Below are 230,686 nucleotides of genomic sequence, written 5' to 3' on the forward strand. Positions count from 1 at the left end.
GTGAAGAATTGATTATTGAAAATGCTGAAGATGCACTAAAAAAAGTTTGCAAGCGCACTGGTGCTGAAATTGTAGACTATACCGCTGCTCCAATTTTTATGAAAGGAAAAGAAAAAGGTGCTCATGAATGGTTGATAGAATTTAAAACACCTCCTAATAATTTCAACTACTTTTCTGAATTATTTGATAACGCACTTAAAGCTTTAAACTCTGATTATGAAGCAAAGCGTTATAACAATATGACTTTAAATAAACCTACCATTCATCAAGCTCGACCTAACTTATTTTATGATTGGCTTAAGCAGAATGATAAATTAGGTGGGCAGCACAAAGTACCGAGACTTTCTAATACAAGAGATTATTTAGATGAATTATTAAGCCTTAATGATTAGGGCGATTTATCGTTAAATTCTATCTATCAGATTTTTATAACGAATAAAAATACAACTTAGCGAAAAAGATTTGAGCAGTGATTCTATAAAGCTATTTTCATTGCCTATATCGACCGCTTATATTGATATTAATTAATCCAAAAAATAAAAAACCCAGACGTTTAGCCTGGGTTTTCTTTTTATAAGATTCAATCTTAAGAAACAGCTTTTAGCTTCTTTAATGTTGATTTTGTTAGTTTTTCTTCAGCATAAGCTTTTGTAACATTAAGCTTGGTTTCATCAGAACCGGGTAGATGAAACATAGCATCTGTTAGAATTTCTTCGCAAAGCGAACGTAATCCTCTGGCTCCAAGCTTATACTCAATAGCTTTATCTACGATAAACTCTAAAGCACCATCCGTAATGCTTAAGTTTACATCATCCATTTCAAATAGCTTTTTGTATTGTTTAACGATGGCATTTTTCGGCTCAGTTAAAATAGCACGTAACGTCTTAGCGTCTAATGGATCCATATGTGTCAACACCGGTAAACGTCCAATAATCTCAGGGATTAATCCAAAATCTTTTAAATCTTTTGGAATAATGTATTGAAGAATATTATCGTTATCTACATTATCATCAGAGTTAATAGAGCTATAACCAATAGCTTGCATATTCAAACGCTTTGTAATCACACGCTCAATACCATCAAAAGCACCTCCTGCTATAAATAAGATATGTTCAGTATTTACTTCTATAAATTTTTGGTCTGGATGCTTACGCCCTCCTTTTGGTGGCACGTTAACAACTGTTCCTTCTAATAACTTTAATAAGGCTTGCTGAACACCTTCTCCAGAAACGTCTCTCGTTATAGAAGGGTTATCACTTTTACGTGCGATTTTATCTATCTCATCAATAAAAACAATACCGCGTTCGGCTTTCTCTAAATTGTAATCTGCGGCTTGAAGAAGACGCGTTAAAATACTTTCTACATCCTCTCCTACATAACCTGCCTCTGTTAAAACCGTTGCATCCACGATAGCTAAAGGTACATTAAGCATTCTGGCAACTGTTTTTGCCATCAACGTTTTTCCAGTACCAGTTTGCCCAACCATGATGATGTTACTTTTCTGTATTTCGATATCATCATCGCTTGGCGGTTGTAACAAACGCTTATAGTGGTTGTAAACCGCAACAGACATTACACGCTTGGTATGCTCCTGACCTATTATGTATTCATCTAAAAAAGCCTTAATCTCTTTTGGCTTTTTCAGCATTAATTCCGCACTAAGCTCAGCATTATCACCTTGTTTAGATTCTTCAATTACAATACCATTTGCTTGGGTGATGCAACGATCACATATGTGCGCGTCTAATCCCGCAATAAGCAAATTGGTTTCTGGCTTTTTCCTACCACAAAACGAACATTCTAATTCTTCCTTTGCCATATAACTCTTGTCTAAATTTTAATCAGGGTGTTTTAGTCGTGTTAATACAGATTTACTTTCCGCCTAAAACTTCATCAATCATTCCGTAAGCTAATGCTTCATCAGATTTCATCCAGTAATCACGATCAGAGTCTTTTTCTACCTGCTCATAAGGCTTACCAGAGTGATTTGAAATGATATTATATAATTCCTCTTTTACTTTTATAGTTTCACGAACTGCAATTTCCATATCAGAAACTTGTCCTTGAGTACCACTCATTGGTTGGTGTATCATCACTCTTGAGTGCTTTAATGCAGAACGTTTTCCTTTTTCACCTGCACATAATAATACTGCTGCCATAGATGCTGCTATACCTGTACAAATTGTAGCTACATCTGGTTTTACAAATTGCATAGTATCATAAATACCTAAACCAGCGTACACTGAACCTCCTGGAGAATTGATATAAATTTGGATATCTTTTGAAGCATCAACACTTTGTAAAAATAGTAATTGGGCTTGAATAATATTAGCCACTTGGTCGTTTACCCCAGTACCTAAAAAGATAATACGATCCATCATAAGACGCGAGAATACATCGAAGATGGCTATATTCATCTGGCGCTCCTCAATAATATTTGGCGTTAGATTAGTAGGATACATGCTCTGAATAATCTTACTATAGTAATTACTATTTATTCCTTGATCTTTGGTTGCAAATTTTTCAAATTCTTTTCCGAAATCCATATTTTAAATTCAATTTATTGTTAAAACTAATAAGGCGCAAAATCGTTTGATTTTACGCCTTAAAGATACAATTTATATTACTAAATGATTAACTGTAAAATTCTTTTACAAAATCATCATAAGTTATCTCTTTTACTTTAAGATTCGCTTCAGCTTTGTAAAGTTCTAAAAGCTTTTGACTCATTAATTGCTCTGATAAACGCTTAACCTCATCTTGGTTAGATAAGATACGTGCTGCGATGTCTTCAAGCTCTTTTTCTGTTGGATTCATTTGGCCAAACTGTGCCATCTGTCCTTTAATCATTTGAATAGCGTAGGCTTTTAAATCTTCAAACTGAACTTGAAGGTTATTCTCAGTAATCAATTTCCCTTCAATTAACTGGTAGCGCATGCTTTTTTCAGACTTCTCGTATTCTTCTTTGGCTTGCTCTTCTGTCATCGGATTTTCACCTGCTGTTTGCATCCACTTTTGAAGAAATTCTGCCGGTAAATCAAACTTTGTACTGTCTACTAAATATTCAGTAACATCGTTTAATAATTTTTGGTCACCTTGCTGAGCAAATTGCTTTTCTGAGTCTTCTTTAATTTTTGCTTTAAGCTCAGTTACAGTCTTAACAACGTCTTTACCAAATAACTTATCGAATAATTCTTGGTCTAAGTCTGCTAACTCACGCTCATTGATTTCAGAAACTTCAAAAGTAACCTCTACATTCAAATCATGAGCGTCATCATGAGATATTTTTAAGTATGTCATTAAATCGTGAGCATCTTCGAATAAATTTTTAGTCTTAACTGTAATAACGTCACCAACTTTAGCACCTACAAACTTCTTAAGGTTTGCTTTACCTTTAATTTTGCTAAGTTCAAATGTGGCTACATTCTCTATACCTGTCTCTTCGTTAGTAAACTTACCTGTTACCTCTGAATTTTCTGTTACTTCGTTTTGAGAGACAATTTTACCATATTGCTTACGAATATGCTCAACTTGATTGTCAATCATTTTATCATCAGCAACTATATTGTAATGTGTAATGGCTTTTTTACCTTTTAGCTTTACATCAAATTCTGGTGCTAAACCTAGCTCGAACTCAAAAGAAAATGCGTCTGCATCCCAATCTAAATCATCTTGAGCTTTTGGTAATGGATTACCTAAAACATCAAGCTTTTCTTCAACCAAATACTTACCAAGAGCATCTTGTAATAATTTGTTAACCTCATCTACTAAAACAGCTTTACCATATTGCTTTTTTACCATTCCCATTGGCACGTGACCTTTTCTAAAGCCAGGAATGTTTGCAGATTTACGGTAATCTGATAAGATTTTTTCTACTTTATCGCTGTAATCTTCTTTAGCGATATCTACTTTAACAACTGCGTTTAACGCATCTATGTTTTCTCTTGTAATGTTCATTATAATACAAACTAAAATTGGGCTGCAAAAGTACATATTTTTTTGCAACCCAACAACATGATTCTTCATAGATTTTATTGAACTATAGGTACTTATTTTCTAAGACTTTCCAATCATACATAGTTTTAAATTCTGACAGCAATTTTGGTTTTACATTTAACTTCAAAACATCAACTTTACTTTCTTCATTAGAAATATTTCCTTCTTCAGTAATAAGTTGCAATTTTTTAAAATCGTATTTATCATGTACAAAATTCCCTGTTGAAGCATTTACACTCATACTTTCAGCAGAAAAAATACTCATCATATTATTAGTAAACTGGAAAGTGTAAGATTGAAAATCTCTTGTATAATGGTAAAAGACAGTTAGCAAATCATTTTGGATATTTATAATGGGCGACAAGTGAAGAGTCATCCCACCTTCATCATGACGTGCAATAAAAGTATTGTTTTGTATTACAACCTTGTAAGAATCACCACTCTTAAGAAAAACTACTATTATACGAGCTTTGTTCTTTTTAATCTTACAGCTTGAGCATCTCCTTTCTAAAACTTCGTTTTTAGACTCTAATATTAAAGCTATATCCTCCATTTTATCAGCATTTAAATCTCCCAAAGACTTATCAATTACTATCCAATCAGAATTCGAGAGAACTTGTTTTAAACTTCTATTTATAAAATTTGGATACTCATATTCCTTTTCTTGAGAAAAGGATAAACATCTCATAGACAACAGTATTATTACTAAAACTAGTTTCATCAAAACTCAAGTTTTTTTCTCTTCTTTAAATACAGATTGAAGTATAGACTGTAGGATAGAAAGTAGAATACTAAAAAGTATTGCTGTCCATATACTATTTACAGCAAACCCATCAATGAGCTTATCTGCTAATAAAATGATAAGGGCATTAATAACTAACAAAAACAAACCTAATGTAAGAATGGTGATTGGTAAAGTTAAAATGATTAAAACGGGCTTTACTAAAAGATTTAAAACCGATAGCACAACCGCAACAATTATGGCACCGACGTAACCATTCACTGATACTCCACTTAAAAAATGTGCTAAAACAAAAACGGCGAAGGCATTGATTAGCAAACGCAAAATTAAATTCATAATATTAAGTTTTAAAATAGCTTTCTAAAGTTACGGTTTTTTAAAAACAACTATATCCTGATATTCGTTTCTGTCTTCCGCTTCATTTTGACCTCGCCAAAAACCATCAACTATAGTGACTAGCTCTAAATTAGCATTAGAAATCATGTTGGCGAGCTTGGTTTTATGAATGGCTATATTACCCGAAGTAACATTAGTATTCATTAAACGGTAGCCTTCTTTTTTATGTGGAAAATTAAAATCTTTTTGTGCTGAAATATGTGCTTCATCTGTTTCATCATAAAGAAAAAACGTAGAAAAACATAGACCTCCAGATTTTAATACGCGATAAATTTGATGAAAATAATGCTGAATTTCGTCTATCTGCATGTGCGTAAACAACGATACAGAAAAAACCTTATTAAAAGAGGCATCCTCGTATGGAAACTGAAACTCTGAGGCCTTTAAAGTTGATGTATTATATAAGTCATTAAACAAAGGAACATATTTAAAATTAAAGTTTGGAAAATCTTTTCCTAAACCTTTGTTACACCAATCTACACCCTGTTTAACAACATCAAAACCATCATAAGAACCTTCTTGATTGAGATATGATGAAAGTGCTATCGCCGAACGCCCAACGCCACTACCAATATCTAAAACAGAATCATTAGGTTGTAAATCAATATAAATTTTTAAGTGTTGTAAATGCAACTCACCTTGCTTAATATAATATTTTGCATTTGCTGGCGAGCCTGTATAAATATCGCCACGAGACGGTACGTATTTATGCGTTCTCCCTAAAATTCGGTCTCTTAGATCAGAAGGCAAATAGTAAAGTTTACGAATAAAAAAACGTTGATTTGATGACAAACCATACCAGAAATCTCTTAAAAATTGAGGTTTTGTCATTTATTATTCGGTTATAAAATCTACAACTTTTGCATAGAATTCGTTAGGATTTTCTGCATGTAACCAATGTCCTGCATTAGAGACTGTCTCTATCTTAGCATCTGTAAAATGTCGATGAATGATTCCTTCATCAGTTGGCCCAATATATTCAGATTTATCGCCACGGAGAAACAGTGTTGGTTTTGTGAAGGTAGCATGAGATGAAAGTGCTTCTCCCACTTCAGACACATTATCCTTCAAAACGGGGAGATTTATTCGTAAGCCTAACTGTCCTTTTTCTACCCAATATAAATTTTTAAGAAGAAACATTCTTGTCCCAGCTTCGCTGACGTAATTAGCTAATGATTTATCCGCTTGACCTCGAGACTTGATTTCTGAAAAATCTAATTGAGATAAGCCTTCTAGAATGGCATCATGATGCACAGGATAGTATCTTGGTGAAATATCTGCTACAATCAGTTTTTTAACTAAATCTGGAAATTTAGTAGCAAAAGTCATTGCTGTTTTACCTCCCATAGAGTGTCCCAAAAGTATTAGCTCTTTCAAATTATGTTCTTCACAATAGGCTTTTAAGTCTTCCGCCATGATATCGTAATCAAACTCATTTGAATGAAAACTGCGTCCGTGATTGCGTTGGTCGACCAAGTGCATTTCATAACCCAGTTCAGAAAACTGACGCGCCAGAGTTTTCCAATTATCTCCCATGCCTAAAAAGCCATGAAGAATGACAAAAGGGTTTCCTTCTCCAAAGATATTGCTGTGTAAAATCATGATAATCGGTGTAAATACATTTGTATAACATTCTCGATACCTAGATACAAACTTTCTGAAATTAGGGCGTGGCCAATTGACACCTCTAAAAGACCTTCAATATTTTCTTTAAAAAACTTAATGTTATCTAGAGATAAATCGTGCCCTGCATTAACACCTAAACCTAATTGATTAGAAAGTTTGGCACAGTCAGCGTATGGCTTTATAGCATCTTCATTACCCAAAGCGTATTGGTGTGCAAAAGCTTCAGTATATAATTCTATGCGGTCCGTTCCTGTTTCTTTTGCACCTTCAATTTGTTTAAGGTTAGGGTCAACAAATATTGAAGTTCTTATCTTATTTCGTTTAAATTCCGAAATAACTTCAACCAAAAAATCTTTGTGCTTAATTGTGTCCCAACCAGCATTTGAGGTTATGGCATCAATGCTATCTGGTACCAAAGTGACTTGTGTTGGCTTGGTTTCTAATACTAAATCTATGAATTTTGGGATAGGATTGCCTTCAATATTATATTCGGTATGCACCACGTTTACCAAATCTCTAGCATCTTGATAACGAATATGGCGTTCGTCAGGACGCGGGTGAATAGTTACGCCCTCGGCTCCAAAACGCTGAACGTCCTCAGCAAACTTAACCACGTTTGGCACATCACCGCCTCTACTATTTCTTAGCGTTGCAATTTTATTGATATTAACACTGAGTTTTGTCATTTCTTACTGATTTTAAAGACAAAAATACAAAGTAGAACACGCAAATACTGGTTATTTTTAATTAATTTGCACAATCTTAGAGAATTGATTTATGCAGTTACAAGATTACATTATTAACGACATAAAACCTTTGAATATTAACGATTCGATTGGTGATTTACAGTTGCTTTTTAATCAATTGACGTATTCTCATATACCCATTGAAAAAGATGGTATTTATCTAGGTTGCATCCCAGAAACAGATGCTCATTGTTTTGAAGCTAAAAAATTAATCGCTGACTGTAGTTATACTGCTGAAGGATTTTTTGTTCGTACAACGACAAACTGGCTTGATGTCCTTGAGGCTTTTGCCCAAAACAATAGCAATATTATGCCTGTCCTAAGTCCTGAAAACAAATACTTAGGCTACTATGAGCTTAATGATATTATTCATCTGTTTAACGAAACACCATTTTTCTCGGAGCCAGGAGGCATATTAATTGTTGAAAAAGGAATTCAGGATTACTCGTTTAGCGAAATTAGCCAGATTGTTGAGTCTAATAATGCGAAATTACTTGGCGCTTTTATTTCTAAAATTGAAAATGATTTAGCTCAAATCACTCTAAAGATTGGCAATACTAGCCTTAACGATGTCACCCAAACATTTAGACGCTACAGCTACAACATTATCGCAGGACATGAAGACGACAGTTACCTAAAAAGTTTAAAAGACCGCTCAAAATATCTCGACAGGTACTTAAATATGTAGATTATGAAAGTTGCCATCTATGGTCAGAATTATGCAAACGAAAACAATCAAGTAGCTTTTGAAACCCTTCTTGATGAGCTAAAAGCACATGAAGTTGAGATTTATGTTGAAGCACAATTTTTAAAACTTCAGAAAGAAGTCTTACACAACGATTGGTCGTTTGGTATTTTCACATCGCTAGACAATTCTTACGATTTATTAATCAGTATTGGCGGTGATGGTACCATACTAAGAGCTATAACTTATGTTAAAGATTTAGATATAAATATTGTTGGGATTAATACAGGACGTCTTGGTTTTTTAGCAACTATTCAAACTAACGAAATTAAAGACGCTCTCGCAGAAATTCTTAAAGGTGACTATAAAATATCTGAACGCTCTTTACTTTCAGTAGACATAGACCCAGAAAACAAAGATGTAAAGACCACCAATTTCGCACTCAACGAAATTACTATTAGTCGTAAAAATACGACTTCGATGATTACTGTAGAAACTCATTTAGACGACGAATATCTAACCTCATATTGGGCAGATGGCCTTATCCTTGCTACACCAACAGGTTCTACAGGATATTCTCTGAGCTGTGGTGGACCCGTTATCTCACCTGAAGCTAGCAGTTTTGTATTAACCCCAATTGCTCCTCACAACCTCAATGCTAGACCATTAGTCATTACCGATAAAACTGATGTAAAATTAAAAGTAAGTGGAAGGGAAAATCAATTTTTACTGTCTTTAGATTCTAGAATCATTACACTACCTAATACAGCTACTGTGAGAATCAAAAAAGCTGATTTTAAAATAAAAATGGTAGAACTAAACAGTGAAAGCTTTTTAGATACCTTGAGAAAAAAAATGCTTTGGGGGGAAGATAGACGTAACTAGGCAATAATTCAGCGTAAATACTGTTTTCTGTAAGACAATTTATATCAAATTGTTATAGAGTAATCTTAATTGTTATATTTGCAAACTTTTAAAAATTTATGAGGTATTTACTGGTATTTTTATTAGCTCTTCTAGTTAGTCAAACATCACACGCTCAAATCTATGAGTTTGGTATTTTTGCCGGTGGAAGTAATTTCATTGGCGATGTTGGTTCTACAAACTATATCTCTCCAAATCAAGTAGCTTTTGGTGGTATCGTAAAATGGAATAGAAGCCCTAGACATGCATACAGAGCTTCAATTATTTTTACAAATTTAGAAGCGGTAGATAGTAAATCTGATGACCCAAGACGTAGACAACGAAATTATGGCTTTAGAAACGGACTTTTTGAAGCATCTCTAGGTATGGAGTTCACGTTTTTCGATTTTAACCTTCATGATGTATCACTAAAAGGCACTCCATATTTATACACCGGAATATCTGTAGCCAGGCACGAGAATTTTTTCTTTGATAATAATGGTAGACTCACTTCAGAAAATACAAATAGCTGGGCTTACGGTATTCCCATGACTTTGGGCTATAAAGTATCTATCAGTCCTCATTTTATTTTAGGTGCCGAAATTGGTGCTAGATACACCTTCTCAGACGAGTTAGATGGCAGTGTGCCAGATGCAGACTTTAGAGAACAGTTTAGTTTCGGAAATACAAATAGTAATGATTGGTATGTGTTTTCTGGATTTACATTAACTTACACTTTTGGGCAAAAGCCCTGTTATTGTGACTTTTAAAATGAGCCTGAGAGACCAATTAGATACCAACAAACTTCCAAACCATATTGCTATAATCATGGATGGTAACGGTCGTTGGGCTAAACAAAAAGGTCTTATTAGGGTTCTAGGACATGAAAGCGGCACTAAATCTGTTAGAGAAACAGTAGAAGCTTGTGCAGAAATTGGGATTAAGCATTTAACGCTTTATGCATTTTCTACAGAAAACTGGAATAGACCAAAACTTGAAGTACAAACTTTGATGAAACTCTTGGTAAAGTCCTTAAAAAAGGAGATAAAAACACTTCAAGACAACGAAATAAAGCTAACAGCCATTGGATGCCTAAAAGATTTACCTGAAAAGGCCTTTAATGAGCTGCAATATGTTAAAGAAAAAACAAAAAATAATGAAAGAATGACATTAACTTTGGCTTTAAGCTACGGTTCTCGTGAAGAACTTGTTAATGTTGTTAAAGAATTATCACTTAAAGTTAAAAATAATATAATTTCAGCTGAAACTATTGACGAATCAATTATTAATAAGCATCTTTACACGCAAAATTTGCCAGATGTAGATTTGCTAATTCGCACTAGTGGAGAACAACGAATTAGCAATTTTTTGTTATGGCAAATTGCGTACGCAGAATTATATTTTACAGATATTTTTTGGCCAGATTTTAAGAAAGAACATCTTGTCGAAGCCATAAGAGAATATCAAAATAGAGAACGAAGATTTGGAAAAACAAGCGAACAGCTTACTTAAAAGCATAAACTCAAAAGCATTGAAGAAATTTTACGCTTTATTATTATTTATTTTAGTTGCCATCCCTCACAACACCTTCGCTCAGGGTGGCGATAAGTACACCATTAACGAAATTACGGTTACAGGAAACACGGCTTTTAATGCAAGTACAATAATCACGTATTCTAGACTTAAGAAAGGGCAAGAAGTTTCTATTGGAGGAGATAAGATTGCAGAAGCTGTTAAGAAACTTTGGAATTCTAATTTATTTAATGATGTTAAGATTTACTTCATAAATATTACTGAAGACAACAAAGTTGATATAGAAATTAATTTATCTGATTTACCAGAATTAAACGAAGTTAGAATTGAAGGTGTAAAAAAAGGTAAGAAAGAAGAAATCATTGACGAAAATAACCTAAAACCTAGAGTCAAGGTTACAGAGAATCTAATTACTACAACCAGAAACTACCTTACAAATAAATACAAGAAAAAGGGATTTCTTAATGCTAAAGTTAATGTAGTAACTTCTGAAGTTACAAATGACTCTATTGAGAAGACAAGAGTAAATATGCTTGTAAACATTAATAAGGGTAATAAAGTAAAGATTAAGTCAATTACGTTTAATGGCAATGACAAACTTTCTGATGGAAAGTTGAGGAAAGCCATGAAAAATACCAAGAAGAAAAACCCAATTCGTTTGTTGAAACGTTCTAAATATGTTGAGGAAGATTACAAGGAAGACTTGGTAAGTTTAGTAGACAAATACAAAGAGAATGGCTATAGAGATGCTCGAGTTTTGAGAGATTCTATAATTTACAATGACGATAAAACAATCAGCTTAGTTATTGATGTAGAAGAAGGTGAAAAGTACACTTTTGGAAAAATAGATTTCGTTGGAAATACTGTATATACTGATGAGTTTTTATCTCAAATACTTCGTATTGAAGAAGGTGATACATACAATGGTGTAGAATTAAAAAAACGTATTGCTGACGAAGAAAAACCAGATGGTATAGATATTACAAACATATATCAGAACACTGGATACATGTTTTCTACTATCAATCCTGTAGAAGTAAGTGCAGATGGAAACGTTATTGATTTAGAAATAAGAATAACTGAAGGTAAGCCGGCATACTTCAATAGCGTAACTGTAAAAGGAAACGACATTACAAACGATCATGTTATCTACAGAGAAATTCGTACGCGTCCAGGAGAATTATACAGTAGAGCAAATATTATTCGTACGATTAGAGAACTTGGTCAATTAGGTTTCTTTAATGCGCAAGCTATTGTTCCAGACATTAAAAATCCTAATCCAGTAGATGGTACTCTAGATATTGAATATACTGTTGAAGAACAAGGTTCTAGCCAAATAGAATTACAAGGTGGCTACGGCGGTGGTGGCTTTATTGGTACTTTAGGATTATCTTTCAATAATTTCTCTTTAAGAAACATTCTTAATGGCGAAGCTTACAAACCAGTACCAAGAGGTGATGGACAGAGTTTAGCGCTTAGACTTCAAGCAAGTCAGTTTTTCCAAACCTACAGCTTTTCATTTAGTGAGCCTTGGTTAAATGGTAGAAAACCATTTCAATTGTCCACTTCAATATCTCACTCTAGACAATTCTTGTTCGACCCTCAAACAAGACGAGCAGATAGAAGTAGACGATTTAATATTACAGGGATAACATTTGGTATTTCTACAAGATTAAAAGAGCCTGATGACTATTTCTTATTTTCTCAAGCATTGAGTTACCAACATTACGATTTACAAAACTATAATACTGGGTTATTTACATTTGGTGATGGTTCGTCAAACAACTTATCTTATACAATAGGATTGACTCGTAACAATACTTACAACGATCCTATCTATCCAACTGGTGGTTCTAATTTCGCTGTTTCTGCTAAGTTGTCTCTACCATACTCCCTATTCAATGGTGTTGATTATAAAGCTTTAAAAGAAGAACGTGACGGTTTAGATCCTGTTGCAGACATTGATCGTATTGGACAAATTGACCAAGAACGCTTTAAGTGGTTAGAGTTTTACAAGGTTAAATTTAAGGCAGACTGGTACGCAGAAGTTGCAAAAAAACTTGTGTTAAGACCAAGTGTAGAGTTTGGTTTCTTAGGAGCGTATAATAACGATAGAGGTGTTATTCCTTTTGAGCGTTTCTTCCTTGGTGGAGATGGACTTGGTAACTTTGCCCTTGACGGTAGAGAAGTTATTCAGTTAAGAGGTTACCCAAACCAATCTTTATCTTCACAAGATGGTGGATCTATCTATAATAAATTTTCATTAGAGCTAAGATATCCTATAACCTTAGGACAAGGTGCTAAAATATATGCGTTATCGTTCTTAGAAGGTGGTGCTTCGGTCAATAGCTTTAGAGATTTTAACCCATTTGACTTACAACGTTCTGCAGGAGTTGGTGTAAGGATTTTTATGCCAGCCTTTGGATTATTAGGTATTGATTTTGGTCATGGTTTCGACCCACTTCCTGGTCTGTCTCAGAAAAATGGGTGGGAAACTCACTTTATTATTGGACAACAATTTTAAGTTTGGCACGATATTTTCTAACTGCTTAATAACATTTCATACTGGTGTTAAAATTTTTAAGAATATATTTCGTTTATTTGAAGTATTACTACCATTATTTAACTATGGAAGTACACAAAACGACGGAATTGAATAAATTAAAATATAAACCCATGAAATTTAAAGTTCTTTACATATTGGCTATCGTTGGTTTTATGAGCCTTAATGCTCAAACGGTACGAGGTGCAAGAATTGGATATATAGATACAGAGTACATTCTTGAGAATGTTCCAGATTATCAAGAAGCGAATGCGCAATTAGAGTCTAAGCTTACCAAATGGAAATCTGAAATTGAAAAGAAACTTGCAGATATAGAAACAAAGAAAAAAGCTTTAGAGAACGAGAAAGTACTTCTAACAAAAGAACTTTATGAAGAGCGATTAGAAGACATTTCTTTTGAAGAAGCTGAGATTCTAGATTATCAGCAAAAGCGTTTTGGTCCACGTGGTGATATGGTAATTCAACGTACACAGTTAATGCAGCCCGTTCAAGACCAAATTTGGGCAGCAGTAAAAGAAATTGCTGAAAACAAAAAATACGATTTTGTATTTGATAAGAATGCGGATTTTTTAATGCTATACTCGGCAGAACGTTTTGATATTAGTGAGCAAGTATTAAGAATAATCACTAGAGCATCCTCTAGAGAACAAGCAAAAACTAAGAAAGAGCGCAAAGCTCTCGAAAAAGAAGAAGCTATCCCAGAGGTTAATAGTACTAAAGATGAAAGAGCAAAAGCATTAGAAGAACGTAAAGCGCAACGTACAGCAGAATTAGAACAAAAGCGTTTAGACCGCGAGAAGGCATTAGAAGAAAGACGTCAAAAACAAAAAGAAGCGAGAGAAGCTAAAAAGAAAGAAGCAGAAGCAAGACGTAAAAAAGCTGCTGAAGCGAGAGAAAAGAGAGCAAATCCAGATAAAGCTGAAGCTGAGAAAACGTCTGATACCACGGCTAGTAAAATGGCTTCATCGACACTAGAAAAAGGTAAAGCTGCTGTAAAGTCTGACTCAACAAAAACAAAAACGCCAAAAGAGCTTCAAGAAGAAAAAAGACAAAAAGCTTTAAAAGAAAGAGAAGCTAGAAAAAAAGCGTTAGAAGAACGTAAAAAGAAAATATTAGAAGAACGTAAAAAAGCTAGAGAAGAGCGCTTAAAACAATTGAGAAAAAACGATTCTATTCGTAAAGCAAAAGCGAAAGAAAAGGAAGATAATTAATATACAATAAGTAAAAACACGTAAACAATAAATTAAAAATGAGAAGATTGAAAACATTACTATTAGCAATAACACTTTTTGTTGGTGGTATAAGTATGGCAAATGCACAAGCTAAAGTTGCACATGTTAACACACAGGAAATCCTAAAAACTTTTCCGGAGTATTTAGCTGCTCAGGAACAAGCAAAGAAGATTGGTGAAAGCATGAGAGCTACTGACGAGAAGCAGTTTAACGATATGGTAAAAACCTTAGAAGAAACTGCAGCTAGATACCAAAAAGAAGCTCCTACACAAACAGACCAAAAGAACGACGAACGTATAAAAGAAGTTGAAAAAATGCGTAATAGTATTGCTGAATTCCAACAGACATCTCAATACAATAGAGAAAAAGCGCAGTTTGAAAAAATGGCTCCTAGTCAGAAGAAAGTAATGGAAGCTATTAATAAAGTAGCTAACACTTTAGGTTATGAGTATGTGCTAGACAGAGCTGCATTAGTTGTAGCAAACGGTAAAGACATTACTGCTGAAGTTAAAAAAGAATTAGGTTACTAATCTTTGTTTTAATAAAATATAATTTAAAAGCCGCTTATTAAAAGCGGCTTTTTATTTTTGTAACTATGAGTAATCGACCCATTGGTATTTTTGATTCTGGTATTGGAGGCACATCCATTTTTAAAGAAATTCATGAGCTTTTACCTTATGAAGACATTATATACCTAGCTGATAGTGCTAATGCACCTTACGGTAATAAATCTGAAGAAGAGATATTAAAACTCAGTATTAAGAACACTGAATTACTCATAAACAAAGACTGTAAATTGATTGTTGTTGCTTGTAATACTGCAACAACAAATGCAATAAATTACCTTCGTAAAAACTATGATATTCCTTTTATTGGTATAGAACCCGCTATAAAGCCAGCTTCTCTAAATAGTATATCTAAATCTATTGGCATATTAGCTACAAAAGGTACACTAAGTAGTGCATTGTTTCATAAAACATCAGATTTGTATGCCAAAGACGTTACTATTATTGAGCGTATTGGAGAAGGTTTAGTTCCTCTAATTGAAGCCGGCAAGCTAAACTCTGATGAGACAAGAGAACTTTTAAAAGAATTTATCACACCAATGATAAAAGCCAATATCGATTATTTGGTATTAGGTTGTACCCACTATCCTTATCTTATACCACAATTAAAAGAGCTTTTGCCTGAACATGTAAAAATCATAGATTCTGGTCTTGCTGTAGCAAGACAGACTCAAGCCATATTAAAAGAGAAACAACTCTTAAATATTGGTAATAATCCGCCTGAAATATGTTTTTTCACAAATGGCAATACAGAAGTACTAAATACGATTATTAACCACCAATTTTCTGTAAGATATCTTAACTTTTAGTAAAGAAGAAATTGAACTTTATATTTTAATACTAACCCCATAATCCAAGCACGCTTTTTGCATTTCAAAAAAACTTGAAATTATTCCTTAAACCAACTGGAATACTTCACATAATTATTGGCTATTCTGTCAATTTCTCCTGACACGAGTTCTTGGCTAACCACTTTCACCTTTTTTGCGGGGACTCCAGCATAAACACTACCAGATTCAACTATGGTATTTTTAGTAACCACAGCACCAGCAGCAACGATACTATTGCTTTCAATAATACAATCGTCCATAACAATGCTTCCCATACCAATAAGCACATTGTCTTTAATAGTACAACCATGAACAATGGCATTATGCCCAATTGATACATTGTTACCTATAGTTGTTGGAGATTTTTGGTATGTGGCATGGATAACAGCGCCATCTTGTACATTGACTTTATTCCCCATTTTTATAAAATGCACATCACCTCGTATAACAGTATTGAACCAAACGCTACACTGCTTACCCATTGATACTTCGCCTACAATAGTTGCATTTTCTGCAACATAGCAATCTTCGGGGATTTCAGGATGTTTACCGTTAACTGATTTTATAATTGGCATGATATAATATATTATTTAAAATAAGATAGTAATTCCGCTTTTTTAGAAGCTGATACCATAATCTCTTTTCCGTTACTCAAGACTATACTCCCGCCTTTACCCTTAAGATACTTTACAATCTCATCTACATTAACTAAATAGCTTTTATGCACTCGAGCAAAATTTGCTTCTCCTAAAGCTTCTTCAATATATTTTAGGGTCTTACTCACTAATTTTTTTTTATTGTCTTTAAGGTATATCTCTGTATAGTTATCGTCGGCCTTGCAATACAAAATATTATTTGTTTCTAAAACTTCAAAACCGTTCTGCTGAGGAATAGTAATCTTACCTTCTACGCTATTGGTCTTTGCTACTAATACTTGGTCTTGCAGAGCGTCTTCTTTTGCATGTATTTCGGTAACATAATCAACAGCTTTAATAAGCTCATCTATGGATATAGGTTTCATTAAGTAATAAGCTGCATGTGCATTGAGTGCATCTATAGCATAATGATTGTATGCCGTTACAAATATGGTTTGAAAATCTATATCACCAACTTTATCTAGCAAATCAAAAGCATTGCCGTAGGGCATTTCTACATCTAGAAATACCACGTCTAAATTGTTATTACGAATTAGAACTAACGCTTCATTCACGTTCTCTGCTTCACCCAAAACGGTAATGTTAGGACAGTACTTAGCTAAGTAGTTTTTTAGAATATCTCTACTTGTCTTTTCGTCTTCGACGATTATGGCGTTTAACTTCATTGATTTACTTTTTAATCTTTCTTCAAGGTCACTTCTACTTTTGTACCTGCATCTTCAGTATTCTGATAATCATCAATAGTAACACCGATTTTATCTTTATACATGTCATTAAGTATTTGTATACGCTTCTTAATGTTACTTAACCCTTTAGAATTGTGCTTCTTCTGATTTTCGGTTTTTAAAGACTTAGAGCGTTCTCTACCAATCCCGTCGTCTATAATTGCTATGGTAATTTCATCTTCAGATTTTGGTTTTATTTCAATCTTTAAAATTCCTTTTTCAGCCTTGTAACGCAGTCCATGCCATACTGCGTTTTCTATGTAAGGCTGCAACAACATCGGCGGGATTTCGTACGCTTCAACATCTATACTTTTATCGATATCAATCACATATTCAAACTTATCCTTAAACCTGAAATGCTCTAGCTTAGTGTATAATTCCAAAAGTTCTATTTCCTTTTCAAGCGGAATAAAATCTTCTTCACTATTCTCTAATACCGCACGCATTAAAAATGAAAAGTCTGATAGGTATTTATTTGCTGTACGCTCATCATTTGAAGCAATAAAACTATTAACTGAGTTTAGCGCATTGAAAATAAAATGCGGATTCATCTGACTTCTCAGAGACTTTAGAGCCAATAAATTATTTGCCAAACGTTGTTGTTTTATATACTTATATGTAAAATAGGCAGCAATAAGAAATAAAGCTAATCCACCAATTAATGAGTAAATAATAATCTGCTGGCTTTTGTTGCGCTCTTCTGTAAGTTCGTAACGACTTCTACTTAATGCCCTATCGTTTTCTAAACTGGTAATTCTATTTTGACTCTCTCTAATATTACGTGATGTTCTGGTAGCTTGAGATATTTCTTGCTGTTTTTTTAGATATAATTCATCTACAGAGGCCATAAAGGCTTCGAACTCAGTTTTTGCTTTATCATACTCTCCTAAACTCTCAAACACATCTACTTTACGCCTTTGAGCATCTTTTTTTACTTCTAAATCACCTCTTTTATCTGCTTCTAAAATACTCTCATCTAAATACGGAATGGCTTCATCAAGCTTATTTTGAAGTATAAGGGCATTACCTATTTTATAGTTTTGCTTCTGCGGTGTTAACGGACTTTCATTAGAAATTATAGAGTCTGTTTCAATGGTTTTAACATCTTCTACGACTTGTTTTCTCAATGAAATTTCGTCATCATAATTTTTGTTTTCATTATTAAACTCTGCTACAGTAACCTTCTCTTCTATAGCTCTTTTTTCGCCTTCACGTTTTGCCAAACGCATAGAATTATTGAAAAACTTCTTAGCTTCTACAGGATTTCCTTTAATATTATATGCCTGAGCTATTTTAGAATTTAAGTCTGTAACTTTTGGCTGAATATTATTGTTATCTGCAACTTTAAGCCCTTTTTTATAAGTCGTTATTGCAACTGAGCTATTGTTTGCTTTAAGATGGGCATCTCCTAGTCCTTCATAGAATTCGGTTTGTTGATAATTAGACAGCGTTGTTACATCTATTTCATTGTAAGTCTTAATCCCTAAACTTGCGTTATTATTTGCCACATAGGCTTTAGCAAGCTTAAGCTTAGTCTTTCCGTCATCGACATTTTGCAAAGCAATTTTGTAATTAGCAATCGCTAAGTCATATTGCCTCAAATACATATACAGGTTTCCTAGCGTAACATAGGCTTCTGCATTTTGAGCTTGTGATAAGCTTTTATCTAATGCATCTGCAATAAATTGAACACTACGTTCCGCATCAATTTTTAAATAGGTGTCTGCAGAGTCTATAAGCTGATTAAAGGTTTGAATATCTCTTTTTCTAAGTTCCTTAGAACTTGGTCTTGGGTCTTGTGGTTCAACCTCTATAAGAATTCGGTCATTGCCCTTAATGGTGTAAAACCTTGTTTGAAAATCTTTGTGACTCACCATTAACTGATCACCTATTTTTACTCTTATCTTAAAATTTCCATCATATCCTGTGGTTGAATAAGACCCTCCATTGACTTGAATAGCGACTTCAGAAATAGGCTTATAGGAATACTTCTCACGTACAGAACCTCTTACAGTGAAGTAAGTATCTTGATTATCCAAAGTACCAACCTGGCCTACAACTTCGAAAAACGATAGACTAAATATCAAGTAAAGAAAAAAAGTTTTGAACTGTATATCCACGTATTAAATCCTAATTTTCAATAAACTTACATTCTTTAATTGAGTTTAAAAAATGAAGAAACCAAGATTAAGAGCTATTAGCATATAAAATAGTAGACTTTACTAGTTGAAGACATGGTTTCACTCATTCAAAACAGAAACACAGACATTATTGTTTTTTTATTAAAAAAGCCTCAACTTTAGAAGTGAGGCTTGTACTATTAGTTAATTGCAGGACAATTACATTCATATTTTTCTCGTCTACAATTAAAGTTGTAGCCTAAAGTAATTTGATGAAATCCTCCAGTATTGAAGTTTATTGTATTTGCTTGATATGAGTACGTGTAAGCGAAAGTAAACTGATTGTAATCTACACCTATAAAAGGTGTAAAGTATTGTAGCTTTTGGCTACTTACTGTATTTCCTTCTAAAAACTGAGCACCATCAAGACTACGTCTGTAAGATAAGCCTCCCCAAACTTTTCCAAAATCTACCTCGCGGTAAGCTTTGATATTTACATCTATAGAGGACTCCTGTGTAGCATCTCTATACATATACATTAAAGACGGTTCGAAACTCCAATCACTTCCATATTTCTGAAAAACGTTTCCTACTGATAGTAGATATGTTCTTAAGTTATTAAACTGAAATCCTTGCTCATTAAAATTGATTCCATCATTATTCAAAATATTTTTAGCTGTAACATGTGCATAAAAATCTAAGAAATGGTAAGACATTCCTACATCTATATTAAAGTTTGTAGCACTTTGCTCTATACCAGCAATAAGTTGGTCAAAATCTCCTGGCGCTAAGAAACTCGTTTCATCTAACTTATATTGAATAAAACCTGCACTTAAACCGAAAGAAATCATATTTAAATCAACTTCGTTACGAGATAATAACAAATGGTGTGCGTATGTAATATAAGCGCCTGTATTAGAATGGAAACCATTCTCATCATTATAGACAATAGCACCTATAGCTGAGGGACCATCACCTATTCTGCTGTGAGCGCTTAAAGTTTGTAAGCTAGGTGCATCATCTACACCAAACCATTGCTGTCTTGCAGTTAATCTTACTTTGGCACAATTAGCCACACCCGCCATTGAAGGATGTATTAGATAATAGTTGTCTGTAAGGTAATCTGAGTAAACAGGCATCCCTTCTTGGGAAAATCCTAATAAAGATAACATTCCTATTAAGGCAACTAAATATGTTTTTTGTAATCTCATAAGTTTATCGTTTCAATGTAAAATGGGCTCGTTGCTGTTTTAATTCATTTGTTAATGGCTCAACATACTCTACTGTAAACCAATAGTCGTCTGTTGGCATTTTATTGCCTTGATAGGTGCCATCCCATCCTGGGCTTGTAGGACTTAACTGTTTCATCAGTTTTCCGTAACGGTCAAATATATAAATTTTTGCACTAGGTTGTGTGTCTATTCCTACGATGTTCCATGTATCATTACTGCCATCTCCATTTGGTGTGAAAAATAATGGATAATCTATGACTAAAACCGTATCAGAACCTATACCACAGCCATTAATATCTCTAGCATATACAGTATGATTCCCTGGAGCCACATTTTCGAACGTCCCATTGTCTTGCCATGGCCCGAGGTCTAGACTATATTCAAAATCTCCTACATTGGTTGTTGTAGCTTCAATGGTATGATTTCCTGCAAAGGCTTGTGATGTTACCTCAGCCACTACAACTGGCAATTCGCTTTCAAGTACAATAGCTTCATCCATGTTAGTACAACGCGTTAATGTAGAAGTTGTTATATCCGTAACTAATACACTATATGTTCCGCCCTGAGTTGGGATGAGGGTTGAGCCGGTTTCAGTAGGTAAAACCGCACCATCAAGACTCCACTCAAAACTATAATCAGTAGCAGATAAACCTGTATCTAAAACTGGAGGAACTGGCACAACTTCAGAACCGTTTGTAGTTATACACAAGATATATAATTCATCTAAATCAAATTCTGGGAGTGGATTAACTCTCAGCGGTATAGGTTGAACCTCAAAACATAGGTCTGGTGATATATTGTTACTCACTCTTACCCAAATGGTCTGTGGATTAGTTAAGTTTTCGTATAAGAATGGTAGAGGCGATTGATTATCACGTGCGTCCTCTTCTGAAAAATGATAAGTAATTGTATAATCCGCAGGGTCTTGACCATCTAGTATTTCATCTTGTAAAAGGGCTAAATTAAACTGAGCCACACCATCATTCTCAATATTATCGTCACAAAGCTCAAAATCTAAAGGCTCTCCATCTGGATTAGCCTGAGCACCTTCAAAAACATCTAAAAAGAACGAGCCTGTACTATTAGAACACCCTGTAGTGGTATTTGTTATTGCAAAGAAAATCTCTTGAGGGTCTACTGTATTGGTAAATAAATCTGGCTGCGGATTGGCTAAATTATCTGCATCTAATTGGTTTATGTGAAACGTTACATTAAACATAGCTGGGTCTTGCCCGTTTAAAATTTCATCTCGTTTGTCTCCTAAATTAAAGTCAAAGATAAAGTCTGTATTCACCTCGCACTCTTCTAAAGGTGTGACTGCTATTACTTCTGGTAACGGATTTACAGTAATATCAAAATCTACAATAGCAAAACAACCTGTAACTGTATCTACAACCCTTATATAAATAGTTTCGTTTGTATTAACATTATTATAAGCTGCTGGCGTTGTTATTTCATTGGCTAATACGTTATTAAGCGCATCGTTATAATCTGTAAAGTATGTTGCTGAAAGATTGGGTTGACCATCAAAAATAAAGGCTTCATTTTGTGTTAAATCAAACTCTTCAGAAAGGTCTCCGATGGTTACATCGTCACAGAGTACCATGTCAACTGATTCTGTATCTGTCCTAGGCGTTGGATTAGTAGTTCTCAATTCAAAATCACCAATAAATTGACATTCCTCATTTGCATCATTTTCTACCCTGTAGAAAATAGTTTGTGTAAATGGAAATGCAGTGTTAATATGATTTGAAGGGTCTGGAATAGCATTTAGCTCACCCAAAGCGTCAGTAACTGACTCGTAATATGTAACATTAACGTTTTGACCTACCGGGAATAATGCTTCGATTAAGCCTGTTGCCGAACTAAAATCGAATACGGTGATTCCATCAGTAATATTATCATCAACACGTGTATCATCACATTCTTCAAAAGGTGGAATTACAAATCCAGGTGGTGTTTGGCTAGTATCTACATATAAATTGAGCTGTGCTATTCTAAAACAGCTTGTATTATTCTCTACACGAACATATAAAATATCTGGAGCTGCTGAAGCATCTGTATTTGGATAAGCCAACTCATTAGTTATAGGATTTATCTGGTTTTCCGCATCTGTCATAGATATATAATAGGTAAAAGTCTCGGCAGCAAAGTTGCTAGAAATTTCATCATTTGCCTCTGTAAGGTTAAAGAATGATAAACCATCTGCAGTATTATCATCACATTGTCTTATGTCTACACTTGCAGTTATTACAGGTAGCGCATCAACTTGCAATGTAACTTCTGAAGTCGCAAAGCAGTCGATATTACTATTGTTTTGCACTCTTGCATAGATAACCTGTGAATTTGCCGTCGTATTTGTGTACAGGTTTGGTAATGGATTTAGGCCCATCATAGCATCTGTATCACTAATATGATAGCTAACTGAAAATTGTGTTGGGTCTTGTATTCCTAACACCTCTAAATCTCGTGTAGATAAGTTAAACTCAACTCTACCATTGGTATCATCGCCATCATCAGCACTATCACAAAGGGGATATATTACATTCTCTGCAGTAACCGAAGTAAACACCTCTAGTTCAAACATATCAGTAACAACACATTGCTCTGTAGTAATATCATCAATACGAATATAAATCATCTCACCATCTGTACCATTGTAGTTCGTAAGGTTGGATATAGGATTAGCTCCCGTATCTGCATCTGCTTGAGAGTTATGATAGGTAATGGCAAACTCCGCATCACTCTGTGAACCAAATACAATTGGTGTGTTTTGCGCTAAATTAAATACATCGACGCCAGATGTACTACAGCCCGCTAAGTCTATAGCAGGCGAAACTATTCTTGGACTATTTCTAAACTCTACCAAGATAGAGTCTGAAGTAGAACAACCTGGGGCAAACTCCACATCTACACTGTAAGTCCCAGCTTCTGTAACTGTAAGCGTTGGCCCATCTCCTGCACCAGCGATTGGCATCCCATTAAAATACCAAGTATGTGTAGCGTCTGGTGCTTGGGTATCTAAGGTCACGTCTTCTAAAACACCACAGGGTGCAGTACCCGCTGCTAAAGTGATATCATCTCCTAAATCACCACCAAGATTAAAACTACCTGCTTCTATAAATATGGCTGAATCAAATGTTGCATCCGCAGCACCTAAAAATCCATCTGCCACTACTAATTTTATTTCGTATGTAACGTTAGGTATAACTGTTGCGGTCGCAGTTAAGACTTCTGTTCTTCCAAAATAGTTTGTTGCACCTAAATTTTCTCCAGCAAAAAACATAGGATTCATTGAGCAAGAAGGTTCGTTAGTTATATTGGTAACAGATACTGGCGTAATTCCGTCGGGTAAAACCGCCAGGTTTTGATATGGAGCTCCACTACCTACAACGCGAAGTAAGAAAGCAAAAACATCAGAATACTGGCATTCAAAGTTACCAATATATTCTTCTGACGCCATAACATACCTAAAACTGATATTATCTGTGGTTGGAGTAAAATCAAATTTTATAAAATTAGCATCAACATTATTTGGTAGACCTAAATTTGTAATATCTATATCACTACCAAAACCATTGTCTTGACTTGGATCCGCTCCAGGGCCTGGTGGAATAAATGTATTTCCTCCTCCGAATGCGTTACCATTAGTAATTACAATACCTTCGTCGAAAGGAAAATCAGTTCCGCCTCTAGTAAAATATCCATAACTTTTAGATGTTATATCTGCTGGACCACCGAATACTTGAGACTGGAAATTACTAACGGCAGAACAACCACCAGTAACCAATACATTTTCTATAAGCTCACTTGGTAAAAAATAAGATTCTGGAAATGCTGCATTATTTATGGTTACAAACGGCGGTGCAACCACAACTGTTATAGTTACAGTATCAGAGCACCCTAAAGGGTTATCGTCAGAAGCTGTAAATGTTACATTATATGTACCAGAAGTATTAAACTGATGGGACGTATTTAAGGTATTGGCTGTACCACCTGTGCCAAAATCCCATAAATAGGTAGCATTAGCTCCAGTATCGGAAAAAGTAGCACTAACATTAAAACTTACTGTTTGACTAGGTAAAATTTCTATTTGGTTGGTTACTGTATTAATAGCTGGCGTAGTACTATCTATCATTGCCGTAATTGTCTGACAAGGCGCAGCACATTCTATAGTAGCTTCCCAACCTATCGTATTACCAAAACCGTTAGAGGAGAAACTAACCGTTAAACACCCTGAAGGATGTGTAGATGACACTCTTCCTGGACTTACAGTGCCCGAATAATTATTAATTACTGGTGATGCTGTACTATCTCCGTCGTAAATGGTTAGGATATCAGAACCTGCTTGTGTACTAAATCTAGTAAAGTCTAAAATAATGACTTCTCCAGGTGTAGTGGGACAGATGGTAATTGTGAAATTTTCGTTAGAGCCATAACTTCCAAACTCCCCTCCAGTATCGAAGAAACGATCTGGAGCACAACGATTAAACGTACCATTTTGCATGATTAAGTCTTGAGCAGAAGTTGCGATAGACACAAATACAAAACCTATAAAAACTAAGGTTTTTACAAAACGACTTGAGTAATTTTTCTTCATCATTATAACCCATATTTTCAATGGGTTCGAAATTTAAGGATTTTATACGACTTGATAAGTTAAAATTGTTAAGTAATACCGTTTATCAGATTAAGTAACAAAGGCTAAAACTTTAGTTAAACAGATAACGTTTCATTTTCTGTTTTCATATTTTTGCAAAAAAAAGAATGATTCCTACAGAAATAACAATACAAACCACATCTAACGATGCTATTATAAAGTTTGAAGCTGACCGTTTTGTCACCCAACACAACAGCTATGAGTTTAAAAATATTGATGAAGCCTCAAATTCGCCCCTAGCTCAACAATTATTCTACTTACCGTTTGTAAAAAAAGTATATATCGCTTCTAATTTTATAGCTATTGAGCGTTATAATATTGTAGAATGGGCAGATGTGCAAGACGAGGTTGCCGAGCAAATTAAAGCTTACCTTAATTCTGATGCACCAGTAATTAAAGAAGAAATAGCCCAACCTAAAAACGCCGTCACTGTTTATGCAGAAAGCACACCAAACCCAAGTGTATTAAAGTTTGTATGCAATAAAGCATTGGTTGGTCAGATTTGTGAATTCTCTTCTATTGATGAGGCTAAAGATGCACCAATGGCTACTGAATTGTTTCAGTTTCCGTTTGTAAAACGAATTTTTATGGATAAAAACTACATCTCCATTACCAAATACGATGTTGCGGAGTGGGATGATATTACGACCCCGATAAGAGAATTTATAAAATCTTATGTGGAAGAAGGAAAGCCTGTTTTATCAAAACCTATTTCCCAACAGAAAGAGGTACAAGAGCAGAAAACAGAGACTAGCTTTGAAAAACTTGATGACACCTCTAAAAACATTGTAAACATATTAGAAGAATATATAAAACCAGCTGTTGCTAGTGATGGCGGTAACATTGAGTTTATATCATACGACGACACTTCTAAAAAAGTAGAAGTACTGCTTCAAGGTGCTTGCAGTGGTTGTCCTTCATCTACATTTACGCTTAAAAACGGCATTGAAAATATGCTAAAAGAAATGTTAAATGACCAAAATATATCTGTTACTGCGGTAAATGGTTAAATTCTAATTTCTTAACTTTGAGATAAACAGTATTAATCTTAAAAAAGTGAAGAAAATGGCAGTTTTAAAAGTTATCGAAGTCTTATCTAATTCGGAAAAAAGTTGGGAAGACGCCACAAAAAAAGCAGTAAAGGAAGCTTCAAAAAGTGTAAAGAATATTCGCTCTGTTTATGTCCAAGACCAAAGTGCTATCGTAAATGATGGTGAGGTTGTGGAATTTAGAGTTAATGTAAAATTAACTTTTGAAGTTAAGTAACCACACCTTGGCATCATTTTTGTTAATGTTTTATTAAATCTACAAAAAATGATATGCACTAATTATTAAAATGCGTTGATTTGACCTTTAAGATTTAAAAAGTAAAAATATTAACACATAAAAATATCAACTATGAGAAAATCAATTTTAACAAGCCTTTGTATTGCAGTATTTAGTTTATTCACTTACGGGCAGGGCCTTACCAGTATTGATGTGGCATCTGAAAAACTTTACATGTCATCAGACGTTAGTAAACCTGTGAATGCCCTTGGTAGTCCTTATGTAAACAAAAACTTCTTGCCTGTTAAAGTTAAAGGCTATGACGATAAATTGTTTACTGGCAGATTCAATGCTTACAATGGTGAAATGGAAATAAACCTTGGCACTAAAATCATTGCTTTAGACAAAAATAAACCTTATGAGGTTATTTATACTCAAAACAATAAGATTTACAGAACTTATAATTATTCAACACCAAGCGGAATTGCTAAAAATGGTTTTTTAAATGTTGTATCTGAAACTGAAGGTTATGCTTTTTTAAAGGAAGAATTAATTAAATATTACGATAAAGTACCTGCTGCAACAAGTTACCAACAAGATAAACCGGCAAAATTCAAAGAAGAGAGTCCAAATTATTACCTTAAAAAAGCAAATGTGATTAGACCTTTTCCAACTAAGAAAAAAGATTTACTAAAATCTTATCCTAAGGATGCTAAAAAAATAAAGTCTTTCTTAAAAGAAGAAAATATTTCACTTAAAAAGGAAGAAGATTTAGTAAAATTAGCTAGATATCTAGCAAGTCTATAAAATATTATATGTATTTTGTGTAAAGATGGTCTTTTAACCATCTTTTTTTTTTCACAAAATTCAAAAAAATAATGAATACACAAGATTGGATTGACAAAGGTTATGACCTTATATTATCGTTTGGTCCTAAATTAATAGGCGCATTTTTAATATGGATTATAGGAGTTTTCATAATTAAACTAATAACTAGAGGTGTTAAAAAGGCACTTAATAAAAGTAATTATGATGAAAGCCTTCAGAAATTCCTTGGAAACTTAGTTAAATGGTCATTAAAAGTAATACTTATCGTCGTTGTTTTAACAACAGTTGGTATTGCTACAACCTCTTTTGCTGCTATTTTAGCCTCTATAGGCTTAGCTATAGGACTTGCATTACAAGGGTCTCTTGGTAATTTCGCAGGTGGTGTTTTAATTATGATTTTTAAACCTTTTAAGATTGGAGATTTAATTGAAGCTCAAGGTCAGATAGGTGTCGTAAAAGCAATAGAAATATTTACGACAAGGCTAACTGGTTTATCTAACAAAGAAATTATTTTACCAAATGGAAATCTTTCTAATGGAGCCATAGTTAACTATACAGCAGAGGGTACACGACGTGTAGATTTAGTATTTGGAATAAGCTATGATGCCAATATTAAGCAAGCTAAAGAACTCTTTATGTCTGTTGTAAAATCTCATCCTTTAGTTTTGACAGATATTGAGCCCACTGTTGATGTTTTAGAATTAGCCGATAGCTCTGTTAATTTTGCTGTACGCCCATGGTGTAAAGCCGAAGATTATTGGCGCGTCTATTTTGATATTACAGAGAATATAAAAATAGCACTAGATGAAGCAGGTATAGAAATACCATATCCTCATCAAGTTGAAATAAAAAAACAAGGCTAAATTTTTTTAGATTTTATAGCTACAAAATCTTTCAAATAGTAAGGTTCAAAATAAGCGACGTTCTCAAAGTCGCTTATTTTGTATTTATCATTTGCTATTTTTCCCATCGTAGAAGCTGAAGGTAAATTACCGTCAATAAAAACTGCATTTGAGTGAGTGATAATCTCTTTTGTTTTTTCGACTCCATTACCGATAAAATGGACTTTACCATTTTCTAATTCAGTATTAAAACTATGACTATCTAAAATTTGTGCTTCAATACCTCTAACTAAATTATAATCTGAATCGATAATTGCTGAATACACTTCCATACGCCTTGCATCGAGCATTGGTATAATTAAACCATCATCAATATAGACTTGGTGAGCTAGTGCCTCGAGTGTTGACACAGAAATTAATGGCTTATCTAGAGAGAAACAAAGTCCTTTTACTGTAGAAACTCCAATTCGTAGACCAGTGTAAGAACCTGGGCCTTTACTAATGGCTACTGCGTCTAAATTACTCTTAGAGACACCTGATTCATCAATCACTTCTTTGATGAAAAGATGTAATTTTTCAGCATGTGAATAACCCGCGTTGTTATCCTCTTTTAAAACCAAAATCTCCTCATCTTTAGATAAGGAGACTGAACAATTGGTTGTACTTGTTTCTATATTAAGAATTAGAGCCATATCTATTCTTCGGAATCTTCTTCTTTGGATTCTTTAGACTTGTCTTTATCTTCAACTTTATCACCTGGTTTCAAGGTTTTAGACACCATATTGTATGGTCCTGTAATAATCTTATCCCCTTCTTTTAAACCTGAAACGATTTCAATGTTAGTATCATCTTGAATTCCGGTCTTTACCACTCTAAGTTTAGCAACACCATTATCATCTACAAAAACACACTCAAACTTCTCCTCTTCATTAGAAGTTGAAGATTGTTTCTCTACTTTTTTACCATACGCCTTTTTAGTTGAACTTGTATCTGTTTTTATAACAATAGCACTTATAGGCACTGCAACGGCTTTTTCTCTTTTGTCAGTTATCACGTCAACAGTCGCTGTCATACCAGGTCTAAATGGTGAGTATGATTCTGGCTTACCATCTGTTAACTCAGCATAAGATTCTTCCAAAATTCTAACTTTTACTTTAAAATTAGTGACTTGGTCTGCTGCTAAAGTCCCTGCGGCAGAATTTGCTATCTCTGTAACAATACCTTTAAATTCTTTCTTTAAGTAGGCGTCGACCTCTACGATAGTAGTATCGCCAATATTAACCTTTACAATATCATTCTCGTTAACATCTACTTCAACTTCCATATTGTTAAGATTAGCTACACGTAAAATTTCGGTTCCGGCCATTTGTTGCGTACCTACAACACGCTCACCTAGCTCTACATTAAGTAAAGAAATGGTTCCACTCATTGGTGCGTAAATTGTTGTTCTGCTAAGATTGTCTCTTGCCTCATTAACTGTTGCTCCTGCACTTTGCACACCATAATATGCTGAACTTCTACTTGCTTGCGCCGTTTCGTAAGTTGCAATAGCTCTATCCCAATCAGCTCTAGAAATTACACCTTTATCAAAAAGAGCTTTACTTCTTTCGTAGTCTGCTTTTGCTTGCTTTAGCGAAGCTTCCGCTTGCTCTAAGCCTGCTTTTACATTTTGATAAGATGCTTGAGAACGATTTAAAGCAGATTGAATTAAATCTGGATTAACTCTAACCAACAAATCCCCTTTTTTTACTTGCTGCCCTTCTTTGAAAGGCAATTCTAATATTTCTCCTGAAACTTCACTAGAGATTTTTACCTCTACTTCTGGCTGAATTTTACCCGTTGCAGAAACAGTTTCAACAATCTCTTTAAGTTCAACGGCTTGCGTTGTGACTTGTTTGAAATTTCCTTTTTTGCCAAATAGTCCTGATGACTTCCCTACTACGAGAAGTAATAATAAAACGCCGACAATAATAAGTGTTATTTTTAATCCTTTACTCATCTTTAAAATTTTAATTCAGTAGCTGGTATTCCGAAAAACAGTTCTAAAACTTTAAGTCTAAAAATGTAATCGTACTTAGTTCTATTGAGGTTGATTTTTGAATTATCGTATCTTAATTTCGCTTGACTAAAATCAAACGCGTTAGTTAAACCTTCGTCGTATCTAGCTTTTGCGTACTCATAGGCTAACTCTTGTGATTCTAATGCTGACTCAGCAGCTTCATAAGCCTTTAGCGTTCCTCTTGCGTCTATATAAGCTTGATAAACATTAGACTCTAAGTCTAATTCTGCTTGTTCTAATTGGTATTTACTACGCTCTAAATTAATCTTATTTCGCTTTACATTTGCTTTTGTATTCCAACCATTAAATATAGGAACGTTAAGACTAAACCCATAGCGAATACCATCATTAATGTATAATTGATCAATAAAATCTCTAGGATCTCTGTTTGTAAAACGTGTATCGTAGCTTAAAAAAGCATTTACTGTAGGTAACAATCCTCCTTTAGCAATTTGAACATCTTTTTCTGCTAAAGCCACATTCTGCTCCGCTATTCTGATCTCTGAACGATTTTCTTTAGCGTTTTGAATAATTTCTTCAATTGATTTATCTGAAATAGAATCTACTATACCATAGCCTTCATCTTCAATATCAAAAGTTTCATAGTCTTTTATTAAAAGTGTTTGCGCTAATGATATTAAAGATAATTTTATTTGGTTTTCAGCATTAACTATCGATTGCTGCTCTCCAGCGTCAGTAGCTTTGATTTCCAACAAATCACCCTGAGGAAGTGTGCCAACTTCGACTAATTGTTCTGTTTGCCTTATTTGTTGTTTAGTTACTTCATTTTGGGATTTCAAAACCTCTAAATTCGCTTTATTTAGAAGCACAGTTAAATAACTATTGGCCACTAAAAGTGAAATATCATCTTTCATTCGAGACAAACGGTACTGGTTTGCTAGTTTAGAAATTTTTGCACGTTGAGCTTGCCTCACATTTCTAAGTCCGTTAAAAACGGTGTATCCAACATTAACACCTCCACTTGCGGAAAGGAACTTAACCGTTTCTGGCTGGTTTGTAGCAGGGTTAAATCCTAGACCTATACTTTCACTTACTCCTGCTGAACCGCTAAAAGATGGTAAGAAGTTACCTAACGCTGTTAAAGCTTCTATATCGGTAGCTTTTAAGTCTAACTCGCTTTGTTTGATTGAAATATTATTTTCTAGAGCATACTCAACGCATTCTTTGAGCGTCCATTTTTTTTGTGCGTTTGCAGTAACTCCTAAAAGTAAAACTGCTATAATGATGATTGATTTTTTCATAATTATGTTATATGTCTTTACAAATGTTAAAGTGTTACAGAAATTAGAATTAATTTCTTCCAGCGTATTTTGGTGGTCCTTGTAGCTGGTTCCAAACTTTGATTTTATCGGCTTCTGTTATACCCTTTTTTACTTCAACAAAAATACCGTTACTAATACCCAATTCTACATCCCTTCTTTCAAATTCTTGGTCGCCCACTTCTATCTCTACATAAGGCTTTTTTGTTTCAGCATCATACTGTACTAGCGCTTCTTTAATCGCCAAAACATTTTCAGCTTTTTCTAGAATAATAGAAGCATTAGCACTAAGACCTGCTCTAATAAATGTTTGTGTTGAGTCTAACTTCTTTAAAGAGCCTTCTATTTCGAATTGAATAGCCCCATTTTCTGCAACCCCTTTTGGCGCAATATAATCTAAGACAGCATCGAATTTTTGGTTTTCAATAGCTCCAACAGTAATTTCTAATGGCAATCCTTCTCTAATTTTACCCACTTCACTCTCGTCCACTTTTCCTTCAAAAATCATTTTTGAAATATCTGCAAGAGAAGCAATCGAAGTCCCTTCATTAAAGTTATTGGCCTCTATAACTTGATTTCCTTCTTTTACCGGAACGTCTAAAACCATTCCTGAAACTGTAGCCCTAACTTGTGTTTGTGCTATATTTCCTAGCCCAGATGTCGTACCTGTTTTAATGATATCGTAATTTTGGCGTGACTGCTGAACATCAATTCTTGCTTGCTCTACACGCTGTTTTGCCTGTAAGTACGTATTATTAGATTGATCAAAATCATTTGCAGAGATAACACCTTTATCAAACAATTGTTTTTGTCTTTCGTAAAGTGCTTTTTGTGTTTTAAAATTTATCTCTGCTGTTTCTAAAGCATTTCTATTTGAAGCAATATTGTTTTTTGCACTAGTTAGTGACGACACGTTAGGAATTACTCTAATCTTTGCAATTAGGTCACCTTGCTTTACAAACTCTCCTGCTTCTACATACACTTCTTCAATAACTCCAGAAATATTTGGCTTAATTAAAATTTCTTCTTCTGGAACAATACTTCCTGTTGCAACAGTATTAACAACGATAGTTTGAGTTGATGCGTTCTGTGTTGTATATGTTACTGGGTCCTCTTGATTTTTATCCCATAAGTAATAAAGCGACCCTGCAAAAACAAGGACAATTACAATTAATACAATAACAGTGGTGGTTCTTTTCATAATAAATATTTACTAGTAATTTTATTCTATTCTTAATGCGTCAACTGGTTTCATTTTAGTTGCTCTATTTGCAGGTATTAACCCTGCCAAAACACCTGCTAAAACTAAAATGGTTAGTGCTACGACAACAACGGTCATACTTACACTCGGGTTTGCAAAATTTTCTACTGGACCTACACTATCTAAAACAGAGTTCATCCCCCATATAACAAAGGCCGCAAAGGCAACACCCAACATTCCAGAAAGGATAGTCAATATTAAACTTTCTTGAAGAATTTGACCCTTAATCATCCACGGTGTCGCGCCTAAAGCACGTCTCACTCCAATTTCCTTGGTGCGTTCTTTTACTACGATTAGCATAATATTATTTATACCAATTACCCCAGAAGCAAGTATTAAAATACCTACGAAATAACCGACGATTGCAAGTATGTTGAATAATCCATTAATACGGCCAAAGGCTTCAGCACGATCAAAATGACCAATTGCTCTATCGTCATCTGGATGAACGTTTTTACGTGATTTGATGATATCGAAAACACGCTCTTTAATTGATGTTATACTGAAACCATCTTTTGCAGTAATTGCCATCCAGCTTACGCGATCTCCATAGTTGAATGCTTGATTAAATGTCGTAAAGGGAATAAATACGGTATTTGCTTCTTCTTCGGAGTCGCCTTGAGAATTGGTGATTTTAAATGTGCCAACTACTTTAAAATTAACACCATTAATCTTTATATAACTTCCAATAACCGCTTCGTCTTTATCGTAAAGCCCTTTAACAACATCTGGTCCGATAACACATATTTTTCGCTTAGCGTTAATATCAGAATAGCTTAAAAAACGTCCTTCTAGAATATCCATAGGCTTTTGTTTAATAAACTCTGGATAATCTCCGTAGATTTGAAAAGCCCCAGTTTTTGTTCCTCTTATAACATTGTTTGCGCCTTGGTAACCACCAAGAGAATTTCGTGGTGAGATGTATTTTAATTCTGGGATTTCTGCACGGATAGCCTCTACATCAGATATTTTATACTGTAAGCGCTTACCTTTGGGAATACCTTTGTAAGAAATTGAAGTTCTTTGGCTCCACATAAACATAGAGTTCGTGGCAAAATTTCCAAAATCGGATGTTACGCCATTTCTTAAACCATTGGTTAAGGCTAATAACAATACCAAAATGGTAATTCCCCAAAATACCCCGAATGCTGTAAGTGCGGTCCTTACCTTATTGGCATTAAGTGCTTCTAATATTTCGTCCCAACGGTCTTTATTAAACATATTACTCGTCTCTTAGTGCTACTATTGGTTTAATTTTTGCAGCTCTGTATGCAGGCAAAAATCCTGCAAAAGCACCAGCTATTACTAAAATAAATACAGTAGTAATTGCTGTGCCGAAATCTACTTGTGGAAATTTTATAAAAGGACTATCTACATATGGGCCTGCAATTTCTAGTACGGCCAAACCAGCGATTAGCCCAAATAAACCAGAAAACATAGTTACAAAAATTGCTTCTTGTAAAATCATTCCGATTATAGATGCTGGTATAGCACCAAGAGCTTTACGAATACCTATTTCTTTTGTGCGCTCTTTTACAATAATTATCATAATATTACCTACACCAACTACACCTGCTATAATAGTCCCAATTCCGATAAACCAAAATACAGCTTTAATAGTGTCAATCAATGAATATATTTTTTGTGCTTCTTCTAAGGTGTTGTTTACTCGTATGGCTGCTGTATCATCAGGTGCAATTATGAGTTTTTCTTTTAAATCTGCCTCAATAGCTTCAGTTACGTTCTTAGAAAGTGCTACAGCTTCATCAAAATTTTCGGACATCTTTACCGTAAAAGACATGTTTCTGATGTTATCACCTCCATTGAATGCTGCGCGTGCAGACGTTAATGGCAGAAATACTTGACTTTCTTCACGCTCTCCACCTGGATCGAAATAAACGCCTACGACTTTATATGGGATACCAAATATTGATATATATTTTTCAATCGGATTTTCTGCTTTAAATAAGTCTTGGCTAACTTTATTTCCGATGACTGCGACCTTTCTGTTATCGTTTACATCAGAAAAATTTATGAATCGTCCCTTTCCAATATCAGCATTTTCGATAAATTGATTGTCTGGTAAAACGCCTTGAACACGGTAGTTTCCAGTTTCGTTTTTATAAGCCACCTGACCGCCCCAAATACTGTAGTTCGCTGTACGGTATTCTAAAAATTCATCATAATTATTGGACACCATCGCAAAATCCTCATCTTTAAGCTGAATTCGACGTCCTGGGTTTAAACCTTTGTAACCTTTTGTCGTGATTCGTGTTCGTACGAAAATCTCATTAGTAGCATCTTGCTGAAATTCTGAAGTTACACCATTCTCTATACCAGAACTAAAGCCTAGTAGGATTACTAAAATAAAAATACCTGAAGCCACAGATAAGCCTGTTAAAAATGTACGGAGCTTATTTTTCCTGAGTGTTTCAAATATTTCTTGCCAACGCTCTACATTAAACATACTGTTTTGCTCTTACTTGTTCTACTGGACTATCATCTATAATTATCCCATCTTTGAGGTTTACGATTCGCTTAGTCATGTGCGCAATATCATCCTCATGTGTGACAACTAAAATGGTTTTTCCTTCATCATTAATACCTTGTATTAAATCCATAACCTCATAAGAAGTCGTTGTATCTAATGCACCTGTTGGCTCATCTGCCAACAATACTTTTGGCTCACTTGCCAATGCTCTTGCAATAGCTACACGTTGCTTCTGACCACCCGATAGCTCGCTTGGTAAATGATGTCCCCAATCTGCAAGACCTACTTTTTCTAGATAATGACGTGCTTTTTCTACACGCTCTTTACGAGCAATACCTTTATAAAACATAGGCAAAGCCACGTTATCAACTGCAGATTTATAATTTATAAGATTGAAAGACTGAAATATGAATCCAAGAAATTCGTTTCGGTATTTTGCCGCTACTTTTTCATTTAGATTTTTAATAGGCACTCCATCGAGAACATAACTTCCCTCATCTGCTTCATCTAGCATTCCTAAAATATTGAGTAAAGTTGATTTTCCTGAGCCAGAAGAGCCCATGATTGAGACTAATTCACCTTCTTTTACGTTGAAATTTATTCCCTTCAATACATGAAGTGAATTACTACCCATATGGTAGGATTTGTGCAAATCTTTGATTTGAATCATAGTAAAGATGGTTAATTCCCTGCAATATTAAACAAAAGCCTAACTGGTTAGTGCTAAGTATTTGTTAAGAATTAACATTTTGATTGATATTTATAAGACGTCTAAATACCAATATTGTTACAGTAGAATGCTTTAATTTATTCTTCAGGTTTAGCTCTGAAAAATTTTCTGTAAACTATGTAACCTATTCCACCAACTAAGATGTAGGGAATGGCCATTAAATAAACGATTCCGTCATTAATACCCTGAGCTGCAGATTGACTTTCTTCACTTTCTAGTACAGCACGGCACATGGCACATTGCGAACTACTCTCCCAAAAAAGGAGAACCAGAAACAAAAAGAAAACAATTTTAGTTCTCATTGATAGTAAGGTGAAATCATTAAATAAACTACAACACCTGTTATAGCAACGTATAGCCATAACGGAAATGTGATTTTAGCAATCTTTTTATGGCGTTTTATATTATTGGTTATAGCTCTAACATATGTTACCAAGACAAAAGGAATAACAACTATGGATAGTAAAATATGTGTAATTAAGATGAAAAAATAAATGTATCTAATAACACCTTCTCCACCAAACTTTGTACTATCGCTAGTCATATGATAAGCCACGTACATCACCAAGAACGATACTGATAACGCGATGGCAAATTTCATCAAGTTTTCATGCAATTTTCTATTTCTCTTTTTAATAGCTACTACAGCAGCAATCAATACAATTGCCGTTAGAGCATTAACTGAAGCGTAAATTGGCGGTAAAAACGTCAATGGCTCAACATCAAAACCAAGTCGTCTAAGATTAACCCCAAATAAAGCCGCTACAGCCACAGGAATAATAATAGATAGTGCTACAATCCATTTGTTGTATTTCTTTTCTTTTTCAATGTTTATGTCGCTCATTTTTACTCTTTTAAAAGTTTAGCAATATCTTCTTTTAAGATGCTTATCTCTTGAGGAATGCCTTCATCATCAACGCCTTCTTCTTCAGAAATAATTCCGTTGTAATAAATTAAAGGATTGTCCTTAGATGTTAAACGCGAACGGATATAGCCTTCTTTGTCTATCAAGGCAAAGTTACCTGAATGTTCAAAGCCTGCTGCGTCTTCACCCTTGGCTGTATATAAATAGAAACCCTCATTTGCCAGTTTATAAATTTCTTCTTCATCTCCAGTCATTAAATGCCAATTAGGATTCGTTACGCCGTATTTTTCTGCGTAAGCTTTTAAAACTTCAGGAGTATCTACCTCTGGCATAATAGTAAAGGACGCTACGCCAAAGTTGTTTTGATAATCTTTAAATTCATTTTGAATTTGTACCAAATTGTAATTCATCCTTGGACATATCGTTGGACATGTGGTAAAGAAAAACTCCACTAAATACACCTTACCTAAATAATCTTCATTGGTAATTGTCTTTCCGTTTTGGTCTATAAAACTAAACGCTGGCACTTTACGGTTACCACCATCTGCACTAGGAATATAAACCAAATCTGATTGATTTTTTTTAGGCTTCTCTATCTTTTGAGTTGAAACAGACTTACTACGACTTTCGTTTCGTGTTACATCTTCATTAGAGAGTCTATCTATAATTCTTGGGATAAAAATAATCCCAAATACTAAGATGATGAATGCAATACCGATGTATGAATAATTGGTCTTTTTAGCCATATTTTATTGTTTTAAATCGTCTGCTCTTCTAGTCGTTGAATCGAATTTCCCTTTACGCTTTTGACGGTACTCAGTAAACAAAATCCGAATATCTTCACTCATTTTGTTCTTAATCACTGACACATCAATACAGTTGTAAGCACTTAGTGAAATTACCGGTTTCTTCTCTTCAATTTGTTGTTTTGTTCTATCGTCTAAGCGTCCACGTTGGTTCAATTCTTTATCAATAATAAACACATCATTAACTGATAAATCGTCTTTAAGTGGACTCTCAATTTTAAGGCTACGGTAAAGGTTCTTTATTTTATCTTCAGAACCATAGACATAATGCCAAAATCTTAGATCCTCGTAAGTAGCAATTTCTTTTTGAAGTTTTTCAACTTGGGATTCTGTGCCTCTTGGAGCCACGAGAACTAACTGAAATTTTTTAAATCCTTTGAACTTATCGTAAACCAACTCCTTAAGATTTGAAGTTGCTATTGTATTTTCTAGTGGTTGTTTCCCCAGAAATGCTAAAACGGTGATATGCTCTTCTAATTTTATTTTTTCTTCTGAATCTGAAAAAAATGAATTTAATTCTAAAACATTCTCATTAATGATATCTAGAGGTATGTAATTGTGTTTAGCCGGATATAACATCAACAAAAATGCTACAGGTAAAAAAAATAAAACACCTAGAACAGTATTACGCTTGAGATTGCTTTTTTTCATACTGCAAAAATAAAAAAGGTGGTTTATATAAACCACCTTTTAATATCATTTAACGCTATATATAACGTTTAAAAATCACGTTTAATTAATGCATCATCAGTATTATATACTTCGAATACATATCCACCTTCTTGTAAAAGGATAAAAATCAAATAACAAATTAAGAAAACACCTGTCCAAACTACCATACGACGTAAGCTAGACTTCTCATCGCGCATGTGCATAAAGTCCCAAGTGATGTAGTACGCTTTTACGATTGTTAAAACAATGAAGATTAAGTTTAGCGGCTTCATGTAAATAAAAGGCGACAAGATAATATTGTATAATGTTGCAAAGAAACCACCTTCCATAGGGTCAAGCCAAGTATGCATTAAGCTTTCTGGCTTATAAATACCTAAAACAACCTCTATAGCAGTTACTAAAGTTAAGAATGCTAATACACCCCAAATCTTTTGGGTGTTAGACTTAAATTTCCAAAGTCCTCTAAATATTTCTAATTTATGTGCGTGTGCCATTGTTATGCTATTATCTTAAATTAAACTAGGTAGAAGAATGTAAATACAAATACCCAAACTAAATCTACAAAGTGCCAGTACAATCCAACTTTTTCTACCATTTCGTAGCTTCCTCTTCTCTCGTATGTTCCTAAAATAACATTAAAGAAAATAATGATATTGATTACCACACCAGAAAATACGTGGAAACCGTGAAAACCTGTGATAAAGAAAAAGAAATCAGCAAATAAAGATGTTCCATATTCATTAACAACAAGGTTTGCACCTTTAACTACTAATTTACCGTTTTCTTTAATCTGCTTTAAAGACTCTTCTCTAGATAGTACTGTTTTTTCACCTTCTTCGTTAATAATTTGATTACGTACCAATATATTAGGATTGGCTTCTAAGCCCTTGTATATTTCATTAACTGTATAATCTGGAAGTGGTGCTTCGTCAACAAACCATAATCCATTTTTGCGTTCATGCTCTACTCTAACATCTGTTACAGGAACAGCAAAATCATCAATAGAAATACGTTTGAATTTTTGCTCACCGTCTACATTTACATACTCACCAAACTGAAGAATATTACCACCTTTTGTTTGTACAGCACCGTAATCTCCTTGGATAAATGTTGCCCATTCCCAAGCTTGTGAACCAACGAAAATTGCACCACCAATAATGGTTAAAAACATGTAAAGTGTAACTTTAGCTTTGTTCATATGATGTCCAGCATCTACAGCTAATACCATAGTTACAGAAGACATGATAAGAATGAATGTCATGAAAGCAACATAAATCATTGGTAATTCTTGACCGTGTAAAAATGGCACGTGGGTAAATACCTCATCGGCAATTGGCCATTCTTTTATAAATTTAAATCTTGAAAATCCGTAAGCTGCTAAAAACCCTGAGAATGTTAAGGCATCAGACACGATAAAAAACCACATCATCATTTTTCCATAACTCGCGCCTAGTGGCTTATTTCCACCGCCCCAAGTTTTGCCTTCTGTACCAGTATTTGCTACTGTAGTATCCATATAACGTATTTAATTTTTAAGATTTGACAAAAATAATCAAATTATGTATCTAAAAAAATATAAAAATAGAAATAGAGCCACCCATAAAATGTCTATAAAATGCCAGAAATGTGCTACTAATTCTAGACCTAGCATCTGCTTTGATGAATATTTCTTATTTAGATTATTTATAATTACAATAACTAAGCTTATGAGACCTGCTATAACATGTGCAATATGCACAACAGCGATTACATAAATAAATGAAATGGTAACATTACTCGTAGCTCCGGTAAAATAATAACCATCTGCTACAAATTCTGAAAAACCTTGGAATTGGTTATATACAAAAAATACACCCAATGCAAACGTTACTAATAACCAAATACTTGTCTGGCTAATATTGTTCTGTTTCATGGCTCGTTTAGCCAAAATCATAGTTATACTGCTTGCTACGATAACAAAAACAGATATTAGAAACGCCTGTGGTAATTCAAAATCTACTAACCAATCTTCACGTTTTCTACTCACAATAAAAGCACTAGTAAGTCCAGCAAACGTCATGATTAATGAGCCAATACCAAACCAAAGCATCATCTTTTTAGAGCGTGCTTCTTTTTCTTGTTGTGTTCCTTGAGTTAAATCCATATTAGCTTAAAAATTTATCGGCTACAAAAACAATTTGTAATAATGTGATATAAATAACACTAGAAAGCATCAACTGTTTTGCCGCTTTAGGTGTTCTCAATTTAAAGAGTTGAAGGGCATAATAAATCATTATTAGACCAAGTAAAAAGACTACAATAGCCCCTACGATAGACAATTTCAAATCACCTGTAAATCCAAAAACCGGAATTATAGATGCTATTAATGTCCAAATCGTGTACATAATTATCTGTACTGCTGTTCCTTTATCTGGTTTTCCCGTAGGCAACATAAAAAAGCCTCCTTTTTTATAGTCTTCATGCAAAAACCAACCTATAGCCCAAAAATGAGGGAACTGCCAAAAAAACTGAATTGCAAACAAAGTTCCTGGCTCAATACCAAACTCACCCCTGGCCGCAACCCAGCCTAGCATAAATGGTATAGCACCTGGAATAGCTCCAATAAACACTGCGATTGGTGTTTTAGTTTTAAGTGGCGTATACATACAGGTATAAATAAATATAGAAATAGCACCGTACATAGCCGTTTTTGGGTTTATTACATATAGAGTAGCAATACCCGCTAAAGTGAATAGTACCGCAATAACAAACGCTGTATTCACAGACATACGCCCAGCAGGGATTGGTCTGTTTTTAGTACGGTCCATTAAGGCATCTAAATCTTTTTCTATGATTTGATTATAAGCGTTAGAAGCGCCTACCATAAAGTAACCTCCAATGGCCAATAACAGCAATGTTGTAAAGCTAATCGTTTCAGCACCTAAAAAATAACCCGCGATTGAAGAAAACACCACGCTAATGGACAATCCCATTTTGGTAATTTCTTTAAAATCTGTCCAAATAGAGACAACAGAAACTGTAGATTTTATAGTGCTCAATGCTAGATTATTTGCGACTGCAAAGATAACTTGAAAATTGGTTTTGAACAACGTAAAACCTTAGTTATTCTTTATTTGAAATCGTTTTATGTAAGAATATTTAATTTTAGGCGACATATAGGCTTTAGAACTGACACAAAACATGAAATATTTCTTCTCCTTTTTTATTGTATTAACTACTACTATTGGCTTTTCGCAAGGTCGTTTTGATACTATTGAAATAAAATCCGAAAAACTATCAGATAATGTATATGTGCTTTTTGGAGCCGGAGGAAATATTGGTGTCTCTGTAGGTGAAGACGGTGTTTTTGTGATTGACGACCAATTTGCACCTTTATCTGAAAAGATTTTAGCCAAAATAAAAACCCTAAGCGATAAACCGTTAAAGTTTTAGTAAACACGCACTGGCATGGCCACCATACCGGCGGAAATGAAAATATGGCAAAAGCGGGTGCTACCATTATTGCACACAATAACGTTAAAACAAGACTATTAAATCCACGACGTGATGGTAGCAGCAATCCTAAAGAAGCCTTGCCTGTTATTACATTTAAGGAACAACTTTACATAACCATTAATGGTGAGCCCGTTGGCGTGTTTCATGTAGCCAATGCACATACAGATGGTGATGCTATGCTCTATTTTACTGAAAGTAATATTCTACACACAGGAGACACCTACTTTAAAGGTCGTTATCCTTACATAGACTTAAATTCAGGTGGAAGTGTTAACGGTTATATCGAAGCTGTAAAACGCGGTTTCATTCTAGTGGACGACAGAACTAAGATTATTCCAGGCCATGGCACTATTGCGAATAAAGAAGATTATAGAACTTTCTTAAAAATGCTCGAAACCTTAAAAGCCAATATTTCTCAAGCCATTGCTGAAGGTAAAACTGAAGACGAAGTAAAAGCTGATGAATCACTAACAAAACAATACGATGATTTAGGTTACGGCAGTGGTTTTATTAATAGCGAACGTATTCGTGTAACGTTTTATAAGAGTTTGAAAGAGGAATAGCTCTTTTTGATAACTTGAGTCATGTCGATACGAAGTGAAACATCACATCATCTACTTCAAAATTATGAGATTTCTCCTCGTTCCTCGTTCGAAATGACTCGTCAGCTCCATTAAAATGTTGATTTAAAAATCATTATACCAATTGAACAAGTCAGTGCGTACACCAAAACTTATCCAAGTCGTGTTGGTGCGGTTTACAAATGCTGTTTCTGCGGTTGGGTCGAAGTTTCGGTAATTGATATTTGTAAATACTTTAAGATTACTCACAGGGTTAATAATATAGCCTGCCATCAACTCACCATGAAATACTGAGGTGTTATTCCCTTGACCAATTTCAATGCCTGTATCCGCTGGTCGGTCGTTTTCAGTTCCATAGATATCACCACCGTAATAGAAATTATCTGTACCATCTCTAAAATCAAAACCACGCTCACCAATAATTAACTTTGCATCAGCAAACCAACGCTTATAATTGTAACGACCAATGAGGACTAACTCTCTAAAGTTATTTCCCCATAAATGTGCCATAGATTGGTTATTGTGTCCATAATTAAGCACAATGGTATTATGAGAATACGTATACGGACGTACTTGGTTATATTCGGCCTGGAGTAATAAACCATCAACATTAAAAGCATTGTAATATTTTGCTCCCAATTGAAAACCGAACTTGTTTTTCCAGCTTTGGTTTCCGCCTTTAACATCAGATAACGAGAATTCATCGACTATAAACTGTCCGTATAAATTCACCTTATTATTCCATTTGTATTTTGCCGACAATCCTAAAACAGCATTACCCGCATCTTGTCCTGTACTAAACTCTATTGCTCTTAGAAAAATGAGTGGGTTAAGATAGTTAACATCAAACCCTCGGTCGTTGGAGTTGGTCCAAATTACAGATTCAAAAAAGCCAAGATTGAGACGTTTAGATATATTCCAACTTAAATAATGGTTAGCCATATACTTGGTTAAAAAGGCCCCATCTTCAACAACTTCAGGACGCACATCTTTTAGCGCCATCCATGTACTGGTGTATTTTATTTTCCAAAATTTAAGATTGGTTTTTAAAAATGGAGACGGACTAGCCACATCACTCTGAAATAATGAACGGTAACCATCACCTATAAAGTTTTTGCCATGACCAAATTGGATATTCAAAAACTTGGCAGGCGTATAAGACAAATAAGCTTCAGCAACTGGGTAATCGTAAGCATCGTCTTTAAAACGTTTGGCTATCCCTCGCCCAGGTATAATCGCTGGGTCAGGACCAAAAGCTTTTAAGCTCTCCGCATATTGGTTAAAATATTGTGCAAATCGCCCTTGGCTTTCGTAAAAAGATGTTGTGAAATTTAATCGTTTACCTAAACCCGCTTGAATAAATACACCTCTTGTATTATTGTATGTTGAGCCACCTTCAGAATCGCTACCTGCTTGTAAATCTAGAATAGGATCTACCGTAAACCAATAATCTTTACCTTGAACTTGCACTAAATGCTCATCCCAAAGTTTACGCCCTAACCACGACTCTGCATTTTTAGAAAGCCCCTCTTTTTCGGCTTTAAAATCGTAATACGGTGCTACATCATCATATAGAAATGGTTTTGCCGCCGTATGAGAATTAGTACCTATAGCATTCATATTTGCATCAAACCGTGCATAGTAGGTATGCGTAAACGGAATATTAAGCTGACTGCTATATTCGCGCTTATCATAAGGTTTTAGAGACGCATTGATACTGTCTATTTCGTTTGAAAGAACTGCATTTAAATTTTCATCTTTTTGCTTCTTCTTTTTAGACACAACAGCTTCCTCTTTCAAACTTATTTCAGATGGTTTTAGCAGAGGTATATTAATCTTTGTAGAATATTGCACATAGGTTGGTTTGCCATCGTACATCGCTGGTGTAATCGTTGGTAATTCTGAAAAGACGCGTTTGGTCTCGTCTTTTAGTTCTTCATAAGCACCATCGACAAATATAATTTGGAATTTTCCTTCTATATCCACTTCAAAAAGAATCTTAACATCGCCTTTGTAATTTTCTGAGCTAACCACTTCTGGTATTTTGAAGTTTTCAAAAATGAAACTATGCAACTGAAATCTAAAGCATTCTTGTATGTCTTCGAATGGTTTTGATTCGCACTCAGGAAACACAGGTGGTTTTTGGTAATTAATTTCGGTTTGAGAAGTCGCTTTAAAAGAAGCTAATAATAGAATAAAAGCAATAATGTACCGCATACGTCTAGGAGCAAAATTTACAGTTGAAAGATACTATTTTTTTAATGGCGTATAAAAACAAAAAGCCGTTATTAAATATAACGACTTTTGCTTCGATTAATGATTGATGAAATTAATCTTGAACTTTAAAAGTGATTGGCAAGTTGTAAATAACGTTAACGGGAGTTGTACCCATTTTACCTGGTTCCATCTTTGGAATTTTATTAGCAATTCTCAATGCTTCTTCATCAAGTTTTGGATGTGGAGAACGCGCTCTAATATCTGTTATGTTTCCTGTTTTATCCACTTTGAATTCTACATTGATTCTTTGAACCCCAGAGAGACCATGCTCAATAGCAATATCAGTATCAAACTTTTTCTTAACTAGTCTGCCAAGCTTATCATTAAGACACTTTCTTCGCTCAGAGTTTAACTCATACTTCTCGCACCCAGGAAAAATCGGAACAAACTGCACTCTGTTAACAGGAATATTTTCAGGAATGTCGATTACATCAGGGACATCTTCAACCTTCACAACAGGTTTGTTTGTTTTCACGGGGTCAGGTTCTGTAATCAAGGTGGTAGGATTAGGTTCATCTGTAATGTTCTCAATAGGTTTGTAAACATCTATTAACTTCTTTTTTAATACTTGTGATTTTTCTTCTTGCACTTCAGTTTTCTCAACGACGACATCAGTCATTGCAATCTCAAGGATATCCTCAGTAGGTGTTTCATAAACTACTTCAATTGCTTTACTCTCAAACTGCATTTCAAAAAGGGCAAAGGTACCCAACAAGCAAAGGATTAACCCAATTTGAAAATACAGTGTGGAGTTTTTTTGTAAATTAACCTCATGCTTCTGAGATTTTCTCACTTCAATACCGCTCTGACCAGCAGTATTGTTGTTTTGACTTTGTTTTTTCATAATATATGATAATTAAAATGTTAATATTGTATCAAAGTCACAAGAAGCATACCAAAACAAAAATCCCGTCCAATTAATTTTGAACGGGATTTTTAATATCTAAAAATATGTTACTCTTAGTCCTGTACTTGGAATAAGATTGGTAATGAGTAAGGCACAGTTACTGCTTTACCTCTTTGTTTACCTGGTTTCATTTGTGGTAATAAACCAATAACACGCTTTGCTTCTTTTTCTAAACCTGGGTGTGGTGCTCTTGCTCCAACATTTACAATTCTACCCGTCTTATCTATTTTAAAGAATACACTGATACGCTGTCTTCCTGATAAACCTAAGTCACTTGCTAAATCTGTATTAAACTTCTTATTTACAAATTTGGCTACCTTCTCAGACATACATTTTTTCTTAGCAGCATTACCTTTTTTGTTCTCACAACCTGGGAAAACTGGCACGTTTTCAATTACCGCAAAAGGAACTTCAAGGTCCTCTTCTACCTCTTCTACTTCAACCTCTTCTACCTCAACAATTTCAGCATCTTGTTCTGTTTCTGTAGACTCTATTACAGTTTCTTCAACTTCTTCTTCGTCTTCAACAACTTCAATCTCTACCGGCGCAACTGGTGGCGGTGGAGGTGGTGGCGGAGGCGTAACAATTTGCTCAGTAATTGGCACTTCTTCCTCAAGCTCATCATCTAGATTAAGACCATCTAGAGCAATATCACTCTTATCATAACTCTTGTAGTTAATAGCTAAATTGGTAACTAATAACATTAATACTAAACCAACAGCAAAGAATAATGAGCTGTTACGACTGACGTCTGATTTTGGATTCTTTTTAGGTTCCATAATTTTTCTGTTGTAAGTTGCTAATTTAATTAATTATTCCTTAAAAAAACAAGCTGAATTATTATTTTAACTTTCGTTTTCTGAAATAGAATACCACAATAATTGTACCAACGACTACGCCAAAACAATTTGCTGCTAAATCTAAGTTATCGTAATTTCTTAAAGGGTTGACTACTTCTTGTATTAATTCTAAAAAAATACCGAATACTAAGGTTGCAACAAAACCTATTCTTAGACCATTTTTAACTTCACCTAAAACTAGGTAATAGCACCATAGAATAGTAAAACCGGTATAAGCGACAAAATGAAATATCTTGTCTTCAAACTTTATCCCTGTTTCGGGCAAGACACCTGTAGTGTTACCAAACGTAAAGTATAGTAATACAAAAGTGTAGATTATAGCTAGAAAGAGATAGACTTTGGTATTTTTAAGCACTTATCAACGCTTTATAATCTTCAGCAGATAGTAAGTCGTCTAACTGACTTTCGTCTGAAAATTTAAGCTTGATCATCCAGCCTTCACCATAAGGATCTGTGTTTACCGTTTCAGGCTCGTCTTCTAAAGCTTCATTGAATTCAATTATCTCACCACTTAATGGTAAGAATAAATCTGATACTGTTTTAACAGCTTCAACTGTACCAAATACTTCTTCGATATCTAAAGTTTCGTCAACAGTTTCAACTTCTACGTATACGATATCTCCAAGCTCACTCTGAGCAAAATCAGTAATACCTACGATAGCTGTATCACCTTCAACTCTTACCCACTCGTGGTCTTTTGTATATTTTAAATCCGCTGGAATATTCATAATTAAATTTTTTGCTTAGCAAATGTAATTTTTTAAAAGACGATTTTCAAAATTAATTACCAAAATTATATCGCAATGTAAACCCAGATCTAATTGATGTTTGCGGGAAAGATGTAGATATGGCAAAATCTGAAAACGAATAATCAAAGAAGAAGATACCTGTAAGATTTCGGTTAACCGCATACTCTGCATTAAACTTAGCGCCCCAAATGGTTTGGCCTGCCGTAATCTGGTTATTCTCTAAATCTAGATATCTGATGATTGTTAAGTTGTCTCTAACATTGGCATCTAGAGATAGATTAAGATCACTAGCAACACCTCCACGGTTACCACTTAACTTCTTAAAGAGCTTTACGTTTTTAATTCTGTATCCTAAACCAAGTGTATACTCCTTGCTTTGCTCTTCGGTCATTAAGTTGTTATCAAAACTTAATAGTAAGAGACGACTTGTTCTTACTTCTGCTGTAACTTGAAGCGAGTTTTTCATGGTGGCCTCAATACGAATTAAAGGACTAAACGATTCTTCTAAGTTAATACTGCTAAACAGTGTTTCGTTTTTAAAATTACCGCCTTGGTCGACTTCATTAGGATTTAATGGGTCAAAATCTAGGTTAGTTCTAAACTGGTTAATACTGTATGTAGAACGGTAACCATGCTGTAAAGAGAAACGTTTAAAGTTCTTTTTGAACCAAGGTAACTTCATCAAACCTGTATATTTTAACTGCCAATTAGGAATTGGAATATCTCTAAATGCACCAGTACTTACCTTCTCAGGGTCAGTACCGTGGTATGCCGCTAAAAATGATGGTAATAATACACGTTGACTGTTTTTACCAAAACCTACAGGGAAACCTTCTGCATCTAGTGGAAAAGTAGTATTACCATAAAAATCTCTTGCTAATCTGTTTGCAACAATTAACCTATTATCTCTAAAGTCATCAAAAGTTGCTGACTGATTTGCATCACTCTTGCTAAACGCAGTACGAATAAGTGATGTTGATATATTAAAATTACCGAAAGAATTATTTATAAGCTCCTCGTAAGCATCACTAAATCCATCGTTGTCACTATCTAATCCTCTAAAGTTTTGTGCTGTATTCTCTTGATAATTTCTACTACCAATTAAATCGATTTTTAAGTCGCGCATTGGCTCTAGATTAGCTGTAAAATCTAAACGTCTATCTGTATTTTCAGTGTACTGCTGATTAAACTCCGGAAATATAGTTAGCCACCCATTTTGTGCAACTCGCTGACGTATATCTGCCTGGCTACCGAAAGTAAACCCTAAGGTTGGCCTCACAGTTCCCAAAAAGCCTGGAGTGTTAAGATAACCCGGTAAGAATGTACCGTTATTTTCAACATAATTAACAGTAACGCGTTTTACCATAGTTACTACATCTAATAAAGCGTTACCTATTTTTTTACCTGCGCTTTTCTTTTTTGCAGTATTATTTTGCTGATTACTATTTCTATTTCCCCCAGTATTTCTTCTTGATGTATTTCTTCTTGAATTGGTTGCCTTTTTAACACCCAACTCTTTATACAACGACTCCATATTCAACGTAGTATTTAAAGTGTGGGTGTTAGAATTTTGAATAGTGTTCCCTAAATTGAAAACTCCGTTTTCAGTCTCAAAATTCAAGTTTAAGTCTGAGCCTTTTTGCCATCTAAAATCACTATTGTAGGTATAGGTTGACTTTAAGAAACTTAAAATTGGAATCTTATTCAGTGGTAACTCATAATTAACTAATAATTGCTGGTTTTGAATATTTGGGTCACCAACATCAAAGAAGCCATCCCAAATGTCTAACTCGGGATCTTGGCGTCCGTTAATGCGGTCATCTATAAAGTAGTTTCTAACAATATTATTGTTACTCGCCGTGTAATTAAGACTTAAGGCATCTGTTAAGTTGTAGTTTACCGCATACTGAAAATCAAAGGTGTAATTTCTTCTAAACACCTCTTCAATACCAATATTATTACCTGCAAGTGCGACTTCTCTAAACTTCTGACTATTAAAATCACGATTTACATCTGTATTTATTGAGAAATTAGTTGGCAATAAATTAAAATTAAAGTCTTTGAGGATTTTCCAATATTTACCAGTGAATAATGAATCGTTTTTCTTAAACGGTTCAATCTTCTTAGGATTAAACGCATAATTATAGTTAACTCCTGCTCTTACATTTTGCTGAAGCGAACGCTCGATTTCAAAATCACGACTTTCAATTTTATTGTTAGAATAGTTGAACGTTAAGTTTTCGACATCATAAAAACGCTTTGGCTTGTCGCCTGTTCTGTTTTTCTTAACACCAATAAAGTTGATACTTCGTCGTTTGGTATAAGTTTCAGACTGTCTCTCTATTTGTTCTGCTTCCTCAGCAGTTTGAGCTGCATTAACACGTGATTCTAAAGTTAAATCGTTATAAAACGCATCAAACTGTGGTGTGATTAATTCTTCACTATGAATGTAATTTAATGGCAAATTAATACCCCATTTTTTTGGTAATAATTGCCCTAGTCGTAGATTGGTTGTTACATCAAAACCAATAACATCTTCTCTACTGCGCTCGTTAGGATTTTGCTCTAAACCTCCAAAACCTACAGTACTTCTGTTAGCCGAAGCACTTACAGTAGCAAAATCGGCAAAATTAGTATCCATAGACATCACTGCAGCCCAACCACCTTCGTTCTCAAGGTCAGACATACGCAACTCATTAAACCAAACCTCACCACAAACTGGTGTGCGGTTTAAGCCCGAGTGTTTTAGACCTACCATTAATACCCTTACGTTACCGAAATTAGGATTTCCTTTAATAGCCACACGTTGATTCTGAATACCACCAACTGGAAATTCGGCCGCTGGCAACTCTCCCAACGCTCCATCAATAACATCGTAATATGTTGGATTTTCGTTAGCAAGAGTTTGGTTTGAGATTCCTCTAGATTTTATCTCTTGGAATATAGATAACGGAATATTAATTTCGTTTTCTTCTGGCCAAATCTGACGCTCAATAGATGTGCTTCCTGCTTGAATTAAATCGCTATTTACTAATGGAATTTCTACCTGATAAAAGTTGTCTGTAAAGTCATTTCCTAATCTTATGAAGGCGACTAGCTCTCCATCTTGTAAAGCCTGATTTTCTTGAGACTCGGCATGTAAAAACATACGCAGTTTTTTATACTGGCGCATATCTAAACTAATATTCTTAAATACACCGCGAGAATCTGTATCCTCTAAATCGCATGCTTCTAACACTAAAGATTGCTCGTTCTGACGAATAACGTTGTTGTTGTTATTCAACTCTTCTCGTCTTACACCTGGTGGAATCACATAGTTTCCATCATTTTCTTGAATACCAATAATAGCCACATTAAATTCAGCATCTGCACTATCATTATTTGGATTGGTATCTAAGTCTTGTGTAAAACGTCTCCAATCACTACGTACCAAATCTAAACTTGCAAAACGAAGCACCGTGTTTTCTGTGAAATCGGTTAGATACATACGTGCGAAACGCACTGAACGAATATCTGAAATACCTCCTACCGCTCTTGTTGGCTCAGAAATTGGTAACCTAAACTGATACCAAGTTACATCTCTAGTTACTCCATTAGGTAATGTTACTGGCGCTACTTTAATATCGTTTATTCTAGGGTTATTTGCATTTAAAGCCGCTGGTGTAATATCTATTTCATATTCAAAATAGCTATTAATCGTGTTCATCGTGTTATCACGGTTGATATCCTCTACATCTGGTTGGGTTGTATTACCACGATTGGTTTGAGAAAACTCGTCTGGTGTATTGCCTTCAAACCCATTATACTGTCGGTAACGTTCAAAAATGTTTCCTTCAGTATTTAAAAAATATCTGTAGTTATCCAAAGATGGGTCAGGACCAAAATCAAGAGATTGCCCTGTTTGATTTTCTAAAAACTGAACAATATCTTGCTCCTCAACGTCGTCATAACCATCGTAACCTACATCTTGATTGATTCGTTCTTGACCTGTTGTTCCAAAAGTATAAATCAAAGACTGATTTTGTGGAACCGCATAAGGCGTTTGTAAATTTATATTCTGAAGAAAATCAATATTTCCATCTTCTGGTAATCCATTTTCAAATTGCTTCTTTCCGTCTTTAAGAACATCTTCTGAAATGTTCCCTAAGTTAATCGTTAACTTTCCTCCAGGATTAGTTGTATTATCTAAATAAGGATCTTGAATCCAAAACTCAATATACTCTACATTAGCTTGCTCAAAATCGGTAGAGGTAATTTGTCTCGTAATTCCCGCCCAACTATCATTAGGATTTAGTGGCTGTCCATTAGCCGCATCAGGATCAAAATTATAAGGTCCACGCGCTGTTGGGTAGTACACCAAATCTAACGTGTTAATTACGGCTTGTTGTCCTTGTACTAAATCTATTTCAGGAAAAATTTCTCTAATAAATACACGTCTTGTATACAAATCAGAAACATCATCATCCGTAATTTCACTAGGTCTTTGAGTACCATAAAAAATAGGATCTATACTATACCAATTCATTAATGCACGGTCAAAACCATTCTGAATACCTGGGTCATCTTCATTTCCTTGAGCATATGCTCGTCCTAGACCAATAGGCCTACTTGATAAGTTCCATGCAAACGGCGATAATAAATCAATATTCCCTTGAGTTCCTTCAAAATCATCGATATAAGCAGTAGCTTCTCCATCGAAATCCGTTCCTTTAGGAGCTCCTGGCGCTAAATAGGCAAATTCACCTCTTATTGAAAAATTAGAAGGTGCGTCTGTATCTATATTTGGTAACTTATTTACTAGTCTTGTGAAGAAAGGCACCTCTGTTGCAAAGTTCCCGTTGATACCAAAAATAGTATTGTTGATAGGCTCCGAGTCAAAATTTGCTTTTTGGGTAATCGGACGCTCGTTTAAATTAAGAAGGGTACCACCAAGTAAGAAATTCTCATTAAACTGATGCTCAATATTAATCCCTGTAAAACGACGTGTTTGCTGCCCAAATAATGAATTATTCTCTACAGACACATTAATAGGCGTATTAGATGCTTTAAGGGATTCGTCTAAAATTTCAACACGACCTGCTGCATAGTTCACTACATAATCCACACCTTCAACTAAAAGCTGGCCGTTAGCCGTTACTCTCACAGACCCTCTTGCCGCATTAAACGGAATTGGAATTCCACCGCCTCCGCCACTACTCTTAAAACGTCCTTTTATTTGGAACTTGTTCTTTTCAGAGTCATTTAGCGCTTGTGTTTTGGTCGTTTTATATAGTAAATCGTATACGTATTTGGCTTGGTTAGGGTTAAATGTACTTGGTACATCATAATCCTCTGCTGTAGACGTTGGGTCGTCTAAAACATCGAATAAATAATTACCAAAAGGTTGAACTTTGGTGAAAATAATCTTTCCATTTTGCACTAAAACTGTTTGATTAGGAACAAAATCAAAGAACCCATCACCACCTTCTTGAGGGTCACCATTGAAGTTTAAACGGTCTAGATGAAATAGACGTATTAATGGTGTTTCTTCTATATCTGAATCATCCGTTGGTGTCGTAGTGTTGTTATCATATAACTGCGGGAATGGCACTTGAACTCCATTAACTTCAGCCGGTGTAATGTAGTTTAATGGCGAAGCTTCCGTATAAAAAATATTAAGTCTAAAATCTTCTTGAGACAACTGAAAAGCACCCGTATCGTAAATGTTTTTCATCATTAAATCCCAAATAGGCTCTTCTACTGCAGTTACGGCACTTTTCAGCATTTTTAGGACTAAACTTTGATTATTTACAATTTGATTTCCGTTACCTGGATTAACCGTAACATCAGTAGCATCTACGCCATCATTGGCAAATTCACCCACTTGAAACACTTGTCCGCCAACAGTATATTGGTAAGCTACCGCTAAAACTTCATCGTTTAATAAACGTTGGTTTAATGATATGTAACCGAGTTGCGTGTTTAAGGTGTAATCTTGTCCTTGGTTAAGCTTACGAGCACTCTCTAAAATACCGTAATCAAACCCTTCATTAACCTGTACGTTAATACCACTTTGAACATTAGTAATATCTCTAACATTATCATTTAATTGTGACCCAGATCCTCCAATATTGGTTGGATCAAAATTATTATTACCATTGTCCGGGAAACTTCCTGGAGAGACGTTCACAAAACCACCTGGTATTACATCTAGACCTATACGGTCTGATTCTCCTAAATCTTGAAAAGCAACCACATTACGCACATTTTGCGTTTGGTTATTTCTGTTAGTTACCCAAACTTCTATCCTAGTAATCTGAATATTATTGTTGATATACGGATAGGTTAACATAGCTCTATCGTAATCATTTTCGAAGTATTGCGCCAAAAAGAAGTGACGGTTTTCGTCATAATCTCGGGCAAAGAATTCAAACTCTTCTAAAGTTCCACCACCTTGAGCCGTTACGGAACGTGATTCTGACTGCTGCTCCGAGAAAACAGCAGTTACTCTAGTTTTTCCGAATTGTAATTCTGTTTTAACACCAAACAAACTTTGCGCTCCGGTAATTAAAGAGCTATTAAGCGGCATGTTTACGTTACCAACTTCTATTTTTTGAATAATATCATCTTCCGTTGGTGTATATTCTAACTTTACTAAATTCTGAAAGTCAAACGTACGTTCGGTATCGTATTGCGCATTAACTTGAAGCCTTGTTCCTACCGTTCCTGTTAAACTCATACTGATACGCTGATCAAAATCGAACGTAAAATTACTACGGTTACGCGGCGTAAAAGTTGGATTGTCTTGTTGTGAAAATAAGATACCCAAATCTACATCAACTGAACCTTGCGGGATTACAGAGATTGTATTTCCTCCAAAAATGGTTTCAAAAAAATCAGAGTTTACATAGAAATCTGGTAGTAAGTTTTTTTGAGCATCTTCTGCTCCTTCTTTTTGCCCAGATGTCGCATCAATTTTTTCTTTGTAATAGGCATTTAGTCTTTCGCGCTGAACTAACTTTTGAAACTGAGCAGGCGTAAGTATTAATGGATAATTGACATTGAACTTGCCAAATTTTTCATTGTATATGTATCTATCTAAAACAGGGTCGTAGGTATATTTAGACTGAATACTCCCTATTTGAGGAAGCTTAATATCTCCAAAAGTGAACGTCGTTTTTGTAGAATCTTGTTCTGCAGGATTGGTTTGAGCAGCACCTATACCAAAACACAAAAAGCTCAGAAGGACCAAGCAATATCTTAATTTGACTACAGTAAATAAATTAATAGCGTTAGTTGTATTCAAAAGAATTATAAGTTTTTTAAGGCGTCTTTGATTAATGTTTCCACATTGGCATCTGGTTGTTGTGACAGAAGCTTTTCAATAACTTTTTCGGATTGTTTTTTATTAAATCCTAAAACCTCTAATGCAGATAACGCTTCACTTTTGTTCGTATTGTTTTGAGTTACGGAAACTTCATCAATTCCGTAGACCTTTAACACTTTATCTTTTAAATCTAAAATGACGCGCTGAGCTGTTTTTGCACCAATTCCTTTTACAGACTGAATAAGCGCCACATCTCCAGAAGCAATTGCTTCTTTTACTTGATTAGGGTCTAGAGACGATAACATGGTACGTGCCGTGCTTGCGCCGACACCACTTACAGAAATAAGTAATTTAAAAATTTCGCGCTCGGTCTTAGTAGAGAATCCATACAGCGTATGCGCATCTTCTTTAACCTGTAGATAAGTATAAAGTCTTAAATGTTCTTTATCTGGAATTTGCCCGAAAGTATTTAAGGAAATATTGATTAAATAACCTACACCATTACAGTCTATTACTACATCTGTTGGATTCTTCTCAACAAGCTTTCCCTCTATGTGTGTAATCATGTAGTTAAAAAAAAGTTAATGCCTCAAATGTAATAAAATTATTGAGACTTAAAAGCCTTTAAAAACAGGAATATACTTACTTTTTTTGCTTGCGTTTTTCGCGTTCTTGTGCATCTATAACAGCGATTGCTGTCATATTTACAATTTCGTCTACACTTGCATCTAACTGAAGAATATGAGCAGGTTTTCTTAACCCCATCATAATTGGCCCAATAGATTCTGCTTTGTTTAGCTCTTTGAGTAACTTATAAGTGATATTAGACGATTCTAGATTAGGGAAAATAAGCGTGTTAACTTTACGGCCCGCTAATTTTGAAAATGGAAATATATCTTGAAGCATTTCAGAGTTCAAGGCAAAATCTGTTTGTAGCTCACCATCAACAATTAAATCTGGATTACTTCTATGCAAAAACTCAACTGCATCTCTAACTTTTTTGGTTCTCTCGTTATCTGAAGAGCCAAAATTAGAATAGGATATCATAGCCATCACAGGTTCTATACCAAACATTCGAGCAGCTATGGCTGTCATTTGCGCAATGGCTACCAAATCTTTAGATGATGGATCAATATTTATTGCTGTATCACTTAAGAACATTGGACCTCGCTGGGTCATCATTACATTGGTCGTTGCTATACGCGAAACTCCTTTACCCATACCAATCAACTCTAACATGGGTTTAACCACGCTAGGGTAACTACGAGAGTAGCCTGAAATTAGTGCATCGGCATCTCCTTCGTTTACCATCATTGCTGCAAAATAGTTACGCTCTCGCATAATTTTACCAGCAGAATACTTAGTAACACCGTTACGATGGTGTTGCCTCCAGTAAGCATCTGCGTACTTATCTTTTCTGGCTGATTCTTCATCAGACTTCGGGTCAATAATTAAAACATCTGCATCTTCAAATTCAATTTCTTTCATCAATTCTAAAATAGTCTCTTTTCGACCTAAAAGAATTGGTATGGCTACGCCTTCTTCGTAAACAATCTGCGCTGCTTTAAGAACATCTAATTGATCTGCTTCTGCAAATACTACACGTTTTGGGTTAGTTCTTGCACGGTTTAATAATAAACGTACCAATTTATTATCCGAACCTAATCGTTCTAATAAACTGTTTTGATACTTCTCCCAATCTTCAATAGGTTCTTTTGCTACGCCACTCTCCATAGCCGCTTTTGCAACTGCAGGCGGAACTTCCGCTATTAGTCTTGGGTCAAAGGGTTTTGGAATAATATAATCTCTACCAAAGGTTAAACGCGTCTCACCATATGCAATATTTACTTGCTCAGGCACAGGTTCTTTGGCTAATTTAGACAGCGCTTTTACAGCAGCCATTTTCATAGCTTCGTTAATTTTAGTCGCTCTGACATCAAGAGCTCCTCTAAAGATAAATGGAAATCCAAGTACATTATTCACCTGGTTCGGATGATCACTTCGACCGGTAGCCATGATGATATCATCTCTAGTATCTAATGCTAATTGGTAGCCTATCTCAGGGTCTGGATTAGCCATTGCAAAAACAATTGGGTTAGCAGCCATTGTTTTTAGCATCTCTGGATTGACAATATCTGCCATTGATAAACCTACAAACACGTCTGCATCCACCATTGCTTCTTCAAGTGTTTCAATATTTCTATCTGTAGCAAATTCTGCTTTTTGGCTCGTTAAGTTATCTCTATCAGCTCTAATAACGCCTTTACTATCGAGCATTACAATATTTTCGCGCTTAGCTCCAAATGCTTGATACAATCGAGTACATGAAATTGCAGCTGCTCCTGCACCACTAACCACAATCTTTACATCTTCTATAGTTTTTTCGGCGAGCTCTAATGCATTAAGTAATGCCGCTGCTGATATAATTGCTGTACCATGCTGGTCATCGTGCATTACAGGAATATCTAACTCCTCTTTTAGTCGACGCTCAATTTCAAAAGCTTCAGGAGCTTTGATGTCTTCAAGATTAATTCCTCCAAAAGTTGGTGCAATATTTTTAACGGTTTCTATAAACTCATCGACATTTTCTGTATCAACTTCGATATCAAAAACATCAATATCTGCAAAGATTTTAAAGAGTAGACCTTTACCTTCCATAACAGGTTTAGAGGCTTCTGGACCAATATTTCCTAGTCCTAAAACAGCGGTTCCGTTAGAAATTACTGCGACTAAATTTCCTTTTGTGGTATACTTATAGACGTTGTCTTTGTCTTTATCAATTTCTAGACAAGGCTCTGCAACTCCTGGAGAATAGGCTAGAGATAAATCACGCTGCGAAGCGTACTTTTTAGTTGGAACTACTTTTATTTTTCCTGGCGTAGGCTTTGCGTGATATACTAAGGCTTCTCTTCTTTTACTTTGCTTGCTCATAATTTATAACTAAATTAAGCGACAAAGATAAGGATTGCTAGACTTAATACTTAATGTTTTAAAAACTTAATGTTTCGCTGCAATCCCGAAAACTTTGTTCGTTTTACAGCTGATTTTTTAAAGACTTTTCTAAATGTGTCCTCGGTAATTTCTTCCCAATCGTTCTTGGTCATAGACAGTAACTCAGGATGTGGATTAAATAAAGGTTCATTGTGTGGTTTAGAGAATCGATTCCAAGGACAAACATCTTGACAAACGTCACAACCAAACATCCAATCGTCAAATTTTCCTTTAAATTCTGAGGGAATATTATCTTTTAATTCAATTGTAAAATAAGAAATACATTTACTACCATCTACAACATAAGGTTCTGTTATGGCTTCTGTTGGGCAAGCATCTATGCACGCTGTACAAGTACCGCAATGGTCTGTTGTTGGTGTATCATAATCTAATTCTAAATCAATAATAAGCTCGGCAATGAAATAAAATGACCCTGTTTTTTGACTTAACAGGTTACTATGTTTACCTATCCAACCCAAACCAGATTTTGCTGCCCAAGCTTTATCCAAAACTGGCGCTGAATCTACAAATGCACGACCATTGACTTCACCTATTTCGTCTTGAATTGCACTAAGCAACTCCTTCAATTTGTCTTTAATGACAAAGTGATAGTCGGTACCGTAAGCATATTTAGATAGCTTGTAGGCGTTTTCATTTTGAATTTCTGAAGGAAAATAATTTAACAATAAAGACACCAAACTTTTAGAATCTTCTACCAATAATGTTGGGTCTAAACGCTTATCGAAATGGTTTTCCATGTAACGCATTTCACCATGCATATTCTTATTCAACCAAGCTTCTAATCTTGGCGCTTCTTCTTCAAGAAATTGGGCCTTACTAATTCCACAAGATAAAAAACCGAGGCGTTTGGCTTCGGTCTTAATAAATTCTGTGTATTTGGTTTTGTTCTCTATCATTTCTATTCTTCGCTTGCATTTCGACTGCGCTCAATGTGACAGCTCAGAATTATTTTAGAATAATCCACCTTGTGTAGGTCCTTTAACTTTTCCGAGGTGTTTATAAGCTTGCTCTGTAACTTCACGCCCTCGTGGGGTACGCATTATAAACCCTTGCTGAATTAGAAATGGTTCGTAGACCTCCTCGATTGTTTCTGCACTCTCACTAACCGCAGTAGCAAGCGTAGTAATGCCCACTGGTCCGCCTTTGAATTTTTCTATAATTGTGGTCAATATTTTGTTATCCATTTCATCCAAACCATGTGCATCGACATTTAAGGCTTCTAAAGCAAACTTAGATATCTGTATATCTATATTTCCATTGCCTTTTATCTGCGCAAAATCTCTAACACGACGCAATAATGCATTTGCGATACGTGGTGTACCACGACTACGACCAGCAATTTCTATGGCTGCTTCCATAGTAATTGGCATATTTAGTATAGTAGCGCTTCGTTGAACAATAGTTGTCAGTAATTCGGTATTGTAATATTGAAGTCGACTACTAATCCCAAAACGTGCGCGCATTGGTGCAGTTAATAATCCTGAACGTGTTGTAGCGCCTACAAGCGTGAAAGGTGCCAGATTAATTTGAACTGTTCTTGCATTTGGTCCGGACTCAATCATGATGTCAATCTTATAGTCTTCCATAGCGGAATACAAATATTCCTCAACAATTGGACTAAGACGATGAATTTCGTCTATAAACAGTACGTCGCGCTCATCAAGATTAGTCAATAAGCCTGCTAAATCGCCTGGTTTATCTAAAACGGGACCCGAAGTAACCTTGATGCCCACATCTAGCTCGTTAGCCAAAATGTGCGCCAATGTAGTTTTCCCTAATCCTGGAGGTCCGTGGAATAAAGTATGATCTAGAGCTTCATCACGTAACCTTGCCGCCTGGGTAAAGATTCTTAAGTTTTCGAGTACTTGATCCTGACCTGTAAAGTCTTCAAAAGATAGTGGTCTTAACTTCTTTTCGACATCTAACTCTTCTGGTGAGAAATTTTCGTTTGTTGGATCTAGGTTTTCGTTCATTTTAAGACCTTTCGACTACGCTCAAGGTGACATTTAATTTCCGTATAACAAAGCCAAATATTATTATGTAATAGACATAAAAAACAGCTTAAAGCAAATATAAAGAAAAAGCCTCTCTAAATTAGAAAGGCTTTTTGATATTATAATATTTCTGTTTTTACAGAAACTTTAATGATGTAGTTCTTCTTCACCATCTTTCATTGGTACGTTCTGAGGCACAAAATCCTCCTCGTAACCTGGTTTACTGTAATCGTATGCCCATCTGTATACCTGAGGTAATTCGCCTGGCCAATTACCGTGCATATGCTCAACTGGAGCTGTCCACTCAAGAGTATTAGAGTTCCAAGGATTTTGCTCAGCTTTCTTTCCATAAAAGATACTTGCAATAAAGTTATATAAGAATACTAATTGTGCAAGTCCTGCTACTAGAGCAAATACAGTAATCACTGCCTGAGTATTAGTAGTATCGTCGAATAATGGGAAATTAGAGTTTGTGTAATATCTACGTGGTAAACCTGCCATACCTATAAAGTGCATAGGGAAAAATACACCATAAGCACAAATAGCTGTCACCCAGAAATGTAAATATCCAAGATTTTTATTCATCATACGGCCAAACATTCTTGGGAACCAGTGGTACACACCAGCAAAAACACCATATAAAGCTGAAATACCCATTACTAAATGGAAGTGAGCTACTACAAAATAGGTGTCGTGTACATTAATATCTAATGCACTATCACCAAGAATAATCCCTGTTAAACCTCCAGTAATAAACGTAGATACTAGACCGATTGAGAATAGCATAGCTGGATTCATTTGGAGATTACCCTTCCATAATGTCGTTATATAGTTGAATGCTTTTACCGCAGATGGAATTGCAATTAATAAGGTTGTAAATGTGAATACAGAACCTAAGAATGGATTCATCCCAGAGATAAACATGTGGTGACCCCAAACTATGGTTGATAAAAAGGCAATTGCTAATATGGATGCAACCATAGCACGGTAACCGAAAATAGGTTTACGTGAGTTTGTAGCAATAATTTCTGAAGTAATACCTAATGCAGGTAATAATACAATGTATACTTCAGGGTGACCTAAGAACCAGAATAGGTGCTCAAATAACACAGGAGAACCACCTTGGTAATGTAAAACTTCACCTTGGATAAATATATCTGATAAGAAGAATGATGTTCCAAAACTTCTATCCATGATTAATAATAATGCCGCAGATAATAATACTGGGAAAGAAATTACACCAATAATCGCTGTAACAAAAAACGCCCAAATTGTTAACGGTAAGCGTGTCATTGACATCCCTTTTGTACGTAAATTAATGACTGTTACAATGTAATTAAGTGAACCCAATAAAGAGGACGCAATAAAAAAGGCCATCGACACTAACCATAAAGTCATACCCATACCCGAACCACCTTGAGCCATTGGTAATGCTGATAGTGGTGGATAGATAGTCCATCCTGCAGCAGCTGGACCAGCTTCTACAAAGAAGGATAATATCATTATTACTGAAGACACAAAAAATAACCAATAAGAAACCATATTAAGGAATCCTGATGCCATATCTCGTGCTCCAATTTGTAAAGGAATTAAAAGGTTACTGAACGTACCACTTAAACCAGCTGTTAATACAAAGAATACCATTATAGTACCGTGTATTGTAACTAATGCCAAGTAAATATCTGCATCCATTACGCCTCCTGGAGCCCATTTACCTAGTAAAGCTTCAAATAGAGGGTTAGGCTGCTCAGGCCATGCAATTTGCATACGTATCATTAGAGACATCATTATCCCTATAATACCCATAACGATTACCCCAGTAATTAAATACTGTTTCGCAATCATTTTATGATCCTGACTAAATATGTATTTAGTTATAAAAGTTTCTTTGTGGTGATGTACGTCGTGGTCGTCGTGAACGTGTGTTTCTGCTGTTGCTGACATAATCTTTTCTTTTTCTTAAAACAATTTTTTATACTAATTTAATGAATTTTCGAAAGTTTTTTGTTCTTTCATCCATGCATCAAATTCTTCTTGTGTCTCAACTACAATCTTCATTTGCATGTTGTAGTGTGATTTTCCACATATTTTATTACATAACAATAGATAATCGAATTCGTAGGTTAAATCTTGACCTGCTTCTTCAATTTCTGCTTTTCTTTCTAAACGCAAAGCGTTAATATTAGCTACTTTATCCTGAATATCTGGATTTTGTCTCATTTCTGCTGTTGTTACAGTAGGTGTAAATGCAAATTGAGTTACCATACCTGGTACACAGTTCATCTGTGCTCTAAAATGAGGCATGTAAGCTGAATGCAATACATCTTGAGAACGCATTTTGAATAATATTGGCTTACCAACAGGTAAGTGCAATTCTGTTACAATAACGTCGTCTTTAGCGTTAGGATCATCTTCATCAACACCCAATATATTTGCTTTATCTAAGTCTATTAATCTAACATTTGCCTTACCTAAAACGTTATCCTCACCTCCGTATCTTGCTTTCCAATTAAATTGTTGCGCATATAATTCCACAACCATGGCGTCTTCACTCTCATCGATATTCATGATATCATTCCAAGTAAATAAACCGTAGATGATTAATCCAGCAAGCACAAATACTGGGATAACAGTCCATATAGCTTCTAATGTGTTATTATCTGCATAGAATAAGGCTTTTTTTCCTTTTTCACCTCTGTATTTGAAAGCAAAGTAATGCAATAAGAATTGTGTTATTATCTGTACAGTGAAAATAACTATCATTGAGATTACCATTAAATTATCTAAACCAGGACCATGTTCTGATGCTGAGTTAGACATTAAAGGTAAGTCACCCAAATACACAAAACTTGCGATTGTAATGGCATAAATGAAGATAAGGAAACCTATCATCATATAACCATTAAACTTATTGTCTTTGTCTGTAGCTACTTGATTATTAGAAGTACCTACTTGAGCTAAATCAAAAATCTTAACCATTTGCCAGAGTGCAACGGCTACGAACAGTACTATTATGAATATTAACAAAGTTGTCATTATCGTTTCAGTTCTAAATTTTAATTAATAATGAAAGTGTTCACTTTCTTTAATGAATGGGTTTCCTTTTGCCAATAATGGTGCTTTACTTAATGCTCTAAATACGAGGAATAAGAAGATACCGGCAAATAGACATATTGCTCCAATCTCAGGTGCACCAATAAACCATCTTTCACTTACGGTAGCAGGCATAATCATATTAAATACGTCAAGGTAATGACCACATAAGATGACAATACCAGCCATAACTACAAACCAAGGAATACGCTTGTAATCACTATTCATTAACAATAATAGTGGGAACAAGAAGTTCATAGCAACCATACCAAAGAATGGTAATTTGTAATCTTCAATTCTAGCAACAAAGTACACCACTTCTTCTGGAATGTTAGAATACCATATTAGCATAAATTGAGAGAACCATAAGTAGGTCCAGAAGATACTAATACCAAACATAAACTTAGCCAAATCATGTAAGTGACTATCATTTACAAATTCTAATAAGCCTTTAGACTTCAAGTAGATTGTCATTAATGCTATAACTGTAATACCACTAACAAGCATACTTGCAAATACGTACCAACCAAATAATGTAGAGAACCAGTGAGGATCAACACTCATAATCCAATCCCAAGACATCATTGACTCAGTGTAGATATAGAACACTAAGAATCCCGCAGAAATTCTGAAGTTCTTTTTGAAGTTACTATTACCTTCAGCTGTATCTTGAGCAATTGAAAACTTACGAGAAAAATATCGGTATGCAGACCAACCTGCTAAGAAAATAATTCCTCTTGCAAAGAACCATCCTTTGTTTAACCAACTCTCTTTTGCTTGTATAATCTCGTCATGAGCAACAACGTCTGGGTCCATCCAAATAAAAAGGTGAGAACCTCCAAAAGCAGCAACTAAAAGAACTAAAATACCTCCAGGTAACACATAATAGGTTATAGCCTCCATAACTCTAAATAATACCGGAGACCAACCAGCTTGCGCTGCATATTGTATAGCATAGAATGCTAAAACGCCCAAAGCAATCATAAAGAAAAAGAACGCAGCAACATACAATGCCGCATAAGGTCTGTTATGTATTTGATGTAAAGCATGCTCTTCATGGCTCATTTTATGACCTTCTTCTGCATGGTCATTTCCGTTGGCATCTCCATGAGAAGCAACTGCAGCATGAGCATCTCCGTGACCTTCTTCTGCATGTGCATCTCCATGATCACCGTGCTCAGCAGCTAAATACTCAGATATGTTATCTTCGTTAACAGCATGAGAACTTGAGTAGCCCCAACCCCAAAGTAATGCTCCAACAACCACAAGAATGATTGATGCTATCTTTAATCGATTTGAAATTTTATATTCCATTTATATAATCTTTATCTAAATCTTATTTTTCTAAATCAGCTTTTAGTTTTTCAACATAAGCTACGACTTGCCAACGTTCTTCTTCACTCATAAAGTTAGCGTAAGACCCCATTGAGTTTTTACCATAGTAAATCACGTGGTATATACTTCCTGTAGTGATAGCCCTTCCTGCATCGGCATAGCTAGGAACACCTAATATTTTCTCTCGCTTTACTAAATAACCCTGACCAGCACCTTTGGTTCCGTGACAAATGCCACAATAGATATCATACAATTCTTTTCCTCTAGCATAATCAACTGCTGTAGAGTCTAAAGGGCTTGTTAAGTTAGCTTTAGCATACTCATAACCTTCGTTAGTATCTTCTATTTCGTACAAAGAATAGCCTCTTGGTATAGTTCCTTCTACAGGTAACTGTGCTTCGACTCCGTTTGCAAAAGCATCAGATTCTTGGTAAGCCTCGTAACCTACAGATTCGTACATATTTGGCATATACTGATAGTTACGTCTCGTTTTCTTATTACAAGACACTATACTAAATAGCATTAGTAATACTACTGATATTTTTAAAGTCGTCTTCATATTAGTGTGCGTCTTCGTCTTTTTCTACAATATTAATCTCAACAGCTCCTGTTTCTTTTAACAGATTGGTTAAGTCAGCTTCGTTATTATGAATAGCTATTTCCATAAGGAAATGGTCATCCGTTGTTCTTGGATCTGGATTTTCAGCTTTTTTGAATGGCCACATTCTACTACGTAGATAAAATGTAATTACCATTAAATGGGCTGCAAAAAATACCGTAAGCTCAAACATGATTGGTACGAATGCTGGCATATTTTCTAAATAACTAAAGCTTGGTTTACCTCCAATATCTTGTGGCCAATCTTTAATCATTATAAAATTCATCATTACTACTGCTACAGTTAAACCAACACAACCATATAAAAAGGCAGTAATTGCTAAGCGTGTAGGTGCTAAACCCATAGCTTTGTCTAGTCCGTGAACAGGAAATGGGCAATATATTTCTTCAATATGATGCTTTGCTGCCTTAACCCTTTTCACGGCTGACATTAAGATATCATCATCGTTATAGATAGCATGAATTACTTTTGAAGCTGCTTCCATATCTATTAATTGTTTAATAAGTTTTTAGCTTGTCCTGCCCAATCGTCACGCTCTGCTCTTCCTGGGAAAGAACCTGTGATTGAATCTAACAAGTCGTATTCATTTTTAGTCATCTTACTTACTTGTAAGAACGTGTAAATTCCAATGCTATTAAGAACTTCTTCCATCTTAGGACCTACACCGCTAATTTTCTTTAAGTCGTCTGCCGTTTGAGTAGCTGCATCAAATTTTCCGATGCTATTTAATAAGTCATCTACTTTTCCGTCATCTGTATTAGGAAGTGGTAATTCTGTAGAAGATGTTAACCCAGCTGCTTTTAAAGATGTTCTTTCATCAGCACCTGTTCCAACTAAGCTTTCACCACGCTCTCTTATCTTCTTATAGCGCTCTCCTGAAGATTTTAAAATCGTCTTAACCTCTGCTTGTGCTATTACTGGAAATGTACGTGAGTACAATAAGAATAGTACAAAGAAGAATCCAATAGTTCCGATAAAAATACCGATATCTACAAATGTTGGAGAGAACATAGACCAAGACGATGGTAAGTAATCTCTATGTAATGATGTTACGATAATTACAAAACGCTCAAACCACATTCCAATGTTTACTACAATCGAAATTGCAAAAGAGAACATAATACTTGTACGTAATTTTTTGAACCACATAAACTGTGGAGAGAATACGTTACAAGACATCATTGCCCAGTATGCCCATGCGTAAGGACCCGTTGCTCTGTTTAAGAATGCATATTGTTCGTATTCTACACCTGAGTACCAAGCGATAAATAACTCTGTAATGTAAGCCACACCAACAATAGAACCTGTAATCATAATTACGATGTTCATTAACTCGATGTGTTGTACTGTAATATAATCTTCTAAGCTACATACTTTACGCATGATGATAAGAAGTGTATTTACCATAGCAAATCCTGAGAAAATCGCACCTGCAACGAAGTAAGGTGGGAAAATCGTGGTATGCCATCCTGGTATTACAGATGTTGCGAAGTCAAACGATACAATAGTATGTACAGAAAGTACTAACGGTGTTGCTAAACCAGCAAGTACCAATGATACTTCTTCGAAACGTTGCCAATCTTTAGCACGACCTGACCAACCAAAACTTAATAAGGAATATATTTTCTTTTGGAAAGGCTTAACTGCGCGATCTCTAATCATTGCAAAATCTGGTAATAAACCTGTCCACCAGAATACTAATGAAACCGATAAATACGTAGAAATTGCAAATACATCCCAAAGTAATGGTGAATTAAAGTTTACCCATAATGAACCAAATTGGTTTGGAATTGGTAATACCCAGTATGCTAACCATGGACGACCCATATGAATAATTGGGAATAAACCGGCTTGTACAACTGAGAAAATAGTCATGGCTTCCGCAGAACGGTTAATTGCCATACGCCATTTTTGACGGAATAATAAAAGTACGGCAGAAATTAGTGTTCCTGCGTGACCAATACCTACCCACCAAACAAAGTTGGTAATATCCCAAGCCCAGTTTACAGTCTTATTAAGACCCCAAACACCGATACCTGTTGATATGGTATAAATAATACAACCTATTCCCCAAAGGAAAGCTACCAAGGCAATTGAGAATACAATCCACCATGATTTATTGGCTTTACCTTCGACAGGTCTAGCAACCTCGACAGTTACGTCGTGATAGGATTTTTCTCCTGTTACTAAAGGTCTTCTAATAGGTGCTTCGTAATGAGACGCCATAATTATATATTGATTTCTTTATTAATTTACGCTTTTGTGTTTCTAACTTTTGTATGGTAGAATACGTTTGGTTTTGTACCTACATATTCTAATAAATGATACATACGGTCATCTCCTTTTAGTTTGGCTACTTTACTTTCTTTATCATTTACATCACCAAATACCATAGCACCGTTTCCACAAGCAGCAGAACATGCTGTTTGGAACTCACCATCTTTAACTTCGCGTCCATCACGCTTGGCATCAAGAATTGTTTTCTGTGTCTTTTGGATACAGAATGAACATTTCTCCATAACACCACGAGAACGTACGGTAACATCTGGGTTTAATACCATGCGACCTAAATCATCGTTCATAAAGTAATCGAATTCATCATTTTGGTTGTATAAGAACCAGTTGAAACGACGTACTTTATAAGGACAGTTGTTTGCACAATAACGTGTTCCCACACAACGGTTATACGCCATGTGGTTTTGACCTTGACGACCATGAGCTGTTGCAGCAACAGGACATACAGTCTCACAAGGTGCGTGGTTACAATGCTGACACATTACTGGTTGGAAAACTACTTGTGGATTTTCGTTTGGATTTTCCATTTCTCCAAACTCATTAAGCGAGCTTCCTAAACCAGAAATATTTTCTTTCTTTTCAATATCTCCATCAAAAGTATCTTCAGAAGAGTAGTATCTATCAATACGCAACCAATGCATATCTCTACTACGTCTCATTTCAGATTTACCAACAACAGGAACGTTGTTTTCTGCGTGACATGCAATAACACATGCTCCACAACCTGTACAAGCATTTAAATCTATCGATAAGTTAAAGTGATGTCCAATTGAACGGTCAAACTCATCCCATAAATCTACATCTGGAGAAGTTACAGGAGTTTCAATATGATTTAATGATACTTCTGGAATAGAGTTCCAGTATTTTTTATCTTTTGTATTAAATACCTCTAGCGTAGTTTCTTTAATAATGTCTCCACGCCCCATTAATGTGTTGTGCAATTGCACACAGGCAAACTCATGCTCTCCAGCAGCTTTAGTGATAGACACTTCTTGTACTGGATTGAAGTTTTGATATAATGGGTAGGCATTTACACCTGTTTGCATTTCTTCTTTTAATCCTGCAGTTCTACCATAACCAAATGATAAACCTACAGAACCTTTAGCTTGACCTGGTTGAATTAAAACAGGAACATTCTTAACCGTAACACCATTAGCAGTAACATCTACTAAGCTACCATTAAGACCACCGTTAGCAACATTTTTGTTAACTAAACCAGCTGCATCAGCATCGGTTTGAGATATCGTTAAGTAGTTATCCCATGATGTTCTTGTAATTGGGTCAGGGAACTCTTGTAACCAAGGGTTGTTAGCTTGCTGACCATCACCCATACCTGTTTTGGTATATAATGATAATTCCATTCCGCCAGATTTAGCAGATAATGCTAAAGCTCTTGCTGCGTTTCCCCTTGGTGCTTCTGTATCTTCAGCATCTGTAGTTGTTTCTTCAAAAGTAGAATTTGATGTTGAAACAAATACACCATCATGTAATGCTTGGTTGTAAGATGCGCCATTTAAGACGCTCTCTTTCCAAGTTGCCTTGATGTAATCGTTATATGCTGTTGTATTATCAGTCCAAGTCAATAACACATCCTGAAACTGCTTCGTGTCAAATAAAGGACGAATTGTTGGTTGCATTAATGCATAGTGTCCTGTCTTAATTTCAACATCACCCCAAGATTCTAAGTAGTGAGGTGCTGCAGCGATATAGTTACAGATTGTTGACGTTTCATCTTTCTTCATTGAGAAAGCAATCGACGTTGTTTTCTTTAAACCTTCAGCAAAATCAGTTGCATTTGGTAATGTGTACATTGGATTAACACCAACCATTACTAATGCACCAACTTTACCAGCTTTCATATCGGCAACTAATTGCATTACTGCCTTGTCGTTACCTTGTTTTGTATTTATTGTCGTTTTAGTATCAAAAGCTTTACTTGATAAAGCTTCGTTCAATTCTAAAACAACAGTTTGCGCATTCACATCTTGAATACCTGTAACAACAACACCGTTGCTACCCGCTTTTTTAAGTTCTGAAGCTGCTGCTCTTACTGCTTTATCTAATCCTTCTGGAAGATTGCCTCCTACAGCATTACCAGTAACATAGCTATATAATTTAGCTAAAGCTAAACGTTGCTCGCTTGGCTTCATTGGTACACGCTTATCTGCGTTAGCACCAGTTAAAGACATGTTAGATTCAAACTGAATGTGACGAGACATTTTTCCGTTTTCAGGAATACGTTTTTCTGCGTAGCCGCCGTCAAATCCGCCGCCTTGCCAATCACCTAAGAAGTCTGCTCCTACAGAAACTATAGTCATAGCTTTAGAAAAATCGTAGTTAGCTAAAGCACGCTTTCCATATTTTGCTTGAAATGCATCTAAAGCTGCAGATTCTGAAACTGCATCGTAAGATACGTGACGTACGTTACCATACTTTTCTGAAAACTCACCAACTAATTTTGACGTTGAAGGACTAGCGAAAGTTTGCGTTAAAAACACGATCTCTTTGTCACCAACTTTGCTTAGCACATCTTTAGTTTCCGTGTTGAATGTATCCCAAGAAATTGGTGTATCACCTTTCATTGGACCTTTAACACGAAGACTATCGTATAAACCTAAAATTGAAGCGTTAACTCTTGCATTAGCATGACCGTTGGTCTTTGCCAAATCGTTATTCTCAATTTTAATTGGTCGACCTTCTCTTGTTTTCACTAAAACACTAGCAAAATCATAACCATCTGCAATTGCTGTTGCATAGTAGTTTGCCACACCAGGAACAATCTCCTTTGGTTGCACTACATAAGGAATAGATTTTACCACTGGTCCTTCACAGGCTGCTAGAGAAGCGGCTGCTGTACTAAAACCAACATATTTTAAGAAATCACGACGCGATGTAGATGAAGTTTCTAATGTTTCTTTATCTCCTAAAAACTCGTCTGTTGGTATTTGTTCAACAAATTCGTTTTGCTGTAGCGTCTCAACAATAGAGCTATTTTCGTTTAGCTCCTCAACACTTTTCCAGTATTTCTTGTTTGATGACATATAATTGTGAGTTACTTCTTAATTATTAATAATGACACTTACCGCATTCTAATCCACCCATCTGCGCTGCAGTTAACTGCTCCACTCCATATTTTTTAGATAATTGCTCGTGGATTTTTGTGTAGTATGCGTTGTCTTTAACTTTTACATTTGTTTCTCTGTGGCAATTGATACACCAACCCATAGTTAATGGAGAATGTTGGTACATAATTTCCATTTCTTCAACTGGACCATGACACGTCTGACACTCTAACCCTGCAACAGAAACGTGCTGCGAGTGATTAAAGTAAGCAAAGTCTGGTAAGTTGTGTATACGTATCCATTTTACAGGATTTGTTTCTCCCGTATAAGACTGCGTATTCTCATCCCAACCAACGGCTTTGTATAATTTCTGAATTTCTGCATTGTAATCTACACCGTACTCTTGACCTTCTGCATAAGTTTCTGGTGCAACCTCTGCAATATTTTTATGACAGTTCATACAAACATTAAGCGAAGGAATACCTGAATGCTTACTTACTCTTGCAGAAGAGTGGCAATACTTACAATCTATCTTATTATCTCCAGCGTGAATTCTATGTGAATAATGAATTGGCTGAACTGGCTCATAACCTTGGTCTACACCAACTTGCATTAAATAACCATAAACAAAATACCCACTTGCCAACAGGAAGATGATTGAAGTTACTAATACTAAGAATTGGTTTTGAACAAAAGCTTTCCAGATTGGTGTTTTCTTTTCGTCAACAGGAATCTCGATACCTTTAGCATCTGCAAAACGCTTTAGGGTACGATTTACAAGAACTAAAGCTAATGCTAACAGGCCAAATAATAAAGCTAAAGCACCTAGAATAATTGAGTTCGACGTTGAGTCTGTGGTAGTTCCTCCTCCATCTGTTCCTGTAGCACCTCCATCAACAACAACTGGCTCTGGTTTTGGCTGAGCTGTATATGCTAAAATATCTGAAATTTGTTGATCGCTTAAACCTGGAAAGGCATTCATTGCCGTTTGATTATACTCGTTCCAAATTTTATTGGCGTAAGTATCTCCAGCCTTTATAAGCGCAGAGCTATTTCTTATCCACTTGTTTAACCATTCTCTATCAAGACCCTCTTCTTCATAGAGTCTTGCTTCAACGTTTCGTAACGCAGGACCTGTCATCTTTTTATCTAGCTTATGACATGCCGCACATTGAGAATTGAATAGAGATTTTCCGTTTGCTGGGTCACCTTCTTGGGCCAAAACAGTGGTTGAAAACGTAAGTAATACTATGAAACCTAAACGGAGAATGCTTGAGGTTAAATTACGGTAGATAACGTGTTTCATATGTATAATTGAATTATCTTCTAAAATTTGGTACGATTTTTTCAGTAATTATGATAAAAATCATGTTTCTAAAAACTCAGGCAAAAATAAGGTATAAAGTCGATTTTAGAAATGTTAGAGAAGTCATAATAACTAATTTATAAACGTTCTAAATAAGAATAAAGCCCTCGAATACGTTAAGAAAATATAACTTTGCAACATAATACATTTGACTATGAATAAATTGAATATAAAACTTTTATCTTTTTTGGCTTTAGTGCTAATTTCTGCACCAATTTTTGCTCAAGATGGCACTGTAAATATTAATCAGCCAAAAGCTATTGAAAAGCTGTTAGAATTTAAAAAAGACATAAAAACTGTTGAGACTTATAAAATCCAAATTTTTAGTGGTAGTAGTTCTTTTACAGCAGAGAAAGTAAAAGCTGATTTTATGTCTACCTACGGTCAGTGGCCTGTAGAGATGGTTTTTAACACACCTAATTACAAAATTTGGGTAGGTAATTTTAGAGACCGACTTGAGGCAGACCGTGCACTTTTAAGAATTAAGAAAAATTATATGAATGCTTTTATTTTTCAGCCTAAGAAAGATTAAAACCTTGAGTCAAGAACAAAAAAAGCCGCTTCTAGCGGCTTTTTTTATGTGCGATTATATAATTATTTCAGTTTCTTCTTAACCTCAACTTCTTGGAAAGCTTCTATAACATCACCTTCCTTGATGTCGTTGTAGTTTTTGATTTGCATACCGCAATCGTAACCTTTAGATACTTCTTTTACATCATCTTTAAAACGCTTAAGTGAAGCTAACTCACCTGTGTAAATTACAACACCATCACGGATTAAGCGGATGCCTGAATTTCTATAGATTTTACCATTTGTTACCATACAACCAGCGATACTTCCAATTTTAGATACTTTAAAGATTTCTCTAATTTCGGCCGTACCTGTAATCTCTTCTTTAAGCTCTGGAGATAACATACCTTCCATAGCATCCTTGAGATCATTGATTGCATCATAGATAATAGAATATGTACGGATATCGATTTCTTCCTTATCAGCAATTTGACGGGCATTACCCATCGGACGAACATTAAATCCAATAATAATTGCATCCGAAGCTGTTGCCAGCAACACGTCACTTTCCGTTATTGCACCAACACCTTTATGTATAATATTTACCTGAATTTCTTCTGTAGATAGTTTCTGGAATGAATCTGTTAAAGCTTCAACAGAACCATCAACATCACCTTTAAGAATAATATTTAACTCTTGGAAATCACCAAGCGCGATACGTCTTCCGATTTCATCAAGTGTAATATGACGCTGCGTTCTTACGGATTGCTCACGTTGTAATTGCGTTCGTTTTGTTGCAATTTGTTTTGCTTCACGCTCGTCTTCAAAAACATTGAACTTATCACCTGCCTGAGGCGCACCATCTAAACCTAAGATAGATACTGGTGTTGATGGACCAGCTTCTTTAATTTCTTTACCACGCTCATCGTGCATAGCCTTGACCTTACCGCTGTTCTTACCAGCTAGTACATAATCTCCAATTTTAAGAGTACCTGCCTGCACCAATATTGTAGATACATATCCACGTCCTTTATCTAAGTATGCTTCTACTACTGTACCAGTTGCTAGTTTATTTGGATTGGCCTTGAGCTCTAATAACTCAGCTTCTAGAAGCACTTTTTCAAGTAATTCTTTTACACCTGTACCAAATTTTGCAGAAATGTCATGTGATTGAATTTTTCCTCCCCAATCTTCTACCAAGAGGTTCATATTGGCTAAACCTTCTTTAATCTTATCCGGATTTGCATCAGGCTTATCAATCTTATTTATGGCGAAAACAATAGGAACACCTGCTGCTTGTGCATGAGATATGGCTTCCTTAGTTTGAGGCATAATATCGTCATCTGCTGCTGCAACAATGATGGCAATATCTGTGACTTGAGCACCACGAGCACGCATCGCCGTAAAGGCTTCGTGACCAGGCGTATCAAGAAACGCAATTTTTTGTCCATTTTCTAGAGTTACACCGTAAGCTCCAATATGTTGTGTAATACCACCTGATTCGCCAGCAATTACGTTTTCTTCACGTATGTAATCTAATAGTGACGTTTTACCATGATCAACGTGACCCATTACGGTAACAATAGGTGCGCGTTCTACTAAATCTTCTGGATTATCTTCAACCTCTTCTATAGATTCTTCAATATCTGCAGTAACAAACTCAACAGAGTAACCAAATTCTTCTGCTACAATAGTTAATGTCTCTGCATCTAAACGCTGATTCATTGTCACCATCATACCTAAAGACATACATGCAGAGATAACTTGAGTAACACCTACATCCATCATCGTAGCAACTTCACTTACTGTAACAAACTCAGTTACTTTAAGTGTTTTACTTTCTGCTGCTTCTGCTTGTGCTTCCTTCTCAGTCTGCTCTCTGTGTTGGTCTCTTTTCTCTCTACGGTACTTTGCGCCTTTACCTTTGTTGCTTTTTCCTTGAAGTTTCTCTAGAGTTTCACGGATTTGCTTTTGTACGTCTTCTTCACTAGGCTCTTCTTTTACGACTTTAGGTCTGTTTTGACCACGTCCTTTAAAGTTACCTTTTCTATCGTTAGAGAAGTTTGGCTTACCACCATTATCTCCTGGTTTGCTAATTCTTCTACGCTTACGCTTATTGGTAGCATCACCGTCTTTTGCTTTGTCTTCTTTCTTCTTTTTAGGCTTATTAAATTGAGTTAAATCAATTTTTTTACCTGTAATATTAGGTCCACTAAGTTTTTGATACTGCGTCTTAATCTTCTCATCTACCGGCTCAGAAGTAGATTCAGATTCTTCTTTAGTATCTTCTTTTTTTGCTTTTGCGGCTTTAGGGGCTTTCTCCTCTACTGGAGCAGCCTCTTCTTTTTTAGCTTCTGGTTTAGACTTTTTTGCAGGTGCTTTTTTAGCTTCTTCCTTTTTTGGAGCTTCTGCTTTTGGCTCTTCTTTTTTAGGGGTTTCAGCCTTTGGCTCATCACCATCTAAATCGATTTTTCCCACTTGCTTAGGGCCAGAAAGTTCTGCTTTAGCTTTTAGAACGGTTTCTTTTTCCGCTTCTTCCTTAGCTTTTTCTTCGAGCTCACGCTCACGTTTTTCTCTTAAAGCTTCCTTCTCTTTCTGCTTTGCTTCGCTTACTTCTTGAGCTTTTTCACGTTTAGTTGCATCTGTCTGAAATTCATCAGCCAATGTATCGTAAACATCTTGAGAAATTTTTGTATTAGGGCTTTTCTCTATCTCGATACCCTTGGATTCTAGAAAATCCACAGCACGGTCTAAAGAGATATTTAATTCCCTAAGTACTTTATTAATTCTAATTTGAGCCATAAATGCTTTTATATAATCCTAAATATATAGTTTACCAATTGATTTGCAAAAATTGGTGGTTTAGTCTTCGAATTCTTCTTTTAAAATTCGAATAACTTCTGATATTGTTTCTTCTTCTAAATCTGTACGCTTAACAAGGTCATTAACATCTTGCTCTAAGATACTCTTTGCAGTATCTAGTCCAGCCTTGCTAAATTCTTCGATAATCCATCCTTCTATTTCATCAGAGAACTCACTTAATTCTACATCTTCTTCTGCGCCTTCTCTAAATACATCAATTTCGTAACCTGTTAATTTACCTGCTAATCTAATATTGTGACCGCCACGACCGATAGCTTTTGATACTTCTTCTGGCTTTAACAATACCTCAGCTCGCTTGTTTTCTTCATCTATTTTTAATGAAGTTACTCTTGCTGGGCTTAATGCACGCGTTATAAATAGCTGTAAATTGTTTGTGTAGTTAATGACATCGATATTCTCGTTACCCAACTCACGAACTATACCGTGAATTCTAGAACCCTTCATACCTACACAAGCACCTACTGGGTCAATTCTATCATCATAAGAATCTACAGCAACTTTTGCTTTTTCTCCAGGAATACGAACGACGTTCTTAACGGTAATTAAACCATCAAAAACTTCTGGTATTTCTTGCTCGAATAACTTTTCAAGGAATAATGGCGATGTTCTAGACATAATAATCGCTGGCTTACTTCCTTTAAGCTCTACACTTTCTATAACACCTCGTACGTTTTCTCCTTTGCGGAAAAAGTCTGATGGAATTTGCTTGTCTTTTGGCAAGATAATCTCGTTACCATCATCATCTAATAAGATAATTGCTCTGTGACGGATATGGTGAACCTCAGCCGAATAAATCTCTCCTTCAAGTTCTTTAAACTGCTTGTAAATATTCGTGTTATCGTGCTCGTGAATTTTAGATATTAAATTTTGCTTTAATGCTAAAATAGAACGTCTTCCTAATTCAAAAAGCTTTACTTCTTCCGCTACATCTTCACCAACTTCGAAATCTGGTTCTATTTTTTGAGCTTCAGATAATTCAATTTCTTGATTTGGGTCTTCTACTTCACCATCTGCAACAACAATTCTGTTTCTCCAAATTTCTAAATCTCCTTTATCTGGATTTATAATAATATCGAAGTTATCATCATCTCCATACTTCTTTTTCAATGCATTACGCAATACATCTTCTAGAATCGCCATTAGCGTAACTCTATCTATTAATTTATCATCTTTAAAATCTGAAAATGATTCAATTAACGCTAAATTTTCCATATTAACAGGACTTAAAATTTTATTATAACTTTTGCTTCTTTTATATCGTCTAAAGCAATCGTAGCTTCTTTAGTTACGGTTACTTTTCCCTTTCCTACTGGCTTTGGCTCACGAGCTTTCCATTTTAGTTGAATGGAATTTTCATCAGCTGCTTCCAGTTTACCTTCGGTTTTTTTATCGTCATTGGTTCTCACCTCTAGAGTACGACCAATATTCTTTTTATACTGTCTTGGTAATGTTAGTGGCGATGCTGCTCCTGCAGAAAGCACTTCTAAAGAAAAATCTTCTTCTTCTCTATCTAAATTATGTTCAATGGCTCTGCTTATAAACATGCAATCTTCTACCAAGACACCATTATCTCCATCGATTACTACTTTTATAGCATTATCAGTGCCAATCGTTAGACTTATAAGAAATAAGTCTTGCCGCTCTTCTAAGGCGTTTTGTAGTAATTCTTCTGCTTTATTTTTTAACATATGGTATAAAAAGAGGGGACTTTTCGTCCCCTCATATTCTTCATTTCCTTTAACAGTGGTGCAAATATACGATATATATTGATTTTTGCAAGGTGTTTTAATGCTATTATTCTGAATTTTTGGGAACTATACTTTAACTCTTTTGATATTAAAATCGAAAAAACAAAAAATCCTCATTCGACAAAGAACAAGGATTTTAAATTTATGTTGGCCTACTAGGGCTCGAACCTAGACTCTTCTGGACCAAAACCAGACGTGTTGCCAGTTACACCATAGGCCATCATCTCAAAATGAGGATGCAAATTTATAACAAAGTTTTACTTGGGCAAAAAAAAAGTGAAAAAATAATTAGGAATACTTAACGTTTGCTTAAAAGCATTAGGCTGTGTTGTATTTATTAGTAAATTCGCCAGCATCAAAAAGTGTTAGTTTTTATGACCAATTTCAACTTTAAAAAGTGGAACACAATTTTAGGATGGTTTGTGTTTGCTGTAGCTGCAATCACTTATGCCTTAACTATTGAACCAACCGTTAGTTTCTGGGACGCTGGAGAATACATTTTAACGTCATCTAAATTACAAGTTGGACATCCTCCAGGAGCACCTTTATTTCAGATGTTAGGTGCTTTTTTCTCTATTTTTGCTTTGGAGCCTTCGCAAATTGGAGCACTTTTAAATATGATGAGCGCCGTATCTAGTGCTTTTACTATACTTTTTATGTTCTGGACTGTTACTATTTTACTTCGTAAGATGGTAAAATACAATCCTGAAAAAGACCCAAAAGCTAAAGCTTTTGCTATTCTTGGAAGTGCTTTAGTAGGGAGTTTAGCTTTTACATTTACTGACTCGTTTTGGTTTAATGCTGTAGAAACTGAAGTTTACGCCATGGCTACCTTAATTATGGCTGTACTTTTCTACTTGGCTTTACGCTGGGAAGCTGAGATGAATACCCCTCGAGGAAACCGTTGGTTAATCCTCATTGCTTTTGTTATTGGTCTGTCTTTTGGTGTACACTTTATGGGACTATTGACTATCCCTGCAATTGGACTTATCTATTATTTTAAAAATTACAAGACCATAACAGTACAGAATTTCATTCTAGCTAATGTGGTTTCTGCTGCCATATTACTCTTCATCTTTAAATTATTATTACCAAACACACTTCGTTTCTTTGGTTGGATGGAAGTAAATATTGTGAATACTTTTGGTTTACCTTTTCATTCTGGAACCATTATAGCAGGCTTAATTGTTATTGCTGCTTTTTATTACGGTCTTAATTACACACGCAAAAAAGGTCATATCCATGCAAATACGCTAACACTTTGTTTATTATTTATCTTTATTGGATTCTCCTCTTGGATGATGCTCCCAATAAGAGCAAATGCTCATGTAATTATTAATGAGAATGACCCATCTGATGCTAGAGAACTTTTAGCTTATTATAACCTAGAGCAATATCCAGAAACGCATTTGTTTTATGGTCCTCAGTTTACCGAATTATACTCTGGTCAAGACAAAGACCAACCTTTTGTTGACGATAAAAAGAACTACGAAAAAGACTTTGAAAAAGGCGAATACGTTATTATTAATGACTGGAAAAACGCCAAACAAAACTACAATTCTGAACACGCATCTCTACTGCCCCGAATGTGGAGTACAGAACATGCCGAAAACTACATGATGTTTACGGGAATGATTGACTTTAAAGTTAAGCCAACCCTTGGTACTGATATTTACGAAAGCTATCTCGAAGGTGGTTATCCTGAAGAAGAAGCAAGCGTAAGAGCCAGTTACCAAATGCAACAGATTAACCAAATGGTGAGTCAGTTTAGGCAAGCTGTTGCTCAAGGAAAAGTAGATTACGAAGATTACCACAACTTTCTTAAAGAGAACGCACAGTCATGGTTTGAAGTCGAGAAGCCATCGATGTTAGATAACGTCATGTACATGTTTCAATATCAATTTGGTTACATGTACTGGCGCTATTTTATGTGGAATTTCACTGGACGTCAAAACGATATCCAAGGAAAGTATGATGACTTTAATGGTAACTGGATTTCTGGAATCAATTTTATAGACAAATGGCATACTGGTTTATCACAAGAGAATTTACCAAGTGACGTTAAGAATAATAAAGGCAGAAACACGTATTACTTCTTACCTCTAATTTTAGGGCTAATTGGTTTCTTCTTTTTATTAAGTGTAGACAAAAAACGCTTTTGGGTTTTATTAGTTTTCTTTTTACTCACAGGTTTAGCTATTCAGTTTTATACCAATATTAGACCTTTTGAGCCTCGAGAGCGAGATTACTCTGTTGTAGGTTCGTTTTATGTATTTGCCATTTGGATTGGCTTCGGCGTCTATGCGCTCTATGACTTATTAACCAAACAAGCTAAAAAGAGTATTGCTCCTGTCACAGCAATAACTTTGGTTTGTTTAATTGCAGTTCCAGGTGTTCTTGCAGCTAATAATTGGGATGACCATGACCGCTCAGGAAAATACACTGCCAATTCTATGGCCAGAACGTATTTAGAATCCTGTGCACCTAATGCCATATTATTTACCATTGGTGATAATGATTCGTTCCCATTATGGTACTTACAAGAGATTGAAGGTGTCCGCCGAGATGTTCGTGTGGTGAATACAAGTTTATTCCAAACAGCATGGTATATAGACCAAATGAAACGTAAGGCGTATACAAGTGACCCTATTCCTTCTCAATTAACACATAAACAATATCGAGATGGAACTAGAGATTATACATTCTATCGAGAAATCAGTGACAAAATAGCCAAGGACACATTAGATATTAAACAGTTTATGGATTTTGTAAGCAGTGATAAACCTTCTACAAAACTTCGCCATTTAGTGAGGTCTCAAGGCGAAAACCCTGCAGGATATCCAACTTATTTCTTAAACTCTAATTACTATCCTACAAAGAATATTAGAATTCCTGTGGATAAAGCAACTGTGCTTAAAAACGGAATTGTAAAGCCTAAAGATGCTGACAAAATTGAACCGTACCTAGATATAAAAATATCTGGAAGCGCAGTTTACAAGAACCGATTATTAATGCTAGATATTATAGCAAATAATAATTGGGAACGCCCTATCTATTTTAGTGGTGGTGCCTTTGCAGACGAAGATTACATTTGGATGAAAGACTACCTACAGCTAGATGGACTTTGCTACAAATTAGTGCCTATTAAAACGCCTGTAGATAAAGCTAACCCATTTGACATGGGACGTGTAGATCCAGAATTAATGTACGACCTCGTTAAAGACTGGGATTGGGGCGGTAGCGGAGAAGATATCTATCATGATGTTGAAACACGTAAAAACGGTATTACCTATCGCGGAAATATTGCACGTGGTATTGAAGCCCTCTTAGATGAAAAGCAATTAGATAAGGCCGAAGAACTTGCGGATTTGGCTATGGAGAAAATGCCAGTAGATGATTTTGGTTACTACACCCTTCTAGAGCCATATATCTCTACGTATTTTGAAGTTGGAAACACTGAAAAGGCAAGAAAACTCTATCTCGATGTTGCGGCTAAATATCAAGAAAATTTGGTTTGGCACAGCTCTCAAGATATAGAAACGCAACAAGATATCATTGAAGAAATTTTTACAGATATTCAAAAGTATCGTTCATTGGTGGATGCATTAGTGGCTTACGACGAAAGAGATTTTGCTCTTGAGCAAACTAAGAAATTTAATGAATACTTAGGTTTGTTTTCACGTCTTATGGGTGATGATGACCTTTCCGAAGAGCCAGAAGCAGATATCAGTGATATCCTAAAAGATGGCGAAACGGTGAATGACACCATTAAAAAAGTAGCTCCAGCCGAAGGCGATAGTACTAATTAAATGAAACTCATTCCTGCGAAAACACCGGGATTTGTAAAATCTTTATTCCCCAGTTTTATTTGGAATATAGACACCAATCAGCAGGAATTATATCTCACTTTTGATGATGGACCAACACCAGAGATTACACCTTGGGTGTTGGACACGTTAAAACAGTACAATGCCAAAGCCACTTTCTTTTGTATCGGCGCTAATATTGAAAAGCATCCTGATATTTTTGAATCTATTATAGCCGAAGGACATTCTGTTGGTAATCATACTTACAACCACCCTAAAGGTTGGAAACACAAAACGAGGTATTACATTCAAAATGTTTTTAAATGTGAAGCGGTCATATCGAAACAAAGCACTTCAACTGCGCTTAGTGTGACGGAAGAAGAAAAATCAAAACTGTTTCGTCCACCCTATGGAAAGTTTAAAACCAAGCAGGCCAAACAACTTCAAAACTTGGGTTATAGCATAGTTATGTGGGACGTTCTGTCTTTTGACTGGGATGCAAAAGTATCTGAACAAGAATGCTTAAATAATATAATTAACTCCACTAAAAATGGAAGTATTATTGTAATGCATGATAGCGTAAAAGCTTCACGGAATTTGAAAGCAGTCTTACCTAAGATTTTAGAATATTATAGTGAAAGAGGTTTTGATTTTAAGTTAATTCCAAATAATAACTGACTGATTCATTATTCCATGAAATCTTTCAAGTAGCTCATAGCATCCAATCCATAAATCGTGATATATTCACCAGAAGGCTTTAAAGCAAAATAGGCGTTACAAGTAGTATTCGATTTAAATAATTTTTCTTTAAAAAAACCCGTATCCAAAAAATAATAACTTCTGCTTTGATAAATACTCTTATTGTAAGCATTTTCGGTATAAACAAAAAAATCTCTCAAGTTGTACCTTTCAGAAATTTCATTTGAAAGTCTTTTGATATTGTTAGTAATAGCTATGAAATTTTCGTATCCGTAATCATAGCATAAATCTCCTTTTTGTTTGAAACTAATTAATACTCCTTGGTCAAGATTCAGCTTTGATTTACTGTAAGGCTCTAAAGATTGATATAAATCAATCATCTCTTTTTTTGATAAGTTACCTTGAAGTCTCTTAACATTCGCTTTTAAATCTTTATAGATGTTTTTACCTTCATAAGCAGGAATTCTATCTTCATAATCTTCTGGGTAATCATTAGGTAATTTGTAAGATTTACAACTAAGCACTTGTATAAAAAACATCACAAAGAGTAATATTTTAAATCTAAAAATAGCTTTAAACATACTCCTGAATAATACCAATTAACGTATTGGCATCTTGCTCACCACTATGGCGCCATTTCATTTCGCCATTTTTGTAAATAATAAGTGTTGGTAAGCCTTTAACACGTAGTGCCTCGGCTAATTCTTGGTTTTTATCAACATCTATTTTAATAACGCGAGCTTTATCGCCTAGAGCTGCAGCTACATCTCGAAGTACAGGATGCATTGCGGTAGATTGCTCGTTCCACTCTGTGAAGAAGTCTAGTAGAACTGGTTTGTCTACATCTATAAGCTCCCCAAATTTTGACATATCGTTACTGTTTTAGTCAGATATATTTAATTCAAACTTAAGCATTTTTTTTATAATTTACTTTAAATGAGTATGCGTATAACTTTCAGTTAGATGCTTTTATAAATATACAACTTTATTAAAAGCTAAATACAGAACTTATGCGTTTGCTTTTTGGCTACCTTTTTTAAGCTCTATTACTGTGATTTCGGGCCAAATCCCCACGCGTCCAGGAAAGGCTAAATAACCAAATCCGCGATTAACATTAATGTACTGCCCCAACTCCTCGTAAATACCGGCCCAACGCTTATAACGCCACTTTACAGGACTCCACTTAAACCAACCTGGAATCTCTATACCAAATTGCATACCGTGTGTATGTCCGCTTAATGTAACATGATAATGATAATCGTCATTAACCACCTGAGCATCCCAATGGCTTGGGTCGTGGCTTAGTAAAACTTTAAAATCGTTTTTATTTATTTGTTCCGATGCTTTTTTAAGATCACCCGCTTTTTTAAAACCACCTTTTCCCCAATTTTCAACACCAACTAATGCAATACGTTCTCCGTTTTTTTCAATAAAACGGCTCTCATTCAATAGTAAATCGAAACCTATTTGTTTTTGGAGGCTTTTTAAATTTTCTAAGTTTTGTTTTTTATCGTCTTCAGAATTCCAACGAACATAATCGCCATAATCATGGTTTCCTAAAACAGAATACAACCCATCTTTTGCCTTTAGCTTATTAAAAATAGGAACATACGGTTCAAGCTCTGTAGCTTTATTGTTTACAATATCTCCTGTAAATAAAATAACATCACTTTGCTGCTCATTAATTAAATCTACAGCATATTTCACTTTATCGATATTATCAAAACTTCCTGAATGTATATCACTAATCTGCGTGAGTTTATAACCATCAAAAGCTTTAGGTAGATCATCAAAATGAAGCGTGTACTTTAATACTTTAAAGTTGTATTTACCTTTATACATACCATAAAGAATAGATGTAAAAGGTATTGCCGCTAGACCCAAAGCAATTTGGCTAATGAATTTTCTTCGTGCTGGAAAATGCTTTACGCTGTCTCCATTATCACTGCCTTGCATAAAATAGCTGTAAATGCCTTGCGGCACTCTAAATACATCCTCAGTAAACATTACCGCAATTAATACTAATTTAGGCACTACCAAAGCGATTAAAAAACCTACAGCATAAGCGTTGGTGTGCGAAAAACCGTCACTTCTGCTAAATCCATAAAACTGATAGACAAAGTTTCCAATAACCGCTACTGTAAACACCCAATACAAAATATACCACCAGTTACTTTTGGTAATTGTTCGTAAAGACTGAAATGCATAATAATCTGCAACAGCTACAATAATGATAAAAATAAACCAGCGCATGTTTAATTTTTTAAAAAAATCAAATTTACAAATAGCCTTACAGCGTTTCTCTTACAAAACTGTTAAAGCTTTTTAGTTTCAGTTCGTCAAGAGATTTAGACTCTGTTTTAAAATGAATTGTATACGTTTTATTTGGTAGCATATTGAAGAAGTTATCAGAGAAGTAGCCTTTAGCATCAGCGAATAAAAACACATCTTTTTGAAACGTTTCACTATATAAGTCTATATTAAAACCATCTATAGTCTCAAAGATTTTGGTTTTAATGTCTCCTACATTCAATTTTAAATCTTTTGGCTTAACAAAAAAGAAATATGACGTTTGACTATTGAATATAGCAACCAAAACAGCTTTATTCTCTTCAAAATCTATGCCTTCTAGATTTTGTTTAAATATTAGCTGACTTGTATTAGCTTCAACAGTTCTCATCTGTGTATTCTCCCATTTAACCTTACCCTCAAAATCGATTATTTTAAGTGATAACACATCTGAAATCGCTTCTAAATTATCATTAATAATCCACGTTTTCAGAAATTTATCTTCAACTTTAGAAGATACTAAAACATCTTTAAAACTTCGCTTTACTTCGTAATGTAAGGCTTTCCAATTACCAAAATAGTCAATGCTCGACCAGGACACAGATGGCCAACAATCATTTAGTTGCCAATACAATGAACCCATATTGTAAGGTCGTGCACGACGTTGTGCCTCAAAACCTATTCTCATTCCGTAAGCTTGTAATAATTGACTCATATATACATAATCCTCGCCATTATCGGGGACTGGGAAATCTCTCTTCATATATTCATCTATCAACTGAAAACCTCTAGTATGTTTCTGATGATTTTTGAAACCTTCTGAAGAAATTCCTATACTATCATTTTGGTTAATGTATTTAATTGTTTCATGGCTTGGAAACGATTGAAACCCAAATTCGCTCATAAAACGCGGTACGTTTTCCTCAAGATGCTCAAACGGATAGGCATCATGCCAAATCCACCAATCGTGAGCATCACCTTCAGTTTTGTATTTAGGGTTTCCACGACCATATTTGGGTGAGCTTTCCCAATAATCGGTATCTGTATATTGAGCAACAGTATTTGGCAAAATAGAATCAAATACTTTAAGATAATTGCTCCATATTTCCTCTTTTTCTTCATCACTTCTATTCGCTTGCCAACCCCATCGATGCCAACCTTCAGAATTTTCATTATTGCCACACCATAATGCAATTGACGCGTGATTTTGTAAACGTTTCACATTGTCTTCTGCTTCGTATTTTACATTCTCTAAAAAGGCTTCAACACCTGGATACATGGCACAGGCAAACATAAAATCTTGCCAAACCAAAATACCTTTTTCGTCACATAAATCGTAAAAGATATCGTTCTCGTAAATGCCGCCGCCCCAAACCCTGAGCATATTCATGTTGGCATTGACAACGTTATCTAACAATTTCTCATAACGTGTATCGGTTACTTGATTTTGAAAACTATGTTGCGGAATATAATTGGCACCTTTAGCGTAAACAGGAACACCATTAACTTTAAAGTAAAAACTCTCACCAATACTGTCTTTTTCAGTCACCAATTTGATATTTCGTATACCATATTTGGTAGAAATGCTGTCTAAAACTTTATTGCCATTTTTTACCACGACTTTTATATCGTACATATAAGGCTCGCCGAGGTTATGTGGCCACCAAAGTTTTGGATTTTTGATTTTGAAAGAAATGTCATAAGGCTGATATTCTGGAAGCGCTGCCTTTTTAATAAGACTGTCATTTACTAAAATTTCATAATTAAGATTCTCATTAAAGTAATTCGTCTGATTTAATTGCAAGGTTAAATCCGAAACTGAGTCTGTAATTTTATTGGTTTTAATGTAAACGTCTGTAATCTTAAAATCATTCCAAGCCACTAACTTTATCGGTCGCCAAATCCCTGAGGTATTTAATTTTGGGCCCCAATCCCAACCGTATTGAAATTGTGCTTTACGTGTGAAAATACGATTGCCTTCAGGAAGTTGATAAGCGAGTTTTGCTTTTTCTATTTCTTCATATTTTGAAGTGTTTTCAAACAGAATTCGCAATTCGTTTTCAGCTTTTAAATTCTCTTTTATGTCAACCTCAAAACTTCGAAAAGCATTGTTGGTTTTCAGGATTAAACTATCGTTCAGAAATACAGAAGCGTAGGTGTCTAAGCCTTCAAAATTAAATTCTATATGTTTCTTTTGAAGTATTTCCTTGCTTACCAAAAATGTGGTTTTATATTCCCAATCGGCTTCAGAAATCCATTGTACATCTTTTTCGTTGTCGCCAATAAACGGGTCTTTAATTTGTTTGTTTTCTAATAAATCTGAAAATACATTACCAGGCACCGTAGCTGATTGCCAAAGCGTATCGGTCACTTTTTTAAACTGCCAATTTTCATTTAAATTAATGATGATTGGAATGTCGTTTTTGGGTTGACAGCCAAAAATGAGTAGCACAAAAATGAGATAACTATATCGCATCTAAAATGGCTTTTATGTTGGTAATATCTGAAACGGTCTGCGGCATGGCAAACATAGAATCGGTTTGATTAATTGTTACTGATGCCGATGCATGAATCTCTTGTAATCCGATAGCTTTAAATTTTGAAGCGTTGCCAGCATTAATTCCGCTACCAGCCAAAATTGTAATTCTACTATCAGCAATTTCATTTAATTGCCTAAGCAAATCTAAACCTTCCTCTGCTGTTTTTTTCTGACCTGATGTTAATACACGTTCAACGCCTAAATCGATTAATTGCTCTAAAGTTTCAATTGGATTTTTTACCTCATCAAACGCACGATGGAAAGTAAATGGAAGTGGTTTAGATAATTCCACCAATTCTTTTGTTCTTTTTACATCTATCGTTCCATCAGAATTTAAAACTCCAGAAACGATACCATGACAACCCAAATCTTTACACAATTGAATGTCATTTTTCATAACTTGAAATTCCTCTTCAGAATACACAAAATTGCCGCTTCGTGGCCGAATCAGGACAAAGGTTTTAATATTTAGTTTTTTAATTACTTGCGTTATAAAACCGTAAGAAGGCGTAATGCCACCAATGGATAATTCCTGACACAATTCAATACGATGTGCCCCTGCATCTTGGGCGTTTTTTGCAGATTGGTATGAGTCGGCGCAGACTTCTAGTTTCATGTTAATTAACTATAATTTCATCAATAAACGTCCACGCTTTATTGCCAGCACCTTGTTTGCCTTGAGGAATAATACCATAGTTTTCAACTTTAATTTTTATGTATCTTGCTTTGGTCTGATATATTTTGTTGTCTTTAGAATAATCTCTTTTGTAAGCTTTAAGATTTGGATTATTAGTTAATGAAGAAAGTAAAAGTTCTGGCTCTAAGGATATATCTAATTCATTGTCATTAGATTCGCTTTCTAAAGAAATTTCCATAGTAAGAGGTAAATAAATCCACTGTCCATTTCCGTTGTAGCATCTTGTCTCAATCGAATTGATTTCTTTTTCCTCACCTAAGTCAATCGTAATCTCAATATCATCACCCCAAAAGCCCAACCATTCTTTATCACCATAACGCGTATCACTGCCACTAACACCATTGATTAAACCTTCTGGGCCACTACCAGGATAGCTTTTGTGCGGCTCTTTATCAATGGTAATTTTTGCACCGACAGCTTTGTGGTAATTAATAGTTTGAGAAAATGTTTTACCTAATTGTTTCTCTGAATTAAAAACGGCAGATTTAATGTTTAAACTTTCTGAAACAGGTATTTGAGATGTGTAAACTTCAGAATTTAAAGTTGGCTCGCTTCCATCTAAAGTATAACGAATGTCTTTTCCTTTTGTGAGTGTTTCTAATTCATAAAAAGACTTACCATTTTCAGAAGTCATTACGCCATCAATCTCATACAAGTGATTGGCATAGTTAATATCTAACACATCCAATCTTTGATGAAAATGCTCTAATCGTGTTATAAAATCTTCATAGTTTTTATTTTCTGTAGCTGACCAAACAACTTCACTCATCGCAAGCATTCTAGGAAAAGCCATGTATTCTACCTGTTTTTCGGTTGGCATATATTCTGTCCATACATTGCCTTGTGCGCCCAAAACATACTTGGATTCTTCCACAGGCAATTCTTCTGGAATTGGATTAAAAGCATATACTTTTTCCAATGGCAAATAACCGCCAATGGCTAACGGCTCGTCTTCAGTATCGGCTTGGTAATAATCAAAATAGCAATGAGATGTTGGTGTCATCACCACATTATGTCCAGATTTTGCAGCTTCCACAGCGCCTTTTGTGCCTCGCCATGACATTACCGTAGCATTTGGCGCTAAACCACCTTCTAAAATTTCGTCCCAACCTATGATTTGTCGGCCTTTAGAATTGAGATATTTCTCCATTCTCGTGATAAAATAATTCTGAAGTTCATGTTCATCTTCTAAGCCTTCTGACTTGATTCGTGCTTGGCAATTATCACAAGTTTTCCAATTTGTTTTTGGCGCTTCATCACCTCCAATATGAATATATTTACTCGGAAACAACTCTAAAACTTCATCTAATACATCTTCTAAAAAATTAAAAGTTTTATCTTTTGTACAATAAATATTTTCAAAAACACCCCATTTTGTGGCGACCTTAGCTTCTCCTTCAATCGAAGCGCAGCCCAATTCTGGATACGCTGCAATCACTGCTTGGCTATGACCAGGCATTTCAATCTCGGGAATTACAGTAATCATTCGCTTTTCAGCGTAAGCTACAATATCTTTGATTTGTGCTTTAGTGTAAAATCCGCCGTAACGCTTGCCATCAAATTGATGCAGTTGGTCACTGTAATGACCGATTAATGTCTCGTCTCTGTAAGATGAAATCTGATTCAGTTTTGGATACTTATCAATCTCCACGCGCCAACCTTGGTCGTCCGTTAAATGCCAATGAAATGTGTTCATTTTGAGCATAGCCATCGCATCGATATATTTTTTTATGAAATCTACCGAGTACATATGTCTTGCAACATCTAAATGCATTCCACGATATAAAAATTGAGGTTGGTCCTCTATTCGTAAAGCTTGAATCGCTATTCTTCTATCTTTAAGTTTTTTCGTCTCTAAAGCTGCTGGTAATAACTGCCTCAGCGTCTGAAATCCATAAAACGCACCTTCTTTAGTGCTTGCTTTTAATTCAATATGATTGGAATTTACTTCAATACTGTAGCCTTCAGGATTTTGTATTGATGAATCCTTTATCAACGATACTTTATTTTCAACGCCATCTGTATTTGCTAAAACAGGCTCTAAATAAGATTCTAATAATTCGCCAATTTGCCGAAAATCATCAGCAATAATTTCAGTATTAGTGGACAACAGAAAATTACCTTGCCTTATTTCTAAACGTTCTGGCGCAGGAATAAGTTGTGGCTGCTGTATTATAACTTCAGATTCATTACAAGCCATACAGATAATGAACAAAAATAAAACAAGCCTCTTTTTCTTGATTTGCATTTTACTATCTTAGGTGCATTAAAATTAGTAATCTTTTGATGAAACCTAAATATGTTTTCGTTTTACTTAGTGTTCTGCTAATATTTAGTTGCCAAGATGACTCCAGCAGTTCATCTGCAAAAAAAGACCAACCTTTAATAAACTATGTTAACACCTTTATTGGTACTGGTGGTCACGGCCACACCTATCCAGGTGCATCCGCGCCTTTTGGTATGATGCAATTAGGTCCGGATACACGGCTAGAAGGTTGGGATGGTTGCTCTGGCTACCACTACTCAGATGAATATATTTATGGCTTTTCTCATACCCATTTGAGTGGAACCGGCATTAGTGATTATGGCGATGTGCTTTTAATACCTGTAAAAAAAGTCGAATTCAATAACGGTGCTGATGGGAAACCTGGCTATCGTGCCCATTTTTCGCATGACAACGAATTTGCCGAACCAGGCTATTACAAAGTACATTTAGATTCTACAGAAATTGATGTTGAACTTACAGTTTCTAATCGAAGTGGAATTCATAAATACCAATTCCCTTCTGCAGAAAACCAGTATATGGTTTTAGATTTAGCGCATCGTGATAAATTATTAGACTATAAAATTCAGAAAATAGACGACAAAACCATTCAAGGGTTACGGCATTCCGAAGCTTGGGCAAAAGACCAACGCTTGTTTTATTACATGACGTTTTCGCACCCTATGGAAAGCATTGTATATGATGATGATGAGGGTAATCCCATTTCAAAAAACTACAAATTCAGCAGTAAAAAAGCAGTTATAAAATTCGATAATCCTAATAACGAACCTGTTTTTATTAAAGTCGGAATTTCTGCTGTAGATATCCAAGGCGCTAAACAAAACATGGTAGCCGAAATTGGCGATAAGGATTTTGAAACGGTTAAAATCGAAGTTCAAAACTATTGGGAAAAACAACTCGAAAAAATTGTAGTTGAAGGTGATGATTTAGATAAAAAAACCAACTTCTACTCCGCATTGTATCATACCATGCTAGCACCAAACCGCTATCAAGATGTCGATGGTCGTTATCGTGGGATGGATTTAGAAATTCATCAAGCAGATTTTGATTACTACACGGTATTTTCACTTTGGGATACCTATCGTGCGGCACATCCACTCTATACCATTATCGAGCAAGACCGCACCAACCATTTTATCAATACATTTTTGGCAAAATATGATGAAGGTGGTATTATGCCCATGTGGGATTTGGCTGGTAATTATACCGATTGTATGATTGGCTATCATGCCGTACCAGTTGTTGCAGATGCGTATTTAAAAGGTATTCGTGATTACGATACTGAAAAAGCTTTTGAAGCCATGAAACATTCTGCCACAAGAGATAAATTTGGACTTGAGGCTTATAAGACATACGGATTTATTCCTGTTGATGAAGAAAGCGAATCGGTATCCAAAACCTTAGAATACGCTTACGACGATTGGACGATTGCGCAAATGGCAAAAGATATGGGCAAGACCGAGGATTATAAAACCTATATTCAACGTGCCCAATATTATAAAAACGTTTTTGACCCAGAAACCAAATTTATGCGTGGTCGTTTTAGAAACACGTGGTTCGCGCCTTTTGACCCTTACGAGGTAAATTTTAATTACACAGAAGCCAACTCATGGCAATACAGTTTTTATGTACCGCAAGATGTTTCTGGATTTATAAACTTATTGGGTGGAAAAGAACAACTTGAAGCAAAACTAGACGACTTATTTTCTGCAAAAACAGAGTTTACAGGTCGTGACCAATCGGATATAACAGGACTTATTGGGCAATACGCCCATGGTAACGAGCCTAGCCACCATATGGCGTACTTATACAATTTTGTTAATAAACCGCATAAAACACAGGAGAAAGTACATCAAATTTTAACGGAGCTTTACAAAAACGACCCAGATGGTATTTCGGGTAACGAAGATTGCGGCCAAATGAGTGCTTGGTATGTTTTGAGTTCTATGGGATTTTATTCGGTAACACCAGGAAGTAATGAGTATGTGATTGGTACACCGTTATTTGATAAAGCGACGATTAATCTTGAAAATGGAAAGAAATTTAATATTATCGCAAATAATTTAAGTGATACCAACATTTACATTGAAAGTGTGAGTCTGAATGGTAAAGCTTTAGACAAAACATTCATCAAACATTCAGATGTTGTTGAAGGTGGCACGTTGGAATTCAATATGACTTCTTCTCCAACCGATTGGGGAACAGCCGAAGGTACCGAACCAAAAACCGAAATTGCTGAGCACATTATTTTGCCTTCGCCATATATTGAAAAAGGTGATATTACCTTTAGAGGTGAAACCGAAGTGGTTTTAAACACCTCTGAAAAAGATGCGAAAATCTTTTATGCGTTGAATGATGAAGCGTTTCAAGAATATTCAAAACCTTTCAAAATAACAACCGATACGAAAGTGAAATTATATTCTGAAAAAGGCGAATTAAAAAGTCCTGTTTTAGAGACACCTTTCTTTAAGATTGACCCGAATTTAAGTATCAAATTAGAATCTAATTATGCTAATCAATATTCCGCAGGTGGGAATGACGCTTTAATCGATGGTATCAGAAGCACTAAAAATTACAGAACAGGAAGTTGGCAAGGTTATCATGACCAAGATTTGGTTGCTGTTGTAGATTTGGGGTTAGATAGAGATATTACAGAAATTTCAGTAAATTTTCTGCAGGATCAAGGTGCTTGGATTTTCTTACCTACTAATGTAGATATCCTAATATCAGAAAACGGAAATAACTTTTATTCGCTCGGTGATTATAACGTTAGCAATTCGAGAAAAAATAATGAAATTTTAATACAATCGTTCTTGTTTAAAAAACCTCCAAATCAGAAAATTAGATATATTAAATTAATCGCCAAAAAACTAGGTGATTTACCTGAGTGGCATATAGGTCACCCAATGAATGGAAAAAGCTGGATTTTCGTAGATGAGATATCCATTAAGTAGACAGTTTTCAATCGCAGTAAGCGGTCACAAAAATTAATATTTAAACTAACTAACAATCATAAAATGAGCAACCAAACTAATAAATCAGCATTAACAACTTTAGTTACCGTATTCTTTTTCTGGGGCTTTATTGCTGCGTCTAACGGTGTTTTTATTCCGTTTTGTAAAACCTATTTTAATATCGACCAGTTTCAGTCGCAATTGGTAGATTTTGCATTTTATGGCGCCTATTACATCGGGGCACTTTTGTTGTTTATTATATCGAGTGGTATTAAAAAAGATATTGTTAATTCTTGGGGTTATAAAAAAGTTATTGTCTATGGCTTGTTACTTTCGGCAATTGGTGCTTTTATTATGTATCCAGCAACTGCTGGAGCAGAGCAAGGTCAAACAGCAGTATTTTATTTTGTCTTAATCGCCTTGTTTATTGTGGGTCTTGGTTTCTCATTGCAACAAACTGGCGCCAATCCTTTTGCAATTGCACTCGGCCCACCAGAAACAGGTTCACATCGTTTGAATTTGGCTGGCGGAATCAATTCATTTGGTACAACCATTGGACCAATAGTCGTGGCTTTAGTGCTTTTTGGTGCTGCAGCTGTTAGTCCAGAAGAATTGGTGCGTATGATTAAAGAAAATGAAATTACTCTAACCACAGTTCAACTGCTGTATTTAGGTGTTGGTGGATTGTTTTTAGTGGCAGCCGCATTATTTCATTTTTCAAAAAAATTGCCAGCTCTAAAGTCAGAAACTGATTTTGAAGCAGCTAACAAAGCTAAGAATTTACTCATTATTTTAACCCTAATAATTATGGCTTGTTTTGGTTATATATTTAGTACTTATGCAGGCGACGAAGTAGCTACTGAAAGTGTTGAAAATACAAGATTAGCGCTACTTTTTGTAGCGCTAATTGCCGTTATCGCTTCAGTGTTTATTGCTAATACAAGCGCTTCGAAAAACCCTATCGGTTGGGGCGCCATGAAATATCCTCAATTGGTTTTAGGCATGTTAGCTATTTTTACTTATGTCGGGGTCGAGGTAACAATCCAATCTAATTTAGGTGAACTATTAAAAACCGTTGGCGACGCTGCTAATAATCTCAATACTCTAGGTTTGCCAGTTTTAAATGATGCCGAGATTGGAAAATACATTTCCATGTATTGGGGTGGCCTTATGATTGGGCGTTGGGTTGGTGCCATTACCGTGTTTAGCCCAAGTAAAGGCCTCAAAAAAGCACTACTTATTATTGTACCATACATTGCTTTTGGCGTAATAATACTGGCAAATTCGGCAAATTCTTTAATGTCTTCGGGCGAATTGAATTTTTCGAATAACGAGTTACTGTTTTTTGCTATTTGTATCGCCGTTCAGATTCTTGGATTCTTCTTAGCAAAAGATAAGCCTGTTGCTACACTTAAAATATTTAGCTTGTTAGGTGTTTTAGGAATGTTAATAGGCTTATTTACAACAGGAAACTTAGCCTTATTCGCATTTTTATCTGGCGGATTATTTTGCTCTATTATGTGGCCATGTATCTTTACACTCAGCATTGCTGGTTTAGGTAAATATACATCTCAAGGTTCCGCTTTCTTAATCATGATGATTTTAGGTGGCGCTATTATTCCGCCTTTGCAAGGGAAATTGGCAGATATATTCAGTATACAATCGTCATATTGGGTCGCTGTATTTTGTTTTGTCTACCTGTTGTTTTATGCCTACAGAACAAAAACAGTTTTGGACAAGCAAGGCGTAACTTATTAATAAATTTAGACCCCAATTGCTAGGGAATTACAAACAAGTTTACCATGAAACGCAGAAAATTTTTAAAGAATGCATCGTTAACAGGAGTTGGAATTGCTGTTGGCTCATCTATCGTATCGTGTGATGATGCTGCCCAAGGTAAACCCATTCCACCAAAAATTAATTCTGAATCCAAAACGGTTTTACCTGTCGTCGTTGCCACGTGGCACGTTGAAGAAGCAACCGCTAAAGCGATGGACGTATTACAATCTGGAGGTACGGCACTCGATGCTGTAGAACAAGGCTGCAAAATAGAAGAAGCCAACGAAAAAGGACAATCTGTGGGTAAAGGCGGTTTACCAGACCGAGAAGGTAATGTGACTCTTGATGCTTGTATAATGGACGACAAAGGGAATTGTGGTGCTGTAGTCTATTTAAAAGATATTAAACATGCGGTTTCTGTTGCCAGAAAAGTCATGGAAGATACACCTCACGTGATGCTTGCTGGTGAAGGCGCAAAACAATTTGCTTTAGAAAGTGGATTTGAAGCTGAAGACCTATTAACCGAAGCTTCTAAAAAAGCTTGGGAGAAATGGAAAATTGAAGCGAAATATAAACCTATTATTAATATCGAAAACCATGATACTATAGGCATGCTCGCCGTTGATAAAAATGGAACTATTTCTGGAGCTTGTACCACAAGTGGCTTGGCCTATAAAATGAATGGCCGCATAGGTGACTCTCCAATTATAGGTTCAGGATTATTTGTAGATAACGAAGTTGGTGGTGCTACTGCTACGGGACTTGGTGAAGAAGTTGTAAAAACTGTTGGAAGTTTTTTAATTGTAGAACTCATGCGTCAAGGTAAAACTCCACAAGAGGCATGTGAAGAAGCTATTGGGCGTATAGTAAACAAACCAGGAAAAGACTATAAAGATTTTCAGATTGGCTACATCGCAGTTAACAAAAAAGGTGAAACAGGTTGCTACTCCATCCATCAGTATTTTAGTATGACCAAATACCAAGATGGCGAAAACAAGCAGATACAGTCAGATTTTTTTAATAAGGCCTAATACAATGTGAGAATAATTTTTTTGATGTGCTGACAGCTTTTAAAAAAACTTATTGTATACAACTTACTTATCTAATTATAAATTGTATTCACATATATTAGTTTTGATTTAAATTGCAAATAGTGTTACTTACTAAAAAAACAATAGCAATGACCATAAAAAGTAATTATTCTATTTCAGAATTTTTACATTTAGTCAGTTATTATCTTTGACTCATGTTGTATACCATTGGTATTTTGAGCATTTTTTAGTAAAATTTGAATTAAGAAATCCTATTTAGCCTAATGCATTTTAGACTTTTTTTTATCGCCATAGTACTAGTTTCCTCAGTTGTGTTTCCACAAAATACTACTCAGAAAACTATAGATAGTATTCTTACTATTGATGATGATAAACAAAATGAATTTAAAAAATTACTGAGAAAAATAGACCAACTGCCAAGTAAAGAATCTATTGAAAAGTTCAAATATATTGACGCTTCGATTAAAGATAACGACTCATTACGGCTATACAACTATATGTACTATACAAGTACATTATTACGTAACGGTAAAAATAGTGAAGCACTAAAGGTAAACACCAAAGGCCTAGCAATGGCAAAACGTTACAATTGGCCTTATTTTCTTTTTGAATACTATCAAATGCGTGCTAACATTTTTGATGATAAAGCTGTTTTAGATTCTACTTTATTTTACATCAATAAAGCTGAAGATGTCATAAGCAAAAATAAAAAAAAACTTGGCCATGCTATGGCTAGAATTTACTTTCAGCGTGCTTTATTAGAACAAAAATTGGGACATCCAGAAAAAGAAGATGCCTACATAGAAAAAATTGCAGATGTTGTTTTTGAGTATCCAAATAACCAACAGAGCGCATTCTATTTGACCTCGATAGTTTATCACTTTAAAACACGGAAAAACTACGCTAAACATGCTTACTATGCTCAGAAACTAAAAGCTTTTTATTTAAAAAGAGACGGGTTTAATTCACCTAAAGCCCATGAGTCGCTTTCCTCTATGCTACAAATGGACAATACTGATGAGCAAATAAAAGAGCTAAAACAAACGCTTAAAAATAATGACAGCTTAAAATACGATTTCCTATTGTCTCAAATCGCTAATACTATAGGTGCAAAACTATTAGAAGCAGGCAAGACTAAAGAAGCTATAACATACTTTAAGAAATCCCTTAGTTATAACGATAAAAACATAAGTCCTTACAGTAAAATTATTTCTTACGAAAATTTACATCGTGCCTTCTACGATTCAAAAGATTATGTAAAAGCTATAGAAACACTTAGAGCAAAGGAAACTATTGTTAATACCATAAGACAAAACGAAACACTAGAAAGAGTTGAGGAATTAGAAGTCAGATACGAGGCTGAAAAAAAAGCCAATGAAGTTCAACTTTTAAAAGCAGAAAATACTACTAAAGAAAAACAAAGGCAACTCTATCTTATATTGGCAATATCTGGACTTATCATAGCCACACTCTTTGCTTATTTTGCTTATAAATTCAAAAAACAAAAACATGTATTATCAATTCAAAAGAAAGAATTAGAAAAAACAATCAATGAGAAAAATGTTCTGTTCAAAGAAATTCATCATCGCGTAAAAAATAGTCTTCAGGTGGTTTCGTCACTTTTATTTTTACAGTCTCAAAACATTGATGATACTCAAGCAAAAGAAGCTATAAAAGATGCTCAAAACCGCGTACGTTCTTTAACCTTGATTCATCAAAAGCTGTACAGTAAAAAACACTTAGTAGGTGTTGAAACAAAAGATTATATCACAGATTTAACACAAGACATTTTTAGCAGTCATCAATTAGAATCACAAAACATAAATACCGAGTTAGATATAGAAAACCTTGTTTTAAGTATAGATACTTTATCCCCAATCGGGCTTATTCTAAACGAGCTTATTACTAATGTTCTTAAGCACGCTTTTAAAGAAAACCAGGAGATTAATAACCTCCATATTAAGTTTTATAAAAATAACGGTTCTTTGATACTAAAAGTTGAAGATAATGGTGTTGGATACAACGCCAAAAATGGACGTAAAAATTCCTTTGGTCTTAAACTCATAAACTCACTTTCTAAAAAGTTAGATGCTACTTTTACAATAAAAGCTAAGACTGATAAAGGCACAGAAGCAAATTTGACAATTAATGATTTTGAAATTGTAAACAGTTAATGAATGTGTTAAAAATTCATATCGTTGAAGACGAACCTCTAATCGCAGAGACCATAAAGACTATTTTAGAAAATGAAAATCATACCATAACAGGTATAAGTTTAAGAGGTAAAGATGCCATTTTTGATATTGAAGCATTGAAACCAGATTTAGTACTGGTTGATATTATGATAAAAGGTGATATGGATGGTGTAGATATCGTAAATCATTTTAAAAATAAACTAGATATCCCATTCATATATCTGACTTCTCTTTCTGATGAAAAAACTCTTGAGCGTGTTAAATCTACAAATCCATCAGGTTATATTGTAAAGCCATTTAATGAAAATACATTAATGGCAAATATTGAATTAGCTTACCATAAATATCTCACTACACAATATCAACTTTCTGTAAATATTAAAAGTGATGCTTTTTTTATAAAGAATAAAGGAGAGCTTATTAAAGTTACCCAAAGCGATATCCTGTTTTTTGAAGCTTATGACAACTATTGTAATTTATATACATCAAAGAAAAAGTACTTACTTAGTTACACCTTAAAACGTATCGAAGAAAAGTTACCAAGTTCAAAATTTTTAAAAGTTCACCGTTCTTATATTATTAATTTCTCAAAGATTGATTCTATCCAAGATAGTTACATCTTCATAAACAAGCACAAAATCCCTTACAGCAAATCTCATAAAGATGAGCTCATGCAAAAGCTAAATTTGTTGTAATTGCATTAACCTAAATATTCATCCTATTCACTAAAAAAAACACAACACTCACCAAAAAGAATCCGTGAGAGCTACGTTGTAAGCTAATTTTATAGTGCTATTAATTCAAACTCGTCAATTGAGTTTCTTTAAACATTATAATATCTAGTTTATGAAAATCAAATCAATTTTTGCTTTATTAATATTTGCTGTTCTTTCTATTTCCTGTGCATCAGACCAAGAACAAGAAGCATTTGCTCATATTGGCAATTACTACAATGCTGAAGTTAACTTCACTAAAGGATTTTCTTCAAAAGTGGGTAAAGAAACAGAGAACTACATTGCACTGAAAATCAAAAACAGTCCCTACGAAAAACGTATTAAAGAAGACCAGCTTTCAGTCTATGCAGCCACCCTTTTACTCGAAAATTTAAACGATGAAGAAATAGACAAGTACACACATATTAAAGTAAACTTCTTTCATGAAACTGATAGTGAAGAGAAAGCGGATTCACTTATCAGTTATAAAATCGAAACTATTAAGAACGTTTCTAGAAAGTCTCAAGTTTTCAAAAATACAGTTAATGCTTTGCTAAACGCCTCTGGAGTTGATGTTTTTAGAATGCTAGATGAAAAATATCGCGACCCTAAGCGAGAACAAGGTTTTGCGGAGGCTATTAATTCTATGAAAATAGAACGAAACGGTGTTAAAGCTATAAAACTATTAGGTGTAGAAGCCTTGGTAGACAAGACCACCAGAGAACGTTATTTAGGATATAATGGTGAGATAGCTTGGGGAAATAATACGAACTCCTATTTATCGGTAAGAACCTTTGAAGACCCTAAAAATGATGATATCATCTTTTTAAATCTTAATTAATCTCTTATATGAAAACCAAACTAATTATTCTTGCACTTCTACTATCATCTCTTTCTATATATAGTCAGAAAGTAATCCAATACCAAGACGGAAATGACCTTTTTATTAAAGGTAATCTTAGCGAAGGAAAACCAATGACAGATCTTTCCTGGGCTTGGCAAAGTAATAATGCTTGTTTTCCTGAAACTCAAAAGAAAAAATTTACTGGTAACCACGTTTTGTACTATACAGATTTGCCAGTCTATTCCGAAATGGAGGTGACAGTAGTGCCAAAAGACCCAAGTAAAAATTTCAGCATATATGCCTATCAAGTAGGCAAAGTATCGGAGAACAAACTAGTGCCTAATCTAAGCAGTTGTACACGTTGCGAAGCCGATTATAAATGGGATTATAAAAGAAGAGGTAGAACTCAAGACCACACCAGAACTGTAAAAGATTTACTCGCCATCAGAAATCCTTTTCAAGTAGTTATAGGTGTTGTTGGTGCAAATGGCTTAGTTGAAGGTGAATATGAGTTACATATAAAACTAAAATCTAGATAAACAAATACGGACTAATACTAAAAAAATAAAATATTTAAACATGAAAAAATCAATTCTAATAATCACGCTCCTTATAGGCTTTTTATTAAGCACGACTCTAATGGCACAAGTTCAGATTTCTGGTAGTTCTTTAAATGGTATCGCTAAACCAAAAGTAGAATGCTCGGTTAATGCAGGTTACGAGAAATTTAAAATTTTTGGTAATAAGAGTAAAAATTATACACTAGTTACCAAAAGTAAAAAAATTCAGGATTATACTTTCACATTTGTAAAAACTTCAGGAAAGGCTAAGGCCACATTCACCATATTCATAAATGGTGTAAAACAAGATAGTTGGGTTTTTGAAGGCAAAATAGCCAGAGGCGAAAAAAACATAGAGCTTAACGATGTAGCAGGAAAAGAGGTGACATTAATCATTAAAAATAATTCAGCAACCAATAAAATTGAAGGTAATTACAGAGGTACTTTTGAGTCTAATAGCATGCTTTACGATTACTATAATCCAAAAAAATCAGATGCTACCATAGTTAGGAGAATAACAAACACCCTTGAACAGCAACTTATTAAACCTTGTAACAGAAAAGGCACAATAGAGGTTGTACGGGTAAGCGGAAACTCAAGCGCAGAAATAGTTGTAGTGCATGGTACTAATGTTATTAAAGTAGTTGATATGGCTGCTAATCAAGGCTCAAGAAGAATAAACCTTACCAACCTACCCAACAATAATAATCAGCTAAAATTACAAATTAGAAATATTGAAACTAATAAATTTTTGAAGGCACGTATTGGTGCTTGGTTTAATTAGTAGAACACTATAAGTAATAATTTTCCATGATATGAAAATAAAAATAAAACCAGAGGCTATTGATATTAATCAATTAAAAAAATTATTGGAAAAACACTTCTCAGGAACTTATACATTAAATAAACGAAATAAAAATTTATTAGCCGTTGCAGCTACAAAAACCATTGGCGCAACTGTATTGGTCCAAAAAAAGGTAATCATAGTCAACGGGAATTTTCCAACCATGGGAAGGCAGGTAATATTTACAATTCTACTATTCTCATTGGGTATTATACCTCCATTATTAGTGTACTTTTTATTCTATCATAAAAAAATGAAAGCTGTAGAGAAAGACGTTGTAGAGTTCATTACATCTAAATATACAGACCAGCTAAAAACAAATTAATAATCAAATCTTTTAAATGTATCTCATGAAAACAATTCTACATTACTTAAAATATTTATTATCTATTGCAATTTTTCAAAGCATGTTATTTTCAAACTCACAGGTTTATAATGGTAGCCGTGTGTTTATTTCAGAATTTCATTATGACAATGTAGGATCTGATGTTAATGAGTTTGTAGAAATTTGTAGCTTAAGTGGTTATTCCTTAGACGGTTGGCAGATTGAGTTGGTAAACGGATCAAGTAGTACCGTTTATGACACACGGGAGTTAACAGGACTTGGTACCTCTTTTCCAAATCGTGTGGGAGCGACAAAAGCAGAAATCTTTACTAGTCTACAGAATGGTGCCCCAGATGGCATTGTATTAAGAGCACCAGATGGCTCCATACACGAATTTATCAGTTATGAAGGCACTATAGTTTTTGAAGGTGTTGCCTCAACAAACGTAGGAGTCGCAGAAAATAGTGCTACTCCTGTAGGTACAAGCATACAAAATAATGGATTTGGAGATTGGACATCAGGCAATACCGAAACTTCAGGATTGGAAAACAGTAATAATTTATGGTTACCGACTCAAGCCTATCAACTGTTTTGGAATGGTACAGATAATAACTGGAATAGTAGAAACTGGAATCTTTGGGACAGAATAACAGACCCTAATAATGCACTAGGGCAAGGACCTGGCATATACGATTTTAGTATTGTAAACATTAACTCTGGAAACGTTGTTATCGATTACTATTTAGATAATAATAACCCAAATGCTATAACTGGATATGTTGATAATGTTGAAACCACTATACAAACCTTGTATTTAAATGGAGGTACTTTAACAGTAACGGATACAGGCAGGTTAGATGTTTCTAATAATGTAGAAAATGATGGTACGCTAATTATAAACGGAACATTTAATGTACCTAATGTATTAACAAATACAGGCACTTTAGTACTCGGAAGTGATTTAATATCAGCATCAAATCTTACAAATAGTGGTATTGTAAATATTGGTGACAATACGTTTACGCAAGCTACCGTGACTGGAAATATATCAACCAATACATCAATTAATTTTGAAATAGAAGATAATGTTAGTAAAGATTTTTTAATTGTGAATGGTGATTTGGAATTAGGAGGAACATTAAATTTAACTGTAGATGCCAATTATAATCCGCCAACTGGTACAACAATCACGTTGATGACCTACTCAGGAAATTTAACAGGAACTTTTGCAACCACAAATATTCCTATGGATTGGACTTTAGATTTAAGCACACCTAATGAGATAAATGTAGTTAAAAATTCTACTTTAAGTATTGAAAGTGACTTTTTGAACAATACCTTGAGTATTTACCCAAACCCAACGACAGATAATATTACTATTTCTAGTAGTACTTCAATTAATAGCATATCCGTTTTTAATTTACTTGGTCAACAGGTCATTAACACATCTCAAACAGAGAAGATAGACATAAGTCATTTAGAATCGGGTATCTATTTGGTTAAGTTGAAAACAGAATCTGGTGAACAAACAAAACGAATTATAAAAGAATAGTAAACAAATAAAGTCTAGCCTTATGAAATTAATTATTAAAACTATTTGCTATTTATTTTTAATCAATGTATGCCTATCTCAAACTAATAAAGGGCATTCGAAAAGCAATCAAAATTTACAAACAACAATTGATAATGTAAATATCGGTGAAATGAAATTGATTACAGGAACAATGGATGGCAGCGGCACAACATCGATAAATTATCCAAGAGGCTTTAATTGGGAAAACAGTTATGTACTGAGTTTCAAAATATTATCTAATACTGGTCATAGAGGCGGAATAAGTTGGTATACCTCTTTAGGTAATTATACCAAAGGTGATAATCAGGCAGTGTATGTAAACCTAAAAAATGATAATACTATATTGATAAAAGCTTCACACACTCAATACGTTGGTGTTAAATATTCTCTAGTTCTAATGAAATTAAAGACCAGGTAAAACAATACTTAAGGGTATATAAATTAATTATGACAACTTTAATGGTGTAGCTCAAATTTTGCTAATGAAAGGGGAACAAAATGCAGAATTTGGGCTAGAACCATTTTACAGTCCATTTTGCCAATTTCTCTTTATAATTAGTATATGGTGGAAACAAAAGTTCTGTAATTCCAAATGTATGTTGCTTAACAACTGCTCTCTCATTACTAAAGGCTTTAAACCCATGATAGCCATGCGATTTTCCAATACCACTATTATTTATTCCTCCAAAGGGTAAATTGTGGTTAGCATAATGAATAATATTGTTGTTAATACACGTGCCTCCCGCTTTTGTGTAATTCAATATCTTTCTAATATTCTTTTTACTCTTACTATAAATGTAAAGTGCTAATGGACGCTCTTTATTTTTTATATATTGGATAGCCTCATCAAGTGTATTGTAAGTTACAATAGGTAAAATAGGTCCAAATATTTCATCCTGAAGAAGTGAAGCCGCTTCTTCTAAATCCGAAACTAAAGTAGGCGCAATGTATTTTGAAGCTTCATTAGACTCACCTCCTGTTATTATTTGACCGTTGTTAGATTTTGCATCGTTTAAATGTTCTAATAGACGCTTATAATGCTTTTGAGACACAATTCTTCCGTAAGAATCTGAAGCTTCAGGACGGCTGCCAAAATAAGCATTCAACCATATTTTACACTCTTCAATAAACTTTGACTTCACGGTATATTTTACAAGTACGTAATCTGGTGTCACGCAAATCTGTCCGCAATTTAAAAACTTACCCCACATGATTTTTTTAGCAGCAGCTTTGAGATTTGCAGTTTCATCTATTATGGTTGGTGATTTTCCACCGAGTTCTAAGGTTACTGATGCTAAATGTTCCGCAGCCGCTTTCATCACTATTTTTCCAACGGTAGGTGAACCGGTAAAAAAGATGTGATTAAATGGGAGGTTTAATAAATCTGTGGAGGTTTGTACTTCACCTTCAACTAGCGCAACTTCTTCTTCTTTAAAAACAGTTTCAACTATTTTCTTCATTAAGGCTGAAGAATGTGGTGTCATTTCAGAAGGTTTTAAAATAGCTGTATTCCCTGCTGCAATCGAAGATACTAAGGGTCCAAAAGTTAAATTGAATGGAAAATTCCATGGCGAAATAATTAAACATACACCTTTTGCTTCATATTTAATATAAGATGAAGCCCCTAACATGGAAAGCGGTGTTTTTACTTTTTTGTTTCGCATCCATTGATGTAGGTACTTTTTTGCATGCTTAATGTCTCCCACAATCTGATAGATTTCTGTCATTTCGGACTCTACCCTAGGTTTTCCTAAATCTTTTTTAAGTGCGTCTATTATGTCATTTCTAAAGGTGAATTCTATTGCTCGTTGAAGTGCATTTAACTTTTTAATACGTTGATTATAAGTACTATTAGAAACATTTATGCTATTGGCTTTTTGCTTTTTAAATAGGTCTAAGTAGGGATTATTAGCTTTTTCTGTCATTCTATGTTATTGATTTTAAAGGGCTATCGACCGAAATCGTGCATTTCATCGATGTTTTCAACAAAACATTTCCTTTTATCTAGAAGTGTCCTTGTTTGGTCTAAAATTTTAGTGACCAACCTCTATTCTGTTGTTTATTTGTGCTGTTGTTAAAAATAAGAACAATAACCCAAATGAAAAACTTAATTCTAATAGTAGCATTTTTAACCTTACCACTTGTAGGGTTTGCACAGGCTAATACAGCTGTGAGTGCTAATACTTCAGAATTAGTTTCTATCAAAAAAGTTGAAGACATTGCGCCAAGAAAAGTAAGAGCTTCTAGAAATGCTAAGCATATTAAAGTGAATTACAAAAAGAGCAACGACATTATAAGTATTAAAGCTTATCGCAAGAGTCTTAAAGACAAAGTGCGAAGAGAGAGATTGTGCTAAGCACATAATTTAGTTTTAAATCGTTAAATCCTTTTGTCGTAGATGAAAGGATTTTTTATTGAAAACAAAAAAGCCCTTCCAAATCTGGAAGGGCTTTTTACTAATAGATATTATTTGATTTTGTTACCATTTTTATCAAAAAAATGATATTCAAGATAAGTGTAAGCATCTCTAGGTAAAACTTTTACCCATTTTTTGTGTTCAAAAAACCATTTTGAACGTACTGATGGAAACCCTTTGGTTAAAAAGGCTGCTATAAAAGGGTGTGCGTGCAATGCTACTTTTTTATAGTCTTTTTTGTAAATCCTTTCTAAGTCTTGGCTCATACGCTCAACGACTTTAATTGGTGCTTCGATTTCATCGCCACCAATACTATTAGGATTTACTTCTTTTGTTTTAATATTACGCTCTGGCCTAACGCGTTGTCTGGTAATTTGCACTAATCCAAACTTACTCGGCGGTAATATTTTATGCTTTGCTTTATCATCTTTCATTTCTTCACGAAGATGATTGTAGAGTGCTTTTCGGTTTTCTGCTTTTCCCATATCGATAAAATCGATAACGATGATGCCTCCCATATCACGCAAACGTAATTGTCTGGCAACTTCTGTCGCAGATATTAAATTAACCTCTAAAGCTGTGTCTTCTTGGTTTTTCTCTTTGTTAGAGCGATTACCACTGTTAACATCTACTACATGGAGCGCTTCGGTATGTTCTATTACCAAATAGGCGCCTTTTGCCATAGATACGGTACGCCCAAATGATGTTTTTATTTGGCGTTCTATACCAAACTTTTCAAAAATGGGTACGCCGTTTTTGTAGTGTTTTACAATGGATTCCTTTTTTGGTGCAATTTGTTGCACATAATCTTTTACTTGACTGTACAAAACTTCGTCATCTACATGTATTCCTGAAAATGAATCGTTAAAGATATCTCTCAAAATTGAGGATGCTTTGTTCATTTCTCCTAATACTTTTGTAGGATGATGTGCTTTGTAGAGTTTTTTGCACATTGCTGTCCATCTGTTCAGCAAATTCTGCAAGTCACTATCAATCTCAGCCACTTTTTTACCCTCAGCTACTGTGCGTATAATAACACCAAAACCTTTTGGGGTAATACTTTTTACCAATCGCTTCAATCTGTCTTTTTCTTCTTGAGATTCTATTTTTTGAGAAACAGAAATACGATTAGAAAAAGGGACTAAAACAATATAACGCCCTGCAATAGACAATTCTGAACTAATGCGAGGCCCTTTGGTAGAAATAGGCTCTTTTACAACTTGTACTAATAGTGATTGGTTAGACTTAATGGCTTCTGCAATTTTACCATGCTTGTCTAAATCTTTTTCAAAAGGAAAGTTTTTTAAAGAGTAATCTTTTAATTTCCCTGTGCTTACACGTTTAGTGAATTTTAAAAGTGAAGGCAATTGCGGACCTAAATCATGATAATGCAAAAATGCATCTTTCTCATAACCTACATTTACAAACGCAGCATTAAGTCCAGGAACAACTTTACGGATTTTGGCTATAAATATATCGCCAACTGCAAAATTGTTATCCTCTTCATCTTTGTGCAATTCAATAAGTTTTCCATCTTTTAATAAGGCAAAATCAACAATATCTGAACTCGATCTTACGATTAATTCTTTGTTCATAATGTTAATTTATATCCATCTCATAATTGAGACAGATGGATTTTACTTAATTATTTGACACAGGATGTAATATCCAGCAAATCTAGGTGTACTCTATTAAATATCACCATAGATTCTATATCAAAGAACGTTCTTTTAAAACCGAAAAAAGTAGTTGGTATAACTACTTTTGACGATTTATTTTTTCTTGTGACGATTAGCGCGTCTACGTTTCTTACGCTTATGCGTCGCTACCTTGTGTCTTTTACGTTTTTTACCACTTGGCATAAATAATTCGTTTTAGATTAATATTTTACTTAATTATATCTTAGTTCACGTCCACTTTTGCCTTAACACCTTCTAAAAAGATTTTAGCTGGCTTAAACGCTGGTATGTTGTGAGCTGGTATTTTAATAGTTGTATTTTTAGAGATGTTACGACCCGTTTTTTCAGCTCTTGTTTTGATAATAAAGCTTCCAAAACCTCTTAAATATACATTATCTCCACTCTCTAAAGATGTTTTTACTTCGTCCATGAAAGATTCTACTGTAGCTTGTACATCACCTTTTTCGATTCCTAATTTGTCCGAAATTTTAGCTACTAAATCTGCTTTTGTCATTTTACTTAATTGTTTGTGTTACTATTGTTTATAAGGGGTTGCAAATATATGTAATTTAATTTCAATATTTCAAACGTAATTGATTTAAATTTAAGCGTATATAGTTTTATGTTTGCAGTGTTCTACACTTTTCTAAATGAATTTTTCAAAAAACGTAATTAACTGGTATTCAGACTATAAAAGAGATTTACCTTGGAGACGCACTAAAAATCCATATTATATTTGGCTCTCCGAAATTATCTTACAGCAAACACAAGTTAAACAAGGCTTGCCTTATTATGAAGATTTTGTAAATACCTTTCCAACTATTTTTGATCTTGCAAAAAGTGATGAACAAAACGTTCTGAAATTATGGCAAGGTTTGGGCTACTATTCCAGAGCACGAAACCTTCACTATACAGCTAAATATGTTGCTAATGAGTTAAACGGAAAATTCCCAAACACTTACAGCGAGATTATAAAGCTAAAAGGTGTTGGAGATTACACAGCAAGTGCCATTGCCTCTATTGCTTTTGGAGAAGCTACAGCAGTCGTAGACGGGAATGTTTATCGTGTACTGTCTCGATTTTTCGGAATTGATACGCCTATAAATTCTACAAAGGGCATAAAAGAGTTTAAAGCTTTAGCAACAGAATTGATAGATAAAAAACACCCTGCAGAATTCAATCAAGCCATTATGGAATTTGGCGCACAACAGTGTAAACCTAAAAACCCTTATTGTATTGTTTGCCCGTTACAATCTGCTTGTGTAGCGTTTCAAAAAAATAAAATTTCAGAATTACCTGTAAAACTAAAAAAGACGAAAGTTAGAAATCGCTATTTTAATTATTTAGTTATTATAGATAAATTCAAAAACATTATAGTTGAGCAACGCAAAGGAAAAGGCATATGGCAGAATTTATATCAGTTTCCGCTAATAGAAACCGAAAAAAGTTTATCCATTGAAGCTTTTGAAGAAGTAGCAGAAAAGCATAGACTTCTAAAAAATGTTGATTACGATTTAAGTCTCTATAATGAGACTGACGTAGTTCATAAACTGTCACACCAACACTTACATACCAAGTTTTGGATTATAAGCACAGACCAAACCTATAAAAATGCTATTTCTATAAAAGAATTGAAAGCGTATCCTGTTCCTGCTTTAATACATGATTTTATCTCCAAATTCAAATTTTGAAATTACCCTATTCTTATTTTTATTATTTTTAAAGAACAGAATTAAAAAGTTTAATTTTGTAAGCTAATAAATTCTAAAAAATTATGTCAGGAACATTAAATAAAGTAATGCTTATAGGTCACTTGGGAGATGAAGTTAAGATGCATTATTTTGATGATAAAAACTGTGTAGGTCGTTTTCCCCTTGCCACAAATGAGACGTATACAAACAAGCAAACCAACGAGCGTGTTTCTAATACAGAATGGCATAATATTGTTGTGCGTAACAAGGCAGCAGAAATTTGCGAAAAATACTTAAGCAAAGGTGACAAAGTCTATATTGAAGGACGTATTAAAACTCGAAAATGGACTGATGATAAGGGTATGGAACGCTACTCTACAGAAATACAATGCTCTGATTTTACGTTTTTAACAGCTAAAAACGAACAACAAAATCCTGGCAATACGCAACAAAGTGCACCGCAAACTCCATCAAATTCTGCACCTACCAACGATGTATCTATTGCAAATGATGATAATGACGATTTACCATTTTAGTTTAATTAAATCCTCTGATTTTGGATCCTGATCCCGGTAGTTTATATTTTTTACTCATTACGTTTAACACAAGCTTAGTTGTCAGTGTAATAGTACTTATACTGCTTCTTTTTTGTTCTGCCTTAATTTCTGGCGCAGAGGTTGCTTTATTTTCATTAACAAAAACCGATATAGATACTGCGTCCGAAGAAAATTCAAAAACACTATCACTTATTACATCGCTGTTAGAGCGTCCAAAGAAGTTATTGGCTACCATTTTAGTTGCTAATAATTTTATAAATATTGCTATTGTTATTCTGTTTGCTTACATAGGAGAGTTTCTATTTTATTCAATAGAAAATAGTATTGCACGATTTTTATTAGAAGTGGTTTCGGCTACATTTTTAATTCTTCTTTTTGGGGAAATAATTCCAAAGATTTACGCCAGTAGAAATAGCCTTAAATTCGCTATTGCAATGGCAAGGCCATTAAAGTTTTTGGATGTTATATTCTCTCCAATAAGTATGCCTTTGCGTTTTATTACCATACAAATACAAAACAAACTAGGTAAGCAAAAAACCAACTTAAGTGTAGACCAATTATCGCAAGCATTAGAGTTAACTGACGATAACGATACCACTAAAGAAGAACAACAAATTCTTCAAAGTATTGTCTCTTTTGGCAACACAGACACCAAACAAGTGATGCGTCCCCGAATGGATATATTTGCAGTAAATATTGAGGCAGAATTTAGCACTATTATACCAGAGATTATTAATAACGGCTATTCTCGTATACCAGTTTATAAAGAAAATATAGACACCGTTGTAGGTGTGCTTTATGTAAAAGATCTACTACCACATCTCAATAAGAAAAACTTTAATTGGAAAACCATTCTTAGAGAACCATTTTTTGTTCCAGAAAATAAAAAGCTGGATGACTTAATGCAAGAGTTTCAAACTAAGAAAGTGCATCTAGCCGTTGTTGTAGACGAATATGGCGGGACATCTGGTGTGATATCTCTAGAAGATATTATCGAAGAAATCGTTGGTGACATTAGTGATGAATACGATGTTGATGACCTTAATTACACTAAAATTGATGACAAAAATTATAGGTTTGACGGGAAGACACAACTCAAGGATATTTATAAAATCTTAGATTTAGAAGACACTAGCATTTTTGAAACAAAAAAAGGCGAAGCTGAAACATTAGCCGGTTTTGTTCTAGAGTTATCTGGTGGTTTTCCAAGAGTTGGAAATAAAATAAATTTTGACAATTACGTTTTTACTATTGAGGCTATTGAAAAAAAACGCATCAAACAGATTAAGCTAACCATTACATAAATAGTTAAAAACCTTATTTAAAAAGGAAATCCTCATGAAAAAAATACTTATTCCTATATTTTCTCTTTTCCTTACAGGTTGTGGTAATGATACCCTTCCTAAGCCAAAAGCGTTTTTAAGATTAGATTATGAAAAGCCTTCATATAAACGTGTGGATATCCCAGTCCCATTTGCTTTTGAAAAAAATGAAGCTGCTAAACCAATTTCAAAAATAAAACGTAGTGAAAATGGAAACTCTATAAGCGTAGATATAGAATATCCTAAACTAAAAGGAACTGTTTACCTTACCTATAAAAAAGTTACGGAAAACAATCTTAGAGACTTACTACGAGATGCTCAAAATCTCACCCAAAAGCACACACAAAAAGCAGATGAGATAAACAGTACTGTATTTGAAAACCAAGAAAAGAATGTTTACGGGATGTTTTACGAAGTAGGCGGCAATGCAGCTTCACAATCACAATTTTATGCTACTGATAGTACAAATCACTTTTTAAGTGGCTCTCTTTACTTTTATGCAAAACCTAATTACGATTCTATTTATCCTGCTGCAATATATCTTAGAAACGATATAAAACGAGTTATGGAGAGTTTAGAGTGGAGGACTGAAGATTAAATTAACTCTCTAATTTTTACATAAACAAAAAGCGCGACTTTAAAAGTCGCGCTTTTTTTATGATTAAAATAAGTCTAAACTACTAGAAAGAGTACCTTAAACCTACTTGCATTTGCCATCTTGAAGAATTAAGACCGCTATCATCAACAATATTCTCAGTACCTTCAACACTTGGATTGTAAGTAAATGTTGGAGTTGTACCATCGGCCGCAAAATCTTCGAAATTTAACAACTGTACTTGGTTAAAATTAGTAAACGATCTCACACCCCATTCTTTATTCAATAGATTTGTAAAGTTAAAGATATCTGCCGTTAGCTCTAACCTATGTATCTTATCTCCAAATTTAACTCCAAATTCTTGAGCAAATTTTAAGTCAATAATATGACTCCAGTCAGAACGGTCTGCATTACGCTCTGCAAACTGACCTCTTCTTGTTCTCAAGTAATCGTTACCTTCAATATAAGCATCTAATAACGCCCATTGCTCAGATGCAGTTAAACTACCACTATCAACTAGTTGAGCTTCAGCTTGATTAGCAGGGACGTAGATTAATGCTGATTCTGCACCAAAAGTATCATCTAACAAGTCACCTCCGTCATTATAAACATAGCTAAATGGTGAGCCTTCAGCACCTTCGTAGAATAAACCAATACGAGTCTTAATCGTTTCTGACCATTTAAACTCTATTGTAGAGTTAGCAATAACTCGGTGTCCAGGAGAAAAATCAGAAATAGATAAATCTGGTCTGTTAGAACCGTTTACTGTCTCCAATCTTCTCCATTGAGAACTGTTTTGAGACGACGTACCATCAAAAATACCATCTGCTTCACCATAAGAATATGTAGCAGAAGTTCTAATATCTAATCTGTCTGCTATAAAATTCTTAGATAAAGTTCCTGCTATATTATAAGAGCTACCAGCACCTGTATTAGAAGCCAGGTAAATTGCAGTATATGTATTATCAATTGACTGATTACCCCAATGTGGTCTAGAACCTGCACCTGTTGTATTAAACAAAGGTGTATTAGGTAAATTTAAGTTCTCATATTGCACTGCTGTGATGTTATCGTTCCAGATAAAATCAGCAGAGAATGTAATCCCCCAAGGTAATTTTTGGTCAATAGCAATATTTGTCTTGAACACCTGTGGTAACATAAAATCTTTAGCAAATAAATCTATTTGTCCACCAACTTCTCCTGTTCCTGGCTGTGCAATACCTGGTATTGGCTGTCCTGTAGATATGTCTGTAAGTTGGTTAGAAGGATCTGGGTTAAATAAAGGTGTGTTACCTGTACCTCTAATTTCTGCAAATCCTGTTGTTACACCATTATTACCGTAAGTTGCACCTGGCCATACTAATGGTACTCTAGAGGTAAAAATACCTAAACCACCACGGATTTGAGTTTTCTTTTCTCCACTAACATCCCAGTTAAAACCAACTCTAGGTGAAATATGAACGTTTGCGTTAATCCCTTGACCAACTCTAGCATCTTGTAAATCTTTACCATTTGCTTCTAACAAAGCAACTGTTCTTGTATTGAAATCTTCATTTACAGCGCCATCTTGCCAGAAAGGTACATCGAAACGTAAACCAGCTGTAATAGTTAAATTATCATTAAAGTTAACTTCATCTTGAACATAGAAAGCTGTTTGGAAGAAATCGAACTCTGGCGCACCAAGTGAGTTATCTGCTAAACCTCCTTGTAAAGAATAACCATAACGGAAACGATTTGGTGCTGCATTGTTTAAGAAGTCGTCTAAATTGTTATATCTGTAATCTCCAAAGTTTTGTCTGAAGAATACATTCTTCATATTAGAGAACTCATTATTAGTACCAATAGTAATTCTATGTCTTCCTGAGTAAATCTCAAAGTTATTGGTTAATGTAAGTATGCGTTGCTCAAGTAAATTAGCAGTAGAGAATGGCTCAGAACCAAAGAAAATACTCGTACCAGCTGTATCAAAAATCTGTACACTTGGGAAAGGATTTCCTTGGATACCTCTGTCATCATTAACACTAGTGTAACCAATAACAAGGTTATTAGCCAAGTTATTTCCAAACTTAGAACTTAATTCTAAAGATGTAGAGTTTGTTATAGACTCAAAATTTTCTGCTCTGTTAGAAAAACTTATAGAACCTTGGTTAGAACCTGGCGCATCCAAGTTAACTGCTTTAACATAACTGTGCTTAAATGTTAAGTTATGATTGTCATTAATGTTCCAGTCTAATCTAGCAATTAATTTATCACTTGTTAAAGATGAAGTGTTACTATCAAAACTACCTGGATTATATCCAAAGTTAGTATCTAAGTAATTAACTAAGTTAGTTATATCCGCAGCTGTAGTACTTCCTCTGTAAGTGCTAATATCAAAAGGTTGAGGAGTTTCTCTCTCTTCTCTTTCATAATTTACGAAAAGGAATAATTTGTCTTTTATGATTGGACCTCCAATTCGAGTACCATAAATATTTGCTGAAAAATCATCTAATTTTTGACGACCACCAGTCCCAGCTAAATCAACTGGGGTTTTACCTGCTAAATCTTGATTTCTTAAGAAGGTGTAAGCAGACCCTGTCCATGTGTTTGTACCAGATTTTGTAATAGCATTGATACTACCACCTGCAAAACCAGATTGCTTAACATCAAAAGGAGCAACATTGATTTGGAAAGTCTCAATGGCATCTAAGGAGATTGGACTAACACCTGTTTGTCCACCATTAGTACCAGAACCGGCTAAACCAAAAACATCATTGTTAACAGCTCCATCAATAAAGATTGTGTTATATCTGTTATTTTGACCTGCAATAGAAATTGTAGCATCTCCCGTAACTTTAGCTTGTGGTGTCAACCTAGCAAAATCAGCAATGTTTCTAGAAACAGAAGGTAAAGTATTCACTTGTCGCCTAGACACTTTAGTATCAGCTCCTGTTTTACCTGAACCAAAAACACCGTCATTACCAGCTACAATCACAACTTCATCAAGTACGCTAGCGTCTTCAGAAAGTTTTGTACTTATTCTCTTAGATTCACCTAATGCTAAAAACACATTTTTGTCTGCATAATCTTTAAATCCAACATAAGTAATTGTAATTGTGTATGGTCCACCTGTTCTCATGTTTGAGATACGGTAGTAACCATCAAAATCGGTAGCGACACCATACTTAGTTCCGGATGGTGTGTGAACAGCTAAAACGGTAGCTCCTGGTAACGGATCTCCATTAACATCTGTAACTTGTCCATTGATTGAAGATGTTGTAACACCTTGAGCAAAGGACATTGTTGCAAATAACATTGCAACGGTCATTACTAAAAATTGTGTAATTTTTTTCATTTTAATAAAGTTGAGTTTGTTTTTAACGGCGCAAAAATACGACATAAAACACTTGAAATATTAACTAAACGTTAAGATTTTTTTAACATCAATGTTAATAACATTTTTCTGAAATTTTTGAATTTCTGTCAACTAAAAATCACTTGTTCTGCAACGTATTTAATCTTCTTTATAAAAATTTATTAATCTCTCAGTCGAGGAATCGTGTGAGCTAGCAGTTTTATTTAATTTTAACTCTTCTAAAATGGTCTTCGCCAGCTTTTTCCCAAGTTCAACACCAAATTGATCGTAGCTAAATATGTTCCAAACCACACCTTGTACAAATATTTTGTGTTCATACATGGCAATGAGTTTACCTAAACTTTCTGGTGTTAATTTTTGAATTAAAATTGAAGTTGTCGGCTTGTTACCTTCAAATATTTTGAAAGGCAAGAGCATATCTTTTTCTTCTGAAGATAAATTAGCTGACGATAACTCTTCTAAAACTTCATCTTTAGTTTTACCATTCATCAAAGCTTCGGTTTGGGCAAAATAATTAGACATCAATTTGTCATGATGGTCTTTATTACCGTGTAGCGATTTTACAAAACCTATGAAGTCCGTAGGGATTAGCTTTGTTCCTTGGTGAATTAATTGAAAGAACGCATGTTGAGAATTTGTTCCTGGCTCACCCCAAATTAATGTGCCCGTTTGGTAATTAACGTGGTTTCCATCTCTATCAACACTCTTACCGTTACTTTCCATAATACCCTGTTGCAAATAGGTTGCAAATTGGTTGAGGTATTGTGTGTACGGAATTATAGCTTCGCTTTCAGCATTAAAAAAGTTATTGTACCAAATCGTTAAAAGAGCAGCAATTACAGGAATATTCTTATTAAAATCTGCCGTTCTAAAATGTTCATCCATTTTATGAGCACCAGACAAGAGACTTTCGAAATTATCATAGCCTAACGCTAAACTAATTGATAAACCTACAGCACTCCAAAGCGAAAAACGACCACCTACCCAATCTTTCATTGGGAAAATATTAGCTTCATCAATTCCAAAATCTTTTACCACGCTCACATTGGTAGATACAGCAACAAAGTGATTGGCTACCGCTTCGCTAGGCATGCTTTGTAAAAACCAATCTCTAATAGAATTAGCATTAGACAATGTTTCTTGCGTAGTAAAGGTCTTTGATACAATTACAAAAAGTGTCGTCTCTGGGTTAAGATGCTTTACAATTTCCTGATAATGATCGCCGTCTACATTACTTACAAAATGCGTGTGGAGATGATTTTTATAAAACTGAAGTGAATCTACAACCATCGCTGGACCTAAATCTGAACCCCCAATTCCAATGTTTACTACATCTGTAATTGGTTTTCCTGTAAATCCTTTGTGGCTGCCACTAGTTACTGCATTGGTAAAGTCTTTTATCTTGTTCTTAACGTCATAGACACCAGGAATTACATTTTCGCCATTTACAAAAACCTCAGCAGACTTTGGCGCTCTTAATGCGGTGTGAAGCACTGCTCTACCTTCGGTTTGATTAATAATATCGCCTTCAAAATATTTTGAAATAGCATCTTTAAGATTCACTTCATTTGCTAATTCTACCAACAGAGACAATGTTTTTGATGTCATCCTATTTTTTGAAAAATCAGCATAAAAGTCATCCCAAATAATAGTTAATTCTTCGGCTCGTTTTGGATTTGATTTAAACAACTCCTTAAGATGAATATCTTTTATTTCTGAAAAATGAGACAAGAGTTTAGACCACGTCTTTGTAGTCATTAGATTAGTTGATTTTAATGCCATATTTATTGAATCTCTGAGAGGGTTTCCTCTGTTTCTGGCTGAAGTGAATCTTCAACCAAAATAATGTTATCTAGTTGTTGCTTTATTGGTGCGATATAGTCTAAAAACTTAACCTTTAAACTGTCTGAAATTGGTTTGGCCTCAGGTAGTTTTTCTTTAAAAGGATCGACTTGTTTTCCGTTTTTCCAAAAACGATAGCAAACATGGTTCCCAGCGGAACTTCCTGTATTACCAACATAGCCAATAACGTCACCCTGCTTTACAAATTCGCCCACTTTAGCTTTTCGGCGAGACATATGTAAATACTGTGTTTCGTAAGTGGAATTATGTCTAATTTTCACATATTTACCATTTCCTCTAGTGTAAGACGATTTAGTAACTGTACCGCTCGCTGTGGCTAAAATTGGTGTTCCGTTTGGTGCAGCAAAATCTGTCCCGCGATGCGCTTTTACACGATACCCGTAATGGGCAATTCGTCTTCTTAAATTATAACGCGATGATACGCGTCCAAATCGTAGTGGTGATTTTAAAAAGGCACGTCTTAGGTTTTTTGCATCTTCGTTAAAATAATCTATGATGCCTTTTACGCTATCCGTCTCGAACTCAAAGGCGTAAAAGGGTTTTTTATTATGTTCAAAATAAGCAGCTTTTACATCATGAACACCTGCATAGGTGCTATCGTCTATATATTTGTCTGTATATATAACTTTAAACCGATCTCCTGGTTGTAAGCGGTTAAAATCTATCGTCCACGCGTAGATTTCGTTTGCCATTTTATTGGCTAAACGCTGACTAAGTCCTTTTTTATCTAACACTACGGAAATACCACTTCCTGGTGTTATTACACCAGACGCTTCCTTTTCGACATATTTTATTGGTTTTCTGCCCATGTAGGTCTGTATAGAATCTTGAAAATCTATAACAACGTACTCTTCTTTATTGGGCTGGTAAATAAAGCTTTTTGGCGTTTCTAAGCTGTCTTTTGAGCAAAGCAGCGTGTAAGGCTTACCAAACCTTAGTGTCCTGATATCAAAAGTGTCTTTTACCTTTTCGGCAATTTGAAAAATTTTAGGGTATCCGATATTGTTTCTTTCTAAGATTTCTCCGAAGCTCTCGCCTCTTCGTATGGTATCTCTTTTAACTATAAAGTTGTCTAGGTTAAAGCCAAACTCGTATCGTTCTTCAACTTCTTCGACAACGGCCAAATCTTCTACTAGCTCTTCTTTTTTATCTTCTTTACAATTTAAAAAGGTTACAGAAATTACCGTTAACCATACTAATTGTTTCAAATGCATTAATCGTTCTCTATTTATAAGTTTGTTCCCCAATTGTCTAATTCTTCTTTAGTCCATAAATCTGGAAAAAAAATACGCTTTTGATATTTTGGATGCATATATTTCTTCCAATCGCTACCTCCAGTCGCTTCGCCATCACCAATACCACTATCGATGTAATGCTTTGCCGCATTATAGTGTGCCATTACCCAAGTTACATTTACCGTGTAATCGTAGTGCCGCATAGCTTTGACTAAATCTTTATCCGCTTGATTTTCTTTTGGTAATTCTTTATAGCGCGTCCAGAGATTCTTTGTATTATATCTTTCCATAAATCTTAAGAACTCGTCTTTGTAGCGTGCTTCAAAGTTTTTTAAAAGAGTAGATTTTTTTCCTGTCTTGTGGTCTTTACCAGCCGCTTGCCAATACAAATGCTCAAAGGCATGAGTGTAAGGTGTTTTTCTATCAATATCTTTTCTAAAGCGATAGTCTATAAGATTTATTAGCTCTGTAGATGCAAACTCTATAAGTCTATATTGTGCACTTTGAAATCCACTTGCTGGCGTCAAGGTATATCTAAATTTCATGTATTGCTCTACTTCCATACCTTCTCTCATGATATTAAAAGATGTGGTTAGCATATCGAAATATCTTGAAATACGCATGATTTTACTTTCGAAAAACACAACATCTAGCTTTTCTTTTTCGGCTACCTGTGATATTTCCCAAAGTATCATTTTAAAAATCAACTCATTAATTTGATGGTAGGCAATAAAGACCATTTCATCTGGAAGTGTCGTTCTTTGGGTTTGAAGCGACAATAAAGCATCTGTCTTTATGTAATCCCAATAGGTAATAGGCTTACTATATAATAAACCTAAAAGATGGTCGTCTGTATCTTGATCAATACTGTCGTATTTCTCTTGAAGGGATTTTATAATATGTGAATAATCTGGTTGGTCTGACATATAACTTAATCATCAAATTGAACGACAAAGGAGTGCTTGAGTCCTTTGTATTGATCTAAATCTGCGCGGAGCGAACCTACAGCTAAATCGGCTTGAATTTTTAAAGGGATTTTATTTTTATCGGCGCTTACCCAAAGCGTTAAACTCTCTTCTTCCTTAAATACACGACCAGCCATTACGTATGGTCTAAATTTTAATGTTTTTACTTTTATTCGGTTGCCGTTAACCCTTACTTTAATGGTTTCTCGACCTAAAAATTTGAGCCTAAACGGATAGTTTTCTTCATCAAAAAACATACTTAATTTTACAACATCTCCAACCTTAATTTTATCTGTATCGTAATTGTTTCTTAGATAATAGAATGCAGAAACCATGTCTTGTACATTGGTATTGATGTCTATCTCTTTTACTGTTTTGTACTTTTTATTGTTAACTGTTGCTTTTTTCTTGTTGTGGTCAAAAGCAATTTCAATATCCTTGGTATGTCCTCCTTCGTCTATCTTTCTAATAAACTTGTATGGCAAACCTGTTTTGGCATCAAAATAACTCTCGTAACGGTCTTTTACTTTAAAAAACCATTTTATAGCTCCAGTAGTAGCTCCTTTGCCAACAACATGATAGACCTCTTTTCCATCAAACTTCTTTTGCTTGACATTTAGGGTAGCTTCACCAGCCTTAAGCCAGCCACTGTAGCTCATACGAAACTTGAACCACTCTCCATCTTGAAAAGCTGATTCTTGCTGCGCTAAAGCAATTTTGAAACTAGCAAATATTAAAAAAAATAGTAAAGGCTTTTTCATAATATATCTGTAATGCAAATGTAACTTTTATATCTACACTTAATTAGTTATACTTCAACATTTACAATTACTATTCCAAAAGTATTAAAAGTAAAAAACACCATCAATTATTGATAGTGTTTTTAACGCAAATAAAACAGTGCTTATTATAAAGTTCCTCTTTTTGCTTGCTCTCTTTCGATAGATTCAAAAAGCGCTTTAAAGTTTCCTGCACCGAAACCTTTTGCCCCCATTCTCTGAATAATTTCGAAAAATAAGGTTGGCCTATCTTCTACTGGTTTTGTGAAAATTTGCAGCAAATAACCTTCTTCATCGGCATCTATCATAATACCTAAGGCTTTCAACTTTTCGATATCTTCTCTAAGCTCATGGCTAAATTCTTCTAAACGACCCGGTACAGCTTTGTAATATTCTTCTGGTGGTGTAGATAGAAATTCGACCCCATTTTTTCGAAGTTGAGTTACCGTCTTGATGATATCATCTGTAGCTACGGCAATATGCTGTACGCCTGCGCCTTCATAAAAATCTAAATATTCTTCAATTTGAGAGCGTTTTTTGCCTTCAGCTGGTTCATTTATTGGAAATTTGATGCGTCCGTTTCCATTGGACATTACTTTACTCATCAAAGCGGAATACTCGGTATGGATTTGCTTATCGTCAAAGGATAAAAAATTCTCAAATCCCATAACGTCTTCGTACCATTTTACCCAAACATCCATCTGATTCCAACCTACATTTCCAACCATATGGTCAATGTATTTTAAACCTGCTGATGGCGGATTGTAATCTGACTCCCATTTAACAAATCCTGGTAAAAATGCGCCTTTGTAGTTTTTACGCTCTACAAACATATGTACTGTTTCTCCGTAGGTGTAAATTCCTGCTCTAACCACTTCGCCGTGTTCATCTTTTTGCACCTTAGGCTCCATATACGATTTTGCACCTCTTGAGGTGGTTTCTTTATACGCTTGCTTTGCATCATCTACCCACAATGCTACAATTTTCACACCATCGCCATGTTTTACAATATGGTCGTTAATCGGTGATTTACTATTTAGCGGCGTCGTAAGCATTAATTTAATTTTGTCTTGAGTTAACACATAACTCACCGAGTCTTTTGCCCCTGTTTCTAGCCCTCGATAGGCGTGAGACTGAAACCCGAAAGCCGTCTTATAAAAATGAGCTGCTTGTTTGGCATTGCCTACATAAAACTCTACGTAATCCGTACCTAAAAGCGGTAAGAAATCTTGCGCGCCTTCAAATATTTTTTCTAGTCCGTAATTGACTGATTTTATTTCTTTACTCATGATAAGTAGTTATTTTAAATGAGTTATCTTTTATTTTTATTCTAACCAAGATTTGTAGTAATCTTCATCTGCAATTTTTAGCGCTTCTTCAGTAACTTTTAAAGGCTTAAAAGTATCTACCATTACTGCCAATTCATCTGTTTTTACTTTGCCTATACTGCGCTCCATAGCTCCCGGATGTGGGCCATGAGGAATCCCAGCAGGATGCAGCGAAATATGACCAGCGTCAATATCATTACGGCTCATAAAATCTCCATCAACGTAATACAAAACCTCATCACTATCTATGTTACTATGATTGTAAGGAGCTGGCACTGCAAGTGGATGGTAGTCGTATAATCTTGGCACAAAACTACAGACCACAAAAGCATCGGTTTCAAAGGTTTGATGTACTGGTGGCGGTTGATGTACGCGACCTGTTATGGGTTCGAAATCATGAATAGAAAAAGCATACGGATAATTATACCCATCATAGCCCACGACATCGAAAGGATGTGAAGCATAAACCATATCAAAAATTTCGTCTTGCTTTTTTACTTTGATTAAAAAATCTCCCGATTCGTTATAAGTTTCTAATTCATGAGGTCTTCTAATATCGCGCTCGCAAAATGGTGAATGCTCTAATAATTGTCCAAACCAATTACGGTAACGTTTTGGTGTATAGATAGGACGATAAGACTCTACAATGAATAGTCGATTATCTTCAGTATCAAAATCTAGTTTGTAAATGATTCCTCTTGGTACTAACAAATAATCCCCATATTTAAAATCGAGATTACCCAAATGTGTTCTTAGTTTACCTGTTCCCTTATGAATAAAAATGAGCTCATCTGCATCCGTGTTTTTATAGAAATAATCTTTGGTAGATACCTTTGGTGCAGATAGAATAATATTACAATCGCTATTAGATAATACTATTTTTCGACTTTCTAAATAATCATCCTCTGGTTTTACCTTAAACCCATGAAAACGATACGACTTCATGTTATTTGCTTTAGCAATTTTTGGTGCTACACTGTATTGCGCATTAATAGCTTTCACCTGTGTTGGTCGCTGTTCGTGATAGCTATTGGTTGACATTCCATCGAAACCAATGGTGCCAAAAAGTTGCTCATAGTAAAAACTCCCATCAGGTTTTTTGAATTGTGTATGTCGTTTAGGAGGAATTTCTCCTAGCTTATGATAAAATGGCATTTCTTTATTTGTTTAGCTGTTAAGTCGTTTAAATGTTGAATCGTTAAACGTTCAAAAATTGACATTGTTTAAAGTTACAAAAAAAAGAAAGTGATAATTGTAACTATAGATTTTTGATGAGATACTGAAACAACACTTCGACTTTGCTCAGTGCAACGGTTCAGTATAATATAAATATCATTCTGGATTCCTTTTAATGAGGAAATGAAGGTAAAGTTTTAAATCTGTCCAGAATAATTTCATAACTACACAAATATCGGAAAAATTATAAGATTTTGAATTATTTCAACTTTATCAAAACCAGAACCCAACATTAAAGAACCAATAGCTTTCTTTTAGCTCTGGAGATATGGTGTACTTAACCTCTACTGGTCCTAAAAAAGTTTCTATAGAGTATCCAAGTGCATAACCTGAATAGTCTGGTGCAGTAAACCATTCGCCATCATCAAAAATATTATCATCTATATTGGCAAAATTTGCTGAAAGCATGATATGATGTTTTTTAAACATCTCATAATCTAAAGTAATATCAGCCTTTACAAAACTATTTCCTACTACCGAGACGTAATCGTAGCCATAAAATGAGCCAAAATTATTTATAAAATTCTGTCCGTAACCCCCAAATGCAAAATCTAAAAAGCTTGTAGAGCGGTCTCCTAACTGAAAACCTCCGGAAGTGTTTAAATGAACAGATAAATCTCCAAATGGACTAAAAGCATATCCTATATCGGCTTTAGCAATAGAAAAAGGCTCAAAATCGTTATTAAACCCATTTGCAGCAATGTACCAGTGCAATAGCCCATTAAACCAAAATCCATTATTTGGAAAATATTTATTGTCGTAAGTATCTACTTTAAAATTTCCGAAAAGGCTAAAATAATCCGTGTTTTCAAATACGAAATCCTCTGCAGTATTGTTGTTGTTTAAATTTTCTGTGGTAATCTTTAAGCGTTTATGCTCAAATCCAGCATTGAGCTCAAATTCTTTGGCTAGCAATGTCTGAAAATACAACTGATTTGTTTGGTCTTGCAACTCAACATCAACTTTATTAAGATTAACCAAAAGTGGGTCATCTGGCTGAAGTAGTAAATTGGCATTGACTAACCTATCGAACTGATTGTATCTAGACTTTAAGCCTATACTTATGTAAAAGCCCTTGTCAATAAAATAATCAAAATCGTACCGTATGTTATCCCCGAGGATAACATCTAGTGAGGCAAAATCATTATCAAACAACATTCGTTTTCGCGTAATATTAACTAGTGCAGCACTTTTGTAAAGACCATCGTAGTGCAAACCTAATTTTAAAAAAGTATTGGACTTAGATTCTCTAATCTTAGCTTCTAAATCATAAACACCTTCTGTTTCTGTAGATACAAAATTATAGCGTATAGCATCAAAATTATTTGTAGCAACTAGATTATTTACACCTTTATTCAATTGGTCGAAAGTAATATTATCATCACCTCTTAATTTCAACTTCCCAAGAATGTAAGAGCGTGTGTAACGCTTATTTCCAGATAGGAGTACGCCTCTAATTTTTATACTATCTGCAATTTTTAAATTGTCTTTTTTCCAAAAGTCTATTTGCGTTTTTTTTAAATCTATTAGTTCTTGTAGTTCTTTACGAGCAGCAACCTCGCCTGTCTTAACTATATCTTTACCTTCACTAAATGAGATTACAGAGAAATTAGTAATATCTGGCTTTATGTAGATATCGGTAAGCTTTCGCTTTACCTTCATATCGTTAATAGTTCTAAAATTATTTATCTGTAATAATATTTCTGGTGCAGACTCTAATTCTTTTCTATCTTTTAAATCATCTTGAACGTCTACTCCAATAATAATATCAATACCCTTAGCCCTAAGCTCTTCTATTGGGTAATTGTTAGTTACACCACCATCTATATATATTTTATCGTCTATTGGAACCGGTTGAAATAAAGATGGAAAAGCCCCACTTGCTGTAACAGCTTCAGCAAGGTTACCCTTATCCATAATTACAGGCATTCCGGTTTCTATATTTGTTGACATGCAGAAAAATGGAACTGGCAGCTTTGAAAAATCATCTATGTTTTTAACTGGCAACAATAACTTATATAGCAGATTATACACATTTTGACCTCGAGACAAGCCAGATGGAAGCTTTACTTTAAAGCCATCAAAAGGTAAGTTTAAAGCATAGCGTTCAGAATTGTTTCGCTCGATTAAAGATTTAGAATTTCTTGAAAATTTATCATTAATCAATACATCAAAATCAATAGTTTTGAAAATAGAGTCTAACTGTTTTCCTGAATAACCTGAGGAATATAAAGACCCAATTATAGCGCCCATACTTGTTCCTGCTATATAATCTACTTTAATACCAAGACTATCTATTACTTTTAATGTTCCAATATGCGCAAAGCCTTTTGCTCCACCGCCACTAAGCACTAATCCAACCTTAGGACGTTCTGTATCTTGAGCCATACTAACAGAAATTGACAAACAAAACAAAAGGGTAAAAATTACAGGCAGGTATGTAAATTTGGATTTCAAATTATTCTTTATGATAATAGTTATATACTTTATTTGCTCTTGATACACCAACTATGGCTTCGAGTTCATCTAACTTGGCATTTGCAATCCGTTTTACGGTTTTAAAACGCTTCATTAAATCTATAATTGTTTGTTCCCCTACGCCTGGTATATTTTCTAATTCGGTTTTAAGCGCTCCTTTACTACGTTTATTTCTATGATGCTCAATTCCAAAGCGGTGTGCTTCGTTTCTAAGTTGCTGAATAATTTTCAGGGTTTCGCTTTTTTTATCTAAATATAAAGGAATTGGGTCATCTGGATAAAATAATTCTTCTAAACGCTTTGCAATACCGATGATAGCGATTTTTCCTCTTAATCCTAAGATATCTAGACTCTTCAAAGCCGAAGATAATTGCCCTTTTCCTCCATCTATAATAATAAGTTGTGGTAATGGCTGATCCTCTTCAAGTAGTCGTTTGTAGCGTCTAAATACCACCTCTTCCATTGAGGCAAAATCATCAGGACCTTCTACGGTTTTTATATTAAAATGGCGATAGTCTTTCTTACTTGGCTTTCCATTTTTAAATACCACACAAGCCGCTACAGGATTTGTGCCTTGTATGTTAGAATTATCGAAACACTCGATATGTCTTGGCTCTTGAGATAATCTTAAATCTGCCTTCATTTGTGCCATAATACGATTAGCATGGCGGTCAGGATCTGTAATCTTAACCTGTTTTAACTTATCTAATCGGAAGTATTTTGCGTTTCGCTCTGACAAGTCTAAAATACTTTTCTTGTCACCAAGCTTGGGAACAGTAACCTTAACGTTATCTCCCAAATCTATTTTAAAAGGGACATAAATCTCTTTTGATTTAGAATGAAAACGTTGACGAATTTCTGTTACTGCGAGTTCTAACAAATCTTTATCTTCTTCTTGTAGTTTCTTCTTTATTTCTAGAGTATGTGACCGAATTATGGAGCCATAAGACAATTGTAAAAAGTTTACATAAGCATAGCTCTCGTCACTAACAATAGAAAACACATCAACATTGCTAATTTTAGGATTTACAACTGTAGATTTAGATTGGTAGTTTTCTAATATATCTAGTTTTTCTTTTACTTTTTGAGCATCTTCAAACTGCATATTATCGGCAAATGTTTTCATTTGCTTTCTGAACTGCTGCAAGGAGTCTTTAAAATTTCCTTTTAAAATTTCACGAATAGCAGCAATATTTGCATGATATTCTTCTTCTGTTTCTAAGCCTTCGCATGCACCTTTACAATTTCCTAAATGGTATTCTAAACAGACTTTATATTTACCTGCTTCGACCTTCTCTTCAGCCAAATGGTAATTACATGTACGTAATTGATACAACCCTTTAATTAAATCGAGTAAGGTTTTTACCGTTTTCATACTGGTGTAAGGCCCAAAATACTCAGAACCGTCTTTTATAACTCTTCGTGTTGGAAAGACCCTAGGAAAACGTTCGTTTTTTACACAAATCCAAGGATAAGATTTGTCGTCTTTAAGCATCACGTTATATTTTGGCTGATACTTTTTTATAAGATTGTTTTCTAGAAGCAGCGCATCACTTTCTGTCTCTACAACAATATGTTTAATCGTACTGATTTTTTTTACTAAAACTCGTGTTTTTCCGTAGTCGTGATTTTTAGTGAAATAAGAGCTTACCCGTTTTTTAATATCCTTTGCTTTACCAACATAGATTAAGTTGTCTTCGGCATCGTAATACTGATATACGCCAGGTTGATGGGGCAAGGTTTTTATTTGGATATCGAGTGCTGTTTCGGACATACACTCAAAGGTAATAAATCGTTTGAATTTGATGTTTTTTCAAAGGGTTTTATTACTACTTTCGCCGCACAAATTTTGAAACTTACTAAATGGTAAAACAACTGCTTGGACGCGTTGATAAAATAGACTTTCCTAGTCTAGATTTATCAGATATTGATGTAAAAATTGATACTGGTGCGTATACATCTGCTATACATTGTTCTCGTATAAACGAAATTGAAGGAAAACTACATTGTGTTTTTGAACATAAGGGTCATCCAAATTTTAAAACCAAGGAAATTATCTTTAACCAATACACCTATACGGATGTAAAAAGCAGTAATGGCATTAAAGAAAATAGATACAAAATAAAAACAGATGTTATTTTCTTTGGAAAAACTTATAAAATCAACTTAACTTTAAGCACTAGGGACGACATGAAGTTTCCTGTTTTAATAGGACGTCAATTTTTAAAGAAAAAATTTCTTGTTGATGTCGATTTAGAAAATCAATCCTTTAATGCTTCACAGCAATGAATATAGTTATCTTATCGCGTAATCCTAATCTTTACTCTACAAAACGATTAATAGAAGAAGGAGAAAATAGAGGACATGAAGTAGAAATAATAGACCCTCTAAAATGCGACATTATTATTGAACAAGAAAAACCAACTATATATTACAAAGACCGTTATTTGGACTATGTAGATGCTATTATACCTAGAATTGGTGCTTCGGTTACGTTTTTTGGTTGTGCTGTTGTTAGACAGTTTGAAATGATGAATGTCTTTACAACAGTTTCTTCAGATGCTATTTTACGCTCTAGAGATAAATTACGAAGTTTTCAGCGTCTGTCTAAAGCAGGTATTGGTATGCCAAAAACCGTATTTACCAACTATTCTAGAGATGTCGAAGAGGTTTTAGAACATGTAGGTGGCCCACCAGTAATAATAAAACTCCTAGAAGGCACACAAGGCCTTGGTGTTGTATTAGCAGAGTCTAAAAATGCTGCTAAATCTGTACTAGAGGCATTTAATGGATTGCAAGCCAGGGCTTTAGTACAAGAATATATTAAAGAAGCAAAAGGTGCAGACCTTAGAGCACTAATCGTAGATGGACAAGTTGTTGGGGCTATGAAGCGCCAAGGCGGCGAAGGTGAATTTCGCTCAAACTTACATCGTGGTGGGAGTGCCAATTTAATAAGACTTACCGAAGACGAGCTAAAACTAGCTATAAAAGCGGCTCGTGCCTTAAAGCTACCTGTGTGCGGAGTTGACATGTTACAATCAGCTCGTGGGCCTTTAATCATGGAAGTCAATTCAACACCCGGGCTTGAAGGTATTGAAGGTGCTACACAAAAAAATATTGCGCGTGCTATCATTACATTTATTGAGCGTAACAGAAAATAAAAGACAACTATTAAAAGATTTCCGTTTTAACGGAAAATGAATATGAGTGAAAAAGAGGTTTTAGATATTTTAGGTAAAAAAGTAGCATTAGGTGAAAGTGCAAAAGTGAGTTTTAATGTTGCAAAACTTCATACACAAAATACTATTGACGTTCCTGTAATTATTGAACGTTCTAAAAAACCTGGGCCCACGGTACTAATTACAGCTGGTATTCATGGAGATGAAGTTAATGGCGTTGAAATCGTAAGACAGGTCATTTCTAAAGGTATAAACAAACCTAAAAAGGGAACCATAATTTGTGTCCCCGTAATTAATGCTTTTGGATTTGTACATATGGATCGTTTGTTTCCAGACGGCAGAGATTTAAATCGTGTCTTTCCTGGTAGTAAAAATGGCTCTTTAGCGAGTAGAGTTGCTCATAAATTAATGACGGAAATCGTACCTCATGCCGATTTGATTTTAGATTTTCATACTGGTGGAGCAGACCGTTTTAATTCCGCTCATATACGCATTGTAAAAGGCGAATTGGTCTTAGACGAATTAGCTCAAGTCTTCGGTGCGCCGTTTATTTTTTATTCGAAAAATTTGAATAAATCCTTCAGAAATTCATGTTATAAATTGGGAATTCCTATGCTACTTTTTGAAGGTGGCAAATCTTTCCATATAGATAACACCATTACCAATACAGGCGTTAACGGCGTGAAACGCGTTTTACATCATTTAGAAATGTTAAACCGAAAATTTAAAGTTTCACGTCCAAAAAAAGAAGTTCTAAAAATTGACGAAAGTAAATGGGTACGCGCCAAATACTCTGGTATGTTTAGACCTACCATTAATGTAAATTCCAAAGTTGAAAAAGGGGATGTCATTGGTAATATTACAGACCCTTACGGTAGCTTTAACCATTTTGTAAAAGCCCCAAATAGTGGCTATGTTTTTAATGTTAATGAGTCGCCTATTATTTATCAAGGTGATGCTATTTTTCATATCTCTACAAAGCTTGAAGACTAATGACAAAAGCTCAATTACGAAAAAAATATAAAACACTACGACAAAAATTGAGCTTTGATGAAATTGAGGATAAAAGTCTAGCCATAGCCAATCAATTACTACAACTTAATATTTGGGAATTAGATTTCTATCACATCTTTTTGAGTATAGAAGAACAAAAGGAAATTAATACGGAATATATCTTAAATATCCTTGCCGGAAAAGACAAAAACATTGTGGTCTCTAAAAGTAATTTTGAAGATTATAGTATGTCTCACTTTTTGCTTACAGATAATACCAAACTTAAGAAGAACGAATACAAAATCCCTGAACCCGTTAACGGCATACCTATTCAACCAGAACAAATAGATGTAGTTTTTGTTCCGCTTTTAGGTTTTGATATAAAAGGTAATCGTATAGGTTATGGCAAAGGATTCTATGACCGATTTCTTTCTGAGTGTAAACCTGAAACTCTTAAAATTGGACTCTCTTTTTTTGAAGCTGAAACTAAAGAGTTTGAAATATTAGAAAATGATATAAAGTTGGATTATTGTGTAAGTCCAAACAAGATTTATAGTTTTAATTAGCCCTTGTTGACTTCTTTAAACGCTTTTCTATTAAACACAATCAAAATACCAATACCTGTACTAATAGCTACATCCGCTACGTTAAAAACAGGGTCGAAAAAAGAGATATATTTACCTCCAAAAAAAGGCACCCAATCTGGTAATACGCCAGAAAATAATGGAAAGTGTAACATATCTACCACATTACCATAAAACACACCAGCATAACCGCCACGTTCTGGTAAAAATGTAGCTACTTGCCCATAGCTATCACCAAAACACACACCATAGAATACGGAGTCTAAAATATTGCCTAAGGCTCCAGCGAAAATCAGTGAAATAGCAAAAATAAGCGTCCTTGTTTTTTGCTTTTTTATAACATCTAGCAACCAAAAGCCTATACCTGTAACTGCTATAATTCTAAATAGAGATAGGATAAGCTTGGCAGATTTATCGTTAATAAAAGAAAAAATGTCACTCAATTTAGTGCCCCAAGCCATGCCATCGTTTTCAACAAACAAAATCTTAAACCAAGAGAAAACCTCAACGTCTTCACCTAACTGAAAATGGGTCTTGATATAAATTTTACTGATTTGGTCTATCAATAAAATAACAATGATGACGAGTAAGGATTTTTTTAGTGACATAACAATCTTACTCTTGTTTTTTTACGGTAATATTGCCACCAACAGTAGATAGTTTCCAGAGATTAAACCCAAGCATATCGCTAGGAAAATCTACTAAACCATGATGTGAATCTGTTGAGATAACGGCATCTTTAGTCTTTACAAAAATATGTCCATCTATAGTTTTAATCGTTGCCAAACGTGCTAAGGCATTGATATTACAGCCACCTTGAGTGAGATTAATTTTTAACTCATTAAAATTTCCACTAGCATTCACAGAACCAATATCACTTTTGATTAATAGGTTTAAATTATCTGGCATTTTAATCTCTAAAGTCGCTGCTACTACCTTGTGTGCATTTCTTTTGTCATCTGGTGTTTCATGTAAAACCGTACGCTTTAAAGAAACTATTAACTGCTTGCCTTTTACTTCAGAAACTACTTGAAACTCATTACCATATTCACCATCAGATAATGACTTTAATGTGATTGTTTCCGTCACTTCGGTAATCACATAGATATTAAAAATCTGGTCGCCATTCATTATAATTTCAGAAATACCATTAGCAGAGAAGCTTTGCACCGCTTTATTCTGCGCAAAACCAAAAACTGAAATACACAAAAGGCCTGCAAATAAAAAAGTCTTGAAATGGGTATTCCAAGACTTTATGGTATTAAATTTATTCAAAATGAATTATTATTTCTGCATGTTTTTAGCCTCAATACTAAGTGTAGCATGAGGTACTAATTTTAAACGCTCCTTGTTTATGAGTTTTCCCGTAACTCTACAAACGCCATATGTTTTGTTTTCTATTCTAATAATAGCATTTTTCAAGTCACGTATAAACTTCTCTTGACGGATAGCTAAGGCCGAATTGGCTTCTTTACTCATCGTAGCGCTTCCTTCTTCAAAAGCCTTGAACGTTGGCGATGTATCGTCAGTACCATTATTGTGGTCGTTCATATAAGCACTTTTTATTAATTCTAAATCGTGCTCAGCTTTATCAATTTTATCTTGAATAAGTACTCTAAATTCTTCTAAATCCTTATCCGAATATCTGTTCTTTGTTTCCGAGGCCATATTTTAATGTTTTTGAATAAACAACTTGGTATTTACGTCGTCAAACACAATTTCTATACCATTGTTTAGGTTATCTACAATTTTTAAATCGTCTGTTAAGGTTTCCGTTTTAATGTAAGCTTCATTTGTATTGACTGCATCATTAATATTAACGTCGTTTTGTATTTGTACGTCAATTCTGTCAGTAACTTCAAAACCAGAGTCTTTACGTAAATTTTGAATACGATTTACCAACTCTCTAGCAATCCCTTCTCTACGTAATTCTTCATTAATAGTTACGTCTAATGCCACTGTTAATGCACCTTCATTAGCTACAAGCCATCCTTCGATATCTTGTGAGGTAATCTCAACATCATCGAGTCCCAATGTAATATTTTTTCCATTAATGTCAAGCTCAAAACGACCGTTTTGCTCCATTTTGTTAATATCTTCTGAAGTAAAACTATTTACTGCACTGGCAATCAACTTCATATCTTTACCAAAACGAGGTCCTAAAGCTTTAAAATTGGGCTTAATCTGTTTTACTAATATATCCGAAGCGTCCTCAAGCAATTCAATTTCCTTGATATTTACTTCGTGCTTTATTAAATCTGAAACGGCTTCAATTTCTTCTTTTTGCTGTGCACTTGCCACAGGAATCATAATTTTCTGTAACGGTTGACGTACCTTAATTTTCTCCTTTGCTCTTAAGGATAATACCAGAGAGGAAATGGTCTGGGCATTCTCCATTTTGCGTTCTAAAACCTTGTCTATTGCACTTTCATCCGCTACAGGAAACTCTGCTAAATGCACACTTTCAAAATTTTCTTTCTTGGTGACTGCATTTAAATCTAAATATAATCGGTCCATAAAGAATGGTGCAATTGGCGCTCCTAATTTAGCCAACGTTACCATACAGGTATAAAGCGTTTGGTATGCCGAAATTTTATCGGTTTGGTAATCGCCTTTCCAGAAACGTCTTCTACTTAAACGCACGTACCAGTTACTTAAGTATTCTTGGGTAAAGTTTGAAATGGCTCGTGCTGCCTTTGTTGGCTCGTATTCTGCATAAAATGCATCTACTTTTTGAATTAATGTATTTAATTCCGAAAGTATCCAACGGTCTATTTCTGGTCGTTCGTTTAGCGGAATATCCGCTTCAGAATAATCGAAACCATCCAAATTAGTATATAAGCTGAAGAATGAATACGTATTATAAAGTGTTCCGAAGAATTTACGCTTTACCTCTTCTATTCCATCGACATCAAACTTAAGATTATCCCAAGGATTTGCATTACTAATCATGTACCAACGTGTGGCATCTGCACCGTAAGTTGATAGTGTTTCGAATGGATCAGTGGCGTTACCCAGACGTTTAGACATTTTCTGTCCGTTTTTGTCTAACACCAATCCGTTAGACACTACATTTTTATAAGCTACGGAATCAAAAACCATCGTCGCAATAGCATGAAGTGTATAAAACCAACCACGTGTTTGGTCTACACCTTCGGCGATGAAGTCTGCTGGAAATGATTTATTCTCGTCAATCAATTCTTTATTTTCGAAAGGATAATGCCATTGTGCATAAGGCATAGAACCAGAGTCAAACCAAACATCTATCAAGTCGCTTTCGCGTTTCATCGGCTGCCCAGAATCTGAAACTAAAGTAATCTTATCAACAATGTTTTTATGTAAATCTATCTTTTCGTAATTGGCTTCAGACATGTTACCAACTTCAAAATCGACAAAAATATCTTCGGTCATAAAACCTGCTTTGATAGACTTGGCAATTTCAGCTTTTAAGTCTTCCACAGAGCCAATACAAACTTGCTCTTTTCCGTCTTCGGTACGCCAGATTGGTAACGGAATTCCCCAAAAACGCGAACGTGATAAATTCCAATCATTTGCATTTGCTAACCAGTTACCAAAACGACCTGTTCCTGTAGATTCTGGTTTCCAGTTAATGCCCATGTTTAGCTCGTGCATGCGACCTTTTACATCGGTCACTTTTATGAACCAAGAATCTAAAGGATAGTATAAAATTGGCTTATCTGTACGCCAGCAATTTGGATAACTGTGCTTGTATTTTTCAACCTTAAAGGCTTTATTTTCGGTTTTTAATTTGATGGCAAGCTCTACATCAATAGATTTTTCTGGTGCTTCGCCCTCGTCGTAATATTCGTTTTTAACGTATTTACCGCCAAACTCACCTAATTCTTTTCTGAATTTACCTTGTAAATCTACAAGCGGCACCAAATTATCGTTCTCATCTTTTACTAAAAATGGTGGAATTTCTGGCGTGGCTTGCTTTGCCACTAAAGCATCATCCGCACCAAATGTTGGCGCCGTGTGAACAATTCCTGTTCCGTCTTCAGTTGTTACAAAATCTCCAGAGATAACTCTGAATGCGTTTTGTTTATTTTTGAATTCTAAGTTGAAGTCTAAAAGCTGCTCGTAAGTAATTCCGACTAAATCGGCACCTTTAAATTCCTTTACAACATAGTAAGGGATTTTTTTATCACCTGAATTATAAGCTAAAAGCTCAGACTTTTCTTCAACCAAATTGAATTTTCCAGCAAATTGTTTGTTTACCAAACTCTTTGCTAAAACAACGTTCATTGGTTTAAACGTATACTGATTATAAGTTTCAATTAAAACATAATCAATCTTAGGCCCAACCGTTAAAGCCGTATTACTTGGCAATGTCCATGGTGTTGTTGTCCATGCCAAAAAGTAGACGTCGCCTTCGTTTTGTAAAAAATCTGGAAGAGTATCTGCGTTGGCTTTAAATTGCGCCACAACCGTCGTATCAGTCACATCTTGATACGTTCCTGGTTGATTGAGCTCATGAGAACTTAAACCTGTTCCTGCTTTTGGAGAATAGGGTTGAATCGTATAACCTTTGTACAATAAATCTTTATCGTAAATCTGTTTCAGCAACCACCAAACAGATTCCATATATTTGGATTTGTAGGTCACATATGGATCATCCATATTAACCCAATAGCCCATTTTTTGGGTCAAATCATTCCAAATATCTGTGTAACGCATCACTGCTTTTTTACACGCGGCATTGTATTCTTCTACCGTAATTTTTTTGCCAATATCTTCTTTGGTAATGCCAAGTTCTTTTTCAACTCCAAGTTCAATTGGTAAACCGTGCGTGTCCCAACCTGCTTTTCGTTTTACCTGAAAACCTTTCATGGTTTTATAACGCGGAAAAATATCCTTAATAGCACGTGCTAAAACATGGTGAACACCTGGCAATCCGTTGGCTGAAGGTGGACCTTCAAAAAAAACGTAAGGTGGTTTTCCTTCGCGAGTGGTTACAGATTTATTGAAGATATCGTTAGCTTCCCAATAGTTACTAATTTCATCGGCAACATTTGGTAAGTTAAGTCCTTTATATTCAGGGAACTTTTGACTCATTTTTCGCATTTCTAATAAGGATGCGAAAATACTAATTTTTGTGTAATTTCCTGAGCTGAAAGACTCAAAAAACACCTAATTACTCTGATGTAAACTATTTTAGCTTAAAGAAATACTAGAGTCTAAATCAACTAACTTATTTTTAAGCGCATAAATTACTAAACCTGCAATATTATTAGATTCTGTTTTTAAGAGTAAATTGCTACGATGTGTCTCTACTGTTCTTGCACTTATACCTAACCTTTCTCCTATGTCTTTTGTTTTTAGCTGTCTACAAATCAACTCTAAAACTTGGAGTTCTCTATCTGTGAAATAATCTGCATCAAGCTCTGATTTAATTGATTTATTACTCTCTGCATCTTCTGCTATGTATTGCTGGACAGTATCATCGTAACAAAAACCTTTTTCGTGGACCTCTTTAATTGTAGAAACCATTAATGATGGCGAACTGTTTTTTGCCAAATACGCTGAAGCCCCAATTGAAATCATATTAAGTATAAATGGCTTACTAAAATAACTTGTTAATGCTATTATTTTAACCTCAGGAAACTCATCTCTGATAATTTTAGTTGTTTCAACACCGTTAAGTTCTGGCATTTTTAAATCTGTGACTATGATACTCGGTTTAACCTTAGCTGTTCTTAATTTTTTTATGAGTTTTTGTCCATTTTCTGCATCGAAAAGTACATCTATACTTTCTTCATTTTGAAGTATAGCCTTAACGCCTTGACGAAAAAGCAACTCGTCATCAGCAATAGCTATTTTAATCTCATTTTCCATATTTACAGCGGATTAAAAAAGTACTTCCTTTGTTAATTTGACTATCAAATTCTAAACTACCATTTAAAATTCTTACTCGACTACTAATATTTTGTAATCCAATCCCAGCTTTTTGCTTTACTTCATCTACATCAAAACCAACACCATTATCTTGATACCTTAGCGAATATCCAGAGTCTTTTTGCTGTATAAATATAACTAATTCGTCTGCCTTTCCGTGGCGAATAGAATTATTAATAAGCTCCTGCACTATTCTAAAAACGTGCAATTGATGACTTTCTGACAATGAAAAATCTTCAATATCATGCTGAATGTCTATGTTTGTATTTTTACTGAATTCTTCGAATAGTTCCTCTAGTGCTGCTTTTAACCCAAATTTTTCTAGAATGGGCGGTAATAAATCGTGAGCAATTTTTCTAGAGCTTTCTAGTGTTGTAGATGTAATACCCAAAATTTGTTCTAGAGTTTCTTTTTGCTTTTTGGTTATTTCTTTATCGCCTAAAAGCACATTAGTTGTTAGGCTCACAATATTAAGCTTAGAACTAATCGCATCGTGCAAATCTTGGGCTATTCGTTTTCTTTCTTCTTCTTGTATTGCAATAGATGTTTGCAATATTTTCTGTTGATGTTCTATTTTTAGATTGGCTTTTTCGCGCTCTTTTTCAATTACTTTTTTTCTTGAAAAAAAGAAAAACAGAATAAGCCCTAAAGTAACTAGAGCCAAAAATATAGTTGCAACGAGAAGAACTAAAATTACACTGCCTTCTTCACCCGGAAATTTTTCCACCATTCTACTACAAATAAAAGTAAACAAATATTCCAGAATATCGCATTTAAGCTCCAAAGGTAACCTGCAATGTATTTTGTTGACTCCTCAGAATTAAGGACATAAGCCAAAATAAATAGCAAGGTACTAATTGTTATATAGATTAGCAGCCCAATATTAACATACATATAAGGTAATTTTTGCTCTATTGCATTATATGTATACATAACAGCAAAAACACTAATGGGAAAAGAACAAATAAATACCTCAAAAGGATGAAATGCTACAATATTATAATAACCTAATAGACCGCCTAAGTAATATATGGTGAGCAAAGGAATTACTAATTTTAACGTTACACTAACTGTCTTTTTTTGCTTCCCAAATAATAACACCATGTAAAATAAGGACAATGTTAGAAAACGTAATGAAAAGTAAAAGTGAGATATAAACAAGTTATTTTTTCCTAAGCTATGATAATAGCTAGTAATTGAACTTATAATTAATATAACAGATAAAAAAGTAAAGAATATAATATAGCGTTTGCTTCTACTATTTTTCTTGTAACTTATTAAATACAATATAAATACAATTACAGTTAAAGCATCTGAAATGTATGACAGCAAATAATCCACTAAATAAAATTATTTATGATTTAAAGGGCTATTTTCATCGCAGTGCCTTGGACAAGGCAATGAAAAATCAAAAGCTCCACTACCGTTTAAATCTGATTTATTGAAAGGAGCATCAATTTCTCCCTCTACCATATCTCGTTCTACACCTGTACTATCTTTCATAGTTCCTACCATTACTAGTGTCTGCCCATTTGCATCCGCTTGTTTAGGATTAACAGCTAAATAAGCGCGTATACTTGAGCTTTGTACATCATGCAATGTAATTACACCTTTGCTTTCTTGTAGTACTTTCATTTCTTTAAGAATATCAACAATAGTTTCACAACTGATTAAAAATGCTTTAGCGTCACCAGACTTCATGTTGTCTTGATAATTTTTTGTCCAGTTTTTAGCGTCTTCAATAGAAATTAAATTTTTACTCATAAGGATTTAGTTTTTAGGGATTAATTCTTAAAAATACAGAAATTTATTACAAAAAGTCAACAACAATATTAATTATGAAACTAAAAATCCAACTAAATCCTCAATCTTAGAAATTAGTTGAACTTTAATTTTAGTGTTCTTTAGACTTATCTTGTTATATTTTGATACAAATATGGTAGAAAATCCTAATTTTTCAGCTTCAATGATTCGCTGTTCTACGCGCTGAACTGGCCTTATTTCTCCAGACAAACCCACTTCTGCAGCAAAACAAAAGTCGCTTTGCAAGGCTTCGTCTTCATTAGAGGATAATATAGCGGCTACTACGGCTAAATCTATAGCAGGGTCATCGACCGTTATGCCTCCTGTGATGTTTAAAAACACATCTTTTGCACCTAATCTAAAACCTGCTCGCTTCTCTAAAACAGCCAATAGCATATTGAGTCTCTTTGCGTTAAAACCCGTTGCAGAACGTTGTGGTGTACCATAAACTGCAGTACTTACCAATGCTTGAACTTCTATCATTAGTGGACGCATGCCTTCTAAAGTTGCTGCAATAGCATTCCCCGACAACTCACCATCTTTTTCGGAGATTAAAATCTCTGAAGGATTACTCACTTCTCGTAATCCAGACCCTTGCATCTCATAGATTCCTAACTCGTTTGTTGAACCAAAACGGTTTTTGTTGGTACGCAATATTCTAAAAACATGATTGCGGTCACCTTCAAACTGAAGTACCGTATCTACCATATGCTCTAAAATTTTTGGCCCTGCAATATTTCCGTCTTTGGTAATATGCCCAATAAGTAAAACAGGAGTTGCTGTTTCTTTAGCAAATTTGATAAGCTCTGTTGTGCATTCTTTTATTTGAGAGATACTTCCTGATGAAGACTCAATATAATCACTATGAAGGGTTTGAATAGAATCTACAATAACAATATCTGGCTCTAAAGCTTCAATTTGTTTAAAAATATTCTGCGTTTTTGTTTCGGTTAGGATATAGCAATTCTCGCTATTGGGTTGAATACGCTCAGCACGCATTTTTATTTGTTTTTGGCTTTCTTCTCCAGAAACATAAAGTGTTTTATACTTTAACTTTAAAGCTATTTGAAGTAACAACGTACTTTTCCCAATCCCAGGTTCTCCACCGAGTAATGTTAATGAGCCTGGCACCATTCCGCCACCAAGTACACGATTAAACTCCTCATCTTGCATATTCAGCCTTGCATCTTGGCTACCATCAATCTCTTTGATTTTTAATGGTTTTGATACACGTTTTGAAGATGTTAATGATGGCGATTTCCAATCGCTTTTTTCTGGCTTTTGAATAACTTCTTCAACAATAGTATTCCATTGTTTGCAAGCCGTACATTGGCCTTGCCATTTGCTATACTGACTGCCACAACTCTGGCAGAAAAAAGTTGTTTTTACTTTTGTTTTCGCCATATTTAATACCCAAAATCACGCTTAATAGCTTCGGCCTTTTCTAGCATATCATCTTTGGTAATGCCGCCGATTTCTTCCAAAATATAACCAGATTGAAATACCTTCATTGCTTTTTTAGATTCTCCAATGTTTTCTAAATACAAGCCTTTGTAATAGCTAGGTAATACCGTATCTGGATAATGAGCTTTAGCTAGCTTAGATAAATCTTCATAATATTCCCATTTTTGGTTCTTTTTAATGGCAGCAGCTATGGCTTTAAAATCATTAATTAAGATTTGCTTTTCTATTCCAAAAAGGTCTTTTATAATTTGATACTTTTTTTCAAGATACTCTACTGGAGAACCTTCGAGCTTAAGTATGGATTCTTTATATTCTTTTTTACTGATAGGCTGAAAAACAAAAAATATAGATTCTAAAGCCTTGGGTATGGCGTGCGCTGGCATGGCATAATGTGTTGGACCGTCGAACTCTTTGAAAGTATAAAGCAGGTTATTACTTTCTACACTTTTTAAGGTATTATCTAATATTTTAGCTGATTCCATGATGTGTTTTACATCCATATTAGACACTGCCAAGTAATAAAACACTTTCTGCTCAACTGTTTTTAATCGCTCACTAAGATAGTTTTCCATATCCAAAGCCAAGTCTGGACTTATAGCTACATAAGCATTAAAGACAGGATTGCTTCTTATTAAATAGTAATTAATGAAATTTGCCGTTTCTCCATGACCAACAGCAACTCTAAAGGTTTCTGTTTTGTAATTATCTTCGATAAAAGGAATGAGCTCTTTACCAACAAATTCGAAAAATTCTGCACCACTTTCTATAGGCAGAGAATTTTGTTCTGAGTAAGCGAGGTCATCTTCTCTAGATTCTACTTGGTTAATGCCAACTACAATAGATTCAGGAATATCTTCCCAATAGGCATAGTAATCTACATTTCCTGCTACAGCTTCAAATAAATAATCGCCATCAAAGACATAAATTACGGGATATGCTTTATCATCATCGTCTGAATATCCTCTAGGAAGCAGTATCTTCAACTCTCTATCCTCTCCTAAAATTTGGGAGGATATAGATTTGTAAGTCGCTTGAGAAAAACACAATAAACCTGTGAATAGCAGTAGAAATGTTACCTTGACCTTATTCATTTTTTAGTTGGTTATGGGTTACTAAGGCAAGGTAAAAAATATTTCTAAACCATAGTGTGCTTTCTGTTATAGATTGGCAAGTATATCAATGAAAGTCCGCCTAAAATAATTGTCATCAAAGTTTGCGAGCCCCAAAGCACCCAACCAAAGGCAAAACTAGGATTTTTAGCAATATTAAAAATTGAAAATGCCGCGTAAACTGCTGCAGGATAAGCGCCAGTACCACCATTAGTTGCAGCAATACTAAAACTTGCTGAAATAAATCCTATTAAAACCGCTGCTATTGGAATACCTTCTAAACTATCGAAAGCAAAAGTAGTTGTATAGAACATTAACAGATACATCCCCCAAATAAAAAGCGTGTGACCAATAAAAGCCCACTTTTTCTTCATTTTAAAGATGCTTAATGCTCCCTCAATAAGTCCTCTTATAAAATTATTTATTTTTTGAATTATTTTAATCTCACTTTTCCTAAAAGCGAATAAAACTACTAACCCTACAACTCCAATAACTCCTAGTATTAAAAGTGTTTTTACACTTAATTTTTCGGAAAAAAACTGAACTATAAACTGAAATTGAAGTATTAAGGTTATCAGGATGATAATAAGCATTACAATCATGTCTGCAACACGCTCAGCTATAATAGTTCCAAAACCTTTTTCGAAAGGAACACCTTCATAATTGGTTAAAATTGATGCCCTAGCCACTTCTCCAGACCTAGGGATACCATAGTTTATAAGATATGTAGCAAAAACGGCCATAAGGCTATTTTTAAACTTTACGTTATATCCTAAAGGTTCTAACATAAAGAGCCAACGATAAGCTCTGGACATATGACTTAATGTAAGACAAAATACGCTTAGTAAAATCCAACGATAGTCAGCATTCTTAGCCTCTTCTATAATTTTATCTAAGGGAACTTTACTTAAAGAATACCAAACCAGGCCAATACTCAATAAAATGGGTAGAGCAATGGTTAATACTTTTTTAAGTTTTGGTTGCAAGGAACTATTTTAAAAGATTATTCTCTTCATTAGGAAATACTAAAGAGGGCTTAAAGACTTTGGCGTCTTCTATATCCATAAAAGCATAGGTAATAAGTATAAGCACATCACCAGGAGCTACCAAACGCGCAGCAGCACCATTAAGTGTTATCTCTCCGCTGTTTCGTGGACCAGGAATAGCATATGTTTCAAGACGTGCACCATTGTTATTATTAACAATTTGTACTTTTTCACCTTGAATAATATTTGCAGCGTCCATTAAGTCTTCGTCAATAGTAATGCTACCAATATAATTAAGGTCTGCACCTGTAACTTTTACGCGATGAATTTTAGATTTTACTACTTGAATTTGCATGAGGCAAAGGTAATTAATTTAGGGCGATATTATCTATTAATCTTATATCGTCTGCATATGCAGCTATAAAAGCTCTATATGTTTTTTTTGTTGATTTTCTTTTTACTGGTTTTAGGGTTTTTACATCCGCAATTAAAAAATACTCTAGCTCTAAAAGCTCTTGTCTTTCAAATTGCTTCGTCACCCATTCCGTAACTGCTTTAGCACTTTTTGTGCCAAACTTTGCTTTGGCAGTTTTTAATGTTTTGTAGATAAATGGCGCTGCTGCTCTGTACTCTGGCTTCAATCTTTCGTTACGAGAACTCATAGCTAAACCATCTGATGCTCTAAAAATTGGGCAACCTATTATTTTAGTTGGTATTTTATGAAGTTCTACCAGCTTTTTTACAATTTGTAACTGCTGAAAATCCTTTTGACCAAAATACGCATGGTCTGGTTGAACAATTTCTAAAAGGCGTTTTACAATTGTACCCACGCCATCGAAATGCCCTGGACGAAAGGCTCCTTCCATTTCATACTCTAACCCATCAAACTTAAAACTTTGGGACACTGTATTGCTTTCATAAATATCTTCTACACTAGGAGCGTAGACAAATATCTTTGAATCTGACACTGTTTTAAGTAATTCTACATCCCTTTCAAGAGTTCTGGGATACTTTTCTAAATCTTCAGCGTTATTAAACTGAGTAGGGTTTACAAAAATACTTACTACTACGTAATCGTTATTCTTTAATCCAAAATTGACTAGAGATAAATGCCCTTGATGAAGCGCACCCATGGTAGGCACAAAACCAATAAACTGACTTTCAGCTTTTAGAAATTTTACAAAATGTATTAAATCCGATTTTTTATGAAAAATTTTCAACTCTGTAACATAAGTTTAACGGGTGCAAACTTAAGATTTTACTAGCAAATCGCATAAATTTTTGTAATTTTGCATGTTTTTTACTTTGAATTTCTAAATCAATCACTTTATGAAAGATAAACGAATATTATATGTGTCCTCTGAGGTAGTTCCGTATTTACCAGAAACCGAGATTTCTTCAATGTCTTTTGAAGCGCCACGAATGGTAAATAAACAAGGAGGGCAGATACGAATATTTATGCCGCGATTTGGAAATATCAATGAGCGCAGACATCAATTACATGAAGTTATAAGATTATCTGGTATTAACCTTGTTATTAATGACATGGATATGCCTTTGATTATAAAAGTAGCTTCTATACCCAAAGAACGTATTCAGGTTTACTTTATAGATAACGAAGAATATTTTAAACGCAAGGCAACACTGACTGACGAAAATGGAAGTCTCTTCCCTGATAATGACGAACGTGCTATATTTTTTGCAAAAGGCGTTATTGAAACAGTAAAGAAACTAAATTGGGCACCAGACATTATTCATGTTAATGGTTGGTTGGCATCATTATTGCCACTTTATTTAAAAGAGTTTTATAAAACTGAACCTTTATTTACAGAAAGTAAAATTGTGACTTCGGTATACAATCAAAACTTTGAAGGTTCGTTAGATAAAGACATGAAAAAGAAAGTAAGTTTTGATGGTCTTGATGAAGAAGCTATTAAACCATTGTCTGAGCCTAATTATACTAATTTAATGAAAATTGCAATAGACAATTCTGATGCAGTTATAAAAGGCTCTGAAGTATTACCAAAAGAATTAGATAGTTACATCGATGGTTTAGACAAGCCTACACTTGGTTACCACTCTCCTGAGGAGTTTGCAGAACCATATTCAGAATTTTATACCAACAGTGTACTTCAATAGTTAAAGTATTTATGAGATTAAATAAAATTGCCCTAAGAAATTTTACAATAGCCATTGTTATTGGCTTTGGAGTGATTGCTTGTGATAAAGATTTTGCAACAATTGACTCAGACATAATTAATGAAGATACAGCTACTAATTTCAATACTACTTCAGAGAAGTATGAGGTAATAAGTTTTACAAACAGGCTAGACCCCATACAAACTAATGGTCTTGGAATTAATATGCTCGGAGTATATGATGATCCAATCTATGGTCATACAATTGCTAGTGTTTTAACTCAAGTGAGTAACAATCTCGTTAATCCAACTTTTGGGGTTGAAGGTACAGAAGACGAAATTTCATTAGACTCAGTAGTTTTAACAATTCCCCTTTTTAGTACTAATACAGGTATTTCTGAAGAGAATAGTCTTGAATATAGATTAGATTCTGTTTTTTCGTCGAATGATTTAAATGCAATTAAATTAAGTATTTTTGAAAATAATTATTTTCTAAGGGACTTTAATCCTAATGGAGATTTTGACGAGAGCCAGTCATACTTCTCTAATAAGTCTGCATCTATAAACGAACCTATCACAAGTATAGATTTAGAATCAACAACCATAGCCGTTATTGATTCTTTAGTAATTAGCGATGAAGAAATCATTTTAACTGACGGTGATGAAACTGAGCCTCAAATCACACAAAGATTATCACCTAGAATCCGAGAAGTTTGGACAAAAGATAATAGCGAAGATGAAGATGTTATTGATTATTGGATGACTAAAATTTTAGCCCAAGAAACACAGTCGACTCTCAGTAACTCCAATAATTTTAACGATTACTTTAGAGGTCTATTTTTCAAAGCTGAACCGTACCAGAACGATGGTTCTTTTATGATTTTAAATTTAGCTCAGCAAGATGCAAACATAACATTACATTACTCTTTTGAATCTCCTACAGAAGAAGGTGAAAGAAATCAAGCAACATATGTTCTTACGTTTGGCCCTACTCGTGTAAATTTCTTCGAGAATGATTACACTATTCCTTTTGCTGACGGCGATGATGTTAATGGTGATGAAAAACTATTTCTCAAAGGTGGAGAAGGCTCTGTAGCAACCATTAAATTATTTAATGGAGAAACTAATGACGATGACCCCACTACTGATAATGTATTTGAAACTTGGAGAAATGAATTTGTAACTCTAAATAGTGAGGGTGAATTCGAATCTGCCAAAAGACTCATAAATGAGGCTAATCTAATTTTTTATGTAAATCAAGAAGATATCATTGGTGAAATGGCAAATAATGAATTACCCGAAAGACTTTACTTATATAACAAAACCAATGGCTCGCCTCTAGCTGATTATTTTCAGGACTCACAGAACAATACATTACCTCAAATTTCCATTCCTAATCACCTAGGTATATTAGAGAGGGATGATGAAGGGAATGGTTTTAGGTACAAAATGAGAATTACTTCACATATAAATAATCTCTTGTTGAATAATACAGATAATATAGAACTTGGTTTAGCTGTTTCTGGTAATGTAAATCTTGAAGCTACTGTCCCACAATATATGGTACAAACATCCACTAATAATGACGAAACTGTTCCTGTAAGTTCTATTATAACACCAAGAGGTACTATATTATATGGTAGCGCAGATTCTAATAATGAAATTAATGAACGCTTGTTTTTAGAAATATTCTATACGTGTTTAGAAACAGATAGTAATTGCCCAAATTAATATATTAGTTATATGTGTGGAATCGTAGGATACATTGGCCATAGAGAAGCATACCCCATCATACTCAAAGGGCTCCAAAGACTTGAATATAGAGGTTATGATAGTGCCGGAATAGCACTTTATGACGGAAGTAATATAAAACTATCTAAAACTCAAGGTAAAGTTGCCGACTTAAAAGAAAGACTTGAAAACGAAATTTCTACATCAGGAAGTTTAGGTATTGGTCACACGCGTTGGGCAACTCATGGTGTTCCAAATGATGTAAATTCTCATCCGCACTATTCAAATTCTGGAGATTTGGTAATTATACACAATGGCATCATCGAAAATTATGAAGCTATTAAAACCGAATTAATCAAGCGTGGCTATACGTTTAAGTCAGACACAGATACGGAAGTTTTAATTAACCTAATTGAAGAGGTAAAGAAAAAGGAAAATGTAAAGCTTGGTAAAGCCGTACAAATTGCACTTAATGAAGTAGTAGGAGCTTATGCCATTGCCGTTTTTGATAAAAATAAACCTAATGAAATTGTTGTTGCCAAATTAGGAAGTCCACTCGCCATTGGAGTTGGTGATGAGGAATTCTTTATAGCAAGTGACGCTTCTCCGTTTATAGAATTTACCAAAAACGCCATTTATTTAGAAGATGAAGAAATGGCGGTTGTACGTCTTGGTAAGAAAATAAAAATCAGAAAAATCAAGGACGATTCGCTTGTAAATCCTCTCATGCAGGAGTTAAAATTCAATTTAGAGCAAATTGAAAAAGGAGGTTACGACCATTTCATGCTTAAAGAAATATACGAACAACCTCATGCTATAAAAGACACATACAGAGGTCGATTACTCGCCAAAGATGGCATTATACGAATGGCAGGTGTTGAAAATCATAAAGAAAAATTTCTTAACGCTAATCGTATAATTATTGTTGCTTGTGGCACCTCTTGGCACGCTGGTTTAGTTGCAGAATATATATTTGAAGACATTGCAAGAATACCTGTTGAGGTAGAATACGCTTCTGAGTTCAGATACAGAAATCCAGTCATTACAAATAAAGATGTGGTTATTGCTATATCGCAATCTGGCGAAACAGCAGATACTTTAGCGGCTATAAAATTAGCTAAGCAACATGGTGCGTTTGTATTTGGAGTATGTAATGTTGTGGGTTCAAGTATCGCAAGAGAAACAGATGCAGGTGCTTACACACACGCAGGACCAGAAATTGGCGTAGCTTCAACAAAAGCGTTTACAACTCAGATTACTGTTCTTACTTTAATTGCTTTAAAGTTAGCTAAAGAAAAAGGAGCTATTTCAAATTCTGATTTCCATTATCACTTAGAACAGTTAGAACTAATCCCAGATAAAGTTTCTAAAGCACTCGAATCAGACACACACATAAAAGCAGTTGCTGAAACTTATAAAGATGCTACAAACTGTCTTTACTTAGGACGCGGCTACAATTTCCCTGTAGCCTTGGAAGGTGCTCTAAAACTAAAAGAGATATCTTATATTCATGCTGAAGGTTACCCTGCCGCTGAGATGAAACATGGCCCTATAGCCCTAATTGATGAGCAAATGCCTGTTTTTGTTATAGCAACAAAAATGGGACACTATGAGAAGGTAGTCAGCAATATTCAAGAAATAAAATCTAGAAAGGGTAAAATTATTGCAATTGTAACTGAAGGCGATACAGATGTAAAAAAACTAGCTGATCATACAATTGAAGTCCCTGAAACTTTAGAGTCACTTAGTCCTTTATTGACTACTATTCCACTTCAACTATTATCATACCATATTGCAGTGATGTTAAACAAAAATGTAGACCAACCTAGAAATCTAGCAAAATCGGTCACTGTAGAGTAAATTTACACATTTAAAATTTTATTAAATCCATAAAATAAGTGACTTATTTTATGGATTTTTTGTTTTTACATAGCGTTTATTGCCAAAAAACTGCTATGCGTGCATAATTTTAGCGTATTTTCTTATCATCTTTTCATATATTTATTTAAATTGGCAATCTAATAAATTAACTAATTCTTTAACATGAAGACAACCTTAAAGCTTTTTGTAATGCTTTTATCTGTGATTTCTTTTGCACAAACCACAGTTAAAGGAACAATTACGGATAACACAGGGCAACCCCTACCTGGTGCTAATATTATTATTGAAGGGACAACAATTGGTACAAGTTCAGATTTTGATGGTAAATATATCATCACAACTGACCAAGCACCTCCTTTTAAACTTGTAGTAACTTACACAGGTTTCGAAACTCAAACTTTAGACGTTACATCTAACAATCAAACGGTAGATGTAAAAATGATTGAGGGTAACGAGCTGGATGAGATTGTTATTTCTGCATCTAGAACACCAGAGCGTATTTTCGAGTCTCCTGTAACCGTTGAACGCTTTGGCTTAAAAGAGATTAAAAATACACCATCCGCAGATTTCTATGGTGGGTTGGAAAACCTTAAAGGTGTAGATATCAATACAAACAGTTTAACCTTTAAATCAATTAACACGAGAGGTTTTGCTACATTTGCAAATACACGTTTCATGCAATTAGTGGACGGTATGGACAACTCTGCACCAGCGCTTAACTTTCCGTTGGGAAATTTATTAGGCATGGTCGAAACTGATGTACAAAGTGTTGAAATTCTTCCAGGTGCTTCTTCTGCTTTATATGGAGCTAATGCATTTAACGGTATCTTATTTATGACTAGTAAAAACCCTTTTGACCACCAAGGAATTAGAGGTTACTTTAAACAAGGTATTACTTCCCAAGAAGCTGCTGGAGATAATTCTTATACAGATTTTGGTATAAGTATGTCTCATAAATTCAGTGATAAATTTGCAGCAAAAGTAAACTTTGGATATTTAAAAGGAACTGATTGGTTTGCTAATAATATAGATGACAAAAATTTACCTGGAGGAACTAGAGAATCTAATATAAACTACAATGGTGTTAATGTTTACGGAGATGAAGTAGCAGCTAATATAAGAGACCTTTCTGGACTAGGTGTAATACCGGATGTTGTAGTTAGTCGTACTGGATTTGTAGAACAAGATTTAACTGACTACTCTGCCGAAAGTATTAAAGCAGATTGGGGTTTATATTTCCGTCCTTGGGCTAACGATTTCGAAATACAATATGTAGGTAAAGTTGGTACTGGTTCTACTATTTATCAAGGAGCTCAACGATATAGAATTGATGGCTTTTCCTTACAGCAACATAAGTTAGAAGTAAGAAACGACAACTTCTTTGTTAGAGGGTATGTTACTTCTGATAAGGCTGGTGACACATACGTAATGGATGTTTTAGGTCCTAACTTATTAAATGAATTAAAATCGCATGCAGATTGGTTTGGAGATTACATAGCTACATACGCAGGTATTGAATTGTCTGGTAACCCTCAAGGCTTGACAGATGCTGAAAAACATGCTGCTTCACGTGCTGTTGCAGAAAGTGGTATCCCAGCAGTTGGTTCTGAAGAGTTTCAGCAAGCATTTGATAGAGTTACTAGTGATACTAACTTCTTAACAGGTGCTGGATTTAAAGATAATTCTAAGATATACCATGGAGATGCTAACTACAATTTTGGAGAAACTTTCGACTTTGCTGAAGTTCAAGTAGGTGGTTCTTACAGAACATATAGATTAAACTCTTTTGGAACCATCTATGCAGATGCTGAAGGTCCAATTACATATTCCGAATTAGGTATATACACACAACTGCAACGTTCTTTAGAACTAAATGAAAATTTAGAATTAAAACTGACGGGTTCTGTAAGATATGATAAGTCAGAATTATTTGATGGCTTCTTCTCCCCAAGAATTTCTGCAGGATTAACAGTTAATGAAAACCACAACATCCGTGCATCTTTCCAGACTGGATTTAGAAATCCAGATACACAAGCACTATATATTGGTTTAGAAACTAATGCAGGTACATTAATTGGTGGAGCAACTGATATTGGTAATCGTTTTACAAGAGATTATGGGGTCAGCCAGTTTGCTCAAAATAATTTAGGCCAACCAGCCTTACTTCCTCAAACCGGAGCGGCTGCTTACACAAATTCTTTTGCTCAAGATCAAAATGGTAATCTTGTTGTTGGTAATTCAAACTTTACAGAGCCTGAACAAGTAGCTTCATTTGAGTTAGGTTACCGTGGTAAAGTAGAAGGTTTTGTTATTGATGCATCAGCATATTATAGTACTTATAACGATTTCTTAGCCAACGAAAATGTTATTGCGCCTTTATACGGAAACGTTGACCCAGATGGTGACGGAGTTTTAGATGTTACTGATCCACAAACGCAATTAGCACTTGGTGCTTTGCAAAACGGAGATACTGTTGGTTACCAAACCTATACAAATGCCGATGAAACTGTTAATTCATACGGTGCTTCAGTTTCAGTTTCTACTAAGATATTTGGTGGTTTTGATATAAATGCAAATTACACATGGTCACGATTAGATTTTGATGTTGCTGGAAATCCAAACTTCCAGACTAATTTTAACACACCAGAGCATAAAGTAAAATTAGGATTTGGAAAAACAGATTTAATTAAAAACTTAGGATTTAATGTAGCATGGAGATGGAGTGATAATTACTTCTGGGAAGCATCATTTGGTAATGGAGAAATACCTGCATTCAATGTATTAGACGCACAGGTTAATTACAGAATACCAAGTTTAAAATCAACATTAAAAGCAGGGGCTACGAATCTTTTAGCTAAAGAATACTTTACCGCTTTTGGTACTGGTTTAATAGGCTCTCAATATTATTTGTCATTAACTATTAATAATCTTTAATAATATACACTAATGAAAAATTTTAAATATATAACACTATCATTACTAGCATTAGGCTTTATTGCCTGTGAAAATGAAGAATTAGACGAGCTTAGAAATAGAGGTAATGACCAAGAACCTACCGCTGCCGTAGATTTTACTGCAGGATCTTTAGATGTATCAAACTTTGTATCTCTAGGAAACTCATTAACTGCTGGTTTTGCAGATGGTGCTTTATACAAAGCGGGACAAGAAAATTCGACGCCCGCGATTATGGCACAACAGTTTGCTGCTTTAGCTAACGGAGGTTCTTTTACGCAACCATTAATGAATGATAATGTAGGTGGTCTATTAGCAGGCGGAAATCAATTGCCTGGTTTTGGTCCAAGATTAGTTTTTGATGGCTCTGGTCCAGCTCCTTTACAAGCTTTAGTTCCATCTGCCGCTCCAACAACCGATATCGTATTAAACAATCCTAGTGGTCCTTTTAATAACTTAGGAGTTCCAGGTGCTAAAAGTTTTCATTTATTAGCGCCAGGTTATGGTAATTTAAGTGGTGTATTTGCAATGCCTGCTACAGCCAATCCTTATTATGTGAGAATGACTAATAATAATCAATCTAACAATCCTAATGCTTCAATAGTTGAGGAAACCATAGCACAGCAACCATCATTTATGTCCTTGTGGATAGGAAATAACGATGTATTAGGTTATGCACTCTCTGGTGGTGATGGTTCTAACCCAATTACGCCAATGGCTGGTCCTCCAGGTGTTGGTTTCGAGCAAACCTACCAAGCTATAGTTGCTAGTATCGCAGGAAATGTTCCTGGAGTACAAGGTATTTTAGGAAACATACCTAATGTTACAGCTATACCGCATTTTACAACAGTGCCTCACAACCCAGTTCCTTTAGATGCTGCTACTGCAGGTGCAGTTAATCAAGCCTATTCTGCATATAATAATGGAATTGTTCAAGCTTTTGCTTTTTTGGTGGCTAATACGCCTTTAACACAAGAACAAGCAGACGCTGAAATTGCTAGAAGAACTATAAGTTTTGAAGCAGGCTCAAGCAATGCAGTTGTAATTATAGATGAAGACTTGACTGATTTAACTGGCATTAACCCTGGGTTAACAAATATGAGACAAGCTACAGCAGAAGACTTATTGGTATTACCTGCAGCTTCTTTTATCGGTACTTTAGCTGTACCTGGAAATCCATTATCCGTTAATGGCGTAGCTATTCCTTTATCAGACAGATGGGTTTTAACTCCTGAAGAGCAAGATGAAATTGCTGATGCAACTGCTCAATATAATGGTGTAATTTCTGCTGTTGCAAATGCAAACGGTTTTGCCTTATTAGATGCCAACACATTATTAGACCAATTAGCTTCTTCTGGTATAGAAACTAGTGGACAAGTATTAACTTCTGACTTAGTTACAGGTGGTGCATTCTCATTAGACGGTGTTCACCCAACGTCTAGAGGTTACGCTTTAATTGCAAATGAAATGCTGAAAGCTATAGATGCAGCATACGGCACAAATTTTGAAGCCTCGGGTAATCTTGTAGATGTTTCGACATATAATACTAATTATTCGCCAGGATTATTACAGTAAAATCCTGAATAAATAATACTTGAAGCACGCTAAAAATTAGCGTGCTTTTTTTATGTAAAAAAGCTTGACAAAAAAGGCCGCATTTTTTAAATAAAACTCTATCTTTGCAGCGCGAAAAACAGAGCTAAATTTCATTATGAGATAGTCTCGGTTTTCATTTTTAAACTATTGCAAAACAAAAACATATAAGTAATGTCAAAAGTTACAGGTAAAGTTGCACAAATTGTAGGTCCAGTTATCGATGTTGAATTCGCTGCTGGTTCAGAGCTTCCAAAGATTTATGATTCGTTAGAAATTAATAGACCAGATGGTTCAACATTAGTACTTGAGGTACAATCTCACATTGGTGAAGATACTGTACGTACTATTGCAATGGACTCTTCGGATGGTTTAAGTAGAGGTACAGAAGTTAATTCTACTGGTGCTCCGATACAAATGCCTATAGGTGAAGATGTTTATGGACGTTTATTTAATGTTATTGGTGATGCTATTGATGGTTTAGGTGATTTGCCTAAAGCTGGTGATGCTGGTCTTCCAATTCACAGAAGCGCACCTAAGTTTGAAGATTTATCAACTTCTACAGAAGTTTTATTTACAGGTATTAAAGTAATCGACCTTATTGAGCCTTATGCAAAAGGTGGTAAGATTGGATTATTTGGTGGTGCTGGTGTAGGTAAAACAGTATTAATTCAGGAGTTGATTAATAATATTGCAAAAGGTCATGGTGGTCTTTCTGTATTTGCAGGTGTTGGTGAAAGAACACGTGAAGGAAACGATTTGCTTCGTGAGATGTTAGAGTCAGGAATTATCAAGTATGGTGATGACTTTATGCATTCTATGGAAGAAGGCGGTTGGGACCTTCAGAAAGTTGATAAAAAAGCTATGAAAGATTCTAAAGCCACTTTCGTTTTCGGACAAATGAATGAGCCTCCTGGAGCTCGTGCTCGTGTAGCACTTTCAGGATTAACTATAGCAGAATATTTCCGTGATGGTGCTGGAGACGGACAAGGAAAAGATGTTCTTTTCTTCGTAGATAACATTTTCCGTTTTACACAAGCTGGTTCTGAGGTATCTGCACTGCTTGGTCGTATGCCATCTGCGGTAGGTTACCAACCTACATTAGCAACAGAGATGGGTGCAATGCAAGAGCGTATTACATCTACTAAAAAAGGATCTATTACATCTGTACAAGCGGTATATGTGCCTGCGGATGATTTAACGGATCCTGCACCAGCAACAACGTTTGCTCACTTAGATGCAACAACTGTATTATCTCGTAAAATTGCTGAGCTTGGTATTTATCCTGCGGTAGACCCATTAGATTCTACGTCTCGTATATTAACTGCTGATATTTTAGGGGATGAGCACTACAACTGTGCACAACGTGTAAAAGAGTTATTACAACGCTATAAAGAATTACAAGATATTATTGCTATCCTTGGTATGGAAGAATTATCAGAAGAGGACAAACTTGCTGTAGGTCGTGCAAGACGTGTACAACGTTTCTTATCTCAGCCTTTCCACGTAGCAGAGCAGTTTACAGGTATCCCAGGTGTATTAGTTGACATTAAAGAAACTATCAAAGGTTTTAACATGATTATGGATGGTGAATTAGACCACCTACCAGAAGCTGCATTTAATCTCAAGGGATCTATTGAAGAAGCTATCGAAGCTGGAGAGAAAATGTTAGCTGAAGCTTAATCTAAAACTTCAAAACTATGTATTTAGAAATAGTATCACCAGAAGCTACATTGTTTAGCGGAGAAGTAACAAGTGTTACTGTTCCAGGTGCAAATGGCGAATTTGAAATGCTTAATAGCCACGCTCCTATTGTATCTATTCTTAAAGCTGGTAATGTAAAGATTAGTGGCGATATTTCTCTTGAAGAAGATGTTGAAGACAAGTTTACCAAAGAAGATGGTAAAACCATGTTAGCTATCAACTCTGGGACATTAGAGATTAACGACAATAAAATAATTATCCTTGCAGATTAATTTTGCAAGAATTATTAATCCATAAAAAAACGCGAAGCAATTGCTTCGCGTTTTTTATTGCATTTGTTTTACAGCCTCTAATTCTACCTTTAATTCTTGAAACATCATCATAATACTACTGAGTTTTAATTCCTTTTCATCATACTCTTGGGTATTGATGCAACAGGTAAATTCCCAAAGTTCCAATATGCTGTCTTTAGCAACCAAGTAAGGTTGATACGTTTTGTTATCTGAGCTAAGTAATAAATGTTGTTTGTCATTTTCAGGAAGGTAGATACGTTTGTAAACCAAACCATCGTCCTTAGTTAATACGACATACGTCTTCCCGCTTTTAATATCTGCAATATCTTCTATAAATTTTGCTACTATAAAAGACCCATCCTTAACCGGTAACATGGAATCGCCTTTTATAGGAAATGCCCTGTGCGTTCCAGTAGGTAAAAACGGTAGCTTAATTTTTTGTAGTTGTTCTATATATTCTGGGTCATCGTAGCCAGACAAATAACCTGCAGAGGCTTTTGCTGGTACAATTTCTATAAGGTCTTCGTTATTTTCATTTACCGTCACAGGAAATAGTACGCGCTTATTACCGACTTCTATAAAAGAAGTATCCTTTGCCTTTCGTAAATCCTTACGCACCAAAATATCTATGGGAATATCAAAATAATTGGATAAATCTATCAACCGCTCAATTGGTGGTTCACTTCTTCCCTCTTCATAAGACCCAACAACGGAACGTGTCCAATTAAGGTCATCTGCAAAACGTTCTTGGGATAATTGCTTTAAAGTTCTAAGATGCTTTATGTTGGCTTGAATGGGCTTCATTAAAAATTATATTTAACAGTATTTGCTACAAATATAAGCAACAAAAACTACATATGATAGCTAATTTTGTTAATCCTATGTATTTAAACTGTCACACCTATTACAGCCTACGCTACGGCACTATAAAACCTGAGCAATTGCTTGCCATTGCTTCAGAAAATGGCGTGCAAACTTTAGCATTAACCGACATTAATACCACCTCAGCGTGTTTGGATATTGTACGTCTATCTAAAAAATATAAGATAAAACCTGTTCTTGGTGTAGATTTTAGAAACAAGGCACATCAAGAATTTATTCTCATTGCAAAAAACAACAATGGATTTAAAAATATCAATGATTATCTGTCTAAATTTCTTCATAATCGTGATTTAAAAATTCCTGAACGACCTGACGTTATTTTGGAAGATTGTTTCGTGATTTATCCCTACCAAAAAGGCAAGAATTTCAACTTAAAATCTAATGAGTTTTTAGGCATTACACCTAAAGACCTTAATCATTTGAAATTTTCGAAATGGAGTCAATTTAGAGAGAAATTAGTGGTATTGAAAACCGTTTCTTTTCAAAATAAAAAAGGATTTAATACACATCGTTTACTACGTGCTATTGATAATAATACCTTATTGAGTAAGCTACCAAAAACTGAAGAAGGTAGCGAACATGATATGATGTTGCCTTATGAGAAACTGTGTCATACATATTCTGAATTTCCAAAATTGATACATAATACAAAACAACTTTTAGAGGATTGTAGCATTGATTTCAATTTTGAAAATAACGAGCCCAAAAATCAAAAGTGTCTAACTGAAAATGAAGCTTCAGACTATGCTCTATTAGAAAAACTGACCTATGCTGGTATTCCCTATCGTTATGGTAATGATGCTGAGCCAAAAATTTACCAACGTATTAAAAAAGAACTTCATATAATAAAAGAGAAAGGTTTTGTATCCTATTTTCTAATCAACTGGAAAATCTTAGAATATGCACGTAGCAAAGGATATTTCTACGTTGGTCGCGGAAGTGGTGCCAATAGTATTATTGCATATTTGCTTCGTATTACAGATGTAGATCCTATTGAACTGGATCTGTACTTTGAGCGTTTCATTAATCTCTTTCGACAAAATCCGCCAGATTTTGATATCGACTTTTCATGGAAGGATAGAGATGATATTACACATTTCATTTTCGACAACTTTAAAAATACTGCTTTAATAACGGTTTATAACACCTTTAAATTCAAAGCATCGGTACGCGAACTAGGTAAAGTCTTTGGCTTACCAAAGTCTGAAATGGATATGCTAACACGAGGTAAGTTCAATATCAGTCAGTTGGACAGGCTCTCGCAACTCGTTCTTAAATACAGCCAATACATTGAGGGTTTCCCCAACTACTTAGGCATTCATGCAGGCGGTATTTTAATTTCGGAAAAGCCGATTCATTATTATGGGGCAACATTCATGCCTCCTAAAGGATTTCCCACCACGCAATTTGATATGGTCGTTGCCGAAGATATTGGACTCTACAAGTTCGATATTTTAAGTCAGCGAGGTTTGGGGAAAATTAAAGATGCTGTAGACATTGTAGCGTATAACCATCCTCATCAACCCAAACTCGACATTCACGATATTAAGCGGTTTAAACAAGACGAACGCATAAAACACCTATTGCGAAATGCTAAAGCTATTGGTTGCTTTTATGTAGAATCTCCTGCCATGCGTATGCTGCTAAAAAAACTACAAGTAGACAACTATTTAGGTTTGGTCGCTGCGAGTTCCGTAATTCGTCCTGGTGTGGCTAAAAGTGGCATGATGCGTCAATACATTTTGCGCTATCGTTATCCTGAAAAGCGGCAAGAGGCACATCCTGTGTTGGCAGAACTGATGCCAGAAACTTTTGGTGTTATGGTCTATCAAGAAGATGTGATTAAGGTGGCGCATCATTTTGGCGGTTTGGATTTGGGTGAAGCCGATATGTTACGTCGTGGCATGTCTGGTAAATTCCGTTCGCGTGACGAGTTTTTAAAAGTAAAGCAACAATTTTTTGATAACTGCATAAACGATGGAAAACCTTATGAATTTGTGGCTGACGTATGGCGACAAATTGAAAGTTTTGCTGGCTATGCCTTTGCTAAAGGGCATTCGGCATCCTATGCTGTTGAGAGCTATCAAAGCCTGTTTTTAAAGGCCTATTATCCTTTGGAATATATGACGGCCACTATCAACAATTTTGGTGGATTTTACCAAACAGAGCTTTATGTTCATGAGGCTAGAATGCATGGTGGCAAGATTGAAGCGCCTTGCATAAACACTAGTTTTGCACCAGCCATTATCAATGGTGACGTTATTTTTTTGGGATTTATGTTTTTACAATCTTTAGAATCTAAAATCATAGAGCGTATTCTTGAGGAACGCGAAAATTATGGGTTGTTTAAATCTCTTGATGATTTTATAGAGCGTGTTCCTATTTCTGTAGAACAGATTACCATTCTTATAAAAATAAATGCGTTTCGCTTTACTGAGATTAATAAACGTGAGCTATTATGGGAAGCACATCTAAAGATCAGTAAAACTATTACTCAAGAACATATTGTGACGCTATTTAAAACCCAGCGTATCAGTTACAATACACCAGAATTGCCGAGTACGGCATTGGAAAATGCCTTTGATGAAATAGAGCTATTAGGTTTTCCGCTATGCAATCCCTTTCACTTATTAGAGCAACCATCCACGAGTAAATTACGTGCAAATCATCTGCTAAGGCTAGAGGGAAAATTTGTAAAAATTGAAGGCTATTTGGTGACAACAAAAAACACAAAAACCGCCAATGGAAAGTTGATGCACTTCGGGACGTTTTTGGATCGTGATGGTGATTTTATAGATACGGTTCACTTTCCACCTATCGCAGCAAAATATCCTTTTAGAGGAAAAGGGATTTATGAAATTATAGGAAAAGTGATGATAGAATTTGATTGTGTTACTGTTGAAGTTTCAAAGCTAGAACGTTTAGCTATTATTGAAGACCCACGCTATTCCATAAAATCATTAAATCCAACATTTCAAAGGAAGAAAAGTTTCAAAGACCTTAAAGCACAATATGAATAATAATCGCTCTATAGTGCACATGGATTTAGACACCTTTTTTGTGTCCTGCGAACGCTTACTCGACAGCCGACTTAACGGAAAACCTGTACTTATTGGTGGAACTAGTGATCGTGGTGTTGTCGCTTCTTGTAGCTATGAAGCTCGAAAATTCGGAATCCATTCTGCCATGCCTATGCGTATGGCAAAACAGCTTTGTCCAGAAGCTATTGTGCTTAGGGGAAATTCTGGCATTTATACTAAATTTTCTAATGACGTCACAGAAGTTATAAAAGAAAGTGTGCCACTTTATGAAAAAACATCCATTGATGAGTTTTATCTGGACCTCACAGGAATGGATAAATTTTTTGGCTGCCATAAATTAGCTTCAGAATTGCGGCAACGTATTATCAGAGAAACTGGCTTACCCATTTCTTTTGGATTGTCACTAAATAAAACGGTTTCAAAAATTGCAACAGGCGAGGCGAAACCCAACAATGAAATTAGAATTATTTCTGGTGATGAAAAGCCGTTTTTAGCACCACTTTCGGTAAAGAAGATTCCAATGGTTGGTAACGTAACTTACAAGGCCTTATGCGATTTAGGTGTAAAACGTATAAAAACTGTACAAGACATGCCTATGGAACTGATGCATAAAGTCTTGGGTAAAAATGGATTATCCATCTGGAAAAAAGCCAACGGTATTGATAACAGTCCTGTAATACAATACCATGAGCGTAAGTCTATTTCTACAGAACGCACCTTTGGGCAAGACACTACAGATATGCATAAGCTTAAAGGCCTGGTCATTGCTATGGCAGAAAATTTGGCTTTCCAACTGCGTCGTGGTCATAAGCTCACGGCTTGTATCACTTTTAAAATTCGATATTCCGATTTTCAAACCTATACACAACAGCAGCGTATTCCTTACAGCGCCATGGATTACAACATTATTCCTGTGGTGTTGGATTTATTTAAAAAACTTTATAATCGTAGATTATTAGTGCGTCTCATTGGTGTAAAGTTTAGTCATTTGGTAGAAGGTGGTCATCAAGTCAACCTTTTTGAAGACAACGAAATGCATCTCAATTTAGCAAATGCCATGGATAAGATGCGCAAACGTTATGGCGATAGGGTTGTAATGAGTGCCGCTGGTATGGAAGCTAAAACCATTAGTCGCTGGAATCCTTTTAATGGGGAACCACCACCTCTATTGGCGAATAGGCATCAGTAAATCTAGCGTTTCAATGTAAAATGAGAAGTAAAGGTTCTTGAGCTACCATCATTTCCTAAATAGTCCACTCTAAACCAATAATCACTAGTAGGCATTAGTGCACCATTATAAGTTCCATTCCAACCGGTTCCTCTAGGACTTATGGTTTTTAATAATTTACCAAACCTATCGAATATATATATTCGAGCAATCGTTTGATTACTTAAACATTCGATATTCCATGAGTCATTAAAACCATCTCCATTAGGTGTGAAAAACTTTGGATAGTCTAAAACACGAAATATTTCTATAGCATCTATACTACAATTATTAATTTGACGTGCTCTAATAATATGTTCATCACAACCTCTAATATTTGAAAACGTATTTTGAGTCGTCCAAATACCATTGTCTAATTGATACTCATACATCCCATCACCTCCAGTTACAGTAGCAACTACCATTTGATTATCACTAAATGGTTCCGAAATCAATTCAACAGAAAGTTCCAATTCGTTTACCGGTAAAACCTCTATTTCTTTCTCAATTGCCGAAGCACATTGATTTGGGTTTGGAGTAAAAATATATTCTGTAGTTATTTGATTATTTACAGGTTCTGACCAATTTCCTGTAATTCCCTCATTAGAGACATTAGGCAAAATCAAATCTGTATCTCCTTGACAAATAAAATCTGGTAGACTAAATGATGGTATTGTAGGCTGAAGCACTTCAATTATTAATGAGCCACTCGCTACACAACCTTGACCAGCATCCGGCGTAAAAGTATACGTTGTGGTGTTTTGATTGTCTAATGCTGGCGACCATATGCCGGTAATTCCATTATTTGAAACAAGTGGTAATTCTTGCAAAAACTCACCTGGGCATATAGGATTAACGAAGTCAAATTCTGGAATACTATTAGGAATAACTGTAATTGTTAAATCTGTAGTATTAGCACATTCGCCAGCATTTGGCGTAAATGTATAAGTGGTAGTTGTTGTATTATTTAGAGCAGGTGACCACGTTCCGGCAATTCCATTATTAGAAGCTGTTGGTAATGGTGCTAATGCTTCACCTTCACAAATAGGATTAATTGGGTCAAAAATTGGTAATACAGGTATATCCACTACAACATCTAGTGTGGTTGCGACGGCACATTCTCCAGCATTTGGCGTAAATGTATATGTAGTTGTAATGGTATTATTTGGAGCTGGAGACCATGTTCCTGTAATTCCGTTATTGGATGTCGTTGGCAGTGGTGCTAAAGCTTCGCCTTCACAAATAGAGTCAATTGCGTCGAAAACTGGCAATACAGGTGTATTGACTATAATATCTAATGTTGTAGACGTCGCACATTCGCCTACATTTGGTGTAAAAGTATACGTGGTTGTAGTGGTATTATTTAAAGCGGGTGACCATGTTCCTGTAATTCCATCGTTAGAAGTCGTTGGCAATGGCGCTAAAGCTTCACCTTCGCAAATAGGTGCCACAGTATCAAAACTTGGAATAACTGGTGTCGTAACATCAATTTGTAGCGTAGCTGTATCCACACAACCTTGCCCAGTGTCTGGCATAAACGTATATGTAGTCGTCGCCATATTGTTAAGAGCTGGTGACCATGTGCCAGTAATTCCATTATTAGAAGTCGTTGGCAATGCAGTTAGTGTTTCTCCTTGGCAAATGGGAGCTACAGTATTAAATGTCGGTAACGTAAGCGGAATGACAACAATATCTGTAGTAATAGTATTTGCACAGTCAATATTTGGTGTAAATGTATAAGTTGTTGTTTGTGTATTATTTAAAGCGGGTGACCATGTTCCTGTTATACCCTCAAGAGACGTTGTTGGTAATGATGTTAATGAGCCTCCTTCGCAAATTTGAGAAACAACATTAAAAGTAGGGGTTTGGTTTGGTAAAACCGTTAGAATAAAATCATCTACTGTTGTATCTCCGCAAACATCTCCAATTGTCACAGTGTATGTTGTACTACTATTTGGAGAAAATGATGGATTTGCAATATTAGGATTGCTTACTCCGTTTGTTGGAGACCAAGAATAGGTTACACCACTTGGAATCGTAGCGTCTACTTGAATGTTATCATTTTCGCAAATGGTTTCATCCTGAAGCTGCAAATTATCTATAAATGAAATACTATTAAAGCATACCTGATGTAAGTTAGATAAACCTCCTGTTGAGCCTACAAAACCAAAAAAGATACTATCATCACCTGAAAAAATAGTGTTCTTTACGTCTTGATTTAAACTTAACCTTAACACACAATCAAAATAGACATTAAGCGTGGTTGTGGAAGCTATCCATTCAATTTTTATTTCATGCGTAGTGCCATCTTCAATATTAATAGATGTATTGCTAGCTTGTACTGGACCAGCCAAATTATCAGCACTATTATGAAATGGATTACCATTGCGCATTATAGCAATATGGTCAAAAGACGGGTCGGCTAAAAGCCCTTCTTGAGGAGTATTATTTAAATACGTATCAAACTCGACAACTAATGAGGGTGATATTCCCTGATAACCTAACCCACCTCCAAGACCGCCAATTAATGGTGTAGCATCCCGTTTGAAGACTAAGGCCATGCCGTCTGCACCATTTGCATCTTTACTACCAAAATTATTTTGATAATTAATAGTAAAATCATCATCAAAATCTATGGCATTATCATACCAAACACCACCAGATTGATTTAAAAGGTCAGGAGTGATAATAAAACAATTATTACCTAGGCTTTGAGCATCTCCTACAGTTGTTGCATTGAGTTGTGCATGTAGCAAAGAACATGAAAAATATAAGGATATGAAGACTATATAATTTTTTGTGCTCAACATTTAAAGTTTAATGTATGAAGATATTAAAGAATACAGTCAGGCACAATAGAATTAACTTATTGTATAGTTTTTGTATGGTTAATAAACGGAACTAATCCTCAATATACTCTAGGATATCACTTGGCTGACAGTCTAGTGCTTTACAAATAGCTTCTAATGTAGAAAATCGTATAGCCTTAGCTTTACCCGATTTTAATATGGAAAGATTTGCCTCGGTAATGCCTATGATTTCTGCGAGTTCTTTGCTTTTCATGTTGCGTTCTGAGAGCACTATGTCTAAATTTACTTTTATAGACATGGCTTATATAGTTAATTCATTATCCTCTTCTACTTCTTTTCCGCGCTTAAAAATTTCAGCCAAAATATAAAAGGCTAGACCAGCAGGAATTAAAAACGTAAATTCTGCTTTGAGTTCATTAAAAAAGTTAAACGTAGACTCTCCAATTAAAGCAAGTAAAAAACGTAATACTAAGACATTTACCGTGTACCAAATAAAGATGTTTCCTATCTTTTTGAAATAACAGATGTTCTTATCACTAAAATAGTTACCATTTTCAATTTCTTTCAAAATAGATAAGAAATAACTAAAGCCATAAATAAGATAGCCTCGCCAGAAAAATAAAGCCGCACTAATAATATAGTAACTCCATTCTATAGCATTTTTTGAGGTAAACCAGTTTTCGCTTTTGTCTGCAGTCCTAGCCCAATTCTGAAATTTTTCAAACTGATTAAAATCGAACTCTCGCATATCGTTTAAGAGGACAGAAACTGCTGCCAGTAAAACTCCCCAAGTTATAATCGTTAGTATGTTTGTGTTTTCTTTCATAATTATACAGTTAAATCATTTTCCTCTTTTATAGCCTTAGCATCTCTAAGAACCGTACTCATAAGCATTAAAAACAATCCTATGGCTATTAAAAACAAATAGACCAATGCTTTCTCACTTAAACCAATTGAAAATTGAAATTTAAAAAACACATCACTTATTACATTAACACACCATGCAGAAACTCCAGTAATAATCATAAGTTTTCCAGAAATGGATAGTACTTTTATAAGTTCACCATTATAAAAATCTTTTTTTAAAAATAACTTAGTAGCCTTTCTCAAATTCCAAAGTGCCTTAATAAAAATAGCATAAACTCCAAGCCTTAAGATTGTGTAAACATAAAGCATAGCCTCAGTCTTAAAATTGATTAAGTCCACCTCTAGATTGATAAAATCCTGTTTTATACCAAAGAGGAGCGTTACGAAAAAGAAAATCCCCAAACCAATAGCTATTAGTAGAAGGAAAATAATAACATTTAGTATAAAATAAAGTGTTTTTATAGAGTTCATAATTATATAGTTAAATCGTTTTCTTGTTTTAAAAGTCTTCCGTTTTCAAACGCGTTACTAAATACCAACAAAAACAATCCTATAATTAATAAGAATAAATTGAAATTCTCAATTGAAGATGCTACAGCTGCTGATTGATGCCCAGTTCCGAAATTTCCGCCAATTACCGAAACATTGGCGTAAGTACTAAAAACAAAAGCGGTTATGATTCGAATTAATCCAGTACCAAGTGCAATTATTACGAATAAGCGACCAGATTTTTTTAGATTTCTAATAACGTCTTCAGAATAAAACTGTCGTTTTTGTAGAGGTTCAATACACTTCTTAAGGTAATAAATTGACACAATGAACAAGATAAAACCTAATAAATTAGTAAAAGGTACTATCCAAATGTTCCAAGAATAAAATGAATCAAACATCATAGTATAGCCTTGAAACATTAAGGGTATTGATTCTGGAGAAATGAAGAACATCAAAATTAGAGCAAACACAGCAATTGAAAACGCTATCATTCCCCAAAACAACAAATTAATTAAGTTTTTTAACAAGCCAATAGTTTTCATAAAATTATTGTTTTTCAATAACAAATATATAAAAATTATTGTTTTTCAATAATTTTTATATATCATATTTTAGTGAACTAATACTTTTTCAACTTAGAAATAATTCTACCTTTGCCGAAAATTAGACTTAAAATGAGCTTTAAAACCAATTTTCTTTACATAGCTATATCAGTACTAGGAACTTGCACTCTATTCGCACAAAACCTACCTTTAGAAGAATTAGATTCGGTTACTGTAACCTCTACACAGCGTATTAATCTACCCTTCAAAAAAAATTCTAGAACTATAACTATTATTACCAAGGCAGATATTAAAAACAGTGCTGCAGTTAACGTTGCAGATTTGTTACAACAAGTGGCTGGTGTAGATATTCGTCGTCGTGGTACAGGCGGAAGCCAAGCTGACCTTTATATTCGTGGCGGTGGTTTTGACCAAACGCTTTTACTAATCGATGGCATAAAAATGGACGACTCCCAAACAGGACATCATACCATGAATGCGGCACTACCTGTAGAAGTTATTGAGCGTATAGAAATCGTAAAAGGCCCAGCAGCTCGTGTTTTTGGACAGAATGCATTTACAGGAGCCATTAATATTGTGACTAAAAAAACTGTGGAAAACACGGTTTCTGCAAATATAGAAGCAGGTTCGTTTGGACAATTAAACGGAAATGTAACTGCCGGTGTAGATTTAGAAAATTCATCCCACATTGTTCATGTTGGGCGTGTCACTTCTGAAGGCTATCGCTTTAACTCGGACTACGATAATGCCAACTATTTTATAAAAAGCACCTTTAACGAAGACAAGCAACCTATACAAATGATTGCCACGTTTATGGAGCGTAAATTTGGTGCACAAAACTTTTACACACCGCCAAGTCGTGGATTTACCGAATACGAAGAAACTCAAAACAGCTTAGTTGCCTTTACGACCACTTTTAAAAACGAAAAATTTAAAATATCGCCGCGTATGTATTGGAGACGTAACCAAGACATGTTTTTATTAAGGCGGGAAGACCCTTCATTTTTTAGAAACTTTCACATCACAAATAAAGTCGGTGCAGAAGCCAATGCATCATATAGTTCAAATTTAGGAATTACAGGTTTTGGTCTAGATTTAGCAAGCGTATCTATTAATAGTAACAACTTAGGAAATAGAGACCGTTTTATGGCTACTGCGTTCTTAGAACATCGTTTTAAATTAGATGATGGCAAATTAGATATTACACCGGGCGTGGCTATGACCTATTTTTCAGACTTTAAGTTTAATGCCTTCCCCGGAATTGACATAGGATATGCTATTACAAATAACCTAAGAGCTTATGGTAATGTTGGTTTTACCTACAGAATACCAACGTATACAGATTTGTTTTACAGCGATCCAGCAACTGCCGGAAATCCAGATTTAGAACCCGAAGAAGCTTTTGCCCAAGAAATAGGCTTAAAATACTTCTCTCCAAAATTTAACGCATCTATTGCTGTGTTTAATAGAGATGCCGAAAATTTAATAGATTACATCAGACCTAACGTAAACGAAGGTATTTTTACAGCTACAAATATTAGAGAAGTGAATACTAAAGGTCTTGAATTTGATGCTGCTTATAATTTTAAAATTTCAGAATTTAATCAGACGCTAGGTTTTGGTTATTCTTATTTAGACGATAATATAATGGACCAAAATCCTGAATTATCTAGGTATTCTTTAAATACATTAAGGCATCAATTTATTACAAGATTAAGTACACAATTGTTTAAAAACTTACGCCAAAATATTGTTTACAAACATGCTGAACGTACTACAGGCCAAAGTTATAATGTTTGGGACGCTTCATTGGTAATGAAACTAAAACAAATGGAATTCACTGTTACAGCTAGCAATATTTTTGACGCAGATTATATCGAGGCTGGTTTTGTTCCTATGCCACCAAGCAATGTGTTATTCGGGTTGCGATATACACTAAACTAAAAAAAAGGCTTTAAAATTTAAAAGCTGTCTAAAACATATTTTTAGACAGCTTTTTTGTTTGCGTATATTTCAAAAAATATTTACGGTCTACTGTAACAAAACCAAAGTTTTATCTACTGATATATAGAAAGTAAATTGAACCTGCGTATTCTAAACGTTCAATTTTATTTGAACTAACCATCAAAAAACTTCAAACACATCCTAATTACAGGAATTCAAATGCATCTTTTTTATAAAAATGTACCATTTTTTGACGGCTAAACTCAAGCAGAATAACTTTCATTTCTACAATCAAAAACTAATTTTCGGTTGTATATTTATTAATTCATCTAAAGCCTTGTAATTATGATAGACTGGTTTTCTAATTTGGAGTTTTTCTCTAAAGTGTATTGGAGTATTGCGCTAATTGGCTCAATTGTATTCGTAGTTGTAATGCTTATGGCATTTGCAGGTGGAGATGCTGATGATATTGGTGATTTAGATTCTGACATGGATGCCGATATTGGTGCTGGTTTTCAGTTTATAAGTTTTAAAAATTTAGTAGGCTTCTTTACCATTTTTGGTTGGAGTGGTATTGCTTGTATCGATGCTGGTCTAGGGACTATTCCTACGGTTATTATTTCTGTAGTTTGTGGACTGCTAATGATGCTTATTATGGCAACACTATTCTATTTTATTTACAAACTGAGCGATAGTGGTACGTTAGATTATAAAAACGCTATTGATGCCGTTGGCGAAGTTTATTTAACCATTGGCTCAGACCGCTCTAAAATGGGCAAAGTTAGCGTAACTATACAAGGCACAATGCGCGAGCTAGATGCCCTTACTGATTCTCTTACTGATTTAAAATCTGGTACTATTATAAAAGTCGTCGATGTGACCTCCAACGGTATTTTAATCGTAACTCAAAACAAAAAGCCTATAGAGGCTTTACAACTTGACATGAATGACACCAAAAAATTAAATGCTTAATATCTTAAATACTAACCTATGAAACACTCTTTTTTCCTCTTACAAAACATGCTAGAAGGCATTGGTTCTACAATGACTATTCTGTTTGTTGCACTGTTTGTTATTTTAACTTTGTTTATACTTATTAAACGCTATAAACGCTGTCCGTCGGACCGTATATTAGTAGTTTACGGTAAAGTTGGTGGTGGTCAGTCTGCCAAATGTATTCATGGTGGAGCAGCTTTTATTTTACCAGTAATTCAAGATTATGAATTCCTAGACTTAACACCAATTTCTATAGAAGTTAACTTGGTTAATGCACTATCAAAACAAAATATTCGTGTTAACGTACCTTCTCGTTTTACCATTGGTGTGTCTACAGAGCCAGGCGTTATGCAAAACGCTGCTGAACGTTTATTGGGCTTAGGCCAAAATGAAATACAAGATTTAGCACAAGAGATTATTTTTGGTCAATTACGTTTGGTAGTTGCTTCAATGGATATTGAGGAAATAAATTCTGACCGTGATAAGTTCCTCGCTAATATTTCTCAATCTGTTGAATCTGAATTGAAGAAGGTTGGATTAAAATTAATCAACGTAAATATTACCGATATTGTTGACGAGTCTGGCTATATCGAAGCACTTGGTAAAGAGGCAGCTGCTCACGCCATTAACGCAGCACGTAAGTCTGTTGCCGAAAAAACTAGAGATGGTTCTATTGGTGAGGCCAATGCTGTGCAAGATGAAAGAACCCAAGTTGCAGCAGCAAATGCCCAAGCAGTTGAAGGAGAAAACACCGCTAAGATTGCAGTTGCAAATTCCGATTCATTACGTCGTCAGCGCGAAGCAGAGGCTGAGCGTGTGGCAATCGCAGCAGAAAAAGTACAGTCGGCAAAAGCCTTAGAAGAGTCTTATGCTGCTGAGCAACAAGCCGAACTGGCAAGAGCAGAGCGCGAGCGTTCATCGCAAATGGCCGATGTTATTGTCCCTGCAGAAATTGATAAACGTAAAGTAGAAATTGATGCCGAAGCTGAAGCTGAGCGTATTAGAAGACGTGCAAAAGGAGAAGCTGATGCTATTTTGTTTAAAGCCCAAGCTGAAGCAAAAGGACTGTATGAAGTCTTAACCAAACAAGCCGCAGGTCTCGATGAAATAGTTAAAGCCGCAGGTAATAACTCTAAAGATGCTGTTTTATTATTAATTGCAGATAAATTACCAGAGTTGGTAAAAACGCAAGCCGAAGCTATTAAAAACATAAAAATAGATAAAGTAACCGTTTGGGAAAATGGTGGCGGAAAAGATGGACAAACATCGACCTCTAACTTTATTTCTGGTATGTACAAAGCGGTACCGCCATTACAAGAAATGTTTAATATGGCAGGAATGGACTTGCCTGAGTACTTAAAAGGAAAAGATAAAAAAGAGATGGATGCAGATGATGCTGAAGTTGAAAAATCTGAAGAATAAATCCTAATTACAAAAATTCCACCTTCATGGGTGGAATTTTCATTCTACAATCTAATGGATAAATTCACTTTTAAAAGAACGCTTCCTATTTGGAAACTTATTTTAGGCTTTATAGCTTTAGTAGTTGGCATTGCTTCGTTATTTAGTAGTTTTACTGGTTTTATTATTCTAGGTATCGGAATTTACTTTCTTTTAGTTGATGGATCAGAATTTGATTTTATAAATGGAAAGTATAGAAAAATAAAATCAATCCTTGGAGTATCAATTGGTAAGTGGGAAACGCTTCCAGATATTGAGTATGTATCTGTTTTTAAAACAAATGAAGTCACTACATTACGTTCTAGATCGGCAGAAGCTAATGTGAAAAATGAAATTTTTAAACTAAATCTATTTTATAATAGAAACAAAAGAATCGAGGCTTATAGAACATATGACAACAATGATGCTTTTAAAAAAGCAAAGGAAATAGGCGCTTTATTAAATGTTGATGTTTTAGATGCTACCATGAGAGAATCTAAATGGTTGTAGTTGATTTTTCATCTTGAGAACTTTTACAATTAATTAAAATTGATAACATTTTATTAATTTTGAAGTATAAAATCATTCAATCTTGGAATTAAATCTACAAGACATTCCTCGTGTAAAAACAATTACCAAAGAGGATTTTATTAAACACTACTTTAAACCTCAAAAGCCTGTAGTAATTGAGCGTTTTATTGAAGATTGGCCTGCATATTCCAAATGGAATCTTGACTACATGAAAGAGACAGCAGGAGATAAAATCGTGCCTCTATACGATGACAGACCCGTAGATTACAAAGATGGATTTAATGAAGCTCATGCCAAAATGAAGATGAGCGATTATGTAGATTTACTCAAGCGCGAGCCTACTAAGTATCGTATTTTCCTTTGGAATATCTTAAAAGAAGTACCTCAACTTCAGAACGATTTTAATTATCCTGATTTTGGTTTACGCCTTATGAAAGGCTTACCAATGCTATTCTTCGGCGGAAGAGATTCATATACATTTATGCATTATGATATTGATTTGGCTAATATTTTTCATTTTCATTTTGAAGGAGAAAAACAATGCATCCTCTTTGATCAAAAGCAAAATAAGCATTTGTATAAAATACCGCACTCGTTAATCACAAGAGAGGATATCGACTTTGCCAATCCAGATTTTGAAAAATGGCCAGCACTAAAAAATGCAACGGGCTGGGTTTGCAATCTAAATCATGGTGAAGTGCTTTACATGCCCGAAGGGTATTGGCATTATATGCGTTACATTACGCCTGGTTTTTCCATGAGTTTGCGTGCTATTGCTCGTAATCCTAAAAATTTGGGCAAAGCCGTTTATAATGTATTTGTTATGCGGAGTTTTGACAATCTTATGCGCCGTATTAAAGGCCAGAAGTGGATAGATTGGAAGAATGAACAAGCCATTTTAAGAACAAATAAAGCCCAAAACGCTATTTAATAAGTTCATTAAGTTTTTCGTAAACTAGATTAGATTCCCAGCCGCGGTACAACAAATAGTCAGCAACCTTCTTTTTCTTTTTGTAAATATTTGTTTCTTTAACTTGTGCAATGCGCTTTTCTGTAAGTTCATGTAGGGTTTGGTAATAGTCATCTAAGTCTATTTCTTTTAAGGCAGAATCAATACTGTAATTAGAAATTTCACGGAATTTCAATTCTCTAATAATTCTATTTTTTCCCCATTTTTTTATCCTAAATTTTCCTCGTGCAAACGCCTTAGCAAAACGTTCTTCATTTAAATAATTATTAGCAATTAAATGTACCATAATTTGGTCTATTGCCTCGGGAATCATCCTCATTTTCAATAATTTATCTTTGACTTCTTTATGACAACGTTCTTGGTAAGCACAGTAGTTTTCGAGTAGTTTTTGCGCTTCATCGACAGAATAGGTTTTTTGAGGGTTCATTTGGTAAAAATAGCCTCTAATTTGTTTACTTTGATAAAGATTTATTTAAATTAATCTGTTATGTTAAGAAAATTACCCCTTATACTGCTATTACTTGTATCTTTTATTAACCTAAGTTATAGTCAAACTACAATTTATTCTGAAGACTTCACTGGACAAGATGGAAAAGGTGCAATAGGACCTGGCCCAATCACAGATGTATCAGGTGTTTCATGGACTGTAGATATTAGTAATGCTTCTCTTACAGCCACAAATGATTATTTTCAAGTTAGAAATGAAATGTTTGAAGCTAGAGACCTTGACACAGACGCCACATGGCTATCTCCTGTTATTGATATTACAAACTTCACTAATGTTCAATTCTCTTTAGAGGCTTCAGAAAATGATACCACTGACACCCTCGAAGATGCTGACACTTTTGTAACAGAATATAGAATTGATGGTGGTGCATGGACACTAGCCGCAAATAATGGCACTATAATCAACGATTTCCCTCTTACTGTTGTATCAGACACAGGCTTGTCTGGTTCTACTATAGAGCTTAGAGTTACAATAACAGTTAATGGTAATGATGAAAGGCCACTGTTAGATAATATCCTTGTAGAAGGTACTGCTCCTGTGATACCTACTGTTAATGTAAGTCCGTCATCTATAACTGGATTAGGGTATGTAGAAGGGGATGCTTCTTTAACAGAACAAAGTTTTGGTGTTGTCGGTTCTACACTTACAACAGATATAGTTATAACTGCACCGACAAATTTTGAAATTTCTTTGACTTCTGGTACAGGTTTTGGGGGCTCAGTTAATTTAACACCAGCTTCTGGTGATGTAGCACTTACAAACATATATGTAAGGCTTATTTCTGGTCTAACAGTAAATACTTACAGTGGTAATATTACATTAGCTAGTACAGGTATTACAACTATAAATGTACCTGTTGATGGTGAAGTTACTGCTACAATCCCTAATTGTTCTGAATTAATTATTAGTGAATATCATGAACCTCAAGGCGCTGGAACTGGAAATAATAAATACATAGAGCTCTATAATCCTACAAACAGTACAATAGACTTAACCGCTTATAGAATTGCTAGATATAGTAATGGAGGAACACTTCCTAATATTGCTAATCTATCTGGCACTGTAGGCCCGTATTCAACCTTCTTGTTATCTAGAAATGGTGCAGCAATAACAGGAGATTTAGTTATCACAGGTAACGCTTTAAATTTTAGTGGTAACGACGTAATGGCTTTACAAACCATCAATGGTGAAAATATAGATGTGATAGGATTTATCGGAGATGGATCAAATTTTGCTCAGAACACAGTATTAAGAAGAAACCAAGATGTTACAATACCAACAGTTGCATATGATGTCTCTCAATGGACTACTGCACCTGTAAATGATACGAGCGACCTTGGATTACATGTAAATGATTGTGCTTGTCTTACATCTACAACGTGGGATGGCACATCTTGGAGTGCAGGGACACCAGATGCTTTTACCGCTGCTATTCTTGATGGGGATTACACTGTCGATGCAACAAATCCAAGTTTTACTGCTTGTAGCCTAGTTATTAATTCTGGTGGAAGCTTGACTATTAGTAATGGTTATCATATTGAAATCATGAATGATATAACAGTAGTTGATGACGGTTCAGCTTCAAACGAAATTACTGTAGAGACTAGAGGTAGCCTAGTTCAACGTGGAGACGGTGCCTTAGCAGGCTCATTTACTCTTGGAACTGATGCTACATCTGTAGTCAACAAAACCACATCACCATTAACTAATTGGTATGATGTCACATATTGGAGTTCTCCAGTTGTAGATGAAAGTACTGATGGAGCATTGTTTAACAGTAGTAGAGTATTTTGGTTCGATGCAAACAACTATATTGATGCAGATGGAGACAACCTAGATGATGATGCAAATGCATGGATTAGAGAGCAAGGTGATTTCCCAATGACGCCTGGTCAAGGTTTTGCAGGTAGTCATAATCAAATTGGTTTTTTAGGACCAGGATTCTCTTATAGTTATGTTTTTGAAGGCGCTTATAACACAGGAGATATTACTTACCCAGTTGTTAATGACCCAACAAATGGACTACATTGGAATCTCATAGGTAATCCATACCCTTCAGCAATAGATATTGACGCATTTTTTAATCAAAACGGGACTGTTGCCCCTGGTAATAATACTGTTTATGAAGTTGTGTATATGTGGTCTCAGGTTAATCCAGTAGATGGTGCTAACCCAGGGAATGAGGTGCTTAACTATAATCAAAACGATTATATAACTGTTAATGCCCTAGGTGAAGCTGGAAATGGTACTACCGCTGCGCCATCTAGACAAATTCCTTCAGGACAAGCATTTTTTGTTCCTTCAGCATCTAGCGGTAATGTTGTATTTACAAATAGTATGCGTGTAAGTGGAGATAACTCGAATGATGAATTCTTTAGAAGCTCATCAGCACAAACTTCAAGTTCAGTAGAGAAGTTAAATATTAATTTAAGCTCGGATATTGGAATATACAGTCAGATTTGTGTTGCATACGCGGATATAGCTACGGACGAGGATGATGGTAATACTATAGATACAAGCAGGAATTATGCAGGCAACGCTGGCGTACTCTACTCCTTGGATAACAATGGAGACGGCTTCTATGTCATTCAGGGTAAAGCTAAGTCTAGTCTTAATGAAGATGAAACAGTGAAATTAGGTTTTGGTGCTTACATAACAACTACTGAAACTTATAAACTTGAACTTGTAAAAAGAGAAGGTGAATATTTAACATCAAATCCTATCTATTTAAAAGATAATATGTTGAATATAGTACACGATTTAACTAGTGAAGCTTATATATTTACTTCTGAAGGTGGTACTTTTGATGAGCGTTTTGAAATTGTGTTCAAGAATCAGGCTCTTTCAGTTGAAGAGATTGACTTTAATGAAAACAGTTTAATCATAACAGAAGTTGAAAAGGATAAGATTATGTTTGAGCTTAAGAGTTCTTCTCTGACTATAGACACCATTGCGATTTATGATTTACAAGGTCGACTAGTTTATGATTTAGAAGGTGATTCTAATTCTGAAACTTATAATCTTTCTAACCTTAATAGCCAAGTATATATCGCTAAGGTTAAACTGTCTAACGGGTTGGTTATTTCTAAAAAATCTATCAAAAAATAATTGTCTATTTATTATAATAAAAAAAGCCTCTTAGTAAATTTAAGAGGCTTTTTTATAAACTATATGTAACAGAAAATATAAAGTTTCTACCAGCACCAGAAATACCTGAAGAATAAGGTCTGTAACGTTGATCTGTAATATTTTCTAGGCTAGCCGTAATTTCAAAGCTGTCACTGACTTTAAACTGTGCTCTTAAGTTTAAAGTATACCAAGATGGTGAATACGGATTTCCGTTTTCGTCTGTTGCATAAAGGTATTCTTTATTTATTTCGGATGGTGCTAAATCTTCAAAAGATAATTCATCGTTATAAATAGCAAAAGCATCAAAATTCCATTTTTTAAATTGCCATGTTAGATGTGTACGTCCAAAATTTGGAGCAATATGCCTCACAGGGACTTCAATACCGTTATCTTCCTCCACACCACCAATGATATTGTATTGTGATTTTAACTTTAAATTTTTAGTGAAATTTATTTCAGCACCAACTTCAAATCCATAAATATATTCTTCAGATGCATTTTGAATGGCTTGGACAGTACTTAACTCCCCATCATATAAGATTTCTGTTTGTCCATTTAGAGTAAAGTTTCTTCGAATAAGTGCATTATCTAAAAAAGTATAATACGTTGCCATATCAAGTCTAACAACATTTTCAAAGTTTAGTTTTAGTCCTAATTCCGCTCCATAAGCATACTCGGGATTTAATCCATTATTGGGCACCACAACTGAGCCTGGCTCAGAGTCAAACACTTTACCAATATCATCAATATTTGGTGCTCTGAATGCTGTAGAGGCATTAAAATTCCACTCTATGGTCTTATTAGGTATCCATCTAATACCAGCTGTACCCGTAAGTGCTCCAGCATTGACTTTAGAAGTATTAAAAGGTAAGTTCAAAAAAGTATTGTTAGCCGTAAAATCGGCATTAGCTACAATATGATTGTATCGTAATCCTGACTGAAAAACAAATTTTTCATTGGGTCTATATTTATAACTGGTATAGGCCGCGATAGATTGCCAAGTAGCATCATCTGGATATCTCGAGATAGACACAGTACTTTGATTTGTATTGATATTAGTTTCTAAACCATAAGAACCCACAATATTATATAAATATTCAATCCCATAAAATAAGCTAGACGTTTCGCTTAAGGTTTTTTCTAAATCTAAATTAAATAATAACGCATCAACAGTTTCAGACCGAGTTCTCCGCGTATCAGATTGAAAGGTTCTGTCTATCCGACTCTCTTGAAAATTTTGATAGGCAACAGTTGCCTGAATCTTGTCATAAAATGAAGAATTACTACTAAGTTTTGTTGCAGAAAAATTACTCATAAACCATTTCTGTGGTCCATAATTCCACTCTGCCGATCTTAATCCTGTACCTTCAGGCCTTATTAATCTATCATATCTCCCATACTCTGAAGTTGTAGAAAAATGAAGTCCTAAATCGAATTTTAAATTATCCGCGGGCTCATAATGCACTTTTTGCATCAGATTTATTTGGTTGTAACCTGTTGGAGACTGTATCTGAGGGTCTGGGTTGTCAATTAATGTATCTACGCCATTGATGGTTTCTACATATTGAGTCTGGAGATATTCGTCTGGACCATGACTACCCATTCTTAAATCATCAAAATCTGTGTAACTAATACTAGTTAAAAAACCCCATTTTTTATATCCTAAGTTTATATCTGTATGAGCTGTTTTTTCATTATTAGCCGAAGAGTATCTGACTACAGCATTTGTTTTTAAAAACAATTCATCCTTGAAAGACAATTGAGGTTTTTTGGTATAAAAACTCATAACACCTCCAATAGCATCGCTTCCATAAACCACAGAACCAGAACCTAGTGTTACTTCTGTTCTCTGAATAGCAAATGGGTCTATAGATATAACATTCTGTAGATTTCCACCCCTAAAGATTGCGTTGTTCATCCGCACACCATCAACCGCGATTAACAATCTGTTCGTAGAAAACCCCCTTATGATAGGACTACCACCTCCAAGCTGACTCTTTTGAATAAAAATATTACCTGTAGCTTGTAATGCATCTGCACTAGTTTGTGGATTAGCTATAGCAATATCATTAGCACTAAGGCTTACTATACTTTGGGGTATGTCTCTTTTACTTTGCTCAAATTTTGAAGCGGAAACTACAACCTGGCTTAAGTTTTCACTTTCAGAAATCATTAATACTGTATTGTTGTTTGTAGCTAAAATAGCCTTTGAAGATTCAAATTTTTTGTAAGTATAACTTTGAAATATAATAAGTTCGTTTAAAAAGAAATCATCAATACTGGCCTTACCGTCGATATCGGTTACAACTATTTTTGTTTTATTAAAATTATATAAAACTACTCCAGGAATGGGCTCGTTAGAAATTTTATCTTTAACCGTAATAGTTTGTGCACTAGCTACAATAGTGAAAAATAATATTGAAAAAAGGGTTAATATTGATTTTGGAAAATTCAAAATTTATATGCGAATCTTAACGAAAAACTTCGTTTAAAACAGTTAACGATTTTGGCTTTTTAAAACCTTCCAAATGTAATTCAAAATATAACAATAGCACACCTAAAAAGTCTTGTCTTTCTCGTGCATTAAGTTTTATATTATGAAGTTCATCAAAATTTATGCCCTGAAGCTCTTTTAAGAGTGTTAAATTTTTACCTGAAATAGAATATTGCCCGTAAGAAACATTTTCAAAATAGCCTGATTGAAGATTGAAATATTTTGAATTATCTCTAGGTGCATCTAGTTGAAACCCTAGATATCTTGATAGCTTAAGAAGGTATAGCAAGTGAAAATTTGCAAAACTATCCTCACTATCTAAATATTGAAAGGCTGTTTCTATAAATTGAAACAAATCTTCGTTCCTCTCTTCTTCCTTCAAAACAATAGACATTAACTCCGACAGAAACAGTACAATGGCGCTTTTGTATACGTTAGTATAAAGCGTTTTGTATAAATAATTAGTCTTTATTTCTTTGAGATAATGTAGTGACTGGTTTGGTTTATAATTTTCTTCTACAGAAAGCTGCATTAAAGGTTGAAAATACACGGCCTTAGCTCTACTAGACTTAGAAGATTTTAGTCCACCTTTAATAAGATAACTAACCGTACCTCTGTGTTTAGTATAAGTTTTAACGATTAGGTCGTAATCTTTGTACTTTAGTTTGCTTAATACTATGAGATTGGTTTTAGTGAGCATAAAAAGTCGAGAAGCTATCTTACGATGAGGAGTTTAATAATTTTACTCTCAAAAGTGTCCAAATCATTAATAATGATAAGATAAACACCTGACGCCACAACATTATTAGCTAGATTTTTTCCATTCCAGATTCCTGTACCTCCATCTATGGCTAAGTTTGTTCTTAGATTAGAATTCCTACGATTTACTCGCGATTGAGCTTCAGCTACTAAATTTCCTGTTACGTCTGTTATCTTTACGTTTACATTTTCAGTTAATCCAACTATCTTAACTCCTTTATTAATATTATTTAAATCGTTAGACCCTAACACATTATACTCAGGACGAACAGGGTTTGGGTACGCGTAAGCATCTGATAATTCTTCTACAGGAGAAGAACCCCCTGCTCTAAATGCCAATAGACCATTTGGCGTAGAAAAGTATACTGTTCCATTAGTTTCATCTATTGATATATCATTAATTGCATTTGTTGGCAAAGGCGAATTCTCCTTAGTAAAGTGGTATATTGTTGTTTGTCCATTGGGTGTAAAATAAAAAACCCCTGAATCTTGTGTCCCTATCCATTTGTTATTAGAGCCATCTACTTCAATATCTGAAATAGCTTGGTTTTCTAGTAGTTCTCGAGCTAAACCGTCTTCTAGAAATATTATTGGTTCAACTTCAGGATTATCGTCTTCAAAAAATCCTGAAGTATTAAATAAAACTCTTAATCCAAAAGCAGTTCCTATCCATAATTGTCCAGAATTATCTACCGCAAGAGACCTAATCCATGTCGTGGGTAGCCCTTGAGTTTCATCTTTTATTTGCTTAATTCTAGGGCTTTCATTTTCATTGAAGGCTATAAGTCCATTAAAAAAGGAACCTATCCATTTTGTCCCTGTATTATTATCTATGGCTATGTCATAAAAACCTAATTCATCATCAACAGGGTCTTCAATAAAATCTGCAAAACTAAAAGTCTGCCACTGGTCGTTAGCTGGATTGTACGATTTTAAAGCTAAATCTACTCGGCTTGTTAGATTCCATAAATTACCTTCTGAATCAAACTCAGCGGCTCCTGTTCTTATATCCACAAAAGTTGGAAATGCTGATTGAAGTGGGCTATTGGTCTCATCGAAAAAATTGGTGGCTTCAAAATTATTAAACTCTAATATACCATCTATGAAAGAACTCACAAAAACCTGATTTGGATTATTAGGGTTTATGGTAATCTTGTTTAACTCTCGCATCCCTAAAAGACTATCAAAAGGGATGTTTGACCACTCCTCATTTCTTAATATACTTACTCCTCTGTTATTCAGAGGATATGGATTTAAGAACTGATCATGTTCTCCAAAAGTTACCCATACGCCATCTCTAAAAGCTTGAATTCTAAATCCGTTGTTTCTTAGTGGTCCATCAGGTCTTATCTCTGTAAATAATGAGAGGTTATTTGTATCGGTTTTTAACACTCCAAAACTTGTTGTACCTATATATACATCAGAATCAAAACTAATGGCTGAAGAATATTGGGTATTAAAATCTGGTGATTGGTCTATTTGAGCTGTAAGACTTGCAGCAGAATTAAAGATAAAAACAGATTCTGCAGTAGTATATAATAGTTTTTCATTAGTAGATTCAGAATCTAACGGTAAAACATTAAAGTTAAAAACTGGTGTAGGAATGTCATTTACAAACTCAATTAGGTTTCTATCTGTTCTTAGACCGTATAAGCGGTCTTCTGATTTCTCGATTGATACATAACTGCCTGTTGCTATGGTTTCCCATTGACCTGAATCAATTAAGTTAGGGTTTGATAAAAGTCCTTTCTTTAAACCATTACCTCCGTTACACGCAGCGTAAATAAAATCATTAAAAACAGTCGTTTTCTCAACAGGTATTTGCGCATTGCTATTACCAATAAAGTAGGTGTCTCCAAACTCTAGTCTTTCTAAATCGTATACAGATATTCCAAAATTTGTAGCTATATAAGCAAATCCTTGATATTCATTAAAATCGTTTATAGTTTTTATGCTTGGGTCTATACTTTCTTTTTCTATAATATCTACAACTGTAAGTACGCTCTGGTCAGATTCAAAATAAATCTCAATAAGGCCATTTTTATAACCAATGAGTAATAATTGATTTGATGCGCTATACTCTATAGTAGAGATTAGCTCTCCTGAAAGCCCCTGAATTGTTGTTATCTTTTCTATTTCATTAGTGTTTACGTCGTAACTAAACACAACATTCTCTGAGGCTGCATAAATTTTAGTATCGCTTTTTGTAATATCTACAATTTCGAAAAAAGAAAAATAGTCTTCCCATAAAGCCGAAAAATCTTGGGATTTAACTTTTTGGGCACTTAGGGAAAGTATTAAAAAAACGAATAGGTATCGTTTTAACATCGTTATCTTAAGTTTGTTCAAATATATTTATTACTAACGTTATATTTTGGGTTATCATATATAAAAAAAGCTCCCACAAGAAACTGCAGGAGCTTTTTAATAATTTTCAGTGAAAATTACACTATTCCTTGAGCTAACATGGCATCTGCAACTTTTACAAAACCCGCAATATTAGCGCCTTTTATATAGTCAATTGAGCCATCTTCATTTTTGCCGTATTCTACACAAGAATCATGGATATCTTCCATAATATCTTTTAGCCTTGCATCTACCTCTTCTCTTGACCAGCTTAATCTCAAAGAATTTTGACTCATTTCGAGACCAGAGGTAGCTACACCACCTGCGTTTGAGGCTTTCCCGGGAGCAAATAAGATTTTTGCATTTTGAAATTCGTGTATAGCTTCTGGAGTAGATGGCATATTTGCACCTTCAGAAACACATAGACAACCATTTTCTATAAGCTGTTTAGCTTCTTCTCCGTTTAATTCGTTTTGAGTAGCGCATGGCAATGCTATATCACAAGCAACAGACCAAGGTCTTTCCCCTTCGAAATACTTTGCATCAGGATATTTATCTACGTACTCACTAATACGACCTCTCTTTTCGTTTTTAAGCTTCATTACAAATGCTAATTTTTCAGAATCAATCCCTTCTTCGTCATGGATATATCCTCCAGAATCAGAAAAAGTTAAAACTTTTGCTCCTAACTCTATAGCTTTTTCAGCCGCGTATTGTGCAACATTACCTGAGCCTGAAATTACTACTTTTTTACCTTTGAAAGAATCTCCTTTGGTTTTAAGCATGTTTTCGGCAAAATATACGTTACCATATCCGGTTGCTTCGGGACGTATTAAAGAACCTCCCCATGATTGCCCTTTACCAGTTAGAACACCTGTAAATGAATTCTTCAGCTTCTTATACATGCCAAACATAAAGCCAATCTCACGCGCTCCAACACCTATATCACCGGCAGGAACATCTGTGTTATGACCAATATGTCTTGATAACTCTGACATGAAAGCATGACAAAAACGCATAATTTCATTATCACTTTTGCCCTTAGGGTCAAAGTCAGAACCCCCTTTACCACCGCCCATTGGTAGAGTTGTTAATGCATTTTTAAAAACCTGCTCAAATGCTAAGAACTTTAAAATACTCGCATTTACAGAAGGATGAAAACGTAGTCCTCCTTTATATGGACCAATTGCAGAATTCATTTGAATTCTATATCCTCTGTTGACCTGAATTTCGCCAGAATCATCTACCCAACATACTCTAAAAGAAATTAATCTTTCTGGTTCAACCATTCTTAACAGAATATTTTTTCCATGATAAATGTCGTGCTCAACGATGTAAGGAATTACTGTTTCAGCAACTTCTTGCACTGCTTGAAGAAATTCTGGCTCATGACCATTACGTTGCTTAACAAGGTCTAAAAAAGCATCTATCTTATCTTTCATTTAAAAAAATTTTAGTGTATTCTTAATTTAATCTAACAAAGATACATTATCTGTAAAAAAATCGATTTATTTTTTTAATATTATCAATATATTTTTGATATTTAATTTTTAGCTTAGTTGCTTAGTATTGAATAATATTTTTGCATTTCGTCCGTTTTATTTTGTATTTCGTCGATATTTTATATATTTGCTCATGTCTAAATCTTAAAAGACTTAACCTATGGCCATAAATCTGAGGCAATTACTGATTATATTTATGTTAGTTTTTGTATCCTTTAAATCTCAAGCACAGTTTGGCTTTTCCCATGAAGTCGGTGTTATTACTGGTCCTGTACAGTTTAGGTCAGATTTTGGTCAACGTTTTAATGAAGAAAACAACATTGGTAATACAGGCTATGGTATTGGGCTTATTCATTATATAAATTTTTCCTACAGAGCAGATTGTAATTGCTATACTTCAGACACTTACTTTAACGATCACTTTAAATTAAGAAGTGAAATCTCTTACAATAAAACTAAATTAGACCATTTTGGTCGTTGGGTAGATGAAACTCAATTTGGTATTGATGGACAACGTTTAAGAGCTCATTCTGGAGAAGCAGAGAATTTCGATATTGGAATGCAATTAGAATGGTTTCCATACAGTATCAGAGCATTTTCTTCTCACGCTGGTGGTTGGGCACCTTTTGCAAGTATAGGTGTACATTACACTATGTCTAATCCAAAACAATTTACAACATTTGCAAGGCAAGGCGGAAGTGGTATATCTGATGAAAATATTTTTAACCCTGACAACATATACGGTCCTTGGATACAAGCAAGTAACGGAGAATATCCCATTGATACTAGCTCTATAAATGCTTGGTCTGTTGTATCTAGTATTGGTACGCGATACAAATTGACTATATTATCAGATTTAATGATAGATTTAAGATTTCAGTATTATTTTAGTGATTGGATTGATGGCTTAAACCACAAATTACCTTCTAACAAGTTTAATGATGTATTGATTTGGTTAAACTTTGGTTACATTTATTACTTAGATTAAATCCAATTCTAAAACTACAGTTTTTCCTAAATTGATTTTTGAATACTTCTCTAGTTTTAACATTCACCTACATTAACTTAAGACAAATTATGGAAGAAACATTCGAAGATTATAGTAATGGCTTAATTATTTGGCAATTAATTATAATTGTGTCAATAATTTTGATTTTATTTTTTCTTATCAAATTCTTATTGAAGAAGCAAAAGAAATAATATTTAATATAAAAGTTATCTTATAGCCTTTTCTAAATCTGCGATTAAGTCATCTATATCCTCTATACCAACGCTTAATCTTATAAGCGAATCTACAACACCTGTTTTCTCACGCTCTTCCTTTGGTATACTTGAATGCGTCATGCTTGCTGGATGACCTGCCAAAGACTCCACACCACCAAGAGATTCAGCTAATGTAAATACCTTAAGATTTTCAACTATCTTAATAGCTTCATCATAATTATTTCCTTTGGCCACGAAAGAAACCATGCCACCAAAGTCGTCCATTTGAGATTTTGCGATATCATGGTTTGGGTGATTTTCGAAACCTGGCCAATATACTTTCTCAATCTTTGGATGGTTGGCTAAATATTCTGCTACAGCCTTTCCGTTTTCGCAGTGACGCTGCATGCGCACATGTAATGTTTTTATTCCTCTAAGTGCTAAGAAACTATCTTGGGGTCCACAAACAGCACCGCTTGCGTTTTGTATAAAGTATAAACTATCTGCTAAATCTTTGTCTTTTACAATAAGTGCTCCCATTACTAAATCTGAATGTCCACCGATATACTTTGTGGCAGAATGCATTACAATATCTGCACCTAAATCTAGAGGACGCTGTAAGTAAGGCGTAGCAAAAGTGTTGTCTACGGCTAATAAAACATTTCTACGTTTTGCAATTTCTCCTACACTTTTAATATCTATAATATTCATCATTGGGTTAGTTGGTGTTTCAACCCAAATCAGTTTTGTGTTTCCATTGATATAATTTTCAATTTTAGAAGCATTATCCATACCAACAAAGTGAAATTTAATCCCAAAATCTTTATAGATACGGGTAAATAAACGGTAGCTTCCTCCATATAAGTCGTTAGTAGAAATAACTTCATCTCCAGGTTTTAGTAATTTTAAAACAGCATCAATGGCTGCTAAACCAGAACCAAAAGCTAAACCATAATTCCCGTTTTCTATACTTGCAAAGGCATTCTCAAGAGCATTACGAGTTGGATTATGTGTACGTGAATATTCGTAACCTTTATGTCCTCCTGGCGTGGATTGTGCGTAGGTGGATGTCTGATAAATTGGTGGCATAACAGCTCCGTAAGCTAGATCGTGTTTTTGTCCTCCGTGTATTGTTTTTGTATTGAATTTCATCGCTCTGTTTTACTTTAATGGCAGGATACATCAAAATTTTGAAGATAATTAAACCCAACCATAACAAATTTAATCCTTAATTCGTTGTATTCAAATGTATACTATACCTTTATTGAATGTTCAACAAAAGTTATTTCGGTTTGAAAAAAATTGCTTCATTATTAGTCATTTTCTTATACTTTCTTTCATGTAAAGAAGAAATGAAACCTTTAGAGTTTAAAACATTATCTATTGAAAACACATACGCAGCCGACATTGAAGTTACTTTTGATAAAGCAAAACCTAATTCGGACATCGCTAAAACCGTAAATGAGACTATTATCTCTACAATACTGAAGAGCATTCCAATATCTGAAACTAATAATCCAAAAACTATTGAAGAAGCTCTGAATTCTTTTGATGAAGAATTTAAAACGTTTAAGACTGATTTTGAAGACAGTGAGCAAACATGGACATTAGCAATTGAAACTGAAGTGCTTTACAAAACCGAAAACATTATTGCTATGGGTTTAAGCGTCTATTCAGACACAGGAGGCGCACATGGTAACGATAGTATTCAGTTTCTCAATTTCAACCCATCTTCGGGTGAATTATATACTTATGAGGATTTATTTTCAGACATGGAAGGTTTTAAAAAATTGGCCGAAAGCTATTTTCTAGACCATATGAAAAATGAAGGTTCTGAGGCTACAGAATTCTTCTTTGGCAAAGATTTTCAACTACCAGAAAATATTAGTTTTAATGAGGAAGGTGTAATTCTACTCTACAATCGATACGAAATTGCTTCTTTCAACCAAGGCTACACCGAGTTTGTAATCCCTATTGATAAAGCCCAAGAGTTTTTAAAATTCTAATTCGAATATTTTTTCGTAATACCTTTAATTACTGGGCCCACGGTTAGACCTTGACCAACAATTGAGACAATTACAACGAGGTAAGTTATAACTAGAAACAGATCTTTACTCATTTCTGAGGTAAGGCTCAATGCCAATGCTATAGAAATTCCTCCTCGCAAACCTCCCCAAGTCATAATAACTGTTGTTTTTGGAACAAAATCCAAACGTTTTGCAAAAAGCTTAACAGGTATAAATAGTGAAATATATCGACATGCTAATATTACAGGAATGGCAATCAGGCCTGCATAAACATAGTTTAAATCCATAGTTAGTACTAACATTTCCATACCAATCATAACAAATAATATGGTATTAAGTAATACATCTATAAGCTCCCAAAACTTGTCAACATAGGCCTCTGTAACCTCAGACATAGACGTTTCTCTAATGGTATCGTTACCCACAATTAACCCAGCTGTCACCATAGCTAACGGCGCAGATAAATGTAGTTGGTGTGCTAAAAGAGTGCCTCCCATCACAGCGGCAAGAGTTATAATAACCTCAACTTCATAGTTATCGATAGATTTCATAAGTCGGTAAGCAACCCAACCCAATAAACCTCCAAGTAATATCCCACCTCCAACTTCTTGAATAAAAAGCGTGGCAATTTCAGAAAACTCTATAGCAGCATTTGGCTTTTTCGCTATAGCGTAAATGGTTAAAAATACCACAACACCTACGCCATCATTAAACAAAGACTCCCCAACAATTTTGGTTTCTAACTTTTTTGGGGCACCCACTTTTTTTAAGATGCCCAAAACTGCAATTGGGTCTGTTGGTGAGATTAAGGCACCAAACAAAAGACAATGAATAAATGAGACATTAAATCCCATAGAAATTAGAAGAGGATACATAATAGCTCCTACTAATAAAGTCGATGTCATCACTCCTATTGTGGCAAAAACCAAAATAGGCCAACGTTGTATTTTAAGCTGTTCAAAATTAGTATGGAGTGCTCCAGCAAATAGCAAGAAACTCAACATAATATCGAGTAATAAAGTTTCAAAATTAATGTTAGAAATAAACTCGCGTTCTGTCTGAAGAATGGTATCATCAACTTGGCCAATTACGACTGCTACCAAAGTGAAAACTATGGTTATAAGCATTAAACCTATAGTAATTGGGAGCTTTAAAAAACGAACATTTATATACCCAAAGAGTGCTGATAAAACAATTAAAATTGAAGCGATACCAAAGTAATCCATAATCTTAAAGTGCTTTTATTAATGCTAAAATATATCCGTAGTGAATACCTTCATGAAAATTATTAAACGCTAAAGCTTCGTCTACATTTGTTAGAATACTTCCTGTTGAAACAGTATATTCTTTATAGTCATTAAAAACACCGCTACTGTAATCTTTTTCCGTTTGATTTATTGGGAAATATAATAAATTTCTTATCTCGTCTACTTCTTCTTGGCTTACATCTCTTTCTGTTTTTGTGCCTTTTCTGTATAGAGAGATTATTTCGTCTGATAATACGCCTTCTAACCCAGACAATTTATAAATTAATAATTGTTGCGTTACAATACAATGTGCAATATTCCAAATGATATTATTTTTGAATCCTGCAGGCACTTTATTTAGCTGTTCTAAAGTAAGCCTATCTAAAAAGCCTTCTAGTAAAATTCTATTTTTCCTTGTAACATCTATATCATAATGCATCTTACTATATTTTTACTAAATGTACTGTATTTTCTTCTGAAATGAAGTTTCTTTGCAATTACAAATTACGTCATTCTTTACCGATGAAAAAAATATACCATCTAAGTACTTGCGACACTTGTAAACGTATTGTAAGTGAGCTTGATTTACCCTCAGGATTTACACTTCAAGATATAAAAACAGAAGCTATCACAGAAGCCCAACTCGAAGATATGAGAGCTCTAACTGATAGCTACGAGAGTCTATTCAGTAAACGAGCGAGGCTTTACAAAGAACTTGGTCTAAAAGACAAATCTCTGACAGATGAGGACTATAAAAATTATATTTTAGAGCATTACACATTTCTAAAACGACCAGTAATTTTGGTTGAAAATGAAATTTTCATCGGCAATTCTAAAAAAGTAGTTGAAGCTGCCAAATCAGCCATTCATGAAAAGTAGAAATCTTGCAATAACCGCTTTATTTGCAGTTCAGCTTCTCTATGGTATTAATTATACATTAGCCAAAACCATAATGAATGAAAACTATGTAAAACCATTTGGTTTAGTAGTTCTCAGAGTTGGTGGCGCTACACTTCTGTTTTGGCTATTGAGTTTGGTTTACAAAACTGAAAAAATTAATACTAAAGATTTTTCAAAACTTTTTTTAGCAGCCATATTCGGGGTTTTTATAAATATGCTTTTCTTTTTAAAAGGACTAGAATATACTTCGCCAATACACGCATCAACCATAATGACAATTACCCCAATTGTTATTTTAGTACTCTCGGTATTTGTATTGAAAGAAAGCATTACCAAACTCAAGATTTTTGGAGTTGCCCTAGGTTTTATCGGCGCATTAGTTTTAACACTCTACGGAAAATCTGCACGGGCTGCAGATAATGTTCCTTTAGGAAATTTAATGATTTTTCTCAATGCCATATCCTACAGTATTTATGTTATACTTATTAAACGCTTAACCGAAAAATACCATCCATTAGCATTTATAAAATGGTTATTTCTATTTGGTCTAATCTTGGTTTTGCCCTTTGGATTTACAGAAGTTATGGAAATAGAATGGGACTCCTTTACTACTGAAATAAGCTATTCATTACTTTTTGTAGTTGTTGGTGCTACGTTTGGAACTTACCTTTTAAATCCATTGGCTATAAGCCGTCTTAAAGCTTCTACAGTGGGGATTTTTATATACCTACAACCTGTAATTGCAGGATTATTTGCAGTGATTAATGGTGCCGATTTTATTGGTATTGTAAAAATCATAGCCGTATCATTAATATTTTTAGGCGTATATTTTGTGAGTAAAAAGCCTAAAGCAACTCACTAAATTTGTCTTTAAAAACCGAAATATTTGATGGTGTAAAAAAGATTCCTCAAGCCTATTGGGATAGCCTCAAGTGCTGTAAAAACATTTACTATTCTCCTGAATTCTTAGAGGCTTTTGAAATAGCAAACAAAGACATTGCCTTTAACTATGTTTTTATTACCCGAAACGGAGAAGCTATTGCTTTTGCAAACACCCAACTAGTAACTATTGGTGTTGAAACCATTACCAAAAATATTAGGATGAATGCCTGGGCAAAACGAAATATTAATCGTTTGTTTTGTGACAATAGCATTAGAATTCTCTTCTGTGGAAACATTTTTTTAAGTGGCGAATACGGTACATTTCTAAAAGAAGGTGAAGAAAAAATTGAAACTTTTGAATGTCTAGCCGAAGGCATTAGACGCTTATCTGAATCTCTAAAAAGGCTTCACGGTTTGTTTGTAAAAGACTTTAAAAACGAATCTCTTTACATTACAAAACATCTAGACAAGTTTGGGTATACACCTATGCAAGTAGAGCCCAACATGATTATTCAACTAAAACCCGAATGGCAAACTTTTGAAGATTATAAAACCGCTCTTAAATCTAAATACCGGGTAAAAGCCAATAAGGCCGATTCTAAAAGTGAGCTTTTGGTTTCAAAAAAATTCAGCAAAGATGATATAGAAACCTATAAAATCCAACTTCAAGAACTTTATCAAAACACCATAGATAATGCCGATTTTAATGCTCAGATTTTAGATTTAAACACCTACACCTATCTCAAAGAAAGTTTCTCTGAAGAGTTTACGGTGATTGGTTATTTTCTAGAAAACAAACTTGTTGGCTTCTTATCTGCTATGAAAAACGGAGATAATCTTGATGCGCATTTTATAGGTATTGATTACAGCAGGAATAAAGCGTTTGGCATTTATCCTCGTATCCTTAACGACTATGTAAGACTTGGTCTATCAACCAATGTAAAGCGTATTAACTTGGGTCGTACAGCTTCAGAGATTAAGAGTACACTCGGCGCTCAACCCGAAGCATTAACATGCTATTTTAAACACAAAAGAGCCTTCCCAAATAAAATGATAAGACCCTTTGTAAAGAATGTATCTATAAAGACATTTAAACAGCATCAGCCATTTAAATAGATATATTTTTTGGTTTCACACCATGTTTACGCGTATCTTCTTTTGTAAGTGTTTTATAACTTTCAGATTTAGGAAATTTATCAGCCAATTTAAGTAAATTTTCTGGGAGTCCGCAAAGCTTTCTCGTTTTTATGTCAATCCATCCGCCTTGCATTTCGCAATGTGCTAAATTTTCGCCTTTATGGTTGTAAAAATTATGTTCAAACATAAAAAACATGCCGTCCTCACTTAATCCAGAAACTTCAATAGTTACCGTAATTGGAGTACCAATAAACGACTCTTTAAAATAATACATATGCTCATAAAATACCACTGGGCCAATACCATTTTTAAGAATTTCTTTCATCGAAAATCCCTGTTCTGCGAAGAAAGACATACGCGCATGACTCATAAAATTAGTATATGCAGAATTGGCTAAATGCCCATTTGCATCGACATCGCTCCAACGTATTTCAAATTGTTTTTTGTACATAATTGCTTTCATTTTAATCAAGCTGCAAAGATAAAATTAAAAGCGTTCTATTTTGTACCTTTGGCCAACTTTAAAAGTTCGTGTATTATATGATACAATCAATGACCGGTTATGGGAAATCTGTTCTTCAGCTTCCTACCAAAAAAATAACTATAGAATTAAAATCCCTTAACAGTAAAAATCTTGACCTTAATGTGCGTATACCATCGATGTACCGCGCAAAAGAGCTTGATGTAAGAAAAACCATAGCAAAACACTTGGTAAGAGGAAAGATTGATTTTTCGCTATATGTTGAAGTCACTGGCGAAGACACCAGTTCAAAAATCAATAAAACGGTTGTTAAAGAATATATTAATCAGCTGAAAGATGTTGTTGACGGTGATGAGACTGAACTTTTAAAAATGGCCATTCGTTTACCTGATGCTGTTACTACTGAGCGTGATGATATTGATGAAGACGAATGGAAAGCTATACAGAATGAAATAAACACAGCTTTAGAGCATATAAAAACCTACCGTAAAGACGAAGGCCAGACGCTTAAACAAGATTTTGAAAACCGTGTCGTGACCTTAAGAGATTTGCTGAATAAGGTGATAGAAATGGACCCAGACCGTATTGATGGTGTTAGAGCTCGCTTAGAAAAAGGCATTGCTGATATTAAAGAAAAGGTAGATGAGAACCGTTTTGAGCAAGAACTTGTTTACTACATCGAAAAATTTGATATTACCGAAGAAAAAGTAAGACTAGATAATCACTTAAATTATTTCATCTCTTCATTAAACTCTGATGATTCTAACGGCAAAAAGCTAGGCTTTATTTCTCAAGAAATAGGTCGTGAGATTAACACAATTGGGTCTAAGTCTAACTATGCACCAATGCAAAAGCTGGTGGTACAAATGAAGGATGAGTTAGAAAAAATAAAAGAACAAATGCTTAATGTGCTTTAATAATGAAGGAAGGTAAACTCATCGTGTTTTCAGCGCCATCTGGTTCAGGAAAAACAACTATTGTAAGGCATTTACTTAAACAAGAAGAACTTAATTTAGAGTTCTCTATTTCTGCAACCTCACGTGAAAAACGAGGTCAAGAAGTACACGGGAAAGATTACTATTATCTATCGCTAAAAGAGTTTAAAAATAAAATTAAAACCGACGAATTTTTAGAATGGGAAGAAGTCTATCGTGATAATTTTTATGGTACCTTAAAAGAAGAAGTTGAACGTATTTGGGCTAAAGGCAAACATGTAATTTTTGACATTGATGTCTCTGGAGGTTTGCGTATAAAACGAAAATTTCCAGAACAAACCTTGGCCATTTTTGTAAAACCACCAGACTTAAACGAGCTTGTAAAACGACTTAAAGAACGTGGTGAAGAAAGTGAAGAGAAAATAAGTATGCGCGTTTCTAAAGCGCCTGCAGAGTTAGCAACCGCACCTTTATTTGATGAGATTGTTATAAACTCAAATTTAGAGGATGCATTAAAAGACGCTTATAACTTAGTTTCAGAATTTTTGAAGAAATAAACTAAAAGATTCCCGTTTTCAAGGGAAATAAATATGAAAGTTGGACTCTATTTTGGAACTTTTAACCCTATACACATAGGGCATCTAACCATTGCTAACCATATGGCAGAGCATAGCGACTTAGACCAAATTTGGTTTGTAGTCACACCGTTGAGTCCGTTTAAAAAGAAGAGTAGCTTACTTGACAACCGCCAACGTTACGAAATGGTGTATCGCGCCACCAAAGATTATGACAAGTTACGGCCAAGCGATATAGAATTTGGTCTTAAACAACCCAATTACACTATAGATACGCTGACCTACTTACAAGAAAAACATCCAGATTATGAGTTTTCTCTAATTATGGGAGAGGATAATTTAAAGAGTTTTCATAAATGGAAAAACTACGAACTTATCCTAGAAAATCATCACATCTATGTGTATCCGCGTATTTCTGAAGGAAAAATTGAAACTCAATTTGATGCCCATCCAAAAATCCATCATATCGATGCGCCTATAATGGAAATATCTTCAACTTTTATTAGAAAGTCTAGAAAGGCTGGAAAAAACATTCGTCCCATGCTTCCAGAACATGTATGGGAATATGTAGATGAAATGAATTTTTACAAATAGTTTCAGAAATTTGATGAGATGCTGAAACAAGTTCAGCTTGACAAGAAAAAAATTGTTTAGATTCCCATTTTCATGAGAATTAAAAATGATAAAACGCATTTTCTAAATGCTCAATCTTATAGTCTCCTTTTTCTTTTACAATAGCAATGATATCAAAACGCACTTCTACATCTAAGTTGTTAACGGTTACGTACTCATCAACTGCTTTTACTAAATTTTTAATCTGCTTTGGTTTTACAAAATCTTGTGGGTTTCCAAAGTCTGTAGTTGAGCGTGTTTTTACTTCTACAATAGCAAGGATATCTTTCTTTTGAGCAATAATATCTACCTCAGCTTTCTCGAAACGGTAATTTCGTGCAACGATGCTGTAATTGTTTTCAATAAGAAAGTCTACCGCTAATTGCTCTCCCTTTTTACCCAATTCGTTGTGTTGCGCCATAACACTAAAATAGAAAAATAGTATTACTTTTAAGACATAATCAAATACTACAATTCATCAATCTAATGTTTGACTTTCCATTTAGTTTTGGGCAAAAAAGTTCTTTACTGCTTATTTTCTTTTTTCATGGGATAGTGTTTTCGTTTTTATCATTACGAAAAGGAATCATCCATAGTAATAAAGCAAGTAAATGGTTGAGCTTATTACTGTTCCTTTACGCTATGTATATCACACCTTATATGTTAGGTTATGCGAATTGGTATTCCGAAAAAATTACTGCAGACATTCTGTTTTTTATACCATTTATGCAGGTATTATTAATTGGGCCCGTGGTGTATTTTTACACCAAAAGCCAATTAAATTCAGGATTTAAACTTTCAAAAAAAGATTATATTCATTTTGTACCAGCCGTATTATATGCCATATATAGCTTAATAGTTTTTGTTACCGATAAATTAATTTTAGACGACTATTATTTCTATGCAGATGGCAGAGATAAGGATATGTCAAATTGGTATCAAGCAACAGGGTTAGTATCAATGGCATTCTATCTTGGCTTGAGTTTACACTACTATTCAAATTATAAAAAGTTGCTTTTTGACAAAGTTAGTTATGCGGATTCTATTTTGTTTAAATGGATTAGAAACTTCATGATTGCTTTTTTAGGTATTCTTATGTTACGGGTGCTATTTTTTATTACTAATCCCGAATGGGGCGAATTCGGAAGTCAGTTTTGGCACTATATTGCATTTTCATTTGTGTTTTATTATATCGCAGTTACTGGCTATAGTAATATTATAAAACAGACTACATTATCCGTTGAAAAATTTAAAGTAGTTAATGTCTTTGAAGATGAAGTTTCAGTTTTTAAAGATGAAACCTCAACAAATGGTAGTGAAAAAGACCTTACCATATGGAAAGACAAGCTTTCTAAATTAATGACAGAAAATCACTTATTCGAAAATCCACGTTTAACACTTTCTGATGTCGCTAAAGAATTAAATACTAACACAAAGACCATATCTTCAGTTGTAAATTCAGGTTTTAATATGAATTTTAATGACTTCGTCAATCACTATAGAATTGAAGCTGTTAAAGACAAGTTAGATAAAGGTGAGCAAAATACGACTACCCTTTTAGGAATTGCTTTAGATTGTGGCTTTAATAGTAAAGCTACTTTTAATAGGGCTTTTAAGAAAAGTACAATGCTTTCACCAAAAGATTACTTGGAAAAATAGATAAAAAATAGGTCTCAAATCGAGATTTGAAGCGTTTCTCATACTTTTTAGACTGATATTTGTGTCATATCAATAATTAAGTCATGAAAAAATCACTTACACTATTCGCTTTATTGATTTCAATTTCACTAGTTGCCCAACAACAAATAAAACAAATTGATTCCATAGTAAATTCAAAACTTAAGGACTATCATCCTGGTATTGCAGTGGGTATTGTTAAAAACGGAAAGATTGTTTATGAAAAGTACCGTGGGTTATCAAATTTACAACACCAAATAGACTTCAATGAAAAAACGAGATCGAATATCGCATCTACAGCCAAACAATTTACAGCCTTAATGATTTTACATTTATCATTAGAGGGAAAACTAAGTTTGGAAGATGATATTCGAAAATACCTTCCTAGTTTATACAAAAACGTACAAGAAAAAATTAGAATCAGAAATGTTATCAATCATACGAGTGGAATTCGTGACTATGTAGAACTCCTTGATTTAGAGGGAGACGTTTGGTGGAAGCGGTTTGGGTTTGATAATGATGATGCTATGGAATTGCTTGCAAAGCAAGAAGAGTTAGGCTTCACCCCAGAGTCAATTAAGTATTACAGCAACTCCAATTATATTGTTCTAGCCAAAGTAATTGAAGAAGTTACTGGAAAAAGTTTTAATGAGTATTCAAAAAAGTTCTTCGAAAACTTAGGTATGAATGAGACTTCGTTTGTTGAACGATATATGAAAGTAATTCCCAACAGAGCAAACCCTTACTCAGACTGGGGAAGAGGAGAATGGTGGGAGGTTCCTACTGTGACAAAAACAAATGGAGAGGGATTTCTATTTACTACTTTAAGAGATCAGTTACACTTCGAACAAGCTGTTCAAAATGCAAATTACAACAACAATATACTGCTCATTAAAAGTCAGCAACCTATTCCAAATAGTAAAATAAAGAGATATGGTTTTGGATTAGAACTTGAAAATCGATTCAATAGAAAAGCAGTGCATCATTCTGGAGGCACCTACGGTTTTCATTCTCAAACATATCGATTTCCTGAAGAAAAATTATCCATTTTTATCATGAGTAATAATGGAAACATCAGTAGTAATTTAATTGCGAAAGAAATTGCCAATCTGATACTTCCAAAAGTGGAAAAGAAAGATCAATATGACCAACTATTTTATGCCAATAGAAAAGAAAAAGAAACTCTGGAAATTTCGGGTACCTATTCATACCCAAGTGAAGGCAAAATGGTTGAGATCATAGAAAAAGAAGGAAAGACCTATTGGAAAGAAAAGAATTTTACAATAGAACTAGTCTCTGTGGGTAAAAATTCTTTTTTAGAGAAAAACAATCCTAAATTAAAAGTTCTTTTTTACGAAAATGAAATGATAGAATTCTACCCTTCAGGAAAGACTATAGTTTATAAAAAAAGAAAGGAATTACCAGCATCATTCTCTGATTTAGAAGGATTTGTTGGTAAGTATACCAACAATGAATTAGGTATTGATTTTCAACTAAAATTAACAAAAGATTATACGCTAAAATTAAAGCTCTCGAATGAAAAAAGATTTGTAGACGTTACCATGTACAACCGAACCTATTTAACGACTAATAATTTTTTCTTGAAGGTTCAAAGAGATCCCTTTAAAAGAGTTTCAGAAATATTACTCACCTATGGAAGGGCCAAAAATATTAGATTTAAAAAGAAAACGAATTTGAAATTTCAGCCAAAGATAGAGACTGACAATGGTTCTATTAATGTAACTACTATTGGGTCGAGAAATGGAGACACTTCTGATATTCTATTAACAAAAAACTACGCCAATGGAAACGAGATTTGGTATAAGCGATTTGGAGGAAAAGCTTGGGACAAAGCAAATTCAATAATAGATACAGAAGATGGGTATCTAATTGTTGGCTCAACAAGTTCTTTTGGAAAAGGGAACTACGATATGTACGTGATTAAAACCGACAAGAAAGGAAATAAACTATGGCAAAACACCTATGGAGACTTTTACAATGAGTACGGTTACATGGCAGAAAAAACCGAAACTGGTTATTTGATTAAGGGAACCATTCAAAAATGTTCCTCCAATACAGATATTTTTAATAGAAAATGCTCTACCAATGTATGGTTTGTTTCTATTGATGAAAACGGAAAAGAAATCTCAAACAAAGTTCTTGAAGAAATTGAAAACTAAAAAAATGAAAACAAAATTAACAATCAATATATATCACATCACTTTCGTGGCCATTTTACTCACCATGACTGCATGTAAGAAGGAAGAAAGAACTTTAAACAACTTGCAAATTAAAAGTTTGGATTCTATAGCTACCATAGATGTTCCTAACAATGCTCCCGGAGTTGCTGTTGGTATTGTTATGGACGGAAACATTGTCTATGAAAAATACGCTGGTTATGCGGATCTAAAAGATAGTACTTTCATCGATTATGAATCTAGGTTTAATATTGCTTCTAACGGAAAGCAATTTACCGCGCTAGCTATTCTAAGTTTGATAGAAGAAGGAAAAGTAACGCTGAATGATGACATCAGAACCTTCTTCCCAAAACTATTTCCAAAAGTAGAAAGCAACATTACCATAGCTCATTTACTCAATCATACCAGTGGGATTAGAGATGTTTATGATCTTTGGGGGCTAAAAGGAATCACCTGGTGGGAGCATACATATGACAACGATGATGTTTTGAATTTATTAAGAAAACAAAACGATTTAAACTTTGAACCTGGATCAAAGTACTCATATAGCAATTCAAACTATATGGTATTGGCTGAAATTGTTGAAAAAGCATCTGGAAGTAACTTTATCGATTATACCAATCAAATGTTTCAAGATTTGAACATGCCAAATACTTCTTTTACAGGAAACTATAAAACCATTGATGGCCCCATTGCAAAACCTTATTTGAATTTTGATACTTGGTTTGGATATGATTGGATTTGGAATGCGTATGGTGATGGAAATATCTTCTCAACACTTCAAGACCAATTGGAATTTGAAAAAATTCTTCAAACTAAAAAGAACAAACGGTTCTCTAAAGAACTGTTAGAGCAAAGTCAATCTTTACTACCCAATTCTAAAAACAAAAAATATGGATATGGCGTAGAATTTATGAAGCATCAAAAGATTCCGTACAAATATCACGGTGGTTCTACTGGAGCTTGGAAAGCCATTACAGCACGTTTTGAAAAGCAAAATTTTTCTATCGTTACCTTAACCAACAGCGGAAAAACAGATCCAATGACCCAAACTTTAAATAGCGCTAATGTGTTAATGAATTTAAAAGCTGACTCTGAGGATATTCGATTGACTCCTGAAAAAGTTGGACCCTATGTTTCAATAAAGGATGTTGTCGGAGTTTACGAAATCAATGGTTATATCTGGGAGTTAGAGGAAAGGAATGGTGATCTATATTTATTACGTTCTGGAAGAAACGATATGAAATTAATTCGTGAGGCAGACAATATTTTTCAGCAGTGGAACGATGCCCCTTTTAAGCAAGAGTTCACCAAAAATGAAAAAGGAGAAATGCAAGTTTCTGCTTACTATCCCAACACTCCAAATTTTACAATGACAAGAAAGGATATCGACTTAAAAGGTTTCGATTATAAGGCAATTAACGGGAGCTTTCTCAATGAAGAAACTGGTGTTTCATTTTCTGTAAAATATGATGCTGGTTTAAATTATGAAATAACCAATGGAGAGAATAAAATGAAGGCCATAATATTATCTAGAGATGAATTAGTTATTAATGATTATGATTATCGTATAAGAGTAGAAAAAAATAAAGATAATCTAGTATCAGATATATTCTTGACTTCTGGAAGAATTCAAAATGTGCGGTTTTCAAGAATAAAATAAAAATCATCCTCTATTTACCTTTAAATATCAAAAACTCTTATGAAATGAACCATGAAACATTTCAGTAGATGTCAATGAAATGTTTCATGGTAAATTACACCAGAATGATGACAAAAACAACTAGCAAAATAAAGACAATCATTGTTTTTATTGTAACCATTTTTGTCGGTTATGTCCTTTTTATTATTCCAGATGTATTCTTTGGGGTTACCAAAATTAATGGAGGAAAGATTGGAATAAGTTTACTACTTATTGCCCTATTTCAGTTTTTCTCAATTGTTGCCTTACTCTATGTGTCACTTAAAATTCTAAAGAAAGATTTTCGTGATATCGGACTTCAATTTGTAAATATCAAAAAGGATATTTTATTGGGTCTTATTTTTGGAACTATATGGACAATTCTTCAATTTGTATTGATAATTCCAAACACAGGAGGAGCTAATCGTGCCGATATTAATGGGATGTTGGACATGTATGATGGCAGTTTAATAGGAACGCTATCTTTTATTTCATTAGGAGTCATCGGTGGTGGAATTACTGAGGAGCTCTTTAATAGAGGCTATTTCATAAATATCCTAAAGGACGTTTTCAAAAACCCAAAAACTGGATTAAGGATAGCTACAATATTATCAATTATCATTTTTTCATTAGGTCATATGCCCACTAATGGTTTGGATTGGTTTGATATTTTAGTGCCAGCTATTATATATACGTTACTATTCTTATCTACAAAAAGATTGACCGCATCAATCATATCACACGGAGTATATAATATATCGGCGATTTTATTAACCTATTGTCTTTATTATCAATAACAATTAAAATTAATGAAAAGTATTAAAGAATTGATATGAAGTATTGTGCTTTAAAGCATTTCAATCTCTTGATTAATCTTTCCTACAAGCAAATTTTGCTCCTCTTAGATAAATTGTTAAACCTTATATTATTAACTTACTAGTACAAGCTTATAACCTACGCCATGAACATTTTCAATAATTATAGATTGGTCTGCCGATAGCTTTTTCCTTAATTTTGAAATAAATGTATCTAGGCTTCTCCCAACGATAACGCCGTTGTCCTCCCAAACACGTTTTGTAAGCTCGTCTCTGGTGACGACGACGTTTGGGCTACTTACTAATATTGCTAAAAGCTCCGATTCTTTCTTGGAAAGCGAAATTTCTTCTGCTTCTTTTACAAGCTTATTTTCGGCTTTAAAAAATTTAAAACGGCCTATAGCTATATAGTCCTCATTTTGTGTTTTCAATCTGGTTTTTTTGCTTCTGTAAATTCCAAACAAAACAAATGTAATAGTTATAAAACCAAAGATATATACAAAGGCTTCTCTTAGAGCACTCGATGCAGACCTATTAATAAATCTAATTTCAATGGTATAACAATCTTCAGGTAAAACCCTACTTAGACATGGAATGAGAGTACTTTCTTCATCGACGCTCATCTCATAACTATAGGCTACTTCATTATCTGCACATTGAATGACCTCAACACGATAGTACTCTGGCAATTTTGATTTTTTCAAGTTATGCTGGACAATTGAAACCAAAGTATTCGGCTCAAAAGTCAAGTTGTTTTGAAATGATAACCTATACTTTGACTGTTCTAAAGCCACAACTGGCAAAATCAATGATGTGGAATCTTTATTAGACAACAGTAATTGATTACCCACTTCTCTTAGGGAAATTTTTACGCGTTCTGAAAAATCGTCATTCTCTTCAACTGAACAAGACACCACTAAAGAGAAAAACAAAATGAACCCTATGGTTAAATAAATCGCTTTTTTACTCATAATTACTGTAAATAACATACATTTTTAGCACATTTTACAACTGTTGACACTTCTTTTACATTTTTTTGACATTCTTGTTTTCATCTCACTCTAGTTTTATCGAGAAATAAAAAGTAATCAAAAAATAAACTTATGAAAACACGAATCTTTTCAATTGTATTTACAGTTTTTACGACATTATTCTTTTCCCAAACTTCTTCTCTTGACACTGAAGAAAAACTAAATATTGATGTCTCAAAAAGCCAAATAAAATGGTCTGGCGAATATGCTTTTTATTATGGCGGTCACGATGGTATTATAAATTTTAAGGAAGGGTATTTCATTAAAAGAAATGGTGCTATCACTGGTGGAGAATTTATTATAGACATGAATTCAATACAAAGTCAGGACATGGATAATGAAGAGGCTAGGACTGATTTAGATAAGCATTTAAAAAATGAAGACTTTTTTGATGTAGAGAAATATCCAATAGCAAAACTTATCATTACAAGCGTATCATATCATGATGCTATACATCTAAAAATATATGCTGACCTTACCATAAAAGATGTTACCTTACCTGTTAATTTTGAAGCTAGAGCTATTTACGAAAAAGAACAATTGAAAACACGATTTAAAATTGACCGCACACTTTGGAATATTAATTACAAATCCAAAGGAGTGGCAGGAAAATTAAAAGATGGTCTCATTTCTGACGCTATTGGCTTTGAAGTTAAACTAAGTTTATGAAAAAATATATTTTAATAATAAAGCTACTATGCTTAACGGTAGGTTTTGCGCAAGACAAAGAAGATTTAAACTTATTAGTAGCAGATAGTACTTGGGATAAGGAAATAATTAAATTTCCTATAGGTTTTGCACAAGAGATTAAGTTCATAGGTTATGAGGATTTAAGATTTCCACCAGGTTGGGCTAAAAAGGAAAGCCCAGAATTTTGGTCCTATACGTGGGCATGGAGCATAAATGATATTGAAGAACTAACTGAAAAAGAATTAGAAACTAATATCCAGCTTTATTTTGATGGCCTTATGGGTATTAACGATTCTGAACTGCCAAAGACAAATGCCTTATTCATTAAAAAAGAAGCTATAAATGGCAATAGATATATAGGAAAAGTAAAGACTTTTGACACCCGCTTTACAAATAAGCCTATGACGTTAAATATACTTGTAGAAAATCATTATTGTGAAAGTGAAAATAAGGCCATCATTGTTTTTAGACTGTCACCTAAAGATTTTGGAAGTGAAGTATGGGATACACTAAAAGAAATTAAGCTAAAAGATGGTTTTTGTGAAAATTAATTATTTAACGAGAAAAAATGACTAAAGATTTGTCCTTTCCAACTTTGAGTTCAATAGTTTTTCCTAAAACTAAAGCACGATTATCTTGTTCGTGACCTGCAGGCATGTTAAAAGCTATTGGGAAATCGTATTCGGCCAAGGCATCTAAAACCAACTGTTCGACAGAGGTTCCCCAAAGTGTGGTGTTTTTTCTCAATTTAGACATATCACCAACAATGAGACCTTTTAAATTTTTAAAATATCCAGCTCGCTTCAAACTTTGTAGCATACGGTCTATATGGTATTTATATTCCCCAATTTCTTCAATAAATAGGATTTTACCCGAAGTATCAATGCTAGTTTCAGAACCCAACATGGTATGTAGCATGGTTAAGTTTCCACCAACCAAAATACCTTCGGTAGTTCCTTCTCTATTGTATTTGGAGCCTTCAAAAACATAATTTTCAGGATCCCCAAAAATTGCAGATTTAAAGGTGTCTACTGTCTCTTGTATTTCACTTAAATCTTTGGTTAAGCTTACACACATTAAAGCGTGTAAAGACTGGAAACCTTGGTTATGAAATTGGTTATGTAATGCTGTAATATCGGAGTAGCCAATAAGCCACTTAGGGTTTTTCTTAAACTTTGTAAAGTCTAATTTATCTAATATCCTAACTGTCCCATATCCACCGCGAGCACACCAAATTGCGCTAATCCTAGGGTCATCCAAAGCATTTTGAAAATCCTCACATCTCTGCTCATCTGTACCTGCAAAATGATTGTCTTTACTAAATACATGTTTACCGATAACAGCATTTAAACCCCAACTTTTAAGAAGACTAACGGCTTGTTGCACTTCACCTTCTCTACTTTTTAATATACCTGATGGTGCTACTATAGCAACCGTATCACCAGCTTTAAGATATGGTGGTTGAATCATTTCTATATTGTGTTTCTGATTATTTTGAGCATTTACGACTAGACTTATGCTCATAAAAAGTAGAATAACTCTAAAGGTTAATCGGTTTCTCAAAATCATAAAATGCAATTTCTGTAAATATATAAAGTTTAATACTAAGATTTACAAATGTTAATTTTAAGGTTTTTTTAACGAAAAACATCCAAGACCAAAGCGCAAAGCGTAGATATTCAATATATTACATATCCCAAATCAATTTTTAATCATTAAATCTCTACTTATGGCTGTTATTACCTCTTGTAATACAAGTACTTTACAACCTTATGTTCCTTCTGCAACTAACCCTTGGAATGAAGAACGTGTTAGACATGTGTATAGACGTCTAGGCTATGATGCAAAAAAGGCAGATATAGATATTGCAGTAACGCAATCTACATCTGATTTTATTGACCAAATCATCAACGAAGCTTCTGAATCTCCTGCTCTAGAGACTCCGCCTTGGTCTAATTTTACTTACTTCGATTATCAAAATCTTGGTTTGGATTTCGATACAGAAACTCAAGCCAATCATCAAGAGTTAAGGATGGCGCTAATCAATCAGATGCTTTCTTCTAATGGACTAAAAGCAAGACTTATTCTATTATGGAGTAATCATTTTGTAACTCGATTAGAAGATTATTATTCTAGTAATCATCTTTACGAATACTACGCTACACTAGAGCAACACGCTCTAGGTAACTTCGAGGATTTCACTAGTGCTATTGGTACTACTAGCGCCATGCTACTTTACTTAAATGGTTTTCAAAACACTAAAAACAATCCCAATGAAAATTATGCGCGTGAGTTATATGAGCTATTTACATTAGGAGTTGATAATGGTTATACGCAAACAGATATTACAGAGACAGCAAAAGCCTTAACGGGTTATAATGATAGAGAACATTGGACTGCTCCAATCACTTTTAACGAAAATAAATTTGATAATTCTGTAAAAACTATCTTCACTCAAGAAGGTGTTTGGGGTTATGATGATGTTATCCGTATTTTATTTGAAGAGAAATCACCTTTAATTGCCACATACATCTGTCGTAAACTTTATACTTATTTTGTAAGTCCTACGCCTAACGAAGCCGTAATTTCTGAGATGGCAGATATTTTTGTTGTTGATTTTAATATAGCTAATGTACTTAAAGCTCTTTTTAAAAGTGAGCATTTTTTAGATTCAAAATCTATAGGTGTTCAAATAAAAAGTCCATACGACATGTTTATGTCTTATCTAAAAGTCACCAACTTTTCTGTAGAACCAGATTATTTAGAAAGCTTCCAATGGTTTTGCTCTACTCTAGGACAAACCATGTTCGAGCCCATTGATGTTGCTGGTTGGCAAGGCGATAAAGACTGGATAAACTCTAGCACATTAACCGGACGGTGGCGCATACTAGAGTGGGTAGTTTGGCATACGTGGGAGTATTACAGAGAAGAACTAAGAACATTCGCAAAGCGGAGTTCAGATAACAGTAATGACCCATATATTGTAGCAAAAAGTATAGTTGATAGATTTATGCCCCTAAATCTTCATACTACGGCTGACTATGATACAGCTACTGATGTTTTTAAACATGACGTGCCTGAAAATTATTATGAAGATGGTATTTGGAACCTTGACTGGGACTCAGCTCCTTTTCAAGTGGTACTTCTATTACTTCATCTTATAAAAATACCTGAATTTCAACTTAAATAACCTACGACTATGTGTAATCACGATTTAAACAAACATAAAACCTCAGGTAGCAATGCTCACGATATGGAACATAAGCAATGGAACAGACGTTCTTTTCTGCAAGCTCTTGGGCTCGCAGGCGCGGGAACAATGATGATTGGTGGCGCTCCTTTATCTGCTTCTACAAATACTAAACTTGCAGCAGCAATAAGTGCATCAGATACCGATAGAGTTCTTGTTATTATTAGGCTTAAAGGTGGAAATGACGGTCTCAATACCATTGTACCCATCTATGATTTCGACACCTATGCCCAATCAAGACCTACCATTAAGCACGATTTAAATAGCCTTATTAACTTAGGTCCTGACTTTGGTATGCCAAACTACATGGCAGATTTACAAGGCTTATGGGATAATGGCGGAATGAAAGTTATTCACGGAGTTGGTTATGAAAATCCAAATCAATCTCACTTTGCAAGTTCAGATATTTGGGCATCTACAGACGCTAATAATGTTACTCAGTCTGGATGGTTAGGTCGCTATTTTGAAGAGCTCTATCCAGATTATATAATAAATCCACCTGAAATTCCTGCAGCCGTACAAATAGGCAGTATTGGTAATTTAATTTTTGAAGGCGATTATAACAACTACGCTTTTTCTGTTGCCAACCCAAGCCAGCTAGAAGCTATAGCAGAAAACGGTACAGTGCATGATATGACTAATCTTCCGGATTGTGTTTATGGTGAACAATTAGAATTCTTGCGAGGTACTACAAATACCACATACAAATATGCAAATACCATTCATCAAGCTTTTGAAAATGGAACGAATACTCAAGAGTATTTAGACGAAAAATTAGGAAGACAATTGGCTATTGTTGCCAGACTAATAAAGGGTAATCTAGGCTCAAAAGTATATATGGTAACCCTTGGTGGTTTTGACACACATGCCAATCAAGCAGAAAAACACCAAGAGCTAATGACCGATTTATCAAATTCGATTAAGAAATTTTATGATGATTTATCATCGGTTGGCATGGACGATAAAGTGCTATCCATGACTATTAGTGAGTTTGGCCGACGTACCTACGAGAATGGTTCAAACGGAACCGACCATGGAACTGCCGCTCCTTTGATGCTCTTTGGACCTGCTATAGAAGGTAATGGTTTTATTGGAGAACATCCTAGCTTAACCCAACTTGTAAACGATAACTTAGATTATAAACAAGATTTTAGAGGGATTTATGCCTCCGTGATGGAAAATTGGCTTTGCGTAAATACTGATTTAGTTAACGAAGCATTACTCAATGTTAACTATGAGCGTGTTAATCTAGGGTTTAATTGTAGCGCATTAGGAGTTGACGATTTTAATCAAGAACGCTTTAAGCACTTTGTTATCTATCCGAATAACGATACTATTATAAAGTTTATAAATCCATTTACACAACATACCGTTGTAAAACTGTATGATATTATGGGACGAGAAATAGCAACACTTAAAAACGAAATGCTATTTGCAGGAGAACATAGTATAGATGTAAAAAACACAGTAAAAACAAAGCTAAGTATTGGCCAATACATCTATAAAATAGCTGTTGGAAGTCAGAGTTTTAGTAAATCGTTATTAATTAGATAGCAACAAATACATCTTATTTAAAAGCCTTCAGTGATTACTGGAGGCTTTTCGTTTTATTACTACAAGTAAAATCGTAATTTTGCGCTTCAGTAAAAATCAGAAATAACGATGTCTAAAAGATACACCATAACAGCAGCGCTACCTTACACTAACGGTCCAATACACATTGGGCATTTGGCTGGTGTATATGTGCCTGCAGATATATACTCCAGATATTTGCGCCTTACAGGAAACGATGTTGCTTTTATTTGCGGGAGTGATGAGCATGGTGTACCTATTACTATTAAAGCAAAAAAAGAAGGTGTTACGCCTCAAGATATTGTAGATAAATACCACGCGATTATCAAACAATCGTTTGAGGATTTTGGGATTTCTTTTGATAATTACTCGCGTACATCGGCGAAGATTCATCACAATACCGCATCAGAATTTTTTAAAACACTATACGATAAAAACGAATTTGTTGAAGAAGTTTCAGAACAACTTTACGATGCAGAAGCTAATCAGTTTTTAGCAGATCGCTTTGTTACAGGAACCTGTCCTAAATGTGGATTCGAGGAAGCTTACGGCGACCAATGCGAAAACTGTGGGACTAGTCATAACGCCACAGACTTAATAAACCCAAAATCTGCAATAACAGGAAATGTACCGACTCTCAAAGAAACTAAACATTGGTTTTTGCCATTGAACAAGCATGAGCAATTCTTAAAAGAATGGATTTTAGAAGGACATAAAAAAGACTGGAAACCTAATGTTTACGGGCAAGTAAAGTCCTGGATTGATGATGGTTTGCGTCCGCGTGCTGTAACCAGAGATTTAGACTGGGGAATCCCTGTACCTGTTGAAGGTGGTGAAGGTAAGGTGTTGTATGTTTGGTTCGATGCACCGATAGGTTATATTTCTGCTACTAAAGAATGGGCAGAACGTGAAGGAAAAAATTGGGAAGACTATTGGAAAGACAAAAACACGTCTTTAATTCACTTTATAGGTAAAGACAATATTGTCTTTCACTGTATTATTTTCCCAGCTATGCTAAAGGCTGAAGGCACTTATATTTTACCTGAAAATGTGCCTGCAAACGAATTCTTAAATCTAGAAGGCAATAAGCTATCCACCTCTAAAAATTGGGCAGTTTGGCTTCCAGATTATTTACAAGATTTCCCAAATCAGCAAGATGTGTTACGCTATGCACTAACGGCAAATGCTCCAGAAAGCAAAGACAATGATTTTACTTGGAAAGATTTTCAAGCTAGAAATAATAACGAATTAGTTGCCATTTTTGGTAACTTCATCAATCGTGTTGTTGTACTCACTAATAAGTATTATAATGGTGTTGTACCAGAACCTAGTGACTTATCTTTAGTTGACCAAGAGACATTGGCTGCTGTAAAAGCGTATCCTTATGTAATTTCTAGTTCTATTGAACGCTACCGCTTTAGAGAGGCTAGCCAAGAGCTAATGAATTTAGCGCGATTAGGTAATAAATACTTAGCAGATGAAGAACCTTGGAAAACTATAAAAACAGATGAAGAACGCACAAAAACAGTAATGTTTGTTGCGCTCCAAATTGCATCTGCTTTAGGGGTTTTAAGCGAACCATTTTTGCCATTTACTTCAGATAAGTTAAAAAACATTCTTTGTCATGCTAAACTTGATTCAACGTCTCAATGGAACGATGTCACAAAAAAAGACATTCTTCTACCTGCCGGTCACACCATAGGAAAAGCTGAATTATTATTTTCTAAAATTGAAGATAAAACCATTCAACTACAGTTAGACAAACTCGAAGCAAGTAAAAAAGCAAATGAAGCTGCTAATAAGACTATTGAACCTCAAAAAGACGAAATTACTTTTGACGATTTCACCAAACTAGATATCCGAGTTGGCACTATTTTAGAAGCTGAAAAAATGCCTAAAACAAAAAAACTTTTAGTGCTTAAAGTAGATACAGGTATCGACATACGCACCATTGTTTCTGGCATAGCGGAAAGTTTTAAACCAGAAGACGTTGTTGGCAAGCGTGTTACGGTTTTAGTAAATCTTGCACCAAGAAAACTACGAGGTGTAGAGAGTCAAGGCATGATTCTTATGACAGAAAACGAGCAAGGTGATTTGGTGTTTGTAAATCCCGACACTTCGACTCCGCTCAGTGCAGGTGATGGTGTTAGCAATGGTTTAAAGATTAGTTAATCAGATAGTTTTTCTAATAGAATTTCTTGAAATTGAAAGAAAATTCTTTTTGTGAAAAAAACTACAATTAACTTTCATTTATTTTCCATTTCTTATTTTCTTTTTGGCGTAATAATCAATCTCAATGCACAGTCTTCAGTAATAGTAGAGAAATATGAGAATTACACAGAAGCACCGCGTGAGATAGCTTATGTTCATTTAAATAAATCTACCTATATCGAAGGTGAAATGATGGGCTTTACGGCTTATGTTTTTGATAAATATACCAAGGAGCCCTCTAAAATGACCTCTAATCTCTACTGTACCATATCTAATGAAAGTGGAGCTATTATTACGAAAAAACTCATAAGAGTGACTAACGGTGTAGCATCAAATGTATTTGATATAGATAGCACCTTATCTACAGGTATTTTTACCTTTAAAGCTTTCACCAATTGGATGCGTAATTTTGATGAAAACAATCACTATGAACAAACTTTTAAGGTGATTGATGCTGATAATCTTAGAAGTGTATTACCTGTAAATCCTAATGATTTTAAGATAGACTTACAAGTCGTTGGTGAAGGTGGTCACATCCTTTATGACAGTCAAAACACGATTGGTATTATTGCTAAAAACCAGTTCGGCTATGGAATTGCTAGTGCCTACGGTAATATTACCAATGCCAATACTAACGAAATCATATCAGAATTTCAATTAAATACCGTCGGTCTTGCCAAATTAGTATTCAAGCCTAATTTTGGTCAATCTTATAATGTAAATCTCTTTTTGAATGACCGTACTATTTCTACCAAAATTGAGAATATTAAAACCAACGGACTTGTAATGAATCTAACATCTCTAAAAGACAAAGTAAGTATACAAGTAAGAACCAATAAGCAATCTTTGTCCTTATTAAAAAATAAAACGTTCAAGATAGGTCTCAATAATGGTCGTAATATTATTGCTACACCTTTTTCATTAAGTAAAAATGGTGCTGTTATTTTAAGCTTCCCTAAGAATGAATTATTCTCCGAAATGAACATATTTACCATTTTTACTCAAAATGATGAGCCTATTCTTGAACGCCTCTATTTTAATAATAACATTCTAAAACAAAAACTAGTAGGCACAACGGTAACCCATTTACAAGATAGTTTAAAAATTACTCTAAATGCAGACAATATAGATACGTCTAAATGGTCTAACCTAAGTATATCGGTATTACCGTCTAGTACAAAATCTTACAACCACCATAATAATCTACTCTCTCAATTATACATTCAACCTTATGTGAATGGACGATTAGAAAATGCTAGCGAATATTTTGAATCTGAGGATAGAGCCACAGCTTTTAATCTAGATTTACTTATGCTAACTCAAGGATGGAGTAGTTATGACTGGAAGGAGATTTTTACTTTTAAAGATGACAAGCTAATCTACCCTTTTGAACAAGGCATTGATATTACTGCCAATATTTACAATAAAAAGTCAGGAACTTACATTTTATATCCGTTTTCAGATATGAATACTCAAATTTTTGATGTTCCGGAAGATGAAGATTTTTTCAATGTATCAACTATTTTCCCCACAGATAAGGATTCTTTAAAAATTGGATATTTGGGTCTTAAAAATAAGGGCCTTAAAGAAAAACCGTCATTATCTTTACAATTCAATCCATCAAAAATTCCAAAATTTAAACCATATATAAAAGTAATAAAAGAAGTATTTACAATAAATCAATTGCCCTCTAACTATAACGAAATATTTAGCGAATCATGGAATAACACGAAAGTAACAAAATTGGATGAAGTTGTTATTAAAGGTAAAAGCAGAAGAACACAATTAGAAGCTTTAAAAGAAAAAGCCACATATTACGAAGTAGATATTCTTTCTAAAATTAAAAGACTTCAACAAACTAAACTAGATGTATATCTTAGTTCCTTAGGGTGGCAAGCACAAATTGATTATAAAAATAATGCAATGATAATACGCAATCCCAGAATACGAATTGGTGATAACATACCGCTTGTATATCTCAACGATGCTCCTTTAAATTTTAATTCTTCTAGTATTAACCTATCACCGCTTGTTCCATTAACGACTTACGACGTAGAATATATTGAATACTATATTAAATCAGGATTAGGTACTACAACGAGAGGTAGTGCTGGTTACATTAAAATCTATACTAATCCGTTAATCGAAAAACAAAAAGCATTTACAAAATCTTATGAGTTTCCATTAAAATTTAATGCCCAAAAAACATTTTATACGCCCAAGTACCAAAGTTATAATTCTGATTTTTTTAGAGAATATGGTACTATTGCTTGGTTTCCTCGAGTAACTATTAAAAATCGAAGAGCCCATGTTAAAATACCAGATTACAATACTAACAACATGACACTGTTCATAGAAGGCATAGTAAACAACAATCAATATATCTCAGAGAGGATTACCATTGAAAACAAAAAATAAAGCGAAAAAACAGAAATCCAAACGAAATCTTGGAGTGTATCTCCACAAAAATGTCGATGAAGTAAAAATACTCTATAATAAAGACTCTGCTGCATCTTTACTGTATTTGAAATGCATTAAACAATTATCTATATATTTAAACATAACTATTTTATGAATCTAGAAGTTCTTATTGAACAAGTAAAGTAAAAATTGAACATTGTTCATAGTAAAAAAATTATAAAGTCTAGTAAGTTGGCTTTTGTGAATCTCGATATAGAGACCTTAAATAATAGCCTAAGGATAAGTCAAAGACCTTGTTTTTAAGCGATTTCTAAGAATTTTTAAAAAGGATATTCCTCATTATGCCATTATAGACCAAGAGACAAAATCCTTTCATCTTATACGCTTTTAAATTCTTCTCTTTCACACTAATAATGGTTACTGCTCATATTTAACCTGTAAGGTCAACCTTATAAAAAATATTTTATACTCTTGTATGAAAGCTAATACTTATGTAAAAAATTAGTTAAATACCTAGCTTTCGGAATAATTTTTGAGGAATTTTATAGAAAATTTCTTACTATGTCTAAAACTACGCTATCAAAAAACTCGATTTACTCTTTTCTTTTAATCTTCTTTATTTACGGAATTAGTGCTAGTGCGCAATCTTCAGATATCGTAGACGCTTACGAAACCTACACCGAAGCACCTCGAGAAATTGCTTATGTGCATCTAAATAAATCAACCTATATTGAAGGTGAAATAATGGGTTTTCAGGCTTATGTTTTTGATAAATTCACCAAAGAGCCTTCAAAAATGACTAATAATTTGTATTGCACGATTTCTGACGCAAATGGAAAAGTAATAAAGAAAAAACTCATAAAGGTAGATAATGGAATATCTAAAAACGCCTTTGATATTGATAGTACTTTATCTACGGGAGTTTTTACCTTCAAGGCATACACCAATTGGATGCGAAATTTTGAAGAACAAAACCATTTTGAACAAACTTTTAAAGTTATTGACGCTGATAATTTAGACAGTGTCAAACCTATAGAAACAAAAGATATCAAAATTGATTTACAGGTATTAGGTGAAGGGGGGCATATAATTTATGGTCTTTCTAATAGTGTTGGTATTTTGGCAAAAACCCAATTTGGTAATGGTATTGCCAATGCTTACGGCACTATTACAGATAGTAATAATAACATAATTTCCGAGTTTCAATTAAATGAAGTTGGGCTAGCTAAAGCTTTGTTATCACCACAAGAAAATGAAAATTACAAAGTCAATTTATTTGCTGGTAAGCAAAATATTTCAGTTCCAATAAACGAGATTAAAAAAATTGGAATTACTCTGAGTCTAGTTTCTTCTAAAGACAAAGTGAGTATAAAACTTACAGCTAATGATAAGACTAAGTCTATCATTAAAAATAATGATTTTAATATAGCTCTGCATAATGGAAGCGAAATGAAATTAACTCCATTTAATTTTAATAACGACGGTGTCGCTATTTTAATTTTTCCTAAAGTAGATTTATATAAAGGGATAAATATTTTCACCATTTTTAATAACGAAAATATACCACTTTTAGAACGATTATATTTTAATGCTAATCAAATTAAGAGTATCGAAATTTCGTCAGTAAAAGTTTCTACCATTAGAGATAGCTTATCAGTCACGATTAGTAGCGAGAATTTGAAAAACAACTTAAATTCGAACTTAAGTATTTCCGTATTACCTACAGAAACAAAATCTTACAATCACCATAACTCAATTCTTTCACAAATTTATATTCAACCATACATCAATGGTTTTTTAGAAAATGGAAGGGCTTATTTTAAAAATAGAAATCGCAAAACTGAGTATAATCTAGACTTGCTTATGCTAACACAAGGCTGGAGTAGTTATTGCTGGAATACTATTTTTGATAAAAATGAACGTGAGTATATTTATCCGTTTGAGCGTGGAATTGACATAGTTGCAAATATAAATGACGACAAAATAGGGTCTTATATCGTATATCCATTAGCAAAAAATAGCACGCAATTATTTGATATCAATGCCTCTGAAAAAGAGTTTACAATAAAACAATCCTTCCCTACCGAAGATGACTTATTTAGGATTGGATATATCGATACTAAAAAGAAAAAAATTGGCAAAAAACCATCTATATATTTACAATATTACCCTTCTCAATTTCCTGATTTCAATATTGCGTCTAATACAATTGAGGAAACTTATTCTATTGAAGAAACTTATTTGAAAAATGAAACAAATCTAAACGCCTTTGATATTAACAACGCAACCAAACTTGACGAAGTTATTATTAACTCTAAAGCTAATAGTATAGAAACTAAAGTTGAAAAATTACAACAAAAGGCTACAACAGCAAAATTTAGAGTTATAGAGGACAATGTTAAGTTAACTGGGATGCGAGTAGATACTTATATACAAAGGCTTGGTGGCTACGATACGTATTATGATATTTTCTCTGGTAGACTCAGTATAGTAAATACTAGGATAAGATGGACAGACCCAACGCCATTAGTATACTTAAATTCTTCTTTATTAACCACAACAGGCAGAAAATCTGATTTTGGTATTCTTACTTTTATTACCATGGATCAAGTTGATTATATTGAATACGAACCTTACGGAATTGGTGGAGGAATAAGAGGTGCTGCAGGTTATATAAAAATTTTCTTAACTCCTGGTGGGCCTCCTATAAAGAAACCAAACAACATCGTTGATTACAAATTACCATTACTGTTTAGTAAAAATAAAACCTTTTACTCACCCAAATATTTCTATTACAATACAGACTTCTTTAAAGAATATGGCACAATTGACTGGAAACCAAATATTAGTCTAGATAAAAATGGTAAAGCAAACTTTAAGTTATACAACACAAAAACTAAGATGATTAGCTTATTTATAGAAGGTATAATAAATGATAATCAATATATTTCTCAAGAATTAAAAATTGAAATACCTGATTAATTGCTCAAAATAGCCTACCATCCTATTTACAAACACCCCTTACCAGAAGGTCATCGATTTCCCATGGAAAAGTATGAGCTTTTGCCAGAACAATTGATGCACGAAGGCACATGCACAAAGCATAATTTTTTTGAACCAGAACGCCCTAATGATAAGCACATCGTTGCCGTACACGAACCCGAATATTACTACGACTTACTTAATATAACTTTAGACCAACGTGCTGCAAGAAAAATAGGTTTTCCGCTAAGCGAAGTTTTAGTGGAGCGAGAGCGACTGATTGCTCATGGCACTATAAAAGCTAGTACATATGCCTTGGAGCATGGAATAGCTATGAATATTGCAGGTGGCACACACCATGCCTACACCAATCGCGGCGAAGCCTTCTGTATGCTAAACGACCAAGCTATTGGCGCTAGATATCTTCAAAATGAGGGATTGGTTAAAAAGGTATTAATCGTTGACTTGGATGTACACCAAGGCAACGGAACAGCTGAGATATTTCAGAATGATAATTCCGTATTTACTTTTTCTATGCACGGCGCCAATAATTATCCTTTCAAAAAAGAGAAAAGTGATTTAGATATTGCACTAGAAAATGGTACGGATGACAAAACGTATCTCAAAATCCTTAAAGACACCTTACCTAGATTAATCGATGAGCAACAACCCGACTATATCTATTATTTATGTGGTGTAGATATAATCTCAACCGATAAACTTGGAAAATTAGGAATGAGTATAAATGGCTGTAAAGAACGAGACCGTTTTGTACTGCAGCAATGTTTAAAAAATAAAATTCCCGTGATGTGCTCCATGGGAGGCGGCTATTCTCCTGATATAAAAACTATAGTAGATGCACATGCAAATACCTTTAGACTAGCTCAAGAGTTATTCTTTTAAGCGGAATTACGACTTGCATTAATATTTCCAAACATAGCACGCGTTACAATTTTTTCGAAAATCTCCAGCTGCTTCTCATCTTTAACATCTGCTTTCTCTAAATCTTTTATTTTCTTTAAAGCATATTGCTGGATTGTTAGCAACGGTAAAACAATAGACTCTCTAACTTCGATTGATGCTTTCCCAACAGGTTCGTTTTCCATTAGAGTTTCATATCCTGTTAATTTTAAAATTAAACGTTTACTCGTTTGATACTCTTGGTGAATAAGAGACCAAAACTCACCAAACTCATCATTGTCTTGCATATACTTTGTTAAATCAAAAAACGATTTGGTTAAAGACATCATACTATTTTCTATAAGCGTCTTAAAGAATTTCGATTCGTTATAAAGCTGCTTTACTTTATCAAAATCATTGTTCTCCTCATAAAACTTAAGCGCAGTACCTACACCAAAAAAACCAGGCACGTTTTGTTTTAGCTGACTCCAACTACCTACAAAAGGAATTGCCCTTAAATCTGAAAACACTAATGCTGAAGACTTCCCTCGTTTTGAAGGACGACTACCAATATTTGTTTTTGCATAGTATTTTAGCGTACTCATATGCTGTAAATAGTCCAAAAATTTTGGATGGCTTTTAAAATCTACATAAGTTTTGTAGCTAATGTCTGCAAGATTATTCATAACCTGTTTATTCCTTGAAGACATCTCTAGGTTTTTATCATTTAATCGGTTAGATATACCTGAGCTTATAAGTTGCTCCATGTTGTATTGAGATGAAGCAAGTGTCCCAAAATTAGAGCTAATCGTTTGCCCTTGAATCGTCAACTGAATTTCTTTATCCTCAATGGTCGGCCCAAGAGAAGCATAGAATTGATGTGTCTTTCCTCCTCCTCGAGCTGGTGGCCCACCACGCCCATCAAAGAATACAACATCTATATCGTATTTTCTAGACATCTCTGTCATGGCTTCTTTGGCTTTAAATATTCCCCAATTTGCCATTAAATAGCCACCATCTTTTGTACCATCACTAAAACCAAGCATTATAGTTTGTTTATTACCACGAGCTTCTAAATGTGCTCGATAATTTGGGTCTGTATACAACTCTTCCATAACTTTTGGTGCAGCAATAAGGTCTGGAACTGTTTCAAAAAGAGGTACAATATCCGCTGTAAGTTTATCATTAAAAGCCACTATCTTCAACATTGCAAAAAGTTGCATTACATTAAGAGTGGTCTGGTTGTTACTAATAATGTATCGATTACAAGCCGCTTCTCCATTTAACGTTTGAATAGTCTTCATGGCTTTAATAGTTTCAATAATATTAATAGCCATTTCGTCCTTAAAGTCAATATTTCCTATGGAGCCTTTAACTTCTGAAAGGATTTGAACTTGAGCCTTTTCGTCTAAATCAAAGAAATTATCAGGAAATATTTCATTTTTATTGACTTTAAGTTCATTGACTAAAGCTCTAAACATGGCGTCATGCACTCGACTATCTTGACGGATATCTAAACTTGCAAAATGGTACCCAAACAATGTGGTTCTATTTATTAAACTAGTGACTTTATCAACGTATAGGGATTGATGTTGTTCTATTAATTGCGTTCTAATTTCTCGTAGTTCATTGGCAAATTCTTGTACTGAAACTCCATTTTCTTTATTCAACAAACTATCAACTAATCGATAATTTAAATCTATAATACGCTCTCTAATACCCTTGAATGTAAGACGTCTCCTTAAGTACTTAACATCTCTAATGTATTTTTTAATGACAGACTCTTTAAGTTTTTTTGCAACATTTTTTGTAATTTCTGGTGTTACGAAAGGGTTTCCGTCACGGTCTCCGCCTGGCCAAAAACCTATGTTTAATATAGGATTTTCTATTTCTTGATCATCAAAAATATTCTGCTGTGCGTAATCGTAAATATTGCCAAAGGAATGATAAAAAACATTTTTTAGATACCAGATTAAGTTTTTGGCTTCATCATAAGGCGTTGGTTTTTTATCCTTAAAAAATGGTGTCTTTCCGAGTTGAGCTAACAACTCATTTATCTCTTGTAAATCGTCTTTTTCTACAGCTTTTGCCAAGTCCGTAATTATTCCTAAAACAGCACCTGGATAAAACTGTGTTGGGTGTGCCGTAAGAACAATACGGACTTTAAAGTTTTTGAGATACTCTTGCAAAAGCTGCTTTTTATTTTCTGCCTCGGCATTTTCTTTTAAATTTCTAAGCGTTCCTAGGCCTTCCATGTTGTTAACAACTGGAAACGCTGCATCCTCTACGGCATCAAACAACACTACCTGACGCTCTATGTATTGTATAAATCTGAAAAGTAGATTTATCTGACTTTTCTTATTTCGTCTTGCTTGGTATTTAGTAAAAAAAGTTTCTACAATTGTTGTTGGGTCATCGCCTCTATCGAACCCTTTTTTACAAGTTTCATAAAACAAGGGTAAAAGTGCAACAGTTTTAGAAAGTGTATCAAAAGGTAAGTTCATGAATATACCGTTATACACTTGATATTTTTGTAAAACCTGTTGGTTAAATCGAGTAAGTTTTGGCTTAACAGACATTTGTTTTTTTATTAAAAATACTAAAGTAAACTTAGAAACAACATTGGTTTTAACGAAACCTCATTAGTTAGTGTAACAATTATTTTATTTCAATTTTTATCTGCTTATCTTTGATAAAAACTCAAGCTATGTTATCAAAAACTATAGAAACTGCATTGAACAAACAGATAAGAATTGAAGCTGAGTCTTCTCAGGTCTATTTAGCTATGGCTGTTTGGGCAGAAGTAAAAGGGCTAGAAGGAATTTCCAATTTCATGTACGACCAATCTGATGAAGAACGCGAGCATATGCTTAAATTGGTAAAGTTTGTAAACGAACGTGGCGGTCATGCACACGTAAGTGAACTTGCTGCGCCAAATGTGTCTTTTGATTCTTTCCGACAAATGTTTGAGAAGCTTTTGGAACATGAAATCTATGTCTCTGAAAGTATAAATGAACTGGTTCATATTTCACTTCAAGAAAAAGACTATGCAACACACAACTTTTTACAATGGTATGTTGCCGAGCAAATCGAAGAAGAAGCTACAGCGAGAACAATACTAGATAAAATAAATATGATTGGTGATGACAAAGGCGGATTGTATCTCTTTGATAGAGATATTCAGCAATTAACTGTTGTAAGTTCTGCAGCACCAGAGCCAGGCGCATAAATGTTAAATTTTATTTAGATTAAATTTAAATAGTTATTTTTGCATCATTATTCTGGTCAAATAATGGGCAAAAAGAAAAAGGATAAAAAACTAAAAAAAGAACGTATAAAAGTTCTTAAAAATTCTGCGCTAAAAGACTCAATTAAGGTTAAGTCCAAGTGCTGTAAAAAATATAAAAAAGCAGAGCACAAACGTTGCAAAAAGTGTCCTTGCTTTGATTTACTTAAAAAAGTGGCTTAGATTAAAGTCGCTTTCTTTATTTTTAGAATACTGTAAGTTCCTCTACGAACTTATGACAAAGTTTCATGCAATACCAATTTAAAGAGTTTTCTACTAAAGCTCTATTACAGATAAAGGATAAAAAAGCACTAGAAGATTTTAGTTCTGCTAGACAAACAGAATACTACACCTTTATTTGGACAAGAGACAAGCCTATTGATTTAGTTATTGATAGTATTCCATTTACACTAGAGCCCAATAGCATACTTGCGCTTACACCAATACAATACCTTCAAGCCATAACTATTGAAGATGTTGTTATTTATCAATTTAATCGAGAATTTTATTGCATAAAAGACCATGATAAAGAAGTAAGCTGCACTGGAATTCTATTTTTTGGAAACTCAAATATACCTGTAATAAATCTAGAGGATGATGAGTTGTCTAAATTTAATATGCTTCATCATGTTTTTATAGAAGAGTTAGAGACAAAAGATAATATACAAGCTGAGATGCTTCGTATGCTAATGGCCAGGTTTATTATAAAGTGCACTCGTCTTTTAAAAACTAAAGAAGGGATTATGGAAACCCCTAAAAGCTCAAAAGTAGATTTATTACGCTCATTTAATTTTTTAGTAGAGCAACATTTTAGAAACGAACATAGTGTAGGTTTTTACGCAGATAAGCTCTACAAATCTCCCAAAACCTTATCTAATAACTTTGCAAAACTTAATCAAAGTCCGCTTCAAATAATCCACGAGCGCATTGTACTAGAAGCTAAACGACTTCTTATTTATACAGATAAGACAGCAAAGGAAATTGCATACGAAGTTGGTTTTGACGACGCTTCGCATCTCAGTAGATTATTTAAAAAGCATACTTTGCTTTCTCCATCAGACTTTAAAAAGCAGCTTAAAGACGTGTCTTAGGAAAAATTGACAAGTCTTAGGGCGATATCTTCATTCTTTACCACTTCTCCCTAACGCATCTTTGCATTGTAATATTAAAACAATAAAAAGATGAAAACTACGCACAAATCTCTATTTAATCTAATAGAAATATTCAGAAAGACACCAAAAAGAATCTTAAATACTATCAGTCCAAATTCGCATTGCGAACATAAATTTATACATGATTACTATTGCGATTCTGAACAACCATTTATTAGCGAAAATTAATTCGGGAATTATTGACAACTCAATAGGAAGAATTTACATTCTATATAAAGAGGAATCGATTCACCTTTGTACCAACAAATTTTATAACTGAAAATCATTTCAGAAAACACAATTAATAACAAATAAAATAATATTATGATCACATTTAATGTACCAACTAGAGAAGATGTAAGCGAAAATAATCAAGTAATTTTCGACAATTTAACAAAAGCCTTAGGATTTGTTCCTAATCTATATGCTACTTACGCTAATAGCGATACCGCATTAGAAAATTACCTCAACTTTGCAAATGCACAAACATCACTTTCTGCAAAAGAAAAAGAAGTGGTGAACCTCGCTGTTAGCCAAGTAAATAATTGTATTTATTGTTTATCTGCACATACTGCAATAGGAAAAATGAATGGATTTACAGATGAGCAAATATTAGAATTAAGAACTGGTTATTCTTCCGTTAATAACAAATTAAACGCTTTAGCTAAACTAGCTAAAAACATTACTGAAAATCGCGGAAATACCGATGATGCTGTATTGGAAAACTTTTTTAATGCAGGTTATACAAAAGCAAATCTTATCGATGCCATCTCTTTAGTAGGAGACAAAACCATTTCTAACTATATCCACAGCACTACAAAAATTCCTGTTGACTTTCCTGTAGCTCAACCTTTAGAATTAGAAACCGTCTAATTAATTATATATATATCAAAAACACAAAAAACATGAAAAAAATCATTTCAATCCTAGTTATCGCTTTAGCATTTGTTACCGTATTAAATGCACAAGACAAAATGAAAAAAGACACCATGATAAAAGGTGATGAAGTAAAAACCATCTCTTTAGAACAAACTAAAGGAGCCTTTACACAAAAATCTTTAACCATCAGTGAAGGTGCCTATATTTTTGAAATCGCAAATAATAATGCTGGTACCGATGTTGGATTTGTTTTAGTACCAAAAGGTAAAGATGCTAACAACCCAAAAAACCACATACAAGCAGCTTATGTTACAAGCGTTGTAAAAGAAGGAAAGACAGAAACATCTAACACCACAAAACTAACAAAAGGCGAATATGTATATTTTTGTCCGCTAAATAAAACACCTCAATATATTTTGGTTATAAAATAATTGTAAGTAAATACTTAAAAAAGGGGAGGGTTATAGAAAATCCTTCCTTTTTTTGTTAAATCGGAATTAAAAATGTTAGTGTTTCGCTATTTTTACATCTTAAAAAAAGCAAATTCAATTATTATGAAAAGAAACTACTTAAGAACGATATTTGCGTTCACCTTGTTTTTTGTTTACAACTATTCCTTTTCTCAAAATTCTTTATCAGATGATAATCAAACTATTCAAATAAATAAACCTATTTGTGAAATTCCTGCTGTAGAAGATGTAAGTGATTTTAGTATTCAGCGACGAGAGTCTGTGATAGAAAAAATGGAAGGTAGGTCATCTAATCCTTGCTCTTCATTTATAGTCAGTTACAATGGATTTCCGCCTGATTTATTTGGTGGTCCTGGCGAAGCTCAAATTGCATTTCAATTTGCTGTAGACATATGGGCTAGTTTAGTTGATTCTCCTGTCCCAATTAGAGTTAATGCTAATTTTGCTCCTGCAGCAGCTACAAATTTAGGCTCTGCATCGCCAGCATTTTACGAAGAACTTCCAGGTGGTCCTACTAATCCTTTTGCGCAAATACTTTATCCTGCCGCTCTTTACGAAAAACTAATAGGTGAAGACAGTGATGGTGCATTAGGCCAATCTGTTGATATAACGTGTAATTTTAATAGCAATAGAAATGATTGGTATTTTGGTTTGGATGCGAATCCACCAAGTAATCGATTTGATTTTGTGACTGTTGTGCTACACGAATTAGGTCATGGCCTAGGTATTGCTGGATTTGGTGTTGAACTTAATAATGGAGAAATAGCAATTAGAAGAGACCAATCTGGTTTTTCTGTATCAGCATCATCTAATCATGTAAGTATTTGGGATACTTATGTAGATGGATTTGAGTTTAATTTTGGTGATCCATTAAATCCAGATACTCCTCCTATTCTTGACGAAGCTAGATATCCTGACCCAACAACTCCATCTAATACTCAATTAAGAGACCAACTTACAGGAGAGAATTTATCAATAAATGCTCCTATTGCCTTAAGTCAGAATGGTGGAGACCAACCAAGGACATATGCGCCTACTACCTTTAATGGAGGGTCTAGTTATAGTCATCTTGATGAAGCCACATTTAATGGTACTCCTCATGCTCTGATGACGCCATTTTCAGCTTTTGGGGAAGCAAATCATGACCCAGGAAATATAATCTTAGGCTTTATGGAAGATATGGGCTGGACTTTATGCCAAGGGTCTTTGAGTACTAATAACTTCAGCATAGAAGCTGTTAAGATTAGTCCTAATCCTTTTACTGAGAGCTTAACAATTACTTTGCCTCCTCAATTGACTACCCAAGAATTTAATTTTTCTATCGTTGATATCAATGGCCGAGTAGTTTTATCTGAGATAATAAATCGTAATAATGAGATTACAATATCAAATTTGAGTAGTTTGGACGAAGCATTGTATTTCTTAAATATAGAAAGCAAAAGTTCTGACTTAAGAATTACCAAAAAAATTATAAAACAATAATTATATTATTTCTAAAATAAAAAAGGGGAGCATAAAGTTCCCCTTTTTTATTAAACTAATTTTACTTTATTATTTACCGAGCATTAATAATTCGCTGCAGACAACTTCTGTTGTATACCTTTTTATACCGTCTTTGTCCTCCCAGCTTCGAGTAGTCAATTTGCCTTCAATAGCAACTTCTTTTCCTTTACCTACATACTTTTCCACAATTTGTGCAGTTTTTCCCCAAGCTACAATATTGTGCCATTGCGTATCTGTTACTTTTTCGCCTTGAGCATTTTTGTAACTTTCATTTGTAGCGATTGAAAATTTAGCTAATGTTTTGCCTGATTCTAAGTTTACAATTTCTGGGTCATTTCCTAAGTTACCAATCAACTGTACTTTGTTTCTTAATGTTTTCATGTGTTCTAAATTTTTAATGATTAAACAGTTAATACTATCGAGTTTGTAATTCGACAGTGCAAATATCTAACGGTAAGCAAATTTTAGTCGGTTATTACATATTTAAATTCGTTTGTAAATATTTGTAGTCATTTGTAAATGAATAATTAGTATATTGCAAAAGTGACTTAATCCTTTTAAATTCCAAGAGAATCAAAAGAAAACCAATCCATATTGAAACCTCTCGCCTAATACTAAGAGAATTCAACAAAAAAGATATTGATGCTCTTTTTAAGTTAGACTCCAACCCAATTGTACATGAATTTTTAGGAAAAAACCCTGTAAAAGAAAAAACAGAGTCCAAAAAATATATTGAAGATTGCATCCAGAAATATGAGAGTCACAGTATATGCAGATTAGCAATTTTAGAAAAAGAAAGTGGTAATTTTATTGGTTGGTCTGGCTTAAGATTTATTGACGATTATACCTTTAACGACCATACCAATTTCTATGATGTGGGTTACAGACTAATGCCTGAGTATTGGAATAAAGGTTATGCAACAGAAGCTGGAAAAGCTTCGGTAGATTATGGCTTCAATATTCTAAATATCGAAACTATATATGGAATTACAGAAATAGATAATGTAGCCTCTCACAAAGCGCTACTGAAAATTGGATTAAACTACGTAGAAGATTTTGAACATACAGACGGAAGTACTTTAAGATGGTATAGTATTAAAAACAAAAATTATGAGTAAAGCTTGTCCAGAATGTGGTGATAAAATAATTGGACGGATTGATAAGAAATTCTGTAGCGATGGTTGCAGAAATGCTTATAACAATCGTATAAACAAAGACTCTAAAAACCTTATCCGGAATACTAACAACAGGTTAAGAAAAAACTACAGGATACTCGAAGAATTGAATCCAGATAAGAAGACAAAAACATCTAGAGCTAAGTTAGTAGAAAAAGGATTCGATTTCAACTATTTTACAAGCATATACACCACAAAAGCAGGTACCATATATTACTTTGTATACGACCAAGGCTATTTGCCACTAGATGGCGATTATTATGCTTTGGTAAAACGAAATGACTAGCCTTTAGTTTTGCTATTCCAATTTTCAGATTTAAGCTGTAGTGCAGCTTTTAGAATATCTTTCTGACTAATTTGCCCAACAAGTTTACCATTTTCTACTATAGGAAAACGACGGCGTTTGGAATTTAAAAACTTGTTGGCAGCATCAAAAATATCCATGTTGCCATCTATGGTTTCAACATCTCTAATCATTCTCTTTTCTACTAAGTCTTCCTCCAAAGGCATGTTGTAATATCTGCTATCACTAAGCTGCTTTAAGCAATCGCCCTCAGAGATAATACCCACTAATTCGTTTTTTTCATTAACTACTGGTCCACCAGAAATCTTATTTTTTATAATAGCTTCAACCACAGAATGAACCTTTTGATTAGGCTTAAAAGTGATAAGATTTGTTGACATATAATCCTTAACTCTCAGTATTCTTTCTTGAACACTTCCTTGCTGCTTCCTAGCTCCTTGAAAACTTTTAATACCCATGACCCTGATGTTTTGCGTGAAAACTAAAGTTACTTAAAATTAACGAGTTAAACAAAAATGTATGCTTACACAATCTTATATTTGCGAGAAATCTGAATCTTATTTTGAAAGTAAAAAACACTAAAATTAGTATTCTAGGCTGTGGTTGGTTAGGGTTGACTCTCGGCGAAAAATTACAGGCCTCTGGATACTTAATTAAAGGGTCTACTACTAGCGAAAGTAAACTTATCGACTTAAATGAAAAAGGTATTCTACCTTTTATAGTTTGCTTAAACGAAACAAATATCGAGGGTAATATTGAAGAATTTCTTTTAAATTCAGAAGTACTTATCATTAACATTCCGCCTGGATTAAGAAAAAATCCTAATAAAAATCATGTAGCAGAAATTGCTCAGCTAATGCCTTACATTGAAAAAAGTACTGTTAAGTATGTTCTTTATGTAAGCTCCACTTCGGTTTATGCAGACGCCTTCCCATTCCCTACTATTACAGAACAAATACCACCTAATGGTACATTGGAATCAGCAAAGCAACTTGTAGAAATAGAAAAATCCCTTAAAGAGAACACTAACTTTAAGACAACTATATTAAGATTCTCTGGATTGTTCGATGCACATCGCCATCCCGGTAAAATACTCTCAGGCAGAGTAAATATTCAAAATCCTGAAGCACCTGTTAATCTTATCCATAAAGACGATTGCATAGGAATCATTCAATCTATAATAGAAAAACAACTTTGGGATGCAACGCTAAATGCTTCTTATCCAAATCATCCAACTAAAAAGGAGTACTACACTATGTATTGCAAAAAGCACCATCTCGCCCTTCCAAAATTTAAAAATGAAAGTCCTTCAAAAGGAAAAATTATTGATGGCTCTAAACTGGCACAACTCTTGAATTATGAGTACAAAACTGGCCTCTAGGAAATTAATAACTTTTTAAGACCTTTTAGTATTAATTTTCATAGATTTGGCGCACTAAATTAATTAACAATGAAGAAGATTATTATTGCAGTAGCAGTACTTGTTTCGACACTAAGTTTTGCTCAAGGTAATGCAGATTTAAAAGCTCACTACGAAGCTTTTTACAAACAAATGAAAACACAAGGAGATGTGCAAGGTATTATAAATGCGATGACGCATTTAGAAGTTTTAACACCTTCGCAAGCCAGAAGAGATACTTTAGCTTACTTATACTTAACTGAAGGCCGATACTTACAAGCCTTAAATGTTGTAGGCATAGAAAAAAATGCAGCAGATTCTGATTTAAATGTCGAAGTAAAAGCCGTTTCACTTAAAAACTTAAATGAGATTAAACGAGCTATAGAGCATTATGAAGTTTTATTCAATAGAAATCCAAGTGCTCCGTTAGCTTACGAGTTGGCAGATTTAATGATGCAAGACAACCAAGATGTAGCTGCAAAGACTAAGATAGAATATGGTTTGGCTAATGTAAAAGACGATATGAAACGTGCATTTTACGAAACACAACGTCCTTACGAAACCTCATTAAAGGCGGCATTTTTATATCTTAAAGCTTTGGCTTTATTTAAAGAGAATCAACAAACAAATTTAGACGCTTCTCTAAAGTTAGTGAACGAAGCCTTAACTATTGATCCTAATTTTAATATGGCAAAACGTACTCGCGAAGCCTTAGAAGCTAAAAAAGCAGCTCCTAAAAATTAAACTAGGTTATTAAGACAAATAAAAAATCCCGCTGACATGCCAGCGGGATTTTTTATTTATGATATATAGTTTTTATTATTACCAGATACGTACACGCTTCTCTGGAGCTAGATACATCGCATCACCTTCTTTAATATCAAATGCCTCGTAAAATGCGTCAATATTTTTTAGGGGTTGAGTTGCTCTAATGTTTCCTGGCGAGTGAGGGTCTGTTTTAATTTGCGTTCTCAACGCATCCTCTCTAATCAATGTTCTCCAAACTGTAGCCCAAGACATAAAGAAACGTTGCTCGGCTGTAAAACCATCTATGTCTTCTGGTCTTCCGTTCTCTTCAAAAAACAACTGTAATCCGTCATAAGCACCTAATACTCCTCCTAAATCTCCAATATTTTCTCCTAAAGTAAACGGTCCATTAACATAGACGCTATCTAGAACTTCTAAAGCGGAATATTGATCAGCTAGCGCTTTTCCTCTTTTTTCAAACTCAGCCAAATCTTCTGGTGTCCACCAGTTATTTACATTTCCATCACCATCAAAACGTGCACCAGAATCATCAAAAGCATGAGAAATTTCATGACCAATTACTGCGCCAATACCGCCATAATTTACAGCTTCATCTGCAGTATAATTGTAAAATGGAGGTTGAAGTATAGCTGCTGGGAATACAATCTCATTATTCAAAGGATTAAAGTAAGCATTAACCGTTTGAGGTGACATTCCCCAACGTTTTTTATCTACTGGCTCATTGATTTCTGATAAGTTTTTCTTTTGCGCCCACTCTCCTACAGCCAGCATATTCTCTGCGTAAGAATTACCTTCTTTCACTGCCATTTTTGAGTAGTCTTCCCACTCGTCTGGATAGGCAATTTTAACTGTAAACTTATCTAGTTTTTCAATGGCCTTGGTTTTAGTATCATCTGTCATCCAATCTAACTTTTGGATTCTATTTTGAAATGCTTTGATAACATTTGCAATCATCTTCTCCGCTTTCTCTTTAGCTTCGGGTGGGAATTTGGAATCTACATAAAGCTTACCAATAGCTTCACCTACACTACCATTAACCGTTCCAAGAGCTCTTTCTTCTGCACTTCTTTGCTTTTTTGCGCCACGTAATTCTTTACTGTAAAACTCCCAGTTGGCTTTTTCAATTTCAGTAGTTAAAAATCCTGATGCATTGTTTAATGTACTCCAAGTCATTAATGTCTTAACATCTTCTATTGGTGTATCTTTTAAGAAAGCATCCATAGCTTTCATATACTTTGGCTGCATAACCAATAAGGTATCTAATTGCTTTTCAATTCCCATGTCATCAATAAGCTTTTGCCAGTTCATAGATGGTGCCATTGCTTGAAGATCTTGCAATGATGTAGGGTTATTAAAGTTACGTATATCTCTACTTGCCACTTTATCTAATCTAGGTTCTGCTAGTTGCGTTTCTAACTCTAAAATACGCTCTGCAGCTTTCCTTGCATCTGCTTCAGAATAATTTATAAATTGAAGCATGCGCGTAATGTGATTGACATACTTAACCCTTATTTCTTTTGTTTTTTCGTCTTGATCTAAATAATAATCACGCTGTAAGCCTAAACCTCCTGGAAAAACCCAAGCAGTATTCATACTGCTATCATTAAGGTCTGGATTTGCGCCTATGCCAGCAAATGGGGCAGAAACACCAAGTGTAGTGGCGTAAACACTTTGCATTTCATTAAGGTTAGAAATACCATTAATTTTATTTAAAAGCGGCTGAATAGGTTTTATTCCTGCTTCATTACGAGCCACAGTGTCTAACTCAGATTCAAAAATGAGAAGCGCCTTTTTTTGGTCACTACCTTCTTTGTAAGTTCCTAATTCTTTAGATGTATTCAAGATTTCGAGAACATCGTTTCTAGTAGATTTACGTAAAACTCCAAAACCACCCCAACGACTTTCATCATCTGGGATGGAATTTGTTTTCATCCAACTTCCATTAACGTAGTTGTAAAAATCTTCCTTAGGGCTCACACTTGTGTCCATATTTTCCAGAATAATACCTGGAATTTCCTCTGCCATAGCAGTTTTTTCTTTGGCTTCTTCTTTACAAGCAATAATTGTAAAACATGCCAAAACTAAGGTCGCTAGAACGCGACTAACTTTTGTTTTCATGGTGATTATTAATTAGTTTGTAATTACATTAGTTATACATAAGACCTTTATCACAAAAAAATGTTACATGTAAACAGGAATTTGTGCTAAAAAGTAGTGTCATCTTCACTCATCTTCAGGGCGACCAACATCATTTTTATCAAATTCTAATTTCTTATTAATTACAAAAATGAGATTAGAATTGGCAATCAATAAATCCTTTATACTAGATAGCTTGTTCTCTACCGAGTAATTATCTAAGGTTAAATCGTTATTAAGCTTAAGTAGTTTTGTTTCCAAAGCCGTTATTCTAGCATTCACTGGCTTGGTGTTAATACTTTGCGGAATACTTACTTTTAAACTATCTAGAAATGCTTTGAGTGTGTCTTTCTCAGAAGTAAAAAAGGTAATATCAGCTTTTTTTAAATAAGAAACTTGGGTTTCTAATTCTTTAAATCTAGACCAATCTTGAACTTCTTTTTCTGCATCACCGCTTAAAATATAGTCGTTGTATTTAAAATTCTCAATTGCTTTAGCCGATATTTCTTTTCTTTCTTTGGAACTAGCTTCTTCAGCAATATCACTATTATTCTGTGCTTTATCTCCACAACTAGCAAGAAGCGTTAAAGCGAGTATTGGAATTATATATTTGGTTTTCATGTATTCGAGATATTGGTAATGCTCTGTAAAGGTAAATAAACTCGTCTTTTATGGATTTATTATAAGCTATTAAATTGAATTTGATTTCTATTCATCTAGTCAAGAATAAAAAATTCTTAAAACGGAGTGTATTTTATGTTTTTTTAATAAAAAAACCTCTTGTTTTCTTAGTATTTTTGAAGATAATAAAATGGTAACATGTCTTCAAAAATATTAATCATAGGCGCTTGTGGGCAAATAGGCACAGAACTTACAACTAAATTAAGAGAAATTCACGGTGTTGATAACGTCATTGCAAGTGATATAAATACAAGAAATTTAGACCTTGTAAATTCTGGTCCTTTTGAGATTATAGATGCCAAAAATTTTAATGCCATAAAGGATTGCTGCAAGAATTATAATATAGACACTGTCTATCTTATGGCTGCTTTGCTAAGTGCCACTGGAGAAAAATATCCAATGGAGGCATGGGACTTGAATATGAATTCGCTTTTTCATGTTCTAAATCTCGCCAAAGGTGGTACCATAAAAAAAATATTTTGGCCAAGCAGTATTGCCGTTTTTGGACCATCTACACCAAGAGACAATACACCTCAGCACACTACATGCGAACCCACGACAGTTTACGGTATTACCAAACAAGTCGGAGAACGCTGGTGCGAGTACTATCATAAAAAATATGATGTAGATGTACGCAGTATTAGATACCCTGGAATTATAAGTCACAAAGCAATGCCAGGTGGTGGCACAACAGATTACGCCGTTGAGATATATCACGAGGCTATAAAAGAAGGAACTTACGAGTGCTTCCTTTCTGAAAACACAGAACTCCCTATGATGTTTATGGACGATGCTATAAAAGCCACTGTAGAATTAATGCAAGCCCCTGCCGAAAAAATAAATATACGCTCAGCATATAATCTTGCAGCCATATCTTTTACACCAAAACAAATCTTTGAGAGTATTAAGAAACATATTCCTGACTTTACAATTACTTATAAACCCGACTTTAGACAAGCCATAGCAGACAGTTGGCCATCATCAATTGATGACAGTGTTGCCAGAAAAGATTGGGGCTGGCAACACGACTTTGACCTAGACAAAATGACTCAAGAAATGATTGAAAACTTGGAGAAACAAGTTTGTCGTGTGGATTTTAATCCTAGATAGTATAAATAGATGATATCAAAAAAAGCCCACTTCTTAAAAGTGGGCCTTTTATTAAAACTAAAACTTTATTAAAATTCTCTAATTATTGCTTTAAGAGTTTAATGGTACTCTTAGAATTTCCAGAAGTTAATTGCAAGAAATAAATTCCAGAATTTAAATCAGTTATATCAATAGCATTTTCTATGTTATTTGCATCTATTGTTTTTACCAAGGCACCGTTGATATTATAAATTTCTGCTTGGCTAATATTAGTATTAGCTCTATGTATAGTAAAAGTATCTTGTATAGGATTTGGATAAATAGAGACCTCTGAAAGTTCAAAATCATCAACAATTGATAACGCAACACCTGCACCAACCCTAAACTCTTGGGTCGCTATACCTCCATTACCATCTAATGCCATTACGTATAGTCTTGCAGTACCGGATTGATTGCTTGTAATTACTAATTGATTATCCTCAATAGTGGCGCCTATAATCTCAGGATTATCACTTGTCACAAAATATAATAATTGGTCATTTTCAGAGTCAGAAAATACTGGTAACAAGTCGATTATCAAAGAACCGAAATCCTCATTTAATTCTAAATCTTCTAACTGAGTACTCACGATTGGTGATTCATTTTGAATATTCCTTTTAGGCTTCCAATAGTAGTAGCCTAAATATTCGAAACCTAAAACATTGACGCCACATTCATCTTCTTTAATAATGAGTTTAAATTCACCTGATGGTTGCGGAGCATCATTACCATGTATTAAGGCTTCTCCATCAATATCTACTGTTAGAGACCAACTATTTGCAGCATTATCTTGCCATAAAAATTGCCCACTGTTCTTTATAACTTGTCCCTCATCAGCTGAAGTTTCTACAGGCACTCTTGTGTAATTTCCAACTGCTATTTCAACTGGTACAATATCTCTAAATAAATCAAAACGCCGTCTATAAAATTCATTTTGAAATTTTAATGCAGAAACGGCAGGAAAATATTCACCATCAGTTGTTTTGTAAAGCTCTATAAAAAAGTCTTCACCTGGGTAGAGTGAATCTTCGCCAGTCTCTAAAATTCCTGCTTGAAAATCTGGAAAAACTTCCCATTGAAAGCCTGCCGCATTTTTCCAAAAATATCGTCCATCTTCAAGAATAATTTCTCCAATGTGAAAATCGTTTGTTATCTCATCTAAAGAAAATATTCCACCTTGTAAATCACTTATAGATAGTAAATCTAATTGTGCCAACTCTTCATCCTGAACTCTAGTAATAAGCTTAGAACTTAAAGGTGAGCAATCAACTTGTAACCGTTTGTATAAACTTTCGGCATAAAAATCTGGTTCAAATATGCCTTCAAAATCACTTGGCCAAAAATCTGGATTAAACCAATCGTGACCGTTAACCTCAAGCTGTAAGTGCGGATATTTACGATATAAATGGTGAAAAAATTCGTGTTGCAGCCATTGTGGCAAGTAAGCTCTCCTTTCGATATCACTATAAAGTCCAGAACCTAAATGTGCTGGTTTCCTAACCAACCATTTATCATCTATAACAAAAGCGGGACCAGACCTTTCATCTTGCCCCATTCCGCCAGTTATAAATGTATAATCATCAAAAACATCATTTTCTGGAACATATGAAGGATATAAAATCCACCACCAGTCTGTACTGTTAAGTTCTTCATCACTAAATGCAGCATACACAGGTTCTTCATTTCTACTTGTAATATATGGCTCAGAACTAGTTATACTAAGATCCATACAAACGTCTGGAAGTTCTATAATTTCAATCTCAATATTTAATGAGCCTCCTGTAATTGCTGTAACGTATTGAGAAAACAAACTAAACGACTGTCTAACTATTCTATAATCATCCGCAATTAGTTCTTGTGCAATAGTATTAGTTACATAAGGACCTGTACCAGTATTTAATTCTTCTACAGTGGTAGGTTGTATACCTTGAGAACATCCTACCAGAACAATTTTCATCACCACCGTTTCGGGTGTTATATCTTGCGTATTATTAAGTTGAAAATCTACAATATCTTCAATCATACGCAGCCCATAATAGGTATTTGGAGAACCTATGTTTGCTCCATTTGGTGCGCCTAACACATCTAACCAAATATTTGTGCCCTTTGGATAGGTCTCAAATATATTGTCGATTAATAGTTTGGCACCTGGATAATCTCCTGTGTTTATGGCATCTTCTGCTTGTATAAATGTGGTTAATGCGTTACGAGACTGCTCACTAAATGCTTCGGCGCCGCCATAACAATCAAAAAAATCATCAACGGTTATTGCGTTACATTCTAAATTTTGTGAAATACTGGATAAGCTTACAAAAAAAGCAACTGTAAATATTAATAATCTTGTTTTCATAGTACAAAGATTTAGTGAGGTCTGGGCATTTATTTTCAAGTTATAGCAGTTCTATTGTTCTATTGCTATTCCAAGATTTGAAAAACGCTATAATTAGTTTAACTTATTGCTTAATCAACTTAATTGTTCTATTAGCGTTACCAGAAACAAGTTGTAAAAAATAAATTCCAGAATTTAACTCAGATATATCAATAGAATTATCTGTAACATCTGCGCTAATCGTTTTAACTAAAGCGCCATTAATATTATAAATTTGGGCATTATCAATTGAAATTCCAGCTGTTTTAATATTAAATGTGTCTACTATTGGATTAGGAAATACAGAGGTTTTAGAAAGAATAAAATCATCAGCACTTAAAACAAGGTTAAAATTGGTGTCTCCAACCAAAGCTCCATAACGGTCTATATTACCTGATCCATCTTGTGAGTCCATTACAATAACATTCCCTAAACTTAGACTAAAGTCATTAATAAGTGTTGTTATTAGAGGGTCAGTCGTTTCTACAAACTCTATATCTCCACCTGTTGGTGAGCTCGTAACCTCAAAGCTTACTAAACCAAATCGTTCTGTCCCGTGATTAAAGATAGTTTGCCCTACATCACTTACTAGTGATATGACATCTTTTGTACCATCTCCAACACCAGCTCCTTGCAATACAGGTCCAGTAAGGATATCCACATCTGTTTCCCAGCCAGTTCCAGTTAAAGATGTAATGTTTCCTATAGTTTCTCCTGTAGCTATGGTAAATAAAACAACGCCAGAGGCAAAATCTGCACCTGTAGCTGCTGCACTTGGCACAGCAAATACAGTATATAAATTAGAGTTTGTAGCATCACGCTCTACCTCAAAGTCGTATGTGGTTTGAGCATAGGTAAGCAATGTTAACATTGCAAATAATAGTGTAGTAATTTTTTTCATGGGTTTAGGGTTTATTTATTAATATTAAGTTTATTTAGTTTTGAGGTATTTGCGAAGTGATGTTAGAAAACAATGAGTTAAATACATTACCTGGGTTACCAAGAATATTGTCTCTTATAAATAATGGTTCACTGTTTCCTGCAGAAAACTTTAGCTCGCCATCCATATTTATATCTTCATTTAAATAGCCTTGAGCTGCAAAAAAGAGAGAATTAAAAATATTATCAGGGTTGTTTAACACAGCGTCTCTAATATCTGTTGGCTCTGCATTAGCTCCTGAGAATCTCACAACACCATCTGAATTGGCATCTCCTGCCCACATGCCTAGTGTATTTTCTGGCATTCCAAAATTGGTTTGCGCATTTGTTCCTAAGGTTAGAGTTGCTGTATTAGTAAAATCTAAGTTAAGCCTATTTCCATCTAGAAGTAATAAAGAATTTGAAACTATTCCTAAGTGATTCCTATGCTTTATGGCCACAAAATAATTACCATTTGGAGCAGTAAACTGTAATATTCCTAAACCATTTAAGTCAACAATATCACCATCGCGTTGTAATAATGCAGAGCGCGCTTCAATAATATTTGTTAGGTCAAAAGCATCTCGTAATTCTACAAATACCCAATCAACAATGGCATTTTCGCCTTCAACATTAAATACTGATGCGTTAACAGCGAGAGCATCACTATATGGTGACGTTGTTGGTATAAGACCAGCTACACGCAAATCGTCTCGCATTAATGTTTCTTCGCCAGTATTTGGATTTAGATACGCACCTTGCAAAAAGACTTTAGGTTCTAAAATAGTAGTACCTTGTTCTATAATCGATTTAAATCCTGTCCAGCCATTATCTAAATAGGCTTGCATTGTTCCTTGCGGAATGAATAAATTGATATTATTACGTGGATTAATAGTCCCATTATTTATGGTTGGTGGATTTACACTTTCTGAAATAATTTCCGTTAATCCATTATCAAAAAAAGCTTCACCTCCAATGGACGTTATATTTACAGGAATGTTTGTACTTCTCAACGAACCATTGTCCCTAAATGCACGACCTTCTAGTGTGGTAAGTGTACTAGGCAACTGTAACGTTTGTACACCTCGATTTCTAAATGCTTCATTCCCGATAGTAGTAATGGTAAAATCAACACCATTTTTGCTTATTAATTCTGGAAATACAAAATCACCGTTAGGTACCGTTCCATTTTGGCCAACTGCGGATAATGTATTTGGTGCTAAGGTTAAAATTTCATATCTAATTGCATTTACTGTAAATGTATTTCCAACCGCAAGTCCATTTCCATTAATGGTAAAGAATCCTGTCCAACCCGCATTTTCATAATCAATTTCATTACCAGAAGGTACTGTTAACGCTATGTTTTCACGTTCTCCAAACGAATTACTTTCAATAGTTGCTGGTGCTGTTCCTAAAGCTTCTACCTGTTCTAAAGTTGCTAAAGAAAATGAATTTGAACCAATGGTAGTTATACTAGCAGGAAGTGTTACACTTGTAATATCTGTATTTTGAAACGCATTATTTTCAATAGCAGTTATAGTAAAAGTTGTACCTGCTTCCGTAACTATTTCAGGAATACTAATATTTTGTTCTGTAGTTACTCTGCTTAAAACTTTTACTTCATTTGGACTCACACTAGTTACTTCATATCGAAAGTCTCCCGCTGTAAATTGGGCGCCTATTTGAAAGTCTCCATTTACACTTCCAAAACCTGTCCAACCTGCCGCAACATAATCGTCAATCACAGATTGTTGATTGGGTATTATAGTTAGATTAATAGTACTACGCGTTCCAAAACTTGAAGCAGTAATTGCAGCAGGAGTTTCGCTATCTGCAATTATATTGGCTAACGGATTACTAGAAAAAGCATCATTTTCAATACTTGTAATATTAGAAGGAATTGTAATTGTAGTCAATAAATTAGCATTAAACGTATTTGCTGCTATTGTGGTAATGTTTGCAGGAATAGTAACGCTGGTTAATTTATTATTTCGAAAAGAAAACCCTTGTAATTCAATTAAACTCTCAGGAAAACTAATAGATTCTATTTCATTGTTACGAAACACATCATTGCGTATAGTTTGAAGGTTTGCTGGAAGCGTTACACTTATCAAATCGTTATCACGAAAGGTTTGTGGTCTAAGTTCAGTGATACCATCCGGAATGACAATACTTGTCAACTGATTGTTTCTGAATGCAGCTGACCCTAAAGTTGTTAAACTTGAAGGCAAGGTTATGTTTACAAGTTGATTATTAAGAAATGCATCGGTATCAATGGTTTCTACAGTATTAGGAAATATAACGTTTGTAAGTCTATTATCACGAAAGGCAGCTCTCCCAATTGTAATAACTCCAGTTGGAATTACCAAACTACCTATTTGATTATTTAAAAATGCTGCTTCATCAATGATATCAATAGAATTTGGAAGTGATAGGCTGGATATTTGATTATTTGAAAAAGCGCCATTTTCAATGGCCACTGTTCCTAAAGGAATACTCAAATTGGTTAATTGGTTTCCTCTAAAAGCATTTACGCCAATAGTTTCTGGACCAGATGTAAATGTAACTTGGGTTAAAGCATTATTTAAAAATGCGTCTTCTCCAATTGTAGTGACTGATGCTGGAAACGTAATTGCTGTAAGATTGTTGAGTTCAAATGCTTCTGCATCGATAACTTCTATATTTTGAGGAAATACAACACTATTGATACCCTTATTTCTAAAAGCTCGAAATCCAACAGCTGTCACTGTAAATGAAATACCATTTTTAGTGGTTGTTGACGGTAATACTAAATCAGTAATACCGTTTCCGCCACTTCTTAATTCTACCGTATTTGGGTTAACGCCATTAATTCTATAGTTAAAACCATCAACAGAAAAATCAGAACCTATAGAAGGTATTCCATTGACTGAAAAGAAACCTGTCCAACCGCCATTTTCATATATTGTTTCAGATCCGTTTGGAACTGTCAGCGAAATATTTCCTCGATTTGTTATACTATTATCCGTCTCTAAAGTGGGAGCAGTTACTGCTTGTGAAATAATTTCTGTAAGCGGATTATCTCGGAACGCTTCATTTTCAATTGTAGCAACAGAAGCTGGAAGTGTAATTGTAGTTAAATTGTTACTCTCAAAGGCTTCATTACCAATCAAATCAGCATTTTGCGGCAATACTACACTATTGAGATTCCTACCTCTAAAAGCACGAAATCCAATGGCGTTTACTGTAAAT

Annotated in this window: 188 protein-coding genes and 1 tRNA gene (2 of these 189 cut by a window edge); 83 read left to right on the forward strand and 106 right to left on the reverse strand. The window is 34.5% G+C overall.

Annotation, left to right across the window (positions count from 1 at the left end; all coding sequences use genetic code 11):
* Window positions 1-392: the end of a GH3 auxin-responsive promoter family protein gene (locus BUB95_RS03355; protein ID WP_073083028.1), read on the forward strand. 1,123 nt of this gene lie to the left of the window's left edge; 392 of the gene's 1,515 nt are visible here — the last part of the coding sequence; its start codon lies off the left edge, out of view; its stop codon occupies window positions 390-392.
* Between the two features lie 194 nt (window positions 393-586).
* Here BUB95_RS03355 and clpX read toward each other — a convergent pair whose 3' ends face one another.
* The 8 genes from clpX to BUB95_RS03395 form a co-directional block, all read right to left on the reverse strand.
* Window positions 587-1,819, reverse strand: coding sequence for an ATP-dependent Clp protease ATP-binding subunit ClpX (gene clpX / locus BUB95_RS03360; protein WP_073083041.1), 1,233 nt, complete (start codon window positions 1,817-1,819; stop codon window positions 587-589).
* A gap of 52 nt (window positions 1,820-1,871) precedes the next feature.
* A complete protein-coding gene (locus BUB95_RS03365) occupies window positions 1,872-2,546 on the reverse strand; it encodes an ATP-dependent Clp protease proteolytic subunit (protein WP_073083045.1) in 675 nt (224 codons plus the stop codon).
* Between the two features lie 88 nt (window positions 2,547-2,634).
* Window positions 2,635-3,957: a trigger factor gene (tig, locus tag BUB95_RS03370; protein WP_073083048.1), complete on the reverse strand. Its 1,323-nt coding sequence runs from the start codon at window positions 3,955-3,957 to the stop codon at window positions 2,635-2,637.
* Window positions 3,958-4,039: 82 nt separating this feature from the next.
* A complete protein-coding gene (locus BUB95_RS03375; RefSeq protein WP_073083050.1) occupies window positions 4,040-4,684 on the reverse strand; it encodes a hypothetical protein in 645 nt (214 codons plus the stop codon).
* 39 nt (window positions 4,685-4,723) lie between these two features.
* Window positions 4,724-5,074 carry a phage holin family protein gene (locus tag BUB95_RS03380; protein ID WP_073083053.1) on the reverse strand — a complete coding sequence of 117 codons (351 nt, stop codon included), beginning with the start codon at window positions 5,072-5,074 and terminating at the stop codon, window positions 4,724-4,726.
* Window positions 5,075-5,104: 30 nt separating this feature from the next.
* Window positions 5,105-5,965 (reverse strand): class I SAM-dependent methyltransferase, encoded by an 861-nt coding sequence (locus BUB95_RS03385; RefSeq protein WP_083573302.1) that lies wholly within the window; start codon window positions 5,963-5,965, stop codon window positions 5,105-5,107.
* Window positions 5,966-5,968: 3 nt separating this feature from the next.
* A complete protein-coding gene (locus tag BUB95_RS03390) occupies window positions 5,969-6,736 on the reverse strand; it encodes an alpha/beta fold hydrolase (protein WP_073083057.1) in 768 nt (255 codons plus the stop codon).
* Window positions 6,733-7,446 carry a pyridoxine 5'-phosphate synthase gene (locus BUB95_RS03395; protein ID WP_073083060.1) on the reverse strand — a complete coding sequence of 238 codons (714 nt, stop codon included), beginning with the start codon at window positions 7,444-7,446 and terminating at the stop codon, window positions 6,733-6,735. The genes BUB95_RS03390 and BUB95_RS03395 overlap by 4 nt, the downstream gene beginning before the upstream one ends.
* A 91-nt stretch (window positions 7,447-7,537) precedes the next feature.
* Between BUB95_RS03395 and BUB95_RS03400 the strand changes: the two genes are divergently transcribed.
* From BUB95_RS03400 to murI, 8 genes are all read left to right on the forward strand, one after another.
* Entirely contained in the window at window positions 7,538-8,194 is a 657-nt protein-coding gene (locus BUB95_RS03400; RefSeq protein WP_073083063.1) for a CBS domain-containing protein, read from the forward strand.
* A gap of 3 nt (window positions 8,195-8,197) precedes the next feature.
* Window positions 8,198-9,076 carry an NAD kinase gene (locus tag BUB95_RS03405; RefSeq protein WP_073083066.1) on the forward strand — a complete coding sequence of 293 codons (879 nt, stop codon included), beginning with the start codon at window positions 8,198-8,200 and terminating at the stop codon, window positions 9,074-9,076.
* 98 nt (window positions 9,077-9,174) lie between these two features.
* Window positions 9,175-9,864 (forward strand): type IX secretion system protein PorG, encoded by a 690-nt coding sequence (porG, locus tag BUB95_RS03410; protein ID WP_073083069.1) that lies wholly within the window; start codon window positions 9,175-9,177, stop codon window positions 9,862-9,864.
* Window position 9,865: 1 nt separating this feature from the next.
* Window positions 9,866-10,606 carry an isoprenyl transferase gene (locus tag BUB95_RS03415; protein ID WP_073083073.1) on the forward strand — a complete coding sequence of 247 codons (741 nt, stop codon included), beginning with the start codon at window positions 9,866-9,868 and terminating at the stop codon, window positions 10,604-10,606.
* Window positions 10,578-13,151, forward strand: coding sequence for an outer membrane protein assembly factor BamA (bamA, locus tag BUB95_RS03420; RefSeq protein WP_073083076.1), 2,574 nt, complete (start codon window positions 10,578-10,580; stop codon window positions 13,149-13,151). Before BUB95_RS03415 ends, bamA begins: the two co-directional genes overlap by 29 nt.
* 152 nt (window positions 13,152-13,303) lie before the next feature.
* The gene (locus BUB95_RS03425; protein WP_073085061.1) at window positions 13,304-14,401 is read left to right on the forward strand and encodes an OmpH/Skp family outer membrane protein; all 1,098 of its coding nucleotides are present in this window, start codon (window positions 13,304-13,306) and stop codon (window positions 14,399-14,401) included.
* Between the two features lie 47 nt (window positions 14,402-14,448).
* Complete coding sequence (locus BUB95_RS03430) at window positions 14,449-14,952, forward strand: OmpH/Skp family outer membrane protein (RefSeq protein WP_159432631.1); 504 nt, start codon at window positions 14,449-14,451, stop codon at window positions 14,950-14,952.
* Between the two features lie 65 nt (window positions 14,953-15,017).
* Complete coding sequence (gene murI, locus BUB95_RS03435) at window positions 15,018-15,797, forward strand: glutamate racemase (protein WP_073083085.1); 780 nt, start codon at window positions 15,018-15,020, stop codon at window positions 15,795-15,797.
* 80 nt (window positions 15,798-15,877) lie between these two features.
* Here murI and BUB95_RS03440 read toward each other — a convergent pair whose 3' ends face one another.
* The 5 genes from BUB95_RS03440 to BUB95_RS03460 all read right to left on the reverse strand — a co-directional run bounded on the left by BUB95_RS03440 (window position 15,878) and on the right by BUB95_RS03460 (window position 25,154).
* Entirely contained in the window at window positions 15,878-16,393 is a 516-nt protein-coding gene (locus BUB95_RS03440; RefSeq protein ID WP_073083088.1) for a gamma carbonic anhydrase family protein, read from the reverse strand.
* A gap of 11 nt (window positions 16,394-16,404) precedes the next feature.
* On the reverse strand, window positions 16,405-17,139 hold the full coding sequence (locus BUB95_RS03445) for a LytR/AlgR family response regulator transcription factor (RefSeq protein WP_073083091.1): 735 nt from the start codon (window positions 17,137-17,139) through the stop codon (window positions 16,405-16,407).
* 11 nt (window positions 17,140-17,150) lie between these two features.
* Complete coding sequence (locus BUB95_RS03450; protein WP_073083094.1) at window positions 17,151-19,286, reverse strand: histidine kinase; 2,136 nt, start codon at window positions 19,284-19,286, stop codon at window positions 17,151-17,153.
* Between the two features lie 233 nt (window positions 19,287-19,519).
* Window positions 19,520-20,530 (reverse strand): PorP/SprF family type IX secretion system membrane protein, encoded by a 1,011-nt coding sequence (locus tag BUB95_RS03455; protein ID WP_073083097.1) that lies wholly within the window; start codon window positions 20,528-20,530, stop codon window positions 19,520-19,522.
* Window positions 20,531-20,534: 4 nt separating this feature from the next.
* Window positions 20,535-25,154: a choice-of-anchor L domain-containing protein gene (locus tag BUB95_RS03460; protein ID WP_234969234.1), complete on the reverse strand. Its 4,620-nt coding sequence runs from the start codon at window positions 25,152-25,154 to the stop codon at window positions 20,535-20,537.
* A 164-nt stretch (window positions 25,155-25,318) separates the two neighbouring features.
* Between BUB95_RS03460 and BUB95_RS03465 the strand changes: the two genes are divergently transcribed.
* The 4 genes from BUB95_RS03465 (at window position 25,319) to BUB95_RS03480 (ending at window position 28,168) form a co-directional block, all read left to right on the forward strand.
* Window positions 25,319-26,221, forward strand: a complete 903-nt coding sequence (locus tag BUB95_RS03465; RefSeq protein WP_073083103.1) for a NifU family protein — start codon at window positions 25,319-25,321, stop codon at window positions 26,219-26,221.
* A 55-nt stretch (window positions 26,222-26,276) separates the two neighbouring features.
* Window positions 26,277-26,477, forward strand: coding sequence for a dodecin family protein (locus BUB95_RS03470; protein ID WP_073083106.1), 201 nt, complete (start codon window positions 26,277-26,279; stop codon window positions 26,475-26,477).
* A 132-nt stretch (window positions 26,478-26,609) separates the two neighbouring features.
* On the forward strand, window positions 26,610-27,284 hold the full coding sequence (locus BUB95_RS03475) for a hypothetical protein (protein ID WP_073083108.1): 675 nt from the start codon (window positions 26,610-26,612) through the stop codon (window positions 27,282-27,284).
* 71 nt (window positions 27,285-27,355) lie between these two features.
* Window positions 27,356-28,168: a mechanosensitive ion channel family protein gene (locus BUB95_RS03480; protein WP_073083111.1), complete on the forward strand. Its 813-nt coding sequence runs from the start codon at window positions 27,356-27,358 to the stop codon at window positions 28,166-28,168.
* Here the strand turns inward: BUB95_RS03480 and tsaB are convergent.
* The 15 genes from tsaB to cyoE form a co-directional block, all read right to left on the reverse strand.
* Window positions 28,165-28,839, reverse strand: a complete 675-nt coding sequence (gene tsaB / locus BUB95_RS03485) for a tRNA (adenosine(37)-N6)-threonylcarbamoyltransferase complex dimerization subunit type 1 TsaB (protein ID WP_073083115.1) — start codon at window positions 28,837-28,839, stop codon at window positions 28,165-28,167. The genes BUB95_RS03480 and tsaB overlap by 4 nt on opposite strands.
* A 2-nt stretch (window positions 28,840-28,841) precedes the next feature.
* Entirely contained in the window at window positions 28,842-30,146 is a 1,305-nt protein-coding gene (locus BUB95_RS03490; RefSeq protein WP_073083118.1) for an efflux RND transporter periplasmic adaptor subunit, read from the reverse strand.
* 2 nt (window positions 30,147-30,148) lie between these two features.
* Window positions 30,149-31,468: a TolC family protein gene (locus BUB95_RS03495; protein WP_073083122.1), complete on the reverse strand. Its 1,320-nt coding sequence runs from the start codon at window positions 31,466-31,468 to the stop codon at window positions 30,149-30,151.
* A 49-nt stretch (window positions 31,469-31,517) separates the two neighbouring features.
* Window positions 31,518-32,687 (reverse strand): efflux RND transporter periplasmic adaptor subunit, encoded by a 1,170-nt coding sequence (locus tag BUB95_RS03500; RefSeq protein WP_073083125.1) that lies wholly within the window; start codon window positions 32,685-32,687, stop codon window positions 31,518-31,520.
* A 21-nt stretch (window positions 32,688-32,708) separates the two neighbouring features.
* Complete coding sequence (locus tag BUB95_RS03505; RefSeq protein WP_073083128.1) at window positions 32,709-33,968, reverse strand: ABC transporter permease; 1,260 nt, start codon at window positions 33,966-33,968, stop codon at window positions 32,709-32,711.
* Window position 33,969: 1 nt separating this feature from the next.
* Window positions 33,970-35,214 carry an ABC transporter permease gene (locus BUB95_RS03510; protein ID WP_073083131.1) on the reverse strand — a complete coding sequence of 415 codons (1,245 nt, stop codon included), beginning with the start codon at window positions 35,212-35,214 and terminating at the stop codon, window positions 33,970-33,972.
* Window positions 35,207-35,908, reverse strand: coding sequence for an ABC transporter ATP-binding protein (locus tag BUB95_RS03515; RefSeq protein ID WP_073083139.1), 702 nt, complete (start codon window positions 35,906-35,908; stop codon window positions 35,207-35,209). The genes BUB95_RS03510 and BUB95_RS03515 overlap by 8 nt, the downstream gene beginning before the upstream one ends.
* Before the next feature lie 137 nt (window positions 35,909-36,045).
* On the reverse strand, window positions 36,046-36,270 hold the full coding sequence (locus BUB95_RS03520; protein WP_073083143.1) for a hypothetical protein: 225 nt from the start codon (window positions 36,268-36,270) through the stop codon (window positions 36,046-36,048).
* Window positions 36,267-36,812 (reverse strand): DUF420 domain-containing protein, encoded by a 546-nt coding sequence (locus BUB95_RS03525; RefSeq protein ID WP_073083146.1) that lies wholly within the window; start codon window positions 36,810-36,812, stop codon window positions 36,267-36,269. Before BUB95_RS03525 ends, BUB95_RS03520 begins: the two co-directional genes overlap by 4 nt.
* A gap of 2 nt (window positions 36,813-36,814) precedes the next feature.
* The gene (locus BUB95_RS03530; RefSeq protein ID WP_073083148.1) at window positions 36,815-37,579 is read right to left on the reverse strand and encodes an SCO family protein; all 765 of its coding nucleotides are present in this window, start codon (window positions 37,577-37,579) and stop codon (window positions 36,815-36,817) included.
* A 3-nt stretch (window positions 37,580-37,582) separates the two neighbouring features.
* A complete protein-coding gene (locus BUB95_RS03535) occupies window positions 37,583-38,290 on the reverse strand; it encodes a hypothetical protein (RefSeq protein ID WP_073083153.1) in 708 nt (235 codons plus the stop codon).
* Window positions 38,291-38,358: 68 nt separating this feature from the next.
* Entirely contained in the window at window positions 38,359-38,805 is a 447-nt protein-coding gene (locus tag BUB95_RS03540) for a cytochrome C oxidase subunit IV family protein (RefSeq protein WP_073083157.1), read from the reverse strand.
* 20 nt (window positions 38,806-38,825) lie between these two features.
* Window positions 38,826-39,827 carry a cytochrome c oxidase subunit 3 gene (locus BUB95_RS03545; protein ID WP_073083160.1) on the reverse strand — a complete coding sequence of 334 codons (1,002 nt, stop codon included), beginning with the start codon at window positions 39,825-39,827 and terminating at the stop codon, window positions 38,826-38,828.
* A 36-nt stretch (window positions 39,828-39,863) separates the two neighbouring features.
* Window positions 39,864-40,454: a cytochrome c oxidase subunit 3 gene (locus BUB95_RS03550; RefSeq protein WP_073083163.1), complete on the reverse strand. Its 591-nt coding sequence runs from the start codon at window positions 40,452-40,454 to the stop codon at window positions 39,864-39,866.
* A 1-nt stretch (window position 40,455) separates the two neighbouring features.
* Complete coding sequence (cyoE, locus tag BUB95_RS03555; RefSeq protein WP_073085063.1) at window positions 40,456-41,349, reverse strand: heme o synthase; 894 nt, start codon at window positions 41,347-41,349, stop codon at window positions 40,456-40,458.
* A 142-nt stretch (window positions 41,350-41,491) separates the two neighbouring features.
* Between cyoE and BUB95_RS14380 the strand changes: the two genes are divergently transcribed.
* Both BUB95_RS14380 and BUB95_RS03560 read left to right on the forward strand, forming a co-directional pair.
* Window positions 41,492-41,743 carry an MBL fold metallo-hydrolase gene (locus BUB95_RS14380; RefSeq protein ID WP_234969235.1) on the forward strand — a complete coding sequence of 84 codons (252 nt, stop codon included), beginning with the start codon at window positions 41,492-41,494 and terminating at the stop codon, window positions 41,741-41,743.
* Window positions 41,744-41,787: 44 nt separating this feature from the next.
* Entirely contained in the window at window positions 41,788-42,369 is a 582-nt protein-coding gene (locus BUB95_RS03560; protein WP_234969236.1) for an MBL fold metallo-hydrolase, read from the forward strand.
* A 123-nt stretch (window positions 42,370-42,492) separates the two neighbouring features.
* On the opposite strand, the gene BUB95_RS03565 is transcribed toward BUB95_RS03560, so the two are convergent.
* From BUB95_RS03565 to BUB95_RS03650, 18 genes are all read right to left on the reverse strand, one after another.
* On the reverse strand, window positions 42,493-44,604 hold the full coding sequence (locus tag BUB95_RS03565) for a gliding motility protein RemB (protein WP_073083167.1): 2,112 nt from the start codon (window positions 44,602-44,604) through the stop codon (window positions 42,493-42,495).
* Window positions 44,605-44,716: 112 nt separating this feature from the next.
* Entirely contained in the window at window positions 44,717-45,508 is a 792-nt protein-coding gene (locus BUB95_RS03570) for an energy transducer TonB (RefSeq protein ID WP_073083171.1), read from the reverse strand.
* A gap of 116 nt (window positions 45,509-45,624) precedes the next feature.
* Entirely contained in the window at window positions 45,625-46,350 is a 726-nt protein-coding gene (locus BUB95_RS03575) for an energy transducer TonB (RefSeq protein WP_073083174.1), read from the reverse strand.
* Window positions 46,351-46,411: 61 nt separating this feature from the next.
* Window positions 46,412-46,786: a VanZ family protein gene (locus BUB95_RS03580; protein WP_073083177.1), complete on the reverse strand. Its 375-nt coding sequence runs from the start codon at window positions 46,784-46,786 to the stop codon at window positions 46,412-46,414.
* The gene (gene gcvH, locus BUB95_RS03585) at window positions 46,779-47,159 is read right to left on the reverse strand and encodes a glycine cleavage system protein GcvH (RefSeq protein ID WP_073083180.1); all 381 of its coding nucleotides are present in this window, start codon (window positions 47,157-47,159) and stop codon (window positions 46,779-46,781) included. The genes BUB95_RS03580 and gcvH overlap by 8 nt, the downstream gene beginning before the upstream one ends.
* Before the next feature lie 52 nt (window positions 47,160-47,211).
* Window positions 47,212-54,465 (reverse strand): T9SS outer membrane translocon Sov/SprA, encoded by a 7,254-nt coding sequence (gene sov, locus BUB95_RS03590; RefSeq protein ID WP_073083183.1) that lies wholly within the window; start codon window positions 54,463-54,465, stop codon window positions 47,212-47,214.
* 5 nt (window positions 54,466-54,470) lie between these two features.
* Window positions 54,471-55,052 (reverse strand): Holliday junction branch migration protein RuvA, encoded by a 582-nt coding sequence (gene ruvA, locus BUB95_RS03595; RefSeq protein WP_073083186.1) that lies wholly within the window; start codon window positions 55,050-55,052, stop codon window positions 54,471-54,473.
* A 76-nt stretch (window positions 55,053-55,128) separates the two neighbouring features.
* Window positions 55,129-57,417, reverse strand: coding sequence for an NADP-dependent malic enzyme (locus tag BUB95_RS03600; RefSeq protein ID WP_073083189.1), 2,289 nt, complete (start codon window positions 57,415-57,417; stop codon window positions 55,129-55,131).
* 50 nt (window positions 57,418-57,467) lie between these two features.
* Window positions 57,468-58,394: a tRNA epoxyqueuosine(34) reductase QueG gene (gene queG, locus BUB95_RS03605; protein ID WP_073083192.1), complete on the reverse strand. Its 927-nt coding sequence runs from the start codon at window positions 58,392-58,394 to the stop codon at window positions 57,468-57,470.
* A 54-nt stretch (window positions 58,395-58,448) separates the two neighbouring features.
* Window positions 58,449-59,471: a Holliday junction branch migration DNA helicase RuvB gene (gene ruvB / locus BUB95_RS03610; RefSeq protein WP_073083195.1), complete on the reverse strand. Its 1,023-nt coding sequence runs from the start codon at window positions 59,469-59,471 to the stop codon at window positions 58,449-58,451.
* A 168-nt stretch (window positions 59,472-59,639) separates the two neighbouring features.
* Window positions 59,640-61,436, reverse strand: a complete 1,797-nt coding sequence (locus BUB95_RS03615; protein ID WP_073083199.1) for a cytochrome c oxidase subunit I — start codon at window positions 61,434-61,436, stop codon at window positions 59,640-59,642.
* A 33-nt stretch (window positions 61,437-61,469) separates the two neighbouring features.
* Window positions 61,470-62,528: a cytochrome c oxidase subunit II gene (locus BUB95_RS03620; protein WP_073083203.1), complete on the reverse strand. Its 1,059-nt coding sequence runs from the start codon at window positions 62,526-62,528 to the stop codon at window positions 61,470-61,472.
* A gap of 24 nt (window positions 62,529-62,552) precedes the next feature.
* Entirely contained in the window at window positions 62,553-63,899 is a 1,347-nt protein-coding gene (locus tag BUB95_RS03625; RefSeq protein ID WP_073083206.1) for a quinol:cytochrome C oxidoreductase, read from the reverse strand.
* A 22-nt stretch (window positions 63,900-63,921) separates the two neighbouring features.
* Entirely contained in the window at window positions 63,922-64,479 is a 558-nt protein-coding gene (locus BUB95_RS03630; RefSeq protein WP_073083210.1) for a c-type cytochrome, read from the reverse strand.
* Between the two features lies 1 nt (window position 64,480).
* Window positions 64,481-65,023, reverse strand: coding sequence for a DUF3341 domain-containing protein (locus BUB95_RS03635; protein ID WP_073083213.1), 543 nt, complete (start codon window positions 65,021-65,023; stop codon window positions 64,481-64,483).
* Window positions 65,024-65,028: 5 nt separating this feature from the next.
* The gene (gene nrfD / locus BUB95_RS03640) at window positions 65,029-66,765 is read right to left on the reverse strand and encodes an NrfD/PsrC family molybdoenzyme membrane anchor subunit (RefSeq protein WP_073083216.1); all 1,737 of its coding nucleotides are present in this window, start codon (window positions 66,763-66,765) and stop codon (window positions 65,029-65,031) included.
* Between the two features lie 26 nt (window positions 66,766-66,791).
* Window positions 66,792-69,875: a TAT-variant-translocated molybdopterin oxidoreductase gene (locus BUB95_RS03645; RefSeq protein ID WP_073083220.1), complete on the reverse strand. Its 3,084-nt coding sequence runs from the start codon at window positions 69,873-69,875 to the stop codon at window positions 66,792-66,794.
* 25 nt (window positions 69,876-69,900) lie between these two features.
* A complete protein-coding gene (locus tag BUB95_RS03650) occupies window positions 69,901-71,202 on the reverse strand; it encodes a c-type cytochrome (protein ID WP_073083223.1) in 1,302 nt (433 codons plus the stop codon).
* A 214-nt stretch (window positions 71,203-71,416) separates the two neighbouring features.
* Between BUB95_RS03650 and BUB95_RS03655 the strand changes: the two genes are divergently transcribed.
* Window positions 71,417-71,794, forward strand: a complete 378-nt coding sequence (locus BUB95_RS03655; RefSeq protein ID WP_073083226.1) for an SPOR domain-containing protein — start codon at window positions 71,417-71,419, stop codon at window positions 71,792-71,794.
* A gap of 62 nt (window positions 71,795-71,856) precedes the next feature.
* Here BUB95_RS03655 and infB read toward each other — a convergent pair whose 3' ends face one another.
* The 4 genes from infB to BUB95_RS03675 form a co-directional block, all read right to left on the reverse strand.
* Complete coding sequence (infB, locus tag BUB95_RS03660) at window positions 71,857-74,574, reverse strand: translation initiation factor IF-2 (RefSeq protein WP_073083230.1); 2,718 nt, start codon at window positions 74,572-74,574, stop codon at window positions 71,857-71,859.
* Between the two features lie 60 nt (window positions 74,575-74,634).
* Window positions 74,635-75,867 (reverse strand): transcription termination factor NusA, encoded by a 1,233-nt coding sequence (nusA, locus tag BUB95_RS03665; protein WP_073083233.1) that lies wholly within the window; start codon window positions 75,865-75,867, stop codon window positions 74,635-74,637.
* A gap of 11 nt (window positions 75,868-75,878) precedes the next feature.
* Entirely contained in the window at window positions 75,879-76,343 is a 465-nt protein-coding gene (gene rimP, locus BUB95_RS03670; RefSeq protein WP_073083236.1) for a ribosome assembly cofactor RimP, read from the reverse strand.
* Between the two features lie 207 nt (window positions 76,344-76,550).
* Window positions 76,551-76,623 (reverse strand) — tRNA-Gln (locus BUB95_RS03675).
* Between the two features lie 154 nt (window positions 76,624-76,777).
* Between BUB95_RS03675 and BUB95_RS03680 the strand changes: the two genes are divergently transcribed.
* Together BUB95_RS03680 and BUB95_RS03685 are read left to right on the forward strand one after the other, a co-directional pair.
* A complete protein-coding gene (locus tag BUB95_RS03680; RefSeq protein WP_073083239.1) occupies window positions 76,778-80,212 on the forward strand; it encodes a glycosyltransferase family 117 protein in 3,435 nt (1,144 codons plus the stop codon).
* Window positions 80,213-80,887 (forward strand): polysaccharide deacetylase family protein, encoded by a 675-nt coding sequence (locus tag BUB95_RS03685; protein WP_073083242.1) that lies wholly within the window; start codon window positions 80,213-80,215, stop codon window positions 80,885-80,887.
* An 8-nt stretch (window positions 80,888-80,895) separates the two neighbouring features.
* On the opposite strand, the gene BUB95_RS03690 is transcribed toward BUB95_RS03685, so the two are convergent.
* From BUB95_RS03690 to BUB95_RS03715, 6 genes are all read right to left on the reverse strand, one after another.
* The gene (locus BUB95_RS03690) at window positions 80,896-81,447 is read right to left on the reverse strand and encodes a hypothetical protein (protein ID WP_143185559.1); all 552 of its coding nucleotides are present in this window, start codon (window positions 81,445-81,447) and stop codon (window positions 80,896-80,898) included.
* 34 nt (window positions 81,448-81,481) lie between these two features.
* On the reverse strand, window positions 81,482-81,778 hold the full coding sequence (locus tag BUB95_RS03695; protein WP_073083249.1) for a thioredoxin family protein: 297 nt from the start codon (window positions 81,776-81,778) through the stop codon (window positions 81,482-81,484).
* Between the two features lie 138 nt (window positions 81,779-81,916).
* Window positions 81,917-83,161 carry a metallophosphoesterase gene (locus BUB95_RS03700; RefSeq protein ID WP_073083252.1) on the reverse strand — a complete coding sequence of 415 codons (1,245 nt, stop codon included), beginning with the start codon at window positions 83,159-83,161 and terminating at the stop codon, window positions 81,917-81,919.
* A gap of 37 nt (window positions 83,162-83,198) precedes the next feature.
* Window positions 83,199-85,673 (reverse strand): beta-mannosidase, encoded by a 2,475-nt coding sequence (locus BUB95_RS03705; RefSeq protein WP_073083254.1) that lies wholly within the window; start codon window positions 85,671-85,673, stop codon window positions 83,199-83,201.
* Entirely contained in the window at window positions 85,663-86,352 is a 690-nt protein-coding gene (locus BUB95_RS03710) for a copper homeostasis protein CutC (protein WP_073083258.1), read from the reverse strand. Before BUB95_RS03710 ends, BUB95_RS03705 begins: the two co-directional genes overlap by 11 nt.
* 1 nt (window position 86,353) lies before the next feature.
* Window positions 86,354-88,633, reverse strand: a complete 2,280-nt coding sequence (locus BUB95_RS03715; RefSeq protein ID WP_234969237.1) for a beta-N-acetylhexosaminidase — start codon at window positions 88,631-88,633, stop codon at window positions 86,354-86,356.
* 86 nt (window positions 88,634-88,719) lie between these two features.
* Here BUB95_RS03715 and BUB95_RS03720 point away from each other — a divergent pair, with 86 nt between their 5' ends.
* From BUB95_RS03720 to BUB95_RS03770, 11 genes are all read left to right on the forward strand, one after another.
* On the forward strand, window positions 88,720-91,671 hold the full coding sequence (locus BUB95_RS03720) for a GH92 family glycosyl hydrolase (protein ID WP_073083265.1): 2,952 nt from the start codon (window positions 88,720-88,722) through the stop codon (window positions 91,669-91,671).
* Between the two features lie 63 nt (window positions 91,672-91,734).
* On the forward strand, window positions 91,735-93,429 hold the full coding sequence (locus BUB95_RS03725) for an MFS transporter (RefSeq protein ID WP_073083269.1): 1,695 nt from the start codon (window positions 91,735-91,737) through the stop codon (window positions 93,427-93,429).
* A gap of 44 nt (window positions 93,430-93,473) precedes the next feature.
* Entirely contained in the window at window positions 93,474-94,481 is a 1,008-nt protein-coding gene (locus BUB95_RS03730) for a glycosylasparaginase (RefSeq protein WP_073083272.1), read from the forward strand.
* Between the two features lie 284 nt (window positions 94,482-94,765).
* Entirely contained in the window at window positions 94,766-96,676 is a 1,911-nt protein-coding gene (locus tag BUB95_RS03735; protein ID WP_073083276.1) for a tetratricopeptide repeat-containing sensor histidine kinase, read from the forward strand.
* A complete protein-coding gene (locus tag BUB95_RS03740; RefSeq protein WP_073083280.1) occupies window positions 96,676-97,392 on the forward strand; it encodes a LytR/AlgR family response regulator transcription factor in 717 nt (238 codons plus the stop codon). Before BUB95_RS03735 ends, BUB95_RS03740 begins: the two co-directional genes overlap by 1 nt.
* A 151-nt stretch (window positions 97,393-97,543) precedes the next feature.
* A complete protein-coding gene (locus BUB95_RS03745; RefSeq protein WP_073083283.1) occupies window positions 97,544-98,251 on the forward strand; it encodes a hypothetical protein in 708 nt (235 codons plus the stop codon).
* Between the two features lie 8 nt (window positions 98,252-98,259).
* Window positions 98,260-98,793, forward strand: coding sequence for a hypothetical protein (locus tag BUB95_RS03750; RefSeq protein ID WP_073083288.1), 534 nt, complete (start codon window positions 98,260-98,262; stop codon window positions 98,791-98,793).
* Window positions 98,794-98,833: 40 nt separating this feature from the next.
* Window positions 98,834-99,598 carry a hypothetical protein gene (locus BUB95_RS03755; RefSeq protein WP_143185560.1) on the forward strand — a complete coding sequence of 255 codons (765 nt, stop codon included), beginning with the start codon at window positions 98,834-98,836 and terminating at the stop codon, window positions 99,596-99,598.
* A gap of 31 nt (window positions 99,599-99,629) precedes the next feature.
* On the forward strand, window positions 99,630-99,983 hold the full coding sequence (locus tag BUB95_RS03760) for a hypothetical protein (RefSeq protein WP_073083296.1): 354 nt from the start codon (window positions 99,630-99,632) through the stop codon (window positions 99,981-99,983).
* Window positions 99,984-100,008: 25 nt separating this feature from the next.
* Complete coding sequence (locus BUB95_RS03765; RefSeq protein WP_159432632.1) at window positions 100,009-101,535, forward strand: T9SS type A sorting domain-containing protein; 1,527 nt, start codon at window positions 100,009-100,011, stop codon at window positions 101,533-101,535.
* 151 nt (window positions 101,536-101,686) lie between these two features.
* A complete protein-coding gene (locus BUB95_RS03770; protein ID WP_143185561.1) occupies window positions 101,687-101,974 on the forward strand; it encodes a hypothetical protein in 288 nt (95 codons plus the stop codon).
* Window positions 101,975-102,068: 94 nt separating this feature from the next.
* Here BUB95_RS03770 and BUB95_RS03775 read toward each other — a convergent pair whose 3' ends face one another.
* A complete protein-coding gene (locus BUB95_RS03775) occupies window positions 102,069-103,481 on the reverse strand; it encodes an aldehyde dehydrogenase family protein (RefSeq protein WP_073083307.1) in 1,413 nt (470 codons plus the stop codon).
* 173 nt (window positions 103,482-103,654) lie between these two features.
* Between BUB95_RS03775 and BUB95_RS03780 the strand changes: the two genes are divergently transcribed.
* On the forward strand, window positions 103,655-103,912 hold the full coding sequence (locus BUB95_RS03780; RefSeq protein WP_073083309.1) for a hypothetical protein: 258 nt from the start codon (window positions 103,655-103,657) through the stop codon (window positions 103,910-103,912).
* A gap of 110 nt (window positions 103,913-104,022) precedes the next feature.
* On the opposite strand, the gene BUB95_RS03785 is transcribed toward BUB95_RS03780, so the two are convergent.
* Window positions 104,023-105,567: an Rne/Rng family ribonuclease gene (locus BUB95_RS03785; protein WP_073083312.1), complete on the reverse strand. Its 1,545-nt coding sequence runs from the start codon at window positions 105,565-105,567 to the stop codon at window positions 104,023-104,025.
* Between the two features lie 307 nt (window positions 105,568-105,874).
* A complete protein-coding gene (locus BUB95_RS03790) occupies window positions 105,875-106,165 on the reverse strand; it encodes an HU family DNA-binding protein (RefSeq protein WP_073083316.1) in 291 nt (96 codons plus the stop codon).
* Window positions 106,166-106,301: 136 nt separating this feature from the next.
* On the opposite strand from BUB95_RS03790, the gene mutY reads away from it, so the two are divergent.
* From mutY to gldD, 4 genes are all read left to right on the forward strand, one after another.
* Window positions 106,302-107,342, forward strand: a complete 1,041-nt coding sequence (gene mutY, locus BUB95_RS03795; protein ID WP_073083319.1) for an A/G-specific adenine glycosylase — start codon at window positions 106,302-106,304, stop codon at window positions 107,340-107,342.
* Window positions 107,343-107,425: 83 nt separating this feature from the next.
* On the forward strand, window positions 107,426-107,878 hold the full coding sequence (locus BUB95_RS03800; RefSeq protein WP_073083322.1) for a single-stranded DNA-binding protein: 453 nt from the start codon (window positions 107,426-107,428) through the stop codon (window positions 107,876-107,878).
* 20 nt (window positions 107,879-107,898) lie between these two features.
* Entirely contained in the window at window positions 107,899-109,203 is a 1,305-nt protein-coding gene (locus tag BUB95_RS03805; RefSeq protein WP_073083325.1) for a gliding motility-associated protein GldE, read from the forward strand.
* A gap of 34 nt (window positions 109,204-109,237) precedes the next feature.
* Window positions 109,238-109,819 carry a gliding motility lipoprotein GldD gene (gldD, locus tag BUB95_RS03810; protein WP_073083328.1) on the forward strand — a complete coding sequence of 194 codons (582 nt, stop codon included), beginning with the start codon at window positions 109,238-109,240 and terminating at the stop codon, window positions 109,817-109,819.
* An 82-nt stretch (window positions 109,820-109,901) separates the two neighbouring features.
* On the opposite strand, the gene BUB95_RS03815 is transcribed toward gldD, so the two are convergent.
* The 9 genes from BUB95_RS03815 to uvrC all read right to left on the reverse strand — a co-directional run bounded on the left by BUB95_RS03815 (window position 109,902) and on the right by uvrC (window position 124,829).
* Entirely contained in the window at window positions 109,902-113,150 is a 3,249-nt protein-coding gene (locus BUB95_RS03815; protein WP_073083331.1) for a TonB-dependent receptor, read from the reverse strand.
* 159 nt (window positions 113,151-113,309) lie between these two features.
* A complete protein-coding gene (gene pgi, locus BUB95_RS03820; RefSeq protein WP_073083334.1) occupies window positions 113,310-114,953 on the reverse strand; it encodes a glucose-6-phosphate isomerase in 1,644 nt (547 codons plus the stop codon).
* A gap of 2 nt (window positions 114,954-114,955) precedes the next feature.
* On the reverse strand, window positions 114,956-116,248 hold the full coding sequence (locus BUB95_RS03825; protein ID WP_073085065.1) for a peptidoglycan DD-metalloendopeptidase family protein: 1,293 nt from the start codon (window positions 116,246-116,248) through the stop codon (window positions 114,956-114,958).
* Window positions 116,249-116,262: 14 nt separating this feature from the next.
* Window positions 116,263-117,195: a tryptophan 2,3-dioxygenase family protein gene (locus tag BUB95_RS03830; protein ID WP_073083338.1), complete on the reverse strand. Its 933-nt coding sequence runs from the start codon at window positions 117,193-117,195 to the stop codon at window positions 116,263-116,265.
* A gap of 5 nt (window positions 117,196-117,200) precedes the next feature.
* Window positions 117,201-117,995, reverse strand: coding sequence for a DUF3108 domain-containing protein (locus BUB95_RS03835; protein WP_073083341.1), 795 nt, complete (start codon window positions 117,993-117,995; stop codon window positions 117,201-117,203).
* 146 nt (window positions 117,996-118,141) lie between these two features.
* Entirely contained in the window at window positions 118,142-119,302 is a 1,161-nt protein-coding gene (hppD, locus tag BUB95_RS03840) for a 4-hydroxyphenylpyruvate dioxygenase (RefSeq protein ID WP_073083345.1), read from the reverse strand.
* A gap of 36 nt (window positions 119,303-119,338) precedes the next feature.
* The gene (locus tag BUB95_RS03845; protein WP_073083348.1) at window positions 119,339-120,496 is read right to left on the reverse strand and encodes a homogentisate 1,2-dioxygenase; all 1,158 of its coding nucleotides are present in this window, start codon (window positions 120,494-120,496) and stop codon (window positions 119,339-119,341) included.
* A gap of 294 nt (window positions 120,497-120,790) precedes the next feature.
* A complete protein-coding gene (locus BUB95_RS03850) occupies window positions 120,791-122,965 on the reverse strand; it encodes a patatin-like phospholipase family protein (RefSeq protein WP_073083351.1) in 2,175 nt (724 codons plus the stop codon).
* A gap of 70 nt (window positions 122,966-123,035) precedes the next feature.
* Entirely contained in the window at window positions 123,036-124,829 is a 1,794-nt protein-coding gene (uvrC, locus tag BUB95_RS03855) for an excinuclease ABC subunit UvrC (RefSeq protein ID WP_073083354.1), read from the reverse strand.
* An 89-nt stretch (window positions 124,830-124,918) separates the two neighbouring features.
* Between uvrC and BUB95_RS03860 the strand changes: the two genes are divergently transcribed.
* Genes BUB95_RS03860 through BUB95_RS03875 form a run of 4 tightly spaced genes read left to right on the forward strand, consistent with a single transcriptional unit; the run spans window position 124,919 to window position 127,793 of the window.
* A complete protein-coding gene (locus BUB95_RS03860; protein ID WP_073083358.1) occupies window positions 124,919-125,344 on the forward strand; it encodes an ATP-dependent zinc protease family protein in 426 nt (141 codons plus the stop codon).
* Window positions 125,341-126,216, forward strand: coding sequence for a 30S ribosomal protein S6--L-glutamate ligase (gene rimK, locus BUB95_RS03865; protein ID WP_073083361.1), 876 nt, complete (start codon window positions 125,341-125,343; stop codon window positions 126,214-126,216). The genes BUB95_RS03860 and rimK overlap by 4 nt, the downstream gene beginning before the upstream one ends.
* 42 nt (window positions 126,217-126,258) lie before the next feature.
* The gene (locus BUB95_RS03870) at window positions 126,259-127,227 is read left to right on the forward strand and encodes a succinylglutamate desuccinylase/aspartoacylase family protein (RefSeq protein WP_073083365.1); all 969 of its coding nucleotides are present in this window, start codon (window positions 126,259-126,261) and stop codon (window positions 127,225-127,227) included.
* Window positions 127,227-127,793, forward strand: coding sequence for a 5-formyltetrahydrofolate cyclo-ligase (locus BUB95_RS03875; RefSeq protein ID WP_073083368.1), 567 nt, complete (start codon window positions 127,227-127,229; stop codon window positions 127,791-127,793). The genes BUB95_RS03870 and BUB95_RS03875 overlap by 1 nt, the downstream gene beginning before the upstream one ends.
* Here BUB95_RS03875 and BUB95_RS03880 read toward each other — a convergent pair.
* The 12 genes from BUB95_RS03880 to panC form a co-directional block, all read right to left on the reverse strand.
* Window positions 127,790-128,419: a lipoprotein signal peptidase gene (locus BUB95_RS03880; RefSeq protein WP_073083371.1), complete on the reverse strand. Its 630-nt coding sequence runs from the start codon at window positions 128,417-128,419 to the stop codon at window positions 127,790-127,792. The two genes, BUB95_RS03875 and BUB95_RS03880, sit on opposite strands and share 4 nt — an antisense overlap.
* Window positions 128,420-128,426: 7 nt before the next feature.
* Window positions 128,427-129,086 (reverse strand): hypothetical protein, encoded by a 660-nt coding sequence (locus tag BUB95_RS03885; RefSeq protein WP_143185562.1) that lies wholly within the window; start codon window positions 129,084-129,086, stop codon window positions 128,427-128,429.
* 9 nt (window positions 129,087-129,095) lie between these two features.
* Window positions 129,096-129,479: a TraR/DksA family transcriptional regulator gene (locus tag BUB95_RS03890; protein WP_073083378.1), complete on the reverse strand. Its 384-nt coding sequence runs from the start codon at window positions 129,477-129,479 to the stop codon at window positions 129,096-129,098.
* Window positions 129,480-129,482: 3 nt separating this feature from the next.
* Window positions 129,483-132,887 (reverse strand): isoleucine--tRNA ligase, encoded by a 3,405-nt coding sequence (gene ileS, locus BUB95_RS03895; RefSeq protein WP_073083380.1) that lies wholly within the window; start codon window positions 132,885-132,887, stop codon window positions 129,483-129,485.
* A gap of 99 nt (window positions 132,888-132,986) precedes the next feature.
* On the reverse strand, window positions 132,987-133,667 hold the full coding sequence (locus BUB95_RS03900; RefSeq protein WP_073083383.1) for a response regulator transcription factor: 681 nt from the start codon (window positions 133,665-133,667) through the stop codon (window positions 132,987-132,989).
* Complete coding sequence (locus BUB95_RS03905) at window positions 133,657-134,481, reverse strand: sensor histidine kinase (protein WP_234969238.1); 825 nt, start codon at window positions 134,479-134,481, stop codon at window positions 133,657-133,659. The genes BUB95_RS03900 and BUB95_RS03905 overlap by 11 nt, the downstream gene beginning before the upstream one ends.
* Window positions 134,482-135,077: 596 nt before the next feature.
* Window positions 135,078-135,491 carry a hypothetical protein gene (locus BUB95_RS03915; protein ID WP_073083393.1) on the reverse strand — a complete coding sequence of 138 codons (414 nt, stop codon included), beginning with the start codon at window positions 135,489-135,491 and terminating at the stop codon, window positions 135,078-135,080.
* Between the two features lie 72 nt (window positions 135,492-135,563).
* Window positions 135,564-136,934 carry a DNA repair protein RadA gene (gene radA, locus BUB95_RS03920; protein ID WP_073083395.1) on the reverse strand — a complete coding sequence of 457 codons (1,371 nt, stop codon included), beginning with the start codon at window positions 136,932-136,934 and terminating at the stop codon, window positions 135,564-135,566.
* 2 nt (window positions 136,935-136,936) lie between these two features.
* Window positions 136,937-138,085: an alpha/beta hydrolase gene (locus BUB95_RS03925; RefSeq protein WP_073083397.1), complete on the reverse strand. Its 1,149-nt coding sequence runs from the start codon at window positions 138,083-138,085 to the stop codon at window positions 136,937-136,939.
* Window positions 138,086-138,129: 44 nt separating this feature from the next.
* The gene (locus BUB95_RS03930) at window positions 138,130-139,089 is read right to left on the reverse strand and encodes a lysylphosphatidylglycerol synthase transmembrane domain-containing protein (protein ID WP_073083399.1); all 960 of its coding nucleotides are present in this window, start codon (window positions 139,087-139,089) and stop codon (window positions 138,130-138,132) included.
* A gap of 4 nt (window positions 139,090-139,093) precedes the next feature.
* A complete protein-coding gene (gene panD / locus BUB95_RS03935) occupies window positions 139,094-139,444 on the reverse strand; it encodes an aspartate 1-decarboxylase (protein ID WP_073083401.1) in 351 nt (116 codons plus the stop codon).
* A gap of 13 nt (window positions 139,445-139,457) precedes the next feature.
* Window positions 139,458-140,309, reverse strand: coding sequence for a pantoate--beta-alanine ligase (gene panC / locus BUB95_RS03940; RefSeq protein ID WP_073083402.1), 852 nt, complete (start codon window positions 140,307-140,309; stop codon window positions 139,458-139,460).
* 109 nt (window positions 140,310-140,418) lie between these two features.
* Between panC and BUB95_RS03945 the strand changes: the two genes are divergently transcribed.
* The 7 genes from BUB95_RS03945 (at window position 140,419) to BUB95_RS03975 (ending at window position 151,360) form a co-directional block, all read left to right on the forward strand.
* Window positions 140,419-141,228: a glycogen/starch synthase gene (locus tag BUB95_RS03945; protein WP_073083405.1), complete on the forward strand. Its 810-nt coding sequence runs from the start codon at window positions 140,419-140,421 to the stop codon at window positions 141,226-141,228.
* Window positions 141,229-141,239: 11 nt separating this feature from the next.
* On the forward strand, window positions 141,240-142,958 hold the full coding sequence (locus BUB95_RS03950) for a BamH family beta-barrel-assembly machinery protein (RefSeq protein WP_073083407.1): 1,719 nt from the start codon (window positions 141,240-141,242) through the stop codon (window positions 142,956-142,958).
* Window positions 142,959-142,970: 12 nt separating this feature from the next.
* Window positions 142,971-144,818 carry a glutamine--fructose-6-phosphate transaminase (isomerizing) gene (gene glmS / locus BUB95_RS03955; RefSeq protein WP_073083410.1) on the forward strand — a complete coding sequence of 616 codons (1,848 nt, stop codon included), beginning with the start codon at window positions 142,971-142,973 and terminating at the stop codon, window positions 144,816-144,818.
* A 183-nt stretch (window positions 144,819-145,001) separates the two neighbouring features.
* Window positions 145,002-147,773, forward strand: a complete 2,772-nt coding sequence (locus BUB95_RS03960; RefSeq protein WP_073083412.1) for a TonB-dependent receptor — start codon at window positions 145,002-145,004, stop codon at window positions 147,771-147,773.
* A gap of 12 nt (window positions 147,774-147,785) precedes the next feature.
* Entirely contained in the window at window positions 147,786-149,366 is a 1,581-nt protein-coding gene (locus BUB95_RS03965) for an SGNH/GDSL hydrolase family protein (RefSeq protein ID WP_073083415.1), read from the forward strand.
* A gap of 192 nt (window positions 149,367-149,558) precedes the next feature.
* A complete protein-coding gene (gene atpD, locus BUB95_RS03970; RefSeq protein ID WP_073083418.1) occupies window positions 149,559-151,067 on the forward strand; it encodes a F0F1 ATP synthase subunit beta in 1,509 nt (502 codons plus the stop codon).
* A gap of 17 nt (window positions 151,068-151,084) precedes the next feature.
* The gene (locus BUB95_RS03975; protein WP_073083420.1) at window positions 151,085-151,360 is read left to right on the forward strand and encodes a F0F1 ATP synthase subunit delta/epsilon; all 276 of its coding nucleotides are present in this window, start codon (window positions 151,085-151,087) and stop codon (window positions 151,358-151,360) included.
* A 54-nt stretch (window positions 151,361-151,414) separates the two neighbouring features.
* Here BUB95_RS03975 and BUB95_RS03980 read toward each other — a convergent pair whose 3' ends face one another.
* On the reverse strand, window positions 151,415-152,185 hold the full coding sequence (locus tag BUB95_RS03980) for an XRE family transcriptional regulator (RefSeq protein WP_073083424.1): 771 nt from the start codon (window positions 152,183-152,185) through the stop codon (window positions 151,415-151,417).
* 53 nt (window positions 152,186-152,238) lie between these two features.
* Here BUB95_RS03980 and BUB95_RS03985 point away from each other — a divergent pair, with 53 nt between their 5' ends.
* The gene (locus tag BUB95_RS03985) at window positions 152,239-155,283 is read left to right on the forward strand and encodes a DNA polymerase III subunit alpha (RefSeq protein ID WP_083573305.1); all 3,045 of its coding nucleotides are present in this window, start codon (window positions 152,239-152,241) and stop codon (window positions 155,281-155,283) included.
* Window positions 155,276-156,493: a DNA polymerase IV gene (dinB, locus tag BUB95_RS03990; protein WP_073083427.1), complete on the forward strand. Its 1,218-nt coding sequence runs from the start codon at window positions 155,276-155,278 to the stop codon at window positions 156,491-156,493. The genes BUB95_RS03985 and dinB overlap by 8 nt, the downstream gene beginning before the upstream one ends.
* A 2-nt stretch (window positions 156,494-156,495) precedes the next feature.
* Here the strand turns inward: dinB and BUB95_RS03995 are convergent, their stop codons facing one another.
* From BUB95_RS03995 to BUB95_RS04015, 5 genes are all read right to left on the reverse strand, one after another.
* Entirely contained in the window at window positions 156,496-159,318 is a 2,823-nt protein-coding gene (locus BUB95_RS03995; protein WP_234969239.1) for a lectin-like domain-containing protein, read from the reverse strand.
* Between the two features lie 94 nt (window positions 159,319-159,412).
* Window positions 159,413-159,619, reverse strand: coding sequence for a helix-turn-helix domain-containing protein (locus tag BUB95_RS04000; protein ID WP_073083432.1), 207 nt, complete (start codon window positions 159,617-159,619; stop codon window positions 159,413-159,415).
* Window positions 159,620-159,622: 3 nt separating this feature from the next.
* The gene (locus tag BUB95_RS04005) at window positions 159,623-160,147 is read right to left on the reverse strand and encodes a DUF2975 domain-containing protein (protein ID WP_073083435.1); all 525 of its coding nucleotides are present in this window, start codon (window positions 160,145-160,147) and stop codon (window positions 159,623-159,625) included.
* A gap of 2 nt (window positions 160,148-160,149) precedes the next feature.
* On the reverse strand, window positions 160,150-160,659 hold the full coding sequence (locus BUB95_RS04010) for a DUF2975 domain-containing protein (RefSeq protein WP_073083437.1): 510 nt from the start codon (window positions 160,657-160,659) through the stop codon (window positions 160,150-160,152).
* Between the two features lie 2 nt (window positions 160,660-160,661).
* Window positions 160,662-161,222, reverse strand: a complete 561-nt coding sequence (locus BUB95_RS04015; protein ID WP_073083440.1) for a DUF2975 domain-containing protein — start codon at window positions 161,220-161,222, stop codon at window positions 160,662-160,664.
* A 132-nt stretch (window positions 161,223-161,354) separates the two neighbouring features.
* On the opposite strand from BUB95_RS04015, the gene BUB95_RS04020 reads away from it, so the two are divergent.
* The 5 genes from BUB95_RS04020 (at window position 161,355) to BUB95_RS04040 (ending at window position 167,085) form a co-directional block, all read left to right on the forward strand.
* Window positions 161,355-163,187: a TonB-dependent receptor plug domain-containing protein gene (locus tag BUB95_RS04020; protein ID WP_083573307.1), complete on the forward strand. Its 1,833-nt coding sequence runs from the start codon at window positions 161,355-161,357 to the stop codon at window positions 163,185-163,187.
* A 345-nt stretch (window positions 163,188-163,532) separates the two neighbouring features.
* Window positions 163,533-164,159 carry a hypothetical protein gene (locus tag BUB95_RS04025; RefSeq protein ID WP_073083442.1) on the forward strand — a complete coding sequence of 209 codons (627 nt, stop codon included), beginning with the start codon at window positions 163,533-163,535 and terminating at the stop codon, window positions 164,157-164,159.
* A gap of 72 nt (window positions 164,160-164,231) precedes the next feature.
* Window positions 164,232-165,605 (forward strand): flotillin family protein, encoded by a 1,374-nt coding sequence (locus BUB95_RS04030; protein ID WP_234969249.1) that lies wholly within the window; start codon window positions 164,232-164,234, stop codon window positions 165,603-165,605.
* A gap of 54 nt (window positions 165,606-165,659) precedes the next feature.
* Window positions 165,660-166,133 (forward strand): hypothetical protein, encoded by a 474-nt coding sequence (locus tag BUB95_RS04035; RefSeq protein WP_073083447.1) that lies wholly within the window; start codon window positions 165,660-165,662, stop codon window positions 166,131-166,133.
* A gap of 82 nt (window positions 166,134-166,215) precedes the next feature.
* Window positions 166,216-167,085, forward strand: a complete 870-nt coding sequence (locus tag BUB95_RS04040) for a cupin-like domain-containing protein (RefSeq protein WP_073083449.1) — start codon at window positions 166,216-166,218, stop codon at window positions 167,083-167,085.
* On the opposite strand, the gene BUB95_RS04045 is transcribed toward BUB95_RS04040, so the two are convergent.
* Window positions 167,078-167,551 carry a regulatory protein RecX gene (locus BUB95_RS04045; RefSeq protein WP_073083452.1) on the reverse strand — a complete coding sequence of 158 codons (474 nt, stop codon included), beginning with the start codon at window positions 167,549-167,551 and terminating at the stop codon, window positions 167,078-167,080. The genes BUB95_RS04040 and BUB95_RS04045 overlap by 8 nt on opposite strands.
* A 60-nt stretch (window positions 167,552-167,611) precedes the next feature.
* On the opposite strand from BUB95_RS04045, the gene BUB95_RS04050 reads away from it, so the two are divergent.
* Window positions 167,612-170,740 (forward strand): lamin tail domain-containing protein, encoded by a 3,129-nt coding sequence (locus BUB95_RS04050; RefSeq protein WP_073083454.1) that lies wholly within the window; start codon window positions 167,612-167,614, stop codon window positions 170,738-170,740.
* Between the two features lie 52 nt (window positions 170,741-170,792).
* On the opposite strand, the gene BUB95_RS04055 is transcribed toward BUB95_RS04050, so the two are convergent.
* From BUB95_RS04055 to gdhA, 4 genes are all read right to left on the reverse strand, one after another.
* Entirely contained in the window at window positions 170,793-173,216 is a 2,424-nt protein-coding gene (locus BUB95_RS04055; protein ID WP_073083457.1) for a TonB-dependent receptor, read from the reverse strand.
* A 16-nt stretch (window positions 173,217-173,232) separates the two neighbouring features.
* On the reverse strand, window positions 173,233-173,955 hold the full coding sequence (recO, locus tag BUB95_RS04060) for a DNA repair protein RecO (protein ID WP_073083460.1): 723 nt from the start codon (window positions 173,953-173,955) through the stop codon (window positions 173,233-173,235).
* A gap of 14 nt (window positions 173,956-173,969) precedes the next feature.
* Window positions 173,970-176,342 carry a type IX secretion system anionic LPS delivery protein PorZ gene (gene porZ / locus BUB95_RS04065; protein WP_073083461.1) on the reverse strand — a complete coding sequence of 791 codons (2,373 nt, stop codon included), beginning with the start codon at window positions 176,340-176,342 and terminating at the stop codon, window positions 173,970-173,972.
* A 116-nt stretch (window positions 176,343-176,458) separates the two neighbouring features.
* Window positions 176,459-177,802, reverse strand: a complete 1,344-nt coding sequence (gdhA, locus tag BUB95_RS04070) for an NADP-specific glutamate dehydrogenase (RefSeq protein ID WP_073083462.1) — start codon at window positions 177,800-177,802, stop codon at window positions 176,459-176,461.
* A gap of 220 nt (window positions 177,803-178,022) precedes the next feature.
* Here gdhA and BUB95_RS04075 point away from each other — a divergent pair, with 220 nt between their 5' ends.
* Window positions 178,023-178,850, forward strand: a complete 828-nt coding sequence (locus tag BUB95_RS04075; protein WP_073083463.1) for a THC0290_0291 family protein — start codon at window positions 178,023-178,025, stop codon at window positions 178,848-178,850.
* Window positions 178,851-179,077: 227 nt separating this feature from the next.
* Here BUB95_RS04075 and BUB95_RS04080 read toward each other — a convergent pair whose 3' ends face one another.
* Complete coding sequence (locus BUB95_RS04080; protein ID WP_073083464.1) at window positions 179,078-180,217, reverse strand: cystathionine gamma-synthase; 1,140 nt, start codon at window positions 180,215-180,217, stop codon at window positions 179,078-179,080.
* 140 nt (window positions 180,218-180,357) lie between these two features.
* On the opposite strand from BUB95_RS04080, the gene BUB95_RS04085 reads away from it, so the two are divergent.
* Window positions 180,358-181,071, forward strand: coding sequence for a DUF3298 and DUF4163 domain-containing protein (locus BUB95_RS04085; protein WP_159432633.1), 714 nt, complete (start codon window positions 180,358-180,360; stop codon window positions 181,069-181,071).
* On the opposite strand, the gene BUB95_RS04090 is transcribed toward BUB95_RS04085, so the two are convergent.
* Together BUB95_RS04090 and BUB95_RS04095 are read right to left on the reverse strand one after the other, a co-directional pair.
* Window positions 181,068-182,318, reverse strand: coding sequence for a cation:proton antiporter (locus BUB95_RS04090; protein WP_073083466.1), 1,251 nt, complete (start codon window positions 182,316-182,318; stop codon window positions 181,068-181,070). The two genes, BUB95_RS04085 and BUB95_RS04090, sit on opposite strands and share 4 nt — an antisense overlap.
* Before the next feature lie 4 nt (window positions 182,319-182,322).
* A complete protein-coding gene (locus BUB95_RS04095) occupies window positions 182,323-182,778 on the reverse strand; it encodes a DinB family protein (protein ID WP_073083467.1) in 456 nt (151 codons plus the stop codon).
* 83 nt (window positions 182,779-182,861) lie between these two features.
* On the opposite strand from BUB95_RS04095, the gene BUB95_RS04100 reads away from it, so the two are divergent.
* Genes BUB95_RS04100 through BUB95_RS04110 form a run of 3 tightly spaced genes read left to right on the forward strand, consistent with a single transcriptional unit; the run spans window position 182,862 to window position 185,237 of the window.
* Complete coding sequence (locus tag BUB95_RS04100; protein ID WP_234969240.1) at window positions 182,862-183,218, forward strand: arsenate reductase family protein; 357 nt, start codon at window positions 182,862-182,864, stop codon at window positions 183,216-183,218.
* Complete coding sequence (locus tag BUB95_RS04105) at window positions 183,208-184,101, forward strand: DMT family transporter (protein WP_073083470.1); 894 nt, start codon at window positions 183,208-183,210, stop codon at window positions 184,099-184,101. Before BUB95_RS04100 ends, BUB95_RS04105 begins: the two co-directional genes overlap by 11 nt.
* A 2-nt stretch (window positions 184,102-184,103) precedes the next feature.
* Entirely contained in the window at window positions 184,104-185,237 is a 1,134-nt protein-coding gene (locus BUB95_RS04110; RefSeq protein ID WP_073083472.1) for a hypothetical protein, read from the forward strand.
* On the opposite strand, the gene BUB95_RS04115 is transcribed toward BUB95_RS04110, so the two are convergent.
* A complete protein-coding gene (locus tag BUB95_RS04115; RefSeq protein ID WP_073085071.1) occupies window positions 185,230-185,709 on the reverse strand; it encodes an acyl-CoA thioesterase in 480 nt (159 codons plus the stop codon). The genes BUB95_RS04110 and BUB95_RS04115 overlap by 8 nt on opposite strands.
* Window positions 185,710-185,798: 89 nt before the next feature.
* Here BUB95_RS04115 and BUB95_RS04120 point away from each other — a divergent pair, with 89 nt between their 5' ends.
* From BUB95_RS04120 to nadD, 3 genes are read left to right on the forward strand one after another with little or no spacing between them, the layout of a single operon-like run.
* Window positions 185,799-186,656, forward strand: a complete 858-nt coding sequence (locus BUB95_RS04120) for a YicC/YloC family endoribonuclease (RefSeq protein ID WP_073083474.1) — start codon at window positions 185,799-185,801, stop codon at window positions 186,654-186,656.
* 2 nt (window positions 186,657-186,658) lie between these two features.
* The gene (gene gmk / locus BUB95_RS04125) at window positions 186,659-187,231 is read left to right on the forward strand and encodes a guanylate kinase (RefSeq protein WP_073083477.1); all 573 of its coding nucleotides are present in this window, start codon (window positions 186,659-186,661) and stop codon (window positions 187,229-187,231) included.
* Window positions 187,232-187,264: 33 nt separating this feature from the next.
* Window positions 187,265-187,843 carry a nicotinate (nicotinamide) nucleotide adenylyltransferase gene (gene nadD / locus BUB95_RS04130; RefSeq protein WP_073083480.1) on the forward strand — a complete coding sequence of 193 codons (579 nt, stop codon included), beginning with the start codon at window positions 187,265-187,267 and terminating at the stop codon, window positions 187,841-187,843.
* A gap of 79 nt (window positions 187,844-187,922) precedes the next feature.
* On the opposite strand, the gene BUB95_RS04135 is transcribed toward nadD, so the two are convergent.
* Window positions 187,923-188,282: a YraN family protein gene (locus tag BUB95_RS04135; RefSeq protein ID WP_073083482.1), complete on the reverse strand. Its 360-nt coding sequence runs from the start codon at window positions 188,280-188,282 to the stop codon at window positions 187,923-187,925.
* A gap of 65 nt (window positions 188,283-188,347) precedes the next feature.
* On the opposite strand from BUB95_RS04135, the gene BUB95_RS04140 reads away from it, so the two are divergent.
* The 4 genes from BUB95_RS04140 (at window position 188,348) to BUB95_RS04155 (ending at window position 194,214) form a co-directional block, all read left to right on the forward strand.
* Window positions 188,348-189,520 carry a helix-turn-helix domain-containing protein gene (locus BUB95_RS04140; protein ID WP_073083484.1) on the forward strand — a complete coding sequence of 391 codons (1,173 nt, stop codon included), beginning with the start codon at window positions 188,348-188,350 and terminating at the stop codon, window positions 189,518-189,520.
* A gap of 83 nt (window positions 189,521-189,603) precedes the next feature.
* Window positions 189,604-191,718: a serine hydrolase domain-containing protein gene (locus BUB95_RS04145; protein ID WP_073083486.1), complete on the forward strand. Its 2,115-nt coding sequence runs from the start codon at window positions 189,604-189,606 to the stop codon at window positions 191,716-191,718.
* Window positions 191,719-191,722: 4 nt separating this feature from the next.
* Window positions 191,723-193,399, forward strand: a complete 1,677-nt coding sequence (locus BUB95_RS04150; RefSeq protein ID WP_159432634.1) for a serine hydrolase domain-containing protein — start codon at window positions 191,723-191,725, stop codon at window positions 193,397-193,399.
* 104 nt (window positions 193,400-193,503) lie between these two features.
* Window positions 193,504-194,214 (forward strand): CPBP family intramembrane glutamic endopeptidase, encoded by a 711-nt coding sequence (locus tag BUB95_RS04155; RefSeq protein WP_073083491.1) that lies wholly within the window; start codon window positions 193,504-193,506, stop codon window positions 194,212-194,214.
* Window positions 194,215-194,345: 131 nt separating this feature from the next.
* On the opposite strand, the gene BUB95_RS04160 is transcribed toward BUB95_RS04155, so the two are convergent.
* On the reverse strand, window positions 194,346-195,221 hold the full coding sequence (locus BUB95_RS04160; protein ID WP_073083494.1) for a winged helix-turn-helix domain-containing protein: 876 nt from the start codon (window positions 195,219-195,221) through the stop codon (window positions 194,346-194,348).
* Between the two features lie 114 nt (window positions 195,222-195,335).
* Between BUB95_RS04160 and BUB95_RS04165 the strand changes: the two genes are divergently transcribed.
* A complete protein-coding gene (locus BUB95_RS04165) occupies window positions 195,336-195,932 on the forward strand; it encodes a YceI family protein (RefSeq protein WP_073083496.1) in 597 nt (198 codons plus the stop codon).
* The gene (locus tag BUB95_RS04170) at window positions 195,929-196,504 is read left to right on the forward strand and encodes a hypothetical protein (protein ID WP_073083498.1); all 576 of its coding nucleotides are present in this window, start codon (window positions 195,929-195,931) and stop codon (window positions 196,502-196,504) included. Before BUB95_RS04165 ends, BUB95_RS04170 begins: the two co-directional genes overlap by 4 nt.
* 4 nt (window positions 196,505-196,508) lie before the next feature.
* Here the strand turns inward: BUB95_RS04170 and BUB95_RS04175 are convergent, their stop codons facing one another.
* Window positions 196,509-197,522: a S66 peptidase family protein gene (locus tag BUB95_RS04175; protein ID WP_200777198.1), complete on the reverse strand. Its 1,014-nt coding sequence runs from the start codon at window positions 197,520-197,522 to the stop codon at window positions 196,509-196,511.
* 160 nt (window positions 197,523-197,682) lie between these two features.
* Here BUB95_RS04175 and BUB95_RS04180 point away from each other — a divergent pair, with 160 nt between their 5' ends.
* The 6 genes from BUB95_RS04180 (at window position 197,683) to BUB95_RS04205 (ending at window position 209,292) form a co-directional block, all read left to right on the forward strand.
* Window positions 197,683-199,143, forward strand: coding sequence for a DUF1800 domain-containing protein (locus BUB95_RS04180; protein WP_073083501.1), 1,461 nt, complete (start codon window positions 197,683-197,685; stop codon window positions 199,141-199,143).
* Between the two features lie 9 nt (window positions 199,144-199,152).
* Window positions 199,153-200,757: a DUF1501 domain-containing protein gene (locus tag BUB95_RS04185; protein ID WP_073083503.1), complete on the forward strand. Its 1,605-nt coding sequence runs from the start codon at window positions 199,153-199,155 to the stop codon at window positions 200,755-200,757.
* 108 nt (window positions 200,758-200,865) lie between these two features.
* Entirely contained in the window at window positions 200,866-202,947 is a 2,082-nt protein-coding gene (gene metG / locus BUB95_RS04190) for a methionine--tRNA ligase (protein WP_073083505.1), read from the forward strand.
* 51 nt (window positions 202,948-202,998) lie between these two features.
* Window positions 202,999-205,404: a hypothetical protein gene (locus BUB95_RS04195; protein WP_073083508.1), complete on the forward strand. Its 2,406-nt coding sequence runs from the start codon at window positions 202,999-203,001 to the stop codon at window positions 205,402-205,404.
* A 564-nt stretch (window positions 205,405-205,968) separates the two neighbouring features.
* Entirely contained in the window at window positions 205,969-208,389 is a 2,421-nt protein-coding gene (locus tag BUB95_RS04200) for a hypothetical protein (RefSeq protein WP_073083510.1), read from the forward strand.
* Window positions 208,390-209,292 carry a histone deacetylase family protein gene (locus BUB95_RS04205; RefSeq protein ID WP_073083512.1) on the forward strand — a complete coding sequence of 301 codons (903 nt, stop codon included), beginning with the start codon at window positions 208,390-208,392 and terminating at the stop codon, window positions 209,290-209,292.
* Here BUB95_RS04205 and BUB95_RS04210 read toward each other — a convergent pair.
* A complete protein-coding gene (locus BUB95_RS04210) occupies window positions 209,289-211,868 on the reverse strand; it encodes a phosphoenolpyruvate carboxylase (RefSeq protein ID WP_073083515.1) in 2,580 nt (859 codons plus the stop codon). The two genes, BUB95_RS04205 and BUB95_RS04210, sit on opposite strands and share 4 nt — an antisense overlap.
* A gap of 128 nt (window positions 211,869-211,996) precedes the next feature.
* On the opposite strand from BUB95_RS04210, the gene BUB95_RS04215 reads away from it, so the two are divergent.
* The 5 genes from BUB95_RS04215 (at window position 211,997) to BUB95_RS04235 (ending at window position 216,557) form a co-directional block, all read left to right on the forward strand.
* The gene (locus BUB95_RS04215) at window positions 211,997-212,518 is read left to right on the forward strand and encodes a ferritin (protein ID WP_073083517.1); all 522 of its coding nucleotides are present in this window, start codon (window positions 211,997-211,999) and stop codon (window positions 212,516-212,518) included.
* Window positions 212,519-212,823: 305 nt separating this feature from the next.
* The gene (locus BUB95_RS04220; protein ID WP_073083519.1) at window positions 212,824-213,666 is read left to right on the forward strand and encodes a helix-turn-helix domain-containing protein; all 843 of its coding nucleotides are present in this window, start codon (window positions 212,824-212,826) and stop codon (window positions 213,664-213,666) included.
* A gap of 384 nt (window positions 213,667-214,050) precedes the next feature.
* On the forward strand, window positions 214,051-214,599 hold the full coding sequence (locus BUB95_RS04225) for a carboxymuconolactone decarboxylase family protein (protein ID WP_073083522.1): 549 nt from the start codon (window positions 214,051-214,053) through the stop codon (window positions 214,597-214,599).
* Window positions 214,600-214,631: 32 nt separating this feature from the next.
* Window positions 214,632-215,036, forward strand: a complete 405-nt coding sequence (locus BUB95_RS04230) for a hypothetical protein (protein WP_073083524.1) — start codon at window positions 214,632-214,634, stop codon at window positions 215,034-215,036.
* A 123-nt stretch (window positions 215,037-215,159) separates the two neighbouring features.
* Window positions 215,160-216,557, forward strand: coding sequence for a T9SS type A sorting domain-containing protein (locus BUB95_RS04235; RefSeq protein WP_159432635.1), 1,398 nt, complete (start codon window positions 215,160-215,162; stop codon window positions 216,555-216,557).
* A 69-nt stretch (window positions 216,558-216,626) separates the two neighbouring features.
* Here the strand turns inward: BUB95_RS04235 and BUB95_RS04240 are convergent, their stop codons facing one another.
* Complete coding sequence (locus tag BUB95_RS04240) at window positions 216,627-216,959, reverse strand: single-stranded DNA-binding protein (protein WP_073083529.1); 333 nt, start codon at window positions 216,957-216,959, stop codon at window positions 216,627-216,629.
* Between the two features lie 230 nt (window positions 216,960-217,189).
* On the opposite strand from BUB95_RS04240, the gene BUB95_RS04245 reads away from it, so the two are divergent.
* Window positions 217,190-217,696, forward strand: a complete 507-nt coding sequence (locus BUB95_RS04245) for a GNAT family N-acetyltransferase (protein WP_262508111.1) — start codon at window positions 217,190-217,192, stop codon at window positions 217,694-217,696.
* Window positions 217,689-218,039: a hypothetical protein gene (locus tag BUB95_RS04250; RefSeq protein ID WP_073083534.1), complete on the forward strand. Its 351-nt coding sequence runs from the start codon at window positions 217,689-217,691 to the stop codon at window positions 218,037-218,039. Before BUB95_RS04245 ends, BUB95_RS04250 begins: the two co-directional genes overlap by 8 nt.
* On the opposite strand, the gene BUB95_RS04255 is transcribed toward BUB95_RS04250, so the two are convergent.
* Window positions 218,036-218,515 carry a CBS domain-containing protein gene (locus BUB95_RS04255; RefSeq protein ID WP_073083536.1) on the reverse strand — a complete coding sequence of 160 codons (480 nt, stop codon included), beginning with the start codon at window positions 218,513-218,515 and terminating at the stop codon, window positions 218,036-218,038. The genes BUB95_RS04250 and BUB95_RS04255 overlap by 4 nt on opposite strands.
* Before the next feature lie 104 nt (window positions 218,516-218,619).
* On the opposite strand from BUB95_RS04255, the gene BUB95_RS04260 reads away from it, so the two are divergent.
* Both BUB95_RS04260 and BUB95_RS04265 read left to right on the forward strand, forming a co-directional pair.
* Complete coding sequence (locus BUB95_RS04260; RefSeq protein WP_073083538.1) at window positions 218,620-219,438, forward strand: Rossmann-fold NAD(P)-binding domain-containing protein; 819 nt, start codon at window positions 218,620-218,622, stop codon at window positions 219,436-219,438.
* A 69-nt stretch (window positions 219,439-219,507) separates the two neighbouring features.
* On the forward strand, window positions 219,508-220,200 hold the full coding sequence (locus BUB95_RS04265) for a type 2 periplasmic-binding domain-containing protein (RefSeq protein ID WP_073083540.1): 693 nt from the start codon (window positions 219,508-219,510) through the stop codon (window positions 220,198-220,200).
* Window positions 220,201-220,278: 78 nt separating this feature from the next.
* On the opposite strand, the gene BUB95_RS04270 is transcribed toward BUB95_RS04265, so the two are convergent.
* Both BUB95_RS04270 and BUB95_RS04275 read right to left on the reverse strand, forming a co-directional pair.
* A complete protein-coding gene (locus BUB95_RS04270) occupies window positions 220,279-222,342 on the reverse strand; it encodes a M13 family metallopeptidase (RefSeq protein ID WP_073083542.1) in 2,064 nt (687 codons plus the stop codon).
* Between the two features lie 105 nt (window positions 222,343-222,447).
* The gene (locus tag BUB95_RS04275; RefSeq protein WP_073083550.1) at window positions 222,448-222,981 is read right to left on the reverse strand and encodes a hypothetical protein; all 534 of its coding nucleotides are present in this window, start codon (window positions 222,979-222,981) and stop codon (window positions 222,448-222,450) included.
* A 198-nt stretch (window positions 222,982-223,179) separates the two neighbouring features.
* Here BUB95_RS04275 and BUB95_RS04280 point away from each other — a divergent pair, with 198 nt between their 5' ends.
* A complete protein-coding gene (locus tag BUB95_RS04280) occupies window positions 223,180-224,151 on the forward strand; it encodes an NAD-dependent epimerase/dehydratase family protein (RefSeq protein ID WP_073083552.1) in 972 nt (323 codons plus the stop codon).
* Window positions 224,152-224,233: 82 nt separating this feature from the next.
* On the opposite strand, the gene BUB95_RS04285 is transcribed toward BUB95_RS04280, so the two are convergent.
* From BUB95_RS04285 to BUB95_RS04295, 3 genes are all read right to left on the reverse strand, one after another.
* The gene (locus BUB95_RS04285; protein WP_073083554.1) at window positions 224,234-226,519 is read right to left on the reverse strand and encodes a T9SS type A sorting domain-containing protein; all 2,286 of its coding nucleotides are present in this window, start codon (window positions 226,517-226,519) and stop codon (window positions 224,234-224,236) included.
* 103 nt (window positions 226,520-226,622) lie between these two features.
* On the reverse strand, window positions 226,623-227,438 hold the full coding sequence (locus BUB95_RS04290; RefSeq protein WP_083573310.1) for a T9SS type A sorting domain-containing protein: 816 nt from the start codon (window positions 227,436-227,438) through the stop codon (window positions 226,623-226,625).
* A 34-nt stretch (window positions 227,439-227,472) separates the two neighbouring features.
* Window positions 227,473-230,686 carry the 3' portion of a leucine-rich repeat protein gene (locus BUB95_RS04295; protein ID WP_073083560.1) on the reverse strand. The gene runs 1,145 nt beyond the window's last position, so only the last 3,214 of its 4,359 coding nucleotides appear in the window; its start codon lies off the right edge, out of view; it ends in the stop codon at window positions 227,473-227,475.

Source organism: Winogradskyella jejuensis, from assembly GCF_900129745.1.
GTDB lineage: Bacteria > Bacteroidota > Bacteroidia > Flavobacteriales > Flavobacteriaceae > Winogradskyella > Winogradskyella jejuensis.

Coding starts and splice junctions, on each gene's coding strand:
- clpX (WP_073083041.1), bottom strand. CDS start 1,819: ATGGCAAAGGAAGAATTAGAATGTTCGTTTTGTGGTAGGAAAAAGCCA.
- BUB95_RS03365 (WP_073083045.1), bottom strand. CDS start 2,546: ATGGATTTCGGAAAAGAATTTGAAAAATTTGCAACCAAAGATCAAGGA.
- tig (WP_073083048.1), bottom strand. CDS start 3,957: ATGAACATTACAAGAGAAAACATAGATGCGTTAAACGCAGTTGTTAAA.
- BUB95_RS03375 (WP_073083050.1), bottom strand. CDS start 4,684: ATGAGATGTTTATCCTTTTCTCAAGAAAAGGAATATGAGTATCCAAAT.
- BUB95_RS03380 (WP_073083053.1), bottom strand. CDS start 5,074: ATGAATTTAATTTTGCGTTTGCTAATCAATGCCTTCGCCGTTTTTGTT.
- BUB95_RS03385 (WP_083573302.1), bottom strand. CDS start 5,965: ATGACAAAACCTCAATTTTTAAGAGATTTCTGGTATGGTTTGTCATCA.
- BUB95_RS03390 (WP_073083057.1), bottom strand. CDS start 6,736: ATGATTTTACACAGCAATATCTTTGGAGAAGGAAACCCTTTTGTCATT.
- BUB95_RS03395 (WP_073083060.1), bottom strand. CDS start 7,446: ATGACAAAACTCAGTGTTAATATCAATAAAATTGCAACGCTAAGAAAT.
- BUB95_RS03400 (WP_073083063.1), top strand. CDS start 7,538: ATGCAGTTACAAGATTACATTATTAACGACATAAAACCTTTGAATATT.
- BUB95_RS03405 (WP_073083066.1), top strand. CDS start 8,198: ATGAAAGTTGCCATCTATGGTCAGAATTATGCAAACGAAAACAATCAA.
- porG (WP_073083069.1), top strand. CDS start 9,175: ATGAGGTATTTACTGGTATTTTTATTAGCTCTTCTAGTTAGTCAAACA.
- BUB95_RS03415 (WP_073083073.1), top strand. CDS start 9,866: ATGAGCCTGAGAGACCAATTAGATACCAACAAACTTCCAAACCATATT.
- BUB95_RS03425 (WP_073085061.1), top strand. CDS start 13,304: ATGAAATTTAAAGTTCTTTACATATTGGCTATCGTTGGTTTTATGAGC.
- murI (WP_073083085.1), top strand. CDS start 15,018: ATGAGTAATCGACCCATTGGTATTTTTGATTCTGGTATTGGAGGCACA.
- BUB95_RS03440 (WP_073083088.1), bottom strand. CDS start 16,393: ATGCCAATTATAAAATCAGTTAACGGTAAACATCCTGAAATCCCCGAA.
- BUB95_RS03445 (WP_073083091.1), bottom strand. CDS start 17,139: ATGAAGTTAAACGCCATAATCGTCGAAGACGAAAAGACAAGTAGAGAT.
- BUB95_RS03455 (WP_073083097.1), bottom strand. CDS start 20,530: ATGAGATTACAAAAAACATATTTAGTTGCCTTAATAGGAATGTTATCT.
- BUB95_RS03460 (WP_234969234.1), bottom strand. CDS start 25,154: ATGATGAAGAAAAATTACTCAAGTCGTTTTGTAAAAACCTTAGTTTTT.
- BUB95_RS03465 (WP_073083103.1), top strand. CDS start 25,319: ATGATTCCTACAGAAATAACAATACAAACCACATCTAACGATGCTATT.
- BUB95_RS03470 (WP_073083106.1), top strand. CDS start 26,277: ATGGCAGTTTTAAAAGTTATCGAAGTCTTATCTAATTCGGAAAAAAGT.
- BUB95_RS03475 (WP_073083108.1), top strand. CDS start 26,610: ATGAGAAAATCAATTTTAACAAGCCTTTGTATTGCAGTATTTAGTTTA.
- BUB95_RS03480 (WP_073083111.1), top strand. CDS start 27,356: ATGAATACACAAGATTGGATTGACAAAGGTTATGACCTTATATTATCG.
- tsaB (WP_073083115.1), bottom strand. CDS start 28,839: ATGGCTCTAATTCTTAATATAGAAACAAGTACAACCAATTGTTCAGTC.
- BUB95_RS03490 (WP_073083118.1), bottom strand. CDS start 30,146: ATGAGTAAAGGATTAAAAATAACACTTATTATTGTCGGCGTTTTATTA.
- BUB95_RS03495 (WP_073083122.1), bottom strand. CDS start 31,468: ATGAAAAAATCAATCATCATTATAGCAGTTTTACTTTTAGGAGTTACT.
- BUB95_RS03500 (WP_073083125.1), bottom strand. CDS start 32,687: ATGAAAAGAACCACCACTGTTATTGTATTAATTGTAATTGTCCTTGTT.
- BUB95_RS03505 (WP_073083128.1), bottom strand. CDS start 33,968: ATGTTTAATAAAGACCGTTGGGACGAAATATTAGAAGCACTTAATGCC.
- BUB95_RS03510 (WP_073083131.1), bottom strand. CDS start 35,214: ATGTTTAATGTAGAGCGTTGGCAAGAAATATTTGAAACACTCAGGAAA.
- BUB95_RS03515 (WP_073083139.1), bottom strand. CDS start 35,908: ATGATTCAAATCAAAGATTTGCACAAATCCTACCATATGGGTAGTAAT.
- BUB95_RS03520 (WP_073083143.1), bottom strand. CDS start 36,270: ATGAGAACTAAAATTGTTTTCTTTTTGTTTCTGGTTCTCCTTTTTTGG.
- BUB95_RS03525 (WP_073083146.1), bottom strand. CDS start 36,812: ATGAGCGACATAAACATTGAAAAAGAAAAGAAATACAACAAATGGATT.
- BUB95_RS03530 (WP_073083148.1), bottom strand. CDS start 37,579: ATGGCTAAAAAGACCAATTATTCATACATCGGTATTGCATTCATCATC.
- BUB95_RS03535 (WP_073083153.1), bottom strand. CDS start 38,290: ATGAAAAAAAGCAATCTCAAGCGTAATACTGTTCTAGGTGTTTTATTT.
- BUB95_RS03540 (WP_073083157.1), bottom strand. CDS start 38,805: ATGGCACACGCACATAAATTAGAAATATTTAGAGGACTTTGGAAATTT.
- BUB95_RS03545 (WP_073083160.1), bottom strand. CDS start 39,827: ATGGATACTACAGTAGCAAATACTGGTACAGAAGGCAAAACTTGGGGC.
- BUB95_RS03550 (WP_073083163.1), bottom strand. CDS start 40,454: ATGGATTTAACTCAAGGAACACAACAAGAAAAAGAAGCACGCTCTAAA.
- BUB95_RS14380 (WP_234969235.1), top strand. CDS start 41,492: ATGAAATATTTCTTCTCCTTTTTTATTGTATTAACTACTACTATTGGC.
- BUB95_RS03560 (WP_234969236.1), top strand. CDS start 41,788: ATGGCAAAAGCGGGTGCTACCATTATTGCACACAATAACGTTAAAACA.
- BUB95_RS03565 (WP_073083167.1), bottom strand. CDS start 44,604: ATGCGGTACATTATTGCTTTTATTCTATTATTAGCTTCTTTTAAAGCG.
- BUB95_RS03570 (WP_073083171.1), bottom strand. CDS start 45,508: ATGAAAAAACAAAGTCAAAACAACAATACTGCTGGTCAGAGCGGTATT.
- BUB95_RS03575 (WP_073083174.1), bottom strand. CDS start 46,350: ATGGAACCTAAAAAGAATCCAAAATCAGACGTCAGTCGTAACAGCTCA.
- gcvH (WP_073083180.1), bottom strand. CDS start 47,159: ATGAATATTCCAGCGGATTTAAAATATACAAAAGACCACGAGTGGGTA.
- ruvA (WP_073083186.1), bottom strand. CDS start 55,052: ATGATTACACACATAGAGGGAAAGCTTGTTGAGAAGAATCCAACAGAT.
- BUB95_RS03600 (WP_073083189.1), bottom strand. CDS start 57,417: ATGAGCAAGCAAAGTAAAAGAAGAGAAGCCTTAGTATATCACGCAAAG.
- queG (WP_073083192.1), bottom strand. CDS start 58,394: ATGATAGAGAACAAAACCAAATACACAGAATTTATTAAGACCGAAGCC.
- ruvB (WP_073083195.1), bottom strand. CDS start 59,471: ATGAACGAAAACCTAGATCCAACAAACGAAAATTTCTCACCAGAAGAG.
- BUB95_RS03615 (WP_073083199.1), bottom strand. CDS start 61,436: ATGTCAGCAACAGCAGAAACACACGTTCACGACGACCACGACGTACAT.
- BUB95_RS03620 (WP_073083203.1), bottom strand. CDS start 62,528: ATGACAACTTTGTTAATATTCATAATAGTACTGTTCGTAGCCGTTGCA.
- BUB95_RS03625 (WP_073083206.1), bottom strand. CDS start 63,899: ATGGAATATAAAATTTCAAATCGATTAAAGATAGCATCAATCATTCTT.
- BUB95_RS03630 (WP_073083210.1), bottom strand. CDS start 64,479: ATGAAGACGACTTTAAAAATATCAGTAGTATTACTAATGCTATTTAGT.
- BUB95_RS03635 (WP_073083213.1), bottom strand. CDS start 65,023: ATGGAAGCAGCTTCAAAAGTAATTCATGCTATCTATAACGATGATGAT.
- nrfD (WP_073083216.1), bottom strand. CDS start 66,765: ATGGCGTCTCATTACGAAGCACCTATTAGAAGACCTTTAGTAACAGGA.
- BUB95_RS03645 (WP_073083220.1), bottom strand. CDS start 69,875: ATGTCATCAAACAAGAAATACTGGAAAAGTGTTGAGGAGCTAAACGAA.
- BUB95_RS03650 (WP_073083223.1), bottom strand. CDS start 71,202: ATGAAACACGTTATCTACCGTAATTTAACCTCAAGCATTCTCCGTTTA.
- BUB95_RS03655 (WP_073083226.1), top strand. CDS start 71,417: ATGAATAAATTGAATATAAAACTTTTATCTTTTTTGGCTTTAGTGCTA.
- infB (WP_073083230.1), bottom strand. CDS start 74,574: ATGGCTCAAATTAGAATTAATAAAGTACTTAGGGAATTAAATATCTCT.
- nusA (WP_073083233.1), bottom strand. CDS start 75,867: ATGGAAAATTTAGCGTTAATTGAATCATTTTCAGATTTTAAAGATGAT.
- rimP (WP_073083236.1), bottom strand. CDS start 76,343: ATGTTAAAAAATAAAGCAGAAGAATTACTACAAAACGCCTTAGAAGAG.
- BUB95_RS03680 (WP_073083239.1), top strand. CDS start 76,778: ATGACCAATTTCAACTTTAAAAAGTGGAACACAATTTTAGGATGGTTT.
- BUB95_RS03685 (WP_073083242.1), top strand. CDS start 80,213: ATGAAACTCATTCCTGCGAAAACACCGGGATTTGTAAAATCTTTATTC.
- BUB95_RS03690 (WP_143185559.1), bottom strand. CDS start 81,447: ATGTTTTTTATACAAGTGCTTAGTTGTAAATCTTACAAATTACCTAAT.
- BUB95_RS03695 (WP_073083249.1), bottom strand. CDS start 81,778: ATGTCAAAATTTGGGGAGCTTATAGATGTAGACAAACCAGTTCTACTA.
- BUB95_RS03700 (WP_073083252.1), bottom strand. CDS start 83,161: ATGCGCTGGTTTATTTTTATCATTATTGTAGCTGTTGCAGATTATTAT.
- BUB95_RS03705 (WP_073083254.1), bottom strand. CDS start 85,673: ATGCGATATAGTTATCTCATTTTTGTGCTACTCATTTTTGGCTGTCAA.
- BUB95_RS03710 (WP_073083258.1), bottom strand. CDS start 86,352: ATGAAACTAGAAGTCTGCGCCGACTCATACCAATCTGCAAAAAACGCC.
- BUB95_RS03715 (WP_234969237.1), bottom strand. CDS start 88,633: ATGGCTTGTAATGAATCTGAAGTTATAATACAGCAGCCACAACTTATT.
- BUB95_RS03720 (WP_073083265.1), top strand. CDS start 88,720: ATGAAACCTAAATATGTTTTCGTTTTACTTAGTGTTCTGCTAATATTT.
- BUB95_RS03725 (WP_073083269.1), top strand. CDS start 91,735: ATGAGCAACCAAACTAATAAATCAGCATTAACAACTTTAGTTACCGTA.
- BUB95_RS03730 (WP_073083272.1), top strand. CDS start 93,474: ATGAAACGCAGAAAATTTTTAAAGAATGCATCGTTAACAGGAGTTGGA.
- BUB95_RS03735 (WP_073083276.1), top strand. CDS start 94,766: ATGCATTTTAGACTTTTTTTTATCGCCATAGTACTAGTTTCCTCAGTT.
- BUB95_RS03740 (WP_073083280.1), top strand. CDS start 96,676: ATGAATGTGTTAAAAATTCATATCGTTGAAGACGAACCTCTAATCGCA.
- BUB95_RS03745 (WP_073083283.1), top strand. CDS start 97,544: ATGAAAATCAAATCAATTTTTGCTTTATTAATATTTGCTGTTCTTTCT.
- BUB95_RS03750 (WP_073083288.1), top strand. CDS start 98,260: ATGAAAACCAAACTAATTATTCTTGCACTTCTACTATCATCTCTTTCT.
- BUB95_RS03755 (WP_143185560.1), top strand. CDS start 98,834: ATGAAAAAATCAATTCTAATAATCACGCTCCTTATAGGCTTTTTATTA.
- BUB95_RS03760 (WP_073083296.1), top strand. CDS start 99,630: ATGAAAATAAAAATAAAACCAGAGGCTATTGATATTAATCAATTAAAA.
- BUB95_RS03765 (WP_159432632.1), top strand. CDS start 100,009: ATGAAAACAATTCTACATTACTTAAAATATTTATTATCTATTGCAATT.
- BUB95_RS03770 (WP_143185561.1), top strand. CDS start 101,687: ATGAAATTGATTACAGGAACAATGGATGGCAGCGGCACAACATCGATA.
- BUB95_RS03775 (WP_073083307.1), bottom strand. CDS start 103,481: ATGACAGAAAAAGCTAATAATCCCTACTTAGACCTATTTAAAAAGCAA.
- BUB95_RS03780 (WP_073083309.1), top strand. CDS start 103,655: ATGAAAAACTTAATTCTAATAGTAGCATTTTTAACCTTACCACTTGTA.
- BUB95_RS03785 (WP_073083312.1), bottom strand. CDS start 105,567: ATGAACAAAGAATTAATCGTAAGATCGAGTTCAGATATTGTTGATTTT.
- BUB95_RS03790 (WP_073083316.1), bottom strand. CDS start 106,165: ATGACAAAAGCAGATTTAGTAGCTAAAATTTCGGACAAATTAGGAATC.
- mutY (WP_073083319.1), top strand. CDS start 106,302: ATGAATTTTTCAAAAAACGTAATTAACTGGTATTCAGACTATAAAAGA.
- BUB95_RS03800 (WP_073083322.1), top strand. CDS start 107,426: ATGTCAGGAACATTAAATAAAGTAATGCTTATAGGTCACTTGGGAGAT.
- gldD (WP_073083328.1), top strand. CDS start 109,238: ATGAAAAAAATACTTATTCCTATATTTTCTCTTTTCCTTACAGGTTGT.
- BUB95_RS03815 (WP_073083331.1), bottom strand. CDS start 113,150: ATGAAAAAAATTACACAATTTTTAGTAATGACCGTTGCAATGTTATTT.
- pgi (WP_073083334.1), bottom strand. CDS start 114,953: ATGGCATTAAAATCAACTAATCTAATGACTACAAAGACGTGGTCTAAA.
- BUB95_RS03825 (WP_073085065.1), bottom strand. CDS start 116,248: ATGCATTTGAAACAATTAGTATGGTTAACGGTAATTTCTGTAACCTTT.
- BUB95_RS03830 (WP_073083338.1), bottom strand. CDS start 117,195: ATGTCAGACCAACCAGATTATTCACATATTATAAAATCCCTTCAAGAG.
- BUB95_RS03835 (WP_073083341.1), bottom strand. CDS start 117,995: ATGAAAAAGCCTTTACTATTTTTTTTAATATTTGCTAGTTTCAAAATT.
- hppD (WP_073083345.1), bottom strand. CDS start 119,302: ATGAGTAAAGAAATAAAATCAGTCAATTACGGACTAGAAAAAATATTT.
- BUB95_RS03845 (WP_073083348.1), bottom strand. CDS start 120,496: ATGCCATTTTATCATAAGCTAGGAGAAATTCCTCCTAAACGACATACA.
- BUB95_RS03850 (WP_073083351.1), bottom strand. CDS start 122,965: ATGGCTCAAGATACAGAACGTCCTAAGGTTGGATTAGTGCTTAGTGGC.
- uvrC (WP_073083354.1), bottom strand. CDS start 124,829: ATGTCCGAAACAGCACTCGATATCCAAATAAAAACCTTGCCCCATCAA.
- BUB95_RS03860 (WP_073083358.1), top strand. CDS start 124,919: ATGGTAAAACAACTGCTTGGACGCGTTGATAAAATAGACTTTCCTAGT.
- rimK (WP_073083361.1), top strand. CDS start 125,341: ATGAATATAGTTATCTTATCGCGTAATCCTAATCTTTACTCTACAAAA.
- BUB95_RS03870 (WP_073083365.1), top strand. CDS start 126,259: ATGAGTGAAAAAGAGGTTTTAGATATTTTAGGTAAAAAAGTAGCATTA.
- BUB95_RS03875 (WP_073083368.1), top strand. CDS start 127,227: ATGACAAAAGCTCAATTACGAAAAAAATATAAAACACTACGACAAAAA.
- BUB95_RS03880 (WP_073083371.1), bottom strand. CDS start 128,419: ATGTCACTAAAAAAATCCTTACTCGTCATCATTGTTATTTTATTGATA.
- BUB95_RS03890 (WP_073083378.1), bottom strand. CDS start 129,479: ATGGCCTCGGAAACAAAGAACAGATATTCGGATAAGGATTTAGAAGAA.
- ileS (WP_073083380.1), bottom strand. CDS start 132,887: ATGAGTCAAAAGTTCCCTGAATATAAAGGACTTAACTTACCAAATGTT.
- BUB95_RS03900 (WP_073083383.1), bottom strand. CDS start 133,667: ATGGAAAATGAGATTAAAATAGCTATTGCTGATGACGAGTTGCTTTTT.
- BUB95_RS03915 (WP_073083393.1), bottom strand. CDS start 135,491: ATGAGTAAAAATTTAATTTCTATTGAAGACGCTAAAAACTGGACAAAA.
- radA (WP_073083395.1), bottom strand. CDS start 136,934: ATGGCGAAAACAAAAGTAAAAACAACTTTTTTCTGCCAGAGTTGTGGC.
- BUB95_RS03925 (WP_073083397.1), bottom strand. CDS start 138,085: ATGAATAAGGTCAAGGTAACATTTCTACTGCTATTCACAGGTTTATTG.
- panD (WP_073083401.1), bottom strand. CDS start 139,444: ATGCAAATTCAAGTAGTAAAATCTAAAATTCATCGCGTAAAAGTTACA.
- BUB95_RS03945 (WP_073083405.1), top strand. CDS start 140,419: ATGAAAGATAAACGAATATTATATGTGTCCTCTGAGGTAGTTCCGTAT.
- BUB95_RS03950 (WP_073083407.1), top strand. CDS start 141,240: ATGAGATTAAATAAAATTGCCCTAAGAAATTTTACAATAGCCATTGTT.
- glmS (WP_073083410.1), top strand. CDS start 142,971: ATGTGTGGAATCGTAGGATACATTGGCCATAGAGAAGCATACCCCATC.
- BUB95_RS03960 (WP_073083412.1), top strand. CDS start 145,002: ATGAAGACAACCTTAAAGCTTTTTGTAATGCTTTTATCTGTGATTTCT.
- BUB95_RS03965 (WP_073083415.1), top strand. CDS start 147,786: ATGAAAAATTTTAAATATATAACACTATCATTACTAGCATTAGGCTTT.
- atpD (WP_073083418.1), top strand. CDS start 149,559: ATGTCAAAAGTTACAGGTAAAGTTGCACAAATTGTAGGTCCAGTTATC.
- BUB95_RS03975 (WP_073083420.1), top strand. CDS start 151,085: ATGTATTTAGAAATAGTATCACCAGAAGCTACATTGTTTAGCGGAGAA.
- BUB95_RS03980 (WP_073083424.1), bottom strand. CDS start 152,185: ATGAAGCCCATTCAAGCCAACATAAAGCATCTTAGAACTTTAAAGCAA.
- BUB95_RS03985 (WP_083573305.1), top strand. CDS start 152,239: ATGATAGCTAATTTTGTTAATCCTATGTATTTAAACTGTCACACCTAT.
- dinB (WP_073083427.1), top strand. CDS start 155,276: ATGAATAATAATCGCTCTATAGTGCACATGGATTTAGACACCTTTTTT.
- BUB95_RS04000 (WP_073083432.1), bottom strand. CDS start 159,619: ATGTCTATAAAAGTAAATTTAGACATAGTGCTCTCAGAACGCAACATG.
- BUB95_RS04005 (WP_073083435.1), bottom strand. CDS start 160,147: ATGAAAGAAAACACAAACATACTAACGATTATAACTTGGGGAGTTTTA.
- BUB95_RS04010 (WP_073083437.1), bottom strand. CDS start 160,659: ATGAACTCTATAAAAACACTTTATTTTATACTAAATGTTATTATTTTC.
- BUB95_RS04015 (WP_073083440.1), bottom strand. CDS start 161,222: ATGAAAACTATTGGCTTGTTAAAAAACTTAATTAATTTGTTGTTTTGG.
- BUB95_RS04020 (WP_083573307.1), top strand. CDS start 161,355: ATGAGCTTTAAAACCAATTTTCTTTACATAGCTATATCAGTACTAGGA.
- BUB95_RS04025 (WP_073083442.1), top strand. CDS start 163,533: ATGATAGACTGGTTTTCTAATTTGGAGTTTTTCTCTAAAGTGTATTGG.
- BUB95_RS04030 (WP_234969249.1), top strand. CDS start 164,232: ATGACTATTCTGTTTGTTGCACTGTTTGTTATTTTAACTTTGTTTATA.
- BUB95_RS04035 (WP_073083447.1), top strand. CDS start 165,660: ATGGATAAATTCACTTTTAAAAGAACGCTTCCTATTTGGAAACTTATT.
- BUB95_RS04045 (WP_073083452.1), bottom strand. CDS start 167,551: ATGAACCCTCAAAAAACCTATTCTGTCGATGAAGCGCAAAAACTACTC.
- BUB95_RS04050 (WP_073083454.1), top strand. CDS start 167,612: ATGTTAAGAAAATTACCCCTTATACTGCTATTACTTGTATCTTTTATT.
- recO (WP_073083460.1), bottom strand. CDS start 173,955: ATGCTCACTAAAACCAATCTCATAGTATTAAGCAAACTAAAGTACAAA.
- porZ (WP_073083461.1), bottom strand. CDS start 176,342: ATGTTAAAACGATACCTATTCGTTTTTTTAATACTTTCCCTAAGTGCC.
- gdhA (WP_073083462.1), bottom strand. CDS start 177,802: ATGAAAGATAAGATAGATGCTTTTTTAGACCTTGTTAAGCAACGTAAT.
- BUB95_RS04075 (WP_073083463.1), top strand. CDS start 178,023: ATGGCCATAAATCTGAGGCAATTACTGATTATATTTATGTTAGTTTTT.
- BUB95_RS04080 (WP_073083464.1), bottom strand. CDS start 180,217: ATGAAATTCAATACAAAAACAATACACGGAGGACAAAAACACGATCTA.
- BUB95_RS04090 (WP_073083466.1), bottom strand. CDS start 182,318: ATGGATTACTTTGGTATCGCTTCAATTTTAATTGTTTTATCAGCACTC.
- BUB95_RS04095 (WP_073083467.1), bottom strand. CDS start 182,778: ATGCATTATGATATAGATGTTACAAGGAAAAATAGAATTTTACTAGAA.
- BUB95_RS04100 (WP_234969240.1), top strand. CDS start 182,862: ATGAAAAAAATATACCATCTAAGTACTTGCGACACTTGTAAACGTATT.
- BUB95_RS04105 (WP_073083470.1), top strand. CDS start 183,208: ATGAAAAGTAGAAATCTTGCAATAACCGCTTTATTTGCAGTTCAGCTT.
- BUB95_RS04115 (WP_073085071.1), bottom strand. CDS start 185,709: ATGTACAAAAAACAATTTGAAATACGTTGGAGCGATGTCGATGCAAAT.
- BUB95_RS04120 (WP_073083474.1), top strand. CDS start 185,799: ATGATACAATCAATGACCGGTTATGGGAAATCTGTTCTTCAGCTTCCT.
- gmk (WP_073083477.1), top strand. CDS start 186,659: ATGAAGGAAGGTAAACTCATCGTGTTTTCAGCGCCATCTGGTTCAGGA.
- nadD (WP_073083480.1), top strand. CDS start 187,265: ATGAAAGTTGGACTCTATTTTGGAACTTTTAACCCTATACACATAGGG.
- BUB95_RS04135 (WP_073083482.1), bottom strand. CDS start 188,282: ATGGCGCAACACAACGAATTGGGTAAAAAGGGAGAGCAATTAGCGGTA.
- BUB95_RS04140 (WP_073083484.1), top strand. CDS start 188,348: ATGTTTGACTTTCCATTTAGTTTTGGGCAAAAAAGTTCTTTACTGCTT.
- BUB95_RS04145 (WP_073083486.1), top strand. CDS start 189,604: ATGAAAAAATCACTTACACTATTCGCTTTATTGATTTCAATTTCACTA.
- BUB95_RS04150 (WP_159432634.1), top strand. CDS start 191,723: ATGAAAACAAAATTAACAATCAATATATATCACATCACTTTCGTGGCC.
- BUB95_RS04155 (WP_073083491.1), top strand. CDS start 193,504: ATGATGACAAAAACAACTAGCAAAATAAAGACAATCATTGTTTTTATT.
- BUB95_RS04160 (WP_073083494.1), bottom strand. CDS start 195,221: ATGTTATTTACAGTAATTATGAGTAAAAAAGCGATTTATTTAACCATA.
- BUB95_RS04165 (WP_073083496.1), top strand. CDS start 195,336: ATGAAAACACGAATCTTTTCAATTGTATTTACAGTTTTTACGACATTA.
- BUB95_RS04170 (WP_073083498.1), top strand. CDS start 195,929: ATGAAAAAATATATTTTAATAATAAAGCTACTATGCTTAACGGTAGGT.
- BUB95_RS04175 (WP_200777198.1), bottom strand. CDS start 197,522: ATGATTTTGAGAAACCGATTAACCTTTAGAGTTATTCTACTTTTTATG.
- BUB95_RS04180 (WP_073083501.1), top strand. CDS start 197,683: ATGGCTGTTATTACCTCTTGTAATACAAGTACTTTACAACCTTATGTT.
- BUB95_RS04185 (WP_073083503.1), top strand. CDS start 199,153: ATGTGTAATCACGATTTAAACAAACATAAAACCTCAGGTAGCAATGCT.
- metG (WP_073083505.1), top strand. CDS start 200,866: ATGTCTAAAAGATACACCATAACAGCAGCGCTACCTTACACTAACGGT.
- BUB95_RS04200 (WP_073083510.1), top strand. CDS start 205,969: ATGTCTAAAACTACGCTATCAAAAAACTCGATTTACTCTTTTCTTTTA.
- BUB95_RS04210 (WP_073083515.1), bottom strand. CDS start 211,868: ATGTCTGTTAAGCCAAAACTTACTCGATTTAACCAACAGGTTTTACAA.
- BUB95_RS04215 (WP_073083517.1), top strand. CDS start 211,997: ATGTTATCAAAAACTATAGAAACTGCATTGAACAAACAGATAAGAATT.
- BUB95_RS04220 (WP_073083519.1), top strand. CDS start 212,824: ATGCAATACCAATTTAAAGAGTTTTCTACTAAAGCTCTATTACAGATA.
- BUB95_RS04225 (WP_073083522.1), top strand. CDS start 214,051: ATGATCACATTTAATGTACCAACTAGAGAAGATGTAAGCGAAAATAAT.
- BUB95_RS04230 (WP_073083524.1), top strand. CDS start 214,632: ATGAAAAAAATCATTTCAATCCTAGTTATCGCTTTAGCATTTGTTACC.
- BUB95_RS04235 (WP_159432635.1), top strand. CDS start 215,160: ATGAAAAGAAACTACTTAAGAACGATATTTGCGTTCACCTTGTTTTTT.
- BUB95_RS04240 (WP_073083529.1), bottom strand. CDS start 216,959: ATGAAAACATTAAGAAACAAAGTACAGTTGATTGGTAACTTAGGAAAT.
- BUB95_RS04250 (WP_073083534.1), top strand. CDS start 217,689: ATGAGTAAAGCTTGTCCAGAATGTGGTGATAAAATAATTGGACGGATT.
- BUB95_RS04255 (WP_073083536.1), bottom strand. CDS start 218,515: ATGGGTATTAAAAGTTTTCAAGGAGCTAGGAAGCAGCAAGGAAGTGTT.
- BUB95_RS04265 (WP_073083540.1), top strand. CDS start 219,508: ATGAAGAAGATTATTATTGCAGTAGCAGTACTTGTTTCGACACTAAGT.
- BUB95_RS04270 (WP_073083542.1), bottom strand. CDS start 222,342: ATGAAAACAAAAGTTAGTCGCGTTCTAGCGACCTTAGTTTTGGCATGT.
- BUB95_RS04275 (WP_073083550.1), bottom strand. CDS start 222,981: ATGAAAACCAAATATATAATTCCAATACTCGCTTTAACGCTTCTTGCT.
- BUB95_RS04280 (WP_073083552.1), top strand. CDS start 223,180: ATGTCTTCAAAAATATTAATCATAGGCGCTTGTGGGCAAATAGGCACA.
- BUB95_RS04285 (WP_073083554.1), bottom strand. CDS start 226,519: ATGAAAACAAGATTATTAATATTTACAGTTGCTTTTTTTGTAAGCTTA.
- BUB95_RS04290 (WP_083573310.1), bottom strand. CDS start 227,438: ATGAAAAAAATTACTACACTATTATTTGCAATGTTAACATTGCTTACC.